Here is a 183,851-nt window from a genome sequence, read left to right as displayed (position 1 = left end):
CGCCGCTCGCGAGCGGCGCCACGGGCGGCGCCGGCGCGTGCTCGGGCGCGCGCGCGGACGGGCCGCCGAGCGGCATCGTGATGCGCTGGCCGTTGCGCTCGAACACGACTTCGTCCGGGCCGATCGACACGACGGTCGGCCCTTCCTTCAGCCGTGCGCCTTCGAAATAGCGGCTGCCGTCGACCGTCTCGATGTAGCGCTGGTCGCCGTCGCCGGCGAAGACGGTCGTGATCTCCGGAATGCCGGCGACACCACCGAGCGTCGTCGTCGTGCGAGGCGCGGCCGCGTCGGCATCGCGCACGTGATCGACCACTTCGAGCGCGGGCCGCGCGTCCTTCATGTAGTTGCGGATGCGCGGCTCGATCTGCGCGCGATCGGCCGTGCCCGTCAGCTCGATCCGGCCGCGGCCGAGATAGGCGACGGTCAGCGCCGTGTCGCTGAAATACGTCTGCGCGGTCGCGACGAGATCGCTGACCACGTAGATGTTGCCGAGCGCCGCGTTGTCGACGCCCGCGACGATCTGCGCGACGCGTTCGCGCGCGGCCGGGTCGCTCACGTAGCCCGACACGATCACGCCGTCGTCGCGCGGCGCGACCGCGAGCTCCGGGTACGCATGCAGCAGCTGCTGCAGCCGGTGCGTGCGCGCGAGCACCGATTCGTGCTGCCACGGCAGCCGCCCCGACCACGCGACGAAACCGTACCCGAGCGCGCCGAGCAGCACGCCGATCCACAACGCGACGACCGCGATCACCAGCCGCCGGCTGCCGAGCCGCCGCAGCCCGCCCGTGAGCCAGCCGAGCCAGGCGGCCTCGCGCGCGGCGTCCGGCGCGTCGGCTTCGTCGGGCACCGCGACGCTCGCCTGCGCGTGCCGCGCGATGCCGAGCTTGATCGAGCCGACCGTCACGACGTCCTGCGGCGTCATCGAGCGGCGGCCCGCGCCGAGCGGCTCGTCGTTGAACAGCACCGGCGCGCTGCCTTCGCCGCCGTGGTTCTGTACCGTCACCGCGAGCGCGCCGACCTGCAAACACACCTGTTTCGCGCCGATCTCGCGATCGGGCAGGATCACTTCGCAATCGGCCGCGGTGCCGACCCAGTTCGCGCCGCGCGCGAGCGACATCGTGCGGCCGTACATCGGCCCGCTGAGGAAACACAGATTCCAGGGCGACGCGAGCGCGGCCGAGCCGCCGCCCGCACCGGGCGCGCCCGCCGTGCCGCCGGGCAGTACGCCGTCGCCGTGCGGATCAATGATGGTCGTCGACATGGGTTGGCGCTCCTGCGGTCGTCGCCACCGGCTGCGACGCCGCGTCGTTCGGCGGCGGCGGCAGCGCGGGCGGGCCGAACTTCGTGCCGGGCAGCGGCTTCGGCGTCAGCGGCACCGCGATGTCGTTGTCCGGCGGCCGATACATCGACATCGCATTCGGATCGGCCGGCGCGTCCGCGCCCGGATTCACGGGCGAGCCGTCCGGCGCGTACATCGACGCGGCCGTCACCACGCGCGGCGTCAGCAGATAGAACCGCTCCATGTGGTTGCCCGACTTGTCGGTGTACTTGAACAGGTTGCCGATCAGCGGAATGTCCGACAGCCACGGCACGCCGCTCTTGTTCAGCCGCACCTCGTCGTCGTTGAAACCCGCGATCAGCAGGCTCTTGCCTTCGTCGATCATCGTCTTCGTGACGATGTTGCGCTGCTGGATCACCGGCACGTTCGACACGGCCTGCCCCGGCACGATGTTGCCGTCCTGGATGTCGATCGACATCATGACGCTCTGCGTATTGCCGGAAACGGCCGCCGCGTTGCGGATCGCCTCGTCGACGATCATCGGCGTCACCTTGATGCTGGTGCCGGTCGTCACGCTGTACAGCGACGAATCCTGGTAGCCCTGCACCTGCACGTAGAACTGCGTGAGGTTCTCGAGAATCGCCTCGGTGTTGTCGAGCGCGAGCACCTTCGGCTTCGAGCGCAGCTGCGCCTGCCCTTTCTGCGCGAGCGCATTCACGCGCGTGAGCAGGTAGTTGCGCAGCGAGCCGCCGATCGACGCGGTCAGCGCGATGCCGGTCGGCATGAAGCTGCCGGTCTGGCCGGTTTCCGACGTGCCGATGCCGAACGTCAGCGGCGGGTTGCCGGCGCCGTTGTACTGCGTGTTGCCGTTCAACGGATTCTGGCCGTTGCCGATCTGCACGTCGCCGTGTGTCGTGTGCAGGCGCCAGTCGATCCCGAGGCTGTCGAGCGAATCCTCGTTGATGTCGATGATCGTCACGTTGATCTCGACGATGCGCGGCCGCTCGTCGAGCTGGTTGATCAGCGACTGGTAGCGGTACATGTTCTCCGGCAGATCGCGCACGATCACCGCGTTGATCGCCGGATCGGCGACGATCTGCGGCAGCGTGTCGCCGCCGCCCGCGTTCGAGAACGGCGAGAAGCTGCCGGCCGCGCTGTCCGCGCCGCCGTAGCCGCCTTGCCGCGGGCCGCCGGAAAGGTCCGGAAAATCGAGCCGCGGCACCGCGATCGTCAACCCCGAGCCGAGCTTCACCTGGCGCGCGGCCTGCCCGAGCGGCGTGCTCGACGGCAGCGCGCTCGTGCCGCCGCCCTTGCCGAACAGCCGGCGCAGGATCGTCGCGACGCCCGGCACCGTCACTTCCTTGCCCGAGCGGTTGATCGTGAAGTCCGACGCCCAGCCGTACTTGAGCCGGAACGCGCGGATGTCCGCATGCGCGCCGTTCGCCGACGGATCGCCGACCGAGCCGACCGCCTGCCGCACGAGCTCGACGTAGCGGCGCGGGCCGGCCACGTACACGCTGTTCGCGCGATCGTTGATCACGAGCGTGTAGCGCTTGTCGGGGATCTGCATCGCCTGCAGCGTGCGGCCGATCTCGCCGGCCGCGTTCGGCGGAATCGGGATCATCTGCGTCTGCGACTGATCGGCCGGATCGACGTACAGGAACGAGCCGTCGTAGTACCACGTGAGCCCGTAGGTCGAGCAGATCGTGTCGAGCGTCTGCTGCGGCGTGCCCGAGAAGCGGCCGCTGATCACGCCGTCGACCTTCGGGTCGACCACCGCCGTCACGCCCTGCGACGACGCGAGCTCGCGAATGAAGTCGCCGATCTTCTTGCCGTTCGCGACGATCGTAAACGGCTTGTTGCGCCAGCGCAGGTCCGCCGCGCGCGCCGGCTGCGCGGCCGTCATGCACAGCGACGCCGTGAGCAGCGCAGTCGCGCACATCGCGAGCGCGAACCGCTGCAGGCGGCGCGGTTGAAACCGGATCGGGGCGACGCGTCGACGCATCAAAGGACTCCTGTGGAAGAAACGAACATGCGTTCCAGCGCCTGCTGCGCGAAGCGCAGCACCTCGCTGCCGAGCCAGCCGGACAGCAGCACGAGCGCGACCATCACGGCGATCAGCCGCACCGCGATGCCGATGTTGGCGTCCTGCACCTGCGTGACCGCCTGCAGGATCGCGACGACGAGGCCGGTGACGGTCGCGATCAGCACGATCGGCAGCGACAGCAGCAGCACCAGCATCAGCGCCTGGCGCGTCAGGTCGAGGATCGTCGAGCTCGTCATTGCACGACTCCCGGCGTGCGCACGCCGGCGCCCGCGCCGAGCGTGCCGTCGTCCGGCGGGTTCTTCACCCAGCCGATCGTATGCAGCTGCACGTCCTCCTCGACTTCCTGATACGACAGCACCGCGAGATCGGGCAGCACCGGCTGCAGGATCGTCTTCACGTAGCGGCGCGCGCCGAGCGCGACCATCACCGCGAGCCGCGGCGTGCCTTGCGCATTGCCGTGGCCGCCGGCACCCGCCGCCTGCACGATCGCGCGCACCTGCTCGCCGATGTCCTGCTTGATCGCGCTCGACAGCGCGAGAAAATTGCCCTGCTTCGTGCGCATCACCGCGTTCTCGATCCGCTCCTGCAGGTTCTGCTCGAACAGCACGACGCGCAGTTGCCGCGCCGCGCCCGCATGGCGATCGGTGATCATGCGCCGCAGATCGACGCGCACCAGCTCGACCAGCGCGATCACGTCGTCAGGCTCGTTCGGCGCCCATGTGATCAGGCTCTCGAAAATCACGCGCAGGTTGCGGATCGGCACCTGCTCGGCGAGCAGCCGGCGCAGCACCTCGGTCACGCGCTGCAGCGGCACGAGCCGCGTCAGTTCGCCGACCAGTTCCGGATGCTCGCGGCGCACCAGATGCACGAGCGCCTGCGTCTCCTGGATGCCGATCAGCTCGTCGGCGTGCTGACGCACGATCTGCTCGACGTGCGCGGCGAGCGCACCTTCGCTCGTCAGCCACTTGCCCTCGGGCGCCGGGCCGTCGGGCTTGATCCACAACGCGGTCGCGAACGGCCCGAACGCTTCGGCCGGCTGGCGCTCCGCGCGCTCCGGCAGCGGCGCGGCGCCGTCCCACAGCAGCCAGCCCGGCTTCAGCGCGCCGTGCGCGGCGAGCACGTCCTGCAGATAGATCCGGTACGTGCCGGCCGGCGCGCCTTCGTCGTCGTTCAGCGTGATGCGCGGAAACACCGTGCCGATGTCCGCGTCGACGCGCGCCTTCGCGCTCGACAGCGCGCTTTGCAGCTGTGCGAGGTTCAGCGTCGTGCGCAGGTCGTCCGACAGCGACACCGCGATCAGCGACGTGACGCCAGCCGCATGCGACACCTTCGCGGGCTGCCCGTCGTCGGTCGCGCCGACGCGGCCCGCGATATGAATCAGGTTGAAGCTCGGCGCGGTCGTCTTGCGCTTGAGCTGCGTGAACGCGAACGCGCCGAGGCCGAGCGCGATCAGCGCGAACGACCACTTCGGAAAACCGGGCACGACGAGGAAGCCGGCCAGCACCAGCGCCGCGATCAGCAGCGCGCGCGGATGCGCGCCGAGCTGCTCGCCCAGCTGTTCGCCGAGCTGGCGCTGCCGCGTGTCGCGCGTCGCGACGCGCGTCGTCACGATACCGGCCGCGATCGATACCAGCAGCGACGGAATCTGCGACGCCATCCCGTCGCCGACGGTCAGGATCGCGTAGCGCTGCAGCGCGTCGCCGATATCCATCCCGTGCATCAGCGTGCCGACCGCGATCCCCGCGACGATGTTGATGAACGCGATCACGAGCCCGGCGATCGCGTCGCCCTTCACGAACTTCATCGCGCCGTCCATCGCGCCGTGCATCTGCGATTCCTGCTCGAGCTTCTCGCGGCGCTCGCGCGCTTCGTCGGCGCTGATGATGCCCGCGCGCAGGTCCGCGTCGATACTCATCTGCTTGCCGGGCATCGCGTCGAGCGAGAAGCGCGCGCCGACTTCGGCGACCCGCTCCGACCCTTTCGCGATCACGATGAACTGCACGACGGCGATCACGAGGAATACCACGCCGCCCACCACGACGTTGTTGCCCACCACGAGCCGCCCGAATGCGTCGATCACGTGGCCCGCGTTCGCGTGCAGCAGGATCAGCTTGCACGACGCGATGTTCAGCGCGAGCCGGAACAGCGTGGTGAACAGCAGCAACGCCGGAAACGACGAGAAACTGACCGCCGACGGCACGTAGGTCGACACCGTCAGCAGCACGACGCTCGCGGCGAGGTTCAGCGAGATCATGCCGTCGAGCGCGGCCTGCGGCAGCGGCAGGATGAACAGCGCGACCACCGACACGATGAACGCGGCGAGGAACAGATCCGCGCGCGGCGACGCCCCGAGACGCCGCCCGGACACGCTGCGGCCAGCGGAAAAAATCCGCTGCCAGTCGCGGGGAAGCGCCTTCGGTTCAGCCATCGTGCCGTCGTCCTGTCGTTGTCGCCGGCGGACGCGGGCGATCGTGCCCCGCGTCGCGCGGACCGTTGAATGCGACGAGTTTAGCGACGCGAAACCGCGCAAGAACGGACGCACCTCGTAGCGCCGCGGCGGTTTTCGTATGACGATCGGATGGGACTACGAAACCCGGCGGCGCCTGCGCGCACCCTCGGCCGGAACCGCTTCCATCGCGCGGCGGCGGCCGCGCGGGCGGCCGGAATCAGGACTCCAGACGGCGCGCGGCGAGATACGCGAGTTGCGCGCGGTTGCGGACGTTGAAGAGTTTTTCGAGCGAACGGATATGGTGTCCGACCTTGTGCAGCGACGTGCGCAGCGCGCTCGCGATCTCCTGGTCGGACAGGCCGTGCACGAGCCGCTCGAGCACCTGCTGCTGCTCGTCGCCGAGCATGAAGCCGCGCATGCGCGCAATGCGCGCCTCGAGAAACGGCAGCGCGACGCGATGCACGGCGAGGCTCACCGACAGCGCGCCGCCGATCACGCGATCGTCGATCCAGTCGGTGCCGTGCGCTTCCGACGTCAGGTTCACCGCGACACGCAGATCGAGCCGCGGCGCCGACAGGCTGAAGATCACGCCGCTGTTCATTGCGTGCGCACGCAAGTGTCCGGCCAGCGCGAGCACCTTGCGATCGCCGCTGCCGTGCGCGACGCCCTCGATCTCGTCCAGCCGCCACGCAACCGGAAAGCCGCTCTGACGCACCTGCGCGAAGCGCGGGTCGCTCTCGTAGAGCATGCCCTCGATATACGGCTGCATGAACGTCGCGGGCGCGAGGTCGCGCAGCAGATGCGCGCACAGGATGCGCCGCCCGATCATCTCGTATGCGCCATAACCGAGCGTGCTGAAACCGATTTGCCGCAATCGCGCGTGGCATTGCGCGAAATCGACGGGAGCAAGGTCGGATTTACCGGGCGCGAATTGGATACCGGTAAAAACGTCGCGTTCGACCGCGTGTATTTCTTTCGAATAAGCGGCAGTGGCCGCGATATCCGCTTGCGAGAACCATTCGACGCGTGGTGCGTCGTCAGCATATGTCATGAGCAGCCCACCCCTTCCCAATATGTGAACTCGCCCCGTCACGACCTGGTCTTTTCTTTATGATTTTCTGGTTGTCTATATTTGATCGCGAGCACGAACCTTTCGCCGCGATTAGTATTACGGCATATTACGCGCACACGGGCATTTTTGTACAATGCCCCCGCGTTTCGTCAGGATGACGATCGGCGCATATCATAACGATGCTCGATCGCACCGTTGCGGGCGCCGTGCACGACACGGCTGCCGTCGCGCTGCGCGTCGATTCCGAGGGATGGCTCATGTCCGATATTGCATTGCATGAAGAAGCGGTCGCCCCAACCATGTTGTCCCGTCCGTCGCAGCGCGCGGCCGGCTGCGCCGACTCGTCGAGAACGCGCCCGGTCCAGGTCGTCTGGTGCGACGACGTCAAGCGCGGCGACATCGCGCAGCCGCATGCGCCCAAGCTCGGCGTCGCCGACACGCTCGCGCACGCGCAGAGCACCGCCGAGCGCAACCGGATCGTCGCGAGCCTGCTGCATCTGACGGGCTTTTCGACGTTCGCGTACTTCGCGCTCGAATTCTCGCGCGAGCGCGTCGAGAGCCTCTACCTGCACGAAGCGTTCACGCCCGCCACCTACCGCGGCGACTACGTTCGCCACAACCATCACGACATCGATCCGCGCACGCTCGGCGCGCGCGTATGCAACATGCCGATCGTGTGGGATCTGCAACAGCTGCGCCGCGAACACCGCGAGCGCGACGATGCGCCGTACGTGACGCCGGCCGCGCTCGACGGATTCCTGCAGACGATGCAGGACGACGGCATGTGCAGCGGGATCATGTATTCGATGGCCGTGCCGGGCACGAGGCTGCATGCGTTCATGAGCTTCACCGCGCCGCGCCGCACGCGCGAGTGGATCACGCCGGCGACGATCGAGCAGGCGCTGTCGATCGGTCTGTCGGTGCACAAGTTCGCGTCGCCGCAGTTGATCGCGACGTCGCGCGAGCGTGCGGTCAACGGGCTCACGCCGTTCGAGCAGGAGCTGCTGCTCGGCATCGCGGAAGGCGCGTCGGACAAGGAGATCGGCCGCCGCCTCGATACGAGCGCGCACAATGTCGACTATCACCTGCGCAAGCTGCGCAAGCGCTTCGGCGTCGCGAACCGGATTCAGCTCACGTACCTGACGTCGAAGCTCGAGCTGATCTGAACGCGCAGCCGCGGCCCGTAAAACGCAAGAGCCGGCCTCGACGGGCCGGCTCGTAGCGGTAGCGGCGCGGCGCCCGGCGGGCGCCGCTTCGTTGAAATGCGCGACGTTACTTCAGCAGCGTCATCTGCACGACCTTGACGATCACGAGGCCGACCGCGATTACCAGATAGCCGCGCAGCACGGCCATCCATACGCGCGTTGCAACCGTCATCTTCTGCGGCTCCAGCGAGTCGAGCGGCGGCATGCGCCACGTGTCGCGCAGCGAACGATCGATGCCCGGCTCGACGACGCGCCTGTTGCGGCGGATCAGCACCGTCGCGAGATAGCCGGCGATCGCGAGCACCGTGCCGCCAACGAGCACGTCGACGATCGCTTCGCCGCTGATGTCCGGATACATGACCGACGCGGTCAGGATGATCGACAGCAGCACGAGCACCCACACCACCGCGCCGGTGAACACGTTGAGCTTCGTCGAATTGACCCACGGGCCGAGCACCTGACGGTCGTTGCACAGCACGAGCAGGAACACCGTCGCGCTCGGCAGCAGCACGCCGGCGAGCGTCTGCACCGCCTCGGTCAGCAGGCCGAGCGGGCTGCCCGGAATCAGCACGAGCGCGGCAGCGGCCGCGACGATCCCGAAGTAGACGAGATAGAAGCCCTTCGCGTCCGACACGCCGCGATGCAGCGAATGGCGGATCTTGAACACGTCGCCGATCGCATACGCGGTCGACAGCGACACGGCGGCCGCGCCGATGATGCACGCGTCGAGCAGCGCGACCGCGAACAGCGTCGCGCTCGCGCGGCCGGCATACTTCTCGAGGCCTGCGATCACGCCGCCCGCGTCGGTGAAGTTGCCGGCTTCCGGATGACCGCCGAACAGCGCGGCGCTGAAGCCGATCATCGCGACCGCGCCGATCAGCACGAACGCGATGCCGATCCACAGGTCGACCTTCTCGTACTTCATGAAGCGCGGCGTGATGCGCTTGTCGATCACGTAGCTTTGCTGGAAGAACAGTTGCCACGGCGCGACCGTCGTGCCGACGATGCCGATCACGAGCAGCATCACGTCGGAAAGCTTCGCGTGCGCGGGCCAGTTCGGCACGAAGAAGTCGCGCGACATCTGCGACACCGGCGGGTGGATCGACACGAGCACCGGCACGAGCAGCAGGCTCAGCACGCACAGCACGATCGCGAACCGCTCGAAACGCCTGAAGTCGCCGGTACTCACCGCCGCCATCGTCAGCGCGGCCGCGACGCACACGCCCGCGACCTTCGGGAGCCCGAAGAAAGCGAGCACGAACGTGATACCGATGAACTCGGTGACGATCGTCAACGCGTTGAGCAGGAACAGATCGATCACGCTGAACGCGCCCCAGAACTTGCCGAAGCGCTCGAAGATCAGCCGCGCATGGCCGACGCCCGTGACCGCGCCGAGGCGCAGCACCATTTCCTGGTTCACGTACAGCACCGGCACGAGCAGCAGCAGCGTCCACAGCAGCGTCGTGCCGTAGTTCTGGCCGGCCTGCGTATAAGTGCCGAACGCGCCGGCATCGTTGTCGCCGACCATCACGATGAGGCCGGGGCCGATGATCGCGAGCAGCGTGCGAACGCGCGCCCACCATGTGCCGCGCGCGGCGGTGTCGTGGTGCGCGATGGTGCCGAGCGCGCCGCGGATGTCGCCCAGGTGGGCTTCGTCGAGCACGGCGCTGCGTTCGACGGCGATCGGTGGAGAGACGTTGGATGGCGTAGACATGATGGATTCCGTACGGCTGGTTCTTTTATCCGGCAAGCGTGTGGTCTTGGCATGCGCGCGCGGCGGGCCGGCGTGCGCATGCCGAGACGCGCTCGGCGTGTCGAGTTCAGCAGAGCAACGGTTTCAGAAGCCGCGTGAACAACCGGGAGAACACCCGCGGACGGGCGTCGAGCATCAGCATCGCGTCGTAGTGCGGACGCGATTCCGTGACGTGAGGAAGGTTCGACAGCAGAAGGCCGAATTTCATGGTCTGGCTCCTGGCGGCGGGCATGCGCGCCGGCCGCGTGATGGGCGCGGGGCCAGTCCGGGGCCTGAACGCCGTGTCAGGCTAGTCGGCCGGAGTGTCCCTGCGACCCGGGTTCGAATGGGTCTGTTGGTTCAGCGGGCATAAGGGACAACTGTCACTGTCGTTCATGGCGGCTCCTGTGCGGCGTTCCGGAGAACACGGTTGGCCGCCGCCCGGCGCGCGTGCCGTCGTTCGGATGCATGCGGCGCGCATGCGCGAACGCGGCCGCGTATCGAGCGGCGGCGAAACCGGATCGCGCATGCGCAAGCGCATCACGCTAACCGGCGCGAATCAGGGTGCACGTAGGGAAATACTGCGGAATACTGCTGCGCGCACCGTTTGCCTGGGCGACAAACGGCGGCTTCGATGAGGCGCGGACGTCGGTCGCTCAGGCGGAAATTTCGTTCGAAGATCGACTACTGCAGGCGTCCAAGGCGGCGGCCCCAAGAGTGAAGATGCGGGATTCTATGGACCGGCCGAAACGGAAGTCAACCCTTTGAACGGCGGCCCGTCGAATATTTTTTTCACATTCGCACGCTGAAAGATTCACGCCCGACATGACGCGTCACAACCTTTCAGCTCGCCCGCTCGCACGGTGCGGCGGTGCGTTTCAGCAACAGTTGCCGCAACGCGCCGGCTGGCGCCGGACGCCGCGTCCGCGTGGGCCGCGACGCGCTGCGACGCCGCCGCGACGTGCCGGCCGGCGACACTTTTTTGCTTGCGCCGCAGCAAAAGTCGCGACTACAATCCGCCCCAATTCATCAAGGGAGTCCCTCCGTGGACACATGCTCCAGTTGCAGTTCGATGCCGGTCCAGGCCGGCCAAGCCATCGCGAGATAGCAGCAGACGCATGTCCTTCGCCGCTAGCTCGCATTCATCGGGTTAGCGCGCTTCATCCCGGGCCGGCCATCGCCGGTTCGTCAGTCGCACGCTCCGTTACGTTCCAACTGCCGGGCGCAGGCCGCGCGATGCGCCCGCGTTCGCACACGTCGTCCGGTATTGGCCGGGCAGGACGGAGGTACGCCATGTTCTTTCCATCGTTCGCGCTCAGACTCAAGCGGCTCGCTCTCGTTGCGGGCGACCGCTCGGTCGTCTCCGTGCTTTCACTGCTCGCCCGGGCTTGCGGCAACCGGTGCGGCACCACGCTCGGACACCTGCCGTCGCGTCCGCTGCCGCGCCCGCTCGACTGCGCGCTGGTCGGCGCGATGGCGGCCGCCGTCGCGCTCGTCGCGCTGCTCTGCGCAGCCGCGTCGCGCGTCGGCTTCGCGCATGTGTGGCGCATCGGCGGCTGGCTGCCGTAGACCGCGCGTAGACCGCGCTCCCGCGCCATCGCGCTGCCCGTTCCTTTCTTCTGAGACACTCATCGATCGAAACCCGGAGTCCGCATGAAGCATCGTTTTGAACCCGCCCCGCGCGCACCGCGCATCGATGCGCTCGCTGCGCTGCTACTGTCGCTCGCGGCCGCACCCGCATTCGCGCAATCGTCGCCGCCGCCCGCTGCGGTCGCGCCGGCCGCCCCCGCAGCCGGCGATACGAGCGCCGCCCCCGCCCAACAGGCCGCCGATGCCGCCGCGCCCACCGGATTCTGGGAGCGCTCGAATCTCCTCGGCAACATGGGCGGCCTGCGCGACGTGCTCGGCGACCATGGCGTCACGCTGAACCTGCAGGAAACCAGCGAATACCTGTACAACGCCGCGGGCGGCACGGCACGCGGCGGCGCGTACCAGGGCGTCACGCAATTCGGCTTCAACCTCGATACCGACAAAGCGGTCGGGCTGCCGGGCGGCACGTTCAACGTATCGGCGCTGCAGATCCACGGCACCAATCTGTCGCAGCGCTATTTGCAGACCCTGCAGACCGCGACCGGCATCGAAGCGAATTCGACCACGCGGTTGTGGGAGCTCTGGTACCAGCAAGCATTCCTCGACGGCAAGGCCGACGTGCGAGTCGGCCAGCAGAGCGTCGACCAGGAATTCATGGTGAGCCAGTACGCGGCGACGTTCATGAACGCGACGTTCGGCTGGCCCGTGCTGCCCGCCGCCGACCTGCCGGCCGGCGGCCCCGCGTATCCGCTGTCGTCGCTCGGCGTGCGGCTGCGCGTGAAGCCGGCCGACGCGTGGACGGCGATGGTCGGCGTGTTCGACGGCAACCCGGCCGGCCGCAGCGACGGCGATGCGCAGGCGCTGAACGCGCACGGCACCAACTTCAACCTGCGCAGCGGCGCATTCGTGATCGGCGAGCTTCAGTACGCGCTGAACGCGCCGCCCGCCGATCCGAAGGCGCCGCAACCGGCCGGCTTGCCGGGCACGTACAAGCTCGGCTTCTGGTATCAGTCGCAGCACGCGAACGATCCGCGCTTCGGCACCGACGGGCTGTCGCTCGCGAATCCGGCCAGCAACGGCATTCCCGCCACGCATCGCGGCAACTACGGCTTCTATGCGGTCGCCGATCAGATGGTGTGGCGGCCGTCGGCCGACAGTCCGCGTTCGGTGGGCGTGTTCGCGCGCGTGATGGGCGCGCCCGGCGATCGCAACGTCGTCGATTTCGCGGCGAATGCGGGCGTCACGCTGAAGGCGCCGTTCGCCGGACGCGACAACGACACGGCCGGCATCGCGATCGGCTACGCGAAGATCGGCTCGCATGCGCGCGGGTTCGACGGCGACACCGGCACCTATGCAACGCCCGGCTATCCGGTGCGCCGCGCGGAAACCGTGATCGAGGCGACCTACCAGTATCAGGTCACGCCGTGGTGGCAGTTGCAGGCCGACCTTCAGCACTTCTTCCGGCCGGGCGGCGGGATCCCGAACCCGAACGCGGCCGGCGCGCGCATCGGCGACGAAACGGTGGTCGGCGTGCGGACGACGATCACGTTCTGACCGACCGCGCATGCAATACGGGCCGGACTACCGCTCGAGCGGCGATCCGGCCCGGTGCTTTCATACACGCGCGTGCGATATGCGCGAGGCGCTATGCGTTATGCGTTACGTGCATGCGTTACGGCCGTCCATCACTCGCCGTACAGCCCGAGCAGCTTCAACGTGACGCCGTTGGTCCAGCCGAAGCCGTCCTGCAGCGGATACTCGCCGCCCCCGCCGCCGCCCTCGCCCGTGCCTTCGACCACGTACTTCTCGACGAGCTTGCCTTCGGTCGCATACACGTGCTTCACGTCGGCCAGGAAGCGCGTGCCGATGTCTTTCGCGAGCGCCGGCTCGCCATAGCGGCGCAGCCCTTCGATCGCGATCCACTGCAACGGCGCCCAGCCGTTCGGCGCATCCCACTGCTGGCCCGTGTTCACCGTCGTCGTCGCGAGACCGCCCGGCTGCAGCAGCGTCTTGCGCACCTCGCGCGCGGTCGCCTTCGCACGCTCCGGCCATGCGACGCCCGCGAACAGCGGATACAGCGCGGCGGCCGTCACCGCGTCGCGCGGCTTGCGCAACTGCCAGTCGTAGTCGCCGTAATAGCCGCGACGGTTCCACAGGTAGTGATTGATCGCCGCCGCGCGGCGCGCCGCCCGCCCGGAGAAGTCCGTCACGCACGCGATGTCGCGCGTGATCGCGCAGCCCTTCACGATCGTCGTCTCGAGATGGAACATCAGGCTGTTCAGGTCGACCGGCACGATCGACGTCGTGCGGATCGTCGCGAGCGTCTTGCCGTCGCCGAACCAGCGTGAGCTGTAGTCCCAGCCGCTCTCGGCGCCCGCACGCAGGTCGCGGTACACGTCGTTCGCCGGGCGGCTCGGCACGGCCTTCGCGGTCGTCACGTCCTCGAGATACGACTCGTCGCGCGGCGTGTCGCTCGCGTCCCAGTAGCGGTTCAGCACCGCGCCGTCCGGCATCGCGACCACGTGGCGGGTGGCCTGCCCGCGCGGCGTCGTGGTCTCGCCCTGCATCCAGTACGCGTACTCCTTGCGCAGCGCGGGCAGGTATTTCTGGTAGACCTTGTCGCCTTCGGCCTGCGCGGCGAGCGTGACCATGTACGCGAAGAACGGCGGCTGCGAGCGGCTCGCGTAGTACGTGCGATTGCCGTTCGGGATGTGGCCGACCGTGTCGATCAGGTGCGCGAAGTTGTCGAGCATGTCGTCGACGAGATCCTCGCGCCCCGACACCTGCAGCCCCAGCATCGTGAAATAGGTGTCCCAGTAGTAGCCTTCGCGGAAGCGTCCGCCCGGCACCACGTACGGTTTCGGCATCGGGATCAGCGAACTGTACGGCGGCACCGTCGTGCTCGTGCGCGTCAGTTGCGGCCACAACCAGTCGATGTGCTGGCGCAGCGTCTGGTTCGGCGGCGGCGTGACCCCGCCCTCCGGCGGCGGCGTGAAGTGCTGATCGACGAACGCCTTCAGCGAGAAGCCAGGCTGCGACTTCTGTTGCTGATACAACTGCACGATCGTCGCAGGATCGGTGTCGGGCGTCGCGTCGACGAAGGTTTTCTGGTCGGGATAGAGCTGCGCGGTCTGCACGGCGACGAACAGGTCGCCGTAGAGCTCGCTCGGCGGCGGCAGCAGCGTGCCGGCGCTCTGGTTCGTGAACGCGGCCGAGGCCGGCACGGCAGTCCGGCTGGCCGCCTGCGCAGCCGCGTGGTTCGCGCTGTCGGCCTGCGCGGCGCAGCCGGCGACGGCCAGATACGCGACCGCGATGACGGCGGCCCAGCGCAGACGCGGCGCGGGCCGCGGCAGATACGGCGCGGGATGCAATGCGGTGGATGCGGTCGATGCGGCACGGCGTGACGTCATGGCGTGTCCCCTCCTTTCGATGATGAATGGATCGGCAGGGGTCTCGTTCGCGCGTGCGCTCGTCTCGATGGCCGTCGATCGATGCGCGTCGTTGTATTCCACAGACGAGTTTCGAATGTCGCACGAAACGCGCATCGCGTGCAAGTTTGCTGCCGCGCGATGCGCGCCGCCGCAGCCGTCTCTTTTCGGTCGAGCCGAAGCAGGAACGACTGTTGCAACATGCGGAACAAGCGTTGTCTCGCGTGACGCAACGACCACATTGTGGGCATAATGGCGTCTTTACCGCGCGCCCTGCCCATGTCGCCCGTCTTTCTAGCACCGCTCATCGTTGCCTGTGCGTTGTTCATGGAAAGCGTCGACGCGAACATCATCGTCACCGCACTGCCCGCGATGGCGAGGGACTTCGGGCACAATCCCGTCACACTGAACATCGCGATCACGGCCTACGTGGTCGGCCTCGGCGTATTCATCCCGATCTGCGGATGGCTCGCCGACCGCTTCAGCGCGCGCGCCGTGTTCCGCACCGCGATCGGCATCTTCGTCGCCGGCTCGCTGATGTGCGCGGCGTCCAACTCTCTCGGGGTGCTCACGTTCGCGCGCTTCGTGCAAGGCGTCGGCGGCGCGATGATGGTGCCGGTCGGCCGGATCATCATCTTCCGTGCGGTGCCGCGCTCCGATCTCGTGCGCGCGATGAACTACCTCGCGATCCCCGCGCTGTTCGGGCCCACGGTCGGGCCGCTCGTCGGCGGCTTCATCACGACCTACCTGCACTGGCGGATGATCTTCTTCATCAACGTGCCGATCGGCATCTACGGGATCTACCTCGCGAGCAAGCACATCGCTAACACGCACGAGCCCGATCCCGGCCCGCTCGACTGGTTCGGCTTCCTGCTGTCGGCGAGCGGCGCGGCGCTGCTGCTGATGGGACTCACGCTGATCGACGGCGCGCTCACGTCGCGCAGCAACGCGCTGGCGATGTGCGCGATCGGCGTCGCGCTGCTCGCGCTCTATGTGCCGTACGCACGCCGCAAGGAGCGGCCGGTGCTCGACCTCAGCTTCCTGAAGATTCCGACGTACCACGCGAGCGTGGTCGGCGGGTCGCTGTTCCGCATCGGCCTCGGAGCGGTACCGTTCCTGCTGCCGCTGGCGCTGCAGGAAGGGCTCGGGATGAGCGCGTTCCACTCGGGGCTGATCACCTGCGCGTCCGCGCTCGGCGGCGCGGTGAGCCGCTCGACGGCCACGCATACGCTGCGCCGCTTCGGCTTTCGCACGGTGCTGATCTACAACGCCGCGTTTGCGGGCCTCGCGATCGCCGCGTACGGCGTGTTCCACCCGGGCATGCCCACGTGGGCGATCTGGACGATCGTGCTGGTCGGCGGCATCTTCCCCGCGCTCCAGTTCACGAGCCTGAACTCGATGATCTACGCGGATATCTCGCAGGCCGACGCAGGTCGCGCGACGAGCCTCGGCAGTGTCGTGCAGCAGATGTCGCTCGGGCTCGGCGTGACGGTCGCCGGCCTCGTGCTGCACGTGTCGCACTGGGCGCAGGGGCACCAGACGATGGTCTGGTCGGATTTCTGGCCCGCGTTCGTCGTGGTCGGGCTGTGTTCGTTCGCATCGATTCCGATCACGCGGCGGCTGCCGCCCGGCGCCGGCGACGAAGTCGCGCGCGGCAAGCGGCAATAAGCGGCCGGACGGGAAACGGCTGGCGGCGGCACAACCGGAAAACCAAAAAAATCAGCGGACATCCACACGGGGCCGGTGCACAGCCGTATGGATATCCGCTCAGGGCTCCGGTTCTCTCGTTGGGGGTTGAGAATCCCGGATCTGCTTCCTGCGTGCCATGGACATATGTGCGTCGGAAGCCGAATCTTTGCGCGCACATTTCGTCGCGCCATGTCCGCACTATAGGGAAACTCGCGCCGCGCGTCTGTCAAGCATTGTCAGACGCGCGGCGGTCATGCATCGCACACGTGCGCCGCTTTCGCGCTAAAGTGGTGCCCGACCGCCACCCTCAGCCGCCGCTTCGATGCTTACGCTCTCGCCCGCCGCCGCCCGCGCGCTGCATCTCGCCGCGCAGGGCCTGTTGACCCCGCCCCGCCGCAAAGCCACCAAGGCCGACGTGCTCGATACGATCCGCCGGATGGCGCAACTGCAGATCGATACCATCCACGTCGTCGCGCGCAGCCCGTACCTGGTGCTGTTCAGCCGGCTCGGCGACTTCGCGCCGCAGTGGCTCGACGAACATCTCGCCGAGGCGCGCCTGTTCGAATACTGGTCGCACGAGGCGTGCTTCCTGCCGATCGAGCAATTCGGGCTGATGCGTTACAAGATGCTCGATCCATCGGGTATGGGCTGGAAATATGCAGCCGACTGGCACGCGCAGAACCGCGCGGAAATCGACCGGCTGCTGTCGCGGATTCGCGAGGAAGGCCCCGTGCGGTCAGCCGACTTCATCCGCGAGGACGGCGCGAAGGGCAACGGATGGTGGGATCGCAAGCCCGAGAAGAAGCACCTGGAAGTGCTGTTCACGCTCGGCGAGCTGATGGTGTCCGAGCGCCGCAATTTCCAGCGCATCTACGACGTGCGCGAGCGCGTGCTGCCGGGCTGGGACGACGCGCGCGACCTGCCGCCGCGCGACGCGGTGTTGCCGGCGCTGCTCGATTACACGTGCCGTGCGCTCGGCGTCGTGCGCGCGGACTGGGTCGCCGACTACTACCGGCTGCCGCGCCGTTCGTACCGCGCGGAGCTCGAGCAGCTGGCAGATGCAGGCGAGCTGATTCCAGTGGAGATCGCCGACTGGAAGGAGCCGGCCTACGTGCATCGCTCGCTCGACGCGCTGCTGCCCGCCGCCGCGGCCGACACGCTGCGCTCGACGGTCACGACGTTGCTGTCGCCGTTCGATCCGGTGGTGTGGGACCGCCGGCGCGCGTCGACGCTGTTCGGCTTCGACTACACGATCGAGTGCTATACGCCCGCGCACAAGCGGCGCTACGGCTATTTCTGCCTGCCGGTGCTGCATCGCGGCCGGCTCGTCGCGCGCGTCGACGCGAAAGCGCATCGCGCGCTCGGCACGTTCGAATTGAAGGCGGTGCATGTGGAGCCCGGCGTGCGGTTCGGCACGGGTCTCGCGGCGGACGTCGCGAAAGCCGTGAAGCGGCTGGCCGCGTGGCACGGCACGCCGGAGGTGACGGTCGTGCACGGGCCGGCCGAGCTGACGAAGGCGCTGGCGGGCGCGCGAGCACGCGGCTAGCCGGTTCGATCGGCGGCCGGCACGACCGGAGCGGCGTTTGCGCGATCCGTCGCTCATCGCCCGCCGCCGGCGCCTGCTGGCGCTCAGTCGCGCAGCTTGCGGAAACGCGGCGTGCCGTCCGGCAGGTTCTCGTTGAACATCGCTTCCGGCCGCACCCACAGGCCGCGCGCATGCGGCCACAGATGCTCGTACACGACCACCGCTTCCTCGGTTTCGGAATGGCGCGCGACGCCGATGTAGCGATACAGCCCGCCCTTGTAGTGACGATGCGTGGCCAGCTGTTCGGCTTCCTGTTCGGTCATGATGGGCTTCCCTTCTGCAAAAACGAAAGCGCGTATTGTATGCGCTCACCACGCGTCAGCGTTTCGCGTAGATGTCGGAGCGGCGGATCTCCATCAGCAGCTCGGGCTTCGCCGGCGGCGCGAAGCCGACCGGCCGGTACAGACCATGCGCGTCCGACGTCGACAGCATGATGCACCGCAGGCTTTGCAACATCGGTTGCGCGAATATGTGGTCGATCAGCGCGCGGCCGTAGCCGTTGCCGCGCTCGGCCGGCAGCACGAAGACGTCGCACAGGTACGCGAACGTCGCATGATCGGTCACGAGCCGCGCGAAACCGACGAGCCGGTCGCCGACATACGCGCCGAAGCACAGCGAGCCGTCGATCGCACGCTCGACGACGTCGCGCGGAATGCCCCGCGACCAGTACGCGTCGCGATGCAGGAAATCGAAGATGGTGTCGATGTCGAGCTCGCGCTTGTCGGTGGAAAATCTCAGCGCGGCTGATGGGGTGGCGGGCACGTCGGCTCTCCGGAACGCTCGGGGCGGAGCGGAAACGATAGCGCGGTGTGGAGCGGGAGACAAGGGAGGCCGATTCGCGGCCGTTGCGCACTCTGGGCGGGAGTTCGCGGGATCCATTCGCGCGCGGTCCGCTACGCGCCACTTTGTATCCCGCCACAGATGCCCGCACTCGCGCGATGCCGCCGACCAGGCGCTCCAGCTCCAAAGCCCCTCAAAATGCAATGCGATTCAGTGGTATCGTCACCGGCTCACCGAAACTCGCCGCACCGCTCCATGCCCTATCGACTCATCGCATTCGACTTCGACGGCACCCTCGCCGATTCCCTCGACTGCTTCCTGTCGGCGCTGACGGACGCGTCGCGCCTGCATGGTTTCCGCGACGCGACGCCCGAGCTGCGCCCGCTGCTGCGCGGCATGTCCGCGCGCGAAATCATCCGCGCGCTCGAAGTACCGATGTGGAAAGTGCCGCGCGTGACGCTCGACATCCGCCGGCTGATGCGGCCGCGCATCGCGCACGTGAAGCTGTTCCCCGGCGTCGACACGACCTTCGACGCACTTGCCGCGCGCGGCATCCGCATCGCGATCGCCACGTCGAACAGCGAGGACGTCGTCCGCGACCGGCTCGGCGCGCATGCGAGCCGCCGCGTCGATACGTTCGCGTGCGGCATTCCGCTGTTCGGCAAGGCGCGCCGGCTGCGCGCGCTCGTGCGCGAAGCCGGCATGCAGCCGGCCGACGTGCTGTACGTCGGCGATGAAATCCGCGACGCCGACGCGGCGCGCCGCGCACGCATCGCGTTCCAGGGCGTCGCTTGGGGCTACACGGCGCCCGACGCGTTGCAGTCGCATTGCGCGACGCCGCTGCTGCCGCATCTCGACGCGCTGCTCGATCGCGTATGACGGTGGCGCACGCATCGCATGTCCGATTCGACACGCGGTGAGTTGGCGGGCGGGATACAGATGCGCTGCGCGCCCGACGATGACACGCCGATGACATCCACGCACATCGCGTTCATCGCACGCGCGACCCGCACGCAAAAATTGCCGCGACGACAGGCACGACAGGTACGCACTACCTGCCCGCGCGCGCACGCCTGGATTGGTCTTACCAACCGTTACACAAACCACAGCGCCGTTGCACCTGCTACGTGGGCGCTCTCCTAGAATCAGTCGGGCCGGCACACATCGCGAACGCCGCCTCGGCAGAGCGGCGATCGAATCCGGCCCGGGCGCGCCCGGTCTCTCGCACAGCCGCGGATCACGTGATCCGCACGTTAATCAGAGCCCCGATCGAAAGGAGGTCCCATGAACCGCTTTCCCCACTTTTCGCGCCTCGCACTGTCTGCCGCCGGCTTGCTTCTCGTCGCCGTGACGGCGAATGCGCAAACCGCGCAACCGGCCGCATCCGCGCCGGCTGCCGCCACGCAAACGCGCATCCACGAAGCCGATCAGACCTTCATCACGGACGGCACGAAAACCGTGTCGACCCAGCACGATGCCGCGCGCATCGCCGATTCGCGCACGTCGGACAGCCAGGTGAAGGCATTCGCGCAACGCGTGTCTGCCGACGACGCAAAGATCATCCAGGCGATGCGCGCCGCCAGCCCGCGCGGCGTCGACGTGCCGGCCAACGACCCGGACAAGACCGTGTTGGACAGCATCCGGAACCTGCGCGGCGCGGAATTCGACAAGGCGTACATCGAGCAGGTCGCGCTGGCCGGCCAGCAGAAGACGATCTCGGCATTCCAGGCCGAGATCGCATCGGGCCGCGACACGAAGCTGAAGGAAGTCGCACGCCAGGCGCTGCCAATCCTGCAGGCGCACTACGCGGACGCGCAGAAGCTCGCGCAGCGTCATCACCTCGCATCGGCGCAGTAACGCGATGCACCGCCGCGCGTCGTGCGCGGCGGCATATCTGCTTCCCCCGTCGTCGCGCCGCCCCCCTTCAGCGGCGCGACGCGCATCACCCCCGCGCTACACGACGCGCGTCACGTCGCAAGCTTCGCTTTCAACCGGTCACGGACTTCCGGCCATTCGTCGTCGATGATGCTGAAGCGCACCGAGTTGCGCTTGCGACCGTCGGGCATGATCCGCTCGTGACGCACGATCCCCTCCTGCTTCGCACCGAGCCGCAGTATCGCCGTGCGCGACTTCTCGTTCAGTTCGTCGGTCGTGAACTGCACGCGCACGCACTGCAGCGTGTCGAACGCGTATTCGAGCAACAGCCATTTCGCTTCGGTATTTGCACGCGTGCGCTGCGCCGATTCACTCAGCCACGTATGGCCGATCTCGAGCTTGCGATTCTTGCGGTCGATCTTCCAGAACCGCGTGCTGCCGATCGCGCGGCCCGACGCACGATCGACGATCACGAACGGCATCATGGTGCCGGACGCGCGGCCTTGCAGCGCGGTGTCGATATACGCGTCGATCGTATGTTCGTCCGGTACGACCGTGACCTTCAGATTCCACAACCGGCCATCCGCCGCCGCATCGAGCAGCGCCTGCCGGTCGGACGCGGCGAGCGGCCGCAGTGCGACGCGTTCGCCGGTGAGCGTCGGTTGTTCGGGCAACGACGAAGTGTCGGTCATCACGGATTCCATCGAAGAGAGGACGCACGCAGCGAAACGTTCATCATACGGCCGGCGCTAGCCCGGCAACGCTGCGAGCCGGCGGCGGATCGCCTCCGCTTCGCCGCGCAACGCGTCGGTGAATGCATCGACCAGCAGGTTTTTCGGCCGGTGCTCGGGCACGATCACGCTGACGCGATACGGAAACGAGCGCGTGAGCGGCCGCACATGCAGGTCGCGCCCGACGAAATCGAGCGCGGTCAGCGGATTGACGATCGCGGCGCCCAGCCCCTGCCGCACGAACGCGCACACCGACACGGCCGACGGCGTGTCCACCACCGAACGCGGCGCGACGCCGAGCTGCGCGAACGCCTCGTCGATCAGGATCCGATAAGGGTCGTTCAGCGACAGGCTCACGAACGGACGATCGGCGAGATCCGCGAGATCGATCGCGTGCTTGCCGAGCAGCGGATGACCGTCGGGCAGCACGCATACTTCGTCGACTTCGAGCAGCGGCGCGAGCACGGTGCCGGCCGGCGCGACGTCGTGCTCGGTCAGCCCGAGGTCGTAGCGCTGCGCGGTCAGCCACTCCTCGAGCACCGGCGACTCCTGCGTCGCCACCGACACGCTGACGCCCGCATGCGCGTCGTGAAAACGCCGGCACGCGCCGGGCAGGATCGCATGCGAAAAAGCCGGCAGCGCGATCACCGACAGCTGTCCGTCGCGGAACTCGCGCAGCCGCGCGGCCGTCGCGGCCACCCGCTCGAGCCCCACATACGCGAGCCGCACGTCGTCGAACAGCGTGAGCGCGGCCATGGTCGGCCGCAGCCGGCCGTGCGAGCGCTCGAACAGCGCGAAGCCGACCACCTGCTCCATCCGCGCGAGTTCGCGGCTGATCGTCGGCTGCGACGTATAGAGCATCTCGGCTGCGCGCGTCGTGCTGCCGGTGACCATCAGCGCGCGGAAGACCTCGATGTGGCGGTGTGTCAGCATGGCCGCTCACCTATATCAGAAATGAATCGAATATTGATAAACAGGCATTTTACTGTATAGATGTTCAGGCGCATCATTCACGCTATCCGTTCCTTCGACCGATTCATCCGCCATGTCCCTCGATTCCCGCCAGCTCGCGGCGCTCGCGCAGCAATACGGCACCCCGCTGTGGGTGTACGACGCCGACGTCATCCGCGCCCGCATCGCCCAACTGCGCCAGTTCGACGTGATCCGCTATGCGCAGAAGGCGAACTCGAACCTGCATATCCTGAAGCTGATGCGCGAAGAAGGCGCATGCGTCGACGCCGTGTCGCTCGGCGAGATCGAGCGCAGCCTCGCGGCGGGGTTCAGCCCCGCAGGCGAGCCGGAAGGCGTCGTATTCACCGCCGACCTGATCGATCGCCCGACCCTCGCAGCCGTGCTGAAGCATCGCGTGACCGTGAACGCCGGGTCGCTCGACATGCTTGCGCGTGTCGGCGAGCATGCGCCGGGCCATCGCGTGTGGCTGCGCGTGAATCCCGGCTTCGGCCACGGCCACAGCAACAAGACCAACACCGGCGGCCCGCAGAGCAAGCACGGCATCTGGATCGACGACGTGCCGCGCGCGATCGAAATCGTGCGCCAGTACGGGCTGAAGCTGGTCGGCATCCATATGCATATCGGCTCGGGCGTCGACTACGGACACCTGTCGCAGGTGTGCGACGCGATGGTCGATCTCGTCACGTCGCTCGGCCACGACATCGACGCGATCTCGGCCGGCGGCGGCCTGTCGATTCCGTATCGCGACGGCGAACCGCGCGTCGACGTTGGCCATTACTTCAGCCAGTGGGATGCCGCGCGCAAGCGGATCGAGCGGCACCTCGGGCACGCGGTGCGCATCGAGATCGAACCGGGCCGCTTCCTCGTCGCCGAGGCCGGCACGCTCGTCACCGAAGTGCAGGCCGTGAACCATCGGCCGAAGCACGACTTCGTGCTGATCGACGCGGGCTTCAACGACCTGATGCGGCCGTCGATGTACGGCAGCTACCACGCGGTGTCCATACACGCGCACGATGGCGCGGTGCCGACCGGCCGGCCGCTCGCCGACATCGCGATCGCGGGGCCGCTGTGCGAATCCGGCGACGTGTTCACGCAGGACGCAGGCGGCGTGGTCACGCACCGCAAGCTCGCGCAGCCGCAGATCGGCGATCTGCTGTTCCTGCACGATGCGGGCGCGTACGGCGCATCGATGTCGTCGAACTACAACAGCCGGCCGCTCGCGCCGGAAGTGCTCGTCGATCGCGGCACGCCGCGGCTGATCCGCCGCCGGCAGACGATCGGCGAACTGCTCGCGCTCGAGACGTTCGAGTAACGCGTACCGCACGCGCGCCCCGCGTTCGACGAACCGAGCGCCGACGGCCACGCCCGCCGCTACCGGCTTGCGTGGCCGTTTCGTCTTTCCGCGAACGTCCTCGGGTCAACCGTTCGACGCCGTCGCAGCACCCGATGCTGCGCACTCACACGTCAGCCCGCGCGCTGCACCGGCGCCATCTTCGAGAAGTACTTCGCACCGGCGACGCAGCCGACCACGACGACCGTCACGACGAGCATCGACGGCGGCACCGCCTCGTGCAGCAGCCCGGCCGCGAGCAGGAAGCCGAAGAACGGCTGCAGCAGTTGCAACTGGCCGACACCCGCGATCCCGCCGAGCGCGAGGCCGCGATACCAGAACACGAAGCCGATCAGCATGCTGAACAACGACACGTACGCGAGCCCCCACAGCGCGGCGGCGTCGACGCCGTCGAACGTCGCGGGCCACGTGAACCACGTGAGCGGCAGCATCACCGGCAGCGACAACACGAGCGCCCACGAGATCACCTGCCAGCCGCCGAGCTTGCGCGACAGGCGTGCGCCTTCCGCATAGCCGAGCCCGCACGCGACGATCGCGGCGAGCATCAGCGCATCGCCCGCCACCGACGCGCTGCCGCCGTTGCGCAGCGCGAACGCGGCCACCGCGCCGCTGCCGACCAGCGAGAAGAGCCAGAACGGCAGCCGCGGCCGCTCGCCGCCGCGCCACACGCCGAACAGCGCGGTCGCGAGCGGCAGCAGCCCGACGAACACGATCGCATGCGCGGACGTCACGTGCTTCAGCGCAAGCGCCGTCAGCAGCGGAAAACCGACCACGACGCCGAGCGCGACGACGATGAGCGATGCAGTCTCGGCAGGCGTCGGCCGCTTCTGCTTCAACGCGACGAGCAGGATCAGGCCGAGCACGCCGGCGATCGTCGCGCGTGCGAACGTGAGAAACAGCGGGTCGAGCCCCTGCACCGCGACGCGCGTCGCAGGCAGCGAGCCACTGAAGATGATCACGCCCAGCAGGCCGCTGAGCCATCCGTCGGTCGTCTTTTGCACGGGAAATCCTGGTCGGAATAGGTGGATGACCGATGATCCGCCGCGCGCGAAAAGCGCGTAAGCTACAGCCCAATACAATTCAGACAAACTGTACTGGACAACCAGCCGTACAGTTCCTTTCAGCCATGAGCCGTTCCGTGCAAACCGCTGCCCCGCCCGCGCCGTCGCGCACGCGTGTGGAAACCGTGATGGACACGCTGCGCGCGCGAATCGCGAGCCGCGCGCTGATGCCCGGTGCGCGCGTGCCGTCGATCCGGATGATGGCCGACGCGCTGCACGTGTCGAAGTCGACCGTCGTCGACGCGTACGAGCGGCTCGCGAGCGAAGGCGTGCTCGTCGCGCGGCGCGGCTCCGGCTTCTACGTGTCGGGCCATGCGCCGCCGCTCGCGCTCGCGGAGCTCGGCCCGCGCCTCGATCGCGAACTCGATCCTCTGTGGTTGTCGCGCCAGTCGCTCGAAGCGGCGCCGGGCTCGGTGAAGCCCGGCTGCGGCTGGCTGCCGCCGTCGTGGCTGCCGGACGAGAGCCTGCGCCGCGCGCTGCGCGCGGTGTCGCGCGACGAACCCGATGCGCTGACCGACTACGCGACGCCGCTCGGGTTGCCCGCGCTGCGCCAGCAGCTCGCATGGCGCCTCGCGCAGCACGGCATTCACGCGGAGCCCGCACAGATCATGCTGACCGACGGCGGCACGCATGCGCTCGATCTCGTGTGCCGGCTGCTGCTCGAGCCGGGCGACACCGTCGTGCTCGACGATCCGTGCTACTTCAACTTCCAGGCGCTGCTGCGCGCGCATCGCGCGCGAATCGTCAGCGTGCCGTATACGCCGAACGGCCCCGATCTTGCGCGCTTCGAGCAGGTGCTCGCCGAACACCGGCCACGCCTGTACATCACCAACGCGGCGCTGCACAACCCGACCGGCGCGACGCTCGCGCCGCCCGTTGCGCATCGGCTGCTGACGCTGGCGGCGGAGCATGGGCTGCTGATCGTCGAGGACGACATCTTCGCGGATTTCGAGAGCACGCCCGCGCCGCGGTTGGCGGCCTTCGACGGGTTGTCGCGCGTGGTGTCGATCGGCAGCTTCTCGAAGACGCTGTCGGCTGCGATCCGCTGCGGCTATGTCGCCGCGCGGCCCGAATGGATCGACGCGCTCGTCGATCTGAAGCTCGCGACGTCGTTCGGCAATGCGCAGATCGGCGCGAACGTCGTGCACCGGCTGCTGGTCGACGGTACGTACCGGCGCCATCTCGACGGCTTGCGCGCGCAACTGGCCGATGCGATGGGCGAAACGATCCGGCGGCTCGTGCGGGCAGGACTCCGGATCTGGACGGAGCCGCGCGGCGGTTTGTTCGTTTGGGCGGAGTTGCCGGACGGGCTCGATGCGGCGAGGGTCGCCCGCCATGCGCTCGACGATGACGTGGTGCTCGCGCCCGGCGATGTGTTCAGCGCGTCGCGCAGCGCGACGTCGTTCATGCGCTTCAACGTGTCGCGCTGCAAGGGGCCGGCAGTGTTCGATGCGCTGGCGCGGGCGATGGAGACGGCACGGGCCGCGGAACGCGTCGGACGCACGCTGGCCGACGAACGGTGACACGCGAAGGCGTCGGGGCGAACGACCGCCCCGACGCCAACGCTCAAACCTCCGCCGCGTGCGCCCTCGCCCGCACCTCGGCGAACGTCGCATCGACGAGCAGCCGGCCGGTATCGAACACCGTTTCCAACGCATCGTCCCATTCGCCTTCGAGCGCCCGATCGTCCCACGCGACCGGCAGCGCCACCGTCCGATACGCGCCCGTGCGCCGGTTGCGCAGCAACGTCAGCCGCCCCTTCTTCGAGCGCTTGCCCCGATCCGTGACCGGATCCTTGCTGACGTCGTGCCATACGCCGCCGCGCCGGATCGCCGAACACTTCATCGCGAAGCGTTGCGTATCGCGATTGACCCGCTGCAGCAGCGCGCCGCCCATGCCGAACACGACGTTGCCAGCCGCATAACCCGCGTCGTCCAGCGCGACGAGGATCGCGTCGATCGACTGCTCGTCGACGCCGTCGCCCTGGATCACGCGCACGTGGTTGAGCACGCGCCGCCCCTTGCCGTTCACGGTCGAGCCGAACGACGCATCGAGCGCGCGCATGGTCTGCAGCACGATCGTCACGGGGTCGCCCGAATCGGGACGCACGACGAGCGTCGCGCCGGAATCGATCACCGCCTGACGCAGCGGGCCGCCCCACATGTCGAGCGCGGCGAACAAATCGTAGGAATCCGATACAACCGACACGATGGCGCCGGGCAGACCGAAACGGCCGATCATGTTCCGATACGCATCGGCTTCGTGCTCACGCCCCCACGACGTGATCGTGCTGTGCTCGGCCGCCGGCACCGAGTACGCGGCCATCGGCTCGCGATAGAAGCGGTTCGCGGCGAGGACGCCGAGCACCGTGTCCGAGCCCATGAAGCTCACGAGATGCGCCGCGCCGCCGATCGCGGCCGACTCGGCACTCGATACGCCGCGCGCGCCGAAGTCGTGCAGCTTGAACGGCAACTGCGCGACATCGTCGTCGGTCTTTTCGAGGAAGCGGCGGATCGTCTGTCGCAGGTGCCAGCTGCGCGTCGCGACCGTCACCGGATACCACACGCGCAGCAGCATCGTCTCCAGATACGACGCAAGCCAGAACACCTTCGGATCGTCGCATTCGATCGTCATCAGCACGTTGTGCACGGGCACGATCGACCCTTCGGGCACCGCGCGAATCTTCACCGGCAGGTAGCCGTCGTAATGCGCGACGATATGGCGCCAGCCGTCCTCGTTGAACGGCTCGCCGTGCACCGCGAAGAAATCGCGCGCTTCGTCGATCATTGCGTGCGTGACGGGCCGGCACAGATACGCCTTCAGCAGCATCTGAAGGCCGAAGAACAGCGTGCAGTCGTAGCGGCCGCCGCGCGATTCGACGTACGAGAACATCGCCTGCGCGTCGGGCGGATATTGAAGGAAGTGGGATGCCTTGTACGAATCCGTGTTGAGGATCGGATTGGCGAGAACCGCGGCAAAGCCGCCGGGATCGTTTTGCATGGCTAGAGCTCCTCTAGGCCGTTGAAGTGCCGCCGCGTCTGTCGCGGCGGACCGAATCCGGGGAATCAGCGGATCACAGTTTCCCCAGGAAGTGATACGCGATCTCGAAGTGATCCTCGAACATCACGTTGCGCATCTGCGCGAATTCGTTGAGCGGCACCCAGCGCGCCTTGTCGGCGTCGTCGCTGCCCTTCACGCGCGGCAACTCGCCGGTCGGGAAGTTGAACAGGCACGCGTGCGTGATCGTGCGGCCGCGCAGCGAGCGAGTCGGGTGATCGAATACCTGGCGATCCTTGATCGAGCCGCGCAGCACCGGCTCCGGCAACTTCAGGCCGGTTTCCTCGCGCAGCTCGCGGATGCACGCCGCGTCGAGCCGTTCGTCCTGGTTCACGAACCCGCCCGGCAGCGCCCACAGCCCGCGGCCCGGTTCGCTGCGCCGGCGCACCAGCAGAATATGGCCCGAGTGCACGACCACCGCGTCGACCGTCACGAACGTGACCGGATACGGCGCAGCCGACCATGCCTTGCGATAGCCCGCGATGAATTCGGCCTCGGCCTTCAGCTGCGCGAATTCCGGCTGCGTGCGGAAGCGCTCGAGCCAGCCGAACACGGGTTCCGGCACCGCCCATTGCACGAAGCTGTTGGTGCGTTCCGCGAAATACTGGTCGCGGATCTCGGTGGCGGAGATGTCTTCCGCCGCATCGACGTCGACGAGCTCCCATTGCGGAAACATCCGCAGGTAGTACGACGTCGCGTCCTTCTCGTGGCCGATCAGCCCGACCTTGCGCTGCGCGACGTCGCCGAGCGCGGCGGCCACCGCGTCCTGCACCCAGCGCACCCAGTCGCCGTCGTTGTACGTCGAATCCTGCACAGGTGCGACCGTCACGCGCTCTCGCTCGGACGGATCGAGCAGCGAAGCCAGCATCTGGCGGCGCTCGTCGAACGAGAACGGATCCTTGATGGTGCGGGGCTTGTCGGTCGAGCCGATCAGAACGCACACGCGCTCGGCCCGGCTCAGTGCGGACTTCAGCACGTTCAGGTGCCCACGATGCGGAGGCTGGAAACGACCAATGAAGACGAGCGCGTCGAAGCGCCGGTTCTGTTGCGTACTCATGAGGCTCCCTCAAGAGATTGAAACGCTTCGGGTCTTTCCCGAAGGTATGGAATCCATCGTAGGGGAATTCCCGTAGAAGGTCAATCGAGCACGCGCTCGACTTGACGAAGTCTGACGAAACGCCGGTTTTTGGCGGGTTACACTCGATTTCATCCCAATCCGAGCCGTTGCGCGCGCCATCATGAGGATCTCAGTCAGCCGGATCGTCGGCGTCGATCGCAGACGCCTCTTCACGTGGTCGCAGGACTACGCGCGTCGGCTCGTGTGGGACAGCTTCCTCACCGACGCCTATCTGCTCGACGGCATGGCGGCCGACGTCGGCGTCGATGCGTTCTGCCGCAGCCAGTCGGGCGCGACGATGGTGTCGCGCTACATCTCGTATCGCCCGCCGCAGGTCGCGGCCATCGAGATGGTCGACGGGCCGAAGGTGCTCGAACGCTTCAGCGGCTGCTGGAATTTCACCGAACGTGCGCCGGGCTCGACCGAAGTCAAGTTCACCTATCAGTTCCGCGCGCAGCCGGCATGGCTGCGCTGGCTGCTCGAACCGCTGATCGGCGCGTTCTATCTCGTGCACACGCGCCGGCGTCTCGACTCGTTCAAGCGCTGGGCCGAAGCGGAAGCGCTGCCGCACTGAGCGCCGCTCACGCGACGCCGCGTGCGACCCGTTGCCGGCCCTGAGCGTGCGTGCCGCGCGCGGCGGCAATCGCGTCGACCGCAACGGCCGCGTGCGCGGCACTGCAGATGAACGCGTCCACTGCCGCGACACCGTGCGCTTATTGCCGCGCCGCCGGCAACGGCTATAATCGCGCGACATTCCGACTGCATTGAGCAGGCCGATGGCGCCGCGCCATGCGACGCGCCGTATGCCCTCCTCGACAACAACAATGACAAACCGAACCGCCCGACGCCTTCGCCCGTTCGCGCGCGCCGCCGTGCGCGTACTCGCATGCGCGCCGCTGCTCGGCGCCTCGCTGGCGCTGCCCGCGGCCGATGCCGCAAGTCCCGATGCGCAATCGGCGTCGGCCAGCTACATCGTCGTCGATACCGGCCATACGCCGGCCCATCCCGGTGCAACCAGCGCAAGCGGCCGTGTCGAGTACCGGTACAACCTCGACCTGTCCACCGCTGTTGCCGACAAGCTCGTCGCGCACGGCGATCGCGTGCTGCGCACGTCCGCCGACGGCCGCGAGATCGCGCTCGACCAGCGTTCGACGCAGGCGCCCGATGCGAACCTGTTCGTGTCGATCCATCACGATTCGATGCAGCAGCAGTTCATCGACGCCGGCCGGCAACGCGAATTCCGCGGCTTCGCGGTGTTCGTGTCGGAACGCAATCCGCATTACGCGGAAAGCCTGCGCTGCGCGAAGTCGATCGCCGGGCGGCTGGTCGCGGCCGGCGAACGGCCGTCGCTGTATCACGCGCAGCCGATCAAGGGCGAGAACCGCCCGCTGATCGATCCGCAACTCGGCATCCACCGCTTCGACGATCTCGTCGTGCTGCGCACCGCGCCGATTCCGGCCGTGCTGGTCGAAGCCGGCGTAATCGTCAATCCCGATGAGGAAAAGCGGCTCGCGCAACGCGAGACGATCCAGCGTCTGGCCGCCGCGATCGCAGGCGGCATCGATGCATGTACGGCCGCCCGGTAACGGCAGTGCCGGCCGGTTTCAACGGTTTTCACCCAGTGAGGAGCACCATCATGAAGAAGAAGAATCTGCTTGCATCCTGTGCACTGCTCGCGCTCGCCGTGCCGTTCGCCGCGCACGCGGCCGGTTGCGGGAAACCGCGCAGCGCATTCGATCAGGTGTACTGCAGCAGCAACGAGTTTTCTCAGGTCGACCGCGAACTGAACGACGAATACGGCCGCGTGCGCAAGCTGCTGAGCGGCGACCAGCAGGCGAAGCTGAAGACGGGGCAACTCGCATGGATGAAGCAGCGCGATGACCGCTGCAGCGAAACCCGCGACGACGGCTATCTCGTGAACCTGCAGTGCGCGATCGACCTCACGCAATCGCGTTTGACGTTCCTGCGCGAACGCGAGCGCGAATGTGCGAGCACCGGCTGCGTGACTGCGAAGCTCGGCGAGTAAGCGCGCCTCGGGTGCCGTGCCGCGAATCGCATCGCGGCACGGCACATCAAAGAAACCCTCGATACCCCCGCGCACCGATCTCGCTATCACGCCCCGCTCGTCGTGCGTGTTCGAATCTGAGCGTCCGGGGCAGGCCTCACACCCGCCCGTCGTCCTGCTTTACCTGCTGCGCCGCTCTGGCCCCCGCATGCCGCTTGCGCCGCCGTCTGCATCTTTTTCCGTGCGCGTCCGGCGCCGATAATAAGCATGCCACGGAAGACGACAACACCGCACCGATGCAAGGAGGCTCCCGGCATGACCACCCCGTTCAAGCTAGGCGACCACGTCCGCTGGAATTCCGAAGCCGGTTACGTGACCGGCAGGATCGTCGCGATCCATACGAAGGATTTCGACTACAACGGCCATCGCCACCGCGCGTCGCCCGACGATCCGCAATACGAGATCAAGAGCGACCGTACGGACCACATTGCCGCGCATCGCGGCCGCGTGCTCGAACGCATCACCGGCAAGGACGACGCGTGACGCTGCCGTTTTACACCATCGGCCACTCGAACCGCACGCTCGACGAGTTCGTCGAGATGCTCGATGCGGTCGACGTCGCGCTGCTCGCCGATATCCGGAAGATGACGCGCTCGCGTACGAATCCGCAGTTCAATGAAGCGACACTGCCCGATGCACTGGCCGCGGCCGACATCCGGTACGCGCACATCGCGGCACTCGGCGGGCTGCGCGCCAAGTCGCACGGCGTGCTCGCCGAAGTCAACGGCTTCTGGACCAACCGCAGCTTCCATCGCTATGCAGACTACGCGCTGTCGCCCGAGTTTCGGACGGGCCTCGACGAGCTGATCGCGCGAGGGCATCGGCGGCGCTGCGCGATCATGTGCTCGGAAGCCGTGTGGTGGCGCTGTCATCGGCGCATCGTGTCCGACTATCTGATCGCACGCGGCGAAACGGTGCTGCACATCATGGGCAAGAGCCGCGTCGAACCCGCGCGGCTCACGGCCGGCGCGGTGATCCGCGACGACGGCACGATCGTCTACCCGGATGTCGGCGACAGCGGTGATGCGGCGCCGCACGCGTGACCGGCCGCGCGCGCTGCGCGTCAGCGTTCGCGCAGCGCCTCGGCCGCGCGGTTCAACGGCTTGACGAGGTAGTCGAACACGGTGCGGCGCCCGGTGCGAATCTCCGCGGTCGCGACCATCCCCGGCAGGATCGGATGCCGCTTGCCGTCGCGGGTTTCCAGATACGCGTGCCGCGTGAGCACGTAGACCCGGTAGTAGTACACGCGCCGGTCGACCTGGTCCTCGATCGTGTCGGGCGAAATCCGCTCGACCTTCGCGGGCAGCGACCCGTAGATCGACGGCTCGAACGCCGTGATCTTCACGGTCGCCTCCTGCCCCGGATGGATGAACGCGATGTCGCGAGGGCTGAGCCGTGCCTCGATCAGCAACTGGTCGTCGAGCGGCACGATTTCCATCAGCATGCCGCCCGGCGGAATCACGCCGCCGACCGTGGACACGCGAATGTCCTTCACGATGCCGCGGGCCGGCGCGCGAATCACGGTTCGCCGCAACTGGTCGGCACGCCCTTCGCGAACCTTCAGCAGCGGCTCGAGATCGGCCATCGTCTTCGAATAATCGGCTTTCAGCGCGACGTAATACTCGCTCTGCGCTGACGCGAGCTTCGTGGAAAATTCGGCGGCCTTCTGGCGCAGCCTCAGCACCTCGACCTCGTTGGTCGCGCCGGTTTTCAGCAGCGGCAACGCAATGCGGAGTTCGTCCTCGGCGAGGCGCAGCTGTTCGCGCAGGTTCGCGACGTTTTCGCGAAACGCGCGGCGGTTCGCGACGAACAACTGACGCTCACGCCCGGTCACGGCCTTCTCGTTCGCCAGTTCCGCCGGAAATTCGATGCCGGGCAGGTCGTTCATCTCCGCATACAGCCGCGCGGCGCGCCCCTGCAATGCGGTAATCCGCTCGAGCGTTTCCTCCATCGACGAGCGCGCGAGCACCGGATCCAGCGTCGCGAGCCGCTGGCCTGCATCCACGACGTCGCCTTCGCGCACCGCCAGCTCCGACAGGATGCCGCCTTCGAGACTCTGGATGACCTGCCCTTTCGAGGCCGGCGTGACCTTGCCTTCGCCGACCGCGACTTCGTCGAGGTTCGCGAACACCGACCACTTTCCATTGCGCGGAGAACAGATCGTGCAGCCACGTGTCGGGTCTGGCGCACAGGTAGCCGTCGACGCGCTCGTCACGTCGCGCGGCCCGCTCGTGCACGATCAGCACGCGCGCCGGCCACGCGGGCGCCGGCGCGTCCAGGCCGATCGCGCGTTCGACCGGTTTGCCGTCGAAGCAAGGACTTGCGTTCTCAACCTTCTGTAAGCTCGACACCGATGGACACGCTCGTGCCCGACGGTAACTCCCTTACGGCTATTCGCTCTGTCGGGATCCAAAAATTCAATTCAGTTGTTACTGAAACCACGTCAACTCATATCGCGAAGCGCTCTCTCCAAACCAAATCCGTAAAATCCCACCCGGATATAACCAATTCCATTTCCGAGACATTGAATCCTGACGAGAAATAATCGCGGCACATTTCTCCCCGCCGCCGGCCAGTGCCGCAGTGGCCCGGATAACGCGTGCGTGCGCGGCGGTCCTGAATTACCATCGTGCATCCCCGCACGGCGGGCTGGGTCATCAGCGTTTCAAGGTTGGATATTCCGGATCAATCGATCGTGCTCGCTCTCATCATCGTTGCCGGCCTGTGGGCCGGCCTGCAGAACGCTCTCGCCGGCGGCGGCTCGTTCGTCACGCTGCCCGCGCTGATCGTATCCGGGATGTCGCCGCTCGCGGCGAACATCACGTCGACCGTCGCACTGTTCCCCGGTCAGGTCACGACGGGTTGGGCGAGCCGCAACATGGTGAGCGGCGTCGGAAAGCTGCCGTTTCGCGCGCTGTTCGCGATCAGCGTGGTCGGCGGTGCGCTCGGCGGCCTGCTGCTGCTGAAAACCCCATCGTCGATCTTCTCGCACCTGGTGCCGTGGCTCGTGTTGTTCGCGACGATCGTGTTCGCGTGGGGCAGTTTCTTCCGCAAGCCGGGCGCGGGCACGCAGCATCTCGGCCCCGTCGCGGCTGGCATCTCGCAGTTTCTGATCGCGATCTACGGCGGTTACTTCGGCGGCGGCATCGGATTCCTGATGATGGCCGCGCTGACGATGGCCGGCCTGCCGCCGCGTCACGCGATGTCCACCAAGAATGCGCTCGCGGGCGTGATGAATGCGTCGGCCGTCGTGCTGTTCGTCACGTCGCCGCACCTGCACTGGCGCGCGGCAATTGCGCTCGGCGGCGGTGCGATCGTCGGCGGCCTGCTCGGCGCGTGGGCACTGCACCGCGTGAACGAGCGCGTGCTGCGAATCGCGATCGTCTGCATCGGCGTCGCGCTGACCATCGGGCTGTTCGTCAAGCCGATCTGACGCACACGCATTGCGGCGCCGTCGCGGCTTACGTTTCACTGCAACGATCTCGATTGATCAGTAATCCGCAAGGTCGGATATCTCGCCATGCCGCGTTGCATGGCGCGCGCTCAACCAAACGGCCGCACGCCGATCAGCGGGCCGTGCAGAAACAACGCGAATACCGCCCACGCGATGAGCCCGGCCGCGATGGCGGCGACGTCACCGGACAGACGTCCGGCAGGATAGCGGATGCCGTCGCGACGATCGCGCGTGCGCGACACGATGAACAGGATGAGCGACCACACGAAGAACGCACCGAACAGCACGGCCGCATGCACGGTGCCGTTGACGAGCAGGTGCGCGACGGCCCACACCATCACGCCGGCGACCATCGGATGCCCGGCGAGCGTCTTGATCCGGTTGCGCGGCACGTACGACGCGGCGATCAGCACGAACGCGACCGCGGTCAGCATGCCCGTCAGGTGACGGACGCCGACGGGCGTTACCCACAGCAGCGTCGCATTCTCGCGCGCGACCGCGTAGCCGCGGATGATCAGCACGAAGCCGATGACCGACGCGATCGAATAGCCCGCCTTCCAGCGCTTCTCGCCGATGCGCGCGATCATCGCGGCACGCCAGCCGTCGGCCACGATCCGAATCGAGTGCACACCGAGGAAGACCGCTAAGCCGAGAATCAGGACGAGCATCGGTTGTCTCCGACAGGAACGATGAGTGGGGGACATGCCGCGCGGCGTTCGATGCGCCGTTCGCGGGGCCGCTGTCAGGGCCGGCACGAGCCGCGCCGGACGCGGGCGCGATCCGCGCCGATCATAAACGCCACGGCCGCCGTTGTGAAGCTTCGGGAATATGCGGGCGGCCGCGTTTCTGTTTTCGTGTATCGGAAGTCGGCGGCGCGTTTCGCACGCATCGCGCGACGACTGACGAATCGATGAATCGGAAAGAAAAGACCACGGAAATCCCGCGCCGTGGCAGAGCTACGGACGCTTGCGCTTGGGCACGGATTGCACGGCCGGTTTCGATGCGGGTTTTGCCACCGCCTTTGCGGGCGGTTTCGCGGGCGGTTTCGCGCTCCGCTTCGCTGCCGGTTTCGACGCTGCAGCCGTGCGTAGCTCGGACCGCGACGTCGGCGCCGGTTTCGCCGTCGTCCGACGCTTCAGTGCGGCTTTTGATGCCGGTTCGGATTCCGGCGCTTTCACCGGCTTCGACGCACCGTTCTTCTTCACACGCTTCGGAGCCGATGTCGCAGCCACTTCGGATTCCGGCACATGCAGCGGCGTCGGCGCCGGCTTCGGTGCGCGCTTTCGTGCGGTGCGCGACGCCGCGCCCGGATCCCGCGCCCGAACCGCCTTCGCGTTGCGCTTCGGCGCCCCGGCCAGCAACGCCGCGCGATATGCGCCGCGACACCAGTCGAACAGCGCGCCGGCATCCTCGAGCACGTCGGCCGGCGTTTCGTAATAGCCTTCGAGCGCGACGGTGCGCGTGCGCCCCGCGTATGAAAACGGCCCCATCCCCGCCGCGACGAACGCGGGCCGGTTCACGTCATCGACACGCAGAAACAGCGATCCGCGCGCGAGAAACCCGAACATCACGCCGTCGAGCCGCATCGCCGCGCCGCTGAAGAACCGCGTGACGTCGACGCGGCCGAGGCCCGCGATCTGATAGGCGATCTCTTCGCCGTGCGCCTTGTCAGCCTGCCAGCCCATCGATTGTCCTGTCGTGCCGTTGCGTTGCGTCGGGTCGTCACGCAGCGCCGGTGCAGCACTGCGTCCACGTATCAAGTTCCGCGTCGCCGAAGCCGACGGCCGCCGCGCTTTCGCGGATCTGCCGCCACGTCGCACGATCGACCGGAATGCCTTGTGCACCGCGCGCGGCGCGGCTCGCTTCCTCCGGCTCGCCGGGCATCTGCACCGGCACGTCGCACGCCTGCGGCGACGCCTTCGCCCACGCGACGAACGCGTCGGCTTCACGCTCCGCGTCGGCGGCATCGAACGCGTTCGGATCGATCAGCACCGACAGCATCCCGTTGACGATCGCGCTCGTCTTCTGCAGCGTGTCGCCGTAGGTCGTATGCCCGCCCACCAGCGCGCCGCCGAAGATCTCGCACATCGCGGCCAGCGCATAGCCTTTGTGCAGGCCGAACGGCAGCAGCGAACCGAATGGCTGTTCGTGCATCACGGCCGGATCGTCGGTCGGCTGGCCGCGATGATCGATCAGCGATCCGGCCGGCACGCGCTTGCCTTGGTTGTATGCGACGCGCGTCTTGCCATACGCGATCGCGCTCGTCGCGAAGTCGAGCAGCAGCGGCGGCCGGCCCGCGCGCGGATACGCAGCGCAGAACGGATTCGTGCCGAAACGCGGATCGGTGCCGTGCAGCGGCGCGACCAGCAAGTCGCCGGGTACGTTGACGAAATGGAACGACACGAGCCCCGAACGCGCGCATTGCTCGGCCCAGTGCCCGATGCGGCCGAGGTGATGGACATCGCGCAGCCCGATCGCGCAGATGCCCATGCGCCGCGCGCGCTCGATCCCTTCGACCATTGCCTCGAACGCGATCACCTGGCCGAAGCCGCGGCCGCCATCGATGGTCAGCACTGCGCCGCCGTCGCGAACGATCGACGCGTGCCCGTTCAGTTGCAGTTGCCCTTCCCGCCATGACGCGACGTAGTTCGGGATCATCCCGATCCCGTGCGAATCGTGCCCGGCGAGGTTCGCGCCGACCAGGTGATCGGCGACGAGCCGCGCCTCGCGCTCGCTGCTGCCGGCCCGCTCCCACAGCGCCGCGACGAATGCGTGCAGCGGTTCGGCGCGCATGCGAAGCACGTCGGTATCGGATGTCGGCAGCGCGGTCATCGGCAAGGCTCCGTCAGGTCGGGTTGAATCCGGTCGGATCGGGCGGAACAGGCACGCGGCGCGAGCGCTCAGCGCGCGGACGCGATCACGTCCGCGACCGCCGCGGTCAGCTTCTTCGCGTACGGCACGTGCAGGAACTCGTTGGGGCCGTGCGCATTCGACTTCGGCCCGAGCACGCCGCACACCATGAACTGCGCGGACGGGAAGCCGGCCTGCAGCACGTTCATCAATGGGATCGTGCCGCCGAGGCCCATGTATGCGCAGTCCGCGCCGAAATGGCGGCGCGACGCGGCGTCGAGCGACGACGCGAGCCACGGTGCGAGATCCGGCGCGCTCCAGCCGGTCGCGGCGCCCGCATCCGGCTTGAACGTGACCTTCGCGTTGTACGGCGGGTCGAGCTCGAGCAGTTCCTTCAGCTGCTGCACGGCCTGCGCGGCGTCGACGAGCGGCGGCAGGCGCAGCGACAGCTTGAACGCGGTGCGCGGGCGCAGCACGTTGCCCGCGTCGGCGAGCGCCGGCAGCCCGGCCGCACCGGTCACGGACAGCGACGGACGCCACGTCGAGTTCAGCAGCGCCTCGCGCGGATCGGTCGTGGTCGGCAGCACCGGCTTGCCGTCCGCACCGCACGCCCACGGCAGCCCCTTCCACACCGCGTCGCCGAGAATCGCGGCGGCCGCGTCGGCTTCCCGCACGCGGCTGTCGGGAATCTCGCAATGGAACACGCTGGGCAGCAGGTTGCCGTTCTTCGCGTCTTCGAGGCGCTCGAACAGCTGGCGCATCACGCGGAAGCTCGACGGCGCGATGCCGCCGAACACGCCCGAGTGCACGCCTTCCTCGAGCACCTCGACCTGCAGGTCGCCGGACACGAGCCCGCGCAGCGACGTCGTGAGCCACATCTGGTCGTAGTTGCCGGCGCCCGAATCGAGGCACACGACGAGCGACACCTGGCCGAGCCGGTCGCGCAGCGCGTCGACGTACGGCAGCAGGTCGTAGCTGCCCGACTCCTCGCAGGTCTCGATCAGGCCGACGCAGCGCGGCCGTTCGACGCCCTGCTCGTCGAGCGCGCCGAGCGCCGCGAGGCTCGCGTAGATCGCGTAGCCGTCATCCGCGCCGCCGCGGCCGTACAGCTTGCCGTTCTCGAGCTTCGGCGTCCACGGGCCGAGGTCGGCGCGCCAGCCGTCGAATTCGGGCTGCTTGTCGAGATGGCCGTACAACAGGATCGTGTCGGTGCTGCCCGAGCGCGTGGCCGGCGTTTCGAAGAAGATCACCGGCGTGCGGCCGGGCAAGCGTACGATCTCGAGCTTCAGGCCTTTCACCGGCTGGCGCTCGGCCCACTGCGCGGCGTCGGTGACGACCCGTTCGAGATACCCGCGCTTCGCCCAGTCGGGGTCGAATGCCGGGCTTTTCGCGGGAATCGCGATGTAGTCGGTCAGTGCGTGAAGGATTTCATCGTTCCACTTGCGCTCGACGAAGGTCACGAGCTTGTCATGGTCGAGGACGGGGGTAGTGTCGACGGAGGTCATGGTGGGTGCCTGGATGGGGCTGACGAAAATCCGGATGATACGCCGATGGGCCTGGCCTCGGGGGCGCTTTCCGCGGCCCCTTCTCGTCCCGGCGCCCGCGCCGGCTTTCTCCAGAACGAAACAGCTGCCCATCGCCAGCATGCCGCGCATATTTCGCCAGCGGCACATTTTTAATTCGGTTGATAATAATCAAAAACCACCGTCAATCGAATAGTCGTTTACATCCCGACGTGATTTAACCAATTCGGCAAAATACACGATCATCGACCGACACCGCGTGCAACCGACTTTGCAATAGAGCGGCATTGCAGGCCCGAATCCGGCAAGCCGCCCGCGCCACGCCGCCGATTTCAACGAGCTCGCGCCGAGGCATCGTTTCGCTCGCCCCAATGATTCAAGTCAATGTTTAATCAATTTAGTTTCGGTATTTTCCATTACAAATCCGATCGACGAGATAACATGACCTCGCTTAATAAAACGGCGATCCATTCCGGAACCGCCGACCGGCGCAGGGCCGCGCCAACTCGACCGCATCACGCCTTTTCAAGGAGCCTCGCATGTCCGATGCCAGCTCGTCCTCCTCCCGCTCCACCGCTGCGCCAGCCGCGGCCGTCGCGCCGAAAATCGGCGTCATCCCCGCCACGCTGATGGTCGCCGGCAACATGATGGGCTCCGGCGTCTTCATGCTGCCCGCGAACCTCGCCGCCACCGGCGGTATCGCGATCTTCGGCTGGCTGATCACCGTCGTCGGCGCCGTGTCGCTCGCGCTGATGTTCGCAAAGCTCGCCGCGATCGACCCGGCCGCCGGCGGCCCGTACGCGTATGCGCGCAAGTCGTTCGGCCCGTACATCGGCTACCAGACGAACCTGATCTACTGGCTCGCGAACGTGCTCGGCAACGTCGGCCTCGCGGTCGCCGGCATCGGCTATCTGACGCATTTCTTTCCGATGCTGCGCGACCCGCTCGTGTTCGCGCTCGCGCAGATCTTCGTGATCTGGCTGTTCACGTACGCGAACATCCTCGGGCCGAACGTCGTCGGCCGCGTGCAGTCGGTCACGACGATCTTCGCGCTCGTGCCGATCCTCGGGATGGCCGTGTTCGGCTGGTTCTGGTTCAGCAAGGACGTGTATTTCGCCGGCTGGAACGTGTCGGGCACGAGCAGCTTCAGCGCGATCGGCGCGACGCTGAACTTCACGCTGTGGGCGTTCATCGGCGTCGAAAGCGCGTCGGTGTCGGCCGGCGTGGTCGAGAACCCGTCGCGCAACGTGCCGATCGCGACCGTCGGCGGCGTGGTGCTCGCGGCGGTCTGCTACGTGCTGAGCTCGACCGTGATCATGGGGATGATCCCGAACAAGGCGCTGCTCGCATCGAGCGCGCCGTTCGCGGATGCCGCGCGCCTCGCGCTCGGCGATACCGCGGCGAACGCGGTGGCGATCTGCGCGGCGCTCGGCTGCCTCGGCTCGCTCGCGGGGTGGACGCTGCTGGTCGGCCAGACCGCGAAAGCCGCGGCCGACGACGGCCTCTTCGCCGGCGTGTTCGCACGCGTGAACTCGAAGAACGTGCCGTCGGCCGGCCTCGCGATCGTCGCGGTGATCATGTCGGTGCAGGTGCTCGCGACGATGTCGCCGAGCGCGAGCGAGCAGTTCGGCAAGATCGCGTCGATCGCCGTGATCATGACGCTGCTGCCGTACATCTACTCGTGCATCGCGATCAAGGTGCTCGGCTACGGCAAGATGCCGCCGCACCAGTTCACGTTCTACACGATCGTCGGCCTGATCGGCGCCGTCTACGCGCTGTGGGCGATGGTCGGCTCCGACGGCCAGCAGACGCGCTGGTCGCTGATCTTCGTGATCGCGACGATCGTGTTCTACGAACTGTCGATCAACCGCCAGCGCGAGATCGAGGAAACCCACGTTCATCCGGGCGGCCGCTCGCCGCGCTGGGTGCGCTATTTCGCGCTCGGCGTGACCATCGTCGCGCTCGTCGCGACCTTCTGGATCTCCGTGGGCCGACACAAGGTCGACATCCTTCACGCACGCTCGCCGGCCGCGGCCGCGAACGTCCAGGCAACCCAGCAAACGGGGGACTAACCCATGACCGCTTCCTTGACCCAACCGGCGTTCCGCCGCCTCGGCATGAAGGCGCTGCTCGTGCAGCACGACATCGACGAGCGCACGGCCACCGGCCGCGCGGCCACAGCGCTCGCCGAAGAATTGCGCGCGCGGCTCGTCGACGTCGTGATCGCGACCTCCGCCGACGACGCGCGGGCGGTCGTCGACGCCGATCCCGCGATCCAGTGCCTGCTGCTCAACTGGGAACTCGGCAACGATGCCGGCCACGCGCCCGCGCAGGCCGTGCTCGACGCGATGCGCGCGCGCAACGCGACGGTGCCGGTCTTCCTTCTCGCGAGCCGCGCGAGCGCGGCCGCGATCCCGGTCGACGCGATGCGCAAGGCCGACGACTTCATCTGGATGCTGGAGGACACCACCGCGTTCATCGGCGGCCGGATCGTCGCCGCGATCGAACGCTATCGCGAGACCGTGCTGCCGCCGATGTTCCGCGCGCTCGCGCAGTTCTCGCGCATGTACGAGTACTCGTGGCATACGCCGGGCCACACGGGCGGCACCGCGTTCCTGAAATCGCCGGTCGGCCGCGCGTACTTCGAATTCTTCGGCGAGGCGCTGTTCCGCTCGGACCTGTCGATCTCGGTCGGCGAACTCGGATCGCTGCTCGACCACTCGGGGCCGATCGGCGAAAGCGAACGCTACGCGGCGCGCGTGTTCGGTGCGCACCGCACGTATCACGTGACGAACGGCTCGTCGATGTCGAACCGCGTGATCCTGATGGCGAGCGTCACGCGCAACCAGGTCGCGCTGTGCGACCGCAACTGCCACAAGTCGGCCGAGCACGCGATGACGATGTCCGGCGCGATTCCGACCTACCTGATCCCGTTGCGCAACCATTACGGGATCATCGGGCCGATCATGCCGGAGCGGCTCACGGCCGCCGCCGTGCGCCTCGCGATCGACGCGAATCCGCTCGTGCGCGGCCGCGACGGCATCGATCCGACGCCGGTGCACGCGCTGATCACGAACTCGACGTACGACGGACTCTGCTACAACGTCGCGCGCGTCGAGGAACTGCTCGGCCAGAGCGTCGACCGGTTGCATTTCGACGAAGCGTGGTACGGCTACGCGCGCTTCAATTCGATCTATCGCGATCGCCACGCGATGCACGGCGATCCCGCGCAGCACGACGCGAGCAAGCCGACCGTGTTCGCGACGCAATCGACGCACAAGCTGCTCGCGGCGCTATCGCAGGCGTCGTTCATCCACATCCGCGACGGCCGCAACCCGATCGAGCATGCGCGCTTCAACGAGGCGTACATGATGCACGCGTCGACGTCGCCGAACTACGCGATCATCGCGTCGAACGACGTGAGCGCCGCGATGATGGACGGCCCCGGCGGCGCCGCGCTGACGACGGATGCGATCCGCGAGGCCGTGTCGTTCCGCCGGATGCTCGCGCGGCTGCATGCGGAATGCGAGGAGAACGACGACTGGTTCTTCAACGGCTGGCAGCCGGACACGGTCGTCGACCGCAAGACGGGCCGGCGCGTGCGCTTTCACGAGGCCGACGAAACGCTGCTCGTCACCGATCCGTCGTGCTGGGTGCTGCATCCGGGCGATACATGGCACGGCTTCGGCGACATCGAGGACGACTACTGCATGCTCGATCCGATCAAGGTGTCGATCGTGACGCCGGGCGTCGCGCCGCACGGCGGGCTGATGCCGGTCGGCATTCCGGCGTCGGTCGTCACCGCGTATCTGGACCGGCACGGAATCGTCGTCGAGAAGACGACCGACTTCACGATACTGTTTCTGTTCTCGCTTGGCGTGACGAAAGGCAAGTGGGGCACGCTCGTCAACACGCTGCTCGATTTCAAGCGCGACTACGACGCGAACGCGCCGCTCGCGCAGGCGCTGCCGGAACTCGTCGCGCGCTATCCGGACCGCTACGGCAAGCTCGGCTTGCGCGAGCTGTGCGACCTGATGTTCAGCGCGATGAGCGACCTGAAGACGACCGAGATGATGTCGCGCGGCTTCTCGACGCTGCCGCGGCCCGACTTCAGCCCGGCCGACGCGTTCGAGCGTCTGGTGCACGACGACATCGAAATGCTGGCGTTGCCGGAGATGGCGGGCCGCACCGTCGCGACGGGCGTCGTGCCATATCCGCCGGGCATTCCGCTGCTGATGCCCGGCGAGAACGCGGGGCCGGCCGATGGTCCGCTGCTCGGTTATCTGAAGGCGCTCGAGCAGTACGACCTGCGTTTCCCCGGCTTCACGCACGATACGCACGGCGTCGAAGTCGAGGACGGCGTGTATCGGATCGCGTGCATCAGCGAAATCGCGCGCGATACCAGCACGCGCTGAGCATGCGGATTGCGTCGCCGCGCCCGCAGCACGCGGCCGGCGCGGCGACGCATCGTCACTGGCCGCACGGCCCCGTTACCTTGCCGCGACGACGCCGATTTCGCGCTCAACCGGCCCACCCACGCGGCAAGCTGCGCTTCGCCTTCTTCGTCGAGCTTGCCGCTCAGTTCGCCGTACCACGGTGCGATCGCATCGGCCGGCAGCGCGGCCTTCAGGATCTGCAGACTGTTCTCGAGGAACGACGAAAAGAACGGGATGCCGCGCGTGTAGAGGAACGTCGAATCGGTGATGCGCACGTGGCCGTACACGTCGCGCACCCACGCAAGATGAAATGCCGTCAGCGCGGAAGCGAGTTCGGGAGCGATGTCGGGGCCGGCCTGCGCATTCGCGTCGCTTGCGTCACGTGCGTCGTCCGCTTCGTCGCCGGAACGTGCAACTGCTGTCGCTTCGTCACGCGGTTTCTTTCCGAACAGCTTGCTCAGCAGGCCCATGGTGATCGTCCTTGTCGTTGTGATGGAGCAATGGCGGCTTTCTGCTGTCGCGCAACACGCGCGGATGCGCGGCATGCGCGAACAGGGTCGCCGCACGGCGACCGCCATCTTTCGCGCGCTCGAAACCGGGAAGAAGCGAACGGCGGCCGCACGCCGCCGCCGAATGAACCAACGCGACGCTCACGCGGCCGACAAGCGAACGCCGCGGTTCATCCCGCGCCGGTACGCGGCGGGACTCGTCGCGGCGACGCGCCGGAAATGCCGGCGCAACGACTCCTCGGAGCCGAAGCCCGAGCGCGCGGCGATCTGTGCGAGCGACAGCGCGGGATGCGCTTCGAGCATGTCCTTCGCGACGTTCACGCGTTCGCGGATCAGCCACGCGAGCGGCGACATCCCGGTCGCATCGGCGAACTGCCGCTGCAGCGTGCGCGTGCTCATCGCGGCTTGCGCAGCCAGCGACGCGAGCGTGTGCGGTTCGGCCGCATGCGCGCGCATCCAGTCGATCAGCTTCGCGAGGCGGTCGCTGCCGCCCGGCGCAACCGGACGCGGCACGAACTGCGCCTGACCGCCATCGCGATGCGGCGGCAGCACGAGGCGCTGCGCGACGCGATTCGCGATCGCGCCGCCGTGATCGCGGCGCACCAGATGCAGCAGCATGTCGAGCCCCGCCGCCGAACCGGCCGACGTGACGATCTGCCCTTCGTCGACATACAGCGCATCGGGATTGACCGTCAGCGCCGGGTAGCGCGCCTGCAGGCGCTCCGCGTAGCGCCAGTGCGTCGTCACGGTGAGCCCGTCGAGCACGCCCGCCGCCGCGAGCACGAACACGCCCGAGCAGATCGAGCAGAGCCGCGCGCCGCGGCGATGCGCGGCTCGCAACTTCTTCAGCAGCGGTTCGGGCGGCAGTTCGTCCGGATCGCGCCAGCCAGGAATCACGATGGTGTGCGCGCGATCGAGCATCGCAAGCCGGTACGGCGCGGCGACGGTGATGCCGCCGGCCGCGCGCACCGGGCCCGGCTCGCTCGCGCAAACCGCGAAGCGATACCAGTCGACGCCAAGCTCCGGGCGTTCGAGCGCGAACAGTTCGACCACGCAGCCGAATTCGAACGTACAGAGGCGATCGTAGGCGAGCGCGACGACGAGATGATTGTGCATGGCGCGATGTTACCGGAACTTGTCGATCGCGCCACTGCCGCGATGGCCGCCGAACCGCGATACTGCCCTTCATTCCGGCGCATGCCGCGCCGCCCTTCGTCCTCCAGGAGCGCTTTCATGTCATACGTAACCGACGTCCCCGCCGCCGACAGTGCTGCTGCGCTCGCTCACTTCGAGGCGTCGCTGCGCTTCGAGACCGACTGCTGGGACACGCACGATGCGCTTGCGTCCGGCGCGCCCGGCTTCGTGCTGCTCGACGTCCGGAGTCCCGAGCAATTTGCCGCCGGCCACGTGCCCGGCGCGCGCAACCTGCCGCACCGCAAGATCGTCGCAGGCAAGCTGACCGACTATGCGGCCGACACGCTGTTCGTCGTCTACTGCGCGGGCCCGCACTGCAACGGCGCTGCGCGCGCGGCGATCCGGCTCGCGCGCCTCGGACGCCCGGTGAAGCTGATGATCGGCGGCATCACCGGCTGGCTCGACGAAGGTTTCGCGCTGAGCAACGAAGTGCACGCGGAGGACGCCGACACGCGCTGATCGTGATCGAAAACGCAACAATCAATTGCCGGCACACGAACGGAAAAAGCGCGACAATCGGTTTCATTGCAGTTCGGACGGAGCAGCAACATGCAACACGCAGTCCTGATTCAGGTGGCCGGTTCGGTCGCGGCGATCGCGCTCTATTTTCTGCCGGCCGTCATCGCGGACCGCCGCGGCCGGCACGACAAGCTGATGATCGCGATGTTCAACGCGCTGTTCGCGTGGACGGGCATCGGCTGGCTGATGACGCTGTACTGGGCATGCCAGCCGAACCCGCAAACCGACGTCGCGCAAACCATTCTCGCGAAGCGCCGCGGCACCAGCATGCGCACTTTCTCGGCCGGGCTCGTCGAACGCGTGCAGCGGCGCGTCGCGGCGCAGCAGCAATGGGCCGAGAAGCAGGGCTGCCGATGAGTTCCGCCGTTCCGGTTTTTCCCGCTTTCCCGCTTACGTCGCCGTGCCGAACTTCGGCATCCTGACGTTGGTCGAGGCCCGGTAGCCCCATACCAGCCTGTCGCGCGGCGCGTTACCGCTCGCGCGCAACCACGCATCGAACGCCCCCGCCGTTACCGCCCTCGCGATCCGTTCCCCCGGACAGCCGTGCGGCCCGGTGCCGAAACCGAAATTCGTCGCCGGCGCGCGGCCGGGCAGCAGCCGATGCGGGTCGCGATGCACGGCCGGGTCGCGATTCGCCGCCGCCAGCACGACGAGGATCGCCGCACCGGCATCGACAGTCACGCCGTCGATCGTCGCGCGCGACGCGACGAAGCGGCGCGTATTCTGCACGGGCGCATCGAATCGACCGACCTCCGCAACGAATGCATCGAGCGCCGCCGCGTCCGGCATCGTGCGTTCGCCGTCGGCCGTCGTGGTGTCCCACGCGACCAGCGTGTTGCCGAGCCACGCGGCGGTCGCCTCGCACGTCTGCGACAGCAGCCCGACGAGATTCGCGACGAGCGCGCCGCTCGCGTGCCAGCCGGCGGCACGGGCCGCCTGCTGAACCGCCGCGACGAGCGAGCCGTCCTGGGCGCGGGCGTGCGCGACGCGCTCCGTCATCCGGTCGAGCAGTTGCCGCGCGCCGTCGCTCGCTCTGGCCAGCGCCGCGTCGTCCGACAGCGGCGACAGCGCGGCGACGAAGTCGACCACCCACGCGGCGATGTCGTCCAGCTGCGTATCGTCGAAACCGAGCAGACCGGCGACCGCGCAAACCGGCACCGTCATGCACCACGCGTTCAGTGCGCCGGCGTCATGCGACGCGCGGAGCCGGTCGCCGGCGAGCCGCGCGGCACGCTCGCGCAGCGCGTCCGCGTCTATCGGCGCGAGCGCCGCGCGCAGCGCATGCTTCGGCACGTCGTGCCGCGATGCGCCGTCGTTCATGCGCACCAGCTCGCCGAACAGCGCGCCGGCCGTCGTGCCGCGCAATGCGGGCGGCACCGGCGCATCGAGCGGCCTGACACGGCACGCCGGGTGGCCGAGCACGGCCGTCACGCTCGCCGCGCGGCTCGCGACCCAGAGGCCGAGCGTGGCGTCGTACGCGATGGGCGGCCCGTCCACGAGCGTCGCGTAGTACGGATAGGGATCGCGGTGCGTGACCGCGGCAATCGGATCGGTCGGGTTCATGCGTGCAGTATCGGCGCAGCCGACCGCCGGACGTTTCGGGCTGGCGTGAAATGTCGCGGCGGTCGCGTTGCGCCTGCCGCGCCGCGGCAACGTGTGCGCGTGGCGCGGCGCGCGGGCGCTTCAGGCGGCAGAACGGTAACGGTGCGCCAGCATGCGGATGCGGGCGCGGCCGGCGGAAATCGCGCGCGGTTCCAGCGCCACCGTGTCGTGATGAAACATTTCCTGCCGGAAATGGCCGCTGTCGTCGAACCACTGGCAAATCAGCCAGTCGGCATCGTCGAACACGACGGGCCCGGCATAGGTGACGGTCATGCGCGGCCCACCGGTTTTCAGCGTCACGACATCGCCGACGCGAAAGCCGCTGCGTTGATTTTCTCGGATTTTCATCGCTCTCTCGGTTTTATATATATATTCATTTTCCGGCGGCCCGCTCGCCGGCCATTCGGATATACCGCAGATTACCAATCCGAAAATTGGCCGGCAACTCCCGGAAACCAAAAACACATCGAGCGGAAAATCGCAACAATACGCGGCATCGGTACACGTACAGTGCGATTAGGGCCAGAACCGGCGCGGCCGGCACGCCGGTTCGAGGCCGCCAGCCGAATGCGGAGAATAAACGATGTATTTCGCGCCGTCAGTGCACTTTAAATCGACCACGGTTTTGGTTGATTACCGTCAATCGATTTTCGGCTGGAAACGCTTCCATTTAGCGGCACTTATCTCGCGAACTCCACGGGCGAATTGTCCGGCGCAGAAAACCAGCGATCGAGGTCGCGCCCCGGCACCGCCCCTTGCGCGAACGTGAACGTGCCGTCGCGCGCCATCTCCGTCGCGGCGCGCAGGAACGCGCCGAGCGCGGTCCGCGCCAGCGCGCCGCCGACGCTGACGCGCTTCACGCCGAGCGCCGCGAGCGCATCGACGCTCAGCAGCCCGCCCTGCAGCCCCATCACGACGTTGACCGGCGCAACGACCGCGCGCGTGACGGCCGCGATGTCGTCGGGATCGGTCAGGCCCGGCGCATACAGCACGTCGGCGCCCGCGTCGCGATACGCGACCAGCCGCGCGATCGTATCGGCAAGGTCGCGGCGGCCGTGCAGGTAGTTCTCGCAGCGCGCGGTCAGCGTGAACGGAAACGGCAGCGCGCGCGCCGCATCGACCGCCGCCGCGATGCGCTCGACCGCCGCGTCGTGCGGATAGATCGGCGCGTCCGCGCGGCCGGTCGCGTCTTCGATCGAGCCGCCGACCGCGCCCGCGCCGGCCGCGAGACGAATCGTCTCGGCGACCGTGGCGGGCGCGTCGCCGAAGCCGTTCTCGAGATCGGCGCTGACAGGCAGGCTGCCGGCCGCGACGATCTCGGCGATGTGGGCAAGCATCTCGTCACGGCCGATCGCGTTGTCGGGCCGCCCTCTCGAGTAAGCAAAGCCGGCGCTCGTGGTGGCCAGCGCGTCGAAGCCCGCCATCGCGAGCAATCGGGCGGACCCGGCATCCCACGGGTTCGGGATGATGAATGCGCCGGGGCGCACGTGCAGCGCGCGGAACGCTTCGGCTTGGCGGAATTGCAGGTCGGATTCGGTCATCGTCGTCTCCTCGGTCTGGAGACGCCAGCATACGCGCGCGCGATTCCGCGACGGTTCGGGGCGCAGCGAAATGTCGATGTCGCGGCACGTCGCCGTTGCGGCCGCTCGCGCGCGCGGCCGGCTTTCGTCGAAGCGGACGAACGGCACCGCAATCTGCTTGCGAACGTCCGCGTCGCAATCGAACGTCACTGGTTGCGCCGCGTCGAGCGGGAAACCGGCAACGACGAGCATTCAAGCCGCACGCGCGGCTATACGACGTACGCGCCCTTCGCATGCAACTCGGCTTCCGTGCGCTCGAGCGCCGCGATCGCATCGCCGCCTTCGAGCGCGAGCAGCTGCGCGACCAGCGCCTCGGCCATCGCGTGCGCGGCGACCAGCGACGGAAAGAACGACGGGCTGTCGTGCGTGAAGATCAGCTGCGCGTCGGCATGCAGCGCGATCGGCGACACCGCGCTGTCGGTGATCGCGACGATCTTGCTGCCCTGCGCTTTCGCCGCCTGCGCGACGCGCGTCGCTTCCGCGGAATACGGCGCGAAGCTGATGATCACTGTCACGCTCTGCTTCGCGATCGCGCGCAACTCCATCTCGAGCGATCCGGCGACGCCGTTGAGCAGCGACACGGTCGGACGGAACAACCGGTAGCCGTACACGAAACCGAACGCGACCGGATAGCACGACCGGAATCCCGCGACGTGCACGTGCGACGCCTTGCGGATCAGCTTCGCGGCGTCGCCCAGCGTGTGCTCGTTCTGCGCGGCGGTCGCGGCGAGATTGTGTTGTTGCGCGGCCAGCAGATCGTGTGCGAGCGACGCCTTCGCGTCGGGGCGCACCAGCGAACGCGCACGCTGCGTGAGCGGCTCGGGGCGCGTGCGCACGCGCGCGACGCACAGATCGCGCAGCTCGTTCCAGCCGGGGAAACCGAATTGCTGCGCGAGCCGCACGAGCGACGCCGGTTGAACCTGCGCGCGCTGCGCGACCTTGCGCATCGACGACGTGGCGACCTCGTCGGGATGATCAAGCAGAAATGCAGCGCCCGCCTGGAATTGCGGACTCAGTTCGGAAAATTGCGCCCGGATCCGGGACGCGAGTTCATCGAAATTGGCAGCCATCTTGGTGAGAACGGGAACCGGTCGCCCATGGTATCACCGGCCTCGCCCGCACCGGTGCGCCGGTCAGCGCAGGACTTCGACGCGATCGGCATCGACCTTCACGCGGCCCGACCATTTGCGCTCGAACTCGCCGGTCAGCTTCACTTCGTTCTTGTCGCTGACAGGCTGGCCGGCAGCCCACAGCTTGTCGTCGATCTCGACGCGGATCGTGCCGGTCGCATCGGCGAACTCGTAATCCTCGCCGCCGACGTGCTTGACGATGCGTCCTTGCAATTGCACGTGCTGGTCGTCCTTGCCGTTCGCGAGGAGTTCCTTCACCGTGGTGGTCGTCAGCGCGGACGGCCCCGTGTACTGCGCATGAACGGCCGCGGGCAGCGCGGCAAGTGCGATCGTCAGGATTCCGGCCAGGTGTTTCATGATGGTGTTCCTCATCGTCGATTGGGGCCGCGCCCCGTCTAGCGCGACGGGCCAAGATTACGGACCGTAAGATTAAGCAAACCTGAAGGGCATGCCGAGGCGACACGAAGCCGCATGGGACCAGTCCGAAAGTACGGCCGGCCGACCGCTTTAAGCTCCGCCTAAGCGACACGCGCATATCATGGAAACCCCGGGGCACCCGCCCCCATGAAGAGACACGAATCCATGCGCGTACTGCTCGTCGAGGACGATCCGCTGATCGGCAGCGGGCTCGAACAGGGCCTCAGACAGGAAGGCTTCGCGGTCGACTGGGTGAAGGACGGCGACGCCGCGTCGCTCGCGCTGCGCTCGACCGGCTACGGGCTGCTGCTGCTCGACCTCGGGCTGCCGAATCGCGACGGGCTGTCGGTGCTCGCGTCGCTGCGCCGCCGCGACGAAACCCTGCCCGCGATCATCATCACCGCGCGCGACGGCGTGCCCGATCGGATCGCCGGCCTCGACAGCGGCGCCGACGACTACCTCGTGAAGCCGTTCGTGCTGGAAGAGCTGCTCGCACGCATCCGCGCGGTCAATCGCCGTCATGCGGGGCGTGCGCAAACCACGCTCGCGATCGGCCCGCTGCGGCTCGATCCGGTCAAGCACCAGGTGTGGCTCAACGACGACGAAGTCACGCTGTCGCCGAAGGAGTTCGTGCTGCTGCACGAACTGATGCGCGACCCCGGCGCGGTGATCTCGCGCGAACAGTTCGAGGAACGGCTGTACAGCTGGGGCGAGGAAATCGAAAGCAACGCGGTGCAGGTGCATATCCACAACCTGCGCAAGAAACTCGGTCACGACATGATCCGCACGGTGCGCGGCGTCGGCTACCGGATCGGTGACGGCGCATGACGGGCCTGCAGCACGCGATCGCGCGCTGGCGCAGCGCGTCGCTGCGGCGGCGCCTGCTGACGTGGCTGCTGCCCGCCGCGTGCGTGATCGGGCTGGTCGCGAGCGCGGGCACCTACTGGGGCGCGCTGCGCGAGCTCGACGATCTGCTCGACGACCAGATGCGCAGCATGTCGAAGCAGATCGTCGTCGGCCCGAACGGCGAGCTGTCGTTCCGCGATAACCGCGACGGCAAGCACGGCTTCGAGGCCGGCGACCCCGATGCCGTGCTGCTGCAGGTGTGGCGCAACGGCACGCTCGTGTATTCGACCGATCGCGAATCGGCGTTGCCGCCGCCCGCGCAATCCGGCATCGCGACTATCGACGTCGGCGGCCAGCCGTGGCGGACCTACGTGACGCAGCGCGGCGGCACGACGATTCGCATCGCGCAGGCGCGCCATGCGCGCTGGGAAGCCATCGCCGGCATCGCGGTGCACCTGCTGTGGCCGGTATTCTCGATGCTGCCCGTGCTCGCGATCGGGCTGTGGTTCGGCATCGGCGCAGGGCTGCGGCCATTGCACACGATCGCATCCGGCCTCAAGCGCAGGAATGCGAACAATCTCGAGCCGGTGGACGTCGCATCGATGCCGAACGAGGTGCGCCCGCTCGCCGAAGCGATCAACGATTTGCTCGCGCGGCTCGACCGGTCGTTCACGCTGCAGCGTCACTTCATCGCCGATGCCGCGCACGAGCTGCGCACGCCGATCATGGGGCTGTCGATCCAGTCGCAATTGCTGCGGCGCGCGTCGACGCCCGACGAACGCGAGCAGATCCTCGCGCAGATCCACGCGGGCACGACGCGCCTCGGCCACCTCGCCGAACAGCTGCTGACGCTCGCGCGTCTCGAACCCGATGCGCAGGCATCCGTGTCGGCGTCCGCACCCGTCGATCTCGCGGCGCTGTGCCGCTCGGTGGTCGCCGACCGCACGCGCGTCGCGGATGCGCACCGGGTCGATCTCGGCGCGATCGTGTCGTCGCCGGTGATGGCCACCGGCAACATCGACACGTTGCGCGTACTGCTGAACAACCTCGTCGACAACGCGATCCGCTATGCGGGAGAAGGTGCACGCGTCGACGTCTCCGCGCGCGTCGACGGCGCGACGCCCGTGCTCGAAGTCGCCGACGACGGCCCCGGCATCCCGGAAGGCGAGCGCACGAACGTGTGGGAGCGCTTCTATCGCGGCGAAGGCGCGCAGGCCGCCACGTCGTCCGGAAGCGGGCTCGGGTTGTCGATCGTCAAGCGCATCGCCGACCAGCATCGCGCGACGGTCGCGCTCGGCACGACGCAGGGCGGACGCGGGCTGACCGTCACGGTGCGCTTTCCCGTGCCGGCCTGACGCACGCCGGATGGCCGCCTTTTCCACAGATTGTGTTGGCAAGCTTGTGGACAACCGTCCGCTAACGCTGGCAAGCCGTTGATCCGAAAGGATTTGGCGGTCGTGCGCGGCGAATGTGCCCGTTCCGTGCGCGACACGCGCTCGCATCGCCCGATGCGTATCCAATCGACACGCCGCGTTTCGCGCGCCTTCACGGATCCCGAGCGCGTCGCGAAACGTTCGGCGTCTCCGTCGTTCAACATCGCAAGCCTCGCACTTGTTCGGAAAGCTCACGCTGCCGGGCATTTGTACCGCATACGCCCACGCACGAGCCGGCGCGGCGCACCGCTCGAACGTTGTGCACCGCGCCCACCGCCACGCGGACTTCTCCACAGAAAATGTTGGCAAGCTTGTGGATATCCTGCGCACCGACACGCTAAGCCCTTGATCCGACGGACTTTGGCACGCGTGATGCAGACACGGCGCCGCTCGGGCCGTCATATGCGTCGCGTCGCCTCACTTCGCGTCACGATGCCACGTCGCTGGCTGCCGACGCGCCGCGGGCCCGCGCCGGGAGCGTCGTGCCGGTTACCCACAGATTTTGTTGGCAAGCTTGTGGATATCCTGAGCAAGCATCGTCTAACCCGTTGATCGGACAACGATTCATTCGTCGCGTCGCCGTTTCGGCATCGCGCTGTCCGCACGCATGCGCGAACGACCGATCCGGCGCAACGGCGGCGCCTTGACGCCGGCCCGCGCGACGGGTCACGATCGCACGAGCCGCGGGCGCGCTCGCATTGGCGCGCTCGATGCGACGGCCACGCGGACGGACCGTTGCGCCCGCATCGGGCCATGCACATCACTCCGAGGAAGACCATGGAACACTTCACCGCAGCGCAGTTGCTCGTGTCGCTCGTGCTCGTCGCGATCGTCGTCTATCCGTATGTCCGCATCGTTCGGCGTACCGGACATTCGGGCTGGTGGATCCTGACGATGTTCGTCCCGGTCCTGAACTTCATCATGTTGTGGGTGTTCGCGTTCGCGCGCTGGCCCGCGCTCGACGATCGGCAGCGCTGACCATCGGGCGAGCGAACCCGCGCGCTTGTCCACAGTTTTTGTTGGCAAGCATGTGGATAGCCTGCGCACAGCGCGATCAAGCGCTTGATCCGAAAGGATTTGTCCCCGCTGCTTCGAACCGGGCACGCGCATCTGCAGCGCGCGCTCGCTGCGCTTGTCCACAATTTTTGTTGGCAACGATGTGGATATCCTGAGTATCCGTAACCTAAGTCGTTGATCGCACAACGTTTCGACGTGCCGATCACGGCCGCGGCACGGCGTGCATCCGGCGCTTCAGCCAGCCATCGATGCGTCGATGAACACACGCCGCGCCGCACGCTCAAGCGAACGTTGCGACGGCGATCCGCGCGGCGGCCGCGATCACGTCGTCCTTTGCCTTCGCGTCGGGCCGCGCCTGCGTGTAGTACACGGCGAGCACGATCGGCGCGCGCGACGGCGGCCAGATCACGCCCGCGTCGTTCGTCGTCCCGTAGTCGCCGGTGCCCGTCTTGTCGGCCACCTGCGAGCCGGCCGGCACACCCGCGCGAATCCGCTTGTCTCCGACCTTGTTGCCGCGCAGCCACGCGACGAGCTGCGCGCGCTGCGCGGGTGGCAGCGCGTCGCCGAGGGTGAGCACGCGCAGGCTGGCAGCCATCGCGGCGGGCGTCGTCGTGTCGCGCACGTCGCCCGGTAGCGCGGTATTCAGTTCGGTCTCCCAGCGATCGAGCCGGAACGCGTCGTCGCCGATCGAGCGCGCGTACGCGGTCACCGCCGGCGGTCCGCCGATCAGTTTCATCGCGAGGTTCGCGGCCGAGTTGTCGCTGTACTGGATCGCCGCCTCGCACAACTGCGCGACGGTCATTCCGGTGCCCACGTGTCTGGCCGACACCGGCGAATAGTCGACGAGATCGGCCTGCCCGTACGTGACGCGCTGCTGCAGCAGCCCCGGCCGCTCGACGCTCTGCGCGAGCACCGCCGCGCTCAGCATCGCCTTGAACGTGCTGCAGAACGGGAAGCGCTCGTCCGCGCGATGCAGCGCGCGCCGGCCGCTCGCGGTGTCGATCGCGCACACGCCGAGCCGGCCTCCGGCCGCGCGCTCGAGCGCGGCAAACGACGCCGCGGACGCAACGTCGTGCGCCGCGGCCGGCGGCGATGCGCATGCGGTGACGGTCAGGACGAGCGGCGCCGTCGCGGCGGCCAGCAACAGGGTTCGGCGTTGCGATGAATGAGTCATGTCGTGTCTCTCTGGTGGAATGGATGCAAGGCGGCCGGCCGGCGAGACAGCACTATCGTGACTTTACGGTTGTCTGACAAGCAACGATAATTGAGCGCTGACAAAAGAAATTCTTATGAGCAAGCTCCGCCCTCATCTTCCGCTGAATGCGTTGCGCGCGTTCGAATCGTCGGCGCGCCACCTGAACTTCACGCGCGCCGGGCTCGAGCTCAGCGTCACGCAGGCGGCCGTCAGCCAGCAGGTGCGTTCGCTGGAGGAACGCCTCGGCTGCGCGCTGTTTACGCGGCTGCCGCGCGGCCTCGGGCTCACCGACGAAGGGCGCGCGCTGCTGCCGGTCCTGAGCGATGCGTTCAGCCGGATCGAAACCGTGCTCAAGCAGTTCGAGGGCGGGCGCTTCCACGAGGTGCTGACGCTCGGCGCGGTCGGCACGTTTGCCATAGGCTGGCTAATGCCACGGCTGAAGCGCTTCGGCGACACGCACCCGTTCGTCGAGCTGCGGTTGCGGACCAACAACAACGTCGTCGATCTCGCGGCCGAGGGGCTGGATTTCGCGATCCGCTTCGGCGAAGGCAACTGGCCGGCGACGCGCAACGAGCGTCTGCTCGATGCGCCGCTCACCGCGTTGTGCGCGCCGGAGATCGCGCGGCGTCTCGCGCAGCCGGCCGATCTCGCGAACGAAACGCTGTTGCGCTCGTACCGCGCCGACGAATGGCTCGCCTGGTTCGACGCCGCGCAGCTCGAACCGTGGACGGTCAACGGCCCCGTGTTCGATTCGTCGCGGCTGATGGTCGAGGCCGCGATGCAGGGTGCGGGCGTCGCGCTCGCGCCGGCGTGCATGTTCGCGCGCGAATTGCAGCTCGGCCAGCTCGCGCGGCCGCTCGACATCGACGTGCACGGCGGCGCCTACTGGCTCACGTCGCTGAAGTCGAAGCCGCTCACGCCCGCGATGACGCTGTTTCGCGACTGGATCGTCGCGGAAGCGGCCGACGCGGCGCCCGCCGAATGACGGGGCCGTGCTTGTCCACAGATTGTGTTGGCAACGATGTGGATATCCTGGGTACCCAGGGTCTAACTCGTTGATCGCGCACGAATTATCGTGCCGATGCACGCAGCGGGCAGCCGGTGTGCACGCATCCGGCCGAGCCCGTTCCCGAGCGCCGAATACGCAACCATCGAGAAGCAATCACGTCAGACTTATCCACAGATTTTGTTGGCAAGCCTGTGGATATTCCATCAATGTGACGTGTAACACGCTGATACAAAAGGGGATTTGGTAGATCGGCGTCGGCAGGTCAACGATGCGGCACCGATTGACGGCGTTGCCGCCCACCGCGCACGGCGGCTTCGCGGGCGGCCGGTTCTCCACAGATTTTGTTGGCAAGCATGTGGATATCCTGCGCACCAGATTGCCAAGTCGTTGATCGCACGGGCTTTTGTGCGCACCGCGCGGAATCGGGCAGCGCCAGCGCGCGCCTTGCGGCAGCGCCGGCCAAGCTGCTCGTCAGTGCCGCTCGAGGCCGCCGCGCAATTCGCTCGCCTTGTCGCGCAGCGCCTCGTAGCCCGAGCGCGCATGTTCGGGCAGGTCGGGATCGCCGATCAGCGCGCCGAGCGTTTCGATCAGGCTGAACAGGATGCCCTTCGCCGCGCCAACCGCGATGCTCTGCGATTCGATCGACTTGTGCAGGTGGTCGACCGCCGCTTCGAGATTCTCGAGCTTGTGCTCGCCGTCGTCGGGCCGGTTGTCGGTCGTCATCGTAGGTGCCTCCGCCATCGTTCGAGGGGTCATGTCACGATTCTATGCCGCCGTGCGCGGACGTGGCGCGACATCGCGCAACCTCCGCGCAACCGCATGCCGATGCCCGCTGCGTCACAGCACGGCAACGACCTTCACGCGCCCCGGCTGCTCCGCCGCCGCGACCACCTGGCCGTCGACGCGCCGGAACGTCAGCGTGACGGTATCGTCGCCGACCCGCAGATCGTCGATGCGCAGCCAGTCGACGCCTTCCGGCAGCGCCGGGCGCTCGACGCGCACTTCGTGGTACGCCGCGTCGATGCTCACGCCGAGACACGCCTGCAGCATCATGAACGGCGCGCCGGCCGCCCACGCCTGCGGCAGGCATGCGACCGGATACGCGGTCGGCGGCTCGCCGCGCCGGCGCGGGAACCCGCAGAACAGTTCCGGCAGCCGCATCTCGAAGCTGACCGCCGCTTCGAACAGCGCGCGCAGCAGGTTCACCGCGGCCGTCTTGTCGCCGTAGCGCGCGAGCCCGCGCGCGATCAGCGCGTTGTCGTGCGGCCATACCGAACCGTTGTGATACGCCATCGGGTTGAAGCGCGGCTGGCCGGCCGCGAGCGTGCGCACACCCCAGCCAGTCTGGAACAGCGTCGAGCCGAGCACGCCGGCGACCGCCGCGCCGCGCTCCGCGTCGGGCAGCCCGAATGCGAGCAGATGGCCGGCATTCGACGCCAGCACGCGGCACAGATCGCCGTGGCCGTCGAGCGCGATCCCGTAGAACTGCCCGTCCGGCATCCAGAACAGCGCTTCGACCTGGTCGCGCAGCGTCCTCGCGCGCAGCGCGTAACGCGCCGCATCGGCGGGATGGCCGCGCCGCTGCGAGCACATCGCCATCGCCTCGAGCGCCGCGCACGCGTACGCCTGCACTTCGACGAGCGCGATCGGCCCGTCCGGGAAACGGCCGTCCGCGTGGAACACCGAATCGTGGCTGTCCTTCCAGCCCTGGTTCGCGAGGCCGCGCTCCGACGTGCGCTGGTAATCGAGCAGCCCGTACGGATTGCGGTCGCACTTGTCGGTCACCCATTGCGCGGCGCGCTCGAGCGCGGGCCACAGCTCGTCCATCAGCGCATCGTCGCCGGTGTGTTCGACGTATGCGCCGGCCAGCACGATGAACAGCGGGGTCGTATCGACGCCGCCGTAATACAGCGCGAACGGCACCTCGCCCGTCGCGGCCATCTCGCTGCGGCGGAACTCGTGCATGATCTTGCCGGGCTCCGCATCGCGGAACGCGGACGTCTCGCGCGCCTGGTGCGTCGCGAGAAAGCGCAGCACGCCGCGCGCGAGCGACGGTTGCAGCCACAGCATCTGCAGCGACGTGATGATCGCGTCGCGGCCGAACGGCGTCGAGAACCATGGAATGCCCGCATACGGATACGGGCCGGTGTCGAGCTGCGTCGTGAGCAGCCCGAGGTCCGCGAGCGAGCGGTCGAGCCACGCGTCGAACAGCGGATTGCCGGTATGCACGCGCGCCATCGACTCGCGCCGCGAACGCATCTCGCGATGCACGCCGACGAGCGCGGTGCGCAGCGCGACGCGGCCGCACCCCGGCCGTTCGCCGTCGTGCGCGTCGCCGAGCGTCGCGTCGACGGTCAGATAGATCGACACGCAGGCCTGCGCGGCGATCGTCAACGTGTAGTCCGCGCGATCGACCGACAGCGCGTCGGGCGCCGGCGAAAAGTGGATCGTCACGTTGCGCTCGACCTTGTCGAGGCCGTCGTAGCGCAGCCGCACCGCGCCCGCGTCGACGCGCGGCGCAACGACCGTGCCGCGTTTCGGCCGCTGCGTGCCGCGCACTTCGAACATGTCCTTGAAATCCGCCGCGAACGACAGCGACAGCGGCACTTCGGCCTCGCTCGCGCCGTAGTTCGTCAGCGTCAGCGCTTCGTACAGCACGTCGCCCGCGAGCACGCGCATCCGTTCGATGTGGATCACGCCCTCGGGCGTCTCGTGACCGCCGAGCGGCGGCAGCGGGCGGTTCGTCAGATGCGCGGTGAACGACGCGTTGTCGGCGCTCGTCGCGCCCGACAGCAGCGACGGCGCACGGCCGCCGAAGGTCAGACGCCAGGTCGACAGCACACGCATGTCGTCGACGAACAGGCCGTCGTCATGGCCGCCGATGTCGCCGAGCGCGTCGCTGACCACGAACGCGTCGCCGGACTTCAGCACGTACTGGTTGTTGCGCGCGAGCGCCTGCGGATCGGCTTCGGGCGCGATGAATGCGGGGCCCGACGCTTGAACGGGGGGAACAGGCGCGACCTGCGGCGCCTGCGTCGTAGTGGCTTCGGCGTGATTCGGCATCGATCCTCCTGTGTCGAGGCGCGACGCGCGGCGCGCGTCGCGTGTTTCGCACAGGATAGGTCAGAACCGCGAACGTGCGCAGCGACGCAGCGATGCCTCGCGACGGACAGGCGTCGCGGGGCATCGGAAGGCGCGCGGGCGCCGCCGCCGGTCATGCGCCGGTCAGAACTTCCACAGGATGTTGCCGAGCACCGCGTTGTCGCGCACGCCGCTGCCGTACTGGCCGCTGAACGTGAGGCCGAGCGTCAGCCGTTTCGTGACGTTCGCGTCGATGCCCGCCTCGAGCACCGCGCTGTCGCGGGCAATCGGCACGCCCGACACCTGGAACGACGTGCCGCCGTTCGCGAACGTGAATGCCGACGACGGCCGCACGTTGCCGAACGCATGCCGCCAGCCGACCGTCCCGCGCGCGGTGAACGTGCTGCTCGCGATCGCGCCGAGCTGCGATGCGGCGCGCAGCCCGAGCGTCGAGAAGCCGACGTGGGTCGTCTGGCCGCCGGCCCGCAGCGCGGCCGCACCGCCGCTTTCCGTATAGCCGTCGGTATGCAGGTTCACATAGGCGAGGCCGGCGAACGGTTCGAGCGCGACCGGCCCGACCGGCATCGCGTAGCCGACTTCGCCGAACACCTGCGCCGAATGTGCGTTGTAGCCGGCCGAATCGTGATCGGAGAAGCCGGCGAAGCCCGGATAGCGGTCGCTGTTGATTCGGTACCACGTGTACGACGCACCGCCGCGCACGCCGAGCGGGCCGTACTGCGCGCCGCCGTACAGCGACAGGTAGTAGCTGTTGACCGACGCCGACGCGCTCTGGTCGTTGTCGAGCGAGCTGTGCGTGACGCCCGCCGCGAGACCGCCGCGCCAGTTGTCGTTGAACGCCATGTCGGCACCGGCGATGAAGCCCGTCATGCTGCGGTTGAGCGTCGACGCGTTGCCGTCGCCGGCAAGCCGGCTGCGGCCGCCGAACGCCTGCCCCCACACCACGGGCTGGTAAGGCGAGCCGCCGTAGCAGCCTTCGCGTGAACCGATGCGGCGTTCCGGCGGCAGCGCCCGATCGGTCGTGCCGGCCGTGTTGTCGCCGCACAGCGCGGCGCCGCCCGACGACAGCGCGGCGAGCGGCCCCGACCCGGGCGCGAGCCCCTGGCGCACGCGATCGGTCACCGCATCGCGCACGTAGCGGCTGTCGAGCAGCAGCATGCTCTTCAGGCTCGCCTGCAGTTCGCCGTCGAGCAGCCCGTAGGCGCGGCGTGCAGTGGCCGCGTCGGTCGTCAGCACGGTGTCGTACAGCCGGTTGCCCGCGCCGAGCGCCCCGATCGCGGTCGCGACCGCGCGCTGGTTCGGCGTCGTCGCGACATCGGGCAGCGACGTGCCATTTGCGACCAGTTGCAGATACACGTGGTTCGGATCGTAGCTGAGCGTCGGCATCAGGAACGCGTAGTTCGACGTCACCTGGCTGAACGTGCCCTGCACGCCGGCCGATGCGCTGACGATCGTGTACGTCGTGGTCGGCTGGTAGCTGGCCTGGTTCGCGAGCACCTGGACGGCGCCGCCGTTCAGCGTGGCCGTGCCGCCCGCCGCGATGCTTCCGCTCTGCTGCGGCGTGACGGCGACCTGCAGCGTCGAACCCGGCTGGAACGTGACGTTGCCGGCCACGTGCAGCGCCGCGCCCGGCTGCGCCGCAGCGGCGAACGCGCCGCCCTGGACCACGAGGCCGCCGACCGTACCGGTGCCCGTCAGCGTCGCGCCGCTCTGCACGGTCACGGCCGACTGGCCGAGCGAACCGTCGACCGCGAGCGTGCCCGCGGCGACGGTGGTCGGTCCGCTCAGCGCATTGATGCCCGTCAGCGTCAGTTGTCCGCTGCCCGCCTGCGTCAGCGAGCCCGTACCCGACAACACGTTGGCCAGCGTCACGTTGCCCGACTGGTTGAAGACGAGCGCACCGTTGTCGACGATGTCGCCGACAACGCTGCCCGACGTGCCGCCGTTGCCGAGCTGCAGCGTGCCGCCCGACGCGATCGTGGTGCCGCCCGTATACGTGTTGCTGCCGGTCAGCGTCTGCGTGCCGCTGCCCGCGACGGTCAGGCCGCCCGTGCCGCCGATGACGCCGCCGAACGTGCCGCTGGCGGTTCCGCCCACCGTCAGCGCGTTGGCGCCGAGGCTCACGTTGCTGCCGCTCACGCCCGACAGCGCACCGAACGTCTGCGCGCCCGACGCGCCGCTCAGGTCGAGCGTCGCCCCGGTGCCGCTGAGATTGACCGTGCCGGTCGACGCGAGGCTGCCGCCGGCGCCGATCGCCAGCGTGCCCGCGTCGATCGTCGTGCCGCCCGTGTACGTGTTCGCGCCCGTCAGCGTCGTGGTCGTCGCGCCGTGCTTCACGAGCGCACCCGCGCCGGAAATCGCGCCGCTCAGGCCGAGTGCATTGCTGCCGCCGAGCGTGAGCGTCGCGCCCGTGCCGAGATCGATCGCATTCGCGACCGACAGCGCCGCATTCGTATCGAGCGTCGCCGCGCCGCCGACGCTCAGCGCGCCCGTACCGAGTGCCGCCGCATTGCCGAGCACCACTGCACCGCTCGTCAGCGTCGTGCCGCCCGAATAGGTGTTCGCACTGTTCAGCGTCTGCGTGCCGGTGCCCGCGAGCGTCACGCTGCCCGTGCCGCCGATGACGCCGCCGAACGTGCCACTGGCGGTTCCGCCCAACGTCAGCGCGTTGGCGCCGAGGCTCACGTTGCTGCCGCTCACGCCCGACAGCGCACCGAACGTCTGCGCGCCCGACGCGCCGCTCAGGTCGAGCGTCGCACCAGCGCTCGCGAGGTTCATCGTGCCCGTCGATGCGAGGCTGCCGCCCGCGCCGATCGCCAGCGTGCCCGCGTTGATCGTCGTGCCGCCCGTGTACGTGTTCGCGCCCGTCAGCGTCGTGGTCGCGGCACCGTTCTTCACGAGCGCACCCGCCCCGGAAATCGCACCGCTCAGGCCGAGCGCATTGCTGCCGCCGAGCGTGAGCGTCGCGCCCGCGCCGAGATCGATCGCATTCGCGACCGACAGCGCCGCATTCGTATCGAGCGTCGCCGCGCCACCGGCGGTCAGCGCGCCCGTGCCGAGCGCCGCGGCGTTGCCGAGCATCAACGTTCCGCCGTTGAGGGCCGTGCCGCCCGAATACGTGCTCGCGCCGTTCAGCGTCTGCGTACCGGTACCCGCCAGCGTCAGGCTGCCCGTGCCGCCGATCGCGCCGCCGAACGTGCCGCTGGCCGTCCCGCCCAGCGTCAGCGCGTGCGCGCCGAGATTCACGTTCGTGCCGCTCACGCCGTCGAGCGCACCGATCGTTTGCGTGCCCGACGCACCGCTCAGATCGAGCGTCGCGCCGGCATTCGCGAGATTCACCGCGCCGGTCGCGGCAAGACTGCCGCCCGCGCCGATCGCCAGCGTGCCCGCGTTGATCGTCGTGCCACCCGTGTACGTGTTCGCGCCGGCCAGCGTCGTGGTCGCGGCACCGTCCTTCACCAACGCGCCCGCGCCGGAGATCGCACCGGTGAGTGCGAGCGCGTTGCTGCCGCCGACGGTGAGCGCCGTGCCCGCGCCGAGATCGATCGCGTTACCGACCGTCAGGTTCGTGCTCGCATCGAGCGTCGCCGCGCCGCCGACCGTCAACGCACCCGTGCCGAGTGCCGCGGCGTTGCCGAGCACGAGGCTGCCCGCGTTCAGCGTCGTGCCGCCCGCGAAACTGTTCGCGCCGCTCAACGTCAGCGCCGCCGCGCCGTCCTTCACGAGCCCGCCGCCGCCGGAGACCGTGCCGCCCAGCCCGAGATCCGTGCTGCCGCCAACGGTGAGCGTCGTGCCGGTGGCGATGTTGACGGCGTTCGCGAGCGACACGTTCGCGGTCGCGTCGAGCGTCGACGAGCCGTTGACGTTGACCGCGCCAGAGCCGAGCGACGCGTTGCCGCCGACGACGAGATTGCCGCCGTTCAGGTTCGTGCCGCCCGTATAGACGTTGGTGCCGGTCAGCGATTGCGTGCCGGTGCCGGACAGCGTCACGCTGCCCGAGCCGCCGATCGTGCCGGCGTAGGTCGCATTGACGGCGCCGCCGAGCGTCAATGAATTCGCGCCGAGGTTCACGCTCGTGCCGGCCGCGCCCGCCAGCGCGCCGATCGTGCGGGCGCCCGATGCACCGCTCAGGTCGAATGTCGCGCCCGCGCCGGCCAGGTTCACCGTACCGCCCGCGGACAGGCTGCCCGCGCCGCTCAGCGCGAGCGTGCCGCTGTTGATGGTCGTGTCGCCCGTGTACGTGTTCACGCCGCTCAGCGTCGTCGTTGCCGCGCCGTTCTTCACGAGGCCGCCGGTGCCGTTGATCGCGCCGGACAGCCCGAGATTGTTGCTGCCACCGAGGGTCAGCGTCGCGCCGGTGGCGAGATTGACCGCGTTGTCGAGCGTCACGTTCGTGCTCGTGTCGAGCGTCGCCGCCGCATTGACGTTCAGCGCGCCCACGCCGAGCGCCGAATTGTTGCCGACCACCAGCCCGCCGCCGTTCAGGTTCGTGCCGCCCGCATAGCTGTTCGCGCCCGACAGCGTCAGCGTGCCGCCGTCGTTCTTCGTCAGCGCGCCGCCGCCCGACACCGTGCCCGACAGCGTGAGCCCGGTTGCGCCCTGCACCGTCAGGCCGCCCGCGCCGAGCGTCACATTGGCGGACACGTCGAGCCCGGCCGTACCCGCCTGCAGCGCGCCGCCGCCACCGGTGATGGTGCCCGTGCCGAGCGACGCGTTGTCGTTGATGATCGCGACGCCGCCCGACAGCGTCGCGTTCTGCGCGGTCGACGCGCCGTTGATCGTCCAGGCGCCGCCGATGACGTCGAGATGATTGAAGTTGATGTAGTTGTTGACCGCGATCGTGCCGTTCGCAGCGGCGCCCTGCGTCAGGTTGAGCGTATTGTCGCCGCCCGCGCCGCCGTCGACGACGCCGGTCGCGGCAACACCGAGCGTAAACGGACCGACCGTGATGTTGAACGCGCCGCCGGTGCCGCCCGCCGTGTTGACCGACGAGCCCGTCACCGCATTGAACGTGTTCGTGCTGCCCGCGCCCATCGACACGCCGCCGTTGATCGTGCCCGAGTTGGTAAACGTATTGCCCTGTCCAGGCGTGCCGCTCGAGCCGAGCGATACGCGGCCGGTAATCGTCCCGCTGTTGGACATGTTCACCTGGCCGCCGCCGTATGCGGCGACCACCGGCGCGTCGGCGCCGGTGAGCGTTGCTCCGACCAGCGGGGTGGAGCCGATCGAGCCGGTGTTGGTGATGGTCGACACGCCGCCCGTGCCGTTCTGGACCGATAGCGCCATGCCCGTCACGCCGCTGATCGCGACGCCGGTCGAGCCGTTCATCGTGCCGTTGTTGATGACGGTCGTGGTACTCGCCGCCGCATTGCCGACCACCGTGCCGCTCGACAGCACGCCGAGCCCCGAGCCGAGCGCGGAAGGATCGATCGTGCCGTTGTTCGTCAGCGTGACGTTGTTGCCGGTCAGCGACATCGCGGTGCCGCCGACGCCGAGCAGCACGCCGACGCTCGCGCCCGGATTGACGGTGGCGTTCAGGTTGTTGGCACTGTTCGAGTAGCTCGGCGCCAGCGGGTTCGCGACGCCCGAACAGGTGACCGTCGTGCCTGCGGTGCTGCAGGTCGCATACGCGGGAACGATGCCGGCGCCGGACAGCGCCAGGAAGACACCGGTCGGCAACAGGAGTCTCGGCAACGCGTCCCCGCTCTTCGTCGAAGTCGAATGCGCAATGTTCATGCTTCCCCTCTGCGTCAACATGGCTGTTGAATCGGGTCGGCGACGGCGATAAATCGGGGGCGCAAGCGTGCCCTCCGGCGGTCGCGGCACGACGTCGGTTTATTCGCGGATGAACTTCCGGTTAATCCATTTTTCGTTTGCGAATGCAAACTAGCCGGATGACATGATGGTGGCCCCTTGTTTTTATGCAGCGACTTTCTGTTGATTTGATTACTGCCCCTGCTTTTGATCAGACAAGGCTATATCAAAAATACAGGGTTTTCCAGTCGATGTTTGGCAAGCGGAACAAGATGAATGAAATGCGTACTTTCTACTTGCACCTGTCCGCAAGCGACGCGGGTCTCCCGCCTTTCGGTGCGATCCGGCCGAATCGGGCTAAATCCGCCGGTGCGCCTGGCAATCCGTAAAACACGGAGATTCGATATCGAGCCGGCGACGTTTTTTTGCGCCGCAATACAGGAGGCGGATTGATGACGATGAAAACAATCGGGAACCATTTCAGCCAGTGAATTGGAAAACCGGAATATTCAACATTCCGCCACATATTTTCAATCTGGAAAATATGAAACCGGCACACGGGCGGGTCAAATGCAGGCCGCCACTCAATTCGATTCCCGGTCGACACGCCGTGTGACGAAAACACACTCTGGAAATAGCGCGGCGGCCGCCACGATATCGGCGCGCAGCGGGATTCCGCCATGAACGAAGCGCATGGGTGCGCTTACGCCGGCACTTGCGTCCGGCGTGCGGCGTGATCGCGTAACGGAAAACCGCGCGGGTGCGCGGCAGGGACGTCCGCCGGCTCGATGCCGACGCGCTCGAACGCGACGTGCGCCCGCGCGAATACTGTCACTCAATGCGGCCGGGCATGCCGGGCCTGGACTCAGTCCGCCGAACGCGTCGCGAGCCGCCCCATCGCCTCGCCGGCGCCGCGCACCGCGCAGGTGGCGGGCTCGTCGGCGACGCGCGCGCTCAGCCCCGTTTCGTCGCGCAGCAGCCGTTCGAGGTCCGCGAGCAGCGCGCCGCCGCCCGTCAGCATCACGCCGCGATCGGCGATATCGGTCACGAGTTCGGCCGGCGCGTTTTCGAGCACCGACTTCACCGCGCCGATCACCTGCTTGAGCGGCGCGGCCAGCGCGTCCGCCACGTCGTGGTTCGACAGCTCGATCGAGCGCGGCAGGCCGTCCTCGACGCCGCGTCCGATCGCGCGCGTCGACGTGCGCGGCACGGCGCTGGTGGCCGAGCCGATCGTCTTCTTCACGCGCTCGGCCGTCTGTTCGCCGAGCAGCACGCCGTACAGGTTGCGCACGTGGTTGACGATCGCCGCGTCGAACTGGTTGCCGCCGACGCGGATCGCCTCGCGGTAGACGATGCCGCCGAGCGCGATCACCGCGACTTCGGTCGTGCCGCCGCCGATATCGATCACCATCGAGCCGACCGGCTCCGTCACCGGCAAGCCTGCGCCGAGCCCGGCGGCGAGCGCCTCGTCGATCAGTTCGACGTCCGATACGCCGGCCGCGAACGCGGCGTCGCGCAGCGCGCGGCGCTCGACCGCCGTCGCGTCCGACGGCACGCACAGCGTGACCTCGACGCGGCGGCCGAAGCGCGAGCGCGTGCGCGACATGTCGATGAAGCGGCGGATCATCTGCTCGGCGGCGTGCGCATCGGCGATCACGCCGTGCCGCATCGGCCGCACGGACTCCAGATGCCCCGGCTCGCGGCCGAGCAGCGCCTTCGCGAGTTCGCCGACCGCCTCGAGCGTCGGCCGCGCGTCGGATGCGCCGGCCTTGCGAAAGCAGACGACCGACGGCTCGTTCAGCACCACGCCGCGCTCGTGCGTGTAAATCCGCGTACTCGCCGTTCCAGGGTCGATCGCAACGGGTTGCGCAAACAACTTTCCGAACAGCGGTGTCGACATATCAAGCCTTTTTTGACAAACGAGCCGAAACGGCCAGGCCGCATCCCAGGGACGCGCCTTCGCCGCCCCATCACGGGCTTTAGCGGCAAATCGTTCCGATACTTTAGGCAATTCTGATGATTTTTTCGCGACGAATTGACCGAACATGCGTTTTCGCCGGTTCGCGGCTGCGCATCGGCCGCTCGCGTTGCGCTTGTAAAACACGGTAATCTCTCGGTCTTGCCTGCTCCCGGCAGGCGTCCGATGCCCGATCACGCCAGGTATTCCACCATGACAGCGCCCGCTTCTCTTCGCTGGCCGGGGGTGCGCCAGCTCGGCGCAACGCTCGTTGCGCTCTGGTGCTGCACCGTCGCCGCGCAGCCCTTGCCGGCCGCCGACACCGCCAACCGCACCGCCACCGCGGCCACGGCCGCCGCTGCGGCCCCGACTGCCGCGGCGCCCGCCACAGCCGCCTCGGCCGCACCCACGTGCATCGCCGACGGCGGCCCCGCGGGCCGGCCGTCGATCGGCCTCGTGCTGTCCGGCGGCGGCGCCCGCGGATACGCGCATCTCGGCGTGCTGAAGGTGCTCGAGGAGAACCGCATCCCGATCGACTGCATCGCGGGCACGAGCATGGGCGCCGTGGTCGGCGGCCTGTATGCGAGCGGAATGGCCGCCGACGAGATGCAAAAGCGCCTGTCCGAAGTGAATCTGGCCGACATCGCGTTCGACGTGACCGACCGCGCGGACCTGCCGCAAAGCAGCCGCGAGGACGAGCGCTCGTACATCAGCGGGCTGACGCTCGGCTTCGGCAAGAAAGGCGTGAAGGCGCCGGTCGGCCTCGTGCAGGGCAACCGGCTGCAGGCGCTGCTCGCGAACTGGACGGCTGCCGTGCCGACCAACCAGCCGTTCGACCAGTTGCCGATCCCGTATCGCGCGGTCGCGACCGACCTGCAGACCGGCCAGATGGTCGTGCTGGACCGCGGCTCGCTGCCGCTCGCGATCCGCGCGAGCATGGCGATGCCCGGCCTGTTCGCGCCGGCCGAGATCAACGGCCGTGCACTCGTCGACGGCGGCCTCGTGAGCAACCTGCCCGTCGACACCGCGCGCCAGATGGGTGCGAAGGTCGTGATCGCCGTCGACATCGGCTCGCCGCTGCGTCCGCTCGACGCGCTCGCGTCGCCGGCCGACGTGATGCAGCAGATGGTCGGCATCCTGATCCGCCAGAACGTGACGTCGCAGCGCAAGCAGCTTGCCGCGCAGGACGTGCTGCTGACGCCCGACCTCGGCTCGCTCGCGTTCACCGATTTCCAGAACGCGAAGCAGGCGATCGCCGCCGGCGAGGCGGCCGCGACCGCGGCGCTGCCGCGCCTTCGCCACTTCGCGCTCACGCCGGAACAGTACGCGGCTTACCGGTCAGCGCATGCGCAGCCGCTGCCGCCGCCGATCCGCATCACGCGGATCGAGATCAAGACGACCGGCGGCGTGCCGAAGCGTGTCGTCAGCAACGCGCTGCACGTGAAACCGGGCGACATCTACGATCCGGCGACCGTCAGCGAGGATCTGCTCACGCTGACGACCGGCGGCAATTTCGAGAGCGTGACGCAGCAGATCGTGAGCCACGGCGACGACAACGTGCTCGAGATCGACGCGCGGGAAAAATACTGGGGGCCGAATTTCCTGCTGTTCGGCGTCGGGATGTCGAGCAGCTCGACCGACGAGGGCGGCTTCCGCCTGCACGTCGGCTACCGGCGGCCGTGGCTCACCGAGTCGGGGCTCGAGTTCCGCGCGGATACGACGATCGGCAGCGACTTGCAGTCGGCGCGCGTCGAATTGCGCCAGCCGTTCGCGTCGATTTACGGCTTCTACATCGCGCCGTACGCCGAGTACCAGCGCCGCTACGCGAACCTGTACGACAACAGCGGCGACGTGAAGCTGAACCAGTATCTGATGCAGACGACGCGCGCGGGGCTCGACTTCGGCTTGCCGATCGGGCGCCTCGGCGACTTCCGGATCGGTATCGGCTACGCGACCGGGCACGGCTCGCCGAACTACAACCTGCCGTTCTCGAGCGACGACGGCAGCACGTCGACGCTGCTGTGGCCGAGCTTCTCGTCGCAGGCGCTGACCGCGCGAGCGCGGCTCGTCATCGATCAGCTCGACGACCCGATGTTCCCGCGCCGCGGCTACTACACCGAATTCCGCGTCGAACGCTCGCTGTTGTCGCACAACAGCCAGTCGGCGCAGCAATTCGCCGACGCGATCTCCAATACGCCGTTCACCGACATCTACGGCAAGGCGATGATCGCGCAGCAGTTCGGCCGGCACAGCGTCAGCGCGACGATCGAGGGCGGCAAGAGCATCGGCGGCACCAATCTGATCAACGCATTCAACTTCACGCTCGGCGGCTTCCAGCACCTCGCCGCGTATGCGGCCGACCAGCTGAACGGCAACGAGCTCGCGTACGGCAACGTGACTTACATGAACCAGCTGATGACGTTCAACGCGTCGCCGGTCAAGGCGCTGTCGATCGGCGCGAGCGCGGAAGTCGGCAACGTGTGGTCGAGCGGCCAGAAAATCGGCGGCGGCGCGCTCAAGCAGAGCTATACGTTCTTCACGAGCCTGTCGACCGCGTTCGGGCCGGTGTACATGGGTGTCGCGCTCGCGCCGGGCGGCCGGCGCAACGTCTATCTGCAGCTCGGCCGCACATACTGACGGCGTTCAGATCGGCCAGCTGATCTCGAAGCGCGCGCCGCCGAGCTCCACCGGATCGACGACCGCGATCCGGCCGTTGTGCGCGTGCAGCACCTGCCGCGTGATCGCGAGGCCGAGCCCGTAGCCGCCGGTGCGGCGGTCGAGCCGCACGAACGCATCGAAGATCCGTTCGCGTTCGCTCTCCGGCACGCCGGGGCCGTCGTCCTCGACGAAGATCGCGATGTTGCCGTGCTCGATCGCGATCCCGACGACGATCCGCGACGCCGCATATTTGCTCGCATTGCGCAGCAGGTTGCGCATCGCGTACGACATCAGCCGCCGATCCATCTTCACGCGCAGGTCCGACGCGATCGCGATGCGCGATTCGATCGCGCGCTCCGGATACAGCAGCTGCGCGTCGCTGATCTGGTGCTCGAACCACGCGACCGGCGCCGTCAGCTCGAGGTTCGACTGCAGCGAGCTGTATTCGAGCCGTGCGTACGTGAGGCTCATGTCGATCAGTTCCTCGAGCTCGGTCACGTCCTGCGCGATGCTCTCCAGCGCGCCGTGGTATTCGGCCGCGGAGCCCGGCTCGCGCAGCATCTCGAGCGCGAAGCGCACGCGTGCGAGCGGCGTGCGCAATTCGTGCGAGATTCCGTTCGTCAGGTCGCGCTGCGCGGCGATCAGCCGCTCCATGCGCATCGCGAGCGCATTCAGCGTGCGCGCGAGCGGGCCGATGATCACGCTGTGCGACTCCCGCGCGCGCGTGTTGAAGCGCCCGCCGGTGAAGTCGATTGCGCGCTCGCGCACCATCACGAGATCCGACCAGACCGGCCGCATCCATCGGTATGCGGCGAGCGCCGGCGCGGTGAACACGAATGCGAGCACGATCCAGATGTCGCCCGGCAGCGCGTCGAACGCGTGCCACACGACTTCCGGCGACAACACGACGCACAATGCGAGCGCCGGCACCAGCGCGGTCAGCAGCACGAGGCCGAGCAGGTGCAGGTAAGTGCGCACGTACAGGCGCGACCAGCTCGGAATGCGGTCGGCGCGCGTGTCCGTCCATGCGCGGCGGAAATGCAGCCAGCGCCATTTGACGTAGCGCAGCGTCGACAGCGGCGGCGCATCGGGATGCGAACGGGTGCGTCGGATCATCGCGGCTTCCGGCTATCGTGCGATGCGGGGCGGCCGCGTGCGGCGTCGCTGCGCCGGCGCGGCGTCATTCCCACGCATGCTTGCTGAACTGATAACCCTTGCTGCGGATCGTCTTGATCCGCTGCGGGTTGCCGGCATCGTCGTGCAGCTTGCGGCGCAGCTTCGAGATGCGCCCGTCGATCGTGCGGTCGAGGCCGTCGAATTCGACGCCGCGCAGCTGCAACATCAGGTCGTCGCGGCTCACCACTTCGCCCGCATGGCACACCAGCACCCACAGCAGGTCGAACTCGGCCGACGTGAGGTCGGGCGAGTCGCCGCCGGGCAGCACGACCGAGCGGTCGGTGCGGTCGATCGAGAACTGCCCGAACGTGTAGCGCTCCGGCTGCGCCGCGGGGCCTTCGGCCGCGCGTGCGGGCGCGCGGCGCAGTTGCGCCTTGATCCGCGCGAGCAGGATGCGCGGCTCGACCGGCTTGTGCACGTAGTCGTCGGCGCCGAATTCGAGGCCGAGCAGCTCGTCGAACGGCTCGTCCCGCGCCGTCACCATGATGATCACGCCGTCGTACTCCGTGCGCACCTCGCGGCAGATCTCGAAGCCGTCCTTGCCCGGCAGGTTCACGTCGAGAATGACGAGGTCCGGGCGCGTGGACAGGATCGCCGGCACGGCGGCGTCGCCATGCAGCACAGTGTCGACTTCATAGTCGTTCTTGCGCAGATAGCCGGCAATCAGCGTGGACAGACGGGTGTCGTCTTCGACGAGCAGGATGCGAAAAGACATGGGTAACGGTCGAAACATACGGGGAGGCCGCGGCGGCTCCGGCCCGCGCCGGCTGCCGGCCATCGGCCGAAACGTACCGCATGATACTGCGCCCGCGGCTTGTCCGTTCGTCCATCTCGAAAATAAGGGCTCAATGGCCGCCGCGCTTGACGAACCGGCGCCAAAACGGTTCCATACGGGCTCCGTCGAATCCGGGCCGCGCGCCCGCCCTGCGTCACGTGATGAACTATCAGCCGATCCTCGAACGGATCCACACCGAACTCGCTCCCTGGATCGGCCAGGGTCGCGTTGCCGACTACATTCCCGAGCTCGCGAAAGTGCCTGCCGACAAGTTCGGGATGGCCGTCGTGACGCTCGATGGAAACGTTTACACGGTCGGCGATGCGCGCGAACGGTTCTCGATCCAGAGCATCTCGAAGCTGTTCGCGTGCACGCTCGCGTTCCAGCTGCTGGGCGACGCGCTGTGGGAGCGGGTCGGCCGCGAGCCGTCCGGCACCGCGTTCAACTCGCTCGTTCAGCTCGAAAGCGAGCGCGGCAAGCCGCGCAACCCGTTCATCAACGCGGGCGCGCTGGTCGTCACCGACGTGCTGTGCCGCCGGTTCGTCAAGGCCGAGACCGCGCTCGTCGAATTCGTGCGGCGGCTGATCGGCTCGAACGACATCGATTACGATTCGCGCGTCGCGCTGTCGGAGTTGCAGCACGCGGAACGCAACCGCGCGATGGCGCATTTCATGGCGAGCTTCGGCAACATGCAGATGCCGCCGGACACGGTGGTCGATGCGTATTGCCGTCAGTGCGCGATCGAGATGAACTGCGTCGAGCTCGCGCAGGCCGCGCTTTTTCTCGCGAACGGCGGCGTCGCGCCCGTCACCGGCGAGCGGATCGTCGATACGAGTTCGGCGAAGCGGCTGTCGGCGCTGATGCTGACCTGCGGCACCTACGATGCGGCGGGCGACTTCGTCTATCGCGTCGGGCTGCCGGCCAAGAGCGGCGTCGGCGGCGGGATCGTCGCGGTGCTGCCGGGGGAGATGGCCGTGTGCGTGTGGGCGCCGGGGCTCGATGCGAACGGGAACTCGCTGGCGGGGACGTTGGCGCTGGAATGGTTGACGACGTATTCGGAGCGGTCGATCTTTTGAAGCGTCGAAGTCAAGCATGCCTCATGTGGCGCGACGGCGGCAGATTCCTGTCGGCGCGCGCCAGAGCGCTCACTGGGGAATTCGGCCATCGGCAGCAATCGACCCACTTCAGCCGTCCGGCCTGCGTTCCCTCGGCTGACGGCTTACGAAGATACATCGGACGATCGATCGGTCGACCCAAGTGCGGGACGACCAGCCGAAAGAAGTACCAAGGGTTGCCCTTAATTGGAACTGGCTTGCTCGAATTGTCCTTGCGAGATCGCCAGAAAGCGGCGGAAGCATGAGCATTGAGTCATTCCGTATTTGCCGCCGTGACGCTTTCGCTTTACGGGTGCAATGCCTTCCCAACGGCCAGTTGCGGAGAACGGCGCGCGCCGATAAAGAGCACCGCGGCAAACACGACGACACCGCTCAACAGAATCAGACCCGCCACGCCGGATCCGAAGCTCGCGTCGGCCCACGCCTTCACGTTTGGCGAGACGAAGTTGCCGATGTTACCGATCGTGTTCACCATCGCCACGCCGGAGACCGCCGCCATTCCGCCGAGGCGGTTCGTGAGCATCGTCCAGAAGATTGGTTGAACCGCCCACAGTCCCGCGACGGCTACGCATAGCGCGGCCACGGCGACAAGCGGCGAGGCGCCGGCCGACACGAACATGGCGATAGCCGCGACCGCAAGACTCGCGCAGCCGAAGGGCGTCAGGCGTCCCGTACGTCCGGCGGCTTTCGGGACGGCGTAGGTCGCGATCAGCGCACACGCCCACGGAATCGCGACTACGAAGCCCACCAGCGTGTTCGGCCCCGTGCCCAAAAGCTTGCCGATGAATGTCGGCAGATAGAACACGACAACGGACACGCCCATCTGAATCAGGAAGAACACCAGCCCGAAATACAGTACCGTGCGATTCGCGAGAATCGCGCTCAGGCTTTGTGAGGTGTGTGACACTTTCTCCGCATCTTCAGCTTCGAGCGTGGCGATGAGCTCGCGCTTTTCTTCGGCATCCAGCCAGGCCGCGTCGGAGGGCTTGTTGTCGAGGTAGAAGTACGCCCACGCGCCGACTGCCGTCGCGGCGAGGCCTTCGAGCATGAACATCCACTGATACCCATGCAGGCCGAGCATGCCCTCGAATCGCAACAGGTAGCCCGACAATGGCGCCCCGAACATGAATGCGAGCGGCGCGCCGAAGTAGAAGAGACCCATGGCTTTGGCGCGGCGTGCAGCCGGGAACCAGTACGTCAGATAAAGGATCACGCCGGGAAAGAACCCCGCCTCGCACGCCCCTAGCACGAAGCGCAGCACCTGGAAACTCGTTGAGCCCTGCACGAACATCGTCGCCGCAGACACGAGTCCCCACGTCACCATGATGCGACACATCCAGATGCGCGCGCCGACCTTGTGCAGCGCGAGATTGCTCGGCACTTCAAGCAACACATAGGCGATAAAGAAAATGCTCGCGCCGAACGCAAACGCCGCATCCGATATGCCGACGACATCGTGCAGCGCCTGCTTCGCGAAGCCGACGTTCGCGCGGTCCAGAAACGCGAGCACGTACATCAGCAGCAGAAAGGGAATCAGGCGACGCGTCGCCTTGTCGGCCGCACGATCGGCAGCCGCATTGCCGATGGAATCAGCTTGCATGAGGTGTCTCCTCCAATGAGGTTTACAGGCCTGTATCGGCCCTGTCGATTGAGATGTCAGGCGTCGTTCCACGCGCGCCGCATGAATGCAGCGCTTTCGCGCATCGAGGCGAGCGGTTCACCCTTGAATCCGCATTCGGCGCTCAAGAGTCCGCCGTAACCGCATGCTTTGAGATTGCCGAAGAACGTCGGATAGTCATACATGCCGGTGCCGGGATTCAGACGACCCGTGTCCGCGAGATGGATATGCGCAAGCCATTCGCTGTGCGCTCGAAGCTCATTGAGCGGCTCGTTTTCTTCATCCATGTGATAAAAGTCCGCGAGACCGCGCACTTCATCGCGACCGAGCAGCTTTGCGAGCCGCGCCCCATCGCCAACGCTGTTCACGAGATTCGATTCCTTGCGATTAAGTGGCTCGATGACCAGCGTCGCGCCAGTCCCGCGCAACGCATCGGCACACCAGGAAAGCGTCTTCAGGAATTCGTCTTCGGCTTGGCGCTGCGACCAGCCGTCGGGAATATTGCGCGTCCAGCCGCTGCCGAGCACAACGATCTGTGCGCGGGCAATCGTCATCAGTTCGACAACGCGATCGAAGTACGCTCGATTGCGCCGCTCGTCCTTCTCGGGTCCGACAATGCGCGCATCGTGCGGAAACAGATAGCTGAACGCGAGCGCGGGCAGCGGCAAATCGCCGACGCCTGCTTTGGCATCGGCGAACGCCGCGTCGTCTTCGAGTTGCATCGGCACGAGCTGCGCCTCGATGTAGTCCAGCCCTGCTTCTTTCATCGATGCCGCGTTCTGCAGTGGGCCACACCAGCCGAATCGGGGTGTCGTCGTCATGTCGTCTCCTTGCGGTTCGAGGGATTCAGTAGCTCAGCTTCGCGACCGAGCGCAGCACTTCCGGCGTGGTCGTCGGAAAGCCGAAGAATTCGAGGTAAGCGGGAATCTGCTCGAACAACATGTCCGAGCCAACCTGGAAGCGGCAGCCGCGCGCCTCCACGGCCTTGAGAAACGCCGTCATCTCGCTCTTCATCACGACTTCTCCGACGAAGGTGTCCGGCGCGATGCGCTCGACATCCACCGGCAGCGGATCGCCGTCGTGCATGCCCATCGGCGTCGCGTTTACGACGAGGTCGTACCCGGCCGGATCGTTGCTGCCCGTCGTGACTTCGAGCCTCGGGTAATGCGTCGTAAGACGCTCTTTCAGGCCTTGCGCCGATTCGGGCCGCGCGTCGAAGAGGCCGAGCCAGGCGACGCCCGCCGCGGCGAGCGACGCGGCGATCGCCGATCCCACCCCGCCGCAGCCCACGACGAGCACGCGCGCGCCTTCAAGCTTGCATCCCTTGCGCCGCACTCCCCGCACGAAGCCTTCGCCGTCAAACATGTCGCCGAGGAGGCGTCCATCCTCCCCGCGCCGCACCGCGTTGCACGATCCGGCGATCTTCACGGTGGGCGTGGCGTCGTCGAGCAAGCCAACGGTCGTCACCTTATGCGGCATGGTGACGAGCGCGCCACGTATGTTCTCGAGCACAAAGATCGAACGGAGGAAGGTGGGGTAATGCACGGGCGCGCAGCCCATCGGTACGACGCCGGCGTTCACGCCGGCGTGTTCGAAGTAAGGGTTGTAGATCATCGGCGACTTGAAAGCGTGCGTGGGATAGCCGATGTGGGCGATAAGCCCGGTATTGCCATTGATCATGCTCGTCTCCGTTATCAAAGCATGACCGAAGGTTACTATCGCCGATTCGAAGTATTATTAGCCGGTCCCGCATTCCATAATCACCAGATCATGCTTAATGAACCGATGCTCGGCGATCTCCGCCTGTTCTGTGAGGTCGCGCGGCGGCTGAGCTTCGTGGCGGCGGCGCACGAATTCGGCAATTCGCAGACGCACGTCAGCAAGCGCATCGCCTTGCTGGAAAAGACGCTCGGGGTAAAGCTGCTGCATCGCACAACCCGCCGCGTATCGCTCACGACCGACGGCGAAACGGTCAATCGATGGGCACGCGCGATCTTGCAGGACGTCGATGCGATGCGCGACGATCTATCCAACCTGCGGGTAAATCCCAGGGGATCGCTGCGGATGAGTTCAAGCCAGCGCCTCGGGCGCAGTCACATCGCGCCGATCGTGTCGCTGATGAAGAAGCGCTATCCCGAACTCGAAATCTGGCTTGAACTGGTCGACCGGCGCGTCAACCTCGTCGATGAGGGTTTCGATCTCGACATCCGTGTGGGAGCGGTGCAGGAGCCGGGTCTGATCGCGCATCACATCGCCGTCAGTCCGCGCGTGTTGTGCGCGGCGCCCGGCTACCTCGACATGCGCGGACGCCCTAAGAGCGTCGACGAACTCGCGCAGCACGACTGTCTCGTCTTCCGCGAGCGCGACGAGCCATTCGGCGTGTGGCGTCTGCTCGGCCCGGGAGGCTGGAGTACCGTGAAAGTCACCGGGCCGCTCGCTTCGAATCACAGCGACGTAGTCTTGCGCTGGGCTCACGATGGTCACGGCATCGTGATGGTCGGACAGTCGTATGTGGCGCGAGCGCTCGCGCAAGGCGCGCTCGAGCGCGTGCTGCCCGCGTGGGAGCAACCGGCGGACGTATGGGCAATGTCGGCCGCGCGCGCGGCGCAATCTGCAAAGGTGCGCGTTTGCATCGACTTTCTCAAACGGGAACTCGCGGATGGCGAGTTCGCACTGTGGAAACCGTGAACGAAGTCGCAATGCGAGCTGCGCGAATGACTGCGCCACGGTCTGACGAGCGCTGAGGCTCCTTGCTGATCAACGCCAAAGGTTGCACCCACTACAGCTACAGCTACAGCTACAGCATCTTCGATGCGCTGGCGATTCTTCGCTGCCCGGCCCTCGGCACCCAGACATACCAATGATTTGACCTCGGTGCGCTTCACAAAGGGCGGGCGTTGTTCGACGGCTTCTCGAATTCGAACGCAGTTCGACGTGCCTTTCTCAAACCCTTGCGCGCCGGCGCGATTGCCGTCAATTCGTTCGACGGCTGCTTTCGAAGACGAAGCGGCCGACTGGATGTTCATCTTCGGTCCGGATCCGATGACCGCAACTGGCCGAACTCGGTCGCCGGTGGCAGCACGGCACTCGCCCGTCCGTCGGTACCGATGGAATCACATGCGAGTTGATATATTCGTAGCGCAGGGACGTTGGCGCTGGAATGGTTGACGACGTATTCGGAGCGGTCGATTTTCTGAAACAGCGAAGTGACTCATGGGAGAGCATCGGTCATGCAACCGGAACACGCTTCAGACCTCGCAACGACGCACCAAGCAGGCACGGGCAGCCGCACGCCCGCGCCGATTCCGCCGATCGTGCCGGCGCAAACCGCGCTGATCGTGATGCACTACCAGACCGACATCCTCGGTCTCTTTCCGTCGGTCGCGCCTGCCCTGCTCGCCAACACGCGCAAGCTGTGCGATGCGGCGCGAGCCGCCGGCATCCACGTCTGCTTCGCGAATCTGCACTTCAGCCCCGGCTATCCCGAAGTCAGCCCGCGCAACAAGAACGGTCAGGGAATCAAGCAGCTTGGGCTGTTCGTCGACGACGGCCCGTGCCCGGAGCTCGGCCGGCTGGACAATGAACCGCTGATCGCCGCGCATCGCGCGAGCGTGTTCTATCGCACCGACCTGCAGCCGCGGCTCGTCGCGCAGGGCATCGATACGCTGATCCTGGTCGGGATCGCATCGACGGGCGTCGTGCTGTCATCCGTTGCACACGCGAGCGATGCGGATTTCCGGCTGTTTACGGTGAAGGACTGCTGCTACGACCCGGATCAGGTCGTGCACGAGCATCTGTTCGCGACGGCGTTCGAGACCCGCACGACGGTGCTGTCGCTCGACGATGCGTTGCGGCTACTCGCATAGAGACGGCGCAACGCCGGCACTCCGCCGCCGGCCGGACACCCTCCGGCCGGTGCATTCCCCGAAACTTCGCGCGTTACTTCGCGATGAACACGCCCGACGTCGGACACGTCCCCTGCGTATTGCCGTCCGTCACGAGCGACGCCGTGCTCGGAAACTGCGCGGTCGCGTTCGTCTTCACCGCGATCCACGCTTCCGTGAAATAGCTGATGCCGTTCGTCTTCGTGCACTTCAGCGACACCGCGCTGCGCGTATTGCTGCCGAACGCGCCCTCGAACGCAGACAGCAGCTGGTTGCGCGTGACCGTCTTGCCCGCATTCGCCTGCAGGAACGCATTGAACGACGTGTTGCCGAGCCGGCTGATCATGCCGGTCGCGTCGTTCCAGTACGTGTCCGGCGACGCAGAGTTCGAGCACGTGCCGTGCTTGAACCATTCGTGCTTGTCGAGGCACGACGCGACACCGGGCATATACGTCGACAGCGTGCCGCGCGTCGCACTGCTGACCGGGTAGGCGTCCATGCTGCACCACCGATGCGCGTTGTCGAGATCGATGTCGCTTTGCGGCACGCCGCAATAGAACGGCTGGTTGCCGTCGTAGCGATTCGGCCACAGGCCGTGCAGCGACAGGCTCGTCGCCGCGTACGTGCCGGCGAGATTCGTACACTCCGGCGTGTCGTGCGACGCACAGAAGCCGGGCTCCCACGAAGCAGCGAGCAACAGATAGTCGTAGCTGGTCTGCGCGGCGGCGTGCAGCGAGGCGGATGCGACGGCGAGTGCGGCCGCGGCGCGGGCGAGCGTCTTGAGCATGGCGTTTCCTCGGAAAAGGCTTGCGGTCGCGGGATGCGCCGCAAGATTGTCGAATGTCTGCCCGCGATTGTTGCCGACGCAACGTGGCACGAATATGAAGGCTTGCGAACTATTTTCTGCGGCGCGCCCTTTACGATCGGCGGTGCCGGCACGCGAGCGGCCGCTCCGTGTCGTGCCAGACGCTCGTCCGGCACCACGCGGTTATTTCACCGACGCGGCTTCCGATCCGCCGGGCGCCAGCGCCGCGCTGTCCTGCTCGCGCCACGCGCGGCGCGACGCCATGATCGCGCGCACGGCCGCGCGCGCGACCTTCCACCACGCGAACGGCCGCGGATCGGCCAGCATGCTGAGCGCACGCGCGTAGTCGAGCGTGAGCCCGGGCGTCCATGCCATCGTCACCGCGCGCTTGCGAATCTGCGCGGCGACCCACAGCTCGGGCGTGAGCAGTAGCCGCACGAACGCGCCCCACCCGGCCCGTTCGCCCTTCAGCCGCCATACCGCGCCGTCGAGCGCGGCTTCGAGTGCGTTCGACACGGTGCTCGAGCAGTTGCGGTGCGTGAGGTTGTACGTCATGTTCCGCCGGTACGAAGCCCAGAACGCGGCGAGCTTCGCCGGATCGTAATTGCGGATGCGCACGCGCACGGTCGACGGGCACCAGGCCTTCGACTCGGTCGCGTAGTCGGGCTGGAACAGGCCCGGCACGTCGTTCTCGCGCGTCGCGCGCAGGATCCGCGTGAATTCGTCCGGAGAACGATCGATCTCGACGGCCGGATACAAGCTGATGTAGATGCCTTCGGGCGACTCCAGCGCCGCATGGCCGGTCGAGATCACGCCGTTGACGTCCACCGCCGCGATGTAGCGGTCGATCAGCGGGTAGCGCTGCGCTTCGGCCTTCGACGTGCCGGTCGGCGTCCACACGTGCACCGTGAGCGCACGCTCGTGGTCGGCCGGCGGGCCGTCCCACTCGGACTGCGTGAAGCGCGGGATGTCGGGCGCCGCGTCGACGTCGGGCGCGATCGCGGGCGCCGGCGACGTGACGAACGCCGGATTGCGCGTCAGCCGGCGCACGCGTGCGGCGAGGCTCAGCATGTGCATCCCGCCGAACATCAGCAGCAGACCGAGACAGTAAGGCACGGTGCCGACATAGTGGGTCGGATAGGGCTGATAGAAGAAGATCGCGAGCAGGATTTCGACGACGCCCCACGCGAACGCGACGTGCCAGCGCCGGTAGCGGACCATCCATGCGGACGTGCACTGCAGCAGCCCGTCGACGAGGAACAGCGTGCCGAAGATCATCGACAGCAGGAAGTGACCGTGATGATGGCCCGCGAACACGAGCCCGGCCGCCACGACCACCGCGATGCCCTTCACGTAGCGCAGGATGCGTTGCCCGCCGACGCCGCTGCCGGCCACGGCGAGCGTCGCGAGTCCCTCGATCAGGAACAGCCACGCGAACAGCTCGATCGGAAAATGCAGCGCGCCGTCGAGCGCGTCGATGAAAATGCCGACGCCCGCGGCCACCCACAGCCACCCGAGCACGGTCAGCCCGCGCCAGCGCGTTCGCAGATATTCGATGCCCAGCAACAGCAAGACCAGTCGTACCATTGCGCCCTCGCGTCGTTTTTTCGGGATATGCGCTGATCGCGCGTCTCCGGTTGTGCCGATCGCGCATCGTGCGATGCGGGAGCCCGCAGGACGTATTGCTCACCGGCGCGTCATGCGTTCACGTGATCGATCGCGGCTGGCGCGCCGCTCTGGCCGAATAATAAGATATGCCCAGGCTGCTTGAAAGCCTGTCGAAACCTTCGGCGGCGCGATATCCGGTGGCCGCAAGGACACCTGCCAGTCGCCGAATCGGCCAACCGGCCGCCAACCCGACGAACGCAAACCGGAGCATCGACGTGACGACTTCTCCGCTTCACACTCCGCCGCTCGGCCCGCAGCTGAAGCGCTGGCGCATGCTGCATCGCATGAAGCAGAGCCACGCGGCCGAGCTGTTCGGCGTCGCGCAGTCGACGATTTCACGCTGGGAGGCCGGCGTCCTGCAGATGTCGGCCGACGAGCGCGCGACCGCCGAGCGGTTGCTGGCTGCGCGGCTCGGTTCGGCCGGCGACCACGCGCTCGCCCGGCTGATCGCGAGCAGCACCGCGCGCATGCATCTGGTGTGCGATCTCACGCACCGTCTGCTCGCGTGCTCGCCGTCACGCGCGGCCGAATTCTCGCGGCCGCTGCCGGCGCTCATCGGCACGTCGCTGTGGCGCTATGCGTCGCCGGAGATCGTGCGCATGGAAGCCGCGCTCGACACGCTCGGCTGGCACGATCGCGCAGGTCCGCCGAGCGTCGAATTCGCGACCGGCGCCAATGCGTCGCGCGTCGTGCCGATTCGCGGCAGCACGTGCCGATGGACGCGCATGATGCTGTCGGACGGCTCGGCCGTGCGGCTCGTCGAAACGCTGTAACCGGCACGCCACCTGCGGCGGCACGCATATTTCATGCGTGGACGCAGCGCGTGCGCACGGCGTACGCTTGGCGGCTCCATAGAAGCACTGTCCAGCCATGAACCTCGATACGATTCACGCGCGGCTCGATTTCCTGCGCGAAGCCGAACGCCTGAAAGACGTGCTGCGCAGCGGCCATACGTCGAGCGGGCGCGCCGAAAGCACGGCCGAGCACAGTTGGCGGCTGTGTCTGATGGCGCTCGTGTTCGCCGACGCGCTCGCCGGCGTCGACCCGGCGAAGCTGCTGAAGCTGTGCATCGTTCACGACCTCGGCGAAGCGCTGCACGGCGACATCCCGGCGATCGAGCAGGCCGCGCATCCAGACAAGAGCGCGCACGAACGCGACGACCTGCTGACGCTGACCGCGTCGCTCGATCGTACGATGCGCGATGAGATCGTCGCGCTGTGGGACGAATACGACGCCGCAGCGTCGCCGGAAGCCCGCGCGGCGAAGGCGCTCGACAAGCTCGAAACGATCCTGCAGCACAACCAGGGCAGCAATCCGCCCGACTTCGATTACGCGTTCAATCTCGGCTACGGCCGGCGCTATACCGACGCGGCGCCGCTGTTCCGCACGCTCCGCGCGATCGTCGACGCGGATACGCAACGGCGGATCGACGATCGCGGCGAGCGCGCGTAAGGTCGCCGAACCGGGCGCGCGGCACGGCGCGGCAGGCCTACCGCGCGACGCTGATCGGCGAGGCCCGCGACCGGCCGATGATGACGATCGGGGCGGCGCGGCGATCACGACGCATCCGCCAACGCCACGCTCATTCACACACCGCCGCCCCGCGCCGCGCCGGCGCGAACGCCACCGCGCTCGCGGTCGCGAGCACGGCCACGCCAGCCGCGCCGTACACCATCACCCAGCCGAACCCGTGCACGAGCGCCGCGTGCAGCGCCGCACCGGTCGGATCGGTCTGCGCGAGCGCCGGCGCGATCGCCTGCAATCCGTCGGTGCGGCCCGACGCGATCTGCTGTGCCAGCGCGCGCAGCGTCCCCGCATCGATCGCACCCGCCACACCGGCCTTCAGGCTCGCGACGATCCCCGCCACCAGCACGAAACCCATCGCCGCGATGTTCAGCGCGAGCGAGATCATCCGCGCGCTCATGTCGATGCCCGACGCCATCCCGGCCCGCGCGCTCGGCACCGCGCCCGTCGTCGTGTTCGTGACCGGCGTATTCGTGAGCCCGAGTCCGATCCCGGCAATCACGCAGCCGGGCAGCATCGTGACCCAGCTCGCATGCTCGATGCCGCTGCCGATCCGCATCAACGCGAAGCCGGCCGCGATCGTGAACAGGCCGCCCGGAATCACGACGCCGGGCCCGTAACGCAGCGCGAGCCGCTCGCCGAACGGCGGCGCGACGAGCGTCGGCAGCGTGTACGCGAGCAACGCGAGGCCGGCCGTCACGCTGTCGTAGCCGAGCGCGACCTGAAACCAGATCGGCAGGTAGATCATGAACGGCCAGAAGCTGAAGTTCATCCCCATCGAGCCGAAGATCGCACCGGTGAACGCGCGAATCCGGAACACGGAGAAATCGAACATCGGTCGCGCGCTCGAGCGTTCCGCGACGAAGAAGCCGGCGAGTGCGAGCGCCGTCGCACCGAGCACGCCGAGGCCGGCCGCGCGCGCGAGCCCGAGCTCCGCGCTTTGGGTGATATAGAACGCGAGACCGAGCACCGCGAGCGACAGCGTGACGATGCCCGCGACGTCGAGCGCGCCTGCATGCGGATCGCGCGACTCCTGCACCGCGCCGCCGATCAGCACCAGCGCGACGGCCGCGAGCGGCGCGTGGACGAGAAACACCCACGGCCAGCTCGCGAGCGCGACGATCGCGCCGCCGACGATCGGCCCGAAACCGAGCCCGATCCCGAACACGATGCCCCAGATCCCGAACGCACGGCCGCGCTCGCGCCCTTCGCGGAACTGATGCGACAGCACTGCGATCTGGCAAATCAGCATCGCGCCGCCGCTCGCGCCCTGCAGCAGACGCCCCGCGACCAGCACCGGCACGTTCGGCGCGAGCCCGCACAGCAGCGACGTCGCGCCGAACAGCACGGTGCCGATCACGTACACGCGCTTGCGGCCGAACCGGTCGGCGAGCGTGCCGGCCGCCATCAGCACCGTCGTGCACGCGATCGTGTACGCGTTCATGATCCACTGCATGCCGTTGAAGTCGCCATGCAGCACGTGTTCGAGCGTCGGCAGGATCACCGGCACGCTCGAGATCTCGAGGCCGAACATCAGCGACGTGAGACAGACGGCCGCGAGCGCGACCGCATTCCTGCGGGAGTCGGATAGCGTCATGCGTATTGCGCGACGGCCCGCGACGGCCGCGCGCCTCCAGGTGAGAAGGATGCGCCGCGGGCGAGCGGCCCGAAGGCCGGCAGCGCCCGTTGGCGGGAATCGGTACTATAGTGAGAATTCCAATCCCCATTGACGCGTCCGCTTCTCCAGACTGGGGAATCACAGGACTCGATCACTTCACTCTGCCATGACCGACAGACTCGACGGCGTGACGACCTTCGTTCAGGTCGTGGAATCCGGCAGCTTCGCGCTCGCCGCGGAACGGCTCGGCATGACGCGCTCGGCGGTCGGCAAGGCGATCGCGCGGCTCGAGAAGCGGCTCGGCGCGCGGCTGCTGCAGCGCACGACCCGCAGCCAGAGCCTGACCGACGACGGCCAGGCGTACTACGACCGGTGCGTGCGCGCGCTCGCGGAACTGGAAGCGGCCGAAGCCGATCTCGATTGCGGCCGCAACGAAGCGCGCGGCAAGCTGCGGCTGAGCGTGCCGCTCGCGTTCGGGCATCACTGCGTGACGCCGATCGTGCTCGATCTCGCGCGCACCTATCCGCATCTCCGGATCGACGTGTCGATCACCGACCGGTTCGTCGATCTGGTCGAGGAAGGCATCGACCTCGCGGTGCGGATCGGCCCGCTCGCGGACAGCACGAGCCTCGCGGTGCGCCGGCTCGGCACGCAGTACGGAAGTCTCGGTGCGGCGCCGTCGTATCTCGCACGCTACGGGATGCCGCAATCGCTGGCGGATCTGAAGAACCATCGCACGATCGCGTATTCGCGCTCGGGCGTCGTGCAGCCATGGTATCTGCGTGCGCCGGACGGCTCGACGGTACACGTCGACATGCCGCATCAGTTGAGCTTCGACGACGTGCAGGCGATCGCCGCGGCCGGCGCAGCGGGGTTCGGCATCGCGTGGCTGCCGAGCTGGCTGCTCGAACAGTACGTGAAGCGCGGCGAGATGGTGGTCGTGCTCGACCGCTGCTTCGTCTGCGAAGGCGACATTCACGCGATCTGGCCGAAAACGCGCTATCTGCCGCGCAAGACGCGCTGCGTGATCGACGCGCTCGTGCAGGCGGTGCCGCCGATGATCGAGCGCCCGGAGCCCGCAAACAAAAAGAAAGCAGGTTGAAGCCGACGCGCCGCACGGGCGCGCCGGGCTATTACGCGACCATCACGCGGTCAACACGCCGCCGTCACGCCGCGCCGAGATCGGCAAGTGGATGCGCGAACAGCTTCCACGGCGACGTCAGGAAATGCCGCACGCGCTCGGCGCGCAGTTCGACGAGCGACGCCGGCGCCCAGCGCGGCTTGCGATCCTTGTCGACGAGATGCGCGCGCACGCCTTCGCAGAAGTCGCCCTCCTCGATCGCACGCGCGACGATGCCGAGCTCCATCCGGAACGACTCTGCGAGCGTCATCTGGCGCCCGCGCAGCAGCGCTTCGCGCGTCACGCACAGCATCGTCGGCGAATGGCCGGTGAGCGCATCGAGCGTCGCCTGCAGCCATTGGCGATGTTCGCGCGACAGCTCGTCGCGCGCGAGATCCTGCTTCAGCGTCGCGACGATCCGCTCGACGGTCGAGCGCTTGTCGAAGTGACGGACGATCCACGCCATCTGGCCGTCGAGCGCCGCATGCGGCACGACGTTGCACGGCGGCTCGAACACCTTGCGCAGCGTCGGCAGCACGTCGCCGTCCCATTTGACGCGCTCGATGCGCGTCTCGAACGTGTCGAGCCACGACGACGGCACGCACAGATCCGCGAGCTTCGCGCTCAGCGCATCGGCGCCGGACAGCATCGCGCCCGTCAGCCCGACGTACAGCTCGAGTTCCACCGGCATGCGCGACAGGAAATGCGTCGCTCCGACGTCGGGCACGAGGCCGATGCGCGTCTCCGGCATCGCGATCTTGCTGCGCTCGGTCGCGACGCGCAGCGCGGCGCCTTGCGCGAGCCCCATTCCGCCGCCCATCGTCACGCCGTCCATCAGCGCGACCACGGGCTTCGGAAACGTGTGGATCGCGTAGTCGAGCCGGTATTCGTCGACGAAGAACGGCAGCCACGTGTCGCGCTGCGCGACCATCTTGTAGAGCGCGCGCACGTCGCCGCCCGCGCAGAAACCCTTCTCGCCCGCGCCGCGCAGCACGACCGCGACGATCTGGTCATCGGTGCGGCAACGCTCGAACAGCGCAGCGAGTTCGCCGATCATCGGATACGACAACGCGTTCAGCGCAGCCGGCCGGTTCAGCGTAATGAGCGCGACGCGGTTGACCACGCGGAACAGCACCTCCGGTGCCGATTGCGCAATGCTGTGTTGAGTCGTGACCGGCGTGCTCATCGTTGCGACTCCCCGTCGGTGCGCCATTGCGGCGCGCGCTTGCCGAGAAACGCGGCCACGCCTTCGCGCGGATCGTTCGTATCGAACAGATCGACGAAACGCTCGCGCTCGACCGCGAGCGCCGCGCTGCGCGGCACGCCGCGGCGCGCGAGGCCGATCAGTTCCTTGCTGTATGCGACTGCATGCGGGCTCTGCCGCGCGACGTTGCGCGCAAGCGCGAGCGCCGCATCGCGCGCGGCGCCGCTTTCGACCACGTCCTCGACGAGGCCGATCCGCAGCGCGGTGGCCGCATCGACGCGCGTGCCGGCCAGGATGATCTTCTTCGCCCAGCCTTCGCCGACGAGCCACGGCAGCGTCTGCGTGCCGAGCCCGCACGGCAGCAGGCCGACCGACGGTTCGGGCAGCGCCATCTGCGCGTGCGTCTCGGCGATCCGCAGGTCGCACGCGAGCGCGCATTCGAGGCCGCCGCCCATCGCATAGCCGTTGATCGCCGCGATCGTCACGACGCGCGCGTCGTGCAGCGCTTCGAACGCCGCGCCGAAACGCGCGGCCATCGCGCGCGCGACCGCGCGGTCGCCGTCGGCGAACGTGTTGAGGTCCGCGCCCGCGCTGAAGAACTTCGGGCCGTCGCCGGTGATCACCAGCGCGCGCACGCGCGGGTTCGCATTCAGTTCGGCGACAGTTTCCTGCAACTGCCGCAGCCCGTCGGCCGTGAAAGCGTTCGCGGGCGGACGCTTGAGCGTCGCGCACGCGATCGCGCCGTCGTCGACGTAGTCCAGTTCGATCATCACGCGTCCTTCTTCGTGGCCGGTTGGTACAGGCGGATCACCGCCGAGAAATCGAGCTGCCCGTCGCCGCGGCTGCTCATCGTCTGGTACAGCTGCTGCGCGAGCGCGCCGAGATAGACGGGCTGGCGCGCCTGCCTCGCGGCGTCGTTCGCGAGACCGAGATCCTTCAGCATCAGGTCCGTGCCGAAGCCGCCGCTGTAGCCGCGCGACGACGGCGCGGTCTCGATCACGCCCGGATACGGGTTGTAGGTGTCCGAACTCCAGCAGCGGCCCGTCGACGTGTTGACGATGCCCGCGAGCACCTTCGGGTCGATGCCGAGCGCGACGCCGAGCGACATCGCTTCCGACACCGCCGCCATCGAAATGCCGAGCACGAGGTTGTTGCAGACCTTCGCGACCTGCCCCATCCCCGTCGCGCCGCAGTGGACGATGTTCCTGCCCATCCCGGCGAGCACGGGTTTCACGCGCTCGAAGTCGGCATCGCTGCCGCCGACCATGAAGGTCAGCGTGCCGGCCGCGGCGCCGCCCGTGCCGCCCGACACCGGCGCATCGACGAACGCGCCGCCGTGCTCGCGCACGAGTGCGCCGAACGCCTGCGCGCTCGCCGGATCGATCGTGCTCGAATCGATCACGGTCGCGCCCGCGCCGAGGCCGGCCAGCACGCCGTTCTCGCCGGCGAGCACCGAGCGCACGTGCGGCGCGGCCGGCAGCATCGTGATCACGAACGCCGCGCCCGCCGCCGCATCGCGCGGCGACGTGGCCACCTGCGCGCCGGCGTCCTGCAGCGCGCGCAACGCATCGGCGCTCAGGTCGAACGCTTGCACGTCATGGCCGGCCTTCAGCAGGTTCAGCGCCATCGGCGCGCCCATGTGCCCCAGTCCGATAAAACCGATCTTCATGTTCGTCTCCTCCGCGGCTCAATGCAGCCGGATCGTCGTGTTCACCGGGGCGGCCGTCGTGTCGTCGTCGAACCAGCGCGCGGTGACCGTCTTCGTCTGCGTATAGAACTGCACGACCTGCTTGCCGTACGGGCCGAGATCGCCGAGCTTCGAGCCGCGCGAACCGGTGAAACTGAAGAACGGCACCGGCACCGGAATCGGAATGTTGATGCCGACCTGACCGACGTCGATCTCGCTCTGGAACTTGCGCGCGGCCGCGCCGCTCTGCGTGAAGATGCCCACGCCGTTGCCCATCGGATTGCGGTTGACGAGCGCGATCGCTTCGTCGAGCGTGTCGACTTCCATCACGACCAGCACCGGCCCGAAGATTTCGTGCGTGTAGATCGTCATGTCGGTCGTCACGCCGGAGAAGATCGTCGGGCCGATGAAGTTGCCTTCCTCGAAACCGGGGACCTTCACGTCGCGGCCGTCGAGTTCGAGCGTCGCGCCTTCCTTGATGCCTGCTTCGATCAGCGACAGGATGCGCGCCTTCGCGCCGCGCGACACGACCGGCCCGACGTCGGTGCCCGCCTCCGAGCCTGCGTTGACCTTCAGCGTCTTCGCCTTCGCGACGAGGTCCGGCAGCCAGTCGCGTGCCTGGCCGACCAGCACCGCGACGGACGTCGCCATGCAGCGCTGGCCGGCGGCGCCGAAGCCCGCGCCGACGAGCGCGTTGATCGCCTGCTCGCGGTTCGCGTCTGGCAACACCACCGCGTGGTTCTTCGCGCCCATCATCGACTGCACGCGCTTGCCGTGCTGGCTGCCGAGGTTGTACACGTGCGTGCCGACGGCCGTCGAGCCGACGAACGAGATCGCCTTCACGAGCGGATGCGTGCAGATCGCGTCGACGACTTCCTTGCCGCCGTGCACGACGTTCAGCACGCCCTTCGGCACGCCGGCCTCGATCGCGAGTTCGACGAGCTCCATCGTCGACATCGGATCCTGCTCGGACGGTTTCAGCACGAACGTGTTGCCGCACACGATCGCCATCGGGAACATCCACAGCGGGATCATCGCGGGGAAGTTGAACGGCGTGATGCCCGCGCACACGCCGAGCGGCTGGCGCAGCGTGTAGGTGTCCACGCCGCCCGCGACGTTCTCCGCGAATTCGCCGAGCTGCAGCGTGCCGATCGAGCACGCATGCTCGACCACTTCGAGGCCGCGGAAGATGTCGCCTTCGGCGTCGGGAATCGTCTTGCCTTGCTCGGCCGTCAGCGTCTTCGCGATGCGCTGCTGGTTCGCGCGCACCAGATCCTGAAACTTCAGCATGATGCGCATGCGCGCGGAAATCGGCGTGTTCTTCCACGTCGCATACGCGGCGTGCGCGGCCTGCACGGCCGCGTCGACTTCCGCTACGGTCGCGAACGGCACGCGCGCGAGCACCTGCTGCGTCGCCGGGTTCACGACGTCGCGCCACTCGGTCGTGGCGGACTCGACGAAAGCGCCGTCGATCAGCAGCTTGACCGTCGGCACGTGTTGCCCCGAACGGGGCGTCGGATTCGCGTTCATCAGTGCAGTCTCCTTGCAGTGGGCCGCGTCGCGTCATGCGACGCGGCCGGTTCGGTTCGATGACGCCGCGGGCGGCGCGCCGAACGCTCGGCACGCGCGGCCCGCGGCCCGTCATTTCAGTTCGTTGGCGAAATCTTCTTCCCAGTATTCGCCCGGCATCCGCGTCGATGCGTCGTCGCCGCGCTCGATTTCGCGGCGGCGCAGTTCGACGCGGCGGATTTTTCCGGAAATGGTTTTCGGCAACTCCGCGAACTGCAGGCGGCGGATACGCTTGTACGGCGCGAGCTTCTCGCGCGAGAAGCGGAAGATTTCGAGCGCGAGCGCGGCGCTTTCCTCATACCCTTGGCGCAGCGTGACGAAGGTCTTCGGCACCGCCAGCCGCACCGGGTCCGGGCTCGGCACGACGGCCGCTTCCGCGATCGCCGGATGCTCGATCAGCACGCTTTCCAGTTCGAACGGGCTCAGCCGGTAGTCGGACGACTTGAACACGTCGTCCGCGCGGCCGATGTACACGTAGTAGCCGTCGTTGCCGCGCATCGCGATGTCGGACGTGCGGTAATGGCCGTCGCGCATCGCATGGGCCGTCGCGTCGGGGTTGTTCGCGTAGCCTTTCATCAGCCCGATCGGGCGCGTGCCGTCATCGCCGAGCGGCAGCGCGATCTCGCCTTCGCTGACGGGCGCGCCGTCCGGATCCAGCAGCGCGATCCGGTAGCCGGGCAGCGGCCGGCCCATCGAGCCGGCGACGACCGGCTGCCCCGGCGAATTGCCGATCAGGCAGGTCGTCTCGGTCTGGCCGTAGCCGTCTCGAATCGTGATGCCCCACGCCTTCTTCACGCGCTCGATGATCTCGGGGTTCAGCGGCTCGCCCGCGCCGACGATCTCGCGCAGCGTCACGTCGAACGACGCGAGCGGCTGCTGCACGAGCATGCGCCACACGGTCGGCGGCGCGCACAGCGTGGTGACGCGGTAGTTGACCAGCGCATCGAGCACGACCTTCGGCTCGAAGCGCGCGTAGTTGAACGCGAACACGCACGCCTGCGCGTTCCACGGCGCAAAGAAGCAGCTCCACGCATGCTTGGCCCAGCCGGGCGAGCTGATGTTCCAGTGGATGTCGCCGGGTTGCAGCCCGATCCAGTACATCGTCGACAGGTGTCCGACCGGATAGGTGCGATGCGTATGCTCGACGAGCTTCGGCTTCGACGTCGTGCCCGACGTGAAATACAGCAGCATCGGATCGTTCGCGTGCGTGACGGCTTCCGGCTCGAAAGCGGCGCTCGCCGCGTAGCCGTCGTTCATCGCGAGCCAGCCTTCGCGCGCCGCGCCGGCGACGATCTTCCGCTTGAGCCCGAGGCCGCTCTGCTCGAACTTCGCGGTTTCGTTCTCGTCGACGATCGCGTAGGTCGCGCCGCCGATCTGCACGCGATCGCGCACGTCGTCGGCCGACAGTTGCGTGGTCGCGGGCAGCACGATCGCGCCGAGCTTCATCGCGGCGAGCATCGCGTCCCACAGCTCGACGCGGTTCGGCAGCATCAGCAGGATCCGGTCGCCGCGCACGACGCCGATGCCGCGCAGCCAGTTCGCGATCCGCGACGAACGCTCGGACATCTGCGCGAACGAATACGGGTCGCCCGTGCCGGTTGCCGCATCGACGATCCACAGCGCGGGCCGGTCGTTGCCGCGGGCCATCGGGTCGAAGTAGTCGAGCGCCCAGTTGAACGCATCGAGCACCGGCCATTCGAAATCGCGATAAGCGGTTTCGTAGTCGGTGCGATGGCGCAGCAGGAAGTCGCGTGCGTCCAGGAATGCCTGTACCGTCATGTGTCGTCTCCGTCCAGTCTCCATGCTCAGCGGTCAACCGGCACACGTGCTGCAGCACCTGCCCGGTTCCGTGTTGCACGTCGCGCGGTCACGTCGTTGCGCGCCGCGTTCGCCGTGCTGCCCTCGTGCCTGCGTCGTGTGCCGGCTTGTTCGATTGCTTGTTCGATTGCTTGTTCGATTGCTTGTTCGATTGCTTGTTCGATTGCTTGTTCGATTGCTTGTTCGACTGCGCGGTGCCGGATCGGCGCGCGCGGCGACTCACAGCTGTCGCGCGATCACCATCCGCTGCACTTCGCTGGTGCCTTCGTAAATCTGCGTGATGCGCGCGTCGCGATAGTGACGCTCGACTTCGTAATCGGCGAGATAGCCGTAGCCGCCGTGGATCTGGATCGCGTCCGAACACACGCGCTCGGCCATCTCGGACGCGAACAGCTTTGCCTGCGACGCTTCGGACAGGCACGGCAGCCCGGCCGTGCGCAGCTTCGCCGCGTGATGCACGAGCAGCCGCGCCGCGTTGATCTGCGTGGCCATGTCGGCGAGCTTCTGCTGGATCGCCTGGTGCTCGGCGATCGGCTTGCCGAACTGCACGCGCTCGCCCGCATAGCGGCGCGCCTTGTCGAATGCGGCGCGTGCGATGCCGAGCGCCTGCGCGGCGATGCCGATCCGGCCGCCTTCGAGGTTAGACAACGCGATCTTCAGCCCTTCGCCGCGATTGCCCAGCAGGTTTTCCTCGGGAATCGCGCAGTTCTCGAACGTGATCGGGCACGTGTCGGACGCGCGAATGCCCATCTTCTTCTCGGGCTTGCCGACGATGAAGCCCGGCGTGTCGGTCGGCACCAGGAACGCGGAAATGCCGCGCTTGCCGGCTTCCGGATCGGTCATGGCAAAAACGATCGCGATGCCTGCTCGCTGGCCGTTGGTCACGAACTGCTTCGCGCCGTTGAGCACCCACTTGCCGTCGCGCAGTTCCGCGCGCGTGCGCAGATTGTTCGCTTCGGAGCCGGCCTGCGGCTCGGTCAGGCAGAACGCGCCGATCACGCGGCCCGCCGCCATCTCGGCCAGCCAGCGGTCCTTCTGCGCGGGCGTGCCGAAGCCGAGGATCGGCCCGCAGCCGACCGAGTTGTGCACGCTCATCATCGTCGCGCAGGCGGCGTCGCCGGCCGCGATCTCCTCCATCGCGAGCGCATACGCGACGTAATCCGTATACGCGCCGCCCAGTTCCTGCGGCACGATCATCCCGAGCAGGCCGAGTTCGCCGAGTTGCGCGACGACTGCGTCGGGCAGATGCGCGTCGTGATCCCACTGCGCGGCGTTCGGCGCCAGCACCTCGGTGGCAAAAGCGCGCGCGGCGTCGCGGATCATCCGCTGGTCTTCGGTGTAAAGCTCGTCCATGGCGGTGCTGTCTCCTGCGGCCGCACGTGCGAGCGGCCTTCCGTTTCGATGCAACAAGTGTAGGCAAGCGCGCGCGACTGTTCGATGCTCGCGCCGCTCATTTACACTGAGCGTTTTTGCCATACCGGCGGCTTCGATGAAGCAGGAAGACAAGGGAACCGTCGCGATCAGCCTCGTCGCTTACAGCGTCGCGCTCGCCACCCGGCGCGGCGTCGCGGCCGAGCCGCTGCTCGCGCAGGCCGGCATCGCGCCCGCGCTGCTCGCGCAGCCGCGTGCGCGCGTGTCGGCGCAGCAATACGGCGCATTGTGGAACGCGATCGCGCGCGCGCTCGACGACGAGTTTTTCGGGCAGGATCGGCATCCGATGCGCAGCGGCAGCTTCATCGCGATGAGCCAGGCCGCGCTGTCCGCGCAGGACGGGCTCCATGCGATGGCGCGCGCGGTGAATTTCATGCATTGCGTGCTCGACGACCTGCACGCGGAGCTCGACGCGAATCCGCAGCGCGTGCGGCTGCGCTTCGTGCACCGCAACAGCAGCGCGGCGCCCGCGATGTTCACGTACGCGACCTATTTCATCATCGTGTACGGGCTCACGTGCTGGCTGATCGGACGGCGGATCCCGGTGCTGCACGCGAGCTTTCGCTGCGACACGCCGCCCGCCGACCATGAATATCCGTCGATGCTGTGCGACGACATGCGCTTCAACCAGCCCGATTCGTATGTCGATTTCGATCCCGAATTCGCGACGCTGCCGGTCGTGCAGAACGCGAAGACGCTGAAAACCTTTCTGCGCAACGCGCCGGCCAGCTTCATCGTCAAGTACCGCAACCCGAACGCGCTCGCGCAGCGCGTGCGCACGGTGCTGCGCGGAATGCCGCCCGCGTCGTGGCCCGGCGCCGGCGGGATGGCCGCGCGGCTGCACGTGGCCGAGGCGACGCTGCGCCGCAAGCTGCATCAGGAAGGCCACGCGTACCAGTCGATCAAGGACACGCTGCGGCGCGACCTCGCGTTCGAGGCGCTGGCCGATCCGTCGCGTACGATCGCCGACGTCGCGGCCGCCGCCGGCTTCGCCGAACCGAGCGCGTTCTACCGCGCGTTTCGCAAATGGAGCGGGCGCAGCCCGGCCGAGTACCGGGAAGAAGCGCTGGCGCGCGGCGGCGGCGCCGGCAACTGAGCGCGGGCGGTGCCGCCCCGCCTTCGCGCTTTTCGCCGAAACCGCCTAATCTTCAAGCATCGGGCCAACGCCCTTCCCGCGAGCCGGACGACGCGCGGTCGCGCGCCGCCCGGACGCCCCGATGCGCATTCACCGTGATCGGCCGCCGCCTGCGTCTGCATCGCCCGGCGGCCGCCTTCGTCACCCGCTTTCCGCGCGGGTCGCGCGCGCCGCGCTGTTCGCGGCGCTGCTCGTCGTGTGCGCGGCGGTTGCCGCTCCCGGCGCCGCCGCGCCCGCCATGGCGCCGGCCGCCGCGGCGCCGGTCATCGTGATTCCCGTCAACGGCGCGATCGGCCCGGCCAGCGCCGACTTCATCGTCCGCTCGCTCGAGCGCGCGGCACGCGAGCACGCGCCGCTCGCGATCCTGCAGCTCGATACGCCGGGCGGCCTCGACACGTCGATGCGGCAGATCATCAAGGCGATCCTCGGCTCGCCGGTGCCCGTCGCGGCGTTCGTCGCACCCGGCGGTGCGCGGGCCGCGAGCGCGGGAACCTATATCGTCTACGCGAGCCACGTCGCCGCGATGGCGCCCGGCACCAATCTCGGCGCGGCGTCGCCGGTGCAGTTCGGGATCGGCGGGACGCCGGGGACGCAAAAGCCTTCGCCTGCCGGGACCTCGGGCGCTGCCGGTGCATCGGGCGCATCCGGCGCACCCGCCGAGTTGCCGAACGACACGCAATCGACCGAAATCCGCAAGGCGACGCAGGACGCGGCCGCGTACATCCGCGGCCTCGCGCAGTTGCGCGGGCGCAATGCCGACTGGGCCGAACGCGCGGTGCGCGAAGCCGTGAGCCTGTCCGCGAACGACGCGCACGCGCAGCACGTGGTCGACGTGATCGCGCAGGACCCGGCCGACCTGGCGCGCCAGCTCGACGGCCGCGCGGTAACGACGACCGCCGGCGCGCTGCATCTCGCGACCGCCCGCGCACCGCTCGTCGTACTCGCGCCGGACTGGCGCAGCCGTTTCCTGTCGATCATCGCCGATCCGAACGTCGCGCTGATCCTGCTGACGATCGGCATCTACGGGCTGTTCTTCGAATTCGCGAACCCTGGCTTCGTGCTGCCGGGCGTGGCCGGCACCATTTGCCTGCTGGTCGGGCTGTTCGCGATGCAGTTGCTGCCGATCAGCTATGCGGGTCTCGGGCTCGTGCTGCTCGGGCTCGGCTGTCTCGTCGCGGAGGCGTTCCTGCCGACCTTCGGCGTGCTCGGCTTCGGCGGGATCGTCGCGTTCACGATCGGCGCGCTGATGCTGATCGACACCGACGTGCCCGGCTACGGGATTCCGTGGCCGGTGATCGCGGGCCTTGCGCTCGGCGGCGGGTTGCTCGTCGCCGCGGTGTCGAGCGTCGCGCTGCGCGCGCGGCGGCGGCCGGTGGTGACGGGCGCCGAGGCGATGCTCGGCAGCATCGGCGAAGTGCTCGACGACGGCCTGCATGCCGACCAGCCGCAGGGCGCTGCCGGCCCCGCACCGTCGGCGGCGGGCTGGGCGCGCGTGCACGGCGAGCGCTGGCGCGTCGCGAGCAGCACGCCGCTGGCCGCCGGTTGCCGCGTGCGCGTGACCGGCCGCCAAGGGCTGACGCTCACCGTCGCGCCGCTCTACGACGTGCCGGGACACGAACAACGACACCACGGAGCACCGTCATGATGGGCTACACGTTCGGCTTCAGCAGCGTCCTGATCGTCTTCGTCGTGGTGCTCGTCGCCTCGTCGATCCGCATCTTCCGCGAGTACGAGCGCGGCGTCGTGTTCATGCTGGGCCGCTTCTGGAAGGTGAAGGGGCCGGGCCTCGTGCTGATCATCCCGATCGTCCAGCAGGTCGTGCGGATCGACCTGCGCACCGTCGTGTTCGACGTGCCCGCGCAGGACGTGATCACGCGCGACAACGTGTCGGTGAAAGTCAATGCGGTCGTGTATTTCCGCGTCGTCGATCCGGAAAAGGCGGTGATCCAGGTCGCGCGCTTCTTCGAGGCGACGAGCCAGCTCGCACAGACCACGCTGCGCGCGGTGCTCGGCAAGCACGAGCTCGATGCGCTGCTCGCCGAGCGCGAGCAGTTGAACGCCGACATCCAGAAGACGCTCGACGCACAGACCGACGCGTGGGGGATCAAGGTGTCGACGGTCGAGATCAAGCACGTGGACCTGAACGAGACGATGATCCGTGCGATCGCGCGGCAGGCCGAGGCCGAGCGCGAGCGGCGCGCGAAGGTGATCCACGCGGAAGGCGAACTGCAGGCGTCGGAGAAGCTGCTGCAGGCCGCGCAGCGGCTCGCGCAGCAGCCGCAGGCGATGCAGCTGCGCTACCTGCAGACGCTGACGACGATCGCCGCGGACAAGAATTCGACGATCGTGTTTCCGCTGCCGGTCGATCTGCTGGGAGCGTTGCTGGATCGGTTGGGCCCCGCGCGCGAGCATTGACACACGCATGCCGGCCCGCACGGCGCCGCGGCGGACAGCGACGGGCGCGGGGCCGCGGTGGCCGGTTCAGGCTGCCCGCCGCCCGCCCCGCGTCAGGCCAGCAGCTTGCGCTCGGTCTTGCCGTACTTGATCGACTTCTCGTCCGGGATCATCAGGCCCGTGTGCTCGTCGCGGCCCTGCAGCAGGAAGCGCGCGTTCGGATTGCCGATCTGTTCGGCCGCGAGCTTGCTGTCCGCGCCGATCTCGCCCTTCTTCATCCGGTTGACGATCACGCCGGCCGCGGTGTCCTTGAAATCGCGCAGCATCCACGCATCGCCGTCGCTGTCGCCGAACACCAGCAGCGGGCCGTAGCCCTTCTTCGACGCGAGCACGTTACGGATGCCGACCGTCTTGCCGGGCCCCCAGTTGAAATGCCAGCCGGCCGGATAGGTGCTCGTATACTTGCCGTCCTGCATGTCGAGGCGCAGGCCGATCACGTTCTCGGGCGGCACGCCGTAGCCATAGTTCGGATTGCCGGCGAATACGCGCACGACGTCGTCGAGCGACGCAGTGCTCACGTACACGTCGATGCCGTTCGCACGCAGCGTATGCATCACCGCGCGGATTTCCTCGTGAATGCGGATGCCGTGGAAATGCGTGTCGGCCACCACGCCGGCCTTGCCCGGCAGCGTCTTCGGGCTTTCGTAGCGGACCTTGCGCAGCGCGTCGCCGATGCCGTAGTTGTTCGACGCTTCCGCCATCGCCTGCAGCTCGGCGGTCGTCATGTTCTTGTAGAAGTAGATGATCCACTTGTAGCCGACTTCGAGCGGATGCGTGTCGCAGATCGCGTCGTACATGAAGTAGAGCTTCGCGCGGAAATCCTTGAACTGGTCGGTCTCGCGGATCTCGTCGAGGCTCTTGTCGCCGCCGAGGCCCTTGTAGTTCGCATGGAGCCAGCGATAGTCGGACTCGACGTCGGCGGCGAGATCTTCCATCGTCACCGGCTTGCCATCGACGGTCGTGTAGTCCTTCATGAACGCGCCCTTCGGCACGTCCTTCCACATCACCGCAACGAACTCGTCCGGCGTCAGCTTGTACTGCAGATGATTGATCTGGTACATCAGCAACGCCTCTTCGCAGTCGTTCATGATGCACGTGTTGTCCCAGTCGAACACCGCATACGGGCGGCGCTTGGCGTCGTAGCGCGCGCTCGCGACGCCATGCTGGTCGAGCACCGCCTGCAGGCGCGCGGCGTTGAACGGCGACCAGCGGCCCGGGTCCAGAGGATCCGGCGCGGTGGCGCTCTTCGCGCCGGCCATGCCGGCCTTGAGCATCAGCGGCGTCGCAGCAGTCGCCGCGGCAAGGGTGTTCATGAACTGGCGGCGTTGCATGGTCTTTCTCCGTTGAAGTGCCGAATCGGCTTCGGCCGCTGCCCCGCGCGACGCGCGACACACCGGCCCCGCGAAGTCGTAAAAGCTACGAATCGGGGGCGGATGATGTGACGAAAATATTTCGGCAATTTGACAGCGGCGCGCCGCGACACGACGGCGAGTTGATCCAGCGCGACATCGCGCGCCCACGCCGGGAGCTCGCGTGACGGTCCCGGCAGGCTCCCGTGCTCGCGGCACATGCACAGCGACGGTCATCCCGCCGGGCCTCCGCAAACCTAGAGCTTCCCCTCCATTTCGGCGCGTCATTAGGAGAAGTCCTCACCTCCGGGGGCTGGCGCGCGGCATCGGATCGGCTATGATCATTACATCAATCAATGGCACATTAAATGCTGACTGAATAATGCGTGTCCGGATCACCGGCGGCTGCGTTCGGCTCAGCACCCCGGCCTTGGACAGGACCCGCGTCGCGCCGACACGCGAACGCGGGCCGACACATGGAGACGCATCATGACCGCCCACCATCCGCTGCCGGAAGTCCACGTCGACGAGTTGCCGCAATTCCGCGCGGTCCAGCAGCTTGCCTACCGCTGCGTGGAAACGGTCGGCGCGATGCTCTATCCCGGCATCACGGAGAAGGCAGCCGCGCGCCTGTTGACCGAATGGCTGCAGGACCACGGCGTGCGCGACTGGCTGCACAAGCCGTTCGCGTGGTTCGGCGACCGCACCGCGTTCGAAGGCTTCTCGGGCCTGAAGCACCTGGGCGGCTTCAACCTCGCGTTCTTCCCGAGCAATCGCCAGCTCGAAGCCGACATGCCCGTGATCCTCGACGTCGCGCCCGTGCTCGACGGCGTCGTCGCCGACGTCGGCTACGCGCACTGCGTCGGCCGCAACCCGATCCTCGAACAGTTGCAGGACGACCTGATGGACCATCGCGACATGATCGTGCGGCTCGTGAAGGAGCGGCGATCGATGGCCGAAGTCGCGCAGGTGGTCGACGCGCTGTGCCGCCGCCAGGGCGTCGAGCCGCGCCACAAGGCCTATCCGTTCAAGGTGCTCGCGCACCGCGTCGCGAAGATCCACAAGCTGTCGAAGCCGCGCTTCGTCGCGCGCTTCGGGCTGAACGCGACGCGCAATCTGCTGCTGGACCAGGGTCGCGCGGCGAAGCAGCAGGGCTGGTCGCCGCTGTGGTCGATCGACCGCCGCTCCGAGCACGCGCCCGTGCCGGGCCTCTGGGCGGTCGAACCGCATCTCGGCTTCGCCGGCGTCGGCGCGAAGTTCGAGGAATTGCTGGTGATCACCGACGACGACGCGTACTGGCTCGACGACGACCTGCCGCATGTGCGCCGCTGGCAGCGCCGCCAGGCCGAACGCGCGCAAGCCTCGGCGAACGTGCCGGCTGCTGCCTGACTCGCATGCCACGCGCCCTCCTCCCGACTCCCTGAACGACGGACTCACGATGCAGCCTCTATCCGACGAAGCGCCGCTCTCCCTGTTCGAATCGGTTCACAGCGAGACGGCCGTCGCGTCCGGCGACCTGACGCTCGCGGTGCGGACCTGGGGCGACCCGGCCCGCTCGCCGGTCGTGCTCGTGCACGGCTATCCCGACGACAGCAGCGTGTGGCAGCAGGTTGCGCCGCTGCTCGCGCGCAAGCACTACGTGATCGCGTACGACGTGCGCGGCGCGGGCCTGTCGGGCGCGCCGACGCGCACGGCCGACTATCACCTCGCGAAGCTGACCGACGATTTCATCGCGGTGATCGACACGCTCTGCCCCGGCCGCGCGGTGCACCTGATCGCGCACGACTGGGGCTCGATCCAGGGCTGGGAATTCGTCACCGAACCGCGGCTCGCCGGACGCATCGCATCGTATACGTCGTGCTCGGGGCCGTGCCTCGACCACGTCGGCTTCTGGCTGCGCGAGCGCGTGCTGCATCCGACGCCAGCGTCGCTCGCGAAGCTCGGCGGCCAGCTCGTGCGCTCGTGGTACGTATATCTGTTCCACCTGCCGTTCATCCCGGAACTGAGCTGGCGGCTGTGGCTCGGCCGCGCGTGGCCGCGGCTGCTGCGCCGGATCGAGAAGACGCCGGCCGCTGCGCGCACGGCGCAGGCCGACGACGGCGCGCGCGGCGTGCGCCTCTATCGCGCGAACTTCATCCGCTGCCTGTTCGCGCCGCGCGAGCGCTATGCGCATGCACCGGTGCAGACCATCGTGCCGCTCGGCGACAAGTACGTGAGCCCCGCGCTGTCGGAAAACCTGTCGCGCTGGGTGCCGCAGTACTACCGCCGCGAAGTCGCGGCCGGCCACTGGCTGCCGCTTGCCGATCCCGCGCGCTTCGCGAGCCTCGCCGCGCAGTTGATCGATGCAGTCGAGTCGGGCGACGAACCGCCGGCGCTCGCGAACGCGCGCCGCCGCACGACCAGCGGCCGCTTCAGCGGCAAGGTCGCAGTCGTGACCGGCGCGGGCAGCGGCATCGGCCGCTGCGCGGCGCTCGCGTTCGCGCGCGAAGGCGCGACGGTCGTCGCATGCGACATCGATCTCGCGAGTGCCGAGCGCACCGCGCTGCTGCTCGGGCTGACCGGCGCGACCGCGCATGCGAAACGCGTGGACGTCGGCTGCGCCGGCGACATGGAAGCGCTTGCCGCGTGGGTCGGCCGCGAACTCGGCGGCGCGGACGTCGTGATCAACAACGCGGGCATCGGCATGGCCGGCGGCATTCTCGATACGAGCGAGCAGCACTGGGAGCGCATCCTCCACGTGAATCTGTGGGGCGTGATCCACGGGTCGCGACTGTTCGCGCAGCAAATGGCCGCGCGCGGCACCGGCGGCCACATCGTGAATACCGCGTCGGCGGCCGCGTTCGGGCCGTCGCGCGACCTGCCCGCTTACGCGACGACGAAGGCCGCCGTGCTGATGCTCAGCGAGTGCATGCGCGCGGAGCTCGCCGAGAAAGGCATCGGCGTGACCGCCGTGTGCCCGGGCTTCGCGGAAACCGGAATCATGGCGTCGACGCAGTACGCCGGCGCCAGCGTGCAGGACGAGGCGCGGCTGCGCAAGCGCGCGACGAAGCTGTACCAGCTGCGCGGCCTGAAGCCGGAAACCGTCGCGCGGGCGATGGTCGACGGTGTGCTGCGCAACCGGCCGGTCGTCGCGGTCGGTACCGAGGCGCACGCGCTGCGCTTCGTCGGCCGCTTCATGCCGTGGCTCGGCCGGATGATCGCCCGCGTCAGCATGGCGTCGCATTGACGGCGCACGCCGCCGCACAGGACAGGAGACACAGATGACCGAAACCGCCGCCGACTATCACAAGATCAAGGCCCGGCACGTGAAGTTCGACTTCAGCGACACGCCGATCACCTGGGTGCCGAACGACCCGGGCAGCACGCACATCATCAACACGCTGAATCTGCTGTTTCCCGAAGGCGAGCTGTGGTTCTGCCGCGTGTACAACAAGGCGCTGCCGCACATCGGCGATGCGCGCCTGCGCGACGAGGCCGAAGGCTTCCTGCGCCAGGAAGCCGTGCATTCGCGCTCGCACGGCGGCGTACTCAAGCACTACTACGACCGGCACGGAATCGACACGAAACCGTTCACGCAGAAGCTGAACTGGCTGTTCACGCGCGTGCTGGGCGAGGCGCCGTTCGGGCTGAAGATCGGCCACACGCGCTTCTGGCTGCGGCAGCAGCTCGCGGTGATCGCGTCGCTCGAGCACTTCTTCGGCTATCTCGGCAACTGGGTGCTCAACGCGCACGGGCTCGACGAAGGCAAAGCGGACCCGACGATGGTCGACCTGCTGCGCTGGCACGGCGCCGAGGAAGTCGAGCACCGGACCGTCGCGTTCGACATCTACAACCACATGGGCGGCAGGTACGCGGAACGCTGCGTGCACATGGCGTTCGTGATCGCGCTGCTGCTCTACTTCATCACCAGCGGCGCGCGCTTCATGTACCGGCGCGATCCGGCCGCCGGCCGCTATCCGGGTTTCGTGCTGTCGTGGTGGAAAGGGTCGCGGCGCGGCCATCTGCCGTCGTTCTGGAAGGTGATCGGCGCGGCGCTGCGCTATTTCAAGCCCGGCTATACGCCGCATCACGAAGGCTCGACCGAACAGGCGCTCGCGTATCTGGCGCGCTCGCCGGCCGCGCAGGCCGCCGCGCACGGCGGCAACTGGGGCACGACGAAAGGCGCGTGAGCGGGTTCGTCGGCGCGTTTGTCGCAGGGCTCCGCGGGGTGCGGCCGCCGAAATGCGTACAATCGCGGCTTCATTTCCCGGAGGTGCCGCGATGGCCATGAAGAAAACCGATCTAGAAAAGAACAAGGCGCTCAAGCTGACGCACGCGATGAAGCAGTCCAGCTCCGCGCGCTTCGGCAAGGGCGCCGACGAAGCGGCGAAGCTCGATCGCCGCGCGCAGCGCAAGCTCCACCAGGAACAGGGCCTCGTGCCGTTCGCGTGCAAGCTCAACGCCGAACTCGTCGAACAGCTGAAGGCGCGTGCGGCCACCCACCCGAACGGGATGACGGGCCTGTTGTCCGAACTGCTCGTCAACGGCCTCGCACAGCGCGACGCGTGATCGCCACGCATCTCGAAAATAGTCGTTGACAACGCCGCACGACATCGACAAACTCGTTCGCATGCCTACGTTCAAGCTCATCGCCATCGCGAATCATTGCCCGGTGAACATTCGAAAGAATGGATCACGGGAGGCGCTTGTGCGTTAGCATCCGAGCAGTACCGCATGTCACACAAGGCCTCACCGGAAACGGATGAGGCCTTTTTGTTCTGGTGCGCGTCATCCGTCCGGATCAACGAATGGAGAAGACGATGGACCAGGCAAGCCCGTTGTTCGACCGTCCCGATTCGCGCCGCGCCGGCGCGACGGCCACGATCGCATTACCGACCGTCGTGATCCGCTTCGCGGTCGCGCCGCGCACGACACTGACCTGGCGTGCGCCGAGCGATGCGGAGATTCGCGCGCACGGCGCGCCGCTGTGGATCACGCGTCCGCCGAGCGTCGACGACTACTGGGTTCAACCCGGTGACGTGCTGCGCATCGCGCGCGGCGATCGCATCTGGCTCGGCACCGATGACGACCGCTCGGCCGAAGCGTCGATCACGACGGCGTACGTGCGGCGCGGCGAACGGCTCAGACGCACGCTCGCGCAAGTGCAACGTTTGCTCGTCGGTCGATGGCGGAGAAGGGATTGACGATGCGCGGCTGGCGCGCGCAACGGGACACCGGAACGCGTGAAATCACCGCATCCCGAAACGGACGCACCTGCGGCGCCACGCGCTGCAGGTGCGCGTCGAATGACGCGGCACGCCGATGCGTGCCGCGCGCGATCGCGCGCCGTGCGCAGCTTTCACAAGCAACGTGTGCATCAGGTGCTGGCGGCGAGACGCGGGCCCGTGCTGCGGGGAGTGGAATCGAGGTCGGGGCGTTGCGCCGCCTGCGAAGTCACCCACGGGTCGATGCCTTGCTTCTGCACCTCCTCGAGAAATGACACACGTGTACGCCAGTAATCCGCTTGTAATTTCGCATCGATGACGCGCTGTTCGGCTGCGAACAGTTCCATGCGCGCCGTCACGAGCATCGACGCAGCGGTTTTTTCCGGCGTGGGGGCGTGTCGCATCGCCCAACGGCTGATCCAGTTCAACATGCTGACCTCCGTGATTACGGACGAACCCGCATCGGGCAATCGCAACCGGTCGCGTCCTGCCCGAATGCGCCGCGACCGTCACCGCACTTCACCGCCTGGCCTGCACGGACTGCGACTCCCCCGCATCGGCAGCAACCGGCCGGCGTGTGCGCGCGGTGTATCTATCCTAGAAACACTTGCCGGTTTACGCGATGACGTCTTGCATTCTTTTACACAGAAACCACAGTCGGCCCCGCATCTCGAAATGATGGTTGCGGACGCGACGGCTTCGGAGCACGATAGCCCGATATCTGGGATCGCCTGAGCAGACGAATCGGTCCGCCGCACGCTGCCGCGCACCCGCGCCGGTGGTGTGAGCGCGTTCACGCATGCGTGCATCCGGCGTCCATCACGCTCCTGTCCCGCATGCGGATGCTTCCCGGCAGCCGCACGTCTTCGCATGGCGGCTTCGTGCGCGGCATCGGCGATGCCGTTGCATCCGCATCGGCCGGCACGGCCCGCGCGTCGTCGAAACGTTTCCATCGTCGCTTCCGTCGTTTCTGCCGGCCGGCTTCGTCCGAACCGGTAAAATGCGCGCCTTCGTCGCGCGCCGGTCGATCCGGCGGTTCGCGCGAACGCGCGCGATCGTGCCCCGCGACTATATCGTCGGAGCTATCCGCGCTATTACAATCCGCCGATAGCGTCGCAATAGTGGCTGGTTACAGTACGCCGGCCGCGCGCTGCCGTTACAACAATTCGGCCCAAACAACAAGCAACACGACATCCCGACCGGAGAAACGCCTTCATGGAATTCATCAAGCGGTATTTCGGCTTCGCTGAAGCCGGCACCGACTTCCGCACCGAAATACTCGCGGGCGTCACCACGTTCCTGACGATGGCCTACATCATCTTCGTCAACCCGGCGATCCTCGGCGACGCCGGCATGCCGAAGGAATCGGTGTTCGTCGCGACCTGCCTCGTCGCGGCGCTGGCGTCGCTGATCATGGGGCTGTACGCGAACTACCCGATCGCATGCGCGCCCGGCATGGGCCTGAACGCGTATTTCGCGTACACCGTCGTCAAGGGAATGGGCTTCACGTGGCAGGCCGCGCTCGGCGCAGTGTTCGTTTCCGGCTGCCTGTTCCTGCTCGTCACGCTGTTCCGCGTGCGCGAGGCGATCGTCAACGGCATTCCGAAATCGCTGCGCATCTCGATCACCGCCGGCATCGGCCTGTTCCTCGGGATCATTTCGCTGAAGACGTCGGGCGTGATCGTCGGCAACCCGGCCACGCTCGTCACGCTCGGCGACCTGCACAAGCCCACGACGATCCTCGCGATCGTCGGCTTCTTCACGATCGTCACGCTCGACCACCTGCGCGTGCGCGGCGCGATCCTGATCGGCATCATCGGCGTGACGATCCTGTCGTTCTTCTTCGGCGACAACCAGTTCCACGGCGTGTTCTCGGCGCCGCCGTCGATCGACGCGACGCTGTTCAAGCTCGACATCGGCGCCGCGCTGTCGACCGGCATCATCAACGTGATCCTCGTGTTCTTCCTGGTCGAACTGTTCGACGCGACCGGCACGCTGATGGGCGTCGCGAACCGCGCGGGCCTGCTCGTCGAAGGCAAGATGAACCGGCTGAACAAGGCGCTGCTCGCCGACAGCACCGCGATCGTCGCGGGCTCGGTGCTCGGCACGTCGTCGACCACCGCGTATATCGAGAGCGCATCGGGCGTGCAGGCCGGCGGCCGCACGGGCGTGACGGCGATCACCGTCGCGGTGCTGTTCCTCGCGTGCCTGTTCATCGCGCCGCTCGCCGGCGTCGTGCCGGCGTATGCGACGGCGCCGGCGCTGCTGTACGTGTCGTGCCTGATGCTGCGCGAGATGGTCGACGTGCCGTGGGACGATGCGACCGAGGCCGTGCCGGCCGCGCTGACCGCGCTGCTGATGCCGTTCACGTACTCGATCGCGAATGGCGTCGCGTTCGGCTTCATCGCGTACGGCGGCCTGAAGCTGCTGACGGGCCAGGGCCGCACGGTGAAGCCGATCGTGTGGATCATCGCCGCCGTGTTCCTGTTCCGCTTCTTCTATCTCGGCAGCGAATGACGCGCGCGCATCGGTGCGCGACACGTTGCGAGCAACGCCACCTTCGGGTGGCGTTGCTGTTTGCGCCAACGCGCGGCACCCGATGCGTCGATCGATCATGCCCGGCGCAAGCGCTACGGGATCCGTATCGAATCGCGCCGCTCGCTTGCCGGATGCGCGCGGATCCGGGCAACGGTCAGGAAAATCGGGGGACGCAGGTGCCGACAATTGCGCGATCGCGCGGCGCGGGCCGCGCGCATCGGCCGCGCGATACATCGGGCGTGCCGGATACGACACGGGCGCCGGTATTCGGCGCCCGCTCCGTCGCTGCCGGTCGTCCGGTTCAGCGCCAGTTCGCCTCGTAGAAGCGCACGTAGCCGCTGCGCAGCGTCACGCACTGCGCGCGCGTTTCGGACAACAGCCGCCGCGCGGCCGCCTCGATGCGCTCGCGGTGCTGATCGTACGCGCCGACCATGTCCTCGAAGCGCGGCGATGCCGCGCCGAAATGGTCCTCCAGCGCCTCGGCGGTGATCTGACATTGGACGCGCTCGCCATTGACCAGCGCCGTAAACCCCAGCATCAGATCGCGCCCCGAATATTCGGGCTTCTCATTCGTGAAGTGAATCTGCATGGGAGCCGCCTATCGTCCGGTAGAAAGCAAATGACCGCGTCCGTCGTCCGCTACCGGCCGGACGAAAATGTACGCGGGCTCGCCGGCAGAGGCACGATCCACGGGGGTATGGCGCGGACAATGCATGCCGGTTGCATTCCACTTTAGACGGTTTCGCGCAGGAGGCAAATTTTGGATGCGCGCCGTTCCGACGCGCATTTTCATCAGACCAGCGCGACATCCGGCACCGTTTTCGGAGCGGCGTCAGTGGGGATCGGTCGGCCAGACGTTCAGCGCGATCGCGGCGGTCGTGGCGCCTACCGCGATCGCGGCCGCCCCGTATTGCACCGCGTTGGTCAGATCGAACAGCAGACCGTGGATCGCCACGGCGATGCCGCCCAGCATGATGAAGGTGGCGATGGCCGCCAGCACGACTCTCAGTTCCGTCCGAACCATGATGCGTCTCCCGAACGGATGCATGTCGCGTCGCATGCATGTTGCAATGCAGAACACGGCGCGTGCGTGTTCCATTTCCATCATTGCAGCCGGGCGCTCAAAAGCAAGGGGTTTTTGTACGCGGTCGCGCAACGCGCGCGGCGCTTGTATGATGAGGCGATATCGATGGCGGCGGCCCGGGTGGCGGATGGTGCGGTGCGAAGCGTCACGGTGGGTCGAACGCGAGCGTCCGGCCTGCGCATGCGCTGAAGCCTCGCGCTCACCGACCGCGAAGCATGGGGCCCCAGCAAGCGTTAAAGCGCCAACTCGGGCCGACCGCGGTGCATGGGGCTCCAGTAAGCGTTAAAGCGCCAACTGGGACCGACCGCCAAGCATGGGGCCCCAGCAAGCGCTAAAGCGCCAACTGGGGCCGACCGCGAAGCATGGGGCCCCAGTAAGCGCTAAAGCGCTAACTGGGGCCGACCGCGGTGCATGGGGCCCCAGTAAGCGCTAAAGCGCTAACTGGGGCCGACCGCGGTGCATGGGGCCCCAGTAAGCGCTAAAGCGCTAACTGGGGCCGACAGGAGACAAGACATGCCTCAATCTTTCGTGCTGCCCGCCACCGCGGGCCGCACCGACCTGCTCGCGCAGGCGCATGCCCGTTCGACCGCGGTCGGCCTGCGCGCAGACGAACGCCCGGATTTCTCGCCGCTGTCGCGGCTCGCACTGCGCGAACTGCTCGACACGAACCACGCGCTGTTCGCGCACGCGCGCCCCGTGATGGAGAACCTGCACGCGCAGATCGCCGACACGCAAAGCCTCGTGCTGCTCACCGACGCCGACGGCGTGATCTTGCACAGCATCGGCGACGCAGACTTCATCGAAAAGGCCAACCGCGTCGCGCTGTGCACCGGCGTGTCATGGGCCGAACGCGCGCGCGGCACCAATGCGATCGGCACCGCGCTCGCATCGGGCCAGGCCGTCGCGGTGCACGCGTCCGAACACTTCCTGCGCGCGAATCACATCCTCACCTGCTCGTGCGCACCAATCATCGATCCGTTCGGCCGCACGCTCGGCACGCTCGACGTGAGCGGCGACCCGCGCGGCTTCAGTCCGCATACGCTCACGCTCGTGCGGATGTCCTCGCAACTCATCGAGAACCACCTGTTCGCGAACCAGTGCGCGGAAGCGCTGCGCCTGCGCTTCCACGCGCACGAGGACTGCGTGGACTCGCTGTTCGCCGGCCTCGTCGCGTTCGGCCCCGACGGCGGGCTGATCGCCGCGAACCGCAGCGCGCAATTCCAGCTCGGCGCCACCTTCGACGCACTGCAGCATCAAAGCTGCGACGCGCTGTTCGGCATGCACTTCGCCCAGCTCGCGCAGCACGCGGCACGCGCGCCCGGCGCGCCGTTCCGCCTCACGCTGTCGACCGGCGTGCGCGTGCTCGCCCGCTGCGAATTCGCGGAAGCCCACAGGACGGCAGTCGCCGTCACGCCGCCCGCCCCCGCTGCGTCGCGCACGCGCGCACCGGACCCCGACGCGATCACGTTCGCGACGCTCGACACCGGCGACGCACGAATGGCCGCGGTACTCGAACGCGTCGCGAAGATCCGCGGGCGCGACCTGCCGCTGCTGATCCTCGGCCAGACCGGCACCGGCAAGGAGTGGCTCGCACGGGCGCTGCACCACGCGTCGCCGCGCGCGGACGGCCCGTTCGTCGCGGTCAACTGCGCGGCGCTGCCGGATTCCCTGATCGAAGCCGAATTGTTCGGCTACGAGGACGGCGCGTTCACCGGCGCACGCAAGCGCGGCAGCCCCGGCAAGATCGCGCAGGCCGACGGCGGCACGCTGTTTCTCGACGAAATCGGCGACATGCCGCTCGCGCAGCAGGTCCGGCTGATGCGCGTGCTGCAGGAACGCGCGGTGATGCCGCTCGGCGGCGCGCGCGCGGTGCCGGTCGACGTCCGCGTGGTGTGCGCGACGCACCGCGACCTGCGCGCGATGATCGCCGCAGGCACGTTCCGCGAAGACCTGTTCTACCGGATCAACGGGCTCGCGGTCACGCTGCCGGCGCTCGCCGCGCGCACCGACCTGCCCGTGCTCGTCGAACGGATTCTCGCGCGGCTCGCACGCAGCGAACCGATGCCGACGCGCGTCGCGACCGACGTGCTCGACGCGTTCACGCGTCACCGCTGGCCCGGCAATCTGCGGCAAATGACCAACGTGCTGCGAACGGCCGGCATGCTCGCCGAGGATGAAGACGAAATCGCGCTCGCGCACCTGCCGGACGATTTCTGGCTCGACTGCGACGACGCGCCCGCGGCGAACACCGCACCCGCCAGCACGCGTGAAGCGACCACGCTGCAGAGCCATCAGGCCGCGGTGATCGACGCGGTGCTCGCGCGGCACGGCGGCAACGTGTCGGCGGCCGCGCGCGAGCTCGGGCTCGCGCGCAACACCGTGTACCGCTACCTGCGCCGCCACTGACGCCCCCGGCCGGCTGCCGCCGGCCGCTCGCACGTTCGGTTATGCTTGGCGCTTGCTTTACCCTGCATCCGCCGCACTCTGTCGCCCGCTTCGACCCATGACCGATCCCGACCATCCGCCTCTCGTGCGCATCGAGCCGCTCGGCGCGACGTTCGACGCGCCCGATTCGCTGACGCTGCTCGAGGCCGCCGCGTTCGCGCACGTCCGGCTGCCGCGCTCGTGCCGCAACGGCACGTGCCGCAGTTGCCTGTGCAGGATCGTCAGCGGCACCGTTCGCTACACGATCGAATGGCCAGGCCTGAGCCGCGACGAAAAGGCCGACGGCTATACGCTGCCGTGCGTGGCCGTCGCGACGTCGGATGTCGTGCTCGACGTGCCCGGCGCGGAGATGATCGACTGAACGCGGCGCGCGTGCGCACGCCGTCCCGCAACGATGATGCCCGCCTGGAGAACGAGATGACCCGGTCAACCGATCGCATCGAGAAGCAAGCACTGCTCGCCGCGCCGCTCGCGCGCGTGTGGGAAGCCGTCAGCAACGCCGGGGAATTCGGCACCTGGTTCGGCGTGACCTTCGACGGCCCGTTCGTGGCCGGCCAGACGCTGTTCGGCCGCATCACGCCGACGCGCGTCGACGACGACGTCGCGAAGGCGCAGGAGCCGTATGCCGGCGCCGTGTTCGAAATCGTCGTCGACCGCATCGAGCCGAAGCAGCTGCTCTCGTTTCGCTGGCATCCGTTCGCGATCGATCCGAACTTCGACTACGCGTCCGAGCCGATGACGCTCGTCACGTTCGCACTCGCGGAAGCGGACGGCCACACGCGGCTGACCGTCACCGAAACGGGCTTCGATCAACTGATCGAAGCGCGCCGGGCGACGGCGCGCGAGATGAACGATCAGGGCTGGGCCGCGCAGATGACGCTGATCGCGAAGTATCTGGCGAAGCACGCGTAGGCGCGCCGCGCCTCTCTGCCCGCTCCGCGCAGCACTCCCGGAATCGACGCGCGAGCATCCCCGCGCGGCGGGTGCGTGGCATAATCCGCTCCATCGTTATCCATACGCCGCCGCGCATCGCATGCTGAGTCGTCGTCTCCGGAAGATCGTCAGTCTGATCGGGATGCTCGCCATCCTGATGACGACGCTCGCGCCGACGATCTCGCAGGCGCTGACCACGCAAGGCCGCGTCGATGCGCTGCTCGCCGGCTACTGCACGGCGGAGCCGGCGGGCGCCGACCACGTCGGCGATTCGCCATCGAAGCGCCTGCACGCCCATCTGCAGGCTTGCGGCTATTGCAGCGTGTTCGCGCATACACCGGCCCTGCCCGCGCCCGAACAGACGTTCGCGGCCAACATCGCCCCTCTCCAGCATCGCGCAGCGACCCGCTTCGAAAGCCTGCGTCGCGCGCTGCCGCTCACGGCCGCGCAACCGCGCGCGCCGCCGTTCTCCTTCTGATTCGCCGTCACAACGCGTGATGCGATAGCGCATCGCGCGTCGTCCGCACGCGCATGCGCGTGCCTGTCGTGCCACGTCTCGACGGACGTTCCTGTTCGACCGTATCGCTCGCGGCGTCGTGCCGCGCATGCGTGCGCGTGCGGCGCCCCGTCGAACGTATCGCCCTCCTTGCCATCTCCAACCGGACTACCAACCATGAAAACCACTTCCTTTGTTCGCGGCGCACTGGCTGCACTCGGCTTCGTCCTCGCTCAGGCCGCTCACGCGCACGCGCACCCGAAAACCCTGGAGCCCGCCGCCGACGCGACGTTGTCGAGCGCACCGCACGCGGTCACGATCGACTTCAGCGAGACGCTCGAACCCGCCTTCAGCTCGATCGCCGTCACCGACAGCCACGGCCAGTCGGTCGCCGACGGCAAATCGGCAGTCGACACCGGCAATCGCAAGCGGATGCATGTCGCGCTGACGAACCTCGCGGCCGGCACGTACACGGTCGCATGGATCGCGGTGGCGAGCGACGGCCATCGCACGCAGGGCCGCTACACGTTCACGGTGAAGTAACGCACACGATGCCCGCGCGGCGACATTCGATACCCGATAAGGAAAGCACTCAATGAAACGTTCGATTCCGGCCAGCCTGCTGGTCGCGCTGCTGGCGTCGCAGGCGCCCGCCACGTTCGCCGCGTCGGCCGTACAGGCCGATGCATGCTGGATCCGCACGATGCCGGCAACGGTGCCGTCGTCCGGCTACTTCACGCTGAAGAACGACGGCGACAAGCCGGCCACGCTCACCGGCATCGGCACGCCCGCGTACGGGATGGCGATGATCCACGAAACGCAGACGGCCGGCAGCACCGCGAAGATGGTTCACGTCGATGCGGTAGACGTGCCCGCGCACGGCACGGTGACGTTCAAGCCGAAGAGCTATCACGTGATGCTCGAAGATCCGCGCAAGCCGGTCGCGCCCGGCGCGAAGGTGCCGTTCACGCTGCATTTCGCCGACGGCTCGACGGTGTCCGTGACCTGCGACGCGAAGGCGCCGTCGTATACCGGCCAGTAACGGCGCAACGCCACGACCGACGGAGATGAACATGAGCAACGAACGCTCGCCGCTCGCCGACCGGATCGTCCGCCACCGGACGCCGCTGAATCTCGCCGTGCTGATCGTCTGCGGTTTATGGGCGGCGTGGGTCGCGTGGATCACGCGGCCGTCCGCGATCGATTCGCCGGCGCCGATCGCCGCATACTGCGTGCGCGACGCGCGCTGACGCGGTGCGTCGGGGTGAGTCGGGGTGAGTCGCGCGCCGTCGTGGCATCATGCACGGATTCACCCCGACCGCAAAACCCGCCCTCCGGAGCGCCGCATGTCCGTTCAGACCTGGATGTTGTTTGCCGCAGCCTATCTCGCGACGACGCTGTCGCCCGGCCCGAACGTGCTGCTCGTCATCCGCAACACGGTGCGCTACGGTTCGCGCGGCACCGCCGCGACGATCGCCGGCAATCTCGTCGCGCAGGGCGCGGTCGTGATGCTGGTCGCGCTCGGCGTCGGCGCGGTGCTGGCCGCGATGCCGCCGCTGTTCATCGCGATGAAGATCGTTGGTGCCGGGTATCTGATCTTTCTGGGCATCCGGCAACTGCGCGGCGATCGCCGCCGGCGCTCGCCGGACGGCAACGCCGCAATTGCCGAGCCCGACCGCAGGAAGCTGTTCCGCGAAGCGCTGCTCGTGTCGGGCAGCAATCCGAAGACGATGATCTTCATGTCGGCGTTCATGCCGCAATTCATTGCGCATGATCGCCCGCTCGCGGTGCAGTTCGTCGTGATGTACGCGACGATCGCGTGCACCGTGGTCGTCGTGCACAGCGTTTATTCGTTCGGTGTGCGCCGGCTGCAGCGCGGCTTCGGCGTCAGCCCGTGGGTACGCACGGCCAAGCGCGCGAGCGGGCTGCTGTTCGTCGGGCTCGGGATCAAGCTGCTGACCGCGCGACAGGCTTGAACGCCTGAGCCGGCGCCAGCGCGGCAATTACCGGGCCGCGCACCGGTCAGTCAGTCCATCGCTGCGGCCAGCGCGGCCACGATCTGGTCGAACGACGGCCGCGCGTCGACGTCCTCGTTCAGGCACGCAGCCGCCAGCGCGTCGAGCGCGTGCGCACCGTCCCACGCCCGCGGCTCGCATCGCTCGCGCAACTCGCCGAGCAGATGGCCGAACGCCCTGACCTCCACCCGTTCGAACCGCGCCGCACGCACACGATCGTTCACGTCGTAGACCGACGCCGCGCCGAAATCGCCGAGCAGCGCGCCGCCCGCGCCATCGTGCAGGATGTTGTGCGCGTACAAGTCGCCGTGCATGATGCCGCGCGCATGCAGATGCGCAGCCACCGACGCGATGCCGTGCGCGATCCGCGATGCGTCGGCCGGCGCGAATCGCGCGTCCGCTGCATACACGTCGCGCGTGCAGGACGCGAAGCTCGGCGGCCCGGCGAGGTTCGTCAGCGCCGGATCGACCAGTTCCATCACGAGGCCGTGCGCGCCGTCCGGATGACCGTGCACCTTGCCGATCACCGGAATCATGTTCGGGTGACGCCCCGCGTGCAGGCACGCGGCCATTTCGCAGTCGGGCAGGCCATCGCTCGTCACCGCGCCCCTGAACAGCTTCACCGCGACCGCACGCGGCGCGTGACCGTCCGCGCGCCACTGCGCACGGTAGATCACGCCCGATGCGCCTTCGCCGAGCTTCTGCTCGCAGGTCAGCGACGTCCAGTGAATGTCCGCGACGCCCGGTTCGGCCGACGCCGCGGCCTCCGGCGCCGCGCCGAACGGATTGCCGGCCGACGCGAGCCACGCGAGGCGCGGCAGCCGCAACAGCCAGTCCGGCAGCGCGTCGAGCCGGTTCGCCGACACACGCACCAGTTCGAGTGCGCGGCAGGCGGCCATTTCGGCCGGCAGCGCACGCAGCCGGTTGCCGGCGAGCATCAGCTTCTGCAAGCGCGGGCAGTCGCCGATCCCGGCCGGCAGTTCGTCGATTTCGTTGTCGGTCAGGATCAGCCAGCGCAGCGCGCGCGGCAGCGCACCGCGCGGCACCGTGCGGATCCGGTTCGCCTTGAAGCCGATCATGTCGAGCTGCGCGCAGCTGCCGAGTACTTCCGGAAACTCGGTGAAGCGGTTGCCCGACGCGAACAGGATGCGCAGCCGATGCAGCCGCGCCAGGTCGTCCGGCAACTCGGACAACGCATTGCCGGACAGGTCGAGCACTTCGAGCGTGTCGGCCAGATCGAAGATCTCGCGCGGAAATTCCGTCAGCCCGCACGCGAGCTTGAGTTGCCGCGAGCCCGCGAGCTGGCCGGCCTGAAGTTGTTCGAGGGTCGTCGTCACGGGGAGAAAGCGGGTTCGGGTTGCGATGTTCGTGGAATCGATCCGGCGAATTTTACCGGGATCGACTTCGGCTTCCTCGCAATCGTGTCACACCCCCTTCACAAACGTGCAATGTGACGCTAGAATTGCGGCCCTTGCAGTACCGAAGTGCCGACGTGGTGAAATTGGTAGACACGCTATCTTGAGGGGGTAGTGGCGAAAGCCGTGCGAGTTCGAGTCTCGCCGTCGGCACCAGATACGGTTTTCACCGTGTTTTCGGAAAGATGCAAAAAACCGCGACAGCGCAACGCTTCGCGGTTTTTTTGTTTTCAGGGCTGGGGCTGTGCGACCCGATTGCGATCCGGGGCCGCCGGCATGAGCGCGAATCGCCGGCGGCCCCGGACTCGATCCGTCATCCGACCCACGACCGGATATTCGCCCGCATCGCACCGGCCGAGATCCCGTAACGATCGTGCAGCGTCGGCAGCGCGCCCGCGGCAAGGTACGCATCGGGCAGCCCGATCTGCCGGAACGGCACGGCAACGCCGGCCGCCAGCAGTGCGGTCGCCACCGCTTCGCCGAGCCCGCCGATCACCGTATGATTTTCGGCGACGATCGCCATGCGCCCGCTGCGCGACGCCTCGCGGACGATGGTCGCCGTATCGAGCGGCTTGATCGTCGGCACGTGCAGCACGGCAGCATCGATGCGGTCGGCCTCAAGCGCCTTCGCGGCCTCGAGCGAGCGCATCGTCATGATCCCGGACGAGATCAGCAGCACGTCGCGGCCGTCGCGCAGCAGCTTCGCCTTGCCGAGCTCGAAGCGGTAATCGTATTCGTCGAGCACGGCCGGCACGTTGCCGCGCAGCAGGCGTGCATACACCGGCCCCTTGTGCGCGGCAATCGCCGGCACCATCTGCTCGATATCGAGCGCGTCGCACGGATCGATCACGGTCATGTTCGGCATCGCGCGCATCAGCGCCAGGTCCTCGGCCGCCTGATGGCTCGGCCCGTAACCGGTCGTGAGGCCCGGCAACGCGCACACGAGCTTCACGTCGAGATTGTCCTCGGCGATCGCCTGATGGATGAAGTCGTACGCGCGGCGCGTCGCGAATACCGCATAGGTCGTGACGAACGGCTGCGCCCCTTCGTGCGCGAACCCGGCGGCGGCGCCCATCAGCAGTTGCTCGGCCATCCCCATCTGGTAATAGCGCTCCGGAAATTCCTTCGCGAAGATGTGCAGGTCGGTGTACTTGCCGAGATCCGCCGTCATGCCGATCACGTTCTCGCTCGTGCGCGCGAGCTTCGCGAGCGCATGGCCGAACGGCGCGGCACGCGTCGGCTGCCCGTCGGCCGCGATGGACGCGATCATCGCGGAGGTCTTCAGGCGCGGCTTGTCGTCGGCGGTGCTCATGCGTGTCTCCCTGCTTCGAGTGCGTCGAGCGCGAGTTGCCACTCGTGCGCATCGACCCGGATGAAATGGTTTTTCTCGCGTGCTTCGAGGAACGGCACGCCGCACCCCATCTTCGTGTCGCAGACGATGATGCGCGGCTGCGGCGCGTCATGTCCGCGTGCATTGTCGAACGCGCGCTTCACCGCATCGATGTCGTTGCCGTCCACACGTTGCGTGTACCAGCCGAACGCGTCGAGCTTGTCGACCAGCGGCTCGAACGCCATGATCTGCGTCGACGGGCCATCGGCCTGCTGGTTGTTCACGTCGACGATCGCGATCAGGTTGTCGAGCTTCCAGTGCGCGGCCGACATCAGCCCTTCCCAGATCGCGCCTTCGTCGAGTTCGCCGTCCGAGAACAGCGTGTAGACGAATGCGTCCGAGCCGTTGCGCTTGAGCCCGAGGCAGCGGCCGACCGCGATCGTCAGGCCCTGCCCGAGCGAGCCGCCGGACATCTCCATCCCCGGCGTGTAGCTCGCCATCCCGGACATCGGCAAACGGCTGTCGTCGCTGCCGTAGGTTTCGAGTTCGTCGGCCGGCAGGATGCCGGCTTCGAACAGCGCCGCGTACAGCGCGATCGCATAGTGGCCGTTCGACAGCAGGAAGCGGTCGCGCCCTTCCCACTCGGGATCGTCGGGGCGATAGCGCATCGCGCCGAAGTACGCGACGGCCAGCACGTCCGCGATGTCGAGCGCCTGGCCGACATAGCCCTGGCCCTGGACTTCGCCCATCAGCACGGCGTTTCTGCGGATGCGGTACGCGCGCTCGGCGAGCGTGACCGCTTCATGGACGGTTTCGGTTTCCATCGATAACTCCAGTATCGGTTCGGAAGGAATGCAGATCGGATCAGCGGTTCACGGATCGGGGCACGAGGAACACCAGCAGCGCGCCGAACGTGATCGCAATGGAGATGAAGACGAGCCCGGCGGTCGACTTGCCGGTCAGGTCGTTCAGCCAGCCGACGATCGCCGGCGAGAAGAAGCCCGCGAGGTTCGCGAAGCAGTTGACCGCGGCGATGCCCGCGGCGGCCGACATCCCGCCGAGGAGCGCCGTCGGCAGCGACCAGAACTGCGACGACGACGCGAGAATGCCGGCCGACGCAATGCTCAGGCACACGATCGACGCGCTGACGCTGCCGAGCATCGGCAACGCCGCGAAGCCCGCCGCGGCGATCAGCATCGGCATCGCGAGATGGAAGCGGCGCTCGCGGCGGCGGTCGGCGCTCATGCCGATCAGCGGCAGCGCGACGATCGCGCACGCATACGGAATCGCGGTGAACAGGCCGACCCACAGCGGATCGGCGACGCCAGCCTTGCGAATGATCGTCGGCAGCCAGAACGTGAGGCCATACTGCCCGAGCACGACGCAGAAATAAATCGCGGCCATCAACCACAGCCGGCGATCGGCGACGAATGCGCGGATCGACAGGTGGGCGGTCGTGTGTGCGGCGTCGGCCGAAACGTTGCGCGCGAGCAAGGCCTTTTCGGCATCGGTGAGCCATGTTGCGCGGTCGATGCCGTCGTCGAGATACAGCAGGATCGCGAAGCCGAGCACGAACGACGGCAGCGCTTCGAGCAGGAACAGCCACTTCCAGCCGGCCATCGACATCGCGCCGTGCAGCGAATGCATGATCGCGCCGGACAGCGGCCCGCCGATGATTCCCGCCAGCGGAATCGCCATGAAGAACAGCGAAAGCGCCTTCGCGCGCCGCGCCGCCGGGAACCAGTACGTGAGATACAGGATCACGCCCGGCGCGAAGCCTGCTTCGGCGACGCCGAGCAGAAACCGCAGCACGTAGAACAGGGTGGGCGATTTCACGAACACGAAGCTCGCGGAAATCACGGCCCAGGTCAGCATGATGCGCGCGAGCCAGCGCCGCGCGCCGACGCGATGCAGAATCAGGTTGCTCGGGACTTCGAACAGAAAGTAGCCGAGAAAGAAGATGCCTGCGCCCATCCCGTACACGGTCTCGCTGAAACGCAGGTCGTTGAGCATCTGCAGTTTCGCGAAGCCGACGTTGACGCGGTCCAGATAGGCACCGAGGTAGCACAGCATCAGGAACGGGATCAGCCGGCGCGCGACCTTCGCATAGGTCGCCGCTTCGAACGTCTGCGCATCGCCCAGTTGCAGCATCTCGTGCTGAACCGGCGATGCGGAGTACTTGGCTCTCATGTTTGTCTCCTGCCACGGCCCCGGGTTGTCCCGGGTGCATGATGGGCAGCGCCGCGCGTGCCGCGGCGCCGTTGTCAGTGGATCAGCATCCCGCCATTGACGTCGAGCGTGATGCCCGTCAGATAGCTCGACAGGTCGCTCAGCAGGAACAGGCACGCATTGGCGACGTCGCCAGCCTCGCCGAGGCGGCCAAGCGGAATCCCGTTGACGATGTCCTCGCGCATCGCGGGCGTCAGCTTGTCGCCGGTGATGTCGGTCTGGATCAGGCCCGGCGTGATCGAATTGATGCGGATACGGTCGGCGCCGAATTCGCGCGCCATCGCTTTCGCGAGGCCGAGCACACCGGCCTTCGCGGCGCTGTAATGCGGCCCGCCGAAAATGCCGCCGCCACGCTGCGCGGACACCGACGACATGCACACGATGCTGCCGCCGCGCTGCTCCTTCATCGCCGGAAGCACCGCTTGCGACATGTACAGCGTGCCGCGCAGGTTCACGTCGACGATGGCGTCGAAGTCGCGCCCGGAAATCTCCATCGTCCGCACGGGTTGCGTGATGCCGGCGTTGTTCACGAGGCCGTCGATGCGGCCGAAGCGCTCGAGCGTCGCGCGGGCGGCCGCCACGCATGCGTCGCGGTCGGTCACGTCGCAGGCGAGCCCCAGGTGGTCCGGGCCGAGGTCCGCGGCCGCCGCTTCCGCGTCTTCTCGACGCAGGTCGAGAATTGCCACGCGCGCGCCGTGGGCAGCCAGTGCGCGGGCCGTGGCCTTGCCGATGCCGCGCGGCGACGCGGCGCCGGTCACGATGATGGTTTTCCGGTCGAGCAACATCGGTCGTCTCCTTATGTTGATGTGTGTGTGCAGAGTGTCGGCTCGCCGGACACCCGCATCAACGCGGAAACGCTCAGCCATAGCTGAGAAAATTTCAGATGTCGCCGCGCGATCCGGCGCGGCGTGCTGCGACGCAGTATGGCGCGCGGGCGGAACCCGCTCCGCTCAGCTTGCGCGGCCCTGCGTCGCGACTTCCCGCTCGATCCACGCAAGGAAGCGCTTCACGCGCGGCAGCTCCGCGTTCTGCCGCGGGTACACGAGGTGATGCGCGCCCACTTCGACCGCATGGCTCGCGTCGAACACCGGCACCAGCAGCCCTTCGCGAATCTTCACCGATGCGAGCATCAGGCTTTCGAGCGCGATGCCGAGGCCGAGCGCGGCCGTTTCGAGCGACATGTAGGACCGGTCGAACGAGAAGTCGAACGTCTTCTGCGCGGCAAGCGGCACGCCGGCCCGGCCGAACCACTGCTTCCACTGCACCAGCGGCGTTTCGGAATAGATCAGACGATGACCGAGCAGGTCTTCCGGCGCGTTCACCGGATGCCGTTCGAGGTACCGCGGCGACGCGAGCGGCGCGATGAACTCGCCGCGCACCGTCTTGACCTCGAGGTTGTCCCAGTTGCCGTAGCCGTGACGGACGTCGATATCGTAGAAGCCGTTCGAGAACGACACGTTCTCGTACGAGCACGCGAGGTTCAGCTGGATATCGCCGTTCGCTTCCTGAAACGACGACAGCCGCGGCAGCAGCCACATCAGCCCGAAGCTCGGGCTCGAATGCACGCGCAGGATGTCGACCTCGGTGCGGCTCGATGCGCGCTCGGTCGCGCGGCTGAGATCGGCGAGCGAACCCGTGACGTCGGCCAGGTAGCGTTCGCCGGTGGGCGTGAGGACGAGGCCGCGCCCCGAGCGCTGGAACAACGGCTGACCGATCTGCGATTCGAGGTTGCTGAGCTGGTGGCTCACGGCCGACGCGGTCAGCCCCAGCTCCTCCGCCGCGCGATTGACGCTTTTGGTGCGGGCTACGCTTTCGAATGCGATGATCGCCTTGAGCGGTGGGATGCGCATGTTGGAATCCGTTGCGTTGAAGAGAGCGGTTCGCCCGACAAGCCGGCCGCGATATCGGAACATCGTCCGGGCAGCGGCATCCCGGTCGGTCACGCGTCAATTCTAGAGCGCCGGCCGGCTTCGGCCGCGCCACCCGATGCGGCGCGCGCCGGCTGCCGGTGTGCGGTTGGTGAAACCGGCCGGCCGGCGATCGGCGCGGCGTTTTGCCGTCACAGCACCGGCAACACCGCCCGAATATGCTCGGCGAACGCCGCGGTCAGATGCGCTGGCCGCTTGCGGTCGAACTTCAGCGTAACGCCCACCGCCGGCAGCGGCGGCAGCCCACGATCGCCGGCGATGACCGCCAGGTCGCCCGGCACCGCGGTCTGCGTCATCACCGCGAACGCCTGCCCCGAACGCACCAGCGCGATCAGCCCCGCGAGGCTGCTGCTCGCATACGCGACGCGGTAGTCGCGGCCGGCGCGATTCAGCGCGTCGCACGCCGCGACGTGATCGAGCGTATCGCGATCGGACAGCGCGAGCGGCAGCGGATCGAAATGCGCGGGCTCGAGCCCCGGGTAGCCGATCCAGACCAGTTGCTCGCGGCGAATGATGTCGTCGGTCGCGCCGTCGTCCGGCACGGAAATCATCGCCAGATCGATCGCGCGCTTCTCCAGGCGTTCGATCAAGCGCGGCGTCGGCCCGCACACGACTTCGACGATCGCGTGCGGATGCTGGCTCGAAAACTGCCGCAGCAGCGACGGGAGCCACACTTCGGCGTAATCGTCCGGGCACCCGAACCGGATCGTGCCCGACAAACCCGAGCCGCACAGATCGGCCATCGCCTCGTCGTGCTGCCGCAGAATGCGCTGCGCATGCACGAGCAGCCGCTCGCCGGGATGCGTCAGCACGACACCACGCCCGGTGCGCTGGAACAGCGGCTGGTCGACGATGTCTTCGAGCCGCCGCATCTGCTGGCTGAGCGCCGATTGCGTGCGGCCGACCCGCACCGCCGCGCGGCTGAGCGCGCGCGCCTCGGCGATCGCGACGAACGAGCGCAGCAAATCGATATCGAGCAAACGCGCCAACGTATTAGCTCCTTTTCTACCTTGCATAAGAACTATTCGTTTCCATAAAACCAGACCGGCGCCTAGACTGCAAGCGATCCCTGCCCTTGCCTGGAGAAGCCCGGTGTCCATGAACGACGACGCAACCTTCTGGCGTAACGCCAGGCAGCACCTGATCCGCTACGGCGGCACGTTCGAGCCGATCATCATCGAACGCGCGCAAGGCAGCTTCGTCTACGATGCGGAGGGCCGCGCGATCCTCGATTTCACGTCGGGGCAGATGAGCGCGGTGCTCGGACACAGCCATCCGGAGATCGTCGCCGTCATCGGCGAATACGCGGGCAAGCTCGACCACCTGTTCAGCGGGATGCTGTCGCGCCCGGTCGTGGATCTCGCGACTCGGCTCGCCGATCTCACGCCGCCTGGCCTCGATCGCGCGTTGCTGCTGAGCACGGGCGCGGAATCGAACGAAGCGGCGATCCGGATGGCGAAGCTCGTCACCGGCAAGTACGAGATCGTCGGCTTCGCGCAGTCGTGGCACGGGATGACGGGCGCTGCGGCGTCCGCGACGTACAGCGCCGGCCGCAAGGGTGTCGGGCCGGCGGCGGTCGGCTCGTTCGCGATTCCGGCGCCGTTCACGTACCGCCCGCGCTTCGAGCGCAACGGCACGTACGACTATCTTGCCGAGCTCGATTACGCGTTCGACCTGATCGATCGCCAGTCGAGCGGCAACCTCGCCGCGTTCATCGCGGAGCCGATCCTCAGCTCGGGCGGCATCATCGAGTTGCCGGAAGGCTACATGGCGGCGCTCAAGCGCAAGTGCGAGGAGCGCGGCATGCTGCTGATCCTCGACGAAGCGCAAACGGGCGTCGGCCGCACCGGCACGATGTTCGCGTGCCAGCGCGACGGCGTGACGCCCGACATCCTCACGCTGTCGAAGACGCTCGGCGCGGGGCTGCCGCTCGCGGCCGTCGTCACGTCCGCACGGATCGAGGAACGCGCGCACGAGCTCGGCTATCTGTTCTACACGACCCACGTGTCGGACCCGCTGCCGGCCGCGGTCGGCCTGCGCGTGCTGGACGTCGTGCAGCGCGATGGTCTCGTGGAACGCGCGAACGTGATGGGCGACCGGCTGCGGCGCGGGCTGCTCGACCTGATGGAGCGCTTCGACTGTATCGGCGACGTACGCGGACGCGGGCTGCTGCTCGGCGTGGAAATCGTCAAGGACCGGCGCACGAAGGAACCGGCGGACGGGCTCGGCGCGAAGATCACGCGCGAGTGCATGAAGCTCGGGCTCAGCATGAACATCGTGCAGTTGCCCGGAATGGGCGGCGTGTTCCGGATCGCGCCGCCGCTGACCGTCAGCGAAGCGGAAATCGATCTCGGTTTGTCGCTGCTGGAGCAGGCGATCGCGCGCGCGGTGTAGCGTAACGCCGCTCGGCCTCGCGCGATCCGTCGCACCGGTTGGCCGGCCGGCGCGACGGGCTCCCGGCCGCTCAGCCCGCTTCCGCCGCCCACGCTTGCGCATCGGCACCGGCCGGCATCCGCATCGGGCTCGACGGATCGGTCGCCGCGCGCCACACGGCTTCGGCGACGTCCTGCGCATGGGTGATCGGCCCCGACGCATCGAGCATCCGCGCCACGGCCTTGCCGACGAAGTCCGCATACGCTTCGTGCTCGAAGCCGTGCATGTTGGCCCGTGCGTTGTCCGCGAAGCGCGTGTCCGGCGCGCGGCCCGGCAGCACGAGATGCGCGCGCACGCCGAACGGCGCGAGTTCGACCGCCATCGATTCGGTGAACGCATTCACCGCCGCCTTGCTCGCGCGATACGCGCTCACCAGCGGCAACGCCTTCAGCGTGACGCTCGACGTGACGTTCACGACCACGCCGGCGCCGCGTGCGCGAAACTGCGGCAGCACGGCCTGCGTCACCGCGATCGTGCCGATCGTGTTGGTGTCGAACAGCGCGCGCACGGTATCGAGCGGCGCGAGTTCGGCCGGGGCGGCCGCGCCGAAGCCCGCGTTGTTGACGAGCACGTCGATCGGGCCGGCGGCGTCGATCGCGGCGCGAATGCTGTCGTCATTGGTCACGTCGAGCGGCAGCACGCGCAAACGCGCCGACGGCGGCAGCACGTCGTCGCCCGGCTTGCGCATCGTCGCGACGACCCGCCAGTCGCGCGCCAGAAAATGACGCGCGATTTCGAGGCCGAAGCCGGAAGAACAGCCGGTAATCAGTACGGTTTTCATGCGGACTCCTGGATGTGTTGAGCATGTGTCCGTACGATAGATGGCCGGACTCGTATTCGCTACAATCGGCAGTCCGCTTTTCTTTTGCGAGAGTCCGGCGATGATCGACCCGCTGACCGAAGTCGTGACGCTGCTGCAACCGGGCGCCCGGCACGCCAAGTACGTCCGCGGCGCGAGCCCGTGGGCCATCAATCGCACGGTCGCCGGCGAACCGTTCTATTGCGCGATCCTCGACGGCGGGTGCCGGATCGCGATCGACGGGCACGCGCCGATCGAGTTGTTGGCCGGCGATTTCATGCTGATTCCGGCGGCCTACGGCGTCGCGATGTCCAGCCTCGAACCGCCGCCGCCGGGCGTCGAGACGGCGCCGCCGGTCATGCTCGATCACGGCGAATACCGGATCGGCGATCCCGCGAACCCGGTCGACACGCGAATGATGGCCGGCAATTGCAGCTTCGGTTCGCCCGATGCAGCGCTGCTGGTGTCGTTGCTGCCCCGCTTCGTGCACGTGCGCGGCGAGCCGCGGCTAACCACGCTCGTGCAGCTCGTGCGCGACGAGTCGCACGCGCAGCGGCCTGCCCGCGAGATCGTGCTGGCGCGTTTGCTGGAGGTGCTGCTGATCGAAGCGCTGCGGTTCACGACCGGCACGCACGCATCGCCCGGCCTCGTGCGCGGGCTCGCCGACAGCCGTCTGGCGGCCGCGCTGCGGCGGATGCACGAACGCCCCGCGCACCCGTGGACGATCGTCGAGCTCGCGAAGGAAGCCGCGCTGTCGCGCTCGACGTTCTTCGAACGCTTCAGCCGCGCGGTCGGCGTCGCGCCGATGGAATACCTGCTGACGTGGCGCATGGCGCTCGCGAAGGATCTGCTCCGCCGCAACGAAGGGCGCATCGCGGAGATCGCGGCGCGCGTCGGCTACAGCTCGGCGAGCACGTTCAGCGTCGCGTTCGCGCGGCATGTCGGCCGGCCGCCCGCGCAATATGCGCGCGACGAGCAGGCGGCGGCGAGCGAAGCATGAACCGCACTTGCCCACCCTGTTCCACCGCCTGCGTACACGCTCCGTCACGCAGCGACGATGCGCGAGGCACCCAATGACGACGGATGCAAAGGCCATCGGCACGACCGACCACTGGCTCGTCGCGCGCCGCGATGCGGAAACCGGCATCGAAAGCCTGCATGCGCATTTCAACGGCCATGCATACGACGCGCACGATCACGACGACATGCTGGTCGGCTTCACCGAGCAGGGCGTGCAGCGCTTCCAGTGCCATCGTTCGCTGCATACGAGCGTGCCTGGCCGCGCGATCCTGATCGAGCCGGGCGCGATCCACGACGGCCACGCGCCCGAAGCGGGCGGCTTCACGTACGGGATGCTGTACCTGCCGCAGGGGTGGGTCGAGCACGCCGCGCGCCGCCTCGACCTGCCGGGTCTCGGCAGCGTCGAAGCCACGTTCGGCCAAACGCTCGTCGACGATCGCGGCCTCGTCGGGGCGATCCGGAACGCGTTCTTCGCGATCCACGACAACGAAGGCCGGCTCGCGCGCGACCAGACGCTCGACCGCCTGCTGATGCGGCTCGGCACTCAGCTGGGCGGCCCGGTCGCGCTGGAAAGCCGCGTCGTGCCGCCCGCGATCGCGCGCGTGCGCGACCTGCTGCACGAACAGATGGACGGCAACATCGGTCTCGACGAACTCGCGAGCGTCGCCGGCATCGACCGCTTCCGGCTCACGCGGATGTTCCAGCGCGCGTACGGCACGTCGCCGCACGCGTATCTCGTGCGCTTGCGGCTGCGGGCGGCACGCAGGCTGCTCGCGGCCGGCCGCACGCCGGCGCAGGCCGCCGCGGACGTCGGTTTCGCCGACCAAAGCCACCTCGGCCGCTGGTTCCGCCGCGCATACCGGATGACGCCGGCCGCGTATCGGCGAATGTGCACAAACGTTCCAGACTGATCGCCCCGCGCCATCCGATCATGAGCGCTTCAACGACGGAGCACTCATGTTCGATACCAAAGTGGCATTGATCGTGCGCGACGATCTCGCGGCATGGCAGAAACTCAACGTGGTCGCGTTTCTCGCGACGGGCATCGCAGCCGGCGCGCCCGACGCAATCGGCGAGCCTTACGAGGATGCGGCCGGCAACCGCTACGGCCGCATGTTGGGCCAGCCGATGCTGGTGTTCGCGGCCGATCTGGGCGGCCTGCAAGCCGCGCACCGGCACGCGCTGTCGCGCGAAGTGATGATCGTGCCGTACGTGCGCGCGATGTTCTCGACCGGGCACGACGCGGCCAATCGCGAAGCGTTCCGCGCCGAGGACGCGGACAATCTCGATCTGGTCGGCCTCGCGTTGCACGGGCCGAAGAAGGCCGTGGACAAGGCGGTAAAGGGGCTGGCGTTGCACACGTAAGCGCGCCGTGCGACGCCGCCGTTCCGGCGCTCAGCGGTGAACGAGCACGTTCACGAGCTTGCCGAACGGATCGCGCACGAAAAACCGCCGCACACCCCACGGCTCGTCGGCGGGACCGTATTCGACGGGAACGCGGGCGGCGTGAATGCGCGCGAGCGCTTCGTCGAGATCGTCGACTTCGATCGACAGGTCGGGCGTCGGCGTGCCCGATCCGCCCTGCGATGCAAAGCTGATCTGCACGCTCATCCGCTCGGCGTTGCCGTAGGTCGCGATCCAGCCGAGATCCATCAGCAGGTCGAGACCGAAGATCTGCTGGTAGAAGCGTTTCGCGTCGTCGATCGAGCGTGTGTCGATATTGGCGACGATCCGTTTGACCTTCATCGGTTGTCTCCGAGAAGCGAGGAAGTAGCCCATTCGACTAGGATCGAAGCCGAATCGGCTACGGATTTGCTGCACAAGCAGGCATGGCACTCATCGTACCGGCACATCGGGAAAGGGCGCAAAAAAACCGCCGGCCCGTTGCAGGCCGGCGGCTTCCTTCATTACCCGCCGAGATACGCCTGCTTGATCCGGTCGTTCGCGAGCAGGTTCGCGCCCGTGTCGGCGAGCACCACGCGCCCCGTTTCGAGCACGTAGCCGCGATCGGCCACGCCGAGCGCCTTGTTCGCGTTCTGCTCGACCAGGAACACCGTCACGCCTTCGTCGCGAATCGTGCGGATGATGTCGAAGATCTGCGCGATCACGAGCGGCGCGAGGCCGAGCGTCGGCTCGTCGAGCAGCAGCAAGCGCGGCTTGCTCATCAGCGCACGGCCGATCGCGAGCATCTGCTGCTCGCCGCCCGACATCGTGCCGGCCCGCTGCGTCGCGCGTTCCTTCAGGCGCGGAAACAGCTTGAACACGTGCTCGATCCCGTCGTCGATCTCGTGACGGCTCGCGAAGAAGCCGCCCATCTTCAGGTTCTCGAGCACCGTCAAACTCGGGAACACGCGCCGCCCTTCCGGCGAAATCGCCATCCCCTGCCGCATGATCTGGTGCGTCGACATCGCGGTGATGTCGTTGCCCTCGAACAGCACGCGGCCCGACGACGCGCGCGGCGTACCGCATACGGTCATCATCAGCGTCGTCTTGCCGGCGCCGTTGCTGCCGATCAGCGTGACGATCTCGCCCTTGTTCACCTCGATCGACACGCCCGCGAGCGCCTCGACCGCGCCGTAGTGCGTATGGACCTGTTCCAGCTTCAGCATCACTCTTCCCCCAGATACGCGTTGATCACGCGCGGGTCGTTGCGGACCGCTTCCGGCGTGCCGATCACGATCGGCCGGCCGTGCTCCATCACGAGGATGCGGTCCGACACGCCCATCACGAGGCTCATGTCGTGTTCGATCAGCAGCACCGATACGCCGAACTCGCGGCGCAGCTTGTCGATCAGGTGCTGCAGTTCGATCTTCTCCTGCGGGTTGAGGCCGGCCGCCGGCTCGTCGAGCATCAACAGGCGCGGCTCGGTGATCATGCAGCGCGCGATTTCCAGACGCCGCTGGTGCCCGTACGACAGCGTGCCGGCCGGCCGGTTGGCGACCGACGTCAGCCCCATCCGGTCGAGCCACACGGCCGCGCGTTCGAGCGCTTCCTTCTCCGCATGACGATACGCGGGCGTCGCGAACAGGCCGTGCAGCAGCCCGGCCTTCACCTTGCGATGCTGCGCGACGAGCAGGTTCTCGACCACCGTCAGCGACTTGAACAGCCGGATGTTCTGGAACGTGCGCACCAGGCCCTTCAGCGCGATCTTGTGGCTCGGCAGCCCTGCGATCGCGTGGCCGTCGAGCACGACGTCGCCGCCGGTCGGCTTGTAGAAGCCGCCGACGCAGTTGAACACCGTGGTCTTGCCCGCGCCATTCGGCCCGATGATCGCGAACACCTCGTCGCGGCGCACGTCGAAATCGATGCCGTCCACCGCGAGCAACCCGCCGAAGCGCATCTGCAGCCCGGCGACCTTCAACAGTTCTGCATTCGCGCTCATCGCGGCAGCTCCACGTGGGGGCGGCTCGCGGGCAGCAGGCCCTGCGGACGCCACATCATCATCAACACCATCACCAGACCGAAGATCAGCATCCGGTACTCGGCAAAACCGCGTGCGACTTCCGGCAGCACGGTCAGCAGGATCGCCGCGAGAATCACGCCGAGCTGCGAGCCCATCCCGCCGAGCACGACGATCGCGAGGATCAGCGCCGATTCGATGAAGGTGAACGATTCGGGATTCACGAGGCCTTGACGCGCGGCGAAGAACGCGCCGCCGATCCCCGCGAACGCCGCGCCGAGCGTGAACGCCGACAGCTTGATGCGCGTCGGGTTCAGGCCCAGCGAACGGCACGCGATCTCGTCGTCGCGCAGCGCTTCCCACGCACGGCCCATCGGCATGCGGATCAGGCGGCTCGTCACGAACAGCGTGAAGCCGACCAGCACCAGCGCGATCAGATACAGGAAGATCACCATGTGCTCGCCGCTGTATTCCAGCCCGATCAGTTCATGGAACGTCTTCGCGCCTTCGACGCTCGCCGAGCGCGCCATCTCGAAGCCGAACACCGTCGGCTTCGGAATGCCCGAGATGCCGTCCGGGCCGCCGGTCAGGCTCGTCAGGTTGTTCGCGAGCAGGCGGATGATTTCGCCGAAGCCGAGCGTGACGATCGCGAGATAGTCGCCGCGCAGGCGCAGCACCGGGAAGCCGAGCAGGAAGCCGAACGTCGCCGCGGCGATCGCCGCGATCGGCAGGCATTCCCAGAACGACAGCCCGAAATACTGGTTCAGCATCGCGTACGTATAGCCGCCGACCGCGTAGAACCCGACGTAGCCGAGATCCAGCAGCCCCGCGAAGCCGACCACGATGTTCAGCCCGAGGCCGAGGATCACGTAGATCAGCGCGAGCGTCGCGACGTCCACCGCGCCGCGCGAACCGAAGAACGGCCATACGAGGCCGACCGCGAGCAGCACCCAGATGATCACGCGCTGCTGCTGCGCACCCATCGCGGGCATCGCCGGCAGCTTCACTGCCGATTTCGCGCGCACGAGCCACGGCTTGAACAACTGGAACAGGAACACGGCCGCGACCGCGATCCACACCGGACGCCAGTGCGGCGTCAGCACCACCTGATAGCCGTCGAGCTTCAGCTGCAGCCCGAGCACCGGAATCGTGAGGATCGCCGTCAGCAGCGCAGCGGCGACGGCGTTCTTCAGCGCCTGGCCGACCGATGCGTCGGCGGCCGGGCGGCGAACGGAAATGACTTGACTCATCTGCGTCTCCCTCAAACCTTTTCGATGTCCGACTTGCCGAGCAGGCCGGTCGGGCGGAAGAGCAGGATCAGCACGAGCAGGCCGAACGCGACCACGTCCTTGTACTCGGCCGGCATGTAGCCTGCGGCGAAGGTTTCGGCCAGGCCCAGCAGCACGCCGCCGAGCATCGCGCCCGGGATGCTGCCGATCCCGCCGAGCACCGCGGCGGTGAACGCCTTGATGCCCGCGACGAAGCCGATGTACGGATTCAGCTTGCCGATGGTCAACCCGATCAGCACGCCGCCGACGGCCGCGAGCATCGCACCGAGCACGAATGTGAACGAGATCACGCGGTTCGTGTCGATGCCGAGCAGGTTCGCCATCTTCATGTCCTCGGCGCACGCGCGGCACGCACGGCCCATCCGCGAGTGCGAGATGAACAGCGTGAGCGCGATCATCAGCACGATCGTCACGCCGACGATCAGCAGACGCGCATACGGCACCGTCACGTCGTAGTCGCCGCCGAGATGGATGTCGAATGCGCCGGAGATCAGCACCGGCACGGACACGTCGCGCGCGCCCTGGCCGATCTGCACGTAGTTCTGCAGGAAGATCGACATGCCGATCGCGGAGATCAGCGGCACGAGGCGCGGGCCGCCGCGCAGCGGGCGATACGCGACGCGCTCGACCGCGAAGCCGTACAGGCCGGTGACGATCACCGACACGATCAGCGCGGCGCCGAGCACGAGCGGCAGCGGATAGCCGGCGGAGACGCCGATTGCAGTGAGAGTGACGAGGCCCACGTACGCGCCGATCATGTAGATCTCGCCGTGGGCGAAGTTGATCATGCCGATGATGCCGTAGACCATCGAATAGCCGATGGCGATCAGCGCATAGATCGCACCCAGCGTCAGGCCGTTGACCAGCTGCTGGGCGAATTGAGGAAAGAAGTCAGTCATGTGCGGGAAGCTCCCGTTGGCATTGGATCGCATGCCGCCGCCGGATCACGGCGGTCGGCCGCGCGCAACGCACGGTGTCGTCTCGGGCCGCCCTCGTCGGCCGCCCACGGGGAATGCGCGGCCAGATGCGCACGCGCCCCGTCCGGGTCCCGGACAGGGCGGATGCGCGGGCGGGTACTTCGTTATTAACGGGCGGCGGTCTTCGTCGCGTCCTTGTGCCACGTGTAGACGACGAACTTGAACGCCTTCAGGTCGCCCTGGGCGTCATACGCGACCTTGCCGATCGGCGTGTCGAACGTCGTCTTGTGCATGTACGCGGCGACCTTCGTCGGGTCCGTCGTCTTCGCGCCCGCGATCGAGTCGGCGATGATCTTCACCGCTGCGTACGCCGGCATCTGGAACGGGCCGTTCGCGTCGCGCTTCTTGTCCGCGAACGCCTTCACGAGCGCCGCGTTGGCCGGCTCCGCAGAGAAGTCGGCCGGCAGCGTGACGAGCATGCCTTCCGACGCCGGGCCGGCGATCGCCGTCACGTCCTTGTTGCCCACGCCCTCGGGCCCCATGAACGTCGCCTTCACGCCCTGCTCGCGCGCCTGGCGCATCAGCAGGCCCATTTCCGGGTGGTAGCCGCCGAAGTACACGAAATCGACGCCTTGCGACTTCAGCTTCGTGACGATCGCCGAGTAGTCCGAATCGCCGGCGTTGATGCCCTCGAACAGCACGACCGGAATCTTCGCGGCTTCGAGATCCTTCTTCACCGACGACGCGATGCCCTGGCCGTACGACTGCTTGTCGTGCAGGACCGCGACCTTCTTCGGCTTCACGTTGTTGATGATGTAGTGCGCGGCGGCCGGGCCTTGCTGGTCGTCGCGGCCGATCGTGCGGAAGATGAAGTGACGCTTCTTGCCTTCCGTCAGCTGCGGCGCGGTGGCCGACGGCGTGACCATCACGATGCCTTCGTTTTCGTAGATGTCGGATGCCGGGATCGTCGAACCCGAGCACACGTGGCCGATCACGTACTTGATCTTCTGGCTGACGATCTTGTTGGCGACGGCGACGGCCTGCTTCGGTTCGCACGCGTCGTCCATCAGCACGACTTCGAACTTGTTGCCGCCCGCGCCGCCTGCCGCGTTGATCTGTTCGATCGCGGTCAGCGCGCCGGCCTTCACCATGTCGCCGTATTGGGCGACCGAGCCGCTCATCGGACCAGCGATGGCGATCTTCACGGTTTCCGCTTGCGCGGCGGCGGCGCCGGCGGCGAACAGCACGGCGGCGGCGGAAATGGACGTAAGACGGGACAGCGTCATCTGGGAGCTCCTCGATGTTGTTTAGTCATACGGGCAAAGGCGGCATGACTTGCGCAATCGAACAGCACCCTGGGCGAGGACATGGGACACGCCCGAGACACATGAAGACGGACCTGCGGATGGATGATGCGTAGCGGGGCCCGGCTCGTGCAGTCCCCGAAGGGGACGTCTGGTTCGGAAAGACATCGTGATGCGTCTTGCATTGCGCAAGCGTTTCGCCTGCCCCGCTTGCCAACTGCTCGATCGGAGGGGTGGTCCGACAGCCGTTGGCAAGGCAGCCGAAATTATATGAGCGTTTTTAAATCGTCTGTCAAAAATGCTGCTTCCATGAGGGAAAACACGGAGAAACTTGCCGGGTTTGCGGTGGCGCTCGCGGAGCAACCGGATGGGCGGGATAACGTTTGCGGCGGGTGCAATCGGGTTGCGATTTCGGGGGATAGGCTGGGTCCCGGCCTTTCTGGTGGCGGGCGCCACGGATTTTCGATTATGTGGAGTGCCGTCTTTGCACTGCTCAGGGCCGGATCGCCGCAATCCAATCATCCGATGATTGACTTCGCATGCACCGACACAGGGCCCTCGGACGAGACGGCCAATCCTTCTGAAGACTGACATATCGTCGCGTCACGAAAGGCAGTTGTTATTTTCATGAAATAATTCGGGCTTGCTTCTGCAGTCCAGCCAGCCTTCCTCCGAGGCGCGTGCCCCGCGCTTCGCAGTCGCTTCAGCGCCGCTTCGGCACCCATTCGTCGCCGAACCGCCAGCCAGTGATCTGCCGTTTTTCTCATTGCATTTCACCCGCTCCGGATCGCCGATGAACCACCCTCTCCGCTTGTCCTTCGCCGCCGCGCTCGCGTGTGTGCTTTCCGTTTCCACTGTCGACGCTTCGGGCCCCGATACGCCGGTCGATCGTTCGGGCAGTGCCAATGTGTTTCGTTCGGAACGCCAGGCCGTGGCTCGGGATGACGGGCGCGCGGTGCCAAAAACGACGCGGCGCATTCAGTATGCGGCGCCGGTCGAACGTAGTGCGTTCGATACGCCGGATACGCGACCGTTACGGGTTTCTGGCGATACGCTCGTGCCGCCGCCTTCAGCGCGACATGCATCTCGCGCTTCCGTGTGGACCTCGGGTCGTGTCGATCTCGGCGCGGGCGGGCCCGATAGCTTCGGTCGCGCGTTGCCAATGCACGAGCAGCGCGAACTGAACTGGAATGAACATCTGCGGGCCAATGGGTCGCATGCGCGTGGTGGCGGGAACTCGTACGCGCCGACACGGCCTTTCGACGCCGCGCGCGGTCCGCACAGCGCGCCGAATCCGTACGATCCGTCAGCACCGCAGCCGGAAACGCGAACGTTCTATGACGATGGCGCAGGTTCCCATTGCACGGCTACGGGCGGTGCGGGGACGGCGCGGTCGTCTTGCAATATCGCTTGGTGACGTCTGGTCGCGACAATGCGCGGCACGTCGACTCGCGCTACGCAAATCCGTACAACTTCGCAGGGTTGGTGACGAATATCAGTTGCTGCCAGTCCGGACGCCCGATCCAGCCGGCGATCACGTCCAGCATGCTAGCGTCATCCGGCTTGTCCGTCTTCTGCGTCGGATGCGGCCAGTCGGTACCCCAGAGCATGCGCTCCGGCGCCATGCCGATCAGCGCCTTCGCGACCGGGGCGACGTCGTCGTACGCAGGCGCGCCCGTCTTGCTGTCGACGTACGGGCCTGACAACGTGATCCACGTATTGCCTTTTTCAACGAGGCGCTGCGCGGTACGAAACGCGGCCGACGCGAGCCCGCCGGGCTGCGGCACATGCGCGATATGGTCGATGACGAGCGGACAAGGCAGCACCGCGAGATGCGGCTCCAGCTCCGGCAGCCGCGCGCCCTGCACCACCAGCTCGATATGCCATCCGAGGTTCGCGATACGCGCGGCGAGGGGCGCGAGCATGTCGAGCGTCGTCGCCCCCGGATAGCTGAGGTTGAACCGGATCGCACGGATGCCGCCGCGATCGAGCACACGCAGTTCGGCGTCGCGCACGGCGCTGTCGACGACCGCGACGCCGCGCGCGTTGTCGCCGAACTGCGCGATCGCCTCGAGCGTGCAGCGATTGTCCGTCCCGTACGTCGACGGCGTCACGACGACGTTGCGCTTCACACCGATACGCGTCTGCAGCCTCCGGTATTGCGCGACGGTCGCATTCGGCGGCCGCAGCGTCGTGCCCGGTGCAACCGGAAACCGGTCGTCGTAGACGTGCATGTGACAGTCGATCGCCCCGTCGGGCAGCCGGAACGCCGGCCGCTCGGTACCGCTCGACCACGTTTCGTCGGCAGCGGCCGGCCTCGGCAATGCAGCCGAAGCCAGCGTTGCGCCGGCGATCCTCAGGAACCCGCGCCTTCCGATGGACGGCATGATCAGATGGTCTCCGTCTTGGCGACGAGCCTGCCGCCCGTGTGATCGCGCGTGAGCAGCAGCAGTGTCGCGACGCTCACGAGCGTGAGGATCGCGAGCGGCATCAACGCGAGCGCGTAGCTGCCCGTCGCCGCCTTCACCCACCCGTACACGTTCACCATCAGCCCGCCGCCGAGCAGGTTCGCGATCGCATTGACCGTCGCGAGCCCGGCCGCCACGGTGCTGTTGGACAGCATGTCGGTGGCGAGCGCCCAGAACGGACCCTTGAACGAATACGCGCCGACCAGCACCGCGCAGAGCATGCAGATCGTCGGCAGCAGCGAGCCGCTCAGCGACGTCGCGAACAGGCCCACGCCGATCAGCAGCATCGGCACGACCGTGTGCCAGCGCCGCTCGCCGACGCGATCCGAGCGCCGGCCCCAGTAGACCATCAGGACCGACGCCAGCGCGTACGGCACCGAATTCAGCAGGCCGGTCTCCATCACGGTCAGGCCGAACGATTTCAGCAATTGCGGCTGCCACACGGACAGCGTGCTGCCCGCCGCGGAAGCGCACGTATCGACGAGCGCGAGGCACAGCACGTAGCGGTTGCGGAACAGCTGCGCGAGCGGCAGCGACGGCACCTTCTTGCGCGTCTTGTGGCCGCCGGCCAGCGCGCCCGATAGCCACGCGCGCTCGTCGTCGGCGAGCCACTTCGCATCGTCCGGCTTGTTCGTCAGCATGAACAGGCACGCGATGCCGAGCAGCACGGTGGGAATGCCCTCGAGGATGAACAGCCAGTGCCATCCACGCAGGCCCGACACGCCGTCCATCTGCAACAGCAGCGCGGAGATCGGCGAGCCGATGAAGCTCGCGGCCGGAATCGCGACCACGAACGTCGCGACGATCCGCGCACGGTACTGCGGCGGAATCCAGTACGATAAATACAGCAGCACGCCGGGGAAGAAGCCGGCCTCGGCCGCACCGAGCAGGAAGCGCAGCACGTAGAACGTCGTCGCGTCGTGCACGAGCGCGGTCGCAGCCGACACGATGCCCCACGTGATCATGATCCGCGCGATCCAGATCCGCGCGCCGTATTTCTGCAGCGCCAGATTGCTCGGCACCTCGAAAAAGAAGTACGAAATGAAGAACAGGCTGCTGCCGAAGCCGAAGACCTGCGCCGACATCCCGAGATCCTGGTTCATCTGCAGCGACGCCATCCCCACGTTGCCGCGGTCGATGAAGGCAAGCAGGTAACAGATCATCAAAAAGGGAATGAGCCGCCAAACGACCTTTCGTATGGTCCGGCGCTCGATCGCGGACGCTTCCATCAAACCGGTTTGCATGTTGTCTCCGTTTATTGTGCGCCTGAGCGCGTTCTCGTGAACCGTTGCCACGCGATGACCGCCATCACGCCGCACGCGAGCACGGCGGCCATTGCCGCGAATGTATGTCGCACGCCGAGCGCCTCGGACGCGCTTCCGACGAGCAGATAACCGAACGGCATCGTGCCGTTGTAGGCCATGCCGTACATCCCGACGAGTCCGCCGCGCACGTGCTCCGGACACTGGCGCTGAATCGTCGCGTTCGTCGACGTGGCCGCGAACGTCAGGCTGAAGCCGAGCGCGTAGAACGCGGGAATCGATCCCGCCGCATCGGTCGTCGCGGCCAGCACGGCCAGCGCGCCGACGGCTGTCCACGGCGCATACGCGATGAACCGGCGCGACGCGCGCGGCCCGAACGCCGACGACAGCAGCACCGCCGCGCTCAGCGAGCCGGCGCCGGCGCATGCGAAGAACACGCCGGTAAAGCGCGCCGCGTCGTGAAAGCCCTGGTCGGCGAGCAGCGGCACGAGCGTCTGGTAGCTGCCGGCGAACAGGCCGATGCAGGCGAGAATCGGCAGATAGCGCGCCGAGAACGCGTCGGACAGCACGTAGCCGACCGCGTCACGCAGGCCGCTCTCCGCGCGCGACGGGCGGTCCGCCGACGCGGTCCGGATCGACCGCACGCACGTCGCCATGAAGCACAGCGCGAGTGCATAGATCGCAAACGACGTCCTCGGCCCCAGCGTCGGATAGACGAACCCGGCGATGGTCGGGCCGACCATGCGCCCGACGTTGTAGACCATCGTGTTCATCGCGACCGCGTTGGAGGTGTGCGTCGCATCCTGCAGGCTCGTCAACAGCAGCACTTGCCGCGCGGGCGTCTCCACCGCGCTCGACACGCCGATCGCGAGCGCATGCGCGAGGATCAGCTTCACGCCGAGCAGGCCGAGCAGCGACAACGTGAAGAGGCTGCCGGTGAGCAGCAGCGACGTCATCAGCACGCATAGCGTCACGCGGCGCGCGTTGGCCGAGCCGATGCGAGAGCCCGCCACCGGCGCGACGATCAGCTGCGGCCCATACAGCAGAAAGTTGAGCAGCGCGAGGATTGCCCCCGAGCCGGACAGGTGATAGATCAGCAGATTGAGCGTGACGTTCTGCGTCCAGCTGCCGAGCACCGACGCGACCTGCCCGCTCAGGTAGCGCCGCAGCGACGCCTCCGACAGCGCGGGAAACAGCCTGTTCACCCACCCCGCTTGCGTTGCCACGTTCATGACAGCGCCTTTCCGCGCGTTTCGGGCGCGAACAGCACGACCGCGGCCGCGGCGACGAACGCGACGATCGTCGTCGCGAGCCCGAGCACGAAGCCGCCCGACGTCGACGCCAGCGAGCCGATGACCAACGGCGCGATGAAGCCGCCGAGCCGGCCGCCGTTGTACGCGAGGCCCATGAAGAATCCGCGCGACGCGGTGTTGCCGATGATCTCCGCGAGGAACGGGCCGGCGCCCGCGAAGATGCCGTTCACGCTGAAGCCGGTCAGAAAGATCGCGGTCATCAGCAGCAGCGGGTTCGCCGACACGATGTACACGCCGACGGCCATCGCGCCGACCAGCAGATAGGCCAGGAACATCGGGCGCCGGCCGAGCCGGTCGACCCATGCCGAGAACAGCAGAAACCCGGTGATCGCGCCGAACTGCAGCGCCAGCACGAACTTCAGGCTATGCACGAAGTCGAGATGCTTCACCGTGATGAGGAACGTCGGCGTCCACGTGAATACGCCCCAGTAGAGGTACTGCAGAAAGAAGATGAAGCAGAACGCGGTGAGCAGGCCGCGCACGTTCAGCTTCTCGCGACTTGCGGTGTCGAGCTTGCCGGCCTGCGCCTTCGCGTGCCTGCGCTCGAGCCAGATCGGCGATTCCGGCGTCTTGCGCGCGACCCAGAACAGAATGAAGAACGGCGACGCGCCGATCAGGAACAGCAGACGCCAGCCGTCGCCGGTCAATCCGCCATGCGCGGCGCCGACGATGCCCGAGATCACGATCGCGAGGATCGCGCCGATCGGCAAGCCCATCTGCATCAGCGCGCCGCCTTTGCCGCGCCGGCTCGGGTGCCAGGTCTCCGCGATGAGCGCGGCGCCGGCGGTCCAGGTTCCGCCCATGCCGAGCGCGCCGAAAAAGCGCAGCGCGGCAAACGCGTGCGCGTCGGGCGCAAACGCGATCAGGCCGGAGAACAGCGAATAGATGCCGACGCAGAGCAGCGCGGTACGCACGCGTCCGATCCGGTCCGACACGAAGCCGAACAGAATGCCGCCGATGATCTGTCCGGCCGCCGTGACGCTCGTGAACATGCCGAGCTGCGCCTTGCTCAGCCCGAACTGCAGCGCGAGCGTCGGCAGCAGCAGCGAAAGCAGGAACGAGTCGTAGCTCTCGAACGTCCAGCCGAGGCCGGCGAGCGACAGCGAACGCCACTCGGTACCGGTCACGCGCGTCAATCCTTTTTCCGCGACGGCGGAATCGGCTTCCTGCGTTGCCGCGGTTGCACTCGTTTTCATGGGTTGTCTCCGGGAATCGCGACGCGATACGTCGATGCTGCCGTCCGGCTGAACAGCGCGGCCTTTTCATCGGCCGACATCGCGGACGCGAGTCGTTTGAAGGCGTTCCACAGCACGCGATAACTGAACATCCCCTTGTCCACGGGGAAGTTGCTTTCGAACATGCAGCGATCGGCGCCGAAGAGTTCGACGCAGGTATCGAAATACGGCTGCCACGCGGCCGCCAGTTCCTGCGACGACGGCGGCAGGTCGCGCACGGCGAAGTCGAAACCGAACACGGTCATGCCCGCACCGCCGAGCTTCATGCGCGTGTTCGGCAGTGCGGCGAGACGCGCGAGTTGCCGTTTCCATTCCGCATGGACTTCCGCACGCTGGCCGGCATGCGGCCCCACGCCGACCGGGCCGCCGAAATGGTCGATGACGACGACGACGTCCTCGCATGAGCGCGCAAGTTCGTACAGGTCGTCGAGCTGCGTGTGATAGACCCACGCGTCGAGCGACAACCCGTAGCGAGCGAGCGTCGTCACGCCCTGCCGGAAAGCCGGGTCCGACATCCGGTCGCGCGGCGGCGTCACCGGGCTCGATCGCACGTCGGGGCTCGCATGCCACGCGAGCGGATTGCGGATCCCGCGCAGCCGCCCGCCGGACACCTGCAGCATCGTGCCGAGCACCGCATCGAGCGCCGCGCCGAGCGACAGATCGGCGCCGCCGACGATGGCGTCGCAGCATCGCGCGGGGCCGTATGCGCCGCTTTCGAACATCGCGGCGACGCCGCTCGCGAATTGCACTTCGCCGACCGGCTTGAACGCATCCGGCCCGCTTGCGCGCAACATCGACCGGCACTGCACGTAGACGGTCGACACGATCCGATGCCCGCTGCACACGTCGGCGCCGAACTCGTCCGCCAGATAGCGCCCGGTCTGGCGATCCCACAGGTGATGATGGGCGTCGACGATGGCCAGCTCGGGTTCGAGCACCGGCTCGTCGCGCAATGCGAGCCACTCGGGCCTGACGGGAAGATGGGGCGCGTGAACGGTCTGCATCGCAGTCGTCTCAGAACTTCTGGCGCATGCCGATCACGACGCCCGTCTGGTTGTGATCGGGTGCGACCGTGCCGTAGCCGTTCACGCCGAGCGCGGAGCCGCCCTTGTTGCGCGCGAAACCGGCCGTCGCGTAGATATCGGTGCGCTTCGACAGCAGATAGTCCGCACAGAGCACCGCGAGCCACGGATCGGCACTGGTCGAGTGCACGTCCTGGTAATAGGCCGTTGCCGTAACCACGAACGCCGGCGAAACCGCGTATTGCGCGCCGGCCCAGTACAGGTTCGCCGCGCTGGCTTCGGAACCGTTCGCAATGCGGATCGGGTTAGCCGGCAGGAACGTGTTCGACGCATGCAGATAGCGATAGCCGGCGAATCCCTTCACCGGCCCGATCGCGTACGACGCGGCCGCCGTGGCGCGCCGCTCGGTGCCCGTGTTCGTCGCTACGGTGTTGCTGTTGCGCTGCTCGTACGACACGCTCGCGGCGAACGGCCCTTGCGCGAAATTCAACGCGCCGCTGAAGAAGCGGCCGGTGAGTTGCGCGCCCGGCACCTCGGCGCCGTACCCGGTGTCGTAGCGCGTGCTGTACATCGCTTGCGCCGTCAGCGGACCGAACACGCCGGTGTACTTCACCGAATTGTCGATACGTGCGGCCGCCGCGTAATCGAGCGACAGCACCGAGTATCGCGACGACGCGCCCATCGGGTCGAACGCCACGGCCTGTTCGTAGAAAAGCGCGTTCTGGCGGCCGAACGTCAGCTGCTGCCCGCGGTACGACAGCCCGACCCACGCTTGCCGGCCGAAAATCCGCGACGTCGTGGCGGCGTTCGAACCGAGGCCTTTCGTCGACTGCGCGGTCGTGCCGTCATTGATGTTGAAGCCGTTTTCCAGCTGAAAAACCGCCTTCATGCCGCCGCCGAGATCCTCGACGCCCTTCAGCCCCCAGCGCGAACCGGACAGATTGCCCGACGCTTCGCGCGTCTGCGCACCGCCGGTATTCGTATTGTTGATGTGCTCGATACCGACGTCGGCAATGCCGTACAGCGTGACGCTGCTTTGCGCGTGCGCGGCGCTGCACCACAACGTCGCGCTGGCGACGGTGACGGCGCCGAGCGCGAAACGGGATTTCGGGCGGGCATTCTGGCGGGCCTGATTCGACAACATGGAGTCTCCAAACTGATTTTCGTGGGTGGGTCTGACGAAGGAAAATTCACGTCTTGCGGGCTGCGGGTGCTTCGCCGGCGCCCGAGCCCGGATCGCCGAGCCACGCGATGGTCAACGCGCCGAGCAGCAACACGCCGGACACCGCGATGAGCGGCGCGGTGAAACCGCCGGAGAATTGCTTGAGCGCACCGATCATCGACGGCCCGACGAAGCCGCCGAGATTGCCGACCGACACGATCAGCGCGAGTCCGCCCGCGGCGGCCCGGCCGGTAAGGAATCCAGACGGAATCGCCCAGTACGTCGCCTGAAACGCGAGGATCCCGCTCACCGTGACACACAATGCGATCAGCTTGAAAACCGGCGCATGAATGAAGGCGCTCCCGCACAACGCCACGGCGGCGACGGCGAGTGCACCTGCGACATACGGAATGCGGTTGGCCGCGCGACTGGCGATGCGCGCCCACCACAGCATCACGACGGCACCGATCGCATACGGAATGGCCGTCAGCCAGCCGACCACCGCGTGTTCGACGCCGAACTGCTTGATGATCTGCGGCATCCACAAGCCGACGCCGAGCGAGCCGACGATCCCGCAGAAGTTGATGAACGCGAGCACGAACACGCGCCAGTTCGTCATCGCATCGCGCAGATTGCTGCCGTGCCTCGCGCCGATGTCGCGCTGCTCGAACGCGAGGCGCTTCGCGAGCGACGTCCTCTCTTCGTCGCTGAGCCACGCCGCTTTCTCGGGACGGTCGGCCAGCACGAACAGGCACGCGATGCCGAGCATCACCGCAGGGATGCCTTCGATCAGCAGCAGCCACTGCCAGCTGCGCAGCCCGTGCAGGCCGCCGAGCTCGAGCAGCGCACCGGAAATCGGCGAGCCGATCATGTTCGCGACCGGAATGCCGACGAGGAAGGCGGCCGTCACCTTCGCGCGCCACTTGCCGGGAAACCAGTGCGTGAAATACAGATAGACGCCGGGCGTGAATCCAGCCTCGGCGAGCCCGAGCAGAAAGCGCGCCGCCGCAAAGCTCTTCGGTCCGACGACGAACGCAGTCGCCATCGAGAACAGGCCCCACGTGATCATGATTCTCGCGATCCACAGGCGCGCGCCGACCTTCTGCATGATCAGGTTGCTCGGAATCTCGAACAGGAAATAGCCGATGAAGAACAGGCCCGCGCCGACTCCGAACTGCTCGGCCGTGAGACCGAGATCCTTGTTCATCGTGAGCGCGGCAAAACCGACGTTGGTTCTGTCGAGATAGCTGATCACGTAGCAGACGAAGATGAACGGCAGAATGCGCCGGAACGCCTTGGCGAGCGTGCGCTCGCTGGCCGCGTAATCGTCGCTGGCAAGGCGCTCCGCGGACCGCGCGTCGGCGTGCGGTGCGTCGTCGCCGGCACGCAGCGCGTGCGAAATGGTCATGCTTGTCTCCTTCGTCGCGCGGCTGACGGCGCGATCTTTCGGCATACGGGCGGAAAGCCGACGAGCGGCTTCCCGGCTCGCGGGTCTCAGTCCTTCTTCGCGGCCTGTTTCGGCAGCGGGCCGGCAATGCTCATATCCGCTTTGAGGATGGAACCGGACGTCGATTCGGTGATGAAAAGCGTCTTCATGTCCGGGCCGCCGAAGCACACGCTGGTAAGCGACGCCCCTTTCGGTCCGGTCAGGATCTCGACGGGCTCCGCGCAGTGGTTGAGCACCCACACGCGGCCGAGGCCCGGATTCGCGACGAACAGACGGCCTTCGAGATCGACGGTGAGGCCGTCCGGGCCGCTCGGTCCGTACGACGTGAAGAACTGGCTGACCTTGCTGACGGATCCGTCGGCCTGCAGCGGCATCCGCCACACGGCATTGCCGCGTGTCATCGCGACGAACAGCACTTTCTCGTCGCGCGACAGGACGAGCCCGTTCGGGCTCGGGCAGGTGCCGAGCAGCATGTCGAGCCTGCCGTCGGGCGACAGCCGATACACGCGGCCCGTCGGATCGTGCAGGCCCGTCTGCCCCTGGTCGGTGAAATAGATGTTGCCGGCCGAATCGAACGTCAGGTCGTTCACGCCCTTGAAGCGCTCGGTGTTGCGGCGCTCGAGATATGGACGCACTTCACCGCGCGCGATATCGACCAGCATCAGGCCGTTCCGGTAGTCGGTGACGATCAGGTGCGATGCGTCGAAGCGCTTCATCCCATTGGGCTCGCCGTCGTATTCGGCGACGAGTTCCCAGTCGCCCGACGGCGAAATGCGGAAGATGCGCCCGTGCGGAATGTCGGTGACGAACAGATAGCCGTCCGGATCCCACACCGGCCCTTCGAGAAAGGAATCCGTGACCATGCCGCCGCGGTTCGCGCGCGCCCATTCCGTGCGGACGTCCGGCTTCCGGAACTTCTCCGGCATGCGCGTGAACATGTCGGCTTCGCGCACGTCGGGACTCGTCAGATAAAACATGCGTACCTCGATGTCCAGGGGTTCAAGCCGCGCTGTGCGCGCGTTCGTCGAGCACCGCGAGAACGTTCGCGGCCGCGCCCTTCCCCATGTTCACGTACGCGGCGTCGCTCACGCCGCCGATATGCGGAGACAGAATCACGTTGGGAATCTGCTGGAACGGGTGCGGCACCGTCATCGGTTCCACGTCGAAGCTGTCGAGCCCGGCCGCGCGCAAGCGGCCGCTCGCCAGCGCGTCGGCCAGCGCCGCTTCGTCGATCAAGCCGCCGCGTGCGGTATTGACGAGAATCGCGCCGCGCTTGAAGCGCGCGAGCGTGTCGCGGTTGAGCATCCGGCGGTTGTCGGCCGTCAACGGACAATGCAGCGACACGACGTCCGACTCCGCGTACAGCGTGTCGAGCGGCACCAGCTTCACGCCCGCGGGCGCGTCCTTCGCGAACGGATCGAACGCGAGCACCTTCATGCCGAACGCCGTGCCGATCGCGGCCACGCGCCGGCCGATCGCGCCGAGGCCGACGAGGCCGAGCGTGCGCCCGTCGAGTTCGACGGACTTGTGCGTCGATTTGTCCCAATGGCCTTCGCGCATGCGGATATCGAGCCGCGGAACCGACTTCGCACAGGCGAGCATCAGCGCCCATGCGTGCTCGGCGACGGCCGCCGCATTCGCACCGACCGCCGCGCGCACCGCGATGCCGCGTGCGGCGGCAGCGTCCTGATCGATCACGTCGATGCCGCTGCCGTGCTTCGAAATCACCTGCAGGTTTTCGGCGGCGTCCATGATGCGGGCGTTGATCTTGCCGTACCGGACGACGATCGCGACCGGCTTGTGCCGGGTGCAAAGCGCGACGATGTCGTCTTCGGTCGGTTGCTTGCCGGCGAACACGACGTCGAACTGCGCAAGCATCTCGAGCGCTTGCGGCGCAAGGTCGGCGGCGGTCACGAGCACCACGGGCTTGTGCGAAGCGGTCTGCATCACAGCGCCTCGCCTTCGGCCAGCATGCCGGCTGCGCGCAACTCCTTTTCGATCCAGCCCGGACGAAGGTCGCCCTTGTGGATCGCTGCGATACGCGCGGTTTCGACGTCGAGCTTTTTCTGCGCGAGATCGACGATTCGCGCGACGTCGGCGCGCGGAATGACGACGACGCCATCGGCGTCGCCGACCACCAGATCGCCCGGATTGACCGTCGTGCCGCCGAGCGAGACCGGCGCATTCACGCGCCCCGCGATGCTTTTGGTCGGGCCGCATGGATTGAGGCCGGCCGCGAAGATCGGATAGTCGCCGTTCGCCAGCTCGTGCGCATCGCGCACCGCGCCGTCGATGACGATGCCGGCGATGCCGCTCGCCTTCGCCTGCGCCGCCATGATTTCGCCGAGCAGCGCGCACGAGATGTCGCCCTTGCCGTCGACCACGACGACGTCGCCCGGCTGCGCGACGGCGAGCGCCGCATGGATCGCCAGGTTGTCGCCCGCACGGACTTCGACCGTGACCGCGGGGCCGGCGACCTTCATCTTCGGGGACAACGGCCGCACGCGGCCATGCACCGTGCCGCGGCGGCCGGCGACATCGGCCAGGATCGCGGCCTGATAGCGCGCGGCGGCCCGAACGAGTTCGGGCGGCACGCGCTCGATGTCGCGATTGATCGGAGAAGTGCTGACGAATGGCTTGCTCATGACTCGACCTCGGGTTGTGCGTTGTACTATGTACAACATGGGTGTACGCAGTGAAATCACTATAACCAGAGGACGGGCACCATGGCACTGGCGTTTACCCTTTTACGTGGTAAACCAGCGTTTTACTCTGTACAATTCCTGTGGTGTACCGACGGGAGAGAACGAATGGGAAATGACGGCGTGGTCGCCGTGGAAAAGGCGCTTTCGCTGCTGGACTGCTTCAAGCCGGGCGCCGAATCGCAATCGCTCGCGATGCTGTCGCAGGCATCCGGCATGCACAAGACGACGGTCTATCGGCTGATGAATTCGCTCGAGCGAATGGGCTATGTCGTGCGCGCGCAATCCGGCAACTATTCGCTCGGACATCGCGTGCTGTACCTCGGCAAGCTGTACGAGCAGTCGTTCCACCTGTCCACGGTGGTCGAACCGGCGCTGCATGCGCTGGCCGCGCTGACGAAGGAAAGCGCATCGTACTATGTGCACGACAACGGGCAGCGGCTTTGCCTGTTTCGGGCCGAGCCGTCCGAAGGCCTGCGTGAAACGCGGCTCGCGGGGACGATGCTGCCGCTCGACGACACGGCCATCAGCCACGTGATCCGCTTCTGGGGGCTCGGCGAACCGATCTACGACAAGCCGCCTGCGCTGCCCCTCTTCACCGCGGGGGCGCGCGATGTGCACACGGCGGCGTTCGCGGTGCCGATCTTCGGCGCCGGCGACAAGTTCATGGCGGCGCTGACGCTTTCCGGTCCTGCGTCTCGCCTCAGCGTCGCGCACGAGTCGGGCGAGCTGGATCGGCCGCAACTGGAGGCGGCCGCCGATCTGTCGCGGAAGCTGGGCGCGAGTGTCGCGCTTTGCGAAAACATCTACGGCCGAGGCTGAACAGCGTCGCCCGTCACCTCGGCGAAACCACGATCGCCGCCCGCCGATTCTGCATCCGCCCGGCGGGCGTCCGGTTATCCCCGACCGGATCGCTCTTCCCTTTCCCGACCACCGAAATGCGCGTCCCGTCCAGCCCCACGTCCACAAGCTCGCCCGCCACCACTTCCGCGCGCCGCCTGGACAACTCCAGATCGTAAGCCGCCTCGCCGTCCTGATCCGAGTATCCATAAACCCGGATCCCGTTGATCCCCGCCGACTTCAGCGTCCTGCCGATCCGCTCGACGATCCGCCTGACATCCGGCTTCAGGTTGTACCGATCGAAATCGAACAGAATCGGCCCCGTCGATCCGAACTCGAACCCTTGCTCGGTTTCCTGAAACCCGGCCGACTTCAGCGCCGTGACCTGCGTCGGCGTGAGCCCCCGATGCAGCGGCGCCGTCTTGCACCCGCCAAGCAGCACGCACAGCAGCACCACGCTTGCGACGCACATCCTCCCCATGCTCACTGGCAACGCGCTTTTCATCATCGTCCCCTTCGTGCGCGCCCGCGTCGCGTGCGCTTCTTATCCCGCCGCTGCGGCCTCGTCCGCAGCGCGAAACGATCGCCATCAAACCCGCCCGGCAACGCCTTCCGCCAGTTGCCACGACCCCGGCCGCGCTCGTTTGGCGCGGTACATCGCGGCATCCGCCGCGCGCAACAAGCCGCTCGCATCCGACGCATGGTCGGGATACAGCGCAATACCGGCACTCATCATGGTGGCCACCATGCGTCCGTCGGACAGCGCGATCGACGGCACCATGCCGGACAAAATCTCGTCGGCGATCCGGCACACGGCGTCCGCTTCGCGCACGCCCGCCAGCATCACCGCGAACTCGTCGCCGCCCAACCGGGCGACGAGATCGGTCTCGCGCACCTGCGTGCGCAGCCGCGCCGCGACACCGACCAGCACCGCGTCGCCGGCATCGTGACCGAGACAGTCGTTGACCTCCTTGAAGCGGTCGCAATCGAGATACAGCACGGCGACCCGCTGCCCCGTCACCACGGCATCGCACAGCGCCACCGACAGGCGCGACTCGAACTGCACGCGGTTGGGCAAACCCGTGAGCGCGTCGTGCGTCGCCTTGTGTTCGAGCGATGCATTCTCGTCGCGCAACGTGTTCTGCCAGTCTTCGAGTTCGTCGAGCAGCGCGTTGAAGTCGTCGCCGAGCTGGTTCAGTTCGGCGATCGCCGCGGGCTCCACGCGCCGCGCGAACGCACGCTCGCGCCGCACCGCGTGCGCGACGCCGGCGAGCGCGCGCAGCGGCGCGACGATGTTGCGCAGCAGACGCTTCGAGCTGATATACGCGCCGAACACGCTGACGACGAGGCAGCCGAGAATGCCGCCGATGCCGCCCAGCAGGAATCCGAAGAACTGGTGTCCGCGGCCGCGCACGATCACCTGGCCGACGACGATGCCGTCATGCACGACCGGAGCGGTAACGGGCCCCGGCAACGCGAGATCGGCGACACCGCGCTCGAGCCGGGCGAGACCGCCGCTCGCCGGCAACTTCCACATCGCGAACAGTTGTCCGTTGCCATCGATGACGACGATCCGCGCGACGTCCTCGTCGTTGGCGATCATCGCGATCGCCTCGTTCGCCGCGACGTGGTCGCCGAACACGAGTGCCGCTTCGACCGTATAACCGAGCGAGCGGGCGAGCAGGTTCAGGTTGTTGCCGGCATACGCGCGCAACGCGATCACGGCGACGACGATCAGCGACACGGCGGCCATCGCGACCGCAACGAACGCGAGGCGCAACTGCGCGCGGCGCAACACGCTTTGCAGCGTCGGGCGCGGCATGCGTGAAGAGGAAACGGGAGGCGCGGAGCGTGTCATGGCGTCACCGGGCGACGCGCGAGATTGAGGACGTTGGGATGAACGCGCACGCCGCTGCGCTCGACTGCGTCAAGATTGACGTCGAACGTCACGCGCTCGCCTTCGACGGTCAGACAGAACATGCTGCCCGCGGTGCAGGACGGATCGTGTTCGTCGATGGTCAGGACCGCACGGCCGGCGAGCGCGGCGCGCACGCGGCTTCGCTCGTCGTTGCCGAGCGCGCCGAGATAGACGACGTCGCATGCGATCGCGAGCGCGGGATCGTCGAAGCGCACGCGCTGCACGTCGAGCACCGTCGAGCCGGCCTGCAACGTGTCGGTCAGGCCGCTCGCGTAGTCGGCTCTACCCGTCACGCATAGATGCAGACGAACGGGCGTCGCCGGCCAGCGCGTGAAACTGACGATGCCGAGCACGACCTGGCGCACGGCTGCGTCGTGTGACGAAAAAGCGGGGCCGGTGGGATTGGCTGTGGGCGCAGTGCCGACGCGTTGCATCGTGTCGGCAGGGCCGCCGGCATCGGCGGGCGCTCCCGCGAGGACGCCGCGGGCAATGCTCAGAACGCAAACGATTGCGACGAACGCGTGACGCAGCGTGGCGACTCGGCCCTGCCGGCCGGACGCCTTCCGGGTGGCGATTGCCGCCACGCACGCCGGCGTCGATGCGGCTGCGATACCCGCAGCCGCCGCGCACACACTCGCATCCATGATGAAGCCATCTGCTGCCGTCGTTCCCGGTGCTGCGTACTTCCGTGCCATGCGCGTGCAGCGACCGTATCGCGCGCACAGGTGCTTCCATCTTAGGTACAAATTCGAATCGCAAGCCAGTGGGATACACCCGCGAATACCGTCGAAAGGTATGTTGAATTGGTGCTGTACGAAACGGCACGGATCATGAAGATTACTGAGGCCAATCGCTGTGTCGGCAGGAGTGGCCGGAAGACGGGACGACCGTCCGTGTCAAACTTCATACGTTCGTCAGCGGCGACCTGAGCCGGTTTCCACCCATACGACGCGCAGCCGACCTACCTTTCCGTTTGATTCGGTTGCAACACCGAACAGGGCCATCGCGCGACATTGGGCCGGCCCGTCCCAGGGGATAGCCTCCCTTACTTCGACTTGCACGATACAGTTCGGAAAACGTACCTATCGCCGTTCTTCAAGGCTTCAGACACACGGTCGTCGCCAATGCGCGTGAATAGCCCCGCGCGATTCTCTCCATGGCATGTGCCCGCTGCGGAATACGTCATCGTGACTAGCACGTGCGAAAACAGCGTCTGAGTTTCAATGCTTCGTATGAGAACCGCGGGCCCCATCGCCAACGGCACGGCCCAGAACACCAAACCCATCGGCGCGAGCATGCCAATTACCTGGCGGAGTCGCTCGGTCCGATCTACCTCCCATCTTTTCAGACCGAACCTCAGTCTCTTCCAGATCACGATCATCCTTTCAACGCCCCCTTTACTGGTTATTCGGGCGTGATTCGCAGTAGCCTGTATGAGCATGCTGCCGATCAGAAAAACAAACTGAAATACAAGGAACACAACGAGTGCGATCCCCGCTCCCTGAACGAGGTACAGTACGAAAAATGCGGAAGAAGCCAGACCTATGAAACTCGAGAAATGTTCGGCAGTTTCATGCGTCAGCGCCAAAACCAGTCGCTCCGCGTCCGAATGCGCAAGCCAAAGTGCGGCGGACGCAACCGCCAGATATGCGCCCTTTCCTAGCATCTTGCTCCACGTCCACCTCGCGATCAGTCGCAACACATGGTAAACGTGGCGCGCAGCTGCGTATGCGAGAAGGAGAAACACGGGTATGGAGAATCGGCCGATCCACATTGCATCCAGCAAAATCCATAGCATTCCGGAAAGCAACAACATCATCGCGACCAAACCATAAGCCACGGTGACATCGGGAGGAAGCTTCGCGATCGGACGTAGATTTCGCATGACTCTGACGGTGCGCCGAATCAGCCACGTTCGAAACGGCCGCAACATGGGTATCCATTCACGCAAGATCGTGAACAGCATCGTTGCTAAAATCGCGCCGACGAGAAATCTGCTCACGAACTTAAATCCGAGGAGCTTCAGCAGGACAAACATCCCGACCAATAGAGCTGCGCTGCGAATGATCGGGGACCGATGCCACGGAACTGCGGCAAGTTCCCGGGCTTTGCGGATATTGTTTTCGGACATAGCGTGTTGAATAGGCCAGTTGGTAAATTGGACGAAGTCGCCCCGCTTTCCAGGTAGTTGAATCGTTCCGAAAGAGAGAAGTACCAATTTGCGCAGCGTCTTCGTATCCGGCTTCGTACGGCCGGCCGCCTAGCGTACAACCCGAACGGTTGTTGCGACAACCTCGCGAAGAAGGATTCAATTCGCGCATCGTGCCGTTCGCGAGTATCCTTCCGAATCATTGGACCGCATGCCTAAGGTCAACCGTCAACCGTTTATTTCGTCTTCCCTCATGGACTTCGACGTAATCGTTCTGGGCGCAGGCATCGTCGGCGTCTCCGCCGCACTGCACCTGCAGGATCGCGGCCGCAAGGTCGCCCTCGTCGACCGCGGCGCACCCGGCGAAGGCACGAGCTTCGGCAACGCGGGGTTGATCGAGCGCTCGTCGATCGAGCCGTATCCGTTCCCGCGCAGCCCGTTCACGCTGATGCGCTACGCGTTGAACCGCTCGACCGATCTTTACTGGCACAGCACGTCGCTACCCGCATTCGCGCCGTGGCTCGCGCGTTTCTGGTGGGAATCCGCGCCGATGCGTCACGCCGCAGCGTCGCGCGACATGCTGCCGCTGATCGAGCGCTGCATCGTCGAGCACGACGCGCTGATCGCGCGCGCCGGCGCGGGTGAACTGGTGCGCGCAAGCGGCTGGATGGAAGCGTTCCGCACGCCGTCCGCGTTCGAGCGCGCGGTCGCCGATGCGGGGCTCACCGCGCGCCGCCACGGGCTCGGCATCACGCCGCTCGATGCCGCCGCGCTCCGCGCACAGGAGCCGAGCCTCGCACCGGGCTTCTGCGGTGCGCTGCACTGGCTCGATCCGAAAAGCGTCGTCGATCCGTCCGCGCTCGTCAAAACCTACGCGCAACTGTTCGTGCAAGGCGGCGGCACACTGCTCACCGGCGACGCCGCAAGCGTCGACGCGCTGTCGCCCGGCTGGCAGGTGATGACCGACGAAGGCGAAATCGCCGCGCCGTCCGTGGTCGTCGCACTCGGCCCGTGGTCGGACACGGTGTTCGGCAAGTTCGGCTACAAGATTCCGCTGCGCGAGAAGCGCGGCTATCACATGCACTACGCGCCGTCCGAACGCGGCACGCCGTCGGCGCCGATCGTCGATCGCGAATACGGGTACGTGATCGCGCCGATGCGGCGCGGCCTGCGGCTGACGACGGGGGTGGAAATCGCACGGCGCGGCGTGCCGCCGACAGGCGTGCAGCTCGATCGCGCGGAACGCATCGCGCGCCCGGTTTTCGGCTTCGGCGAGCGGCTCGATCCGCAACCGTGGCTCGGCTTCCGCCCCTGCACGCCCGACATGCGGCCGGTGATCGGCCCCGCGCCCGCGCATCGCGGGCTGTGGTTTTCGTTCGGCCACAACCATCACGGGCTGACGCTCGGCCCCGTGTCCGGCCGCCTGCTCGCGGAAATGATGACCGGCGAGACACCGTTCACCGACCCGACGCCGTACCGCGCCGACCGCTTCTGAGTCTCGACGCCCGAACGTCCGACCGCCCGCGCTCAGTCGAGCGCGCGGCCGAAGATCGCGATCACCTCGTCGAGATGCCTGGCCATCGCACGACGCGCGGCCTCGGGGTCACGCGCGCGGATCGCGTCGAGGATCGCCCGGTGTTCGAGTTCCGACCGGTGCGGCATGTCGTTCGGCATGTACAGCGACTGCAGCCGCTGGAACATCGGGTCGTACTTGTGCGCGAGCAACTGCTTGATCATCAGCGCGTAAGCCGCGTTGTCGCTCGCTTCCGCGATACGGATATGGAACAGCCGGTCGCCCGGATGCGTGAGCGAACCGCTGCGGTTGTCTTCCTGGTTGCGCAGGAACGCGTCGTGAATCCCTTCGATCTGCGCGTCCGAGCCGTGCGTGGCAGCAAGCGCCGCAGCCTCCGGCTCGATCAGCCGGCGCGCCTGCAGCAGCGCGAACGGCGGAATCTCGGTATCGAGGTCGAGCTCGATGCCGAGCTCCGGATCGATCTCGACGATCGAGAACGGCGCGACCTTCGTGTCGATCCGCGGCGCCGGGGCGGCGGCCGCCTCCGGCTGGCGCACCTTTACGCCGTCGCCGACGCGCACGCTGACGAGCCCGTTCACCTCGAGCGCGATCAGCGCCTCGCGCACCGACGTGCGCGACACGCCGAACCGTTCGGCCAGTTCACGCTCGGGCGGCAGGTAGCTGCCCGGCGGGAAATCGCCGGACTCGATCATCGTGCTGAGCTTGTCGGCGATCTGCTGGTACAGGCGGCGGTTCTGAATCGGCTGGATGGACATACGTTGATACAGGTAAGCGGTTGCGTTGCGGACGGCCTGACGAATGAAGCACGCGGACCGGGCCGTTCGCGCCTATTTTATCTGCCGGGCCCGGCATCGCCCGGCACCGCATAGCAGCGTGCGGCCGTGCCGCCCCACAACGCGTTGCGCTCGGCCGCCGACAACCGCGCTTCGGCCCAACGCTCGACGAGCGATGCCACTTCGTCGTACGACGCCGCAAGCAGGCACACGGGCCAGTCCGAGCCGAACATCAGCCGTTGCGGCCCGAACGCATCGAGCGCCGCGTCGAGGCATTGCTCGATATGGCGGACATCCTGCCCGCGCAGGCCGCGCCGCCAGTCCGTCTCCGTCACGAGCCCCGACAGCTTGCACACGACGTGCGGCAGCGCGCCGAGTTCACGCAGGCCGGCGCGCCAGCGCGCGAACGCCGTTGCGTCGCGATCGAACTCGGCGAGCGCGGGCTTGCCCGCATGATCGAGTACGAGCCAGTGCGCGTCGTGCCGCGAACAGAATGCGTGCACGTCCGGCAACTGACGTTCGAACACGAGCACGTCGTACACGTAGCCGTTTTTCTGCAGCCATGCGACACCGCGATCGAACGCGGGATCCGCGACGAACGCGGCGACGTCGGCTTCGTCCTGCAGCTGATGACGAAAGCCGCGCAGCTTCGGGCTGCGCCATTCGGCGATACGTTCGGCCAGCTCCGGCGCACCGAGATCCTCCCACCCGACCACCGCCGCGATGCGCGCGTCGTCTCGCGCAAGATCGAGCAGGAACGCGGTCTCGTCGCGCCCGCTGCGCGCCTGCACCGCGATCGACGCGCCAAGCGCCTGCGCGTGCATCTGCGGCCACAGCGCGTCGGGCAGGTAATCGCGGGCGAGCACGCCCATCCCGCGGCCGATCCACGGATAGTCGGCCGCGCGGTAACGCCAGAAGTGCTGATGGGAATCGATACGCACTGTGCCCATGGTGTCCTCGTGTTTCGCCGTCGCGCGCCGCATCGCGCTCAGTCGTACAGCACCGCCGCGATCTTCGGGTCGTCGATGTTGGTCTTGTCATACCAGTAGAAGCCGGTATCGATGACCTTCGGCAGCTTGTCGCCCTTGATCGCCTTCACGGCCGCCTCAACCGTCTTGTAGCCGATCCCGATCGGGTTCTGCGTGATCGCGCCGGCCATCAGGCCGCTGCGGATCGCGTCCTTCTGCTGCTTGCCGGAATCGTAGCCGACGATCACGACCTTGCGCTTCATCTCGCGCACGCCGTTGACCACGCCGATCGCCGAACCTTCGTTGGTGCCGAACAAGCCCTTGAGCTTCGGATACGCCTGCAGGATCGACTTCGTCACTTCGGTGGACTTCAGTTGATCGCCTTCGCCGTATTGCACGGTCACGACCCGCACCTTCGGATGCGCGGATTTCATCCGTTCGAGAAAGCCGTCCCTGCGGTCGATGCCGGTGCGGCTCGTCTGGTCGTGCGCGACCACCGCCACCTCGCCTTCGTCGCCGATCAGCGCGGCGAGCTTGTCGGCGGCAAGGGCCGCCGCGGCCTTGTTGTTGGTCGACGCGGTCGTCACCGGGATGTCGCTGTCGACACCCGAGTCGAACGCGATCACGGGGATCTTCTCGGCCTGCGCCTTCTTCAGCAGCGGCAGCGCGGCCTTGCTGTCGAGCGCGGCGAAGCCGAGCGCGGCCGGCTTCTTCGCGATCGCGGCGGACAGCATGTCGATCTGCTTGTCGACCATTGCTTCGGTCTCCGGACCTTCGAACGTCACCTTCACCTTGTAGTCCTTCGCGGCCTGCATCGCGCCGGATTTCACGGCCTGCCAGAACTGATGCTGGAAGCCCTTCGAGATCAGCGGAATATAGCTTTCCTGCGCATGCGCGCCGGCCGTCACGCCGACGGCGAACGTCAGCCCGACGATCGCGTTCAACACCTTGCTCCTGATCACTTCGCGTCTCCTTGGTTGGTATCGACTGAAATGCCGGCCCGGCCGGCGGTGAAGCGCCTGTGTGCCCGTGTTCGTCCGTTCTTGCGCGTGCGTCAGCGGCGGCGCCGGCGCAGGATGTCCACGTAGACGGCGAGGATGATGATCACGCCCGTCACGACGGTCTGCCATTCCTGCGCGACGGACATGATGCGCAGGCCGTTGGTCAGCACGCTCATGATGAACGCGCCGATGATGGTGCCAACGATGCTGCCCGCGCCGCCCGACAACGACGTGCCGCCGATCACGACGGCCGCGATCGCATCGAGCTCGTAGCCCTGCCCGAGCGCCGGCTGCGCGGAGTTCAGCCGCGACGCGATCAGCAGCCCGGCGATTCCGCACACCGCGCCGCTGAACGTGTAGACGGCGATCTTCCATGCATCGACGTTCACGCCGGACAACCGCAACGCCTCCTCGTTGCTGCCGAGCGCGAACGTGTAGCGGCCGAAGATCGTGCGGTTCAGCACGATCGACGCGCCGATCGCGACGAGGAACAGGATCAGCACCGCGTTCGGAATCGGCAGCGCGGGAATCAGGTTGCCGATCAGCGAATCCTGCGCGATCGACGTGAAGCCCGGCGTGTCGTTGAAGTAGATCGGCCGCGTGCCGGAGATCACGAGCGACAGCCCCTTGAGCAGCATCATCATCCCGAGCGTCGCGATGAACGGCGGCACCTTCATCTTCGCGATCACGAAGCCCGACACGCTGCCCGACAGCGCGCCGAAGCCCAGCGCGGCCAGGATCCCGAGCGGCAGCGGCATGCCCCACTTCGTCAGCACGACGCCGGCCATCACCGCGCAGAACGTCATCAGCGTGCCGACCGACAGATCGATGCCCGACGTGATGATCACGTACGTGCAAGCCACCGCGAGCACGCCGTTCACCGCGGTGGCCTGCAGGATAGCGACGAGGTTGTCGACCTCGAGGAAGTTCGACGACGCGAAGCTGAAGAACACGATCAGCAGCACGAGGCTCGCGAACGCGAGCAGCTTCTGCCGCGCGGCGGGGTTGAAGAAGCGGGCGCGCAGGCCCGATGCGCCGGCCGGCGTGTCGCCGGTGGCAAGGGGCGGAACGGGATGCGTATCGTTGGACATGATCGGTAAGCGTCTGAATCGGAACAATCAGGACAATACGGTCGACTCGCGCTGCGTCGCGAGCTGCATGATCTTTTCCTGCGTGGCGTCGGCCGCGCGCAATTCGCCGGTCACGCGCCCTTCGCACATCACGAGAATCCGGTGGCTCATCCGCAGCACCTCGGGCAGCTCGGACGAGATCATCACGATCGCCTTGCCGTCGGCGGCGAGCGCGTCGAGCAGCTTGTAGATCTCGCTTTTCGCGCCGACGTCGATGCCGCGCGTCGGCTCGTCGAAGAACAGGATGTCGCAGTCGCGCAGCAGCCACTTCGCGATCACGATCTTCTGCTGGTTGCCGCCCGACAGCAGCCGCGCGGGCTGCGCGACCGACGGCGTGCGAATCGCCAGCTGCCGCACGTACGCGCGCGCGGTGTCGCGCATCCCGCGCGCATCGACGAACATCCCGCGGCGCACGAAGCGCCGCATGCTGGCCAATGCGATGTTGTTCTGCACGTCCATCCCGACCGCGAGCCCGAAATGCTTGCGGTCCTCGGACAGATAACCGATCCCGTGCCGGACCGCGTCCGCCGGCGTGCGGATCGTCACGGTCTTGCCATGCACGCGGATCTCGCCCGCGTCGACCGGGTCCGCACCGAACACCGCGCGCGCGACCTCGGTACGGCCCGCGCCCATCAGCCCCGCGAAGCCGAGAATCTCGCCGCGCCGCAGCGTGAAGCCGACGTCGCGGATCGCACGGCCGCGCGACAGCCCACGCACTTCGAGCGCGATGGCGTTGTTCGCCGTATCGGGCGGCGCGCGGAACTGCGTATCGAGCTGGCGGCCGACCATCATCGCGATGATCGACTCCATCGACGTGCCGGCCATCGGCACGGTCGCGACGTACTTGCCGTCGCGCATCACCGTCACGCGATCGGCGATCTGCCGCAACTCGTCCATCTTGTGCGAGATGTAGACGATGCCGACGCCGTGCGCGCGCAGGTCGCGGATGATCCGGAACAGCTCGGCGATCTCCGCGTTGTTCAGCGCGGCAGTCGGCTCGTCCATGATGAGCACGCGCGAATCGAACGACAGCGCCTTCGCGATCTCGACCATCTGCTGCTTCGCGACCGTCAGCCGGCCGACCTGCGTACGCGGATCGAGATCGAGCCGCATCCGCGCGAAGATCGCGGCGGCGTCGCGGTTGAGTTTCTCTTCGTCGACGAACACGCCGAAGCGTCCGCGCGGCTCGCGGCCGATGAAGATGTTCTGCGCGACGCTCAGGTGATTCATCAGGTTCAGCTCCTGATGGATGATGCCGATCCCGAGCGCCTGCGCGGCACGCGGATCGGCGATCTCCACCGCACGGCCGTCCATCCGGATCTCGCCCTCGTCCTTCTGATAGACGCCGGCGAGAATCTTCATCAACGTCGATTTGCCGGCGCCGTTCTCGCCCATCAGCGCATGTACTTCGCCGGCGCGCAGGTCGAACCGGCAATCGTCGAGCGCCTGCACGCCGGGAAAGCGCTTGCTGACACCGGTCAGCTCGATCAACGGCGGCGCGGCGGTGTTCGGGCTCTGGTTCGAATCGGGTTGCATGGGTCGCCGTCCTCAGCCGATCGCGCGATCGAGATGCGTATAGCCGCCATCGACGAACAGCCACTGGCCCGTCGTGTGCGACGCGCGCTCCGACAGCAGGAACACGGCCGTGTCCGCAATCTCGCCGGCCGTCGTGAAGCGCTTGCCGAGCGGCACCTTGCCGGCGATTTCCGCGACTTTCGCTTGCGGGTCGTCGAAGCCGGCGATCCAGCTCTGGTAGAGCGGCGTCATCACTTCGGCCGGGATCACCGCGTTCACGCGCACGCCGTCGTTGCGCAATGCGACGGCCCATTCGCGCGTCAGCGCAAGCTGCGCGCCCTTCGACGCGCAATAGCCGCTCGTGTTGCCCTGCCCGGTGACGGCCGTCTTCGACGAGATGTTGACGATCGCGCCGCGCGTCGCTTTCAGATGCGGCACGCAGTAATGCGCCATCACGTAGTAGTGGACCAGGTTCCGCTCCAGCGATGCGACGAACGCGTCGCGGCCGGCGTCGAGCCCGATGCTGTCGTTGATGCCCGCGTTGTTGACGAGCCCGTCGATGCGGCCGAAACGGGCGATGGTCTGCGCGACGCCGTCGCGGCACTGTGCGTCGTCCTGCAGTTCGGCGGTCACGCATGCGGCGCGCGGCTGTTTCTGCGTGAGTTCGCGCCAGAAGCCGTCGTCCGGCGTGTGGCGCGCGAACACCACCGGAATCGCGCCTTCGGCGGCCAGCCGCATCGAGATCGCGGCGCCGATGCCCGACGCGCCGCCGGTCACGATCACGACCTTGTGTTGCAGATTCAGATCCACTTCGCGTCTCCGTCGTTCATGTTGTCGCCGCGCACGGTGCATCGCCGTGCAGCGTGCCGCCGTCGCATGCCGCGTGCTTCAGCCGCGGAACCGGTACTGCTCCAGCGATTCCGGCTTCATCTCGATCGAGAATCCGGGCGCCGTCGGCGGCATGTACGCCGCGCCGCGCACGACGCAGGGTTCGACGAAATGCTCGTGCAGGTGATCGACGTACTCGATCACGCGCCCTTCCTTCGTGCCGGAAACGCACACGTAGTCGATCATCGACAGATGCTGCACGTACTCGCACAGCCCGACGCCGCCCGCATGCGGACACACCGGCAGGCCGTACTTCGCGGCCAGCAGCAACACCGCGAGAATCTCGTTCACGCCGCCGAGCCGGCACGCGTCGATCTGCACGACGTCGATCGCGCCGCGCGCAATGAACTGCTTGAACAGCACGCGGTTCTGGCACATCTCGCCGGTCGCGACCTGCACGGGGCCGATTGCGTCGCGGATCTTGCGATGCCCTTCTACGTCGTCGGGGCTCGTCGGCTCCTCGATGAACCACGGCCTCGCGAACGCGAGCTCGCGCACCCAGTCGATTGCCTCGTCGACTTCCCACACCTGGTTCGCGTCGATCATCAGCTTGCGATCGGGGCCGATCACTTCACGCGCGATCGTCACGCGGCGGATGTCGTCGTCCAGGTTCGCACCGACCTTCAGCTTCACGTATTCGAAACCGGCGTCCACCGCCTCACGGCACAACCTGCGCAGCTTGTCGTCGCTGTAGCCGAGCCAGCCGGCCGACGTCGTGTAGCACGGGTAGCCGTCGCGCTCGAGCGCCGCGATTCGCGCGGCCTTCCCCGGTGCCTGCCGGCGCAGGATGTCGAGCGCTTCGTCCTGCGTCAGGCAGTCGGTCAAATAGCGGAAATCGATCGCGCGCACGAGTTCCTCGGGGCGCATGTCGGCGACGAGCCGCCACAACGGCTTGCCCGCAGCCTTCGCCCACAAGTCCCACACCGCGTTGACGACCGCGCCGGTCGCGAGGTGGATCGCGCCCTTGTCGGGGCCGATCCAGCGCAGCTGGCTGTCCGACGTCACGTGCCGCCAGAAGCGGCCCATGTCCGCACGAATCCAGTCGAGATCGAGGCCGACGACGAGGTGACGCATCGCATCGATCGCCGCGCAGCAGATTTCGTTGCCGCGCCCGATGGTGAACGTGAGCCCGTGACCTTCGAGCCCGTCGTGGTCGGTTTCGAGCACGACGTATGCGGCCGAATAATCGGGGTCCGGATTCATCGCATCGGAACCGTCGAGCTGGCGCGAGGTCGGGAAGCGCACGTCGAGGACGCGCATCGATCGAATGATAGGCATGACGAATCTTCCGTTGAAGGGAATCACGCCTGCACGGTGCGCTGGCGCTGCTCGCCGAGCCCGTCGATGCCGAGCGTGATCACCTGCCCGGCGCGCAGATAGACGGGCGGCTTCTGCCCGAGGCCGACGCCCGGCGGCGTGCCGGTCGAGATGACGTCGCCCGGCTGCAGGCTCATGAAACGGCTCAGGTAGCTGATCAGATACGGCACGCGGAACACCATCGTCGCGGTCGAGCCGTTCTGATAGCGGTGGCCGTCCACCTCGAGCCACAGCCGCAGCGCGTGCGGATCGGGCACTTCGTCCGCCGTGACGAGCCACGGGCCGATCGGGCCGAACGTGTCGTTGCCCTTTCCCTTGTCCCACGTGCCGCCGCGCTCGAGCTGGTATTCGCGTTCCGATACGTCGTTCACCACGCAATAGCCGGCGACGTGCGCCATCGCATCGGCTTCGTCGATATAGCGGCCGCCCTTGCCGATCACGACGCCGAGCTCGACTTCCCAGTCGGTCTTTTCCGATCCGCGCGGAATCTCGACGTCGTCGTTCGGGCCCGAGATCGCGCTCGTCCACTTGCCGAACACGACCGGCTCCTTCGGGACTTCCATGCCCGATTCGGCCGCATGGTCCGAATAGTTAAGGCCGATGCAGATGAACTTGCCGACGCGGCCGACGCACGCGCCGAGCCGCGGCGTGCCGTCGACGAGCGGCAGCGACGACGGATCGATGTCGCGCAGCCGCGCGAGCGACGCGGGCGTCAGCGCGTCGCCGGCGACGTCGTCGATCACGCCCGACAGGTCGCGAATCTTGCGCTGCGCGTCGAGCAGGCCGGGTTTCTCTTGGTGTTTGTCGCCAAATCTCAGCAGTTTCATGTCGTTTAAGCGGAAGCAGGAAGTGAACAGGAGGCGCGGCCGGTGGACAAGGTCAGTTCGACCAGCCGCCATCGATCAGGTGAATCGCGCCGGTGGTGAACGACGATTCGTCCGACGCGAGATACAAAGCGAGTGCGGCGACTTCGTCGGCGGTGCCGATGCGCCCCATCGGCTGACGCGCGACGAACGCCTCGCGCACGGTGTCGATCGACACCTGGCGCGCGCGCGCCTGCTCGGCGATGCGCTGCTCCAGCGACGGCGATTCGATCGTGCCCGGACAGATCGCGTTGCAGCGAATGCGCTGCTCGACGAAATCGGCGGCAACCGACTTCGTCAGGCCGATCACGGCCGCCTTGGTCGTCCCGTAGACGAAGCGGTTCGGCACGCCCTTCACGCTCGACGCGGCCGACGCCATGTTGATGATCGACGCGCCGCCCGCGTCCAGCATCGCGGGCAGCAGCGCACGGATCAGCCGGTACATCGACGTGACGTTCAGGTTCAGCGAGAACGCCCACGCGTCGTCGTCGCAGTCGAGAATCGAGCCGTGGTGCACGAAGCCCGCGCAGTTGAACAGCACGTCGAACGCGCGTTCCTGCGCGGCGAGCGCCGCGATGTCGCGCGCGTCGGTCACGTCGAGCCGCCGCGTGGCGAGCCGGCCGCCGGCACGCTCGGCGTCGGCGGCGAGCTGCGCGAGCGCGGCTTCGTTGATGTCGGTCGCGAGCACGTCGGCCCCCTCGCTTGCGAACCGCAGCGCAGTCGCGCGGCCGATACCCTGCCCGGCCGCCGTCACCAGCGCTCGCTTGCCCTGCAATCTCATGAGCAGTTCTCCCGAAAAGCCGGCCGCCAGTCGGCCGATTGGCACAAAGGACTAAAGGTCCAACCAATCATAGAAACAGAATCCCGATTTGTCACGAACGCGCGATTCAGTGTTTTCCCGATCGACGGAATCGGGCCGGCTGGGACGGGAAGGGTTTCGGCTACGGCCCTTTTCGACCTCCGGCGAGCGGCCGCATCGCCCGCAAAGCCAATATGGGCGGGCATTCCAGCCGGCCGCGCCGCGCTCGCGTCGAGCCGCCGGCCGCCGAAACTGACAAAAAAGTCATCTACGCGTCAGCGTCTGAACGGGATGCGCGCGCGATCATGACATGGCCGGCCCACGCTTTCCGGCTCACCGCACCGCCCGTCGCCGATCCTTGACGGGCACCTCCGTCCCCCGCGGTGCGCCCCGTGCCTGAGCGAGCAGACACGGTGGCGCGGGCCCGTCTTTGCCCCGGACGTTCGCGTCCGGGGCGCTTTTGTCGTTGGCTTTTTCAAGAAAATGCGCGGCGATTGTTTCTAAATCGGCAAAAGGTAATTTGAGCCAGACAGGATGTTTTTTCCGGTCACAGACGCTTACATTTAGCGCACCGCTCATGGAAACCGCTACGGATTCGCCCTCGGGTAGTGACATCCACTGCCACGACCGAAACCGCACGAGCTTTAGGAAACGGCAAAATGAAGGCCTCCAAATCCCTGCCTGCGCTCGATCCCGCCGACGTTCACGTCGAAATCCTCGAACGTTCCGATACGCTGCTCGTCGTCCGCTGGGTCGAACCCGGCCGCTGTCACTACGGCGAACAACGCTGGCGCCGCCGCTTCGCGCAGCGCAGCGGCACCTGCGCGCTGTCGCGCCAGGTGATCCAGCGCGGCGACGAAGTGTTCCGCCCGGCCGAGCGCCCGGCGCCGGCGAACGCTGCGGCGATGATTTCCGCCGCCGAAGTGCTCGCGCTGGCCGGCACCCGGTAACGCCCGCCCGCGGCGCGTCCGGGTAGCGCGCATCATGCGCATGCTCGCCCTAGAAGCGCCGGTCTAATTCCTCCGCTTGTCTGTCCCGCCTGCGCGAATTATCGTTACATCAGTCAATGTAACGATAACGCGTCGTGGCGCCCGGCCACGCCGATGGAGGCAGACATGCATGCATGGAGCGCGCGCCACGTCCCGGCGCAAGGCGGCAAGGTCGCGGTCGTGACTGGCGCCAACAGCGGCCTCGGCTGGCATATCGCGGAAACGCTTGCCGCGAAGGGCGCGACCGTCGTGATGGGCTGCCGCGATGCGACGCGTGCGACGCAAGCCGCCGCTGCGATCCGCCGGTTCCATCCCGCCGCGCGCGTCGAAGTCGAGCCGCTCGACCTCGCCGATCTCGCGTCGATCCAGCGCTTCGCCGCCGACGTGTCCGACCGACACGGACGCGTCGACATCCTCTGCAACAACGCCGGCGTGATGTTCCTGCCGCTGCGCCACACGCGCGACGGCTTCGAAATGCAGTTCGGCACCAACCACCTCGGCCATTTCGCGCTGACCGGCCATCTGCTGCCGGCGCTGCGTGCGGCCCGGCGCGCGCGCGTCGTCACGATGTCGAGCGGCTTCAACCGCGGCGGCCGGATCCGCGTAGACGATCTGCGCGCCGAGCGCCGCTACAACCGGTATCTCGCGTACTGCGACAGCAAGCTCGCGAATCTCGTGTTCGCGATCGAACTGCAGCGCCGCTTCCAGCGCGCGGCGTTCGCGGGCATCAGCGTCGCCGCGCATCCCGGCTACGCGGCAACCAATCTGCAGTTCGCGGGCCCCGCGATGGACGGCTCGCCCGCCCGCGCCGCGCTGATGCGCGCTGCGAACCGGTATCTCGCGCAACCGGCCGACCAGGGTGCGTTGCCGGCGATCCATGCGGCGACGTCGCCCGATCTGACCGGCGGCTCGTATATCGGCCCGTCCGGCTGGTTCGAAGCGCGCGGCCTGCCGGCGGCCGCGCGCGTGCCGCGCGCCGCGCGCGACGTAGCCGTTGCCGCGTTGCTGTGGGAAGCCTCCGAAGCGGCCACCGGCGTGCGTTTCCTGAGTTCGGGCGCACCGGCCGGGAAAGCGCGGGCCAAACCGTTCGACGCCGCGGCCGAGCTGCGCTGAACCGCACGCCACGGCGCTTCGGATTTCCTCATACTTATTGCACTTTCGGAAACGAAAGCCTGATGAAAGCGTGATACGACGCACCACTGTTACCCGTCCGGAAACAATTTATCGTCAAAATCAGCGTTTACCCTCAACGGGCCGGTGACTAAGATTTAGTCAATCGCTGCAGACATGGTGTCGCAAGCGAACTCGATAAAACACCGGAGGTCATCATGAAATCGCTCGTTTCCGCAGTTGTTGCTGCTGCCGCCCTGTCCGCTTCGTTCGGCGCGTTCGCACAAAGCACCGTGACCCGCGCGCAAGTGCGCAACGAACTCGTTCAGCTCGAACAAGCCGGCTACAAGCCGGGCGTGTCGAGCCCGTACTACCCGAACGACATCCAGTCGGCGGAAGCGCGTGTTCATGGTGCCGACCCCAGCGGCTACGGCGCGCAACCGGCGCCGGTCGTTCACTCGGGCGCCCCGGCTGCCGCAACGTCGTCGAACGCACGCGACTCGGTCTTCTTCGGCCAGTAAGCCGACGCGCCCCCGGCGGGCGCACCGCGCATCGCGCGATCAAGCGGTATCCGGACGAGCCCGTCACGCGGGCTCGTCTTTTTTTTTGACACCCATACCTCCGCCGCCCGGCAGCGGGTGGCTTCGCCCGGCCGCGCTGCGCCCGGGCGCTTTTTCCCCTGCGAAAGCCGACTGGCGTACGCGGCCGCTCAGCGCGGCATCGCGGCCGCAGGCGCTGCAAGCTGGCCGCGCGACAGCACGCGCCAGCGCGACAGCAACTCATCGCGATCGACGTAGCAGCCCTGCAGATGCCGGCGGCCGGTCGACGGATCGAACTCGGTGCGCGCATGCAGCACGCGCCGGTTGTCGAACGCCCACATGTCGCCGGCACGCAGCCGTCGCTGCACGCGAAAACGCGGCTCGCGCGCGAGCGCGAGAAACCGCCGGTACGCGCGGTAGACGGCCGCGACCGATCCGGCCGGCGCATCGAGCGGCCCGCGCAGGAAGTTCGCGACCCGCACCTCCGTCACGTTGCCGCGCGCGTCGAGCCCGATCACCGGTGCCGAACAGCGGTAGTCGCTGGACGCGCTCTTGTTCCAGAACTCGAACGGTGTCGACGCAAGGTGCGCGAAATCGGCCGGATGTTCGCGCCGCAATGCATCGGCGAGCGCGAAACCGTCGAGGAAGATACTGTCGCCGCCCGTCGCGTCGTTCGCGAGGCAATGCAGGAACTGCACGCCGGGCTGCAACTCGCGCGTCGGCAGGTCGGTGTGCGGCGGCAGATTGAGCGACGTATAGGCATTGCTGTCGGGACGCGGCTTCGATTCGACGTCGAACAGCACGCCGAAATTGCTCTCGCGTATCAGGCCGACACGGCGCGCGATCTCGCCGACCCGCCCGCGCTCGGCGGGCACCCCTTCGACGAGCGTCAGGCCGGTGCGCTGCAATGCAGCGAGCCATGCGAACAACGCGCCGTCGTCCTCGATCACGTCGCGCCACGCGAACACGCCGATCGCCGTCGCATCGTCGCCGGTCCACACGTGCCGCGCGTGCGCCGCGTGGCGCTCCGCGCGCGACGTATCGTCGTATGCATGCGCGCGCAACCATCCTGGCGACCAGGTGCTGCGATGACCGTCGTTCCATTCGACGTGCAGCGCGCCGTCGGCTTCGACATGCGCGGCAGCGGCGCACAGATCCTCGCGCGCATCGGCGATCTCGAACACCTGTTCGCGCGTGAGCCCATGCACGCACGCCGAACACGCGCAGTTGTCGCGCAACCAGTCGAAGTGAAACGGCGATCGTCGCGCGTCGCTCCACTCGATGTCCACTGTTCCATCGCCGATCGCCGCCGCCGCGATGGCCGCGTCGGCGGAAAACGTCCGCCAGTCCTCGATACGCTGTTGCGCTGCCTGCATCGTTGCCTCCTGGAAATGCCCGCTACGCGTGCGGTGCGAGCAGAAACCCGCCGACCATCCGGTGCATCCGCGCAGCCTGCGGGCTCGTTCCGAGCGCGCGCCAGCAACCGTGCACCAGCCCCTTTCCCATCCAGTAACGCGCGGCACCGCCGGCCGCGAGAATCCGCTCGACATAGACGCGTGCATCGTCGCGCAGCGGATCGTGTTCCGCGCCGATCGCGAGCACCGGCGGCAGTCCGTCGAAGCGCGCCGCCGCGAGCGGCACCGACGCGCGCAGCAGCGGATCGCCGTTCAGCGCGGTTTCGTCCGCGCCGCCCCAGTACAACGCGCGATAGCGACGGACGTCGTCGAGCGTCAGCATCGGCGCATGCGCTTCCGTTTCGCGCGCCGGCGATTGCGGTTCGAAGCCGAGCATCGGATACACGAGCGCGATCCCGTCGATGCCGCGTTCGCCGGCATCGCGCAGCACCGTGGCAACGGCCGCCGCGAGGTTGCCGCCCGCGCTGTCGCCGGCGAGTGTCAGCGGTCGTGTGCATGCTTCGAACGGCCAGTGCGTAGCATCGCGCGCGGCGCGCGTGACGGCCACGCAATCGTCGAGCGCGGCCGGCGCGCGATGCTCGGGCGCGAGCCGGTAGTCGACAGCGGTCACGGCGAGCCCCGTGTCGGCCGCCAGTTGCGCGGTGATCAGCGCGTGACTGTCGAGCGAGCCGACGACGAAGCCGCCGCCATGAAAGAACAGCACGGTGCCGCGCGGCGCGGCGTGTGCCGGCGCATACCGCCGCAGCGCGATCGCGTGTCCGTCCGCCGCGTGCCACACCGCGTCGTGCCGCACGATGCCGGCGGGCAGTTCGTCAGGCGTCCATGCGGCCGCGAAGCGATCGTAGAGACGGCGCTGCTCGTCGAAAGGACGCGCCGCCGTATCGGCCGGATACACGGCGTCCACCGACGCGACGAACGCCGCGATTTCCGGTTCGAGCATCAGGTGCGCTCCGCGATCGACGGTTGAACGTTTGGCGTCGAACGTCGCCGCACTAACGGCGCGGCGGCAAGCCGATCTCGCGCCCCGCGTACGCGGGCGCCGCGCAATCGCGCTGCAACGCATGCAGTTCGGCCACGCGCACGGCGACGTCGTCATCGAACGGCGCCGATTTCGCGCCGTCGCGCGTGTCGACGTGCAACAGCATCTGCTCGCTCGCCGACACCGCGCCGTCATGCCCGTCCGCGAACAGTTCGAGGTAAAGATGCACGCGCTTCGCGTCGTGCGCGAGCACCCGCGCATCGACACGCACGCGCGTGCCTTCCTTGATCTCGTGCAGATAGTTCACGTGCGCCTCGAGCGTGTAGACCGAGCGGCCCCGCTCGCGGCGCGCCGCGTCGTCGAGACCGATGCGGTCCAGCAGCGCATCGGTCGCGAAGCTGAAGATCAGCAGATAGAACGCGTCGCGCAGGTGGCCGTTGTAGTCGACCCACTCGGGCCGTACGACGTCGCGGTAGATCGTCAGCGGGGTATCGCCGGTCATGTTCGTTCAGTCCTCGAATCGCATTCCGTGCCGCGCCTTCACTGCGGCGATCGCCTTCAGCACCTCGGTGATGCACTCGTCGCGATAGCGCTCGAGTTCCTTGATGCTGCGCGTGCCCTGCTGCTCGCTCGTGCCTTCGACGACGCTGTCGATCAGCGCGTCGGTCAGCTTCGGCGCGACCAGCTTCGTCCATGGCAGCTCGAGCGCGGGGCCGAACTGCTGCATGAAGTGTCGCATGCCCGCATCGCCGCCTGCGAGCGTATAGGTCAGGAACGTGCCCATGAACGACCAGCGGATGCCCGCGCCGAAACGGATCGCGTCGTCGATCTCGCCGGTCGTCGCGACGCCTTCGTTGACAAGATGCAGCGCCTCGCGCCACAACGCCTCGAGCAGCCGGTCGGCGATGAAGCCCGGCACCTCCTTGCGCACGTGCAGCGGCCGCATGCCGAGCTTGCGATAGATGTCCATCGTGGCTTCGACCGCTTCCGGCGACGTGCGCGCGCCGCCGAGCACCTCGACGAGCGGCAACAGGTAGACCGGATTGAACGGGTGGCCGACCACGCAGCGCTCCGGATGCGTCGCCCGCGCATAGAAGTCGGTGGGCAGCAGCCCCGACGTCGACGACGCGATGATCGCGTCCGGCTTCGCCGCGCGGCTGATCTGCTCGTGCAGTTCGAGCTTCAGCGCCTCGCGCTCGGGCGCGCTTTCCTGGATGAAATCCGCGTCGGCGACGCACGCTTCGATCGTGGATTCGAAGCGCAGCCGCGCGGGATCGGCGCCCGGCGCGAGGCCGACGCGCTCCAGCGCGGGCCACGCATTCGCGACGTTCGCGCGCAGCCGCGCTTCGGCGCCGGGCGCCGGGTCCCACACGACTACGTCGAGACCGTGCGCGAGCGCACGGCAAATCCATCCGCTGCCGATCACGCCGGTGCCGATCGCGGCGAACGTCTTGATGTCGGTCTTCACTGCCATATCAACGCATCCTTCCAATCGAGGAAAATCGGATCGCGGCCACGCTCGTGCGCGCCGCGATCATGAATCGGGATCGGCCGCCGCAACTCACGCGAATTCGGCCACCGCACGGCGTTCGAGCGGACGCTCGCCGCGCGCGGGCAGGCCGAGCTTGCGGCGGCCTTCGGCCGGTGTCAGCACGCGGCCGCCGAGCCGTTCGATGATTTCCCGCGCGCGCTCGACGAGCGTGCCGTTGGTCGCATGCACGCCGCGATCGAGCCAGATGTTGTCTTCGAGGCCAACGCGCACGTGACCGCCGAGCAGCATCGCCTGCGCGACCATCGGCATCTGCATCCGGCCGATCCCAAAGCCGGCCCAGTGCGCGCCCGGCGGCAGGTTGTCGACCATCGCCTTCATCGTGCCGGTGTCGGCCGGCGCGCCCCACGGAATGCCGAGGCACAGCTGGAACAGCGGTGGATCGTCGAGCAGCCCTTCCTTCAACAGTTGCTTCGCGAACCACAGATGGCCCGTGTCGAAGATCTCCAGCTCCGGCTTCACGCCGAGTTCCTGGATACGCTTCGCGCCGGCGCGCAGTTGCGCGGGCGTCGACACGTAGATGTAGTCGCCGTCGCCGAAATTCAGCGTGCCGCAATCGAGCGTGCAGATTTCAGGCAGCAGTTCCTCGACGTGCACGAGGCGCGTGAGGCCGCCGACGAGATCGGTGCCCTTGCCGAAGCGCATCGGGTCTTCGCCCGGGCCGATTTCCAGATCGCCGCCCATGCCGGCCGTCAGGTTGATGATCACGTCGACGTCGGCCGAGCGAATGCGATCGACGACTTCGCGGTACAGGTTCGGATCGCGGCTGCCGCGGCCCGTCTGCGGATCGCGCACGTGGCAATGCGCGACCGTCGCACCGGCCTTCGCGGCCTCGATCGCCGCGGCCGCGATTTCCTTCGGCGTGACCGGAATCGCCGGATGCTTGCCGACCGTATCGCCCGCGCCAGTGACCGCGCAGGTGATGATGACTTCGTTGTTCATGCTGGGAGCCCTCGCTCGATTCGTGCTTGATGCGATTTACATCGCCCGATTTCCGTCGTACTGCAGATGATTCGTCGCCGAGCGCCGCATGCTCGCGGCGCTCACGGGCCGTTACAGGCCGAGATAGGCCTTCACGGCCGGCAGCCCGTCCTTGCCGTCGAAGGTCTTGACGCCGGCGAGCCACGCATCGAGCACCTGCGGATTCTTCTTCAGGTATGCCTTCGCCGCGTCGGCGGGCTTCGTCTTGTTCATCACCGACTGCATCAGCTGGTTCTCGAGCTGCGTCGTGAAGCGCAGGTTCTCGACCAGCTTGCCCGCGTTCGGACAGCGCGAGATGAAGTCGGGCGCCGTCAGCGTGTACACGCGCGCTTCGCCGTAGTTCGGACCGAACGCCGCGTCGCCGCCGGACAGGTAGTTCATGCTGATCTGGATGTTCATCGGATGCGGTTCCCAGCCGAGGAACACGACCCACTTCTTCTCGCGGATCGCGCGCTCGACGGTCACGAGCATCCCTGCCTCGCTCGACTCGACCAGCTTGAAGCCGCCGAGCCCGTACTGATTCGTGTCGATCATCTTCTGGATCGTCGCGTTCGCGCTGCTGCCCGGCTCGATCCCGTAGATCTTGCCGTCGAGTTCCGCGCGGTGTTTCGCGATGTCGTCGAAGGTCTTCAGGCCGGCCTGGTATTCGTAGCTCGGCACCGCAAGCGTCGCCTTCGCGCCCGACAGGTTCGGCGGCTCGACGACGTTGATCGACTTGCTGTCGAGGAACGGCTGCAGCTGTTTCTGCTGCACCGGCCACCAGTAGCCGAGCGACACGTCGAGCTGCTTGCTCTTCAGCCCGGCGAACGAGATCGGCACCGACGCGATCGTCGTCGTCGGCTTGTAGCCGAGCCCCTCGAATACCGTCGACGCGAGCGCCGTCGTCGACGTGATGTCGGTCCAGCCGATGTCCGCGAAACGCACGTTGCGGCAGGTCGCGGCATCCGTTTCGGCCTGCGCCGCGGTCGTGAATGCGCCGGTCGCCAGCACGGCCGCGACGAGTGCGGCGATCTTTGTCGACTTCATGGTTTCTCCCCTTCGGTTGGACCGATGTCCGACGGGTTCGCGGAGTGCGTCCCGGCCTGCATCGTGGAAGTAAAAGTAACGAGCCATATTGGCCGCAAGACGACCGCCGGCGACCAATTCTTGACTATTTGCGACTATGAGTGGAAACCACTACAGGCGAGCTTCGTCTTGCGTGGCGCGGGTTCCGGCCGGATTTTGGCGAAGACGGGTTTGTCCGGATGCGGCGTCGGGGCTGCAAGAGGACGCGCCGCGGCGGGGCGCCGTTCGCGCGGCCGCGATGCGGCTGCCGGCCACGCGGATTCGGACCGGTTCGCGATGCGTTACCGCGGCACTTCGACGTAGGTTTCGCGGCAGATCTCGCGCAGCGCCTGGACGAGCAGATCGCGCGTCGGCGCATGCGATTCGGCGGAGCGCGTGAACAGCGCGATCGGCGGCAGCGTCCACACCAGCGAGTAAGGGACGATCGCGACGCCGGCGATGCGCACCATTTCTTCCGCGATATCGGCGGGCACGATCGACACCGCGTCGTCGCTCGACGCAATCATTTCGCCGATCAGCTTCGACGAGTAGCTCTCGACGATCGGCACCGGCGGCGCGATGCCCGCCGACAGGAACAGGTCGGTCACCTGCTCGCGCATCGGCGTATGCGGCGCGCCGAGGATCCAGTCGAGCGCACGCAGCTTCTCCCAGTCGAGCCTCGTGCGCGCCAGTTTCGCCGCGAGGCGCCGGCTCGCGATCATCCGCGGCTGCTGCTGGTACAGCACTTCGAACGACACCTGTCCGAGATCGACCGCCGACGACGCGCGCCCGATCACCAGGTCGACGCTGTGGTCCTTCAGCTGCAGCAGCAACTGGTCGCTCGTGCCTTCGTGGATCGTCACCGTCAGGCGCCGCTCCATCCGGGATTGCAAGCGCTTCAGCGCCGCCGACAGCATCTGGCCCGAAATGAACGGAATCACGCCGATATGCAGGTGCGCCGCATGGCCGGCCGAGACTGCCTCCATCTCGCGAGCGAGATGGTCGAGGTCCTTCAGCATCGCCCTGGCCCGCTCGAGCACGACCGAGCCGAGCGCGGTCGGCCGCATCCCGCGCGACGAGCGCTCGAACAGCGGCGTGCCGAACATGCTTTCCAGTTCCGACAGCGCGTTCGTCACGGCCGGCTGGCTGCTGGCCATGTGCTCGGCGACCCGCGTCAGCGACCCGTGCTGCTGGATCTGCAGCAGCAGCATCAGGTGGCGCATCTTCAGGCGCGCGCCAAGGCGCCTCACCACATCGTTCGCGTCGAAAGTCATTGCCGGACGGCGACACCATCATGAAAAAGTGATGGACCGATATTAAAACAGAATCATCTCCTTATGGCTGATCCCTAGAATCACCTCCATGGATCGCGTCGGGGCTGGCCTGACGCGCACGCCCGGACCGAAAAACATGAAACAGACAGAGACCCAGCAGCAGGCCGCGTACGACTATCACGAGTTTCCGACCCCGGGGAAAATCTCCGTCGTCGCCAGCAAGCCGCTCGTGACGCAGCGCGATCTCGCGCTGGCCTACACGCCGGGCGTCGCGAGCGTCTGCGAGTCGATCGCGGCCGAACCGCTGAACGCGCACCGCTTCACGAGCCGCGGGAATCTGGTGGGCGTCATCACCAACGGCACCGCGGTGCTGGGTCTGGGCAACATCGGCGCGCTCGCGTCGAAGCCGGTCATGGAAGGCAAGGCCGTGCTGTTCAAGAAATTCGCCGGCATCGACGTGTTCGACATCGAGATCAACGAGACCGACCCGGACAAGCTCGTCGACATCATCGCCGGCCTCGAGCCGACGTTCGGCGGGATCAATCTCGAGGACATCAAGGCGCCGGAATGCTTCACCGTCGAGCGCAAGCTGCGCGAGCGCATGAAGATTCCCGTGTTCCACGACGACCAGCACGGCACCGCGATCACCGTCGCCGCCGCGTTCATCAACGGGCTGAAGGTGGTCGGCAAGTCGATCGAGGAAGTGAAGGTGGTCACGTCGGGCGCCGGCGCAGCCGCGCTCGCGTGCCTGGATCTGCTCGTCGACCTCGGGCTGCCCGTCGCGAACATCTGGGCGACGGACATCGAAGGCGTCGTCTATCGCGGCCGCACCACGCTGATGGACCCGGCCAAGGAGCGCTTCGCGCAGGCAACAGATGCGCGCACGCTCGCCGACGTGATCGGCGGCGCCGATGTGTTCCTCGGGCTGTCCGTCGGCGGCATTCTGAAACCGGAGATGCTGAAGGCGATGGCCGCGCGGCCGCTGATTCTCGCGCTCGCGAACCCGACGCCGGAGATCTTCCCCGAACTCGCGCATGCGACGCGCGACGACGTCGTGATCGCCACCGGCCGCTCGGATTTCCCGAACCAGGTCAACAACGTGCTGTGCTTCCCGTACATCTTCCGCGGCGCGCTGGACGTGGGCGCCACGACGATCACGCGCGAAATGGAAATCGCCGCGGTTCACGCGATCGCGGGCCTCGCGCAGGAAGAGCAGAACGACATCGTCGCGGCGGCCTATGGCGGCGACGAAGTGTCGTTCGGTCCGCAATACCTGATTCCGAAGCCGTTCGATCCGCGCCTGATCGTGCGTATCGCGCCGGCCGTCGCCAAGGCGGCGATCGAAGGCGGCGTGGCGACGCGTCCGCTCGCGGATCTCGACGCGTATGTCGAGCAGCTGCAGCAGTTCGTCTACCACTCCGGCGCGTTCATGAAGCCGCTGTTCGCGACCGCGCGCCAGCTCGTGCGCGACGGCGGCAAGGCGCGCATCGTGTTCACCGAAGGCGAGGACGAGCGCGTGCTGCGCGCGGTGCAGGTGATCGTCGACGAGAAGCTCGCGCGTCCGATCCTGGTTGGCCGTCCCGAGGTGCTGCTCGCGCGGATCGAGCGATTCGGGCTGCGGCTGCGCCTCGGTCAGGACGTCGAGGTGACGAATCCGGAATATGACGAGCGCTTCCCGCAATACTGGACCACGTATTGGGAACTGCGCTGCCGCGACGGGATTTCGAAGGAGATGGCGCGCGTCGAAATGCGCCGTCGCCTGACGCTGATCGGCGCGATGATGGTGCGGCTCGGCGATGCGGACGGGATGATCTGCGGGACGGTGGGCGAATATCACAATCACCTGCGCTTCGTCGACGAAGTGATCGGCAGGAAGCCCGATGCATCGACGTACGCGGCGATGAATATCCTGCTGCTCAATCAGCGGACGGTCGCGCTCGTGGATACGCACGTGAACGACAACCCGGATGCCGAGCAGATCGCCGAATTCACGATCGCGGCCGCGCGGCAGATGGAATGGCTGAACCTGACGCCGAAGGCTGCGCTGCTGTCGCGGTCGAATTTCGGATCGGGCAGCGCGGCGTCGGGCCCGAAGATGCGCAGGGCGCTCGAGATCATTCGTGCGCACGCGCCGGATATCGAAGCCGACGGCGAGATGCACGGCGACTGTGCGCTCGATGAAGCGCTGCGTGCGCGGCTGCTGCCGATGTCGCCGCTGAAGGGCGCGGCGAACCTGCTCGTATGTCCGAACGTCGATGCGGGGAACATCGCTTACAACTTGCTGAAGACGGAAGCCGGCAGCAACGTTGCGGTCGGGCCGTTCCTGCTGGGCGTCAATGCGCCGGTGAACATCCTCACGTCGAGCGCGACCGTGCGGCGGATCGTGAACATGACGGCGTTGACCGTGATCGAAGCGAACCGGAACGCGGCGGGTTGAGTGCAGTCGATGTCATCGCGTGATGGGGGCCGGCCGCGGCCGGCCCTGCCCTGCGAGTGAAGTATTAGAATCGTCGGCAATCGGCGCCCGACTCGGCGGCCGTCCCTATCCGCGAGAAGAAGCGATGAAGGTCACGATTGCATACCTCGACGAACCGCCATTCGGATGGACGGAACCGGATGGCACGGCAACCGGCGCCGACCTCGACCTCGCCGGCGAGATCCTTCGGGCGATCGGTGTCACGCGGATCGAACATCACCTGACGACGTTCAGTGAACTGCTGCCGGGTGTCGCCGCGGGCCGCTGGGACATGAACGTTCCGCTCTTCGTTACGCCGGAACGCGCGGCCATGGTCGCGTTCAGCGTACCCGTGTGGGGAATCGCGGACGGCTTTCTCGTTCGTGCCGGCAACCCCAGGCAACTCACCGGCTATGCGTCGCTTGCCGCGCGTCCCGACGCACGTCTTGGCATCGTTACCGGACAGGTACAGCACGACTCGGCGAAAGCCGCGGGCGTGAGCGAGCATCAGATCACCCTGTTCGACCGGCAAGCCGATGCGATCGAAGCGGTGCGCGCCGGCACGGTCGACGCGTACGCCAGTACTGCGCTCGGCATCCGGATCGTGGCGAAGCAGGCCGGCGGCGCATTGCTCGAGGCGGTCGCGCACGAACCGGCAGCGGGCCGGATACAACGGCCGCCGTTGGGCGCCTTCTCGTTCAGTCGACAAAACAGCGCGTTGCTCGATGCGGTCAACCGGCAACTGCGCTCGTATCTGGGCTCGCCCGAGCATCGCGCCCGCATGGCCGCTTTCGGATTGAGCAGTGCCGAAATCGATCCTGCTCTACGCTGAAACGGTGCGGCGACGATGAGCATCGGTCTGGATTTCGTTCGACTGCGTTCCTCGCCGCGGCATTCTGTAAACGCGGCGCATCGCGTGATGCGTGATCGGATCGATCCCGTCACGTCCCGCGCCGCAATGCGCGCTTGAACCGACGCCCCGCTACAGCACCCGCTCCAGAGCACTCGCGAACCGCGCAACCGCGGCATCGACATCGTGCAATTTGTCGAGACCGAACAAGCCGATCCGGAACGTCTTGAAATCCGCAGGCTCGTCGCATTGCAACGGCACGCCGGCCGCGATCTGCATGCCGACATCGGCGAACTTCTTGCCCGACCGGATATCGTCATCGTCGGTATAGCAAACGACGACGCCCGGCGCCTCGAAGCCTTCGGCCGCGACGCTCCGGAACCCCTTCGCCGCGAGCAACGCACGAATCCGCGTGCCGAGCTCGAGCTGCTCCGCCCTCACCTTGTCGAAGCCGTACGCTTGCGTTTCGTCGATCACGTCGCGCAGCGTCGCGAGACTGTCGGTGGGCATCGTCGCGTGATACGCGAACCCGCCGTTTTCGTACGCTTCCATGATCTGCAGCCATTTGCGCAGATCGCACGCGAAACTGGTGCTCGTCGTCGCATCGATCCGCTCGCGGGCGAGCGCACCGAGCATCACCAGCGCACAGCCGGGCGACGCGCTCCAGCCTTTCTGCGGCGCGCTGATCAGCACGTCGACGCCGCTCGCCTCCATGTCGACCCAGATCGTGCCGGATGCGATGCAGTCGAGCACGAACATGCCGCCGACCGCATGCACGGCGTCGGCGACCGCACGCAAATACGCGTCGGGCAGCATCATTCCCGACGCGGTTTCGACGTGCGGCGCAAACACGAGATCCGGCTTGTGCTCGCGAATCGCCGCGACGACTTCCTCGATCGGCGCCGGCGCAAACGCGGCCTGCCTGCCCGCTTCGACCGGACGCGCCTTCAGCACGATCGACTCGGACGGAATGCCGCCCATGTCGAAAATCTGCGACCAGCGGAAGCTGAACCAGCCGTTGCGGATGACGACGCACTTCCTGTTGGTCGCGAACTGCCGCGCCACGGCTTCCATGCCGAACGTCCCGCTGCCCGGGACGATGGCGACCGCCTTCGCGTTGTAGACCTTCTTCAGCGCAGCGGAAATGTCGCGCATCACGCGCTGGAAGCGCTGCGACATGTGATTGATCGACCGGTCGGTGTACACGACCGAGTATTCGAGAAGCCCGTCGCGGTCGACATCGGGAAGTAATCCTGGCACGTTCGCCTCCGGTAAAAGACATGGGATGAGCGCGAGCGGTATTCATGAGCGGATGCCGCCGCGCCAATGCAACGCTTCTTTCCTCTGATAGACGAACGATTCTAACGAAAGCGACCTGCTGCCGGGGATTCGGATGTGCCGCGCGGCTCGCTGCACCCGCCGCTCACTTCGGCCATCGCCAGACCGGATCGGACAAGTGTTCGGCGAAGTAGTCGGACAGCGCGGCAACCTTCGCCGGACGCGCACGCGCGGAAGGCGTGACGAAGTAGAGGCCGCCCTTGGTCAGCGACCAGTCGGTCAGGATCGCTTCGAGGCGGCCATCGGCCAGATATTCGCCCGCGATGAATTCCGGAAGCTCGCCGATCGCAAGACCGTCGAGCAGCGTCGGCAGCAACGCATCGGCGTTCGTCACGCGCAGCGGGCCATTCGGCATGATCGGCTCTTCGTCGCCCGCGTCGTTCGTGAAGCGCCACACGTCGCTATGCGCACGATACGCGTACGACAGGCACGGCCGCCCGGCCAACTCACGCGGATGCGCGGGCCGCCCTTCGCGCTTCAGATACGCGGGCGACGCCACCACGTATTGCGTCACCGCACACAAGCGCCGGGCGACCAGCGACGAATCGGGCAGCGCGGCGATCCGCAGGGCCGCATCGAAACCGTCCGCGATCAGGTCGACCGACGCATCCGACAGATGCAGGTCGATCGACACTTCCGGATACGCGTGAAAAAACGCGGGCAACAGCGGCGCGACCCAGCGCAACCCGAACGACATCGGCACGGCGAGACGCACGAGCCCGCGCGGCTGCACGGCCATCTCGCGCGCGGCGCTCTCCGCCTCTTCGGCATGGCGATACATGTCGCCGGCCTTTTCGCTGAGGGTTCTGCCGAACTCGGTGAGCGCGAGCTGGCGCGATGTCCGGTTGAAGAGCCGCCCGCCCAGGCGGTCTTCCAGACGGGCGACGCCGCGCGAAACCGTCGCGACCGATACGCCCATCGACCGTGCCGCAGCCGCAAACGATCCTTCCTCGGCGACCTTCGCGAACATTGCCAGCCCTTCGAAGTCAGGCAACCTGGCCATTTCCCCTCATCTTTGCATTTATGCAACGTTAGCTTGCAATCAATTCTATTTCGAAACCAGGGACGCGTCGATATTCTCCCTACATCGGAGCACGTAACACGAACCTCCGTCCCCACTTACCGAACCAAAGGAGCAGCACCATGGCACGCAAGCTCGACAACAAGATCGCACTCGTCACCGGCGGCACCAGCGGGATCGGCCTCGCCACCGCACAGCGTTTCGCGGCGGAAGGCGCACACGTCTACGTCACCGGCCGCCGCCAGGCCGAACTCGATGCCGCGGTCAAGTCGATCAGCGAAGCGGGCGGCAGCGCGGCCGGCGTTCGCGTCGACTCCACGAAGCTCGCGGAACTCGACGCGCTGTATGCGCAGATCAACGAAGAACGCGGCCGCCTCGACGTGCTGTTCGCGAACGCCGGCGGCGGTTCGATGCTGCCGTTCGGCAGCATCACGGAAGAGCATTTCGACGACACGTTCAATCGCAACGTGAAGGGTGCGCTGTTCACCGTGCAAAAGGCGCTGCCGCTGCTCGCCGACGGCGCATCGGTGATCCTCACCGGTTCGACGGCCGGCAGTTCGGGCACCGCCGCATTCAGCGTGTACTCGGCGTCGAAGGCCGCGGTGCGCGCGTTCGCACGCAACTGGATTCTCGACCTCAAGGAACGCCGGATCCGCGTGAACACGATCAGCCCGGGCGCGACCCGCACGCCGGGCCTGCTCGACCTCGCCGGTCAGGACGCCGCGCAACGGCAAGGGCTGGCCGATTACCTGGCTTCGCTGATTCCGATGGGGCGCCTCGGGGAACCGGAAGAGATTGCAGGTGCGGCGCTGTTCCTCGCGTCGGACGATGCGAGCTTCGTGAACGGCATCGAGCTGTTCGTCGACGGTGGCCAGCAGCAGATCTGAACGAGTGCAACGCGCGCCGGGCCCGCTCGAGACCGGCGCGTCGACACGCCACGTCGTGATGCCGGGCTTGCGCTCCGGCGACACGGGAACCTAATCTTTAGCGATACGGGCGGACGTCGCGAACGATTCCGCCCGGGTTCCCTGACGTCCCGCGATGAACATCAAACGCCGTGCCCGCCAGCACACGGCCCGCCCGATCCGCAAGCCCGATGCCGGCCCGCTGCGGTGGATCAACGGACTCGCCGTGGCGCGCGCCTATCGATGGTCGTGGCTGCCGCACGATCTGCTTGCCGGCGTCACGCTCAGCGCCGTGCTCGTGCCCGCCGGCATGGCATATGCGAACGCAGCCGGCCTGCCCGCCGTCAGCGGCCTCTATGCGTCGTTTGCCGCGATGCTCGCGTATGCGATCTTCGGCCCCAGCCGCATCCTCGTTCTCGGCCCCGACTCCGCACTCGTCGCGCTGATCGCCGCAAGCATCGTTCCGCTTGCTCACGGCGATGCGGCGCGTGCGCTGGCCCTGGCCGGCGCGCTTGCGATACTGACCGGCGCGATCTGCATCGCGGTCGGCGCGCTCCGGCTCGGATTCGTCACCGAGCTGCTGTCGCTGCCCATCCGCTACGGCTTTCTGAACGGCATCATGCTGACGATCGGCATTGGACAGCTACCCAAGCTCCTCGGATACAAAGGCAAAGGAGAATCGTTCGTCGAGCAGGTGCGCGACGTGGTCGACGGCATCGCGGCGGCGCGCGTAAACGCGACGTCGTTCGCGCTCGGTGTCGCCGCGCTCGCGCTGATACTCGCGTGCAAGCGGCTCTGGCCGAAAGCGCCGGGCGTGCTGCTCGCCGTAGCGGGCGCGACGGCGGTGGTGATGGGGTTCGGCTTGTCGACGCGCGCCGGCGTCGCAACCGTCGGTGCCGTCCCGCAAGGGCTGCCGGTGCCGCGCATACCGGACGTGAGCCTCGACGACTGGCTGCATCTCGCGGGGAGCGCAGCGGCGATCGCGCTCGTTTCGTTCACGGACATCAGCGTGCTGTCTCGCACCTACGAGCTGCGCAACGACACCAGCGTGGACCGCAATCACGAATGCATCGCGCTCGGGCTGTCGAATCTCGCCGCCGGGCTGGTGCAAGGATTCGCCGTGAGCGCGAGCGGCTCCCGCACGCCTGTCGCGGAAGCCGCGGGCGCGAAGACGCAGGCGACGGGCGTGGCGGCCGCCGCCGTCGTCGCCGCGCTGCTGATGTTCGCGCCGCGCGCGCTTGCGCATACGCCGCAATCCGCGCTGGCCGCCGTCGTGATCGCGGCATGCGTGAACATGATCGAGGTGCGCGGGGTCGTGCGGCTTTACCGGCTTCGCAAGAGCGAGTTCGTGCTGGCAGTCGTGTGCTTCGCCGGCGTTGCGGCGCTCGGGGTCGTGAACGGCATTGCGCTCGCGCTGCTGCTCACCGTGCTGTCGTTTCTATGGCGCGCGTGGCGGCCGTACGATGCCGTGCTCGGGCGGGTCGACGGCAGGAAGGGATATCACGACGTGTCGCGCCATCCGGACGCGCGGCGCGTGCCGGGGCTCGTGCTGCTGCGTTGGGATGCGCCGCTCTTTTTCGCGAACGGCGAAATCTTTCGCGAACGCGTGCTGCGCGCGGTCGACGAGTCGCCCGAGCCGGCACGCTGGATCGTGATCGCGGCGGAGCCCGTGACCGACATCGACCTCACGGCTGCCGACGTGCTCGAACGGCTGCACCGCGAACTCGCCGTGCGGCAGATCAAGCTGGCTTTCGCCGAGCTGAAAGGCCCCGTCAAGGACAGCCTCGAGCATTACGGCATGTACAGCATGTTCGGTGACGACAACTTCTTTCCGACGATCGGCGAAGCGGTAAGCCGTTATGTCGAAATACACCGGATCGAATGGCACGACTGGGAAGACTCCGGCGGATCGGGGCGCTCCGCTGCTCCGAGCGCCGGCCGTTGATCCGCGACGTGGATCAGTAGCGATCGGACACACCGCCGATTCCGCGCTCGTGCAGTTCGCGCACGAGCCTTGCACGCACCGTCGCGACATCCGAATACGCGGGCCGTCGGTGCGCGGCGACTTCGGCCGCCGTATAAGGCTTGAAATCGCGCGGCAGCGCATCCCGATTCGTCGTCGCGAGCAGCCAGTTCAGTACGTCGGCGAGATCCTGATCCGACAGCGCCGAGTTGGACGCGCCGGGCACGCGCATCACGTACTCGCGACCGGCCGGCAGATGCGTGAAATAACCGAGCGAGTTCGCGAGCGGCGGCACCTTGCCCGGAATGCCGCCGCCCGTCGCCGTGTGACAGCCCATGCAGTTGAGTACCCAGTGCTGTCGCGCGAGCGTGGCGTCCGCCGCGCCGTCGGCATGCGCGGGGACGGCGATCGCACATATGGCGGCGGCGAGCAGCGGCGACAGCCAGCCCGTCACGAAAGAACCGATCCGGCGCACGCCACGCCGCCGAATGCCGGCCGCATTCACAGCCCCAGCCCCTTCGTCACGATCGCCCGTTGCGCATGAACGGCCGTGCCGTCCATCTGCGTCGCGCGCGCCGCGCGAATGTCGGCTGCCGTGAACGGCTTCGCGTCGCCGTGCGTGTCGTTGAGATCGAACACGACGTAGTTGAGCACGCTCGCGATGTCGTCGTCGCTCGCGCTCGCGAACGACGGCATCTTGAAGTTGTAGCGCTTGCCGTGCACGTCGATCTCGCCGAACATCCCGTGCAACAGCGTCGCGACGAGTTGCGCGCGCCCCGCGTCGGCCGTCGCGTACCGGCCCGGATACTCGGTCAGCGGCGGCGCGAGGCCGTCCTGCCCCTTGCCGCCCGCCTGGTGGCACACCGCGCACTGCGCGTCGAACAGGCTCTTGCCCGCCGGGTAATGAACGGCCTGCTGCGCGCCGGCCGCGCCCGGCAGCATCACGAACCCCGCCGCCGCGGCCATGCACGCGGCCACGAACTTTCCAGCCTGCTTCACTTTCATTGCTTTGCCGCTCCCAGAAGGACCGAAACCGAACAGTGGTAATTCGAATTGCCGTTCGCCATGCACCAGTTGATGTCGTTGTTCAGCGACAGCTTGTACAGCGGCTTCTCGCGCTCGTTGCGATTGCAGAAGCACTTGCCGCACGACGTCTTGCCGCAGCAGTCGTTGTACGACACGATGTAGTCGGACCCGTCGTGCGGATTGCGGCAGGTGCCGATCCACGTGATCGGCGACGGCGTCGTGCCCGGCGGGCAGCTGCTCGACGTACCGCCGCAGCAACTGCAGAGCCACCCGTCGATCGCGCAGTATTTCCAGTAGTCGCAGCTCGTCGGATCGTCGCTCGCGCCCGCTGCGGCCGCACCGGATGCCGCCGATGCGCCGGACGCCGCGTCGGCCGCATACGCGGTGCGATCGACGGGTAACAGCGGCAGCATCGCCGATCCGACCAGCACCTTGCCGAGCTTCGCCATCGCGCTGCGCCGCGAACTATGCTGCGCGACGCCGCGCGCCGAGCGTTCGAACCATGAATCAAACAGGCTCATTCCGTTGTTCTCCGTTGACGTTGCAGGAAGGTCGGCCGATCACGCGTGCTGCGCGTGCTGCCGATGGCCGCCGTGGTCGTGATCGCCGTGCACGAACTGCTGCAGCGATGCGACGCCACGCTCTTTCGCTTCGAACAGGCTCTCGAGATGCTCGCGCGTGTTGACGAGCCCTTTCGCGCGCACGGTGCCGGTTTCGTCGAGCAGCACCGCGTACGGCAGCTTGCCGATCTGGTACGCGAGGCCCAGCTCCTGCGACAGCACGTACGGGAAGCGTGCGAGATCGTGCTTGTGCGCGAAGCGCGCGTGTTCGGCGAGATCGCCGTCGCTCGCGAGCACGATGTTCACCCGCGTCGACTCACTCGCCTGCAGCGACGGCAACAGCGGCAGCAGCTTCTTGCAGACCGGGCACGTCGGCGACAGGAAGAACAGCAGCGTCGCGTTGCCCGACGCATCGATGCCGCCGACCTTCACGTGCGAACCGCGAATGTCCGTCAGCTCGAACATCGGCGCGATCGCGCCGACCGCCGGGCCCTTGTCGATCATCAATGCGCCGGCCGGCATGATGCGTTCGTACAGGATGCCGATCTGGCGGACGAGCGCGACGCAGATCGCGCCGAGCGCGAGCACGGCCACCCACAGCAATGCGGTGGAAACGGTAAGAGCGGTTTGCATCATGAATTCCTCAAGTGGGAAAGGCGCGGTACGTTGGCGAGCAGCACGTCGACGATGAGCAGCGCGCACACGATCAGCAGCACGGAAGAGAACAGCGTCAGGTAGTCGAACCACACGACCGTGCGTGCGCCCGGCTCGACGAACGCGGTCGCGGTCAGCGCGACGAGCAGCAACACGCGCGCGACATGCAGCCAGCCGATGCCGCGCGGCGCATCCGCACGCGAAGCGGCAAATCCGGAACAGCCGCAGTCGATGTCGGTGTGTCCGCGTGCGATGTTGATCGTCATGCCGGCAGCGAACACGAGCAGCAGCGCGATCAGGCCGAGCGCGCCGGCCATGCGCGTATCGGGAAACAGCAGCACCGCGGCGCAAGCCGCTTCCGCGAGCGGAAGCGCGAATGCGACGGGCGCGGCGATCGCGTCGGGCAGCAGGCGATAGCCGGCGAGCGCGTCGCGAAATGCGGCCGGCCGGCGCATCTTCGCGAACGCACCGAGCAACACGACGACGGCCGCGCCTGCCTGCGCGCTGGTGGCGAATACGGGATCAAGTGTCATCGCGGCCTCACGGATTCACGAGCAGCGTCGGCGTACTGCCGATCTGCTTCTCGACGTGCTGCAACTTGCCGGTGCGCGCGTCCATCACGACGAGATCGGATGTGCCCGTCAGCCCGTAGAACAGCGGCTTGTCGTCGTCGCTGACCTGGATCGACACGAGCGGATCGATCTTCTGCTGCGCGAGATCCCAGCGCGCGACGCGCTGTTTCGTCTTCAGGTCGTACACCCACACCTGCGTGCCCGGATCCTTGTGCGTACCGTCGCCGCCCTTGTGCATCAGCACGTAGTAGCGGTTCTGCTTCGCGTGCACGGCCGTCTGCTGCATGCCGCCCGGACGCCAGCCTTCGGCGCGCTCCGCATCGTTCAGCAGCGGCCACGGCTTGCCGAACGCCGGCTCGCCGCCGCTGAAATCGGCGCTGCGCACGTTGCCGTGGTACGTCGTGAACAGATAGCCGCCGTGGTAGCGCGACGCGTTGATGAAGGCCGGATCGTTGTCGACGTCGATGAAGGCATCGGACATCGTGCGCTTGACCTCCTTGCCGTTCGCGTCCAGCGTCACGGTGAGCGCCTTGCCGCTTTCGCACAGCGCGGTGAAGCGGTCGTTCCCCGACGGGTACGCGAGCACGCACGCCGCGGTGTCGATCTCCGACAGCACCTGCTTCGACACCGCGTCGATCACCGTCACCGACGCGGCCGGCGTGATGTTCGCGACGTACAGCCGCTTGCCGTCCGAACTGAACGCGGTGTTGTACGGCGACGGCACATGCTGCCCGTGCTTCGCCGGAATCACGATCTCGCCGGTGTGATCGAGCGTTGCGTTGTCAGTCATCTCGACGACGTCGGTGCGCGCGCCGTGCGAGCCGCGCGAGAAATACGTCGTCGCGATGAAGCTCGTCTTGTGGTCGGGCGAGATCGCGAGGCCGGGCGCGAAGCCGCCGTCGATCTGGCCGAGCAGTTTCCTCGCGGCGGCGTCGTACACGTAGATGCGTCCGTCGGTCATCGTCGGCATCGCGATGTCGACGACGTACACCTCGTGCGGATGCCACGGCGGCATCTTCTGCACGACGAGTTCCTCGGGCTTTTCCGTCGCGCACGCGCTGCGGGCCCACGCCGCCGCGAACGCCAGCATCGCCGCGCAAACCGCGGTGCGTCGCGTTGTTCTCATGTCGCCTCCAGTGGGATTCACGTAATGTGAAGCGACTGTAGTTCGACAAAAAATCCGGCCAGCGCCCGGACCGGCAACGCGTGCGTGCCGATTCGGGATATTGGAAAACCGGCTGAAAGGCGCCCGGTGCGCCTGCCATCCGCCCGTCGAAAACCCGCGGACGAATGGCGCTCTTCCGTATTGCACCGACCACGCGGCCGGTTTAATCTTGCGCGGTCCGAACGATCGCCGGAGGCGCCGTGCTCGTGTTTCATCAGATGTTCGACGACGCAGACCGGCATGCCGAGGCGCTGCGCGGCTGGGATCAGCGTTACGACCAGATCGGCTGCGGCTCGTATCGCAGCGCGGTCAAGCACGTCGAACTCGACGGCGTACAGCTGTTCCAGGAGGCGGCGAACGTGCGCGTCATCCAGCGCGGACGCCTGCCGGCCGGCCATACGGTGTTCGGAATGCCGCTCACCGGCGCCGGTACGTTCGCGTTCGGCGATGCGCGCGTCGGGCACGGCACGATCGTGATGGCGCGCGGCGGCTCGCCTTTCGAACTCCATTCACCGGACGACATGTCGCTGATCGGCGTGGTCGTCGATCACGAGCTGTCGCAGCAGATCGAGGATGCCGCCGACGCGCGGTTCGACGAACGCGCGCTGCGGCGCGGCGTCGTCGACGTGCCGGCGGCCGCGTGCGAACGCGCGAGCGTGCAACTTGCGACGCTGCTCGAACGCGTGCTGTCGGCGCCCGATGCGTTCGTCACGCCACGCGCGCAGTCCGAACTGCGCGGCAAAGTCGGCAACGTGCTCGTCGATCTGCTCACGTACCGGATGCCGGAGCCGCCGAACCGGCTCACGCATGCGTGCCATGCCGACATCGTGCGCCGCGTGCACGACTACGTGATCGAACATCCGGAAGCGCCCGTCGACATCCTGAGCCTGTGCACGCAATTGCGCGTGAGCCGGCGCACGATGCAGAACAGTTTTCAGTCGGTCGTGCAGACCAATCCGCTGAGCTACACGCGCTCGCTGCGCCTCGCGCAGGTGCGGCGCCTGCTGCTCGACACGCGGCAGTCGGACCTGCCGGTCGGCGAGGCGGCCGCGCGCTGGGGCTTCGTCCATCTCGGCCATTTCGCGAACGCGTACAAGGCGCAGTTCGGCGAACTGCCGTCGACGACGGCGCGCCGGACGTTGCGCACCGCAAAAACGCGCTGAGCGCCGGCAAAACCGCGATAATCCGGTGCTGAACGCGCGGCTCCGTCGAGCCGGCCCGGCGCCCGCGCGTCGGCCCGTCCGCCGCACCGCGCGCGACGCGACACCCACCCGATTCCACCCCACGCTCCGATGGCTGAGGATTTTCATTTCCTGTTGTTGCCCGGCTTCTCCGCACTCGGCTTCATGTCCGCGGTCGAGCCGCTGCGCGTCGCGAACCGGTTCCGCACGGAGCTGTACCGCTGGCACGTGATCAGCGCGGACGGCGCGCCCGTCGCCGCGAGCAACGGCATCCCGGTCGCGGCCGAAGCCGCATACGCGGACGTCGAACAGGTCGAGACGGTGTTCGTCGTCGCGGGCTTCGATCCGCTCGTGTACTACGACCGCGCGCTCGCCGACTGGCTGCGCCGCCAGAATCGGCATCGCGCGACGCTCGGCGGCATCGACACCGGCAGCTTCGTGCTCGCGGAAGCCGGGCTGTTCGACGCATCGCAAACGCTGACGCTGCACTGGGAGGCGCTCGCCGCGTTCCGCGAACGCTACCCGGGCCTGAACGCGACGCAGGAACTGTTCGAGATCGACGACCGGCGCATCACGTGCGCGGGCGGCACCGCGTCGATCGACATGATGCTCGACCTGATCGGCCGGCGGCACGGCGCCGATCTCGCGGCGGCGATCTCCGAGCAGTTCGTGGTGAGCCGCATCCGGCAGCGCTCGGACAGCCAGCGTCTCGAGATCGCCGCGCGCTATGGCGTGCACAACCGCAAGCTGATCCAGGTGATCGGCACGATGCAGCGGCACATGGAGACGCCGCTCGGCTCCGACGCGCTCGCGCAAGAGGTTTCGATCACGCGCCGCCAGCTCGAACGGCTCTTCAGCGCGACGCTGAACGACACGCCGACGCACTTCTATCTGAACCTGCGGCTCGACCGCGCGCGCGAACTGCTGCAGCAGACTGACATGAGCATCACGTCGGTGTGCGTCGCGTGCGGCTTCGAATCGCCGTCGCATTTCTCGCGCACCTATCGCGCGCGTTTCGGCGTGAGCCCGCGCAGCGACCGGCGCGCGACGCGCTGAACCATGACGCCATTGCGTACAATCCGGCGCGTTATTGCGCGCGCCGGCCGCGTTTCCCGCCATTCGCCGGTCAATACTGGCGATCGTCCGGTGGACCGAAGCAGCCTTCGAAAATAATTTGCAAAGTCGCCGAAAATATTCTGTAACATACGTCGCAATTACATAGGCAGCCCTAAAGGAGATGAGAGCCCGGGCCGACGCACGTCGCGCCGCGCAGGCTGCCGAATCGAAATCAATGCCGATCCGAGGGGTATGACATGACGATGCTCGCTTCGCCGTCGCCGCACCTGCCTGCCGTTCGCTTCCCCGCTGCACTTTCCGCCTCGCCTTCCCGATTCGTTTCGACCTGACGATTAGTCGTCCTTAGTCCGTCGACGCTCCCAGCACCGCTTCGCCGCACCGGTTCCATCTAACCGGCGCGCGGGCCGTGTCGTGCCCGCTCGCCACGAGCGCGCGGGCGTGTCCAACCGTTGAGATGAGGATCACGTATGCAGACATCACGTAAAGCAATGCCGCTCGCGCTGGGTCTCGCGCTCGGTTTCGGCATCGTCGGCGGCAGCGCGGCCGATACCAAGGTCGCGAATCCGCAGGCCGCGAGCCTGCGCGAGAGCCTGACGCGCGGCGTCGAGCCGGCGCCGGCCGCAGCCAGGACCGATACCGCCGCGGGCCAGTTCCGCGCGGACGGCGTCGCCGTCACGCTGTACAACCCCGCCTATCGCGCGAAGAAGGCTACTGCCACGCCCGCCGCCACGGCGCGCGATTTCGTCGCGTCGCAGGCCGCGCAGCTCGGGCTCGACGCGGCCGCGCTCGCGAGCCTCGCCGTGACGTCGGAGCGCAGCGACGCCGAGTTCACCGTCGTGCGCTTTCAGCAGCAGGCCGCCGGACTGCCGGTGTACGGCAGCGACATCGCGGTGACGGTCGCG

Annotated in this window: 164 protein-coding genes, 1 tRNA gene and 1 pseudogene (1 of these 166 only partly in view); 65 read left to right on the top strand and 101 right to left on the bottom strand. The window is 67.4% G+C overall.

The features are described from left to right. The 5 genes from sctD to BSE24067_RS01315 all read right to left on the bottom strand — a co-directional run. Nucleotides 1–1,261: type III secretion system inner membrane ring subunit SctD (sctD, locus tag BSE24067_RS01335; protein ID WP_174904672.1), on the bottom strand; the 1,261-nt coding region annotated here is incomplete at its 3' end. Then, entirely contained in the window at nt 1,242–3,284 is a 2,043-nt protein-coding gene (gene sctC / locus BSE24067_RS01330; protein ID WP_151067066.1) for a type III secretion system outer membrane ring subunit SctC, read from the bottom strand. The genes sctC and sctD, both read right to left, overlap by 20 nt. Beyond that, the gene (gene sctS, locus BSE24067_RS01325) at nt 3,284–3,562 is read right to left on the bottom strand and encodes a type III secretion system export apparatus subunit SctS (RefSeq protein WP_006751731.1); all 279 of its coding nucleotides are present in this window, start codon (nt 3,560–3,562) and stop codon (nt 3,284–3,286) included. Before sctS ends, sctC begins: the two co-directional genes overlap by 1 nt. After that, complete coding sequence (sctV, locus tag BSE24067_RS01320; protein ID WP_151067065.1) at nt 3,559–5,754, bottom strand: type III secretion system export apparatus subunit SctV; 2,196 nt, start codon at nt 5,752–5,754, stop codon at nt 3,559–3,561. Before sctV ends, sctS begins: the two co-directional genes overlap by 4 nt. 238 nt (nt 5,755–5,992) lie before the next feature. Then, entirely contained in the window at nt 5,993–6,826 is an 834-nt protein-coding gene (locus BSE24067_RS01315; RefSeq protein ID WP_151067064.1) for a helix-turn-helix transcriptional regulator, read from the bottom strand. A gap of 278 nt (nt 6,827–7,104) precedes the next feature. On the opposite strand from BSE24067_RS01315, the gene BSE24067_RS01310 reads away from it, so the two are divergent. Further along, nucleotides 7,105–8,013, top strand: coding sequence for a helix-turn-helix transcriptional regulator (locus BSE24067_RS01310; protein ID WP_151067068.1), 909 nt, complete (start codon nt 7,105–7,107; stop codon nt 8,011–8,013). 106 nt (nt 8,014–8,119) lie between these two features. Here the strand turns inward: BSE24067_RS01310 and BSE24067_RS01305 are convergent, their stop codons facing one another. Then, nucleotides 8,120–9,766 carry an Nramp family divalent metal transporter gene (locus BSE24067_RS01305; RefSeq protein ID WP_151067063.1) on the bottom strand — a complete coding sequence of 549 codons (1,647 nt, stop codon included), beginning with the start codon at nt 9,764–9,766 and terminating at the stop codon, nt 8,120–8,122. A gap of 106 nt (nt 9,767–9,872) precedes the next feature. After that, a complete protein-coding gene (locus BSE24067_RS01300; protein WP_170297533.1) occupies nt 9,873–10,013 on the bottom strand; it encodes a hypothetical protein in 141 nt (46 codons plus the stop codon). A gap of 1,064 nt (nt 10,014–11,077) precedes the next feature. Between BSE24067_RS01300 and BSE24067_RS01295 the strand changes: the two genes are divergently transcribed. Further along, on the top strand, nt 11,078–11,353 hold the full coding sequence (locus BSE24067_RS01295) for a hypothetical protein (RefSeq protein WP_151067062.1): 276 nt from the start codon (nt 11,078–11,080) through the stop codon (nt 11,351–11,353). 84 nt (nt 11,354–11,437) lie between these two features. Beyond that, nucleotides 11,438–12,928 (top strand): carbohydrate porin, encoded by a 1,491-nt coding sequence (locus BSE24067_RS01290; RefSeq protein ID WP_151067061.1) that lies wholly within the window; start codon nt 11,438–11,440, stop codon nt 12,926–12,928. 131 nt (nt 12,929–13,059) lie between these two features. Here BSE24067_RS01290 and treA read toward each other — a convergent pair whose 3' ends face one another. After that, nucleotides 13,060–14,784 (bottom strand): alpha,alpha-trehalase TreA, encoded by a 1,725-nt coding sequence (treA, locus tag BSE24067_RS01285; protein ID WP_151067060.1) that lies wholly within the window; start codon nt 14,782–14,784, stop codon nt 13,060–13,062. Between the two features lie 297 nt (nt 14,785–15,081). On the opposite strand from treA, the gene BSE24067_RS01280 reads away from it, so the two are divergent. Together BSE24067_RS01280 and BSE24067_RS01275 are read left to right on the top strand one after the other, a co-directional pair. Then, on the top strand, nt 15,082–16,470 hold the full coding sequence (locus BSE24067_RS01280; protein ID WP_151067059.1) for an MFS transporter: 1,389 nt from the start codon (nt 15,082–15,084) through the stop codon (nt 16,468–16,470). A 343-nt stretch (nt 16,471–16,813) separates the two neighbouring features. After that, nucleotides 16,814–18,037, top strand: a complete 1,224-nt coding sequence (locus BSE24067_RS01275) for a winged helix-turn-helix domain-containing protein (protein WP_151067058.1) — start codon at nt 16,814–16,816, stop codon at nt 18,035–18,037. Nucleotides 18,038–18,120: 83 nt separating this feature from the next. On the opposite strand, the gene BSE24067_RS01270 is transcribed toward BSE24067_RS01275, so the two are convergent. Together BSE24067_RS01270 and BSE24067_RS01265 are read right to left on the bottom strand one after the other, a co-directional pair. Next, nucleotides 18,121–18,339, bottom strand: coding sequence for a DUF1653 domain-containing protein (locus BSE24067_RS01270; RefSeq protein ID WP_009687837.1), 219 nt, complete (start codon nt 18,337–18,339; stop codon nt 18,121–18,123). Between the two features lie 55 nt (nt 18,340–18,394). Then, complete coding sequence (locus tag BSE24067_RS01265) at nt 18,395–18,838, bottom strand: GNAT family N-acetyltransferase (protein WP_151067057.1); 444 nt, start codon at nt 18,836–18,838, stop codon at nt 18,395–18,397. 273 nt (nt 18,839–19,111) lie between these two features. Here BSE24067_RS01265 and BSE24067_RS01260 point away from each other — a divergent pair, with 273 nt between their 5' ends. Together BSE24067_RS01260 and BSE24067_RS01255 are read left to right on the top strand one after the other, a co-directional pair. Then, a complete protein-coding gene (locus BSE24067_RS01260; RefSeq protein ID WP_151067056.1) occupies nt 19,112–19,735 on the top strand; it encodes an HAD hydrolase-like protein in 624 nt (207 codons plus the stop codon). A gap of 405 nt (nt 19,736–20,140) precedes the next feature. Next, nucleotides 20,141–20,713 carry a DUF4142 domain-containing protein gene (locus BSE24067_RS01255; protein WP_151067055.1) on the top strand — a complete coding sequence of 191 codons (573 nt, stop codon included), beginning with the start codon at nt 20,141–20,143 and terminating at the stop codon, nt 20,711–20,713. 110 nt (nt 20,714–20,823) lie between these two features. On the opposite strand, the gene BSE24067_RS01250 is transcribed toward BSE24067_RS01255, so the two are convergent. Beyond that, nucleotides 20,824–21,423, bottom strand: a complete 600-nt coding sequence (locus tag BSE24067_RS01250; protein ID WP_151067054.1) for a GNAT family N-acetyltransferase — start codon at nt 21,421–21,423, stop codon at nt 20,824–20,826. A 57-nt stretch (nt 21,424–21,480) separates the two neighbouring features. Further along, nucleotides 21,481–22,395, bottom strand: coding sequence for a LysR family transcriptional regulator (locus BSE24067_RS01245; protein WP_151067053.1), 915 nt, complete (start codon nt 22,393–22,395; stop codon nt 21,481–21,483). A 112-nt stretch (nt 22,396–22,507) separates the two neighbouring features. On the opposite strand from BSE24067_RS01245, the gene lysA reads away from it, so the two are divergent. After that, nucleotides 22,508–23,746, top strand: a complete 1,239-nt coding sequence (gene lysA, locus BSE24067_RS01240) for a diaminopimelate decarboxylase (protein ID WP_151067052.1) — start codon at nt 22,508–22,510, stop codon at nt 23,744–23,746. Between the two features lie 152 nt (nt 23,747–23,898). On the opposite strand, the gene BSE24067_RS01235 is transcribed toward lysA, so the two are convergent. After that, on the bottom strand, nt 23,899–24,786 hold the full coding sequence (locus tag BSE24067_RS01235) for a DMT family transporter (RefSeq protein ID WP_151067051.1): 888 nt from the start codon (nt 24,784–24,786) through the stop codon (nt 23,899–23,901). 125 nt (nt 24,787–24,911) lie between these two features. Between BSE24067_RS01235 and BSE24067_RS01230 the strand changes: the two genes are divergently transcribed. Next, entirely contained in the window at nt 24,912–26,369 is a 1,458-nt protein-coding gene (locus tag BSE24067_RS01230; protein ID WP_174904671.1) for an aminotransferase-like domain-containing protein, read from the top strand. A gap of 43 nt (nt 26,370–26,412) precedes the next feature. Here BSE24067_RS01230 and BSE24067_RS01225 read toward each other — a convergent pair whose 3' ends face one another. Both BSE24067_RS01225 and BSE24067_RS01220 read right to left on the bottom strand, forming a co-directional pair. Continuing rightward, on the bottom strand, nt 26,413–27,846 hold the full coding sequence (locus tag BSE24067_RS01225) for a nicotinate phosphoribosyltransferase (protein WP_151065945.1): 1,434 nt from the start codon (nt 27,844–27,846) through the stop codon (nt 26,413–26,415). A 73-nt stretch (nt 27,847–27,919) separates the two neighbouring features. Then, complete coding sequence (locus BSE24067_RS01220) at nt 27,920–28,960, bottom strand: bifunctional nicotinamide-nucleotide adenylyltransferase/Nudix hydroxylase (RefSeq protein WP_151065944.1); 1,041 nt, start codon at nt 28,958–28,960, stop codon at nt 27,920–27,922. Nucleotides 28,961–29,141: 181 nt separating this feature from the next. Between BSE24067_RS01220 and BSE24067_RS01215 the strand changes: the two genes are divergently transcribed. From BSE24067_RS01215 to BSE24067_RS01195, 5 genes are all read left to right on the top strand, one after another. Beyond that, complete coding sequence (locus BSE24067_RS01215; RefSeq protein WP_151065943.1) at nt 29,142–29,594, top strand: SRPBCC family protein; 453 nt, start codon at nt 29,142–29,144, stop codon at nt 29,592–29,594. 250 nt (nt 29,595–29,844) lie between these two features. After that, the gene (locus BSE24067_RS01210) at nt 29,845–30,606 is read left to right on the top strand and encodes an N-acetylmuramoyl-L-alanine amidase family protein (protein ID WP_151065942.1); all 762 of its coding nucleotides are present in this window, start codon (nt 29,845–29,847) and stop codon (nt 30,604–30,606) included. A gap of 50 nt (nt 30,607–30,656) precedes the next feature. Beyond that, nucleotides 30,657–31,046, top strand: coding sequence for a lysozyme inhibitor LprI family protein (locus BSE24067_RS01205; RefSeq protein WP_151065941.1), 390 nt, complete (start codon nt 30,657–30,659; stop codon nt 31,044–31,046). A gap of 294 nt (nt 31,047–31,340) precedes the next feature. Continuing rightward, complete coding sequence (locus BSE24067_RS01200) at nt 31,341–31,568, top strand: hypervirulence associated TUDOR domain-containing protein (protein ID WP_151065940.1); 228 nt, start codon at nt 31,341–31,343, stop codon at nt 31,566–31,568. Next, the gene (locus BSE24067_RS01195) at nt 31,565–32,128 is read left to right on the top strand and encodes a DUF488 domain-containing protein (protein ID WP_151065939.1); all 564 of its coding nucleotides are present in this window, start codon (nt 31,565–31,567) and stop codon (nt 32,126–32,128) included. Before BSE24067_RS01200 ends, BSE24067_RS01195 begins: the two co-directional genes overlap by 4 nt. Nucleotides 32,129–32,148: 20 nt before the next feature. Here the strand turns inward: BSE24067_RS01195 and BSE24067_RS01190 are convergent. Continuing rightward, a pseudogene (locus tag BSE24067_RS01190) lies at nt 32,149–33,222 on the bottom strand (beta-barrel domain-containing protein); the annotation flags it as partial. 558 nt (nt 33,223–33,780) lie between these two features. On the opposite strand from BSE24067_RS01190, the gene BSE24067_RS01185 reads away from it, so the two are divergent. After that, nucleotides 33,781–34,518, top strand: a complete 738-nt coding sequence (locus BSE24067_RS01185; protein ID WP_151065938.1) for a sulfite exporter TauE/SafE family protein — start codon at nt 33,781–33,783, stop codon at nt 34,516–34,518. A 110-nt stretch (nt 34,519–34,628) separates the two neighbouring features. On the opposite strand, the gene BSE24067_RS01180 is transcribed toward BSE24067_RS01185, so the two are convergent. The 4 genes from BSE24067_RS01180 to BSE24067_RS01165 all read right to left on the bottom strand — a co-directional run bounded on the left by BSE24067_RS01180 (nt 34,629) and on the right by BSE24067_RS01165 (nt 38,894). Then, nucleotides 34,629–35,207: an NnrU family protein gene (locus tag BSE24067_RS01180; RefSeq protein ID WP_151065937.1), complete on the bottom strand. Its 579-nt coding sequence runs from the start codon at nt 35,205–35,207 to the stop codon at nt 34,629–34,631. A 288-nt stretch (nt 35,208–35,495) separates the two neighbouring features. Then, entirely contained in the window at nt 35,496–36,224 is a 729-nt protein-coding gene (locus tag BSE24067_RS01175; protein ID WP_151065936.1) for a TfoX/Sxy family protein, read from the bottom strand. Between the two features lie 37 nt (nt 36,225–36,261). Then, nucleotides 36,262–37,371 carry a malate/lactate/ureidoglycolate dehydrogenase gene (locus tag BSE24067_RS01170; RefSeq protein WP_151065935.1) on the bottom strand — a complete coding sequence of 370 codons (1,110 nt, stop codon included), beginning with the start codon at nt 37,369–37,371 and terminating at the stop codon, nt 36,262–36,264. Nucleotides 37,372–37,439: 68 nt separating this feature from the next. Continuing rightward, nucleotides 37,440–38,894 carry a M20 family metallopeptidase gene (locus tag BSE24067_RS01165; protein ID WP_151065934.1) on the bottom strand — a complete coding sequence of 485 codons (1,455 nt, stop codon included), beginning with the start codon at nt 38,892–38,894 and terminating at the stop codon, nt 37,440–37,442. A gap of 557 nt (nt 38,895–39,451) precedes the next feature. Here BSE24067_RS01165 and adiC point away from each other — a divergent pair. Both adiC and BSE24067_RS01155 read left to right on the top strand, forming a co-directional pair. Further along, nucleotides 39,452–40,984 (top strand): arginine/agmatine antiporter, encoded by a 1,533-nt coding sequence (adiC, locus tag BSE24067_RS01160; RefSeq protein WP_151065932.1) that lies wholly within the window; start codon nt 39,452–39,454, stop codon nt 40,982–40,984. 3 nt (nt 40,985–40,987) lie between these two features. Continuing rightward, nucleotides 40,988–43,327: an Orn/Lys/Arg family decarboxylase gene (locus BSE24067_RS01155; RefSeq protein ID WP_151065931.1), complete on the top strand. Its 2,340-nt coding sequence runs from the start codon at nt 40,988–40,990 to the stop codon at nt 43,325–43,327. A 671-nt stretch (nt 43,328–43,998) separates the two neighbouring features. Here BSE24067_RS01155 and ftrA read toward each other — a convergent pair. Then, complete coding sequence (ftrA, locus tag BSE24067_RS01145) at nt 43,999–44,973, bottom strand: transcriptional regulator FtrA (RefSeq protein ID WP_151065930.1); 975 nt, start codon at nt 44,971–44,973, stop codon at nt 43,999–44,001. Nucleotides 44,974–45,090: 117 nt separating this feature from the next. On the opposite strand from ftrA, the gene BSE24067_RS01140 reads away from it, so the two are divergent. After that, on the top strand, nt 45,091–45,510 hold the full coding sequence (locus tag BSE24067_RS01140) for a rhodanese-like domain-containing protein (protein WP_151065929.1): 420 nt from the start codon (nt 45,091–45,093) through the stop codon (nt 45,508–45,510). 90 nt (nt 45,511–45,600) lie between these two features. After that, the gene (locus BSE24067_RS01135; RefSeq protein ID WP_151065928.1) at nt 45,601–45,927 is read left to right on the top strand and encodes a superinfection immunity protein; all 327 of its coding nucleotides are present in this window, start codon (nt 45,601–45,603) and stop codon (nt 45,925–45,927) included. 33 nt (nt 45,928–45,960) lie between these two features. On the opposite strand, the gene BSE24067_RS01130 is transcribed toward BSE24067_RS01135, so the two are convergent. The 5 genes from BSE24067_RS01130 to BSE24067_RS01110 form a co-directional block, all read right to left on the bottom strand. After that, the gene (locus BSE24067_RS01130) at nt 45,961–47,133 is read right to left on the bottom strand and encodes a cytochrome P450 (RefSeq protein ID WP_151065927.1); all 1,173 of its coding nucleotides are present in this window, start codon (nt 47,131–47,133) and stop codon (nt 45,961–45,963) included. 120 nt (nt 47,134–47,253) lie between these two features. Further along, nucleotides 47,254–47,520, bottom strand: coding sequence for a YodC family protein (locus tag BSE24067_RS01125; RefSeq protein WP_151065926.1), 267 nt, complete (start codon nt 47,518–47,520; stop codon nt 47,254–47,256). A 332-nt stretch (nt 47,521–47,852) separates the two neighbouring features. Next, a complete protein-coding gene (locus BSE24067_RS01120) occupies nt 47,853–48,713 on the bottom strand; it encodes an isocitrate lyase/PEP mutase family protein (protein WP_151065925.1) in 861 nt (286 codons plus the stop codon). A gap of 248 nt (nt 48,714–48,961) precedes the next feature. Beyond that, on the bottom strand, nt 48,962–49,822 hold the full coding sequence (locus BSE24067_RS01115) for a MurR/RpiR family transcriptional regulator (RefSeq protein WP_151065924.1): 861 nt from the start codon (nt 49,820–49,822) through the stop codon (nt 48,962–48,964). 63 nt (nt 49,823–49,885) lie between these two features. Then, entirely contained in the window at nt 49,886–50,239 is a 354-nt protein-coding gene (locus BSE24067_RS01110) for a NirD/YgiW/YdeI family stress tolerance protein (RefSeq protein ID WP_151065923.1), read from the bottom strand. A gap of 225 nt (nt 50,240–50,464) precedes the next feature. On the opposite strand from BSE24067_RS01110, the gene BSE24067_RS01105 reads away from it, so the two are divergent. The 3 genes from BSE24067_RS01105 (at nt 50,465) to BSE24067_RS01095 (ending at nt 53,556) form a co-directional block, all read left to right on the top strand. Continuing rightward, a complete protein-coding gene (locus tag BSE24067_RS01105; RefSeq protein WP_151065922.1) occupies nt 50,465–51,127 on the top strand; it encodes a response regulator in 663 nt (220 codons plus the stop codon). After that, nucleotides 51,124–52,500 (top strand): ATP-binding protein, encoded by a 1,377-nt coding sequence (locus tag BSE24067_RS01100; protein ID WP_151065921.1) that lies wholly within the window; start codon nt 51,124–51,126, stop codon nt 52,498–52,500. The genes BSE24067_RS01105 and BSE24067_RS01100 overlap by 4 nt, the downstream gene beginning before the upstream one ends. Before the next feature lie 855 nt (nt 52,501–53,355). After that, the gene (locus BSE24067_RS01095; protein ID WP_040140558.1) at nt 53,356–53,556 is read left to right on the top strand and encodes a DUF805 domain-containing protein; all 201 of its coding nucleotides are present in this window, start codon (nt 53,356–53,358) and stop codon (nt 53,554–53,556) included. 319 nt (nt 53,557–53,875) lie between these two features. Here the strand turns inward: BSE24067_RS01095 and blaPEN-bcc are convergent, their stop codons facing one another. Beyond that, nucleotides 53,876–54,769 (bottom strand): PEN family class A beta-lactamase, Bcc-type, encoded by an 894-nt coding sequence (gene blaPEN-bcc, locus BSE24067_RS01090; RefSeq protein WP_151065920.1) that lies wholly within the window; start codon nt 54,767–54,769, stop codon nt 53,876–53,878. Nucleotides 54,770–54,884: 115 nt separating this feature from the next. Between blaPEN-bcc and penR the strand changes: the two genes are divergently transcribed. After that, complete coding sequence (gene penR / locus BSE24067_RS01085; protein ID WP_151065919.1) at nt 54,885–55,775, top strand: beta-lactamase transcriptional regulator PenR; 891 nt, start codon at nt 54,885–54,887, stop codon at nt 55,773–55,775. A 495-nt stretch (nt 55,776–56,270) separates the two neighbouring features. Here penR and BSE24067_RS01080 read toward each other — a convergent pair whose 3' ends face one another. The 4 genes from BSE24067_RS01080 to mreB form a co-directional block, all read right to left on the bottom strand. After that, a complete protein-coding gene (locus BSE24067_RS01080; protein ID WP_009694579.1) occupies nt 56,271–56,522 on the bottom strand; it encodes a hypothetical protein in 252 nt (83 codons plus the stop codon). Nucleotides 56,523–56,636: 114 nt separating this feature from the next. Then, nucleotides 56,637–58,862, bottom strand: a complete 2,226-nt coding sequence (locus BSE24067_RS01075; RefSeq protein ID WP_151065918.1) for an amylo-alpha-1,6-glucosidase — start codon at nt 58,860–58,862, stop codon at nt 56,637–56,639. Nucleotides 58,863–59,024: 162 nt separating this feature from the next. Further along, entirely contained in the window at nt 59,025–64,634 is a 5,610-nt protein-coding gene (locus tag BSE24067_RS01070; RefSeq protein WP_151065917.1) for an autotransporter domain-containing protein, read from the bottom strand. Between the two features lie 883 nt (nt 64,635–65,517). Continuing rightward, on the bottom strand, nt 65,518–66,552 hold the full coding sequence (mreB, locus tag BSE24067_RS01065) for a rod shape-determining protein (RefSeq protein WP_151065916.1): 1,035 nt from the start codon (nt 66,550–66,552) through the stop codon (nt 65,518–65,520). Nucleotides 66,553–66,822: 270 nt separating this feature from the next. Between mreB and BSE24067_RS01060 the strand changes: the two genes are divergently transcribed. Next, nucleotides 66,823–69,246 carry a patatin-like phospholipase family protein gene (locus BSE24067_RS01060; protein WP_174904670.1) on the top strand — a complete coding sequence of 808 codons (2,424 nt, stop codon included), beginning with the start codon at nt 66,823–66,825 and terminating at the stop codon, nt 69,244–69,246. A 6-nt stretch (nt 69,247–69,252) separates the two neighbouring features. On the opposite strand, the gene BSE24067_RS01055 is transcribed toward BSE24067_RS01060, so the two are convergent. Together BSE24067_RS01055 and BSE24067_RS01050 are read right to left on the bottom strand one after the other, a co-directional pair. Then, complete coding sequence (locus BSE24067_RS01055) at nt 69,253–70,383, bottom strand: ATP-binding protein (protein WP_151067006.1); 1,131 nt, start codon at nt 70,381–70,383, stop codon at nt 69,253–69,255. A gap of 64 nt (nt 70,384–70,447) precedes the next feature. After that, on the bottom strand, nt 70,448–71,158 hold the full coding sequence (locus BSE24067_RS01050) for a response regulator (RefSeq protein ID WP_151067007.1): 711 nt from the start codon (nt 71,156–71,158) through the stop codon (nt 70,448–70,450). A gap of 221 nt (nt 71,159–71,379) precedes the next feature. Here BSE24067_RS01050 and BSE24067_RS01045 point away from each other — a divergent pair, with 221 nt between their 5' ends. Beyond that, nucleotides 71,380–72,294, top strand: coding sequence for a glutaminase (locus tag BSE24067_RS01045; RefSeq protein ID WP_151067008.1), 915 nt, complete (start codon nt 71,380–71,382; stop codon nt 72,292–72,294). 325 nt (nt 72,295–72,619) lie between these two features. Here BSE24067_RS01045 and BSE24067_RS01040 read toward each other — a convergent pair whose 3' ends face one another. From BSE24067_RS01040 to BSE24067_RS01030, 3 genes are read right to left on the bottom strand one after another with little or no spacing between them, the layout of a single operon-like run. Beyond that, a complete protein-coding gene (locus BSE24067_RS01040) occupies nt 72,620–73,933 on the bottom strand; it encodes an MFS transporter (protein ID WP_151067009.1) in 1,314 nt (437 codons plus the stop codon). A gap of 56 nt (nt 73,934–73,989) precedes the next feature. Further along, nucleotides 73,990–74,772 carry a sugar phosphate isomerase/epimerase family protein gene (locus tag BSE24067_RS01035; RefSeq protein ID WP_151067010.1) on the bottom strand — a complete coding sequence of 261 codons (783 nt, stop codon included), beginning with the start codon at nt 74,770–74,772 and terminating at the stop codon, nt 73,990–73,992. A gap of 25 nt (nt 74,773–74,797) precedes the next feature. Then, nucleotides 74,798–75,631 carry a shikimate dehydrogenase family protein gene (locus tag BSE24067_RS01030; protein WP_151067011.1) on the bottom strand — a complete coding sequence of 278 codons (834 nt, stop codon included), beginning with the start codon at nt 75,629–75,631 and terminating at the stop codon, nt 74,798–74,800. Nucleotides 75,632–75,721: 90 nt separating this feature from the next. On the opposite strand from BSE24067_RS01030, the gene BSE24067_RS01025 reads away from it, so the two are divergent. Continuing rightward, nucleotides 75,722–76,639: a LysR family transcriptional regulator gene (locus BSE24067_RS01025; RefSeq protein WP_174904675.1), complete on the top strand. Its 918-nt coding sequence runs from the start codon at nt 75,722–75,724 to the stop codon at nt 76,637–76,639. Between the two features lie 542 nt (nt 76,640–77,181). Continuing rightward, nucleotides 77,182–77,817 (top strand): cysteine hydrolase family protein, encoded by a 636-nt coding sequence (locus tag BSE24067_RS01020; RefSeq protein WP_151067013.1) that lies wholly within the window; start codon nt 77,182–77,184, stop codon nt 77,815–77,817. A 73-nt stretch (nt 77,818–77,890) separates the two neighbouring features. Here BSE24067_RS01020 and BSE24067_RS01015 read toward each other — a convergent pair whose 3' ends face one another. Both BSE24067_RS01015 and BSE24067_RS01010 read right to left on the bottom strand, forming a co-directional pair. Then, nucleotides 77,891–78,622: a ribonuclease T2 gene (locus BSE24067_RS01015; protein WP_151067014.1), complete on the bottom strand. Its 732-nt coding sequence runs from the start codon at nt 78,620–78,622 to the stop codon at nt 77,891–77,893. Between the two features lie 201 nt (nt 78,623–78,823). Then, nucleotides 78,824–80,227 (bottom strand): HdeD family acid-resistance protein, encoded by a 1,404-nt coding sequence (locus BSE24067_RS01010; protein ID WP_151067015.1) that lies wholly within the window; start codon nt 80,225–80,227, stop codon nt 78,824–78,826. 296 nt (nt 80,228–80,523) lie between these two features. Between BSE24067_RS01010 and BSE24067_RS01005 the strand changes: the two genes are divergently transcribed. Together BSE24067_RS01005 and BSE24067_RS01000 are read left to right on the top strand one after the other, a co-directional pair. Further along, nucleotides 80,524–81,081, top strand: coding sequence for a helix-turn-helix domain-containing protein (locus BSE24067_RS01005; protein WP_151067016.1), 558 nt, complete (start codon nt 80,524–80,526; stop codon nt 81,079–81,081). 97 nt (nt 81,082–81,178) lie between these two features. Then, nucleotides 81,179–81,760: an HD domain-containing protein gene (locus BSE24067_RS01000; RefSeq protein WP_151067017.1), complete on the top strand. Its 582-nt coding sequence runs from the start codon at nt 81,179–81,181 to the stop codon at nt 81,758–81,760. 130 nt (nt 81,761–81,890) lie between these two features. Here BSE24067_RS01000 and BSE24067_RS00995 read toward each other — a convergent pair whose 3' ends face one another. Beyond that, nucleotides 81,891–83,429 (bottom strand): MFS transporter, encoded by a 1,539-nt coding sequence (locus tag BSE24067_RS00995; protein ID WP_151067018.1) that lies wholly within the window; start codon nt 83,427–83,429, stop codon nt 81,891–81,893. Nucleotides 83,430–83,616: 187 nt separating this feature from the next. Here BSE24067_RS00995 and BSE24067_RS00990 point away from each other — a divergent pair, with 187 nt between their 5' ends. Next, a complete protein-coding gene (locus tag BSE24067_RS00990) occupies nt 83,617–84,552 on the top strand; it encodes a LysR family transcriptional regulator (RefSeq protein ID WP_151067019.1) in 936 nt (311 codons plus the stop codon). A 64-nt stretch (nt 84,553–84,616) separates the two neighbouring features. On the opposite strand, the gene BSE24067_RS00985 is transcribed toward BSE24067_RS00990, so the two are convergent. From BSE24067_RS00985 to BSE24067_RS00960, 6 genes are all read right to left on the bottom strand, one after another. Further along, nucleotides 84,617–85,756 carry an enoyl-CoA hydratase/isomerase family protein gene (locus BSE24067_RS00985; RefSeq protein WP_151067020.1) on the bottom strand — a complete coding sequence of 380 codons (1,140 nt, stop codon included), beginning with the start codon at nt 85,754–85,756 and terminating at the stop codon, nt 84,617–84,619. Next, on the bottom strand, nt 85,753–86,544 hold the full coding sequence (locus tag BSE24067_RS00980; RefSeq protein ID WP_151067021.1) for an enoyl-CoA hydratase: 792 nt from the start codon (nt 86,542–86,544) through the stop codon (nt 85,753–85,755). Before BSE24067_RS00980 ends, BSE24067_RS00985 begins: the two co-directional genes overlap by 4 nt. Beyond that, nucleotides 86,544–87,443 carry a 3-hydroxyisobutyrate dehydrogenase gene (gene mmsB, locus BSE24067_RS00975; protein ID WP_151067022.1) on the bottom strand — a complete coding sequence of 300 codons (900 nt, stop codon included), beginning with the start codon at nt 87,441–87,443 and terminating at the stop codon, nt 86,544–86,546. Before mmsB ends, BSE24067_RS00980 begins: the two co-directional genes overlap by 1 nt. Nucleotides 87,444–87,461: 18 nt before the next feature. Beyond that, nucleotides 87,462–88,991 carry a CoA-acylating methylmalonate-semialdehyde dehydrogenase gene (locus tag BSE24067_RS00970; RefSeq protein WP_151067023.1) on the bottom strand — a complete coding sequence of 510 codons (1,530 nt, stop codon included), beginning with the start codon at nt 88,989–88,991 and terminating at the stop codon, nt 87,462–87,464. Nucleotides 88,992–89,102: 111 nt separating this feature from the next. After that, nucleotides 89,103–90,809 (bottom strand): AMP-binding protein, encoded by a 1,707-nt coding sequence (locus tag BSE24067_RS00965; protein ID WP_151067024.1) that lies wholly within the window; start codon nt 90,807–90,809, stop codon nt 89,103–89,105. Between the two features lie 258 nt (nt 90,810–91,067). Then, nucleotides 91,068–92,201: an acyl-CoA dehydrogenase family protein gene (locus BSE24067_RS00960; RefSeq protein WP_151067026.1), complete on the bottom strand. Its 1,134-nt coding sequence runs from the start codon at nt 92,199–92,201 to the stop codon at nt 91,068–91,070. 136 nt (nt 92,202–92,337) lie between these two features. Between BSE24067_RS00960 and BSE24067_RS00955 the strand changes: the two genes are divergently transcribed. The 3 genes from BSE24067_RS00955 to BSE24067_RS00945 all read left to right on the top strand — a co-directional run bounded on the left by BSE24067_RS00955 (nt 92,338) and on the right by BSE24067_RS00945 (nt 95,829). Continuing rightward, on the top strand, nt 92,338–93,375 hold the full coding sequence (locus BSE24067_RS00955) for an AraC family transcriptional regulator (protein ID WP_151067027.1): 1,038 nt from the start codon (nt 92,338–92,340) through the stop codon (nt 93,373–93,375). A 121-nt stretch (nt 93,376–93,496) separates the two neighbouring features. Next, nucleotides 93,497–95,059 (top strand): NfeD family protein, encoded by a 1,563-nt coding sequence (locus BSE24067_RS00950; RefSeq protein ID WP_174904669.1) that lies wholly within the window; start codon nt 93,497–93,499, stop codon nt 95,057–95,059. Beyond that, complete coding sequence (locus tag BSE24067_RS00945) at nt 95,056–95,829, top strand: slipin family protein (RefSeq protein ID WP_151062719.1); 774 nt, start codon at nt 95,056–95,058, stop codon at nt 95,827–95,829. The genes BSE24067_RS00950 and BSE24067_RS00945 overlap by 4 nt, the downstream gene beginning before the upstream one ends. Nucleotides 95,830–95,921: 92 nt before the next feature. On the opposite strand, the gene BSE24067_RS00940 is transcribed toward BSE24067_RS00945, so the two are convergent. After that, a complete protein-coding gene (locus BSE24067_RS00940) occupies nt 95,922–97,199 on the bottom strand; it encodes an HAD family hydrolase (protein ID WP_151062720.1) in 1,278 nt (425 codons plus the stop codon). Between the two features lie 507 nt (nt 97,200–97,706). Between BSE24067_RS00940 and BSE24067_RS00935 the strand changes: the two genes are divergently transcribed. The 5 genes from BSE24067_RS00935 (at nt 97,707) to BSE24067_RS00915 (ending at nt 102,400) form a co-directional block, all read left to right on the top strand. Then, nucleotides 97,707–98,606 carry a M24 family metallopeptidase gene (locus BSE24067_RS00935; RefSeq protein ID WP_151062722.1) on the top strand — a complete coding sequence of 300 codons (900 nt, stop codon included), beginning with the start codon at nt 97,707–97,709 and terminating at the stop codon, nt 98,604–98,606. Nucleotides 98,607–98,655: 49 nt separating this feature from the next. Continuing rightward, the gene (locus BSE24067_RS00930) at nt 98,656–100,443 is read left to right on the top strand and encodes an SDR family oxidoreductase (protein ID WP_151062723.1); all 1,788 of its coding nucleotides are present in this window, start codon (nt 98,656–98,658) and stop codon (nt 100,441–100,443) included. A gap of 34 nt (nt 100,444–100,477) precedes the next feature. Beyond that, a complete protein-coding gene (locus tag BSE24067_RS00925; protein ID WP_151062724.1) occupies nt 100,478–101,386 on the top strand; it encodes a metal-dependent hydrolase in 909 nt (302 codons plus the stop codon). Between the two features lie 91 nt (nt 101,387–101,477). Beyond that, nucleotides 101,478–101,765: a hypothetical protein gene (locus BSE24067_RS00920; protein WP_151062725.1), complete on the top strand. Its 288-nt coding sequence runs from the start codon at nt 101,478–101,480 to the stop codon at nt 101,763–101,765. A 251-nt stretch (nt 101,766–102,016) separates the two neighbouring features. After that, the gene (locus tag BSE24067_RS00915) at nt 102,017–102,400 is read left to right on the top strand and encodes a DUF2917 domain-containing protein (RefSeq protein ID WP_151062828.1); all 384 of its coding nucleotides are present in this window, start codon (nt 102,017–102,019) and stop codon (nt 102,398–102,400) included. A gap of 173 nt (nt 102,401–102,573) precedes the next feature. Here the strand turns inward: BSE24067_RS00915 and BSE24067_RS00910 are convergent, their stop codons facing one another. Further along, on the bottom strand, nt 102,574–102,852 hold the full coding sequence (locus BSE24067_RS00910; protein ID WP_006480752.1) for a hypothetical protein: 279 nt from the start codon (nt 102,850–102,852) through the stop codon (nt 102,574–102,576). A 784-nt stretch (nt 102,853–103,636) separates the two neighbouring features. Between BSE24067_RS00910 and BSE24067_RS00905 the strand changes: the two genes are divergently transcribed. Further along, the gene (locus tag BSE24067_RS00905; protein ID WP_151062726.1) at nt 103,637–104,938 is read left to right on the top strand and encodes an NCS2 family permease; all 1,302 of its coding nucleotides are present in this window, start codon (nt 103,637–103,639) and stop codon (nt 104,936–104,938) included. Nucleotides 104,939–105,260: 322 nt separating this feature from the next. Here BSE24067_RS00905 and BSE24067_RS00900 read toward each other — a convergent pair whose 3' ends face one another. Beyond that, nucleotides 105,261–105,548 carry a DUF1488 family protein gene (locus BSE24067_RS00900; RefSeq protein ID WP_014898618.1) on the bottom strand — a complete coding sequence of 96 codons (288 nt, stop codon included), beginning with the start codon at nt 105,546–105,548 and terminating at the stop codon, nt 105,261–105,263. 243 nt (nt 105,549–105,791) lie between these two features. Beyond that, complete coding sequence (locus tag BSE24067_RS00895) at nt 105,792–105,983, bottom strand: DUF2964 family protein (RefSeq protein WP_151062727.1); 192 nt, start codon at nt 105,981–105,983, stop codon at nt 105,792–105,794. Between the two features lie 573 nt (nt 105,984–106,556). Here BSE24067_RS00895 and BSE24067_RS00890 point away from each other — a divergent pair. The 8 genes from BSE24067_RS00890 (at nt 106,557) to BSE24067_RS00855 (ending at nt 111,893) form a co-directional block, all read left to right on the top strand. Further along, a complete protein-coding gene (locus BSE24067_RS00890; RefSeq protein ID WP_151062729.1) occupies nt 106,557–108,449 on the top strand; it encodes a sigma-54-dependent Fis family transcriptional regulator in 1,893 nt (630 codons plus the stop codon). 97 nt (nt 108,450–108,546) lie between these two features. Then, entirely contained in the window at nt 108,547–108,849 is a 303-nt protein-coding gene (locus tag BSE24067_RS00885; protein WP_151062730.1) for a 2Fe-2S iron-sulfur cluster-binding protein, read from the top strand. A gap of 56 nt (nt 108,850–108,905) precedes the next feature. Then, entirely contained in the window at nt 108,906–109,400 is a 495-nt protein-coding gene (locus BSE24067_RS00880) for an SRPBCC family protein (protein ID WP_151062731.1), read from the top strand. Nucleotides 109,401–109,521: 121 nt separating this feature from the next. Continuing rightward, on the top strand, nt 109,522–109,899 hold the full coding sequence (locus BSE24067_RS00875; RefSeq protein ID WP_151062732.1) for a DUF2946 domain-containing protein: 378 nt from the start codon (nt 109,522–109,524) through the stop codon (nt 109,897–109,899). Nucleotides 109,900–110,094: 195 nt separating this feature from the next. After that, entirely contained in the window at nt 110,095–110,460 is a 366-nt protein-coding gene (gene copC / locus BSE24067_RS00870) for a copper homeostasis periplasmic binding protein CopC (RefSeq protein ID WP_151062733.1), read from the top strand. A gap of 52 nt (nt 110,461–110,512) precedes the next feature. Then, entirely contained in the window at nt 110,513–110,959 is a 447-nt protein-coding gene (locus tag BSE24067_RS00865; RefSeq protein ID WP_151062734.1) for a copper chaperone PCu(A)C, read from the top strand. 31 nt (nt 110,960–110,990) lie between these two features. Next, complete coding sequence (locus tag BSE24067_RS00860) at nt 110,991–111,167, top strand: hypothetical protein (RefSeq protein WP_170297412.1); 177 nt, start codon at nt 110,991–110,993, stop codon at nt 111,165–111,167. Between the two features lie 96 nt (nt 111,168–111,263). Continuing rightward, nucleotides 111,264–111,893 (top strand): LysE family translocator, encoded by a 630-nt coding sequence (locus BSE24067_RS00855; RefSeq protein ID WP_151062735.1) that lies wholly within the window; start codon nt 111,264–111,266, stop codon nt 111,891–111,893. A gap of 50 nt (nt 111,894–111,943) precedes the next feature. Here the strand turns inward: BSE24067_RS00855 and BSE24067_RS00850 are convergent, their stop codons facing one another. Continuing rightward, nucleotides 111,944–113,269 (bottom strand): leucine-rich repeat-containing protein kinase family protein, encoded by a 1,326-nt coding sequence (locus BSE24067_RS00850; RefSeq protein ID WP_151062736.1) that lies wholly within the window; start codon nt 113,267–113,269, stop codon nt 111,944–111,946. A gap of 149 nt (nt 113,270–113,418) precedes the next feature. Between BSE24067_RS00850 and BSE24067_RS00845 the strand changes: the two genes are divergently transcribed. After that, nucleotides 113,419–113,503: transfer RNA gene (locus tag BSE24067_RS00845), tRNA-Leu, on the top strand. Between the two features lie 157 nt (nt 113,504–113,660). On the opposite strand, the gene BSE24067_RS00840 is transcribed toward BSE24067_RS00845, so the two are convergent. The 6 genes from BSE24067_RS00840 to BSE24067_RS00815 all read right to left on the bottom strand — a co-directional run bounded on the left by BSE24067_RS00840 (nt 113,661) and on the right by BSE24067_RS00815 (nt 119,850). Next, nucleotides 113,661–114,659 carry a transketolase family protein gene (locus tag BSE24067_RS00840; RefSeq protein ID WP_151062737.1) on the bottom strand — a complete coding sequence of 333 codons (999 nt, stop codon included), beginning with the start codon at nt 114,657–114,659 and terminating at the stop codon, nt 113,661–113,663. After that, the gene (locus tag BSE24067_RS00835) at nt 114,656–115,501 is read right to left on the bottom strand and encodes a transketolase (protein ID WP_151062738.1); all 846 of its coding nucleotides are present in this window, start codon (nt 115,499–115,501) and stop codon (nt 114,656–114,658) included. The genes BSE24067_RS00840 and BSE24067_RS00835 overlap by 4 nt, the downstream gene beginning before the upstream one ends. Nucleotides 115,502–115,541: 40 nt before the next feature. Beyond that, nucleotides 115,542–116,867: an MFS transporter gene (locus BSE24067_RS00830; protein WP_151062739.1), complete on the bottom strand. Its 1,326-nt coding sequence runs from the start codon at nt 116,865–116,867 to the stop codon at nt 115,542–115,544. A 74-nt stretch (nt 116,868–116,941) separates the two neighbouring features. Further along, a complete protein-coding gene (locus tag BSE24067_RS00825) occupies nt 116,942–117,691 on the bottom strand; it encodes an SDR family NAD(P)-dependent oxidoreductase (RefSeq protein ID WP_151062740.1) in 750 nt (249 codons plus the stop codon). Nucleotides 117,692–117,856: 165 nt separating this feature from the next. Beyond that, nucleotides 117,857–118,756, bottom strand: coding sequence for a LysR substrate-binding domain-containing protein (locus tag BSE24067_RS00820; RefSeq protein WP_151062741.1), 900 nt, complete (start codon nt 118,754–118,756; stop codon nt 117,857–117,859). 209 nt (nt 118,757–118,965) lie between these two features. Next, nucleotides 118,966–119,850 (bottom strand): LysR family transcriptional regulator, encoded by an 885-nt coding sequence (locus tag BSE24067_RS00815; RefSeq protein WP_174904668.1) that lies wholly within the window; start codon nt 119,848–119,850, stop codon nt 118,966–118,968. Between the two features lie 76 nt (nt 119,851–119,926). On the opposite strand from BSE24067_RS00815, the gene BSE24067_RS00810 reads away from it, so the two are divergent. After that, complete coding sequence (locus BSE24067_RS00810; protein WP_151062743.1) at nt 119,927–121,228, top strand: aspartate aminotransferase family protein; 1,302 nt, start codon at nt 119,927–119,929, stop codon at nt 121,226–121,228. Nucleotides 121,229–121,298: 70 nt separating this feature from the next. On the opposite strand, the gene BSE24067_RS00805 is transcribed toward BSE24067_RS00810, so the two are convergent. Next, nucleotides 121,299–122,048 (bottom strand): SDR family oxidoreductase, encoded by a 750-nt coding sequence (locus BSE24067_RS00805; RefSeq protein WP_151062744.1) that lies wholly within the window; start codon nt 122,046–122,048, stop codon nt 121,299–121,301. Between the two features lie 40 nt (nt 122,049–122,088). Between BSE24067_RS00805 and BSE24067_RS00800 the strand changes: the two genes are divergently transcribed. The 3 genes from BSE24067_RS00800 (at nt 122,089) to BSE24067_RS00790 (ending at nt 124,451) form a co-directional block, all read left to right on the top strand. Beyond that, complete coding sequence (locus tag BSE24067_RS00800) at nt 122,089–123,066, top strand: AraC family transcriptional regulator (RefSeq protein WP_151062745.1); 978 nt, start codon at nt 122,089–122,091, stop codon at nt 123,064–123,066. Nucleotides 123,067–123,139: 73 nt separating this feature from the next. Then, a complete protein-coding gene (locus BSE24067_RS00795; RefSeq protein WP_151062746.1) occupies nt 123,140–123,997 on the top strand; it encodes a helix-turn-helix domain-containing protein in 858 nt (285 codons plus the stop codon). A gap of 46 nt (nt 123,998–124,043) precedes the next feature. Then, nucleotides 124,044–124,451, top strand: a complete 408-nt coding sequence (locus tag BSE24067_RS00790) for a DUF2000 family protein (RefSeq protein WP_151062747.1) — start codon at nt 124,044–124,046, stop codon at nt 124,449–124,451. 30 nt (nt 124,452–124,481) lie between these two features. On the opposite strand, the gene BSE24067_RS00785 is transcribed toward BSE24067_RS00790, so the two are convergent. The 6 genes from BSE24067_RS00785 to BSE24067_RS00760 form a co-directional block, all read right to left on the bottom strand. Then, a complete protein-coding gene (locus BSE24067_RS00785) occupies nt 124,482–124,832 on the bottom strand; it encodes a VOC family protein (protein WP_151062748.1) in 351 nt (116 codons plus the stop codon). Nucleotides 124,833–124,993: 161 nt separating this feature from the next. Further along, nucleotides 124,994–125,695 carry an ABC transporter ATP-binding protein gene (locus tag BSE24067_RS00780; protein ID WP_011694813.1) on the bottom strand — a complete coding sequence of 234 codons (702 nt, stop codon included), beginning with the start codon at nt 125,693–125,695 and terminating at the stop codon, nt 124,994–124,996. Continuing rightward, nucleotides 125,695–126,468 (bottom strand): high-affinity branched-chain amino acid ABC transporter ATP-binding protein LivG, encoded by a 774-nt coding sequence (gene livG / locus BSE24067_RS00775; RefSeq protein ID WP_151062749.1) that lies wholly within the window; start codon nt 126,466–126,468, stop codon nt 125,695–125,697. The genes BSE24067_RS00780 and livG overlap by 1 nt, the downstream gene beginning before the upstream one ends. Beyond that, complete coding sequence (locus tag BSE24067_RS00770) at nt 126,465–127,736, bottom strand: high-affinity branched-chain amino acid ABC transporter permease LivM (protein WP_151062750.1); 1,272 nt, start codon at nt 127,734–127,736, stop codon at nt 126,465–126,467. The genes livG and BSE24067_RS00770 overlap by 4 nt, the downstream gene beginning before the upstream one ends. 11 nt (nt 127,737–127,747) lie before the next feature. Next, nucleotides 127,748–128,674 (bottom strand): high-affinity branched-chain amino acid ABC transporter permease LivH, encoded by a 927-nt coding sequence (livH, locus tag BSE24067_RS00765; protein ID WP_151062751.1) that lies wholly within the window; start codon nt 128,672–128,674, stop codon nt 127,748–127,750. Nucleotides 128,675–128,859: 185 nt separating this feature from the next. Further along, entirely contained in the window at nt 128,860–129,978 is a 1,119-nt protein-coding gene (locus BSE24067_RS00760; protein WP_151062752.1) for a branched-chain amino acid ABC transporter substrate-binding protein, read from the bottom strand. 811 nt (nt 129,979–130,789) lie between these two features. On the opposite strand from BSE24067_RS00760, the gene BSE24067_RS00755 reads away from it, so the two are divergent. Beyond that, the gene (locus tag BSE24067_RS00755; protein ID WP_174904667.1) at nt 130,790–131,413 is read left to right on the top strand and encodes a hypothetical protein; all 624 of its coding nucleotides are present in this window, start codon (nt 130,790–130,792) and stop codon (nt 131,411–131,413) included. A 37-nt stretch (nt 131,414–131,450) separates the two neighbouring features. On the opposite strand, the gene BSE24067_RS00750 is transcribed toward BSE24067_RS00755, so the two are convergent. The 10 genes from BSE24067_RS00750 to BSE24067_RS00705 form a co-directional block, all read right to left on the bottom strand. Then, nucleotides 131,451–132,383 (bottom strand): amidohydrolase family protein, encoded by a 933-nt coding sequence (locus tag BSE24067_RS00750; protein ID WP_151062753.1) that lies wholly within the window; start codon nt 132,381–132,383, stop codon nt 131,451–131,453. A gap of 2 nt (nt 132,384–132,385) precedes the next feature. Then, nucleotides 132,386–133,708 (bottom strand): MFS transporter, encoded by a 1,323-nt coding sequence (locus tag BSE24067_RS00745; protein WP_151062754.1) that lies wholly within the window; start codon nt 133,706–133,708, stop codon nt 132,386–132,388. Nucleotides 133,709–133,719: 11 nt separating this feature from the next. Beyond that, the gene (locus BSE24067_RS00740; protein WP_151062755.1) at nt 133,720–134,958 is read right to left on the bottom strand and encodes an MFS transporter; all 1,239 of its coding nucleotides are present in this window, start codon (nt 134,956–134,958) and stop codon (nt 133,720–133,722) included. Continuing rightward, nucleotides 134,955–136,235 carry an MFS transporter gene (locus tag BSE24067_RS00735; protein ID WP_151062756.1) on the bottom strand — a complete coding sequence of 427 codons (1,281 nt, stop codon included), beginning with the start codon at nt 136,233–136,235 and terminating at the stop codon, nt 134,955–134,957. The genes BSE24067_RS00740 and BSE24067_RS00735 overlap by 4 nt, the downstream gene beginning before the upstream one ends. Continuing rightward, nucleotides 136,232–137,278, bottom strand: coding sequence for an amidohydrolase family protein (locus BSE24067_RS00730; protein WP_151062757.1), 1,047 nt, complete (start codon nt 137,276–137,278; stop codon nt 136,232–136,234). Before BSE24067_RS00730 ends, BSE24067_RS00735 begins: the two co-directional genes overlap by 4 nt. A gap of 10 nt (nt 137,279–137,288) precedes the next feature. Then, on the bottom strand, nt 137,289–138,440 hold the full coding sequence (locus tag BSE24067_RS00725) for a porin (protein WP_151062758.1): 1,152 nt from the start codon (nt 138,438–138,440) through the stop codon (nt 137,289–137,291). Nucleotides 138,441–138,486: 46 nt separating this feature from the next. Next, nucleotides 138,487–139,866 (bottom strand): MFS transporter, encoded by a 1,380-nt coding sequence (locus tag BSE24067_RS00720; RefSeq protein ID WP_151062759.1) that lies wholly within the window; start codon nt 139,864–139,866, stop codon nt 138,487–138,489. Nucleotides 139,867–139,952: 86 nt separating this feature from the next. Beyond that, nucleotides 139,953–140,882 carry an SMP-30/gluconolactonase/LRE family protein gene (locus BSE24067_RS00715; RefSeq protein WP_151062760.1) on the bottom strand — a complete coding sequence of 310 codons (930 nt, stop codon included), beginning with the start codon at nt 140,880–140,882 and terminating at the stop codon, nt 139,953–139,955. 22 nt (nt 140,883–140,904) lie between these two features. After that, entirely contained in the window at nt 140,905–141,852 is a 948-nt protein-coding gene (locus BSE24067_RS00710; protein WP_151062761.1) for an NAD(P)-dependent oxidoreductase, read from the bottom strand. Further along, nucleotides 141,852–142,550 carry an RraA family protein gene (locus tag BSE24067_RS00705; protein ID WP_151062762.1) on the bottom strand — a complete coding sequence of 233 codons (699 nt, stop codon included), beginning with the start codon at nt 142,548–142,550 and terminating at the stop codon, nt 141,852–141,854. Before BSE24067_RS00705 ends, BSE24067_RS00710 begins: the two co-directional genes overlap by 1 nt. Before the next feature lie 165 nt (nt 142,551–142,715). On the opposite strand from BSE24067_RS00705, the gene BSE24067_RS00700 reads away from it, so the two are divergent. After that, complete coding sequence (locus tag BSE24067_RS00700) at nt 142,716–143,429, top strand: IclR family transcriptional regulator (protein ID WP_151062763.1); 714 nt, start codon at nt 142,716–142,718, stop codon at nt 143,427–143,429. A 13-nt stretch (nt 143,430–143,442) separates the two neighbouring features. Here BSE24067_RS00700 and yfiB read toward each other — a convergent pair whose 3' ends face one another. The 4 genes from yfiB to BSE24067_RS00680 all read right to left on the bottom strand — a co-directional run bounded on the left by yfiB (nt 143,443) and on the right by BSE24067_RS00680 (nt 147,496). Beyond that, nucleotides 143,443–143,952 carry an outer membrane lipoprotein YfiB gene (yfiB, locus tag BSE24067_RS00695; RefSeq protein WP_151062830.1) on the bottom strand — a complete coding sequence of 170 codons (510 nt, stop codon included), beginning with the start codon at nt 143,950–143,952 and terminating at the stop codon, nt 143,443–143,445. Nucleotides 143,953–144,036: 84 nt separating this feature from the next. Then, nucleotides 144,037–145,305 carry a diguanylate cyclase DgcN/YfiN gene (gene dgcN, locus BSE24067_RS00690; RefSeq protein WP_151062764.1) on the bottom strand — a complete coding sequence of 423 codons (1,269 nt, stop codon included), beginning with the start codon at nt 145,303–145,305 and terminating at the stop codon, nt 144,037–144,039. Continuing rightward, on the bottom strand, nt 145,302–146,009 hold the full coding sequence (gene yfiR / locus BSE24067_RS00685; protein ID WP_151062765.1) for a regulatory sequestration protein YfiR: 708 nt from the start codon (nt 146,007–146,009) through the stop codon (nt 145,302–145,304). The genes dgcN and yfiR overlap by 4 nt, the downstream gene beginning before the upstream one ends. Before the next feature lie 401 nt (nt 146,010–146,410). Further along, on the bottom strand, nt 146,411–147,496 hold the full coding sequence (locus tag BSE24067_RS00680) for a hypothetical protein (protein ID WP_151062766.1): 1,086 nt from the start codon (nt 147,494–147,496) through the stop codon (nt 146,411–146,413). A gap of 271 nt (nt 147,497–147,767) precedes the next feature. Here BSE24067_RS00680 and BSE24067_RS00675 point away from each other — a divergent pair, with 271 nt between their 5' ends. Continuing rightward, entirely contained in the window at nt 147,768–149,009 is a 1,242-nt protein-coding gene (locus BSE24067_RS00675) for an NAD(P)/FAD-dependent oxidoreductase (protein WP_151062767.1), read from the top strand. 32 nt (nt 149,010–149,041) lie between these two features. Here the strand turns inward: BSE24067_RS00675 and BSE24067_RS00670 are convergent, their stop codons facing one another. From BSE24067_RS00670 to BSE24067_RS00630, 9 genes are all read right to left on the bottom strand, one after another. Then, nucleotides 149,042–149,803: a FadR/GntR family transcriptional regulator gene (locus BSE24067_RS00670; protein WP_151062768.1), complete on the bottom strand. Its 762-nt coding sequence runs from the start codon at nt 149,801–149,803 to the stop codon at nt 149,042–149,044. Between the two features lie 77 nt (nt 149,804–149,880). Then, nucleotides 149,881–150,771 carry an L-fucono-1,5-lactonase gene (locus BSE24067_RS00665; protein WP_151062769.1) on the bottom strand — a complete coding sequence of 297 codons (891 nt, stop codon included), beginning with the start codon at nt 150,769–150,771 and terminating at the stop codon, nt 149,881–149,883. A gap of 38 nt (nt 150,772–150,809) precedes the next feature. Next, on the bottom strand, nt 150,810–151,751 hold the full coding sequence (locus BSE24067_RS00660) for an ABC transporter substrate-binding protein (protein WP_151062770.1): 942 nt from the start codon (nt 151,749–151,751) through the stop codon (nt 150,810–150,812). Between the two features lie 92 nt (nt 151,752–151,843). Further along, a complete protein-coding gene (locus tag BSE24067_RS00655) occupies nt 151,844–152,881 on the bottom strand; it encodes an ABC transporter permease (protein WP_151062771.1) in 1,038 nt (345 codons plus the stop codon). 27 nt (nt 152,882–152,908) lie between these two features. Continuing rightward, the gene (locus BSE24067_RS00650; protein WP_151062772.1) at nt 152,909–154,456 is read right to left on the bottom strand and encodes a sugar ABC transporter ATP-binding protein; all 1,548 of its coding nucleotides are present in this window, start codon (nt 154,454–154,456) and stop codon (nt 152,909–152,911) included. 12 nt (nt 154,457–154,468) lie between these two features. Further along, nucleotides 154,469–155,245 (bottom strand): SDR family oxidoreductase, encoded by a 777-nt coding sequence (locus tag BSE24067_RS00645; RefSeq protein WP_151062773.1) that lies wholly within the window; start codon nt 155,243–155,245, stop codon nt 154,469–154,471. Between the two features lie 78 nt (nt 155,246–155,323). Further along, complete coding sequence (locus BSE24067_RS00640) at nt 155,324–156,601, bottom strand: L-fuconate dehydratase (RefSeq protein ID WP_151062774.1); 1,278 nt, start codon at nt 156,599–156,601, stop codon at nt 155,324–155,326. A gap of 23 nt (nt 156,602–156,624) precedes the next feature. Continuing rightward, nucleotides 156,625–157,467, bottom strand: coding sequence for an ureidoglycolate lyase (locus BSE24067_RS00635; protein ID WP_151062775.1), 843 nt, complete (start codon nt 157,465–157,467; stop codon nt 156,625–156,627). Nucleotides 157,468–157,519: 52 nt separating this feature from the next. After that, on the bottom strand, nt 157,520–158,284 hold the full coding sequence (locus tag BSE24067_RS00630; RefSeq protein WP_151062776.1) for an SDR family oxidoreductase: 765 nt from the start codon (nt 158,282–158,284) through the stop codon (nt 157,520–157,522). A 677-nt stretch (nt 158,285–158,961) separates the two neighbouring features. Here BSE24067_RS00630 and BSE24067_RS00625 point away from each other — a divergent pair. From BSE24067_RS00625 to BSE24067_RS00615, 3 genes are all read left to right on the top strand, one after another. Further along, complete coding sequence (locus BSE24067_RS00625; protein WP_151062777.1) at nt 158,962–159,252, top strand: DUF3331 domain-containing protein; 291 nt, start codon at nt 158,962–158,964, stop codon at nt 159,250–159,252. Between the two features lie 165 nt (nt 159,253–159,417). Continuing rightward, complete coding sequence (locus tag BSE24067_RS00620; protein ID WP_151062778.1) at nt 159,418–160,404, top strand: oxidoreductase; 987 nt, start codon at nt 159,418–159,420, stop codon at nt 160,402–160,404. A gap of 215 nt (nt 160,405–160,619) precedes the next feature. Beyond that, nucleotides 160,620–160,922 (top strand): DUF4148 domain-containing protein, encoded by a 303-nt coding sequence (locus tag BSE24067_RS00615; RefSeq protein WP_151062779.1) that lies wholly within the window; start codon nt 160,620–160,622, stop codon nt 160,920–160,922. A gap of 188 nt (nt 160,923–161,110) precedes the next feature. On the opposite strand, the gene BSE24067_RS00610 is transcribed toward BSE24067_RS00615, so the two are convergent. The 7 genes from BSE24067_RS00610 to BSE24067_RS00580 all read right to left on the bottom strand — a co-directional run bounded on the left by BSE24067_RS00610 (nt 161,111) and on the right by BSE24067_RS00580 (nt 168,182). Next, on the bottom strand, nt 161,111–162,316 hold the full coding sequence (locus BSE24067_RS00610) for a TauD/TfdA family dioxygenase (protein ID WP_151062780.1): 1,206 nt from the start codon (nt 162,314–162,316) through the stop codon (nt 161,111–161,113). 22 nt (nt 162,317–162,338) lie between these two features. Continuing rightward, entirely contained in the window at nt 162,339–163,295 is a 957-nt protein-coding gene (locus BSE24067_RS00605; protein WP_151062781.1) for an alpha/beta hydrolase, read from the bottom strand. A 52-nt stretch (nt 163,296–163,347) separates the two neighbouring features. Next, complete coding sequence (locus tag BSE24067_RS00600) at nt 163,348–163,836, bottom strand: thioesterase family protein (protein WP_151062782.1); 489 nt, start codon at nt 163,834–163,836, stop codon at nt 163,348–163,350. A gap of 6 nt (nt 163,837–163,842) precedes the next feature. Further along, complete coding sequence (locus BSE24067_RS00595) at nt 163,843–164,808, bottom strand: L-carnitine dehydrogenase (protein ID WP_151062783.1); 966 nt, start codon at nt 164,806–164,808, stop codon at nt 163,843–163,845. 87 nt (nt 164,809–164,895) lie between these two features. Then, nucleotides 164,896–165,825 carry a 3-dehydrocarnitine:acetyl-CoA trimethylamine transferase CdhC gene (cdhC, locus tag BSE24067_RS00590; RefSeq protein WP_151062784.1) on the bottom strand — a complete coding sequence of 310 codons (930 nt, stop codon included), beginning with the start codon at nt 165,823–165,825 and terminating at the stop codon, nt 164,896–164,898. A gap of 111 nt (nt 165,826–165,936) precedes the next feature. Continuing rightward, nucleotides 165,937–166,890: a choline ABC transporter substrate-binding protein gene (locus tag BSE24067_RS00585; protein WP_151062785.1), complete on the bottom strand. Its 954-nt coding sequence runs from the start codon at nt 166,888–166,890 to the stop codon at nt 165,937–165,939. A gap of 320 nt (nt 166,891–167,210) precedes the next feature. Continuing rightward, nucleotides 167,211–168,182 carry a LysR substrate-binding domain-containing protein gene (locus tag BSE24067_RS00580; protein ID WP_151062786.1) on the bottom strand — a complete coding sequence of 324 codons (972 nt, stop codon included), beginning with the start codon at nt 168,180–168,182 and terminating at the stop codon, nt 167,211–167,213. Between the two features lie 136 nt (nt 168,183–168,318). Here BSE24067_RS00580 and BSE24067_RS00575 point away from each other — a divergent pair, with 136 nt between their 5' ends. Beyond that, complete coding sequence (locus tag BSE24067_RS00575; protein WP_151062787.1) at nt 168,319–170,619, top strand: NADP-dependent malic enzyme; 2,301 nt, start codon at nt 168,319–168,321, stop codon at nt 170,617–170,619. A gap of 124 nt (nt 170,620–170,743) precedes the next feature. Then, entirely contained in the window at nt 170,744–171,469 is a 726-nt protein-coding gene (locus BSE24067_RS00570; protein WP_151062831.1) for a transporter substrate-binding domain-containing protein, read from the top strand. A gap of 150 nt (nt 171,470–171,619) precedes the next feature. Here the strand turns inward: BSE24067_RS00570 and BSE24067_RS00565 are convergent, their stop codons facing one another. Next, nucleotides 171,620–172,747, bottom strand: coding sequence for an aminotransferase class V-fold PLP-dependent enzyme (locus BSE24067_RS00565; RefSeq protein ID WP_151062788.1), 1,128 nt, complete (start codon nt 172,745–172,747; stop codon nt 171,620–171,622). A gap of 163 nt (nt 172,748–172,910) precedes the next feature. Further along, nucleotides 172,911–173,828 (bottom strand): LysR family transcriptional regulator, encoded by a 918-nt coding sequence (locus BSE24067_RS00560; RefSeq protein WP_151062789.1) that lies wholly within the window; start codon nt 173,826–173,828, stop codon nt 172,911–172,913. 140 nt (nt 173,829–173,968) lie between these two features. Here BSE24067_RS00560 and BSE24067_RS00555 point away from each other — a divergent pair, with 140 nt between their 5' ends. Beyond that, nucleotides 173,969–174,733 (top strand): SDR family NAD(P)-dependent oxidoreductase, encoded by a 765-nt coding sequence (locus tag BSE24067_RS00555; protein WP_151062790.1) that lies wholly within the window; start codon nt 173,969–173,971, stop codon nt 174,731–174,733. Nucleotides 174,734–174,887: 154 nt separating this feature from the next. Then, the gene (locus BSE24067_RS00550) at nt 174,888–176,696 is read left to right on the top strand and encodes a SulP family inorganic anion transporter (protein WP_151062791.1); all 1,809 of its coding nucleotides are present in this window, start codon (nt 174,888–174,890) and stop codon (nt 176,694–176,696) included. Nucleotides 176,697–176,709: 13 nt separating this feature from the next. Here BSE24067_RS00550 and BSE24067_RS00545 read toward each other — a convergent pair whose 3' ends face one another. Genes BSE24067_RS00545 through BSE24067_RS00520 form a run of 6 tightly spaced genes read right to left on the bottom strand, consistent with a single transcriptional unit; the run spans nt 176,710 to nt 180,652 of the window. Then, the gene (locus BSE24067_RS00545; protein ID WP_420883498.1) at nt 176,710–177,168 is read right to left on the bottom strand and encodes a c-type cytochrome; all 459 of its coding nucleotides are present in this window, start codon (nt 177,166–177,168) and stop codon (nt 176,710–176,712) included. A gap of 47 nt (nt 177,169–177,215) precedes the next feature. After that, the gene (locus tag BSE24067_RS00540; protein WP_151062793.1) at nt 177,216–177,719 is read right to left on the bottom strand and encodes a c-type cytochrome; all 504 of its coding nucleotides are present in this window, start codon (nt 177,717–177,719) and stop codon (nt 177,216–177,218) included. Continuing rightward, a complete protein-coding gene (locus BSE24067_RS00535; RefSeq protein WP_151062794.1) occupies nt 177,716–178,261 on the bottom strand; it encodes a methylamine dehydrogenase light chain in 546 nt (181 codons plus the stop codon). The genes BSE24067_RS00540 and BSE24067_RS00535 overlap by 4 nt, the downstream gene beginning before the upstream one ends. A 39-nt stretch (nt 178,262–178,300) precedes the next feature. Then, a complete protein-coding gene (gene mauD / locus BSE24067_RS00530; protein WP_151062795.1) occupies nt 178,301–178,936 on the bottom strand; it encodes a methylamine dehydrogenase accessory protein MauD in 636 nt (211 codons plus the stop codon). Continuing rightward, nucleotides 178,933–179,487 carry a MauE/DoxX family redox-associated membrane protein gene (locus tag BSE24067_RS00525; RefSeq protein ID WP_151062796.1) on the bottom strand — a complete coding sequence of 185 codons (555 nt, stop codon included), beginning with the start codon at nt 179,485–179,487 and terminating at the stop codon, nt 178,933–178,935. The genes mauD and BSE24067_RS00525 overlap by 4 nt, the downstream gene beginning before the upstream one ends. 7 nt (nt 179,488–179,494) lie before the next feature. Beyond that, nucleotides 179,495–180,652 (bottom strand): amine dehydrogenase large subunit, encoded by a 1,158-nt coding sequence (locus BSE24067_RS00520; protein WP_151062797.1) that lies wholly within the window; start codon nt 180,650–180,652, stop codon nt 179,495–179,497. 239 nt (nt 180,653–180,891) lie between these two features. On the opposite strand from BSE24067_RS00520, the gene BSE24067_RS00515 reads away from it, so the two are divergent. The 3 genes from BSE24067_RS00515 to BSE24067_RS00505 form a co-directional block, all read left to right on the top strand. Beyond that, a complete protein-coding gene (locus tag BSE24067_RS00515) occupies nt 180,892–181,854 on the top strand; it encodes a helix-turn-helix domain-containing protein (RefSeq protein ID WP_151062798.1) in 963 nt (320 codons plus the stop codon). 129 nt (nt 181,855–181,983) lie between these two features. Next, the gene (locus BSE24067_RS00510) at nt 181,984–182,928 is read left to right on the top strand and encodes a GlxA family transcriptional regulator (RefSeq protein ID WP_151062799.1); all 945 of its coding nucleotides are present in this window, start codon (nt 181,984–181,986) and stop codon (nt 182,926–182,928) included. Nucleotides 182,929–183,416: 488 nt separating this feature from the next. Further along, nucleotides 183,417–183,851: the 5' portion of a M36 family metallopeptidase gene (locus tag BSE24067_RS00505; RefSeq protein ID WP_151062800.1), read on the top strand. Its footprint extends 1,284 nt past the window's final position; 435 of the gene's 1,719 nt are visible here — the first part of the coding sequence; its start codon is at nt 183,417–183,419; its stop codon lies beyond the right edge, outside the window.

This window comes from Burkholderia latens, from assembly GCF_902499045.1.
GTDB classification, from domain to species: Bacteria; Pseudomonadota; Gammaproteobacteria; order Burkholderiales; family Burkholderiaceae; genus Burkholderia; species Burkholderia latens.
The sequence above is the reverse complement of the archived record's forward strand: the minus strand, read 5'-3'. Positions and strand labels throughout refer to the sequence as shown.

What these genes read in the sequence shown, in the direction of transcription:
- BSE24067_RS01135 (WP_151065928.1), top strand. Translation starts at nt 45,601, where the DNA reads ATGCAACACGCAGTCCTGATTCAGGTGGCCGGTTCGGTCGCGGCGATC.
- dgcN (WP_151062764.1), bottom strand. Translation starts at nt 145,305, where the DNA reads ATGACACGCTCCGCGCCTCCCGTTTCCTCTTCACGCATGCCGCGCCCG.
- BSE24067_RS01125 (WP_151065926.1), bottom strand. Translation starts at nt 47,520, where the DNA reads ATGAAAATCCGAGAAAATCAACGCAGCGGCTTTCGCGTCGGCGATGTC.
- BSE24067_RS01230 (WP_174904671.1), top strand. Translation starts at nt 24,912, where the DNA reads ATGAGCCGTTCCGTGCAAACCGCTGCCCCGCCCGCGCCGTCGCGCACG.
- adiC (WP_151065932.1), top strand. Translation starts at nt 39,452, where the DNA reads ATGTCCGATGCCAGCTCGTCCTCCTCCCGCTCCACCGCTGCGCCAGCC.
- BSE24067_RS00935 (WP_151062722.1), top strand. Translation starts at nt 97,707, where the DNA reads ATGACCGCCCACCATCCGCTGCCGGAAGTCCACGTCGACGAGTTGCCG.
- BSE24067_RS00535 (WP_151062794.1), bottom strand. Translation starts at nt 178,261, where the DNA reads ATGAGCCTGTTTGATTCATGGTTCGAACGCTCGGCGCGCGGCGTCGCG.
- BSE24067_RS00750 (WP_151062753.1), bottom strand. Translation starts at nt 132,383, where the DNA reads ATGCCGTCCATCGGAAGGCGCGGGTTCCTGAGGATCGCCGGCGCAACG.
- BSE24067_RS01210 (WP_151065942.1), top strand. Translation starts at nt 29,845, where the DNA reads ATGACAAACCGAACCGCCCGACGCCTTCGCCCGTTCGCGCGCGCCGCC.
- BSE24067_RS00925 (WP_151062724.1), top strand. Translation starts at nt 100,478, where the DNA reads ATGACCGAAACCGCCGCCGACTATCACAAGATCAAGGCCCGGCACGTG.
- BSE24067_RS00815 (WP_174904668.1), bottom strand. Translation starts at nt 119,850, where the DNA reads ATGCAAGGTAGAAAAGGAGCTAATACGTTGGCGCGTTTGCTCGATATC.
- BSE24067_RS00715 (WP_151062760.1), bottom strand. Translation starts at nt 140,882, where the DNA reads ATGTTTTATCTGACGAGTCCCGACGTGCGCGAAGCCGACATGTTCACG.
- BSE24067_RS00620 (WP_151062778.1), top strand. Translation starts at nt 159,418, where the DNA reads ATGCATGCATGGAGCGCGCGCCACGTCCCGGCGCAAGGCGGCAAGGTC.
- BSE24067_RS00560 (WP_151062789.1), bottom strand. Translation starts at nt 173,828, where the DNA reads ATGGCCAGGTTGCCTGACTTCGAAGGGCTGGCAATGTTCGCGAAGGTC.
- BSE24067_RS00790 (WP_151062747.1), top strand. Translation starts at nt 124,044, where the DNA reads ATGTTCGATACCAAAGTGGCATTGATCGTGCGCGACGATCTCGCGGCA.
- BSE24067_RS00540 (WP_151062793.1), bottom strand. Translation starts at nt 177,719, where the DNA reads ATGAAAGTGAAGCAGGCTGGAAAGTTCGTGGCCGCGTGCATGGCCGCG.
- mreB (WP_151065916.1), bottom strand. Translation starts at nt 66,552, where the DNA reads ATGTCGACACCGCTGTTCGGAAAGTTGTTTGCGCAACCCGTTGCGATC.
- BSE24067_RS00780 (WP_011694813.1), bottom strand. Translation starts at nt 125,695, where the DNA reads ATGCTGAAGCTGGAACAGGTCCATACGCACTACGGCGCGGTCGAGGCG.
- BSE24067_RS00510 (WP_151062799.1), top strand. Translation starts at nt 181,984, where the DNA reads ATGGCTGAGGATTTTCATTTCCTGTTGTTGCCCGGCTTCTCCGCACTC.
- BSE24067_RS01110 (WP_151065923.1), bottom strand. Translation starts at nt 50,239, where the DNA reads ATGAAACACCTGGCCGGAATCCTGACGATCGCACTTGCCGCGCTGCCC.
- penR (WP_151065919.1), top strand. Translation starts at nt 54,885, where the DNA reads ATGAGCAAGCTCCGCCCTCATCTTCCGCTGAATGCGTTGCGCGCGTTC.
- BSE24067_RS00555 (WP_151062790.1), top strand. Translation starts at nt 173,969, where the DNA reads ATGGCACGCAAGCTCGACAACAAGATCGCACTCGTCACCGGCGGCACC.
- BSE24067_RS00795 (WP_151062746.1), top strand. Translation starts at nt 123,140, where the DNA reads ATGACGACGGATGCAAAGGCCATCGGCACGACCGACCACTGGCTCGTC.
- BSE24067_RS01260 (WP_151067056.1), top strand. Translation starts at nt 19,112, where the DNA reads ATGCCCTATCGACTCATCGCATTCGACTTCGACGGCACCCTCGCCGAT.
- BSE24067_RS00955 (WP_151067027.1), top strand. Translation starts at nt 92,338, where the DNA reads ATGAAGCAGGAAGACAAGGGAACCGTCGCGATCAGCCTCGTCGCTTAC.
- BSE24067_RS01020 (WP_151067013.1), top strand. Translation starts at nt 77,182, where the DNA reads ATGCAACCGGAACACGCTTCAGACCTCGCAACGACGCACCAAGCAGGC.
- BSE24067_RS01225 (WP_151065945.1), bottom strand. Translation starts at nt 27,846, where the DNA reads ATGCAAAACGATCCCGGCGGCTTTGCCGCGGTTCTCGCCAATCCGATC.
- BSE24067_RS00800 (WP_151062745.1), top strand. Translation starts at nt 122,089, where the DNA reads ATGGCCGGACTCGTATTCGCTACAATCGGCAGTCCGCTTTTCTTTTGC.
- BSE24067_RS00575 (WP_151062787.1), top strand. Translation starts at nt 168,319, where the DNA reads ATGAAACAGACAGAGACCCAGCAGCAGGCCGCGTACGACTATCACGAG.
- BSE24067_RS00965 (WP_151067024.1), bottom strand. Translation starts at nt 90,809, where the DNA reads ATGACGGTACAGGCATTCCTGGACGCACGCGACTTCCTGCTGCGCCAT.
- BSE24067_RS01045 (WP_151067008.1), top strand. Translation starts at nt 71,380, where the DNA reads ATGAACTATCAGCCGATCCTCGAACGGATCCACACCGAACTCGCTCCC.
- BSE24067_RS01000 (WP_151067017.1), top strand. Translation starts at nt 81,179, where the DNA reads ATGAACCTCGATACGATTCACGCGCGGCTCGATTTCCTGCGCGAAGCC.
- BSE24067_RS00635 (WP_151062775.1), bottom strand. Translation starts at nt 157,467, where the DNA reads ATGAAACTGCTGAGATTTGGCGACAAACACCAAGAGAAACCCGGCCTG.
- BSE24067_RS00550 (WP_151062791.1), top strand. Translation starts at nt 174,888, where the DNA reads ATGAACATCAAACGCCGTGCCCGCCAGCACACGGCCCGCCCGATCCGC.
- BSE24067_RS01040 (WP_151067009.1), bottom strand. Translation starts at nt 73,933, where the DNA reads ATGCAAGCTGATTCCATCGGCAATGCGGCTGCCGATCGTGCGGCCGAC.
- BSE24067_RS00525 (WP_151062796.1), bottom strand. Translation starts at nt 179,487, where the DNA reads ATGACACTTGATCCCGTATTCGCCACCAGCGCGCAGGCAGGCGCGGCC.
- BSE24067_RS00865 (WP_151062734.1), top strand. Translation starts at nt 110,513, where the DNA reads ATGAAACGTTCGATTCCGGCCAGCCTGCTGGTCGCGCTGCTGGCGTCG.
- BSE24067_RS00960 (WP_151067026.1), bottom strand. Translation starts at nt 92,201, where the DNA reads ATGGACGAGCTTTACACCGAAGACCAGCGGATGATCCGCGACGCCGCG.
- BSE24067_RS01280 (WP_151067059.1), top strand. Translation starts at nt 15,082, where the DNA reads ATGTCGCCCGTCTTTCTAGCACCGCTCATCGTTGCCTGTGCGTTGTTC.
- BSE24067_RS01130 (WP_151065927.1), bottom strand. Translation starts at nt 47,133, where the DNA reads ATGAACCCGACCGATCCGATTGCCGCGGTCACGCACCGCGATCCCTAT.
- sctV (WP_151067065.1), bottom strand. Translation starts at nt 5,754, where the DNA reads ATGGCTGAACCGAAGGCGCTTCCCCGCGACTGGCAGCGGATTTTTTCC.
- BSE24067_RS00735 (WP_151062756.1), bottom strand. Translation starts at nt 136,235, where the DNA reads ATGAAAACGAGTGCAACCGCGGCAACGCAGGAAGCCGATTCCGCCGTC.
- BSE24067_RS00770 (WP_151062750.1), bottom strand. Translation starts at nt 127,736, where the DNA reads ATGAGTCAAGTCATTTCCGTTCGCCGCCCGGCCGCCGACGCATCGGTC.
- sctS (WP_006751731.1), bottom strand. Translation starts at nt 3,562, where the DNA reads ATGACGAGCTCGACGATCCTCGACCTGACGCGCCAGGCGCTGATGCTG.
- BSE24067_RS01200 (WP_151065940.1), top strand. Translation starts at nt 31,341, where the DNA reads ATGACCACCCCGTTCAAGCTAGGCGACCACGTCCGCTGGAATTCCGAA.
- BSE24067_RS01220 (WP_151065944.1), bottom strand. Translation starts at nt 28,960, where the DNA reads ATGAGTACGCAACAGAACCGGCGCTTCGACGCGCTCGTCTTCATTGGT.
- cdhC (WP_151062784.1), bottom strand. Translation starts at nt 165,825, where the DNA reads ATGAACAACGAAGTCATCATCACCTGCGCGGTCACTGGCGCGGGCGAT.
- BSE24067_RS01165 (WP_151065934.1), bottom strand. Translation starts at nt 38,894, where the DNA reads ATGACCTCCGTCGACACTACCCCCGTCCTCGACCATGACAAGCTCGTG.
- BSE24067_RS01170 (WP_151065935.1), bottom strand. Translation starts at nt 37,371, where the DNA reads ATGACCGCGCTGCCGACATCCGATACCGACGTGCTTCGCATGCGCGCC.
- BSE24067_RS01075 (WP_151065918.1), bottom strand. Translation starts at nt 58,862, where the DNA reads ATGCCGAATCACGCCGAAGCCACTACGACGCAGGCGCCGCAGGTCGCG.
- sctC (WP_151067066.1), bottom strand. Translation starts at nt 3,284, where the DNA reads ATGCGTCGACGCGTCGCCCCGATCCGGTTTCAACCGCGCCGCCTGCAG.
- BSE24067_RS00940 (WP_151062720.1), bottom strand. Translation starts at nt 97,199, where the DNA reads ATGCAACGCCGCCAGTTCATGAACACCCTTGCCGCGGCGACTGCTGCG.
- BSE24067_RS00930 (WP_151062723.1), top strand. Translation starts at nt 98,656, where the DNA reads ATGCAGCCTCTATCCGACGAAGCGCCGCTCTCCCTGTTCGAATCGGTT.
- BSE24067_RS00820 (WP_151062741.1), bottom strand. Translation starts at nt 118,756, where the DNA reads ATGCGCATCCCACCGCTCAAGGCGATCATCGCATTCGAAAGCGTAGCC.
- BSE24067_RS00825 (WP_151062740.1), bottom strand. Translation starts at nt 117,691, where the DNA reads ATGTTGCTCGACCGGAAAACCATCATCGTGACCGGCGCCGCGTCGCCG.
- BSE24067_RS00585 (WP_151062785.1), bottom strand. Translation starts at nt 166,890, where the DNA reads ATGAAGTCGACAAAGATCGCCGCACTCGTCGCGGCCGTGCTGGCGACC.
- BSE24067_RS00580 (WP_151062786.1), bottom strand. Translation starts at nt 168,182, where the DNA reads ATGACTTTCGACGCGAACGATGTGGTGAGGCGCCTTGGCGCGCGCCTG.
- copC (WP_151062733.1), top strand. Translation starts at nt 110,095, where the DNA reads ATGAAAACCACTTCCTTTGTTCGCGGCGCACTGGCTGCACTCGGCTTC.
- BSE24067_RS00835 (WP_151062738.1), bottom strand. Translation starts at nt 115,501, where the DNA reads ATGGAAACCGAAACCGTCCATGAAGCGGTCACGCTCGCCGAGCGCGCG.
- BSE24067_RS01315 (WP_151067064.1), bottom strand. Translation starts at nt 6,826, where the DNA reads ATGACATATGCTGACGACGCACCACGCGTCGAATGGTTCTCGCAAGCG.
- BSE24067_RS00680 (WP_151062766.1), bottom strand. Translation starts at nt 147,496, where the DNA reads ATGTCCGAAAACAATATCCGCAAAGCCCGGGAACTTGCCGCAGTTCCG.
- BSE24067_RS00745 (WP_151062754.1), bottom strand. Translation starts at nt 133,708, where the DNA reads ATGCAAACCGGTTTGATGGAAGCGTCCGCGATCGAGCGCCGGACCATA.
- BSE24067_RS00980 (WP_151067021.1), bottom strand. Translation starts at nt 86,544, where the DNA reads ATGATCGAACTGGACTACGTCGACGACGGCGCGATCGCGTGCGCGACG.
- BSE24067_RS01100 (WP_151065921.1), top strand. Translation starts at nt 51,124, where the DNA reads ATGACGGGCCTGCAGCACGCGATCGCGCGCTGGCGCAGCGCGTCGCTG.
- BSE24067_RS00600 (WP_151062782.1), bottom strand. Translation starts at nt 163,836, where the DNA reads ATGACCGGCGATACCCCGCTGACGATCTACCGCGACGTCGTACGGCCC.
- BSE24067_RS00725 (WP_151062758.1), bottom strand. Translation starts at nt 138,440, where the DNA reads ATGTTGTCGAATCAGGCCCGCCAGAATGCCCGCCCGAAATCCCGTTTC.
- BSE24067_RS00970 (WP_151067023.1), bottom strand. Translation starts at nt 88,991, where the DNA reads ATGAACGCGAATCCGACGCCCCGTTCGGGGCAACACGTGCCGACGGTC.
- BSE24067_RS00950 (WP_174904669.1), top strand. Translation starts at nt 93,497, where the DNA reads ATGCGCATTCACCGTGATCGGCCGCCGCCTGCGTCTGCATCGCCCGGC.
- BSE24067_RS01175 (WP_151065936.1), bottom strand. Translation starts at nt 36,224, where the DNA reads ATGGGCTGGCAGGCTGACAAGGCGCACGGCGAAGAGATCGCCTATCAG.
- yfiB (WP_151062830.1), bottom strand. Translation starts at nt 143,952, where the DNA reads ATGAAAAGCGCGTTGCCAGTGAGCATGGGGAGGATGTGCGTCGCAAGC.
- BSE24067_RS01155 (WP_151065931.1), top strand. Translation starts at nt 40,988, where the DNA reads ATGACCGCTTCCTTGACCCAACCGGCGTTCCGCCGCCTCGGCATGAAG.
- BSE24067_RS01310 (WP_151067068.1), top strand. Translation starts at nt 7,105, where the DNA reads ATGTCCGATATTGCATTGCATGAAGAAGCGGTCGCCCCAACCATGTTG.
- BSE24067_RS01275 (WP_151067058.1), top strand. Translation starts at nt 16,814, where the DNA reads ATGCTTACGCTCTCGCCCGCCGCCGCCCGCGCGCTGCATCTCGCCGCG.
- BSE24067_RS00740 (WP_151062755.1), bottom strand. Translation starts at nt 134,958, where the DNA reads ATGAACGTGGCAACGCAAGCGGGGTGGGTGAACAGGCTGTTTCCCGCG.
- BSE24067_RS01140 (WP_151065929.1), top strand. Translation starts at nt 45,091, where the DNA reads ATGTCATACGTAACCGACGTCCCCGCCGCCGACAGTGCTGCTGCGCTC.
- BSE24067_RS00860 (WP_170297412.1), top strand. Translation starts at nt 110,991, where the DNA reads ATGAGCAACGAACGCTCGCCGCTCGCCGACCGGATCGTCCGCCACCGG.
- BSE24067_RS00675 (WP_151062767.1), top strand. Translation starts at nt 147,768, where the DNA reads ATGGACTTCGACGTAATCGTTCTGGGCGCAGGCATCGTCGGCGTCTCC.
- BSE24067_RS00570 (WP_151062831.1), top strand. Translation starts at nt 170,744, where the DNA reads ATGAAGGTCACGATTGCATACCTCGACGAACCGCCATTCGGATGGACG.
- BSE24067_RS00900 (WP_014898618.1), bottom strand. Translation starts at nt 105,548, where the DNA reads ATGCAGATTCACTTCACGAATGAGAAGCCCGAATATTCGGGGCGCGAT.
- BSE24067_RS00610 (WP_151062780.1), bottom strand. Translation starts at nt 162,316, where the DNA reads ATGCAGGCAGCGCAACAGCGTATCGAGGACTGGCGGACGTTTTCCGCC.
- BSE24067_RS00615 (WP_151062779.1), top strand. Translation starts at nt 160,620, where the DNA reads ATGAAATCGCTCGTTTCCGCAGTTGTTGCTGCTGCCGCCCTGTCCGCT.
- BSE24067_RS00945 (WP_151062719.1), top strand. Translation starts at nt 95,056, where the DNA reads ATGATGGGCTACACGTTCGGCTTCAGCAGCGTCCTGATCGTCTTCGTC.
- treA (WP_151067060.1), bottom strand. Translation starts at nt 14,784, where the DNA reads ATGACGTCACGCCGTGCCGCATCGACCGCATCCACCGCATTGCATCCC.
- ftrA (WP_151065930.1), bottom strand. Translation starts at nt 44,973, where the DNA reads ATGCACAATCATCTCGTCGTCGCGCTCGCCTACGATCGCCTCTGTACG.
- BSE24067_RS01255 (WP_151067055.1), top strand. Translation starts at nt 20,141, where the DNA reads ATGAACCGCTTTCCCCACTTTTCGCGCCTCGCACTGTCTGCCGCCGGC.
- BSE24067_RS00880 (WP_151062731.1), top strand. Translation starts at nt 108,906, where the DNA reads ATGACCCGGTCAACCGATCGCATCGAGAAGCAAGCACTGCTCGCCGCG.
- blaPEN-bcc (WP_151065920.1), bottom strand. Translation starts at nt 54,769, where the DNA reads ATGACTCATTCATCGCAACGCCGAACCCTGTTGCTGGCCGCCGCGACG.
- BSE24067_RS01030 (WP_151067011.1), bottom strand. Translation starts at nt 75,631, where the DNA reads ATGATCAATGGCAATACCGGGCTTATCGCCCACATCGGCTATCCCACG.
- mauD (WP_151062795.1), bottom strand. Translation starts at nt 178,936, where the DNA reads ATGATGCAAACCGCTCTTACCGTTTCCACCGCATTGCTGTGGGTGGCC.
- BSE24067_RS00670 (WP_151062768.1), bottom strand. Translation starts at nt 149,803, where the DNA reads ATGTCCATCCAGCCGATTCAGAACCGCCGCCTGTACCAGCAGATCGCC.
- BSE24067_RS00885 (WP_151062730.1), top strand. Translation starts at nt 108,547, where the DNA reads ATGACCGATCCCGACCATCCGCCTCTCGTGCGCATCGAGCCGCTCGGC.
- BSE24067_RS00630 (WP_151062776.1), bottom strand. Translation starts at nt 158,284, where the DNA reads ATGAGATTGCAGGGCAAGCGAGCGCTGGTGACGGCGGCCGGGCAGGGT.
- livH (WP_151062751.1), bottom strand. Translation starts at nt 128,674, where the DNA reads ATGACTGACTTCTTTCCTCAATTCGCCCAGCAGCTGGTCAACGGCCTG.
- BSE24067_RS01035 (WP_151067010.1), bottom strand. Translation starts at nt 74,772, where the DNA reads ATGACGACGACACCCCGATTCGGCTGGTGTGGCCCACTGCAGAACGCG.
- BSE24067_RS00700 (WP_151062763.1), top strand. Translation starts at nt 142,716, where the DNA reads ATGGGAAATGACGGCGTGGTCGCCGTGGAAAAGGCGCTTTCGCTGCTG.
- BSE24067_RS01095 (WP_040140558.1), top strand. Translation starts at nt 53,356, where the DNA reads ATGGAACACTTCACCGCAGCGCAGTTGCTCGTGTCGCTCGTGCTCGTC.
- BSE24067_RS00805 (WP_151062744.1), bottom strand. Translation starts at nt 122,048, where the DNA reads ATGAAAACCGTACTGATTACCGGCTGTTCTTCCGGCTTCGGCCTCGAA.
- BSE24067_RS01305 (WP_151067063.1), bottom strand. Translation starts at nt 9,766, where the DNA reads ATGTCTACGCCATCCAACGTCTCTCCACCGATCGCCGTCGAACGCAGC.
- BSE24067_RS00705 (WP_151062762.1), bottom strand. Translation starts at nt 142,550, where the DNA reads ATGAGCAAGCCATTCGTCAGCACTTCTCCGATCAATCGCGACATCGAG.
- BSE24067_RS01080 (WP_009694579.1), bottom strand. Translation starts at nt 56,522, where the DNA reads ATGACGACCGACAACCGGCCCGACGACGGCGAGCACAAGCTCGAGAAT.
- BSE24067_RS00625 (WP_151062777.1), top strand. Translation starts at nt 158,962, where the DNA reads ATGAAGGCCTCCAAATCCCTGCCTGCGCTCGATCCCGCCGACGTTCAC.
- BSE24067_RS00520 (WP_151062797.1), bottom strand. Translation starts at nt 180,652, where the DNA reads ATGAGAACAACGCGACGCACCGCGGTTTGCGCGGCGATGCTGGCGTTC.
- BSE24067_RS00920 (WP_151062725.1), top strand. Translation starts at nt 101,478, where the DNA reads ATGGCCATGAAGAAAACCGATCTAGAAAAGAACAAGGCGCTCAAGCTG.
- BSE24067_RS00650 (WP_151062772.1), bottom strand. Translation starts at nt 154,456, where the DNA reads ATGCAACCCGATTCGAACCAGAGCCCGAACACCGCCGCGCCGCCGTTG.
- livG (WP_151062749.1), bottom strand. Translation starts at nt 126,468, where the DNA reads ATGAGCGCGAATGCAGAACTGTTGAAGGTCGCCGGGCTGCAGATGCGC.
- BSE24067_RS00710 (WP_151062761.1), bottom strand. Translation starts at nt 141,852, where the DNA reads ATGCAGACCGCTTCGCACAAGCCCGTGGTGCTCGTGACCGCCGCCGAC.
- BSE24067_RS01055 (WP_151067006.1), bottom strand. Translation starts at nt 70,383, where the DNA reads ATGATCCGACGCACCCGTTCGCATCCCGATGCGCCGCCGCTGTCGACG.
- BSE24067_RS01115 (WP_151065924.1), bottom strand. Translation starts at nt 49,822, where the DNA reads ATGGCTGCCAATTTCGATGAACTCGCGTCCCGGATCCGGGCGCAATTT.
- BSE24067_RS00665 (WP_151062769.1), bottom strand. Translation starts at nt 150,771, where the DNA reads ATGGGCACAGTGCGTATCGATTCCCATCAGCACTTCTGGCGTTACCGC.
- BSE24067_RS00905 (WP_151062726.1), top strand. Translation starts at nt 103,637, where the DNA reads ATGGAATTCATCAAGCGGTATTTCGGCTTCGCTGAAGCCGGCACCGAC.
- BSE24067_RS00985 (WP_151067020.1), bottom strand. Translation starts at nt 85,756, where the DNA reads ATGAGCACGCCGGTCACGACTCAACACAGCATTGCGCAATCGGCACCG.
- BSE24067_RS01015 (WP_151067014.1), bottom strand. Translation starts at nt 78,622, where the DNA reads ATGCTCAAGACGCTCGCCCGCGCCGCGGCCGCACTCGCCGTCGCATCC.
- BSE24067_RS01105 (WP_151065922.1), top strand. Translation starts at nt 50,465, where the DNA reads ATGCGCGTACTGCTCGTCGAGGACGATCCGCTGATCGGCAGCGGGCTC.
- BSE24067_RS01300 (WP_170297533.1), bottom strand. Translation starts at nt 10,013, where the DNA reads ATGAAATTCGGCCTTCTGCTGTCGAACCTTCCTCACGTCACGGAATCG.
- BSE24067_RS01180 (WP_151065937.1), bottom strand. Translation starts at nt 35,207, where the DNA reads ATGCTCGTCCTGATTCTCGGCTTAGCGGTCTTCCTCGGTGTGCACTCG.
- BSE24067_RS00995 (WP_151067018.1), bottom strand. Translation starts at nt 83,429, where the DNA reads ATGACGCTATCCGACTCCCGCAGGAATGCGGTCGCGCTCGCGGCCGTC.
- BSE24067_RS00760 (WP_151062752.1), bottom strand. Translation starts at nt 129,978, where the DNA reads ATGACGCTGTCCCGTCTTACGTCCATTTCCGCCGCCGCCGTGCTGTTC.
- BSE24067_RS00640 (WP_151062774.1), bottom strand. Translation starts at nt 156,601, where the DNA reads ATGCCTATCATTCGATCGATGCGCGTCCTCGACGTGCGCTTCCCGACC.
- BSE24067_RS00755 (WP_174904667.1), top strand. Translation starts at nt 130,790, where the DNA reads ATGAACCACCCTCTCCGCTTGTCCTTCGCCGCCGCGCTCGCGTGTGTG.
- BSE24067_RS01205 (WP_151065941.1), top strand. Translation starts at nt 30,657, where the DNA reads ATGAAGAAGAAGAATCTGCTTGCATCCTGTGCACTGCTCGCGCTCGCC.
- BSE24067_RS00875 (WP_151062732.1), top strand. Translation starts at nt 109,522, where the DNA reads ATGCTGAGTCGTCGTCTCCGGAAGATCGTCAGTCTGATCGGGATGCTC.
- mmsB (WP_151067022.1), bottom strand. Translation starts at nt 87,443, where the DNA reads ATGAAGATCGGTTTTATCGGACTGGGGCACATGGGCGCGCCGATGGCG.
- BSE24067_RS00840 (WP_151062737.1), bottom strand. Translation starts at nt 114,659, where the DNA reads ATGAGCACCGCCGACGACAAGCCGCGCCTGAAGACCTCCGCGATGATC.
- BSE24067_RS01215 (WP_151065943.1), top strand. Translation starts at nt 29,142, where the DNA reads ATGAGGATCTCAGTCAGCCGGATCGTCGGCGTCGATCGCAGACGCCTC.
- BSE24067_RS00890 (WP_151062729.1), top strand. Translation starts at nt 106,557, where the DNA reads ATGCCTCAATCTTTCGTGCTGCCCGCCACCGCGGGCCGCACCGACCTG.
- BSE24067_RS00830 (WP_151062739.1), bottom strand. Translation starts at nt 116,867, where the DNA reads ATGAGAGCCAAGTACTCCGCATCGCCGGTTCAGCACGAGATGCTGCAA.
- BSE24067_RS00730 (WP_151062757.1), bottom strand. Translation starts at nt 137,278, where the DNA reads ATGCAGACCGTTCACGCGCCCCATCTTCCCGTCAGGCCCGAGTGGCTC.
- BSE24067_RS01025 (WP_174904675.1), top strand. Translation starts at nt 75,722, where the DNA reads ATGCTTAATGAACCGATGCTCGGCGATCTCCGCCTGTTCTGTGAGGTC.
- BSE24067_RS00720 (WP_151062759.1), bottom strand. Translation starts at nt 139,866, where the DNA reads ATGACCATTTCGCACGCGCTGCGTGCCGGCGACGACGCACCGCACGCC.
- BSE24067_RS01070 (WP_151065917.1), bottom strand. Translation starts at nt 64,634, where the DNA reads ATGAACATTGCGCATTCGACTTCGACGAAGAGCGGGGACGCGTTGCCG.
- BSE24067_RS00855 (WP_151062735.1), top strand. Translation starts at nt 111,264, where the DNA reads ATGTCCGTTCAGACCTGGATGTTGTTTGCCGCAGCCTATCTCGCGACG.
- BSE24067_RS00910 (WP_006480752.1), bottom strand. Translation starts at nt 102,852, where the DNA reads ATGTTGAACTGGATCAGCCGTTGGGCGATGCGACACGCCCCCACGCCG.
- BSE24067_RS01245 (WP_151067053.1), bottom strand. Translation starts at nt 22,395, where the DNA reads ATGCTGACACACCGCCACATCGAGGTCTTCCGCGCGCTGATGGTCACC.
- lysA (WP_151067052.1), top strand. Translation starts at nt 22,508, where the DNA reads ATGTCCCTCGATTCCCGCCAGCTCGCGGCGCTCGCGCAGCAATACGGC.
- BSE24067_RS00605 (WP_151062781.1), bottom strand. Translation starts at nt 163,295, where the DNA reads ATGCTCGAACCGGAAATCGCGGCGTTCGTCGCGTCGGTGGACGCCGTG.
- BSE24067_RS00785 (WP_151062748.1), bottom strand. Translation starts at nt 124,832, where the DNA reads ATGAAGGTCAAACGGATCGTCGCCAATATCGACACACGCTCGATCGAC.
- BSE24067_RS01250 (WP_151067054.1), bottom strand. Translation starts at nt 21,423, where the DNA reads ATGACCGACACTTCGTCGTTGCCCGAACAACCGACGCTCACCGGCGAA.
- BSE24067_RS01270 (WP_009687837.1), bottom strand. Translation starts at nt 18,339, where the DNA reads ATGACCGAACAGGAAGCCGAACAGCTGGCCACGCATCGTCACTACAAG.
- BSE24067_RS01295 (WP_151067062.1), top strand. Translation starts at nt 11,078, where the DNA reads ATGTTCTTTCCATCGTTCGCGCTCAGACTCAAGCGGCTCGCTCTCGTT.
- BSE24067_RS00895 (WP_151062727.1), bottom strand. Translation starts at nt 105,983, where the DNA reads ATGGTTCGGACGGAACTGAGAGTCGTGCTGGCGGCCATCGCCACCTTC.
- BSE24067_RS01060 (WP_174904670.1), top strand. Translation starts at nt 66,823, where the DNA reads ATGACAGCGCCCGCTTCTCTTCGCTGGCCGGGGGTGCGCCAGCTCGGC.
- BSE24067_RS00655 (WP_151062771.1), bottom strand. Translation starts at nt 152,881, where the DNA reads ATGTCCAACGATACGCATCCCGTTCCGCCCCTTGCCACCGGCGACACG.
- BSE24067_RS00595 (WP_151062783.1), bottom strand. Translation starts at nt 164,808, where the DNA reads ATGGCAGTGAAGACCGACATCAAGACGTTCGCCGCGATCGGCACCGGC.
- yfiR (WP_151062765.1), bottom strand. Translation starts at nt 146,009, where the DNA reads ATGGATGCGAGTGTGTGCGCGGCGGCTGCGGGTATCGCAGCCGCATCG.
- BSE24067_RS01010 (WP_151067015.1), bottom strand. Translation starts at nt 80,227, where the DNA reads ATGGTACGACTGGTCTTGCTGTTGCTGGGCATCGAATATCTGCGAACG.
- BSE24067_RS00915 (WP_151062828.1), top strand. Translation starts at nt 102,017, where the DNA reads ATGGACCAGGCAAGCCCGTTGTTCGACCGTCCCGATTCGCGCCGCGCC.
- BSE24067_RS01050 (WP_151067007.1), bottom strand. Translation starts at nt 71,158, where the DNA reads ATGTCTTTTCGCATCCTGCTCGTCGAAGACGACACCCGTCTGTCCACG.
- BSE24067_RS00990 (WP_151067019.1), top strand. Translation starts at nt 83,617, where the DNA reads ATGACCGACAGACTCGACGGCGTGACGACCTTCGTTCAGGTCGTGGAA.
- BSE24067_RS01290 (WP_151067061.1), top strand. Translation starts at nt 11,438, where the DNA reads ATGAAGCATCGTTTTGAACCCGCCCCGCGCGCACCGCGCATCGATGCG.
- BSE24067_RS01120 (WP_151065925.1), bottom strand. Translation starts at nt 48,713, where the DNA reads ATGACCGAATCCGACCTGCAATTCCGCCAAGCCGAAGCGTTCCGCGCG.